This is a genomic window from Phytoactinopolyspora mesophila, from assembly GCF_010122465.1.
In the GTDB taxonomy this organism is placed as follows: domain Bacteria; phylum Actinomycetota; class Actinomycetes; order Jiangellales; family Jiangellaceae; genus Phytoactinopolyspora; species Phytoactinopolyspora mesophila.
In genome coordinates this window covers 478,776-678,360 of record NZ_WLZY01000002.1, presented here as the reverse complement: position 1 = coordinate 678,360, position 199,585 = coordinate 478,776, and the positions used below count along the sequence as shown (strand labels likewise).

163 protein-coding genes and 1 other RNA gene are annotated in these 199,585 nt (G+C 66.5%); 70 read left to right on the top strand and 94 right to left on the bottom strand.

From position 1 onward, the window contains the following. Positions 1 to 136: 136 nt before the first annotated feature. On the bottom strand, positions 137 to 4,606 hold the full coding sequence (locus tag F7O44_RS09190) for a DUF7507 domain-containing protein (RefSeq protein ID WP_162449898.1): 4,470 nt from the start codon (positions 4,604 to 4,606) through the stop codon (positions 137 to 139). A 328-nt stretch (positions 4,607 to 4,934) separates the two neighbouring features. Next, entirely contained in the window at positions 4,935 to 7,685 is a 2,751-nt protein-coding gene (locus tag F7O44_RS31700) for a LuxR C-terminal-related transcriptional regulator (protein WP_162449897.1), read from the bottom strand. A gap of 943 nt (positions 7,686 to 8,628) precedes the next feature. On the opposite strand from F7O44_RS31700, the gene F7O44_RS09180 reads away from it, so the two are divergent. The 3 genes from F7O44_RS09180 (at position 8,629) to F7O44_RS09170 (ending at position 11,208) form a co-directional block, all read left to right on the top strand. Continuing rightward, on the top strand, positions 8,629 to 9,486 hold the full coding sequence (locus tag F7O44_RS09180) for a hypothetical protein (RefSeq protein ID WP_162449896.1): 858 nt from the start codon (positions 8,629 to 8,631) through the stop codon (positions 9,484 to 9,486). Next, positions 9,479 to 10,375 carry a ParB N-terminal domain-containing protein gene (locus F7O44_RS09175; RefSeq protein ID WP_162449895.1) on the top strand — a complete coding sequence of 299 codons (897 nt, stop codon included), beginning with the start codon at positions 9,479 to 9,481 and terminating at the stop codon, positions 10,373 to 10,375. Before F7O44_RS09180 ends, F7O44_RS09175 begins: the two co-directional genes overlap by 8 nt. Before the next feature lie 95 nt (positions 10,376 to 10,470). Further along, positions 10,471 to 11,208 carry a hypothetical protein gene (locus tag F7O44_RS09170; protein ID WP_222851205.1) on the top strand — a complete coding sequence of 246 codons (738 nt, stop codon included), beginning with the start codon at positions 10,471 to 10,473 and terminating at the stop codon, positions 11,206 to 11,208. Between the two features lie 29 nt (positions 11,209 to 11,237). Here the strand turns inward: F7O44_RS09170 and F7O44_RS09165 are convergent, their stop codons facing one another. After that, on the bottom strand, positions 11,238 to 11,393 hold the full coding sequence (locus tag F7O44_RS09165; protein WP_162449396.1) for a hypothetical protein: 156 nt from the start codon (positions 11,391 to 11,393) through the stop codon (positions 11,238 to 11,240). Between the two features lie 323 nt (positions 11,394 to 11,716). Here F7O44_RS09165 and F7O44_RS09160 point away from each other — a divergent pair, with 323 nt between their 5' ends. The 4 genes from F7O44_RS09160 to F7O44_RS09145 are packed head-to-tail and all read left to right on the top strand — an operon-like array spanning position 11,717 to position 15,300. Further along, entirely contained in the window at positions 11,717 to 12,361 is a 645-nt protein-coding gene (locus tag F7O44_RS09160) for an ABC transporter permease (protein ID WP_162449894.1), read from the top strand. Continuing rightward, positions 12,358 to 13,533: a betaine/proline/choline family ABC transporter ATP-binding protein gene (locus tag F7O44_RS09155; protein ID WP_162449893.1), complete on the top strand. Its 1,176-nt coding sequence runs from the start codon at positions 12,358 to 12,360 to the stop codon at positions 13,531 to 13,533. Before F7O44_RS09160 ends, F7O44_RS09155 begins: the two co-directional genes overlap by 4 nt. A gap of 45 nt (positions 13,534 to 13,578) precedes the next feature. Continuing rightward, complete coding sequence (locus F7O44_RS09150; RefSeq protein WP_222851204.1) at positions 13,579 to 14,319, top strand: ABC transporter permease; 741 nt, start codon at positions 13,579 to 13,581, stop codon at positions 14,317 to 14,319. A gap of 21 nt (positions 14,320 to 14,340) precedes the next feature. Further along, positions 14,341 to 15,300, top strand: a complete 960-nt coding sequence (locus tag F7O44_RS09145; RefSeq protein WP_162449892.1) for a glycine betaine ABC transporter substrate-binding protein — start codon at positions 14,341 to 14,343, stop codon at positions 15,298 to 15,300. Between the two features lie 57 nt (positions 15,301 to 15,357). Here F7O44_RS09145 and F7O44_RS09140 read toward each other — a convergent pair whose 3' ends face one another. The 6 genes from F7O44_RS09140 to F7O44_RS09115 form a co-directional block, all read right to left on the bottom strand. Then, on the bottom strand, positions 15,358 to 16,203 hold the full coding sequence (locus F7O44_RS09140; protein ID WP_162449891.1) for a nitrilase-related carbon-nitrogen hydrolase: 846 nt from the start codon (positions 16,201 to 16,203) through the stop codon (positions 15,358 to 15,360). 174 nt (positions 16,204 to 16,377) lie between these two features. Next, positions 16,378 to 16,881 carry a sarcosine oxidase subunit gamma gene (locus F7O44_RS09135; protein WP_246220924.1) on the bottom strand — a complete coding sequence of 168 codons (504 nt, stop codon included), beginning with the start codon at positions 16,879 to 16,881 and terminating at the stop codon, positions 16,378 to 16,380. A 1-nt stretch (position 16,882) separates the two neighbouring features. Next, positions 16,883 to 19,699, bottom strand: coding sequence for a 2Fe-2S iron-sulfur cluster-binding protein (locus tag F7O44_RS09130; RefSeq protein ID WP_162449889.1), 2,817 nt, complete (start codon positions 19,697 to 19,699; stop codon positions 16,883 to 16,885). Then, a complete protein-coding gene (locus F7O44_RS09125; RefSeq protein ID WP_162449888.1) occupies positions 19,699 to 19,965 on the bottom strand; it encodes a sarcosine oxidase subunit delta in 267 nt (88 codons plus the stop codon). The genes F7O44_RS09130 and F7O44_RS09125 overlap by 1 nt, the downstream gene beginning before the upstream one ends. Before the next feature lie 19 nt (positions 19,966 to 19,984). Continuing rightward, the gene (locus F7O44_RS09120; RefSeq protein ID WP_162449887.1) at positions 19,985 to 21,259 is read right to left on the bottom strand and encodes a sarcosine oxidase subunit beta family protein; all 1,275 of its coding nucleotides are present in this window, start codon (positions 21,257 to 21,259) and stop codon (positions 19,985 to 19,987) included. Beyond that, positions 21,256 to 22,005: an IclR family transcriptional regulator domain-containing protein gene (locus F7O44_RS09115; RefSeq protein WP_162449886.1), complete on the bottom strand. Its 750-nt coding sequence runs from the start codon at positions 22,003 to 22,005 to the stop codon at positions 21,256 to 21,258. Before F7O44_RS09115 ends, F7O44_RS09120 begins: the two co-directional genes overlap by 4 nt. A 131-nt stretch (positions 22,006 to 22,136) precedes the next feature. Here F7O44_RS09115 and F7O44_RS09110 point away from each other — a divergent pair, with 131 nt between their 5' ends. Beyond that, positions 22,137 to 23,450, top strand: a complete 1,314-nt coding sequence (locus F7O44_RS09110; protein WP_162449885.1) for an NAD(P)/FAD-dependent oxidoreductase — start codon at positions 22,137 to 22,139, stop codon at positions 23,448 to 23,450. Positions 23,451 to 23,463: 13 nt separating this feature from the next. Beyond that, the gene (locus F7O44_RS09105) at positions 23,464 to 24,651 is read left to right on the top strand and encodes a glycine cleavage T C-terminal barrel domain-containing protein (protein ID WP_162449884.1); all 1,188 of its coding nucleotides are present in this window, start codon (positions 23,464 to 23,466) and stop codon (positions 24,649 to 24,651) included. Positions 24,652 to 24,855: 204 nt separating this feature from the next. On the opposite strand, the gene F7O44_RS29315 is transcribed toward F7O44_RS09105, so the two are convergent. Both F7O44_RS29315 and F7O44_RS09100 read right to left on the bottom strand, forming a co-directional pair. Next, positions 24,856 to 25,011 carry a hypothetical protein gene (locus tag F7O44_RS29315; RefSeq protein WP_174255893.1) on the bottom strand — a complete coding sequence of 52 codons (156 nt, stop codon included), beginning with the start codon at positions 25,009 to 25,011 and terminating at the stop codon, positions 24,856 to 24,858. Between the two features lie 27 nt (positions 25,012 to 25,038). Further along, complete coding sequence (locus F7O44_RS09100) at positions 25,039 to 28,050, bottom strand: bifunctional [glutamine synthetase] adenylyltransferase/[glutamine synthetase]-adenylyl-L-tyrosine phosphorylase (RefSeq protein WP_222851203.1); 3,012 nt, start codon at positions 28,048 to 28,050, stop codon at positions 25,039 to 25,041. Positions 28,051 to 28,489: 439 nt separating this feature from the next. Between F7O44_RS09100 and F7O44_RS09095 the strand changes: the two genes are divergently transcribed. After that, positions 28,490 to 30,007: an aldehyde dehydrogenase (NADP(+)) gene (locus tag F7O44_RS09095; protein ID WP_162449883.1), complete on the top strand. Its 1,518-nt coding sequence runs from the start codon at positions 28,490 to 28,492 to the stop codon at positions 30,005 to 30,007. A 59-nt stretch (positions 30,008 to 30,066) separates the two neighbouring features. Here the strand turns inward: F7O44_RS09095 and crcB (F7O44_RS09090) are convergent, their stop codons facing one another. From crcB (F7O44_RS09090) to F7O44_RS09060, 7 genes are all read right to left on the bottom strand, one after another. Continuing rightward, on the bottom strand, positions 30,067 to 30,429 hold the full coding sequence (gene crcB, locus F7O44_RS09090; protein WP_162449882.1) for a fluoride efflux transporter CrcB: 363 nt from the start codon (positions 30,427 to 30,429) through the stop codon (positions 30,067 to 30,069). Further along, positions 30,426 to 30,863: a DUF190 domain-containing protein gene (locus tag F7O44_RS09085; RefSeq protein WP_162449881.1), complete on the bottom strand. Its 438-nt coding sequence runs from the start codon at positions 30,861 to 30,863 to the stop codon at positions 30,426 to 30,428. The genes crcB (F7O44_RS09090) and F7O44_RS09085 overlap by 4 nt, the downstream gene beginning before the upstream one ends. Before the next feature lie 26 nt (positions 30,864 to 30,889). Next, positions 30,890 to 31,318 (bottom strand): fluoride efflux transporter CrcB, encoded by a 429-nt coding sequence (gene crcB / locus F7O44_RS09080; protein WP_162449880.1) that lies wholly within the window; start codon positions 31,316 to 31,318, stop codon positions 30,890 to 30,892. Positions 31,319 to 31,412: 94 nt separating this feature from the next. Then, positions 31,413 to 32,810, bottom strand: coding sequence for an ABC transporter substrate-binding protein (locus F7O44_RS09075; RefSeq protein ID WP_162449879.1), 1,398 nt, complete (start codon positions 32,808 to 32,810; stop codon positions 31,413 to 31,415). 32 nt (positions 32,811 to 32,842) lie between these two features. Continuing rightward, the gene (locus F7O44_RS09070) at positions 32,843 to 33,697 is read right to left on the bottom strand and encodes a carbohydrate ABC transporter permease (protein WP_343073856.1); all 855 of its coding nucleotides are present in this window, start codon (positions 33,695 to 33,697) and stop codon (positions 32,843 to 32,845) included. A 125-nt stretch (positions 33,698 to 33,822) separates the two neighbouring features. Further along, positions 33,823 to 34,812, bottom strand: coding sequence for a carbohydrate ABC transporter permease (locus tag F7O44_RS09065; protein ID WP_222851201.1), 990 nt, complete (start codon positions 34,810 to 34,812; stop codon positions 33,823 to 33,825). 303 nt (positions 34,813 to 35,115) lie between these two features. Further along, positions 35,116 to 36,444: a glutamine synthetase beta-grasp domain-containing protein gene (locus F7O44_RS09060; RefSeq protein ID WP_162449878.1), complete on the bottom strand. Its 1,329-nt coding sequence runs from the start codon at positions 36,442 to 36,444 to the stop codon at positions 35,116 to 35,118. A 134-nt stretch (positions 36,445 to 36,578) separates the two neighbouring features. Between F7O44_RS09060 and F7O44_RS09055 the strand changes: the two genes are divergently transcribed. Continuing rightward, complete coding sequence (locus F7O44_RS09055; protein WP_162449877.1) at positions 36,579 to 38,411, top strand: NAD+ synthase; 1,833 nt, start codon at positions 36,579 to 36,581, stop codon at positions 38,409 to 38,411. Positions 38,412 to 38,457: 46 nt separating this feature from the next. Here F7O44_RS09055 and F7O44_RS09050 read toward each other — a convergent pair whose 3' ends face one another. Next, positions 38,458 to 39,306 carry an aquaporin gene (locus F7O44_RS09050; RefSeq protein WP_162449876.1) on the bottom strand — a complete coding sequence of 283 codons (849 nt, stop codon included), beginning with the start codon at positions 39,304 to 39,306 and terminating at the stop codon, positions 38,458 to 38,460. A gap of 354 nt (positions 39,307 to 39,660) precedes the next feature. On the opposite strand from F7O44_RS09050, the gene panB reads away from it, so the two are divergent. Beyond that, the gene (gene panB / locus F7O44_RS09045) at positions 39,661 to 40,497 is read left to right on the top strand and encodes a 3-methyl-2-oxobutanoate hydroxymethyltransferase (protein WP_162449875.1); all 837 of its coding nucleotides are present in this window, start codon (positions 39,661 to 39,663) and stop codon (positions 40,495 to 40,497) included. A 146-nt stretch (positions 40,498 to 40,643) separates the two neighbouring features. On the opposite strand, the gene F7O44_RS09040 is transcribed toward panB, so the two are convergent. After that, positions 40,644 to 40,850 (bottom strand): hypothetical protein, encoded by a 207-nt coding sequence (locus tag F7O44_RS09040; RefSeq protein ID WP_162449874.1) that lies wholly within the window; start codon positions 40,848 to 40,850, stop codon positions 40,644 to 40,646. Between the two features lie 85 nt (positions 40,851 to 40,935). Between F7O44_RS09040 and map the strand changes: the two genes are divergently transcribed. Beyond that, entirely contained in the window at positions 40,936 to 41,784 is an 849-nt protein-coding gene (map, locus tag F7O44_RS09035; RefSeq protein ID WP_162449873.1) for a type I methionyl aminopeptidase, read from the top strand. Positions 41,785 to 41,897: 113 nt separating this feature from the next. Here the strand turns inward: map and F7O44_RS09030 are convergent, their stop codons facing one another. After that, positions 41,898 to 42,551 (bottom strand): TetR/AcrR family transcriptional regulator, encoded by a 654-nt coding sequence (locus tag F7O44_RS09030; protein WP_162449872.1) that lies wholly within the window; start codon positions 42,549 to 42,551, stop codon positions 41,898 to 41,900. 130 nt (positions 42,552 to 42,681) lie between these two features. Here F7O44_RS09030 and F7O44_RS09025 point away from each other — a divergent pair, with 130 nt between their 5' ends. Then, positions 42,682 to 44,265, top strand: coding sequence for an MFS transporter (locus F7O44_RS09025; protein ID WP_162449871.1), 1,584 nt, complete (start codon positions 42,682 to 42,684; stop codon positions 44,263 to 44,265). A 39-nt stretch (positions 44,266 to 44,304) separates the two neighbouring features. Here the strand turns inward: F7O44_RS09025 and F7O44_RS09020 are convergent, their stop codons facing one another. Further along, entirely contained in the window at positions 44,305 to 45,252 is a 948-nt protein-coding gene (locus tag F7O44_RS09020; RefSeq protein WP_162449870.1) for a cupin domain-containing protein, read from the bottom strand. A 93-nt stretch (positions 45,253 to 45,345) separates the two neighbouring features. Here F7O44_RS09020 and F7O44_RS09015 point away from each other — a divergent pair, with 93 nt between their 5' ends. From F7O44_RS09015 to rnpB, 3 genes are all read left to right on the top strand, one after another. Beyond that, complete coding sequence (locus F7O44_RS09015; RefSeq protein ID WP_174255892.1) at positions 45,346 to 46,179, top strand: NAD(P)H-binding protein; 834 nt, start codon at positions 45,346 to 45,348, stop codon at positions 46,177 to 46,179. A 24-nt stretch (positions 46,180 to 46,203) separates the two neighbouring features. Then, positions 46,204 to 47,223, top strand: a complete 1,020-nt coding sequence (locus tag F7O44_RS09010; RefSeq protein ID WP_162449869.1) for an NADP-dependent oxidoreductase — start codon at positions 46,204 to 46,206, stop codon at positions 47,221 to 47,223. A 133-nt stretch (positions 47,224 to 47,356) separates the two neighbouring features. After that, an RNA gene (gene rnpB, locus F7O44_RS09005) (RNase P RNA component class A) lies at positions 47,357 to 47,730 on the top strand. Between the two features lie 45 nt (positions 47,731 to 47,775). On the opposite strand, the gene F7O44_RS09000 is transcribed toward rnpB, so the two are convergent. From F7O44_RS09000 to F7O44_RS08975, 6 genes are all read right to left on the bottom strand, one after another. Further along, positions 47,776 to 49,386, bottom strand: a complete 1,611-nt coding sequence (locus tag F7O44_RS09000) for a glycoside hydrolase family 43 protein (RefSeq protein ID WP_162449868.1) — start codon at positions 49,384 to 49,386, stop codon at positions 47,776 to 47,778. Between the two features lie 90 nt (positions 49,387 to 49,476). Continuing rightward, a complete protein-coding gene (locus tag F7O44_RS08995) occupies positions 49,477 to 52,236 on the bottom strand; it encodes an alginate lyase family protein (protein WP_162449867.1) in 2,760 nt (919 codons plus the stop codon). A 148-nt stretch (positions 52,237 to 52,384) separates the two neighbouring features. Beyond that, positions 52,385 to 57,019 carry a Tat pathway signal protein gene (locus F7O44_RS08990; protein WP_162449866.1) on the bottom strand — a complete coding sequence of 1,545 codons (4,635 nt, stop codon included), beginning with the start codon at positions 57,017 to 57,019 and terminating at the stop codon, positions 52,385 to 52,387. Between the two features lie 61 nt (positions 57,020 to 57,080). Further along, positions 57,081 to 58,646 carry an extracellular solute-binding protein gene (locus tag F7O44_RS08985; RefSeq protein ID WP_162449865.1) on the bottom strand — a complete coding sequence of 522 codons (1,566 nt, stop codon included), beginning with the start codon at positions 58,644 to 58,646 and terminating at the stop codon, positions 57,081 to 57,083. 53 nt (positions 58,647 to 58,699) lie between these two features. Continuing rightward, entirely contained in the window at positions 58,700 to 59,653 is a 954-nt protein-coding gene (locus tag F7O44_RS08980; protein WP_162449864.1) for a carbohydrate ABC transporter permease, read from the bottom strand. A gap of 56 nt (positions 59,654 to 59,709) precedes the next feature. Continuing rightward, complete coding sequence (locus F7O44_RS08975; RefSeq protein ID WP_162449863.1) at positions 59,710 to 60,690, bottom strand: ABC transporter permease subunit; 981 nt, start codon at positions 60,688 to 60,690, stop codon at positions 59,710 to 59,712. 399 nt (positions 60,691 to 61,089) lie between these two features. Here F7O44_RS08975 and F7O44_RS08970 point away from each other — a divergent pair, with 399 nt between their 5' ends. Beyond that, complete coding sequence (locus tag F7O44_RS08970; RefSeq protein WP_162449862.1) at positions 61,090 to 62,097, top strand: NAD(P)-dependent oxidoreductase; 1,008 nt, start codon at positions 61,090 to 61,092, stop codon at positions 62,095 to 62,097. Further along, a complete protein-coding gene (locus F7O44_RS08965) occupies positions 62,094 to 63,176 on the top strand; it encodes a LacI family DNA-binding transcriptional regulator (RefSeq protein WP_162449861.1) in 1,083 nt (360 codons plus the stop codon). The genes F7O44_RS08970 and F7O44_RS08965 overlap by 4 nt, the downstream gene beginning before the upstream one ends. Here F7O44_RS08965 and F7O44_RS08960 read toward each other — a convergent pair. Further along, positions 63,173 to 63,343, bottom strand: a complete 171-nt coding sequence (locus F7O44_RS08960; protein ID WP_162449860.1) for a hypothetical protein — start codon at positions 63,341 to 63,343, stop codon at positions 63,173 to 63,175. The genes F7O44_RS08965 and F7O44_RS08960 overlap by 4 nt on opposite strands. 174 nt (positions 63,344 to 63,517) lie before the next feature. Here F7O44_RS08960 and F7O44_RS08955 point away from each other — a divergent pair, with 174 nt between their 5' ends. Next, a complete protein-coding gene (locus F7O44_RS08955; RefSeq protein ID WP_162449859.1) occupies positions 63,518 to 65,173 on the top strand; it encodes an RICIN domain-containing protein in 1,656 nt (551 codons plus the stop codon). 109 nt (positions 65,174 to 65,282) lie between these two features. Here the strand turns inward: F7O44_RS08955 and F7O44_RS08950 are convergent, their stop codons facing one another. The 3 genes from F7O44_RS08950 to F7O44_RS08940 all read right to left on the bottom strand — a co-directional run bounded on the left by F7O44_RS08950 (position 65,283) and on the right by F7O44_RS08940 (position 66,782). Continuing rightward, the gene (locus F7O44_RS08950; protein WP_162449858.1) at positions 65,283 to 65,981 is read right to left on the bottom strand and encodes a DNA alkylation repair protein; all 699 of its coding nucleotides are present in this window, start codon (positions 65,979 to 65,981) and stop codon (positions 65,283 to 65,285) included. 172 nt (positions 65,982 to 66,153) lie between these two features. Then, positions 66,154 to 66,552, bottom strand: a complete 399-nt coding sequence (locus tag F7O44_RS08945; protein ID WP_162449857.1) for a PIN domain-containing protein — start codon at positions 66,550 to 66,552, stop codon at positions 66,154 to 66,156. Next, the gene (locus tag F7O44_RS08940; protein ID WP_162449856.1) at positions 66,549 to 66,782 is read right to left on the bottom strand and encodes a hypothetical protein; all 234 of its coding nucleotides are present in this window, start codon (positions 66,780 to 66,782) and stop codon (positions 66,549 to 66,551) included. Before F7O44_RS08940 ends, F7O44_RS08945 begins: the two co-directional genes overlap by 4 nt. A 207-nt stretch (positions 66,783 to 66,989) precedes the next feature. On the opposite strand from F7O44_RS08940, the gene F7O44_RS08935 reads away from it, so the two are divergent. Together F7O44_RS08935 and F7O44_RS08930 are read left to right on the top strand one after the other, a co-directional pair. Then, entirely contained in the window at positions 66,990 to 67,580 is a 591-nt protein-coding gene (locus F7O44_RS08935) for a dihydrofolate reductase family protein (protein WP_162449855.1), read from the top strand. Between the two features lie 283 nt (positions 67,581 to 67,863). After that, positions 67,864 to 68,190 (top strand): class I SAM-dependent methyltransferase, encoded by a 327-nt coding sequence (locus tag F7O44_RS08930; RefSeq protein WP_222851199.1) that lies wholly within the window; start codon positions 67,864 to 67,866, stop codon positions 68,188 to 68,190. Positions 68,191 to 68,295: 105 nt separating this feature from the next. Here the strand turns inward: F7O44_RS08930 and F7O44_RS08925 are convergent, their stop codons facing one another. Next, positions 68,296 to 68,517 (bottom strand): hypothetical protein, encoded by a 222-nt coding sequence (locus tag F7O44_RS08925; protein WP_162449854.1) that lies wholly within the window; start codon positions 68,515 to 68,517, stop codon positions 68,296 to 68,298. A gap of 292 nt (positions 68,518 to 68,809) precedes the next feature. On the opposite strand from F7O44_RS08925, the gene F7O44_RS08920 reads away from it, so the two are divergent. Then, a complete protein-coding gene (locus F7O44_RS08920) occupies positions 68,810 to 70,930 on the top strand; it encodes an SNF2-related protein (protein ID WP_162449853.1) in 2,121 nt (706 codons plus the stop codon). 174 nt (positions 70,931 to 71,104) lie between these two features. Further along, positions 71,105 to 71,728, top strand: a complete 624-nt coding sequence (locus tag F7O44_RS08915) for a hypothetical protein (protein ID WP_162449852.1) — start codon at positions 71,105 to 71,107, stop codon at positions 71,726 to 71,728. A gap of 271 nt (positions 71,729 to 71,999) precedes the next feature. Here the strand turns inward: F7O44_RS08915 and F7O44_RS29605 are convergent, their stop codons facing one another. Both F7O44_RS29605 and F7O44_RS29600 read right to left on the bottom strand, forming a co-directional pair. Further along, entirely contained in the window at positions 72,000 to 72,677 is a 678-nt protein-coding gene (locus tag F7O44_RS29605) for a PucR family transcriptional regulator (protein ID WP_222851198.1), read from the bottom strand. 50 nt (positions 72,678 to 72,727) lie between these two features. After that, entirely contained in the window at positions 72,728 to 73,573 is an 846-nt protein-coding gene (locus tag F7O44_RS29600; protein WP_222851197.1) for a PucR family transcriptional regulator ligand-binding domain-containing protein, read from the bottom strand. A 91-nt stretch (positions 73,574 to 73,664) separates the two neighbouring features. Here F7O44_RS29600 and F7O44_RS08905 point away from each other — a divergent pair, with 91 nt between their 5' ends. Then, positions 73,665 to 74,930: an NAD(P)/FAD-dependent oxidoreductase gene (locus F7O44_RS08905; protein ID WP_162449851.1), complete on the top strand. Its 1,266-nt coding sequence runs from the start codon at positions 73,665 to 73,667 to the stop codon at positions 74,928 to 74,930. A gap of 84 nt (positions 74,931 to 75,014) precedes the next feature. Here F7O44_RS08905 and F7O44_RS08900 read toward each other — a convergent pair whose 3' ends face one another. Then, positions 75,015 to 75,662, bottom strand: a complete 648-nt coding sequence (locus F7O44_RS08900; protein ID WP_162449850.1) for a maleylpyruvate isomerase family mycothiol-dependent enzyme — start codon at positions 75,660 to 75,662, stop codon at positions 75,015 to 75,017. Then, positions 75,655 to 76,137 (bottom strand): MarR family winged helix-turn-helix transcriptional regulator, encoded by a 483-nt coding sequence (locus tag F7O44_RS08895; RefSeq protein ID WP_162449849.1) that lies wholly within the window; start codon positions 76,135 to 76,137, stop codon positions 75,655 to 75,657. The genes F7O44_RS08900 and F7O44_RS08895 overlap by 8 nt, the downstream gene beginning before the upstream one ends. Before the next feature lie 80 nt (positions 76,138 to 76,217). On the opposite strand from F7O44_RS08895, the gene F7O44_RS08890 reads away from it, so the two are divergent. Beyond that, positions 76,218 to 76,643, top strand: coding sequence for a hypothetical protein (locus F7O44_RS08890; RefSeq protein WP_162449848.1), 426 nt, complete (start codon positions 76,218 to 76,220; stop codon positions 76,641 to 76,643). 54 nt (positions 76,644 to 76,697) lie between these two features. Here the strand turns inward: F7O44_RS08890 and F7O44_RS08885 are convergent, their stop codons facing one another. Continuing rightward, the gene (locus F7O44_RS08885) at positions 76,698 to 77,300 is read right to left on the bottom strand and encodes a dienelactone hydrolase family protein (RefSeq protein ID WP_162449847.1); all 603 of its coding nucleotides are present in this window, start codon (positions 77,298 to 77,300) and stop codon (positions 76,698 to 76,700) included. 95 nt (positions 77,301 to 77,395) lie between these two features. Then, on the bottom strand, positions 77,396 to 78,289 hold the full coding sequence (locus F7O44_RS08880) for an aldo/keto reductase (protein ID WP_162449846.1): 894 nt from the start codon (positions 78,287 to 78,289) through the stop codon (positions 77,396 to 77,398). 276 nt (positions 78,290 to 78,565) lie between these two features. On the opposite strand from F7O44_RS08880, the gene F7O44_RS08875 reads away from it, so the two are divergent. Beyond that, the gene (locus F7O44_RS08875) at positions 78,566 to 79,018 is read left to right on the top strand and encodes a methylglyoxal synthase (protein WP_162449845.1); all 453 of its coding nucleotides are present in this window, start codon (positions 78,566 to 78,568) and stop codon (positions 79,016 to 79,018) included. Between the two features lie 35 nt (positions 79,019 to 79,053). Here F7O44_RS08875 and F7O44_RS08870 read toward each other — a convergent pair whose 3' ends face one another. Beyond that, complete coding sequence (locus tag F7O44_RS08870) at positions 79,054 to 79,251, bottom strand: hypothetical protein (RefSeq protein ID WP_162449844.1); 198 nt, start codon at positions 79,249 to 79,251, stop codon at positions 79,054 to 79,056. Positions 79,252 to 79,268: 17 nt separating this feature from the next. Here F7O44_RS08870 and F7O44_RS08865 point away from each other — a divergent pair, with 17 nt between their 5' ends. The 3 genes from F7O44_RS08865 (at position 79,269) to F7O44_RS08860 (ending at position 80,555) form a co-directional block, all read left to right on the top strand. Continuing rightward, positions 79,269 to 79,823 carry a hypothetical protein gene (locus F7O44_RS08865; RefSeq protein ID WP_162449843.1) on the top strand — a complete coding sequence of 185 codons (555 nt, stop codon included), beginning with the start codon at positions 79,269 to 79,271 and terminating at the stop codon, positions 79,821 to 79,823. Continuing rightward, the gene (locus F7O44_RS31005) at positions 79,816 to 79,950 is read left to right on the top strand and encodes a hypothetical protein (RefSeq protein ID WP_281353467.1); all 135 of its coding nucleotides are present in this window, start codon (positions 79,816 to 79,818) and stop codon (positions 79,948 to 79,950) included. The genes F7O44_RS08865 and F7O44_RS31005 overlap by 8 nt, the downstream gene beginning before the upstream one ends. A gap of 110 nt (positions 79,951 to 80,060) precedes the next feature. Beyond that, positions 80,061 to 80,555 (top strand): GNAT family N-acetyltransferase, encoded by a 495-nt coding sequence (locus tag F7O44_RS08860; protein ID WP_222851196.1) that lies wholly within the window; start codon positions 80,061 to 80,063, stop codon positions 80,553 to 80,555. Positions 80,556 to 80,607: 52 nt separating this feature from the next. On the opposite strand, the gene ykgO is transcribed toward F7O44_RS08860, so the two are convergent. Further along, on the bottom strand, positions 80,608 to 80,730 hold the full coding sequence (gene ykgO / locus F7O44_RS08855; protein WP_162450079.1) for a type B 50S ribosomal protein L36: 123 nt from the start codon (positions 80,728 to 80,730) through the stop codon (positions 80,608 to 80,610). A gap of 159 nt (positions 80,731 to 80,889) precedes the next feature. Between ykgO and F7O44_RS08850 the strand changes: the two genes are divergently transcribed. Next, positions 80,890 to 81,141: a type B 50S ribosomal protein L31 gene (locus tag F7O44_RS08850; protein WP_162449842.1), complete on the top strand. Its 252-nt coding sequence runs from the start codon at positions 80,890 to 80,892 to the stop codon at positions 81,139 to 81,141. A gap of 106 nt (positions 81,142 to 81,247) precedes the next feature. Here the strand turns inward: F7O44_RS08850 and F7O44_RS08845 are convergent, their stop codons facing one another. From F7O44_RS08845 to F7O44_RS08835, 3 genes are read right to left on the bottom strand one after another with little or no spacing between them, the layout of a single operon-like run. Further along, positions 81,248 to 82,231 (bottom strand): LLM class flavin-dependent oxidoreductase, encoded by a 984-nt coding sequence (locus F7O44_RS08845; protein ID WP_162450078.1) that lies wholly within the window; start codon positions 82,229 to 82,231, stop codon positions 81,248 to 81,250. 11 nt (positions 82,232 to 82,242) lie between these two features. Then, a complete protein-coding gene (locus F7O44_RS08840; RefSeq protein WP_162449841.1) occupies positions 82,243 to 83,070 on the bottom strand; it encodes an LLM class F420-dependent oxidoreductase in 828 nt (275 codons plus the stop codon). A 29-nt stretch (positions 83,071 to 83,099) separates the two neighbouring features. Then, positions 83,100 to 83,342 carry a hypothetical protein gene (locus tag F7O44_RS08835; protein WP_162449840.1) on the bottom strand — a complete coding sequence of 81 codons (243 nt, stop codon included), beginning with the start codon at positions 83,340 to 83,342 and terminating at the stop codon, positions 83,100 to 83,102. 69 nt (positions 83,343 to 83,411) lie between these two features. On the opposite strand from F7O44_RS08835, the gene F7O44_RS08830 reads away from it, so the two are divergent. Continuing rightward, entirely contained in the window at positions 83,412 to 84,167 is a 756-nt protein-coding gene (locus F7O44_RS08830) for a 3-hydroxybutyrate dehydrogenase (protein WP_162449839.1), read from the top strand. Positions 84,168 to 84,205: 38 nt separating this feature from the next. Here F7O44_RS08830 and hepT read toward each other — a convergent pair whose 3' ends face one another. Then, positions 84,206 to 84,676, bottom strand: a complete 471-nt coding sequence (gene hepT, locus F7O44_RS08825) for a type VII toxin-antitoxin system HepT family RNase toxin (protein WP_162449838.1) — start codon at positions 84,674 to 84,676, stop codon at positions 84,206 to 84,208. Next, positions 84,676 to 85,098 carry a hypothetical protein gene (locus tag F7O44_RS08820; protein WP_162449837.1) on the bottom strand — a complete coding sequence of 141 codons (423 nt, stop codon included), beginning with the start codon at positions 85,096 to 85,098 and terminating at the stop codon, positions 84,676 to 84,678. Before F7O44_RS08820 ends, hepT begins: the two co-directional genes overlap by 1 nt. A 92-nt stretch (positions 85,099 to 85,190) precedes the next feature. On the opposite strand from F7O44_RS08820, the gene F7O44_RS08815 reads away from it, so the two are divergent. Then, positions 85,191 to 87,152: a helix-turn-helix domain-containing protein gene (locus F7O44_RS08815; protein WP_162449836.1), complete on the top strand. Its 1,962-nt coding sequence runs from the start codon at positions 85,191 to 85,193 to the stop codon at positions 87,150 to 87,152. Here F7O44_RS08815 and F7O44_RS08810 read toward each other — a convergent pair. The 4 genes from F7O44_RS08810 to F7O44_RS08795 all read right to left on the bottom strand — a co-directional run bounded on the left by F7O44_RS08810 (position 87,090) and on the right by F7O44_RS08795 (position 93,696). Further along, entirely contained in the window at positions 87,090 to 87,974 is an 885-nt protein-coding gene (locus tag F7O44_RS08810; RefSeq protein WP_162449835.1) for an alpha/beta fold hydrolase, read from the bottom strand. The two genes, F7O44_RS08815 and F7O44_RS08810, sit on opposite strands and share 63 nt — an antisense overlap. Then, on the bottom strand, positions 87,971 to 89,044 hold the full coding sequence (locus F7O44_RS08805) for an alpha/beta fold hydrolase (protein WP_162449834.1): 1,074 nt from the start codon (positions 89,042 to 89,044) through the stop codon (positions 87,971 to 87,973). Before F7O44_RS08805 ends, F7O44_RS08810 begins: the two co-directional genes overlap by 4 nt. A gap of 16 nt (positions 89,045 to 89,060) precedes the next feature. Then, on the bottom strand, positions 89,061 to 90,392 hold the full coding sequence (locus F7O44_RS08800; RefSeq protein WP_222851194.1) for an esterase/lipase family protein: 1,332 nt from the start codon (positions 90,390 to 90,392) through the stop codon (positions 89,061 to 89,063). 286 nt (positions 90,393 to 90,678) lie between these two features. Next, positions 90,679 to 93,696, bottom strand: a complete 3,018-nt coding sequence (locus F7O44_RS08795; RefSeq protein WP_162449833.1) for a glycoside hydrolase family 3 C-terminal domain-containing protein — start codon at positions 93,694 to 93,696, stop codon at positions 90,679 to 90,681. Positions 93,697 to 94,075: 379 nt separating this feature from the next. Between F7O44_RS08795 and F7O44_RS08790 the strand changes: the two genes are divergently transcribed. Both F7O44_RS08790 and F7O44_RS08785 read left to right on the top strand, forming a co-directional pair. Further along, on the top strand, positions 94,076 to 95,119 hold the full coding sequence (locus tag F7O44_RS08790; protein WP_162449832.1) for a LacI family DNA-binding transcriptional regulator: 1,044 nt from the start codon (positions 94,076 to 94,078) through the stop codon (positions 95,117 to 95,119). Between the two features lie 266 nt (positions 95,120 to 95,385). Then, positions 95,386 to 97,308 carry a PA domain-containing protein gene (locus tag F7O44_RS08785; protein WP_162449831.1) on the top strand — a complete coding sequence of 641 codons (1,923 nt, stop codon included), beginning with the start codon at positions 95,386 to 95,388 and terminating at the stop codon, positions 97,306 to 97,308. A gap of 104 nt (positions 97,309 to 97,412) precedes the next feature. On the opposite strand, the gene F7O44_RS08780 is transcribed toward F7O44_RS08785, so the two are convergent. Together F7O44_RS08780 and F7O44_RS08775 are read right to left on the bottom strand one after the other, a co-directional pair. Beyond that, a complete protein-coding gene (locus F7O44_RS08780; RefSeq protein ID WP_162449830.1) occupies positions 97,413 to 98,945 on the bottom strand; it encodes an LVIVD repeat-containing protein in 1,533 nt (510 codons plus the stop codon). Positions 98,946 to 99,033: 88 nt separating this feature from the next. Beyond that, positions 99,034 to 100,440 carry an LVIVD repeat-containing protein gene (locus F7O44_RS08775; RefSeq protein ID WP_162449829.1) on the bottom strand — a complete coding sequence of 469 codons (1,407 nt, stop codon included), beginning with the start codon at positions 100,438 to 100,440 and terminating at the stop codon, positions 99,034 to 99,036. Between the two features lie 763 nt (positions 100,441 to 101,203). On the opposite strand from F7O44_RS08775, the gene F7O44_RS08770 reads away from it, so the two are divergent. From F7O44_RS08770 to F7O44_RS08735, 8 genes are all read left to right on the top strand, one after another. Beyond that, positions 101,204 to 104,866, top strand: a complete 3,663-nt coding sequence (locus F7O44_RS08770; RefSeq protein WP_222851192.1) for a LamG-like jellyroll fold domain-containing protein — start codon at positions 101,204 to 101,206, stop codon at positions 104,864 to 104,866. A gap of 175 nt (positions 104,867 to 105,041) precedes the next feature. Beyond that, positions 105,042 to 106,067, top strand: coding sequence for a LacI family DNA-binding transcriptional regulator (locus F7O44_RS08765; protein ID WP_162449827.1), 1,026 nt, complete (start codon positions 105,042 to 105,044; stop codon positions 106,065 to 106,067). A 91-nt stretch (positions 106,068 to 106,158) separates the two neighbouring features. Continuing rightward, entirely contained in the window at positions 106,159 to 107,421 is a 1,263-nt protein-coding gene (locus tag F7O44_RS08760) for a sugar ABC transporter substrate-binding protein (RefSeq protein WP_222851191.1), read from the top strand. Positions 107,422 to 107,433: 12 nt separating this feature from the next. Further along, positions 107,434 to 108,420 carry a carbohydrate ABC transporter permease gene (locus F7O44_RS08755; protein WP_162449826.1) on the top strand — a complete coding sequence of 329 codons (987 nt, stop codon included), beginning with the start codon at positions 107,434 to 107,436 and terminating at the stop codon, positions 108,418 to 108,420. Beyond that, positions 108,417 to 109,235 (top strand): carbohydrate ABC transporter permease, encoded by an 819-nt coding sequence (locus tag F7O44_RS08750; RefSeq protein ID WP_162449825.1) that lies wholly within the window; start codon positions 108,417 to 108,419, stop codon positions 109,233 to 109,235. Before F7O44_RS08755 ends, F7O44_RS08750 begins: the two co-directional genes overlap by 4 nt. A gap of 61 nt (positions 109,236 to 109,296) precedes the next feature. After that, positions 109,297 to 111,237, top strand: coding sequence for a beta-L-arabinofuranosidase domain-containing protein (locus F7O44_RS08745; RefSeq protein WP_162449824.1), 1,941 nt, complete (start codon positions 109,297 to 109,299; stop codon positions 111,235 to 111,237). Between the two features lie 128 nt (positions 111,238 to 111,365). After that, positions 111,366 to 111,836 (top strand): DUF3054 domain-containing protein, encoded by a 471-nt coding sequence (locus F7O44_RS08740; RefSeq protein ID WP_222851190.1) that lies wholly within the window; start codon positions 111,366 to 111,368, stop codon positions 111,834 to 111,836. Between the two features lie 209 nt (positions 111,837 to 112,045). Further along, positions 112,046 to 112,531: a hypothetical protein gene (locus tag F7O44_RS08735; protein WP_162449823.1), complete on the top strand. Its 486-nt coding sequence runs from the start codon at positions 112,046 to 112,048 to the stop codon at positions 112,529 to 112,531. A 32-nt stretch (positions 112,532 to 112,563) separates the two neighbouring features. Here the strand turns inward: F7O44_RS08735 and F7O44_RS08730 are convergent, their stop codons facing one another. The 15 genes from F7O44_RS08730 to F7O44_RS08660 form a co-directional block, all read right to left on the bottom strand. Beyond that, positions 112,564 to 112,935 carry a hypothetical protein gene (locus F7O44_RS08730; RefSeq protein ID WP_162449822.1) on the bottom strand — a complete coding sequence of 124 codons (372 nt, stop codon included), beginning with the start codon at positions 112,933 to 112,935 and terminating at the stop codon, positions 112,564 to 112,566. A 117-nt stretch (positions 112,936 to 113,052) separates the two neighbouring features. After that, positions 113,053 to 113,679, bottom strand: coding sequence for a DUF4389 domain-containing protein (locus F7O44_RS08725; protein WP_162449821.1), 627 nt, complete (start codon positions 113,677 to 113,679; stop codon positions 113,053 to 113,055). 92 nt (positions 113,680 to 113,771) lie between these two features. Beyond that, on the bottom strand, positions 113,772 to 115,448 hold the full coding sequence (locus F7O44_RS08720; protein WP_222851189.1) for a hypothetical protein: 1,677 nt from the start codon (positions 115,446 to 115,448) through the stop codon (positions 113,772 to 113,774). A 5-nt stretch (positions 115,449 to 115,453) separates the two neighbouring features. Continuing rightward, complete coding sequence (locus F7O44_RS08715) at positions 115,454 to 118,543, bottom strand: alpha-mannosidase (RefSeq protein ID WP_174255896.1); 3,090 nt, start codon at positions 118,541 to 118,543, stop codon at positions 115,454 to 115,456. 10 nt (positions 118,544 to 118,553) lie between these two features. Next, complete coding sequence (locus tag F7O44_RS08710; protein WP_162449818.1) at positions 118,554 to 119,441, bottom strand: carbohydrate ABC transporter permease; 888 nt, start codon at positions 119,439 to 119,441, stop codon at positions 118,554 to 118,556. Beyond that, on the bottom strand, positions 119,435 to 120,379 hold the full coding sequence (locus F7O44_RS08705) for a carbohydrate ABC transporter permease (RefSeq protein ID WP_162449817.1): 945 nt from the start codon (positions 120,377 to 120,379) through the stop codon (positions 119,435 to 119,437). Before F7O44_RS08705 ends, F7O44_RS08710 begins: the two co-directional genes overlap by 7 nt. A 30-nt stretch (positions 120,380 to 120,409) precedes the next feature. Continuing rightward, positions 120,410 to 121,693: an ABC transporter substrate-binding protein gene (locus F7O44_RS08700; protein WP_222851188.1), complete on the bottom strand. Its 1,284-nt coding sequence runs from the start codon at positions 121,691 to 121,693 to the stop codon at positions 120,410 to 120,412. Positions 121,694 to 121,881: 188 nt separating this feature from the next. Then, positions 121,882 to 123,915, bottom strand: a complete 2,034-nt coding sequence (locus tag F7O44_RS31000; protein ID WP_281353466.1) for a phosphatase PAP2 family protein — start codon at positions 123,913 to 123,915, stop codon at positions 121,882 to 121,884. A 446-nt stretch (positions 123,916 to 124,361) separates the two neighbouring features. Further along, positions 124,362 to 129,827, bottom strand: coding sequence for a ThuA domain-containing protein (locus F7O44_RS30995; RefSeq protein WP_162449814.1), 5,466 nt, complete (start codon positions 129,825 to 129,827; stop codon positions 124,362 to 124,364). Between the two features lie 122 nt (positions 129,828 to 129,949). After that, a complete protein-coding gene (locus tag F7O44_RS08685; RefSeq protein WP_162449813.1) occupies positions 129,950 to 130,804 on the bottom strand; it encodes a TIM barrel protein in 855 nt (284 codons plus the stop codon). 207 nt (positions 130,805 to 131,011) lie between these two features. Further along, entirely contained in the window at positions 131,012 to 132,295 is a 1,284-nt protein-coding gene (locus F7O44_RS08680) for a substrate-binding domain-containing protein (protein ID WP_162449812.1), read from the bottom strand. A 13-nt stretch (positions 132,296 to 132,308) separates the two neighbouring features. Beyond that, a complete protein-coding gene (locus tag F7O44_RS08675; protein ID WP_162449811.1) occupies positions 132,309 to 133,400 on the bottom strand; it encodes an ABC transporter permease in 1,092 nt (363 codons plus the stop codon). Beyond that, the gene (locus F7O44_RS08670) at positions 133,397 to 134,506 is read right to left on the bottom strand and encodes an ABC transporter permease (RefSeq protein ID WP_162449810.1); all 1,110 of its coding nucleotides are present in this window, start codon (positions 134,504 to 134,506) and stop codon (positions 133,397 to 133,399) included. The genes F7O44_RS08675 and F7O44_RS08670 overlap by 4 nt, the downstream gene beginning before the upstream one ends. Then, on the bottom strand, positions 134,503 to 136,044 hold the full coding sequence (locus F7O44_RS08665; RefSeq protein ID WP_162449809.1) for a sugar ABC transporter ATP-binding protein: 1,542 nt from the start codon (positions 136,042 to 136,044) through the stop codon (positions 134,503 to 134,505). Before F7O44_RS08665 ends, F7O44_RS08670 begins: the two co-directional genes overlap by 4 nt. After that, positions 136,041 to 137,177, bottom strand: a complete 1,137-nt coding sequence (locus F7O44_RS08660) for a Gfo/Idh/MocA family oxidoreductase (protein WP_162450074.1) — start codon at positions 137,175 to 137,177, stop codon at positions 136,041 to 136,043. Before F7O44_RS08660 ends, F7O44_RS08665 begins: the two co-directional genes overlap by 4 nt. 114 nt (positions 137,178 to 137,291) lie before the next feature. Here F7O44_RS08660 and F7O44_RS08655 point away from each other — a divergent pair, with 114 nt between their 5' ends. The 3 genes from F7O44_RS08655 to F7O44_RS08645 all read left to right on the top strand — a co-directional run bounded on the left by F7O44_RS08655 (position 137,292) and on the right by F7O44_RS08645 (position 140,440). After that, positions 137,292 to 138,500 (top strand): ROK family protein, encoded by a 1,209-nt coding sequence (locus F7O44_RS08655; protein WP_162449808.1) that lies wholly within the window; start codon positions 137,292 to 137,294, stop codon positions 138,498 to 138,500. A 282-nt stretch (positions 138,501 to 138,782) separates the two neighbouring features. After that, positions 138,783 to 139,280 (top strand): DUF2207 domain-containing protein, encoded by a 498-nt coding sequence (locus F7O44_RS08650; protein WP_162449807.1) that lies wholly within the window; start codon positions 138,783 to 138,785, stop codon positions 139,278 to 139,280. A gap of 398 nt (positions 139,281 to 139,678) precedes the next feature. Then, positions 139,679 to 140,440 carry a SurA N-terminal domain-containing protein gene (locus F7O44_RS08645; RefSeq protein WP_162449806.1) on the top strand — a complete coding sequence of 254 codons (762 nt, stop codon included), beginning with the start codon at positions 139,679 to 139,681 and terminating at the stop codon, positions 140,438 to 140,440. A gap of 252 nt (positions 140,441 to 140,692) precedes the next feature. Here the strand turns inward: F7O44_RS08645 and F7O44_RS08640 are convergent, their stop codons facing one another. Next, entirely contained in the window at positions 140,693 to 141,976 is a 1,284-nt protein-coding gene (locus F7O44_RS08640; protein ID WP_162449805.1) for a hypothetical protein, read from the bottom strand. Between the two features lie 170 nt (positions 141,977 to 142,146). Here F7O44_RS08640 and F7O44_RS08635 point away from each other — a divergent pair, with 170 nt between their 5' ends. Further along, a complete protein-coding gene (locus tag F7O44_RS08635; protein ID WP_162449804.1) occupies positions 142,147 to 142,665 on the top strand; it encodes a nucleoside deaminase in 519 nt (172 codons plus the stop codon). Next, positions 142,662 to 143,567 carry a TIGR03619 family F420-dependent LLM class oxidoreductase gene (locus F7O44_RS08630; RefSeq protein WP_187361170.1) on the top strand — a complete coding sequence of 302 codons (906 nt, stop codon included), beginning with the start codon at positions 142,662 to 142,664 and terminating at the stop codon, positions 143,565 to 143,567. The genes F7O44_RS08635 and F7O44_RS08630 overlap by 4 nt, the downstream gene beginning before the upstream one ends. Positions 143,568 to 143,682: 115 nt before the next feature. On the opposite strand, the gene F7O44_RS31695 is transcribed toward F7O44_RS08630, so the two are convergent. Further along, the gene (locus tag F7O44_RS31695; RefSeq protein ID WP_162449803.1) at positions 143,683 to 144,432 is read right to left on the bottom strand and encodes an IclR family transcriptional regulator domain-containing protein; all 750 of its coding nucleotides are present in this window, start codon (positions 144,430 to 144,432) and stop codon (positions 143,683 to 143,685) included. A gap of 122 nt (positions 144,433 to 144,554) precedes the next feature. Here F7O44_RS31695 and F7O44_RS08620 point away from each other — a divergent pair, with 122 nt between their 5' ends. The 4 genes from F7O44_RS08620 to ptsP are packed head-to-tail and all read left to right on the top strand — an operon-like array spanning position 144,555 to position 149,482. Next, on the top strand, positions 144,555 to 145,325 hold the full coding sequence (locus F7O44_RS08620) for an MIP/aquaporin family protein (protein ID WP_162449802.1): 771 nt from the start codon (positions 144,555 to 144,557) through the stop codon (positions 145,323 to 145,325). Between the two features lie 27 nt (positions 145,326 to 145,352). After that, positions 145,353 to 146,354: a dihydroxyacetone kinase subunit DhaK gene (gene dhaK, locus F7O44_RS08615; RefSeq protein WP_162449801.1), complete on the top strand. Its 1,002-nt coding sequence runs from the start codon at positions 145,353 to 145,355 to the stop codon at positions 146,352 to 146,354. 2 nt (positions 146,355 to 146,356) lie between these two features. Then, positions 146,357 to 146,992: a dihydroxyacetone kinase subunit DhaL gene (gene dhaL / locus F7O44_RS08610; RefSeq protein WP_162449800.1), complete on the top strand. Its 636-nt coding sequence runs from the start codon at positions 146,357 to 146,359 to the stop codon at positions 146,990 to 146,992. Positions 146,993 to 146,995: 3 nt separating this feature from the next. Beyond that, positions 146,996 to 149,482: a phosphoenolpyruvate--protein phosphotransferase gene (gene ptsP, locus F7O44_RS08605; RefSeq protein WP_162449799.1), complete on the top strand. Its 2,487-nt coding sequence runs from the start codon at positions 146,996 to 146,998 to the stop codon at positions 149,480 to 149,482. Between the two features lie 173 nt (positions 149,483 to 149,655). On the opposite strand, the gene F7O44_RS31690 is transcribed toward ptsP, so the two are convergent. The 10 genes from F7O44_RS31690 to F7O44_RS08555 all read right to left on the bottom strand — a co-directional run bounded on the left by F7O44_RS31690 (position 149,656) and on the right by F7O44_RS08555 (position 162,493). Beyond that, the gene (locus tag F7O44_RS31690; protein WP_222851185.1) at positions 149,656 to 151,458 is read right to left on the bottom strand and encodes a S9 family peptidase; all 1,803 of its coding nucleotides are present in this window, start codon (positions 151,456 to 151,458) and stop codon (positions 149,656 to 149,658) included. 161 nt (positions 151,459 to 151,619) lie between these two features. Continuing rightward, positions 151,620 to 152,363 (bottom strand): methyltransferase domain-containing protein, encoded by a 744-nt coding sequence (locus F7O44_RS08595; protein ID WP_162449798.1) that lies wholly within the window; start codon positions 152,361 to 152,363, stop codon positions 151,620 to 151,622. A 20-nt stretch (positions 152,364 to 152,383) separates the two neighbouring features. Continuing rightward, complete coding sequence (locus F7O44_RS08590; RefSeq protein WP_162449797.1) at positions 152,384 to 153,658, bottom strand: FAD-binding protein; 1,275 nt, start codon at positions 153,656 to 153,658, stop codon at positions 152,384 to 152,386. Beyond that, positions 153,655 to 154,545 carry a U32 family peptidase gene (locus F7O44_RS08585; protein ID WP_162449796.1) on the bottom strand — a complete coding sequence of 297 codons (891 nt, stop codon included), beginning with the start codon at positions 154,543 to 154,545 and terminating at the stop codon, positions 153,655 to 153,657. Before F7O44_RS08585 ends, F7O44_RS08590 begins: the two co-directional genes overlap by 4 nt. Beyond that, on the bottom strand, positions 154,545 to 155,327 hold the full coding sequence (locus F7O44_RS08580; RefSeq protein ID WP_162450071.1) for an IclR family transcriptional regulator: 783 nt from the start codon (positions 155,325 to 155,327) through the stop codon (positions 154,545 to 154,547). The genes F7O44_RS08585 and F7O44_RS08580 overlap by 1 nt, the downstream gene beginning before the upstream one ends. A gap of 94 nt (positions 155,328 to 155,421) precedes the next feature. Further along, a complete protein-coding gene (locus F7O44_RS08575; RefSeq protein ID WP_162449795.1) occupies positions 155,422 to 157,425 on the bottom strand; it encodes a family 43 glycosylhydrolase in 2,004 nt (667 codons plus the stop codon). Beyond that, positions 157,422 to 158,945 (bottom strand): arabinosylfuranosidase ArfA, encoded by a 1,524-nt coding sequence (gene arfA, locus F7O44_RS31685; RefSeq protein WP_162449794.1) that lies wholly within the window; start codon positions 158,943 to 158,945, stop codon positions 157,422 to 157,424. The genes F7O44_RS08575 and arfA overlap by 4 nt, the downstream gene beginning before the upstream one ends. A gap of 57 nt (positions 158,946 to 159,002) precedes the next feature. Then, positions 159,003 to 159,956, bottom strand: a complete 954-nt coding sequence (locus tag F7O44_RS31680) for an ABC transporter permease subunit (protein WP_162449793.1) — start codon at positions 159,954 to 159,956, stop codon at positions 159,003 to 159,005. A 6-nt stretch (positions 159,957 to 159,962) separates the two neighbouring features. Beyond that, entirely contained in the window at positions 159,963 to 160,895 is a 933-nt protein-coding gene (locus tag F7O44_RS08560) for a carbohydrate ABC transporter permease (RefSeq protein WP_162449792.1), read from the bottom strand. A gap of 284 nt (positions 160,896 to 161,179) precedes the next feature. After that, positions 161,180 to 162,493: an ABC transporter substrate-binding protein gene (locus tag F7O44_RS08555; RefSeq protein WP_162449791.1), complete on the bottom strand. Its 1,314-nt coding sequence runs from the start codon at positions 162,491 to 162,493 to the stop codon at positions 161,180 to 161,182. A 281-nt stretch (positions 162,494 to 162,774) separates the two neighbouring features. Between F7O44_RS08555 and F7O44_RS08550 the strand changes: the two genes are divergently transcribed. Next, a complete protein-coding gene (locus F7O44_RS08550) occupies positions 162,775 to 163,533 on the top strand; it encodes a FadR/GntR family transcriptional regulator (protein ID WP_162449790.1) in 759 nt (252 codons plus the stop codon). 95 nt (positions 163,534 to 163,628) lie between these two features. After that, positions 163,629 to 165,359, top strand: coding sequence for an IlvD/Edd family dehydratase (locus F7O44_RS08545; RefSeq protein WP_162449789.1), 1,731 nt, complete (start codon positions 163,629 to 163,631; stop codon positions 165,357 to 165,359). A gap of 106 nt (positions 165,360 to 165,465) precedes the next feature. On the opposite strand, the gene F7O44_RS08540 is transcribed toward F7O44_RS08545, so the two are convergent. Both F7O44_RS08540 and F7O44_RS08535 read right to left on the bottom strand, forming a co-directional pair. Next, entirely contained in the window at positions 165,466 to 166,254 is a 789-nt protein-coding gene (locus tag F7O44_RS08540; RefSeq protein WP_162449788.1) for an ABC transporter permease, read from the bottom strand. Further along, a complete protein-coding gene (locus F7O44_RS08535; RefSeq protein WP_162449787.1) occupies positions 166,251 to 167,159 on the bottom strand; it encodes an ABC transporter ATP-binding protein in 909 nt (302 codons plus the stop codon). The genes F7O44_RS08540 and F7O44_RS08535 overlap by 4 nt, the downstream gene beginning before the upstream one ends. A 78-nt stretch (positions 167,160 to 167,237) precedes the next feature. On the opposite strand from F7O44_RS08535, the gene F7O44_RS08530 reads away from it, so the two are divergent. The 5 genes from F7O44_RS08530 (at position 167,238) to F7O44_RS08510 (ending at position 169,768) form a co-directional block, all read left to right on the top strand. Next, positions 167,238 to 167,555: a PadR family transcriptional regulator gene (locus F7O44_RS08530; RefSeq protein ID WP_162449786.1), complete on the top strand. Its 318-nt coding sequence runs from the start codon at positions 167,238 to 167,240 to the stop codon at positions 167,553 to 167,555. A gap of 2 nt (positions 167,556 to 167,557) precedes the next feature. Beyond that, on the top strand, positions 167,558 to 168,205 hold the full coding sequence (locus F7O44_RS08525; RefSeq protein ID WP_162449785.1) for an HAAS signaling domain-containing protein: 648 nt from the start codon (positions 167,558 to 167,560) through the stop codon (positions 168,203 to 168,205). 136 nt (positions 168,206 to 168,341) lie between these two features. Next, positions 168,342 to 168,833 (top strand): aminotransferase class I/II-fold pyridoxal phosphate-dependent enzyme, encoded by a 492-nt coding sequence (locus F7O44_RS08520; protein ID WP_162449784.1) that lies wholly within the window; start codon positions 168,342 to 168,344, stop codon positions 168,831 to 168,833. A 117-nt stretch (positions 168,834 to 168,950) separates the two neighbouring features. Beyond that, entirely contained in the window at positions 168,951 to 169,244 is a 294-nt protein-coding gene (locus tag F7O44_RS08515) for a hypothetical protein (protein ID WP_162449783.1), read from the top strand. 92 nt (positions 169,245 to 169,336) lie between these two features. Beyond that, on the top strand, positions 169,337 to 169,768 hold the full coding sequence (locus F7O44_RS08510; RefSeq protein ID WP_162449782.1) for a VOC family protein: 432 nt from the start codon (positions 169,337 to 169,339) through the stop codon (positions 169,766 to 169,768). Positions 169,769 to 169,891: 123 nt separating this feature from the next. Here F7O44_RS08510 and F7O44_RS08505 read toward each other — a convergent pair whose 3' ends face one another. The 6 genes from F7O44_RS08505 to F7O44_RS08480 form a co-directional block, all read right to left on the bottom strand. After that, entirely contained in the window at positions 169,892 to 170,878 is a 987-nt protein-coding gene (locus F7O44_RS08505) for a chymotrypsin family serine protease (RefSeq protein ID WP_162449781.1), read from the bottom strand. 125 nt (positions 170,879 to 171,003) lie between these two features. After that, the gene (locus F7O44_RS08500) at positions 171,004 to 171,837 is read right to left on the bottom strand and encodes a methyltransferase domain-containing protein (RefSeq protein WP_162449780.1); all 834 of its coding nucleotides are present in this window, start codon (positions 171,835 to 171,837) and stop codon (positions 171,004 to 171,006) included. 5 nt (positions 171,838 to 171,842) lie between these two features. Further along, positions 171,843 to 172,586, bottom strand: coding sequence for a class I SAM-dependent DNA methyltransferase (locus F7O44_RS08495; RefSeq protein WP_162449779.1), 744 nt, complete (start codon positions 172,584 to 172,586; stop codon positions 171,843 to 171,845). A gap of 9 nt (positions 172,587 to 172,595) precedes the next feature. Further along, positions 172,596 to 174,797, bottom strand: a complete 2,202-nt coding sequence (locus F7O44_RS08490) for a YcaO-like family protein (RefSeq protein WP_162449778.1) — start codon at positions 174,795 to 174,797, stop codon at positions 172,596 to 172,598. Between the two features lie 161 nt (positions 174,798 to 174,958). Beyond that, entirely contained in the window at positions 174,959 to 176,764 is a 1,806-nt protein-coding gene (gene cydC, locus F7O44_RS08485; RefSeq protein WP_162449777.1) for a thiol reductant ABC exporter subunit CydC, read from the bottom strand. After that, positions 176,761 to 178,746 (bottom strand): ABC transporter ATP-binding protein/permease, encoded by a 1,986-nt coding sequence (locus tag F7O44_RS08480; RefSeq protein ID WP_162449776.1) that lies wholly within the window; start codon positions 178,744 to 178,746, stop codon positions 176,761 to 176,763. Before F7O44_RS08480 ends, cydC begins: the two co-directional genes overlap by 4 nt. Positions 178,747 to 179,078: 332 nt before the next feature. Between F7O44_RS08480 and F7O44_RS08475 the strand changes: the two genes are divergently transcribed. From F7O44_RS08475 to F7O44_RS08465, 3 genes are read left to right on the top strand one after another with little or no spacing between them, the layout of a single operon-like run. Continuing rightward, on the top strand, positions 179,079 to 180,368 hold the full coding sequence (locus tag F7O44_RS08475) for an ABC transporter substrate-binding protein (protein WP_162449775.1): 1,290 nt from the start codon (positions 179,079 to 179,081) through the stop codon (positions 180,366 to 180,368). Between the two features lie 11 nt (positions 180,369 to 180,379). Next, the gene (locus F7O44_RS08470; RefSeq protein ID WP_222851183.1) at positions 180,380 to 181,528 is read left to right on the top strand and encodes a FecCD family ABC transporter permease; all 1,149 of its coding nucleotides are present in this window, start codon (positions 180,380 to 180,382) and stop codon (positions 181,526 to 181,528) included. Then, positions 181,525 to 182,304: an ABC transporter ATP-binding protein gene (locus tag F7O44_RS08465; protein ID WP_162449774.1), complete on the top strand. Its 780-nt coding sequence runs from the start codon at positions 181,525 to 181,527 to the stop codon at positions 182,302 to 182,304. The genes F7O44_RS08470 and F7O44_RS08465 overlap by 4 nt, the downstream gene beginning before the upstream one ends. 29 nt (positions 182,305 to 182,333) lie before the next feature. Here the strand turns inward: F7O44_RS08465 and F7O44_RS08460 are convergent, their stop codons facing one another. After that, positions 182,334 to 183,395, bottom strand: a complete 1,062-nt coding sequence (locus F7O44_RS08460) for a cation diffusion facilitator family transporter (protein WP_162449773.1) — start codon at positions 183,393 to 183,395, stop codon at positions 182,334 to 182,336. A gap of 64 nt (positions 183,396 to 183,459) precedes the next feature. Here F7O44_RS08460 and F7O44_RS08455 point away from each other — a divergent pair, with 64 nt between their 5' ends. Beyond that, positions 183,460 to 183,825 carry an ArsR/SmtB family transcription factor gene (locus tag F7O44_RS08455; protein WP_162449772.1) on the top strand — a complete coding sequence of 122 codons (366 nt, stop codon included), beginning with the start codon at positions 183,460 to 183,462 and terminating at the stop codon, positions 183,823 to 183,825. Positions 183,826 to 183,889: 64 nt separating this feature from the next. Beyond that, positions 183,890 to 184,591 (top strand): helix-hairpin-helix domain-containing protein, encoded by a 702-nt coding sequence (locus F7O44_RS08450; RefSeq protein WP_162449771.1) that lies wholly within the window; start codon positions 183,890 to 183,892, stop codon positions 184,589 to 184,591. A 26-nt stretch (positions 184,592 to 184,617) separates the two neighbouring features. On the opposite strand, the gene F7O44_RS08445 is transcribed toward F7O44_RS08450, so the two are convergent. Further along, positions 184,618 to 185,655 (bottom strand): LacI family DNA-binding transcriptional regulator, encoded by a 1,038-nt coding sequence (locus tag F7O44_RS08445; RefSeq protein ID WP_162449770.1) that lies wholly within the window; start codon positions 185,653 to 185,655, stop codon positions 184,618 to 184,620. Positions 185,656 to 185,871: 216 nt separating this feature from the next. Here F7O44_RS08445 and F7O44_RS08440 point away from each other — a divergent pair, with 216 nt between their 5' ends. Together F7O44_RS08440 and F7O44_RS08435 are read left to right on the top strand one after the other, a co-directional pair. Continuing rightward, positions 185,872 to 186,657, top strand: a complete 786-nt coding sequence (locus F7O44_RS08440) for a ThuA domain-containing protein (protein WP_162449769.1) — start codon at positions 185,872 to 185,874, stop codon at positions 186,655 to 186,657. An 11-nt stretch (positions 186,658 to 186,668) separates the two neighbouring features. Then, positions 186,669 to 187,817 (top strand): Gfo/Idh/MocA family protein, encoded by a 1,149-nt coding sequence (locus tag F7O44_RS08435; RefSeq protein ID WP_162449768.1) that lies wholly within the window; start codon positions 186,669 to 186,671, stop codon positions 187,815 to 187,817. A 208-nt stretch (positions 187,818 to 188,025) separates the two neighbouring features. On the opposite strand, the gene F7O44_RS08430 is transcribed toward F7O44_RS08435, so the two are convergent. From F7O44_RS08430 to F7O44_RS08420, 3 genes are all read right to left on the bottom strand, one after another. Continuing rightward, positions 188,026 to 191,031 (bottom strand): glycine--tRNA ligase, encoded by a 3,006-nt coding sequence (locus F7O44_RS08430; protein ID WP_162450069.1) that lies wholly within the window; start codon positions 191,029 to 191,031, stop codon positions 188,026 to 188,028. A gap of 194 nt (positions 191,032 to 191,225) precedes the next feature. Further along, entirely contained in the window at positions 191,226 to 193,529 is a 2,304-nt protein-coding gene (locus F7O44_RS08425) for a heavy metal translocating P-type ATPase (protein ID WP_162450068.1), read from the bottom strand. A 33-nt stretch (positions 193,530 to 193,562) separates the two neighbouring features. Beyond that, the gene (locus F7O44_RS08420; protein ID WP_162449767.1) at positions 193,563 to 194,546 is read right to left on the bottom strand and encodes a hypothetical protein; all 984 of its coding nucleotides are present in this window, start codon (positions 194,544 to 194,546) and stop codon (positions 193,563 to 193,565) included. 300 nt (positions 194,547 to 194,846) lie between these two features. Here F7O44_RS08420 and F7O44_RS08415 point away from each other — a divergent pair, with 300 nt between their 5' ends. Continuing rightward, complete coding sequence (locus tag F7O44_RS08415) at positions 194,847 to 195,791, top strand: hypothetical protein (protein WP_162449766.1); 945 nt, start codon at positions 194,847 to 194,849, stop codon at positions 195,789 to 195,791. A gap of 77 nt (positions 195,792 to 195,868) precedes the next feature. Here F7O44_RS08415 and F7O44_RS08410 read toward each other — a convergent pair whose 3' ends face one another. Further along, positions 195,869 to 196,369 (bottom strand): Lrp/AsnC family transcriptional regulator, encoded by a 501-nt coding sequence (locus F7O44_RS08410; RefSeq protein ID WP_162449765.1) that lies wholly within the window; start codon positions 196,367 to 196,369, stop codon positions 195,869 to 195,871. Positions 196,370 to 196,421: 52 nt separating this feature from the next. Between F7O44_RS08410 and F7O44_RS08405 the strand changes: the two genes are divergently transcribed. Genes F7O44_RS08405 through F7O44_RS08395 form a run of 3 tightly spaced genes read left to right on the top strand, consistent with a single transcriptional unit; the run spans position 196,422 to position 198,684 of the window. Continuing rightward, the gene (locus F7O44_RS08405; protein ID WP_162449764.1) at positions 196,422 to 197,417 is read left to right on the top strand and encodes a threonine ammonia-lyase; all 996 of its coding nucleotides are present in this window, start codon (positions 196,422 to 196,424) and stop codon (positions 197,415 to 197,417) included. A 30-nt stretch (positions 197,418 to 197,447) separates the two neighbouring features. Then, on the top strand, positions 197,448 to 198,245 hold the full coding sequence (gene yaaA, locus F7O44_RS08400) for a peroxide stress protein YaaA (protein ID WP_162449763.1): 798 nt from the start codon (positions 197,448 to 197,450) through the stop codon (positions 198,243 to 198,245). A 52-nt stretch (positions 198,246 to 198,297) separates the two neighbouring features. Beyond that, on the top strand, positions 198,298 to 198,684 hold the full coding sequence (locus F7O44_RS08395) for a VOC family protein (protein ID WP_162449762.1): 387 nt from the start codon (positions 198,298 to 198,300) through the stop codon (positions 198,682 to 198,684). A gap of 91 nt (positions 198,685 to 198,775) precedes the next feature. Here F7O44_RS08395 and F7O44_RS08390 read toward each other — a convergent pair whose 3' ends face one another. Beyond that, positions 198,776 to 199,564 carry a 2-phosphosulfolactate phosphatase gene (locus F7O44_RS08390; RefSeq protein WP_162449761.1) on the bottom strand — a complete coding sequence of 263 codons (789 nt, stop codon included), beginning with the start codon at positions 199,562 to 199,564 and terminating at the stop codon, positions 198,776 to 198,778. Positions 199,565 to 199,585: the final 21 nt, after the last annotated feature.

The following is a 199,585-nucleotide window of genomic DNA, read 5'->3' as shown; positions in this document are numbered from 1 at the left end:
CTCCGTGCTCGGCGTGGGCTCGTCCTCTGTGACGGCGGGGGCGGCCGGTGAACCCTTCGAGGGGTTCACCGGCCGCCCCATCCGTACTGGTTGCCTGCCCCATTCCCCGGTGAGGTGGTGAGCCAGGCAATCAGGTCTAAACTTCCTCGGTTCCCTGCGGCTCACGCCGTGTCGACGCAGCCACGCTCAGCCCGACGAAGAGCAGAGCCAGCCCGATCAACAGCAACCATGTCTGCAGACCTGAACCGGTGTCCGGCAGTTCGGGATCCTTCGGCGGATCCGGCTTGTCCGGCGGCTTCGGCGGGTCCGGCGGCTTCGGCGCATCAGGCACCACGGACACATCCTCATCATCGGTACCAGTCACCGATTCCCCGTCGGGATCATTCCCCGACACCACCGCAGTGTTGGTGATCTCGCCAGCATCCGCATCAGCCTCCAGCACCGTATACGTCGCGTAGCACTCCAACGTCTCACCAGGAGCCAACGTGGCCGGCTGTTCCGGATCACACGCCAACTCGGACAGATCACCAGCACCAGAGAACTCGGTGTCCTCAATGACCACATCAGTCAACGTGACATTGCCGGTGTTCTCCGCGATGAACGAGTAGGTGATCACATCGCCCACACCGAGCTCATCCGAGTCAGCCGACTTCACCAACTCCAGACCCGGGTCCTGTTCTCCGGTGACCTGGTGGTTGTCACACGACTCGACATCACCCTCCGCCGTGGCGCAGGCAGCGTTCAGCACGATCCCCGCGTCGAGGTCGAACTGAGTGATGGCGTAGGTCGCCGTGCACTCCAGTGTCTCGCTCGGTGCCAACGACGCCGGCTGCTCCGGATCACAATCCAACTCCGATACTTCGCCAGAACCGGAGAAGTTGTCCTCAGCGATGCCCACACCGTCGAGAGTCACATTGCCAGTGTTCTCCGCCACGAACGTGTAGGTGATCACATCACCAACAGCATCGAACTCCTGCTCCTCGGACGACTTGACCAGGCTCAGGTTCGGATCCTGAACACCGGGAATCTGCTCGTCGTCCTCGTCAGTCACCTGCTCATCCTGTGGCGTGTTACCAACGACGTCAGCCACGTTCGTGATGACACCTTGATCGACATCGGCCTGCTGGACCACATACGACCCCGTCCCCACCAGCTGCTCACCAGGAGCCAGCGTGACCGGCTGATCGATATCCAGCACGATCTCGCCCGCACCGTCGAAGCCCACCTCGGAGATGACGACATCGGTCAACGTGACGTTGCCAGTGTTCGTGGCGATAAAGGTGTACGTGACCGTCTCCCCGACCACCAGCTCATCATCCGGTGAGGACTTAACCAGGTTGATACCGGGATCCAGCTCCGGTCCAGGCACGTCGTGGTCGTCGCACTCACCGATGCCACCATCAGCCGACACGCACGCGGTGTTGGTCAGCGGTTCACCGCTGTCGATGTCAGCCTGAGTGATCGTGTACGTCGCCGAACACTCCAACGTGTCACCCGGCGCCAACGACGCCGGCTGCTCCGGATCACACTCCAACTCGGAGAGATCACCAGCACCCGAGAACTCCGTGTCCTCGATCACCACATCATCAAGAGTCACGTTCCCGGTATTGGTAGCAACAAAGGAGTAGGTGATCACATCACCAACAGCATCAAACTCCTGCTCCTGCGACGACTTCACCAGTTCGAGTGCCGGATCCTGAATACCAGGCACGTCGTGCTCGTCACACTCCTCGAGCTCACCATCACCCACACACGCCGCGTTGGTCAGCCCGCCAGCATCCAGATCAGCCTGCATGATCACGTAGGTCGCGGTGCAGTTCAGCGTGTCACCCGGTGCCAACGTGGCCGGCTGCTCCGGCGTGCAGTCCAGCTCGGAGAGATCACCCGCACCGGAGAACTCGGTGTCTTCGATGACCACATCAGTCAACGTGACGTTGCCGGTGTTCTCCGCGATGAACGAATAGGTGATCGTGTCACCAACCGAATCGAACTCCTGCTCCACAGACGACTTCACCAGACTCAGAGCCGGATCCTGAACAGCCGTCACGACGGCCTCGTCGTCGTCGCTGACCTGGTCACCATCGGGATCGGTACCAACGACCTCGGCCGAGTTGTTGATCTCGCCGGCGTCGATATCCGCCTGAGCGATCGTGTACGACGCCGAACACTCAAGAGTCTCGTCCGGAGCCAACGCCGCCGGTTGCTCCGGATCACACACCAACTCCGAAACCTCACCATCACCGTCGAAAGCAGTCTCGGAAACGACAACATCGGTCAACGTGACGTTGCCGGTGTTGGTAGCGACAAAGGTATAAGTGATGGTCTCCCCGACCTCCGAATACGTTTCCGGCTCAGCAGTCTTCACCAGCACGATGTCCGGATCCGCCGGCTGCGGAATCTCCTCGTCGTCACACTCTTCAACATCACCGTCGGCGGTCACACACGCAGTGTTCGTCACCACACCCGCATCAACATCCGCCTGAGTCAACGTGTACGTCGCCGTGCACTCCAACGTGTCACCAGGAGCCAGCGTCGCCGGCTGCTCCGGATCACACTCCAACTCCGACATCTCACCAGACCCGGAAAACGCCGCTTCCTCAATCTCCACATTGGTCAGCGTCGTGTTACCCGTGTTCTCCGCGATAAAGGTATAGGTGATCACATCACCCAGCCCAAGCTCCAGCGTCGGGTCCGCGAACTTCTCAAACTCCAACGCAGGATCCTGCACAGCCGTCACCACGGCATCGTCCTCGTCCGTGACCTCCACGCCGTCGGGGTCGGCGCCGACGACGTCGGCCGAGTTGTTGATCTCACCGGCGTCGATATCCGCCTGAGTGACGGTGTACGTCGCCGTGCACTCCAGCACTTCTTCCGGCGCCAGCTCCGTCGGCTGCTCCGGAACACACACCAACGCCGACATATCACCATCACCGTCGAAAGCCGTCTCCGAAATCACCACATCATCAACAGTCACATTCCCCGTATTCGTCGCCACGAAGGAATATGTGATGGTCTCACCGACCTCCGAATAGATCTCCGGATCCGCAGTCTTGACCAACGAGATCCCCGGATCCTGAATAGACGGGACCTGCTCGTCGTCCTCATCGTCGACCTCGGTTCCGGTCAGTTCGCTGAACCCGACCACGTCGGCCGAGTTCTCCACCAGGCCGGCGTCAACATCGGCCTGCTGGACCTCATACGTCGCCGTGCACTCCAACGTCTGACCAGGCGCCAACGACGCCGGCTGCTCAGGCGTGCAATCCAGCTCCGACAGATCACCAGCACCCGAGAACTCCGTGTCGGTGATCACCACATCATCGAGGCCAACTTCGCCGGTGTTCGTGGCAACGAACGTGTACGTAATAGTCTCCCCGGCCACAAGTTCGTCTGTGTCGGCAGACTTCACCAGCTCAATCTCCGGCGGAGGATCGACCACGAACATGTAGTCCTCGACCTCTCCGTCCGAAGCGGCACCCGTCGGGCTGAGGACCTCATCAGCGTCGCTGGCAATCCGGAAGCGAGCGAACAACTGATCCCCGGCCTCGAGCCCTTCAGGAATCGTCCACTCCAGCTCCACCGTCTCGCCTGACGCCGCGGTGGCACACACCTGCTCGTCCTCGTCGAATGTGCCGTTCTGGTTCCAGTCGATCCAGCCACACACGGTGCCGGTCTCGCCACTGTCACCAATCTGCACCGGCACCGCATATGTCTCACCAGCCATCAACGGATCCAGCGGCGGGAACTCGTCCACACCGTCATCGAATTCGTCACGATCGGCCTCAGGGTGGAACTCATCACCCATCGGGTCATCCGTGGGCCGGCTCGGCCCCAGGAACGGACCGGACATGCCGGCCACACCGCCCTCGGGATCGTGAATAGCGTGGATCGCCCGCCCGTACGACTCCGGCGCATCACCTAGGTCCTGCTCCCAGAACCACGCCAGGTGCAGCGCATCTCCGCTCCCAGGCTGGCCGACCATGTCCACCTTGAAGGTGACTTCGGTGAACACACCCATCAGCTGGATGCTCCCGCAGGCGGTACCCGTCTCCCCCGGAGCCTCGCCATTGTTGCGGCAGTCACCGCTGAAGTTCTCCACGCCTCCCGTCTCTTGGCCCGGAATCCGCTCGAAATAGTGATCGCCGGCGCCGTCCTGACCCACGACCAGGTGATCCACGCCTGAGAGTTTCACCATCTCTTCCCCGCCCAGCAGTGTCAGCCGCGCCGAGTTCGAGTTGGGATGGACAGCGCCTCCGAGCCGGTCAACTGAGATGATCGGGTTGGCCACTGGGTTTGAGAAGGTAAAGGTCAAGGTTCCGGCATCCTGCACGCCCGGCGCGTTCAGCTGGAGTCCGTTATCCCCCAGCATGCTCTCCGGCGAGTACGGATTCGGCCCGCCCGGAGGCTCGGCAAGTGGGCGGTTCATATTGCCGCCCGGTGGCGGATCCCAAGCTACCGGGCTGTCGATGTCGAACGTCACCTCGGTGGTGCCGCCCTCGGATGTGGTCTGCCCGGAGTTCAGCGGGTCACCAGTCCACTGTTGAGTCTGTGTCGCTGTCGCTGTCGGCGTAGCGACCCAACCGACGCCCACGGTCATACTCGCTGCCATGCCTACCGTCATGGCAATCGCGGTCGCGCTGCGTGATCTCGCGCGCAGAACCCGCCAGCCCCGTAGCGAGAGTTCTCGAACCTTGGAGTGTGGCAATGGGTTGCTCGTTCCCCGCGACGTGCCCATACGGTTGTCCCCTTCGCTCGGCGCACGAATGCTCCCGAGTCCTTCCGGACCCGGCCGCCCCCGAGGAATCCGACCCACACTGGCATGTACCACCCAGCCGATCGGGGCGACGAAAACCCTCGTGAGTATGAGGGCCACGTGGAACTCAACTGCACGCACCAGAATTGTGACCTACATCACACACCTCGGCGCGCCGTCCTCTCTACTCCTCCGATATCGCCACGAGACGAGCCAGCTCAGCTCTCGACCGCACACCAAGCTTGCGGAACACCCGGCCAAGATGTGACTCGACCGTACGAATCGACACGTAGAGCTCGGCCGCGATCTCCCGGTTCCGCCAGCCCGCGGCCACCAGTTGGGCCACCTTCTGCTCCGAACTGGTGAGTGACACCGACCCTCCGTTGTCGCCGCCCGCACCCGGCGACACGCCGCCCCCCAGGCCCTTCTCCGCCTGGTTCACCAGCTGAGCCGCCCCGGCCTCGTTGGCCAGTACTACGGCTCGCTGGAGCCATCCGGCCGCCTCAGTGCGGCGCCCGAGCCGACGAAGAAGCCATCCGTAATGGGTCTGGGTGCGCGCGACCTCAACCGGTGAGATGTCCTCGATGCCCGTCCGCAGCGCCGCGGCGAAGAGCTCATCAGCGTCGTCGCCCAGCACCAGGGCCTGGCAACGCGCAAGGGTGTGCCGTGCCCACGTCGTCGGAACCGCGGCTACCCGCACCTCGTACTCGGCCAGGACCTGCCGCGCGAGTTCCGTCTCGCCCACGGCGACACAGGCCTCGACGAAATCCGGCTCGACGGGCAGGACCGACGGATCGTCGTACTTGAGCGCGTGGTCCCGGGCCCGTTCCAGCGCCGACATCGCCTCGTTCGGCTGACCGTACGCCAGATGCATGGCGCCGACTCCGGCATGGAGTACACCGGTTGTCCACCCGTCGCCGCGTCGCCGGGCAAGCGCCTCCGTCAACGCGCGGCATTCTTCGGCCTTGTCACGTTGGCCCATCAGCGCATAGGCGCGGATCATGTAGGCCGGGACCGGACCCCGGTCGGCACGTCCGGCACCGACGTTGCGCTGCCAGTTCTCGGCCGCACGTTCGGCGGCATTGAGCCGGCCGGCTCGGATCTCGTTCACGACCGCTACCACATAGGCATAACCGACGACGATCGACTCGTCACCGAAACGTCGCTCGTCGGTGATGACACGGAGCATCCGCCGCGCTTCCTCGTAGCGCTCCAACCGGGTCAGAACCATGGCGGTGCGCAAGCAACGATCCGCTTCGGCGAAGACGCTGCACTCTCTGGCAGCTCCCCCGATCAGCTCAGCAGCGAGACTCAGCCGTCCACTCAGCGACGCGACCCACGCTGCCGCGCGGTGATAGCTCGCTCTGGTGCGCTCCGTCACCTTGGACAGATGGGGCTCGGTCCGGTCCAGGTAGCCGGCTGCCTCGACCGGTTCGAGCCGGTCGGCGAACCCGCAAGCGGCCACCAACCAGAACCGCGCCGCCCTATCCGGGTCGGTTTCGCTCATGCGCTCGGCATGGCTGGCTATCAGCTCAGTCGGCACCTCGCCTGTGCTCACCAGTCTGGCCCGCGCCTCGAGCAACGCGAGTTCATCCATCTGTTCTGCTGACAAATCGGAGTGTGACGCCTCGTGCAATAGTTTGAGTGCTTCACCGCAGCGCCCGGCGAATACGGCGAGCCGGCCGGCCAGCAGAACCCGCCGGACCCGCGGACCTGTTTCGACGCTCAGCCGCACCGACTCGCGGGCGAACGCGCCAGCCCGGCCGAGCTCGGCGCGGTCCGCCTGCTCTCGCGCGACACGTTCCAGCTCACCCGCCAGGCCTTCGTCGTGTTCGAGACGGGCCCGCGCCTCGTGCCAGAACGCCTGATCAGGGGCAATCTTTTGGTACTCGCGTGCCAGCAGCGAGTGTGCGTACATCCGCTCGACGATGTCCGCGTCCTGCCAGATGATCGACCCGGCCAACGGCCAACGCAGCTGGAAAAGGCCGTCGTTCACATCCAGATGGTTGCGGCTCAGCCACCGGGCCACATCCTGGTCGGGTCCACCCAGCGCGGCCAAGACCGGCTCGACCATCTGGTCTTCACTGATCACCGCCATCAACAGGGCCTGCCGCTGCGCTTCGGTCATGTCGGTGAGACCCGCCTGCATCCGGGCACGTAACTCAGCAGGCACCGGGAGGTATCGCTCCAGTTGAACCTGGCCGGATCGCTGCTCCGGGGACATCTGTGCGGCCAGGGCAAGCAGCGTCCGCGGATGGCCGCGTACTCGGCTGATCAACTCGGCCGCCACCGGCTCTACCAGGTCGGGATGGTGTGTGACCAGGAGTTCCACGGCGTCACCGTGCTCGAGGTCGAATAGCCGCAACCGAGGCAGGCCATCCAGAACGGGCGGCAACGGCTCGACGTCGCGACTGCTCATCATCAGACCGACCGGGTACGGCCCGACCCGCCTCGCCAGGAATCCGAGCACGTCCTGCGACTGCGAATCCAGCAGGTGTGCGTCATCGATCAGCGCGATAGCGGGAGCGTCCGTCTGGGTCAGTTCTCCTTCGAGCTTCCGGGCGACAATACTGGGCTTCGTATCGGCGTCAAGGCCGTCGATGATCTGCTGGATTCCTCGTTCACGCTGCTCACGGTGCTCTGGAGTCATGGACCCGAGAACGGTGGAGAGCACGAGCTGAACGCCAGAGTACGGCCAGTCGTGTTCAGTCTCGGCAGCAGTGATCTCTACGACCAGCGCTCGATCATGGCCAGCAAGAGCCTCACGTGCGGCTTCGGCCGCGAAAGCCATGAGGGCGGTCTTGCCGATACCTTCCGGCCCCGTGAGCGCTATAGAGGTCCCGTGACCTCCCTCAACGCTCTCGATCTCCCTTCGGATCCGGCCCTTTTCAGCAGCGCGACCAACAAGCTCCGCACGCCCTCCACCATTTCTCACCACGGCGCATCCCCTCGCACAAGAGATCCAGTGCCGGGCGGAAACGACCGCCCACCCCCCAACGACGTGGACGCCTCCACCATATGACGGATCCCGGACGCCGGGCCCGGGAGGTCACGGAGGCATCGTCAAGGCGGGATCGCTGCAAGCGCGCTTTGGTGCCAGCCACGCGCCACATGGCCATGACGAACCTCATGGAACAAGACTCTGTGGCCGGGTTACGAAAACGTGACAATCTTCGGCCATCGCAATCCGCACACTCGCGCACTGATATGCAGCGCATGGCGCGATTCCCGTCCGCCACAATGGACCGGACCACTCACCCACGGATTATGGTCATCCACATAAATAGCGCGTTAGAATTCAGCTAGACGAGCTTAGTATCGCGATGGGTAACGTTTTGTCATGGGTAGGGCAATTCACCACAGCAGCGGCCCGCGTGTTGGCCCAAAGGTCTTGGCCACAACGCGCGAAGCAATGCGGATCGGCACATTGCAGGTACGAGAGAGGCCGCCCCCAGCCCTGCTGAAAGTACGACCCGAACGGCCGGCTAGCCGCTTCATCGCTGACCTCTGACTTACCGTCCACCGGCCGATCGACCAATGCCTGGCCCGCTAAGTGCCCGCGCGCTGGCATGAAAACAACTATCATCCGGTAGCTACATCACGGATTGCAGCGAAACCAAGACCAGACCGTAACGAACGGCAATGTGTATTGTGATTCGAGGCTCACCATCAGAATCGTGGTGAGTTGTCAGCTCAACTGTTCTGACCGAGTCACACTTTTAACCATACATTCCTACGGCTGGCAATTGGAAACGCCGGTTTCATGTTCTTCGGAACTCGCGGCACGCCCGTGGGTGCGAGCTGAGCAACGTCCTGCCCGTGGAAGGCCTTCCGGCATGGACGACCTTCCAGTACGGAAGGGAAAGGACACGAGCACCATGCCAGGCGAGGAATCTCCAGCCCTGAAACGACTCGCCGGGCCGGGATTCGGCAGTCCGGAGGGTCTACGACTGTTGCTCAACCGCCTAGACAAGGCGGGCCCCGGCGCATGGCGAGACGATCCGGAAGCGGCGCGGCTGATGCGCTTCACTGCCACGCGCTATGCCACACTCGCCCGCAGACACCGGATGGAGCCGGACGATGCAGCACGGGCGGCATTCGAGGTCATGCTCAACGAGTCGACCCGGCGCGCGGACGATCCGTGGGCCGTGGTGAGCGTCGGTGTGCGCGCGACACTGAGCGCGGAAGAACGCGCCATCGGGCTGCTGTGCTCACCCGAGAAGGCGAGGCGGACGGCGTACTCGAAACTTCATGACGCCGTGCGATTCGGCGAACGCGACGCGGATCCGGCCGATTACGCGCCCGCCCTGCATATCGGCAACGACTTCGACGCACCTCCATCAGATGAGGCCGCGACCGAACTCGCCGCCGACGCCGCCCAGGCTGTCGAGCACGCCGTGACCTTCCTGCTCCTGCTCGGTTGGCCCGACGACGTCGCGACGGCCGGCACCGAATACGTCTGCGCACGCCTCATCGAGGCCGGCAATCGGCAAGCGGCCTACGACGCCCTACGACGCGACAAGGCCGCACGGGCGCTTCTGGATCTCCCGCACCACGCCTGGATTTCTCTGCTACGTGTCCTCATCGGCTACCCCGGTGCCCCTTCCCCGGTGGGCCGTCTCGGCATCTTGGCCCGACTGCTCATCGGCGACACCGTCGAAAGCTTGCTTGCCGACGAAGACCTCGTCCGGATCACGACCGCAACGACATCCGCCGAAGGTGGTTCTGATGAGTGAGGAATGCGGACGTATCGAACTCGACCGGGCGGTCAACTCCATCCGGGTCGGTCACCGGCATCGCCACGAAATGGGCGACCTCGACGGTCTGGCCGCGTCGATCAGTCAGCGTGGCCTGCTCCAGCCGATCACGATCAGTCCTGACGGGGTCCTTGTTTGCGGAGCACGGCGTCTCGCCGCGGTCAAACAGCTCGGCTGGCGCCGAGTCAACGTATGGGTGCGCTCCGGGATCTCGAGCAAGCTCGAGGAACTGCTTGCGGAGCAGGACGAGAACATGATGCGCAAGCCCCTGACACCCACCGAAGCCGCGACGCTCTATCAAGAACTCAAGGCGATCTTGGCCGACGACGCCGCTCGCCGCCGCCGTGCCACCCAGTTCGGCGCGCGGACGCAAAGGTCCAGCTCATCCGGACCCGCCACCGTGGCGGCACCGTCCGGTGACGCCCGCGTGCTGGCCGCACACACCATCACCGGGCGCAAGTCGTACACCAGCCTGGAGCGAATCTCGGAGATGCAGCGCATCGCCGAGGACACCGCACTACCGCCCTCGGTCCGCGCATACGCCAAAGCGGAGATCAAGGCGCTGGACTCCGACCGCAACGTGGCACGCCATTTCGCGGCGACCAAGGCGGCCGTCGGCACGGCGCGCGCGGTTCAGCTCACGTCTCCGGTCCGGACTCCCCCGGCACCACGGCGGCATCGGCTTCGCGCGTTCCGGCTGCTGCTCAACGACGTGAGCGATTGGACCACCCATTACGACCCTGGCGAGATCGGCCGTGGCCTCACCGACGACGAGTGGGTCAACTTCGAGGCCGTGGTTGCCGCCACCGTCGCCTTCGCCGAACGAGCCAGGAAAGCACGCACGGCAGCCGCCGGGTCTCAGAAATGACATGACCGCCTTCCGGTCACGACGTGCGCACCTAGAAAGTAGCGGCCCGTTGAGCAGACCGCGGGCCGGGCACGCCGGGAAAGGAAGGCACCATCATGTACCACCCCGCCGCAACACTCGTCGACCTGGCCACCATGTTTGACGCGCTGTCCGGGCTGCCGCGCACCGTCGGTCCAGACCACTACGCCGTCGGCAACGGCGCAACGGCGCGCAACGTCCTCGGTGTCGTCATGACGGTAGGGCTGATCCTGTTCGTGGGCGCGTTGACGGTGGGTATGGCTGTGTCCGGATCGGACGGGCACCGGTCTGTCCCATCCTTCGGCATCCGGGGCATATTGAGAATCATCGGTCGCATGTTGAGCGTTGCCGATCGAAGCCGCGATCTCGACGACGGCCCCGATCCCGGCCCTGCACGTCCGATCAACTGGGACCGGTTGTCCGCGTCGGAGGCCGAACGCGAGTGGCTTGTCCTGAACAAATGGGTCGACTGGCTGCGCAGCACCTATAACCTGACCGACTTCGTGGTCCCGCCGTACTGGCATCGGCACCCCGCACTCGTCTGGGAGCTCTCAGCGCTGCACCTGTACTGGCTCGACGCCTACTCCGGATGTGCCCGGGATCCCCTCAATTGGCACCGCGAGTTCGCCGACTCCCGGGCCAGGCTCCGGGAGTGGGTGGCGTCGTCAGGCGAAATGTCCTCCATCACCTGGCCAGGAGAATCCGGCGCCAACACCCGCCACGATGCCGACTTCGTCCTCTTCGTCGCCGATGACGTCAACCGCCGTCGAGCTGCAGAGACGGCACGTCACGACGACGGGAGGAACCCGCGCTGACGGCCTCATCCCAAACGACGAGCTGGTGACTATCCGCCGCTGTTGCGCTTGATCCAGCCCCACACCGAGGTAAGGACGAACAGCACGGCGCCGATGATGAACAGCCAAACGAGCCCCTCGATCACCAGACCGATGATCGAAATCGCAAGCCAGATGGCCAGGAGTAGAAGTACGATGCCCAACATATTCGCAGTATGCCCAAGAAGCGGCCACTCATGCGGGTGGTAGCAGAAGTTTCGCTCGCCGACGCCATAGCGCGGAGCAGGGCACCGACAGGCGCGCCCCAACGAGCAAAACAGCTACTCGCCGAGCGGAAAACCGTTGCCCGAATGGGGATGGTCTCGTATCGATTGAGTCACCGACTGGCAAAACTGGGCACGAAGCTTCAACTCAAGCGCTAGCCTGGCGTGATCTGGCTCACAGTTTGGGTGCGTAGACATGAGCGTGCACAACGTCCTCGGCCTCCGCCGACCTCACCTCACACTGTGTCGCGGGAGGATGTGATCGGATGACCTTTCTCGAGTATCTGTCCCGTCGCTGGGAACACCTCTTCGAGCTGACGGTCGATCATGCCGCGGTGACCCTCCTGTCCGTGGGGATCTCGGCACTGATCGGGGTGACACTCGGGCTCGCGGTCTACCGCACCGACCGGCCCCGCGAGATCGTGATCGCGATCACGGCGATCTTCCTGACGATTCCCTCGCTAGCGCTCTTCGGACTGTTCATGCCGATCTTCGGCCTCGGCTGGACGTCCGTGGTGATAGCGCTCGTCATGTACGGACTGCTCCCGATCGTGCGCAACACCGTCGTCGGACTGCGGGAGGTGGACTCGGCGATCGTGGAATCCGCCCAAGGCATGGGTATGAGCCGAACGAGGCGGCTGTTGCGAATCGAACTGCCCTTGGCCTGGCCGGTCATCATGACGGGCATCCGGGTCTCGACGGTGATCATCGTGGGCATCGCGGCTATCGGCGCTTACATCAACGGTCCCGGACTCGGCAACGACATCTTCCGGGCGCTGGCCAACATCGGCAGTCCGCAGGCCTTGAACATCACGCTCGGCGCGTTCTTCTGCATTATCGTGCTGGCCATCCTGTTCGACCTCTTCTACGTCCTGGTGACCCGACTGACCATGTCCCGGGGGCTCAGATGACCATAAAGATCCAGCTCAACGAGCTCACCAAACGGTTCACCGGCCAAGCCGATCCGGCCGTCGACGCACTGTCGATGGACATCCCCGAAGGGGAGATCGTCATCTTCGTCGGGCCGTCGGGCTGTGGCAAAACCACGACGATGAAGCTGATCAACCGGCTGATCGAACCGTCGTCGGGGCGCATCATCCTCGACGACGAAGACGTCACCAAGGTGAACCCGGACCAGCTCCGCCGGCGGATCGGCTACGTGATCCAGCAAATCGGCCTGTACCCACATATGACGATCGCCGAGAACATCGCCACGGTGCCGAAGATGCTCGGCTGGTCGAAGAAACGCATCGCCGAGCGGGTCGATGAGCTGCTGAGCCTGGTTAGCCTCGAGCCGAGAACGTTCGCGCACCGCTACCCCAAGGAGCTTTCCGGCGGGCAACGCCAGCGGGTCGGTGTGGCCCGGGCCATGGGAGGCGACCCCGACGTCATGCTGATGGACGAACCCTTCGGCGCCATCGACCCGATCAACCGGGACCGGCTGCAGAACGAGTTCCTGCGTATCCAGAGCGAGATCAAGAAGACCATCGTCTTCGTCACCCACGACATCGACGAAGCCATCAAGATGGGCAACCGGATCGCGATCCTGGGTGATCAGTCGCGGATCCAGCAGTACGACACCCCAGAGTCGATCCTGGTCAGCCCGGCCAACGATTTCGTGGCCGACTTCATCGGGCGCGGTGCCGCCTTGAAACGTTGCGACCTCTCCCGCGTCGAGGACATCGAGCTGACCCACTGGCCGACCGTCGACGAATCTGCCAGCCGTGAGGAGGCCCGCAGGCTCATCCAGCAGAGCGACAAGGGGGCCGCCCTTGTCCTGGACACCCAGCAGCGTCCTCGCCGATGGGTTGGCTTGGACCATTTGCTCCGAGGCGGCGACCAACCGTTGTCAGAGATCGGGCTCCCCGCCGACGCCGTCGTCCGGCCCTCGGCCACTCTCGGCGACACGTTGAACGAAATGCTGACCGCCCGGTACGCGTCCGCGATCGTCGTCGACGGCGACGGGGCCTACCTCGGCGTCGTCGACATCGAGTCGATCAACGAAGCCGTACGCGGAATGCGCGCCGCAGAGCGGAAACGCCTGCGTGACCAGCTCGAGCCAGAACAGGCCAGTGGGGGGTGAGTTGTCATCACTATCGTCGCTGATGAGTCCTCCGCACGAGAGGTCGTGAGACCTGGCCGGCGCCGCAGGTCACTGGCTGGCTACCTGACGATGCCCGCGTTTCTCGCAGCCGTCCTGCTGGCTCTGTGGGCGTGGGTCAACGCCCAGACGCTCGACTCGATCGAGCGACGCAGGGCAAACATGGACTTCATCATCACCGCCACCCGTGAACACATCGCGCTGACATTCACCTCCACGCTGATCGTGCTGATGATTTCGATCCCCGTCGGGATCATGCTGACCCGGCCGTGGGCACGCGGCATCACACCGCCGGCCGTCGCGGTATTCAACATCGGGGTCGCGATCCCCTCCATCGGCCTGGTGACGATCTTCGCGTTGGTGTGGGATCTCGGCTTCTGGCCGATGGTGGCGGCACTGGTGGCCTACGCGGCCCTACCGGTGCTGCGCAACACGATGGTCGGGCTTCAACAGGTGGACGCCGCGGTGATCGAATCCGCTCGCGGCATGGGAATGACGAAACGTGCCGTGTTGACCAAGATCGAGATGCCGCTTGCAGTGCCGGTCATGCTGGCGGGTATCCGCACCGCTCTGGTGATCAACGTCGGCACTGCGGCCTTGGCCACGTTCATCGCCGGAGGCGGGCTCGGCGGGATCCTGGTGGTCGGTATCTCGCAGGGTCGCCAGCTCCTGGTGATCGTCGGCGCCGTACTCATCGCAGTGCTGGCGCTACTCATCGATTACCTCGCCGGTCTGGCCGAAGATGTGCTCCGCCCACGTGGCCTGTGAAAACTTTTGGAGGGGTTTCCTATGTATTACTGGAAGAGAATCGCAGCATCCGCCGCGGTCGTGGCGCTTGCGCTGGCCGCCTGCAATGGCGACGACGCGGACGTCGCCGTCGGAGACGACATAGAGGAAGAACTCGGAGACTTGACCATCACGGTGGGGTCCAAGGAGTTCACCGAGCAGCGCATCCTGGGCCAGATCGCCATCGTCGCGCTGGAAGCAGCCGGCGCCGACGTCCGTGACGAGACCGGGATCGAGGGTACCCCGGCCGTGCGCTCCGCCCTCGAAACCGGCGAGATCGATCTGTACTGGGAGTACACCGGCACCGGATGGAGTGCCATCCTGGGCCACGAAATCGCCGAGGCTCCCACCGACACGCAGGAGCTCTACGAGGCCGTCCGGGAGGAGGACGCCGAAAACGGCATCATCTGGTTCGACCCCGCTCCGGTCAACAACACATACGCCATCGCCAGTGCGCCGGGGGTGGCGTCCGGGCTCGGCGTCAGCACCCTCAGCGACTACGCCGACCTGGTCCGGGACAACCCCGAAGAGGCTAGCTTGTGCGCTGCCGCGGAGTTCCTCGTCCGCGATGACGGCCTTCCCGGCATGGAGGAGACGTACGACTTCGAGATGCCGAGTGGTCAGGTCGAGGAGATGGAGCTGGGCATCATCCACACCCGGCTGCCGCAGAGCGATCCGTGCAACTTCGGCGAAGTCTTCGCCACCGACGGACAGATCATCACGAACGAACTAGAGGTCCTGGAAGACGACCAGGGCGCGTTCCCTCCATACAACCTCGCGGTGACCGTCCGGGAAGACGTCTACGACGAGGCGGGCGAGGCACTCGAAGAGCTGTTCAACCCGATCACGGCCGCGCTCACCGACGAGCTACTCAGGGAGATGAACGCACGGTCGGCCGATGATCCAGGCTTCGAGGACGAAATCGCCGAGGAATTCCTCCGTGATCACGGCTTCATCGACTGACGTCGGTGATCACCCGCACGCCGTCCTGCGCCGGGGCACACACCCGATACCGCCTACTCACAGATCTCCGCCCTCGTCGAGGAGGCGACGGACCTCCCGCTGTAGGAGACCCAACCGAGCCTCTTTGACGAGGGGGATGTCGCGGCGCCGGCGGCGTACGTCGGTGAGGTCAATATCAACCGTCAGTGTGTGTTCCTGGCTCTCAGGTACTTCCTCGACGACGTTTCCCCACGGGTCGACGACGTGCGAGCCGCCCCAGAACCGCATGGTGCCCTCCGCGCCGACCCGGTTGACGAACACGACGAACAGCTGGCACATCCGGCCGTAGAAGCGGGTGATGCCGCGCCAGTATCCCTGAGAGTCGTAGCGCTCGGGGAAGGCGCTCTGTGCGCTGGTGACCGGCATCAAGAGCACTTGGGCGCCGTCTTGGGTGGCCAAGAACGCCAGCTGTGGCTGCCATGCGTCGTTGCAGACCATCATCGCCAACCGGGCGGCGCCGGCGTCGAAGGCTCGCATGGACTGCCCGGGGGTGAAGTGCTTGCGCTCCTCGAAGCCCAGGTAGTTCGGCAGGTAGAGCTTGCGGTGGACGTGCACGAGCTGCCCAGCCTGGTAGTAGGCCGAGCTGTTGTATGTGTGCATCCCGCCCGGCCCCGCCTCTGGGAACGCCAGCACCACTCCGCCGGATCCGGCCAGCTTTGCCAGCCGTTCGAGCCGCTCGTCTGTTGGTTTGAGTGCGAGATCGGATTCGATCTCGCCGACGGAATAGCCGGACAGATGCAACTCTGGGAAGACGACCAGGTCGCTGCCCTCACGGCTGGCTTTGGAGATGATCCCGGCTGCGTGCTCGATGTTCGCGTCAATATCGCCGAGCACGGAGTCGACCTGAGCGAGGGTGACACGCATGTGACACCTCCTGACCACCAGCGTGAACGGGCCCACCGCCAGTATGACCCCGGTGATCAGCGCCGTCCACGCTCGGCGATAAGTAGGACTTCAATACCGCCAGGTGGGCTTATCGGCGTTGCCTGGCCTTATGCGCCGCCTGGCGGTATTGAAGTCGGTCCAAGGCCGCTGGCCTCAATGGCGGGTGACGGCGGCTCCGGCGGCGGCATCGGTCAGGACGTCCATCATGTACCGGCCGTAGGAGCGGTCACACTGCACCAGGTACGACGCCGCGGCGTTCTCGTCGTCGCGGATGACGGTGGCGACGACCCCGGCGACCAGCGTGCGAAAGGCCGTGCCGTCGGGCATCGCCCGGTGGGTGAGGTTCATCGAGCACACACGAGCCAGTACCGATGCCGCGCCGGTTCCGGTGAGCCGCGCCAGCGTGTAGCCATGGCTGACGTCGACGACGCTCGCGAACGTCCCATCAGCGAGTGTCTGCATTCGCCGCTGCACCAGCCCCAGCGAATCGGGCGACGTCAGCAACATCCAGGCATCCGGGACCGTCCGCACGGCCAGCACACCGTCCTGAACACGGACCGCACGCCCGAGCGGTACTCCCAACGCGACGTCGTGTGCCCCGCCCGGCTCGGCCCGGATGAGGAGCTTCGCCAGGCTGGTGCAGTCGGTCATCATCATTTCAGACACGCAAGCGCTCCCCCTCCGGATCGACATGTGCCAGCTGCGGCATCACCCGGGCGGAGACCCGGCGCCCGGTGGGCAGGAGCACAGTCACCAAGGTGCCCGGTTCGGCCCGGTCCGGCGCCACGAATCCCAGGCAGATCGACCGATCCAAGGTCGGCGAGTACCGGCTGGAGGTGACCCGGCCCACGATGCGGCCCCGCCCAGCCGCGGCACGTCCACGCGGGCCCGCAGCGCCGCCCTCGACGATCTGGCTCGACTCCGGTGGCACGATGCTGGGATCCACTGGCTGCAGGCCGACCAGCATGAGGTGACCGTCTCGGACTCGTTGCCAGGCCAGCTCCGGTTTACCGACGAAGTCGTCCTTGTCCATCTTGATCGCCCACCCGAGCCCGGCGCTGTATGCCTGGGTCAACCCGTCGGTGTCTTGCCCGACGATCAGATGCCCCTTTTCCAGCCGGAGAATCCGCTGCGCTTCGATGCCGAACGGGCGCACCCCGAGGTTGTCGCCTGCCGCGAGCAGCGCTTCCCAGACCCGAAGGCCGTGCCCAGCAGGCACATGCAGCTCATAGCTGAGCTCGCCGGTGAACCCAATCCGCCACACGACACACCCGGCCACCCCGGCCACCTCCCCCAGCCGGACTCGCATGTACGGGAAAGCCTCCGGGGCCAGGTCGACGCCCGTAGTCAACCGCCCAAGCAGCTCTCGCGACCGTGGACCGGCGACGTTGATACTGGCGTACGCGTCGGTCATCGCTATCGCGTGGACCTTCCAGTCCGGCCGCTCGGTCTGCAGCCAGCGCTCGATCCACTCGCCCACGGCAGTGGCGCCGGACGACGTCGCGGTCAGCAGGTAGCGATCATCGCCCAGGCGCGCAGTGACGCCGTCGTCGAAGACCACGCCGTCGTCGGTGCACATGACGCCGTACCGGACGCGCCCGACGGCCAGCGCCTGCCACCGGTTGACGTACAGCAACTCCAGGAGTTTGGGGACATCTGGCCCGCGCAACTCGAACTTGCCCAGCGGCGTGACGTCGACGATGCCGACGCCGCGACGAACCGCCCGTACCTCGCCGGCCGGATCGCCGTAATGCTCGGGCCGGATCCACTCACCGGCCACGAGCGGCGTCGCGCCGTGCGCGACATGCCAGTTGTGCATCGGCGACCGGCGCACCGGCTGGTAGTGACGGCCCGCCAGGACTCCAATGCTGACCGGTGTGATGGGTGGCCGGGCAGTGGTAGTGCCGACCTCGTCGATGCGGCAACCGGAGACGGCCGCGACGATCGCCGCCGCGTTGACACCTTCGAGCTTGCCCTGGGTGGGCCCCATGGTGACCGTCGTATAACGCTTGACCAGCTCCATCGAGTCGTAGCCTTCTTCCACCGCAGCACGCAGATCCTTCGCGGACACGTCCTCGGCGAAATCGACGATCCCATCCGTTCGCCCGGAGTACAGCGCCGGATGCGGCGCCGGTTCAAGAGCCGGAACAGCGACGGACTGGGCCGCCCCCAACGCCCGCCGAGCAGCCTCCTGACCAACAGCTTCCCCGTGTGCGATGAGGTCATCCAGACATCCATCGCCGACCACACCGCCCGTGGCCAGCACACCGTCCGGCTCGGCCGCTGGCACGTACCGGGCGGCGCTGGGGTGATACGAGGCTCGTCCCCCGGCCATGGCGATCAGCCCGACGGGCGCCGTCCATCCGGTGGCCATGACCACCAGGTCGCAGTTGGCCACCTGACCGTCGCCACACTCGGCGGCACGGACGCGGTTGCGGCCACGGACCCGGACGACATCGCCGCCTTCACGTGCGTCGACGACCCTCCGGACGTCGACGCCGACCCGTTCCAGGTCGGTTGCCGCGGCGATGCCGTCGTCATTCGCGGTGAAGACGACGGCGCGCTTCCCCGGCTTGACCGCGTACAAGTTGATCAGCCGGCGCACCGCCGTGGACAGCACAACGCCGGGCAGGTCGTTACCCCGGATGACGTATGGGCGCTCGATCAGCCCAGGAGCGACGATGAGCTGGGCCGGGCGCGCCTTGATCAGCCGTTCGGTGCCCTCGGGTGAATCGCGCTGCACAACGGCGACCAGGCCGTCCTCGTACCGCCCGGTGACCACCGAGTCGGTCAGTACCTCGACACCCTCGGCAGCCTGTACGTCGGACCGTAACTGCTGCAGCGCCGCGAGCTCAGCGGACGCACCCCACCGGAGGTGACCACCGAGCTGAGGCTGGTCGTCGACGAGCAGCACCCGGGCACCGGCAGATACCGCACCGAGCGCTGCCGCCATGCCGGCGGGGCCGCCTCCGGCCACCACGATGTCCGGGTGAACGTGCAGGTGCTCGTATCTGCCGGCAGGCGGCACCGGCGGCACCCGGCCGCCCGGGGAGAACCTGCGGAGCACCCGCTCGTACAGCGGCCAGAGCCGGCGCGGCCGCATGAACGTCTTGTAGTAGAAACCTGCCGACAGAGCTGGTCCGACGAGCCGGTTCACCGCCTTCACGTCGAAGCGCAGCGATGGCCAGACGCCCTGCGCGGTGACCGCCGCGCCAGGCGTGATGCGTCGCTGGCCGCCCGGGACGTTGGGCTCGCCGTCAACGGTGACGATGCAGCCAGGATCGTGCGCGTCCGCCGTCATCAAGCCCCGCGGCCGATGGTATTTGAGACTGCGGGAGAACACCCGAACGCCGGACGCAGCCAACGCCGAGGCGATCGTGTCGCCCTCGAAGGCGGAGTGCTCCCGCCCGTTCCAAGTGAAGGTCAGCGGCCGGTCCCGGTCGATCACTTCTCCTGGCTGCGGCCCGAGGCGCATCAGGGCTCACCCCCAGCGCCCACGTCGCGTACCTCGTCGACCGCGCCTGTCGTCCGATGCCGGCGCACCGCTAGATACCGCCCGCAGCCCGCCCGGTGCAACCACAGCTCGTCCGCCCACCCGGCCGGGTTACTCCGCAGGTAGAGGTAGCCGCGCCATTCCTGCGGCGTGGTGTCGTTCGGGTCCGGCCGGGCCGTCCGCTCGCCGATGTAAGCGAACTCAGTGGCATCCCTTGGACCACAGTGCGGACAAACAAGTGTGATCATGACTGAACCACAAGCCCTCCTAATGCCCGACAGCAGCCGCGCCGCGTTCGCCGACGAGCCGGCCGTCGGTGAACCGCGCCAGGTCGAACGGTTCGATGAGCTCGGGGGTCTTGCCGGTGGCGACTAGAGCGGCCATGGCCTCACCAGCCACTGGACCGGCCTTGAATCCGTAGGTACCCCAGCCGACGTCGACGTAGAAGCCTTCGACAGGTGTGGGGCCGATGATCGGGGAGAAATCGGGCGTCATGTCGCACAGACCGGCCCACTGCCGCAGAATCCGCACCTGCGCGAGCGCCGGCATGAGCTCGAGCACGTGTGCCGCGACGTTTTCGGTGAACTCGAGCGATCCTCGCGTCGAGTAGGAGGGGACAGGGTCAACCGCGGCGCCGAAGACGAGTTCGCCGCGGTCACTCTGGCTCACGTACACGTGCAGCGTGCCGGACACGACAACGGTGTCGAGGAACGGCCGGACGGGCTCGGTGACGGCGGCTTGTAGTGGGAACGTGGTGATCGGCAGCTCGATACCGGCCAGGTCACAGACTGTAGACGCCCAGCCGGCCGTACAGGTCACGACGGCTGGCGCGGCGATCTGGCCGCGGTTCGTCCGCACCCCGCGGACGCGGCCCCCGGACACGTCGATGCCCACGACCTCAGTGTCTTGGTGCAGGTGGACGCCGAGGGCGTCGGCGGCTCGGGCATAGCCCCAGACCACCGCGTCGTGGCGGATGATGCCGCCGGGCGGGTGCCATAGGCCGCCCAGTATGGGAAACCTGGGGTGGTCGGTGACGTCGAGGGACGGCACCAGCGAGGCGATCTCCGCGCGTCCGATCACCGACGAGTCGACACCCTGCAGCCTGTTCACCTCGGCCCGCCAGCGCATGATCCGCAGCGCGGAATCGGAGTGTGCCAGGGTCAGGTGGCCCCGCTGCGAGAACATCGCGTTGAAGTTCAGCTCTGCGGCGAGCGACTCGTACAGCCGCACCGATCGGTCGTAGAAGCGGACTCCTTCGGGGGTGAGGTAGTTGGAGCGGATGATGGCGGTGTTACGCCCCGAAGCGCCGCCGCCGAGATAGCCGCGCTCGAGCACGGCCACATTGGTGAGGCCGTGCTGGGCTGCGAGGTAGTAGGCGGTGGCTAGTCCGTGTACGCCGCCACCGATGACGACGACGTCGTATCGCCTGCGGGGCTCGTACCGGCGCCAGGCCGGTGGCCAGGATGTTCCGGTGAGGCCGCGCCGGATCAGGCCGAACCCGGAATACCGGGGCGGGCTCGAACGCGACCTGCGTGATCTCACCGGCCCGGCCCTCTCCACAGGGCTGATGCGTGCTCGAGCAGGTGCGGCACCGCGGCCTGCATCGCCTGGGCGTCGAACCGCCAGGACGGCCCTTGGAGCCCGAGAATGGCCACCAGGCTGGCGCTTGCGTCCAGCACGGGCGCGGCGACGGCGTGCAACCCGAGTTCTCGTTCTTCGTGCGCTTCTGCCCAGCCGCGTTCCCTGACCTCGTCCAGCGTTTTCTGGAGGACCTCCGGGTCGGTGATCGTCCGGTGCGTGCAGGCAACCAGCTCGGTGTCTGGAAACGTGCCGCGGTAGCTCAGATAGATCTTCCCGATGGCGGTTGCGTGCGGGACGCTGGGGCGGCCGATCTCGGCGACACTGCGGACGGTGGACGGACTCTGGACGAAGTCGAGTGTCATTGCGGTGGTTTCGCCCGGAACGGAGAGCGTGGAGGTCTCGCCGGTGGCTTGCATGAGTGCCGTCAGGTGGGGGCGCGCGACGTCGCGGAGGTCAATCCGGGCCAGCGCCGAGTTGCCGAGTTCGACGAGCCGGAGGCCAAGGGCGTAGCGGCCGCTGTCCGGTGTCCGCCGCACCAATTCGGCCCTGGCCAGAGTCGCCAGCAACCGCGAGGCCGAGCTGGGATTGACGCCGGCCCGCCGGGCGATCTCGTTGGTTCCGAGGTCGGTTGCGGCGTCGGCCAGCACGTTCAGGATCTCCAGCGCGCGCTCGAGCACGACGACCGGCCGAACTGTTGTCTCGGTCACATCGCCATGCTAGCCTCCGGATCAGGAAAGTGAAACAGTATTGCCCAAATGGCAACGCCAAGATGGCGACCCACATGGCAACCCCACATGGCAACCCACATGGCAACACTGTCTGGAGGTGGCCTTTCGCCATGACTCCACGTGCGGCCAGGTACGTGATCGTCGGCGCCGGTGTGCACGGCCTGTCCACGGCGTGGCACCTGGCGCACGAGCTGAATGCGCGCGGTGAGGTGCCGGACGTCGTGGTTCTGGACAAGTCCGGTATCGGTGCGGGGGCCTCGGGAATCGCCTGTGGAGTGGTCCGGAACAACTACTTCCAGCCGGCCATGCGCCGGCTGATGGCACATTCGGTCTCGGTCTGGGAGTCGGACCCCACAGCCTTCGCCTACCATCCTGTCGGCTACGTGCAGCTCGGCCCCGCAGGCATGGTGGCCGACGTCCGGCGGATCTTCCACGAGCAGCGAGCGATCGGCTACCCCTCCACCTTCGTCGAAGGCGAGCGCGAGGCCCGTACCTATATGCGGGCGATGTTCCCCGACTGGCAGGCCGAGGGCGTGAGCTGTGTACTACACGAACACCGTGGAGGTTTCGCCAACAACTACGCGTCGCTGCGCGGGCTGGCCGCCAAGGCCGAGGCGTCGGGCGCGAGGATCCTGCCGGGTGTCGAGGTTGTCGGCATCGATCCGGACACCCGCACGGTCGGCACCGACCATGGGCCCATCCACTGTGATCAGGTGGTCATCGCCGCGGGGCCGTGGGTCCGCGATCTGTGGGCGCAACTCGGCTTGCCGAGCACCATCACCGTCCGGACGCCGGACGGCAGCGCAAACCAGGTGCCGATGTGGACGTACTGGCTCGTCCAGGAGGGCACACTCAAGGTCGATCCGGATTCGTTCACCGACACACACGGGCATCCACCACCGGTCATCCACCTCGACACCGACGCGCCGTTGCGTGATCAAGACGGTGCGCTCGTCACCGATCAGCCATGGGGGATCTATTACAAGCCCGACCAGAACTTCGGCGGCATCCAGGGCGGCAGCATGCCTCGCCGCCTCGACGAGCCCGCCGAAGAGGTCGCAGTCGACCCCTACGGTCCGGATCAAGCCGCCTACGTGGCCGGGGCCGGCTTCGCTCGCCTCTGGACCGCCGGGCTCGCCCACTGCCACAGCCGCTTCGAAGGGAAGCGGCACCTGTACTCGGACGAACCCTCTGGCGGCATCGGGTGTTTCACACCCGACAGTTTTCCGGTGTTCGACCGGCGCGGCGACTTCGCCTATGTGATCGCCGATTCCAACCACGGCTACAAGATGATCGGCGTCGGAGCGCTGGTGGCGGCCGAACTGCTCGGCGCACCACAGGAGCTTCTGGAGCCGTTCCGGTTCGCCCGCTACGAGCGCGGCGCACAGCACCCGGTCAGCAACTCACCGTTTCCCTGGAGCTGAGTGGAGCCTCACCATGCACATCCCGTACGACGTTCCGAAGATCCACATGTACACCCGCATTCGCAAGTCGCCGTACTTCTATGCCTCGCGGCGGCACGGCGTGCAGTCGTACAGCGTCTGCAACCGGATGTATCACCCGCGCCATTACGACGACCCGATCGCCGAATACTGGCGACTGATCAACGACGTCACACTCTGGGACGTCGGAGTTGAGCGGCAGGTGGAGATCACCGGTCCGGACGCGTTCGAATTCACCAATCTACTGACGCCTCGCGACCTCACCACGTGCGCCGTCGGGCAGTGCAAGTTCGTGCTCAACACCGACACCGACGGCGGCATCATCAACAATCCGGTGCTGCTCCGCCTCGCCGAGAACCAGTTCTGGCTGTCGGTCGCGGACGGCGACGTGCTCCTGTGGGCCAAGGGCATCGCAGCCGCATCCGGCATGGACGTGCGGATCAGCGAGCCCGACGTGGCGCCGGTCCAGATCCAGGGCCCCAACTCCAAGGCGCTGCTGACCGACCTCATCGGCGAGGACATCCTCGACCTGCGCTACTACTGGATGCGCGAGTATCAGATCGACGGCATGGACGTGGTGATCTCCCGCACCGGCTACAGTGGCGAGGTCGGTTACGAGATCTACCTCCGCTCGGCAAGCCGGGACGGTACACGCCTCTGGGACACGATCCTGCAGGCCGGCGAGCCGCACCGGGTCGCGGTGATCGGCCCGTGCCAGATCCGCCGGGTCGAGGCGGGCATCCTCAGTTACGGCTCGGACATCGCGCTCGACAACAACGGCTACTCGGATTACGAGTTCCTGAACCCGTACGAGGCCGGCCTGGAGTGGACCGTCGACCTCGACCAGGACGCGGACTTCATCGGCAAGGACGCCTTGCGGCGGATCGCGGACCGGGGTGTCGGGCGCAAGGTCGTGGGAATCGAGCTCACGGGCGATCCGGTCATCGGCTACATCGAGGACTACCTGCTCGTGGTGGACGGGGACGCCGGCGACCAGATCGGGCAGGTGTCGTCGGTGTTCTGGTCACCACGGCTGGAGAAGAACATCGGGTACGCCCTTGTGCCGGTGTCACACGCCGACGTCGGGACCAAGCTGACAGTCCGTTCGGCGAAGGGCGAGACGAGCGCGTTCGTCGTCCCGAAGCCCTTCATCGACCCCGGCAAAGAAACCCCGAAGGGATAGGCCACATGACACGGCTGAAGGAGCGGCTGGCCCTTCGACGCGCAAGCGGGCTGGGCCGCCGATGCGGGCGCGGACTTCGTCATCGCTGAGACATTGCGCTACCTGGGCGAGTCGCAGCTCGCGCTCGATGTCATCCGGAGTGCGGGCCTGCCAGCCGTCGTCGGCCTCAACTGCTCCTGGGGTCATGCTCCGGCGATCAGATGCTTATCCGCCGCTGTTGCGCTTGATCCAGCCCCATACCGATGTCAGAACGAAGAGCACGGCGCCGATGATGAACAACCAGACCAGCCCTTCGATCACCAGACCGATGATCGAGATCGCCAGCCAGATCGCCAGTAGCAGAAGTACGAGTCCCAACATGTTCGCAGTATGCACCCGTTACCGCCGCTACCGCGGATCTTCGTAGAAGATTCGTTCCACGACGGCCCGCGCGTGCCGGGACGAGCGGCGGTACTCGTCGAGAAACACCGCGCTCTCCCCCGGCCCGTGGCCCGTCACCTGAGAGATCGCGGCCAGCGTCTGCGGATCCATCGGGATGGCGTCCGATGCCCGCCCGGTCACCAGCACCGTGGCGTTGCGGATCGCTGACGCCCGGCTCCATGCGTCGTGCAACACGCGACGATCAGCGTCGCGCATCAGACCCTCCTGGGCAGCGACGTCGAAGACGTCCAGGGTGGCGGTGGTACGCAGCGCTTCGACCTGGCCCGCATAGCGCAATTGCAGGAGCTGAGCGCACCATTCCACATCGGCCAGCCCGCCCGGGCCGAGCTTGAGGTGGGTGGATCGATCGGCGCCACGAGGCAGGCGTTCCGCCTCGACCCGCGCCTTGATGCGGCGTACCTCCCGCACTTGTGCATCGGTCAGACCGGCCGTCGGCCAACGCAGCGGATCGATCAGCGCCACGAACCGGCGCATCAGCTCCGGATCTCCGCAACAGCCGCTGGCGCGCAGGAGCGCTTGCCGCTCCCACACCTCGCCCCAGCGTTCGTAGTACGCGGCATACGACGCCAGTGTGCGCACCAGCGGCCCCTGCCGGCCCTCCGGCCGCAGATCGGCGTCAACGGTGAACGCCGGCTCCGGCGACGGGATCGCCAGCAGCCGCCGCATCTCGTTGGCCACGGCCAGCGCGGCTGCGGCCGCCTCTTCGTCGTCGGCCCCTGAATGCGGGGAATGCACGAACAACACGTCGGCGTCGGACGCATACCCCATTTCCCGGCCGCCCAGGCGGCCCATGGCGATGACGGCGAGACGGGTCGGCAACGGCGAGCGCCGTTCCGCCTCGACCGCCTTCACGGCGGCAGACAGCGCCCCCGCAAGAGTCGCCTCGGCTATCGCGGTCAGCGACTCGCCGACCTGCCGGATCGGCATCAACCCGACCAGGTCGGCGACAGCGGTGCGGAATAGCTCCCGCCGCCGCATGGCACGTACCACACCGATCGCTTCGACCGGATCGTCGTGGCGCTCGACACCCGTGCGCACCTCCGATTCGAGCTGCGCCCGCTCCCGTGGCTCGAGCTCGGCGTCGCCGCTGAGCATGGTCACCGCCTCCGGCGCCCGCATCAGCATCTCGGTCGCGTACCGCCCAGAAGCCAGCACCTTGGCCATCCGCTCAGCGGCGGCGTTGTCGTCCCGCAGCAGCCTCAGATACCAGGGTGTGGTGCCAAGGGCGTCACTGACCCTGCGAAATCCCGCGAGGCCGGTGTCCGGCATCGGCGCGTCGGCGAACCACGCGAGCAAGACCGGCAGCAGGGTGCGCTGGATCGCCGCACGCCGGGACACGCCCTTGGTCAGTGCTTCGATATGGCGCATAGCACCAGCCGGATCGGTGTAGCCCAGCGCCTCGAGACGGTCGAGCGCGGCCTCGGTGCTCAGCCGTACCCCTTCGGCCGGGAGATCGGCCACCGCCGACAGCAGCGGACGGTAGAACAGCTTCTCGTGCAGGCGGCGGACCTCACGTGTCTCACGCTGCCACCTGACCGTGAGCTCGTCGGCGCTGCGAATCCGCAAGGATCTGGCCAGGATGCGCAGATCTTCGGCGGCCTGCGGCACCACGTGGGTGCGCCGCAGCCCTCGCAATTGGATGCGATGCTCCAGAGTGCGTAGGAAGACGTACGCCTGCTCCAGCAGCGCGCCGTCGTCGCGGCCGACATAACCGCCGCCGGTCAAAGCGGCCAGGGCTTCCAGCGTCGAAGCCAAGCGCACCGTCTCGTCGGCGCGGCCGTGCACCAACTGCAGTAGCTGCACCGCGAACTCGATGTCCCGCAACCCGCCCGGCCCGAGCTTGAGTTCCCGCTCCGCGTCGGCCGGCCGGATGTGGCTCTCCACCCGGCGGCGCATCCCCTGGACGTCGCTGACGAATCCGTCCCGGCACGAGGCCTGCCACACCATCGGGCCGATGGCCGCCATGAAGTCCTCACCCAGCCGCCGGTCGCCGGCTACCGGCCGCGCCTTGAGCAGGGCCTGAAATTCCCAGGTTTTCGCCCATTCGTCGTAATACCTGGTGTAACTGGCCATCGTGCGAACCAGCGGCCCGGACTGTCCCTCCGGGCGTAGTCCGGCGTCAACCGGCCAAACGGTGCCCTCGACCGTACGGTCCGAGCACGCCCGCATGACGGCCGTGGCCAGGAGAGTCGCACTACGGATGGCGGCGGCGCCGTCCGAGGCGTCGTCGAGCGGTTCGGCGATGAACAGCACGTCGACGTCGGACACATAGTTCAGCTCGCGCGCACCACACTTGCCCATGCCGATGATGGCCAGCCGGCACGGAGCGGCGTCGGCCGGAAGCTGGGCTCGAGCGACCGCCAGCGCGGCTTCGAGCGTGGCGGCGGCCAGGTCGGCCAGCTCTGCCCCGATCACCGGCATGTCGGTGCCTTCGGCAAGGTCGACGGCGGCCAGCCACAGCAGCTCACGCCGGTACCCGATGCGCAGCGCGGTGAGAAACTGTCCCGGGTCCCCAGTGGCAACCGGCTCCGCCGCAGCCGGGTCGGCGCCCACGGCCGCCAGCATGCGCGCCCGGATCGCATCCGAGTCCGGGCGGTGCTGCGGGACGTCGGCGGCGAGATCCGCCAGATGTTCTGGGTGGCGAACGAGATGGTCCGCTAGAGAAGCGCTGAAACCCAGCACCGAGAGCACGCGCACCGCCTGGGCGTCGTGGCTGCTCAGTGCCGTGAGTAGCTGCCGGCGGCCATCGTCGCCTACTGCTTCGAGCAGCCTTCCGAGGCCTCGCAGGGCCAGGTCAGGATCAGCGACCTGAGCCAGCATGGCGACAAGCTCCGGATCCGCGCCGACCGCGTCGAGCGGAGGTCTGCTGAACTCACGCATCGCCGCTTCCGTGTCAGTGAAGCCGGCCCGGGCCAACTCAGCACCTCGGCTCGGGGAACGTGGAGAACGTGCGTTCACGCCAATGAACTTACCGCGCGCCAGGACCCTTCCGGGCTTCACCTGGTTCTCCAGCAGCCGTTCATCGCAGGAAACGGGCTTCGGAAATGATGTGGGTCAGCACTCAGCCGAACGCACCATGGCCCACCATGCAAAAGACCTACTAAGATCAAAACTCACATGCTTACCAAGATGTATCAATAAGATCAAAAGTGCCTGCTCATATACTATCGCCGGGTCCGGGTACGGATCGTTTGCTCCCGACTGGCAACGCGGAGGAGGAGTTCGGTGTCTGGACATCGAGCCACGCCCGAAGCGAAACCGGTTTTCAGGTGGAGACGACGCCGGCGCCCTGTCCTGGGCAGACACAGACCGATATTGGCGGAGCAGTCCGGGAAACTTGTCGCCTGGCGCTGTTCGCCGTCGCACAAGAACCCGCGGACTGGTACGGGGAGAATAAATGACTCTGGTTGAGAGTATGAACCCGCGCACGGGCGAACCAGCCGGTGCGGGCGTGTCCGAAACACCACCGGCAGAGTTGAACTCGACGCTGTCGCTGGCCAAGTCCGCGGCCAAGCGATTCGCCACGGAGTCACTCAGCGGCCGGATCGCACTCTTGCGCGCCATCGCCAAGAAGCTCGACGATCGCGCCGACGAGCTCATCCCGCTGGCCGATTCCGAGACCGGATTGGGCAAGGCCCGGCTGACCTCGGAGATCGCCCGAACCACCGGCCAGTTACGGCACTTCGCCGAGGTGATCGAGGAAGGCTCGTTCCTCGAAGCCACCATCGATACGCCGGCTCCGAACGGCAAGCCGGTGCCGCGTCCCGATCTCCGCCGTCAGCTCGAGCCGCTTGGCCCCGTGCTGGTCTACGCCGCGAGCAATTTCCCCTTCGCATTCAGCATCGCCGGTGGAGACACCGCGTCGGCACTGGCCGCGGGGTGTCCCGTCGTCGTCAAGGCGCACGAGGGCCACCCGGAGCTCTCCCGCCGGACGGGCGAGATCATCAGTTCGGTGGTGGCCGACCAGAATCTGCCCGCAGGTGTGTTCACCGTCATCTTCGGCCAGAGCGCGGGCCGCGACGCCGTCGTCGACCAACGCATCCGAGCTGCCGGCTTCACCGGATCCACCACCGGCGGGCGGGCGTTGTTCGACCTCGCCACCGGGCGCGTCGATCCGATCCCGTTCTACGGCGAGCTCGGTAGCATCAACCCCACCGTCGTGACCCGGGCCGCCACCCGAGCCCGCGGCAGTGACATCGCCACCGAGTTCGTCAACTCGTTCACGATGGGCACCGGGCAGTTCTGCACCAAACCCGGTCTGCTGTTCTTGCCGGTTGGTCACAATCTCGAATCCGCGCTCGCCGAGGCCGTCAGCGCCGTTCCGGCCGCGCCCATGTTGAACAACCGCATCGCGGAGTCGTACGCCCAGATCAGCGCGGAGATCTCCGCACATCCTTCGGTCCGGAGCCTGATCAGTCCTCGGTTGCATACCGAACCCGGCGCATGGGGGGTGCCATCTCTTTTCGTCACCTCCGCCGAGAACTTCACCGAAGCCGCCGACCGCCTGGCCGAAGAGTGCTTCGGGCCCAGCTCGCTCATCGTCGAGTACGCCAGCACCCACGAACTCATCAACGCGCTGCAGTCGATCGAAGGCAGCCTGACCGCCACCATTCACGGTGAGCAGAGCGATGTCCAGGCGATGGCTCCGGTACTGGATGTGCTGCGCCCACGCGCCGGCCGGCTCATCTGGAACGGCTGGCCCACCGGCGTCGCCGTCTCGTGGGCGATGCAGCACGGCGGACCATGGCCGTCGTCCACCAATCCGTTGCACACTTCAGTGGGCGCGACCGCGGTGCGGCGCTGGATGCGACCGGTCACCTATCAGGCGTTCCCGCACGACCTCCTGCCGGAAGCCCTGCAAGACGGCAATCCGCTGGGCATTCCGCGCCGGGTGGACGGAGCGATGCGCCGCTAAACCCCCTTCCCCATGATCATGAACACTTCGTGACGAATATGGTCAACTAGTGTTCATGATCATGAGGCGATGGCCCAGCCGAGGGCGGCGGCGGCGACACCAGCCACCACGCTGATCACGACGTTGGCCAGCGCGTACCACCGGGCGCCGCCCTCGAACAGGCGCAACGTCTCATAGCTGAACGTGCTGTAGGTGGTCAGCGCCCCGCAAAAACCTACGCCCACCAGCGCCACGGCGTCGTCGTCCAGGCGGCCGTCGGTCCACAACGCGATCACCACGCCGACGATGAACGAGCCCACGACGTTGACGGCCAGCGTCCCCCACGGGAAGACCGGGCTGAAGCGCGCCTGGATGAACCGGTCCGTGGCATAACGTAGCGGGGCGCCCACCGCAGCCCCGAGCGCCACCAGCATGGCCGTCACCGGGGCTCCCCCGCGCCGTCCGAGCCGGGCCGGGGTCCGCCACCGGCGTCACGATCACCGCCCACGTCCGGCCCCTGATCGGCCTCGCTGCCTGCCGCATCCGAACGCCCCGCATAGCGCACGACCTCAACATCAGTGAGCGTGATCAGACCGCCGACCACGATCGGTTCGATCTCGTCGATGAATGCCTCGATCTTCGCGGCATTGTCGACGATCACCACCTGGACCGGCAGATCCTCGGACAAGCTGAAGATCCGCGTGGTGTGGATGTGATTGGACGCGCCGTAGCCCTCGATACCACGGAACACGCTGGCACCAGCCAGACCACGGGCATGCGCACGGCGCACGATCTCGCTGTACAGCGGCTTGCCATGCCAGGTGTCTGTCTCACCCATCACGATCGACAACCGCCTGGCCGGTCCTGTGAGATCCATCTGCCCGAGTCCCTCCGTATCCGACACTAGCTCGTGTCCGTTCCTCGTTGCCGGAGCATGCGCAGCAACGCCGGTGTGCCGCGCGTCGCGAGCAGCACCGCACCCAAAGCGCCTATTGGCGTGACGACGAGGTAGACAAGCGCGGCCAGGGCGCGATCGTCGAGCAGGAGCACACGCACCTCGACCGCGTAAGCCGAGAACGTCGTGTACCCGCCCAGAACCCCGATACCGAGGAAGGGTCGCAGGAGCGGATGCGGGGCGGTGAGTTGCGTCAGCACGGCCATGAGCACACCGATCAGGAAGCAACCGGTGATGTTCTCGACGAGCGTCACCCAGGGAAACGCGGGCGGATCAGCGTTCAGCAACGTCAGTGCATACCGCGCTTCGGCGCCGACCACTCCCCCGGCGGCGATGGCCGCGAGGACCGGCGTATGCCGTTTCCACGATCTCCGCACCCGAGTACGCTACGCCCAGCCCCATGATCATTGGCACTTCACCCCCGAATCCGGTGGTCAAAGGCCAATGATCATGGGACCTAGGGCGGGCGGATCAGCCGATGACGGGCTCCACGTTCTCCTCGTAGGACGTGGTCAGCTCGTTCGCGACGACCTCGAAGGCTTGGTCGGCCGGCTCGTTCTGCAGCATGATCCGCTCCAGGCCGCGGCCCAGGATCTGATCACCGTCCGGGATATAGACCCGGGCCGCGTCCTGCGGCGAGGTGTGCTCCAGCTGTTCCAGCGCGACCCGGCGTTGCGGCTCCCGTTCGAAGGCCTCCTCCATCATGCCCACCGCGGACTTACGCACCGGCATGTAGCCGACGCTCTCGGAGTAGTACGCCGTTTGCTCCGGCTCGGTGACGAACTTGATGAATCGCATGGCGGCCAGCTGCCGCTCCGGCTCGAGACCCGACGGAATCGACAGTCCCGCACCCCCGGTTGGGCAGCCGAACTGCTCCTTCTCCGGCAGAAACGCAGCCCCCACCTCGAACGACGACCCTTCGAGCAGCCCGGACAAGCTGCCGGTAGACCCGATAGTGGACGAGATTCCACCGGATGAGAGGTCGATGATGTTGTCGTCCGGCGTGACGCCGGCATAGCCGAGCTCGTTGACCTGGCTACGCACGTACTCGCCAGCGGCGATGGCTTCGTCACTGTCGAGGGTGATGGTGAAGTCGTCGTCGCTGTAGCGCCCGCCGAACGCCCAGATGATCGACTGGAAGATCCACGCGACGTACGACGCACCCTTGACGTGGTGGAACACCTTCTGCTGGCCGCTGAGATTGGCCTCCAGCGCCTCCGCCCATTCGTCCATCTCGTCCCACGTCTCCGGGCCGCGGTCCGGCAGGCCGGCGTCGGCCCAGTGCTCCTTGTTGTAGTAGAACAGCGGCGTCGACCGCGCGTAGGGCATGCCCCATTGCCGGCCGTCGTACTGGTAGTCGCCGATGAGCGTGTCGTGGAAGTCGTCGAGCTCCACCTCCTCAGCCTCCAGCAACGCGTCGAGCGGCGTGATGGTGCCGTTGAGGAAGTACTTGAACCACCAGACATCCGAGAGCATGATCACGTCCGGGCGGTCGTCACCCTGTAGCGCGGTCTGGAAACGCTGCGCCACCTCCTCGTAGTCCGCGCCCGCCGTCACGAGCGTGACGGAGATGTCCGGGTTGGCCTCCTCGAAGCGCCGGATCAGCTCCTCGTCCGCCTCGCGGGAGTTGCCCGGGTGCACGCTCCAGAAAGTGATCTCACTGGCGGGTGTCACACGACTGAAGTCGTCGGCCGTGGCATCGTCGGCGGCATCGGCATCGTCGCTGCTGGTCGACGGTCCTCCGCAGGCGGCAAGGGTCAGGGCGGCGGCTCCCGCCGCGCCGAGCCCGAGAAAACTCCGGCGGTCGAGGGGACGAGAGGGGACGACGAGGCGCCGCTCGGGTGGGAGATGCAGGTGGCGGTGGGACATCGTGGATCCTTCCGGGAGGTGCTCGGTGGGTGTCAGCCGGTCGTGGCCCCTTGGGTGAGGCCGGCGACGATGTGGCGTTGCAGCAGGGTGAAGACGATCAGCACGGGCAGCACCACCATGGCGGTGCCGGCCATCAGGACGCCCCAGTTGTTGGTGCCGTCGGCGTTCTGCATGAGCGTGAGCGCCACGGGGAGCGTCATCATCTCGGGCCGGTCGACGATGATCAGCGGCCACAGGTACTCGTTCCATTCGGAGACGATCGTGACGAGCGCGACCGTGGCGATCGTGGGTGCGGAGATAGGCGCGACGACGCGCCATAGTTTGCGCCAGTGCCCAGCCCCGTCGAGCGTCGCCGCGTCGACGATCGCACTCGGCAGGGTCAGGAACTGCTGACGCAACAAGAACGTGCCGAAGGCGGTGCCAAGGCCCGGCACGATAATCCCGAGGTACGTGTTCTGCCAGCCCAGATCCGCGATAAGCGTGTAGTTCGGCACGATCACCACCTGCGGCGGCACCATCAGCGCCACGATGATCAGAATGAAGACCAGCTTCTTGGCCGGAAACCGGATGAACACCAGCGCATAGGCGGTGAACATGGCCAGCAGCACCTTGACGCCCGCGCCGACGACCGTCACGATGACGCTGTTGAGGAAGAAGCGCCCGAACGGGTAACGCTCCACCACCTCGGCGTAGTTGCCCGTGTACGGCTGTTCTGGCAGCCACTGGAGCGGCACGGTGAAGATCTCCGGACGCGTCTTGATCGACGAGATGAGCATCCAGATCAGCGGCGCCATCATCACCACGACGGCGAGCAGCAGGGGCAGGTAGCCGCTCAGGAGCCGCCGGACTTGTTCTGGCGGCGGCCCACTCTTGCCATCCCGCGGCACCGGTCCACCCCTACCGCGTTGATCATGGGCGGATGCCGCTTCTCGGCCCGTTTTGGGCGTGATCTGCCCATGATCAACAGGGGTGGGCGACGGCTCGACGCTGGAACCTGGCTCCCGAGGCAGGCTCACGAGTAATGCACCTTCCTCTCCAGGAACCGCATCTGCAGGAGCGTCACGCCCAGCAAGATGAAGAACAGGATCGTGGCCACGGTCGCTGAGTAGCCGGCCCGGCCCGTGACGAAGCCCTCGCGGTAGATCTGATACATCAGCGTTGTGGTTCCATCCACCGGGCCACCCCTGGTCATCGAGTGGATCAGCTCGAAGGACTGCATGGACATCGAACTCAGCGTGACGGTGACCAAGAGGAAGAACGTCATCGGCGACAGCAGCGGCAACGTGATGGACCGGAACGTGCGCCACTTGCTCGCGCCGTCGATCGCAGCTGCTTCGAGCAGGTCGCGCGGGATGATCTGCAGTCCGGCGAGGTAGACGACGGCCGCGTAGCCGAGGTGTTTCCAGATGTAGACGATGATCACCATCACCAGTGCCCATCCGGGACTGTTGTACCAGTTGGGCGGCGAGGCGCCGACGGCCCGGATCAGCGGTGCGATCACGCCGAACTGCGGATCGAACATGAACATCCACACCAGCCCGACGGCGACGCCGGACAGCACGTAGGGCGCGAACACCACTGCGCGGGCGAACCCACGCCCGTGCAGCTTCTGGTTCAGCACCGTCGCGACAAGCAGGCCGATGGCGATCGTGCCGCCCACCGTCGCCACGGTGAAGATCACGGTGATCCGCAGGTAGTTCCAGCTGTGCGGATCGCTGAACCAGTTGACGTAATTGTCCAGCCCGACAAAGCGCGCGGTGGGCGAGCCCATGTTCCACTGCAGCAGCGAGTAGTAGACGTTGCTGAACAGCGGCCGATAGGTGAACAGCCCGATCAGCGCCAGGTTGGGAATGGTGAAGGCAAGGAAGATCAGTGCCTCGCGGCGACGGGATCGGCGCCGGCCGCGGCGCATCTCCTCGCGGCGTTCTTCCTCTGTTGCGGATCCGGGCCGAGCGGGCCCGGCGGGTGGTGGCGCCTCGCGCTGGTTGTCACGCAACGCCATGGCCTCGTCTACCGCGCTTCACGTCGCTCCATGTCGTGTGGATGGATCTCCGCCGACCCGTGTGCCGCGGCCGGGAGCCGACCGTGGAACACAGGTGCTGCGGCCACACGTTAGATCGCCGCTACACCCGCTTCATAGAGCCTGACCGATTACTTTTCCGACACGTCATCCGTTCTTTACTTCCTGTCGCCCAGAAGTCATTCGCAGTTGACGAATCGTCCACACTCAGGTTGTCGATGAGCAGACGTGGCTTGCCTCCCGGCCACCACAGGGCGAAAAGCCTGTCTCAAACTGGCTACGGTTTCAGAGCACGGGCAGCATGATGTCCCGCTCGTACTGCGTGACCTGACGGCGGTAGATATCCCATTCCTGACGCTTATTCCGCAGGAAGAACTCGAAGACATGTTCGCCGAGTGTCTCGGCCACGAGTTCGGAGTTCTCCATGGCCCGGATGGCTTCGTCGAGCGACGTCGGCAGCGGGTCGATGCCGAGTGCCCGGCGTTCGCGATCGGTGAGCGCCCATACGTCATCCTCGGCTTCCGGAGGCAGCTCGTAGCCTTCCTCGATCCCCTTCAACCCGGCGGCGAGCAGCACGGCGTAGGCGAGGTAGGGGTTGCAGGCCGAGTCGAGCGAGCGGAACTCCACCCGAACCGATTGCCCCTTGCCCGGCTTGTACATGGGCACCCGCACCAGCGCGGAGCGGTTGTTGTGGCCCCAGCACACGTACGCGGGCGCCTCTCCCCCGCCCTGCAGCCGCTTGTACGAATTGACCCATTGGTTCGTCATCGCAGTGATCTCAGGCGCATGGCGCAGCAGGCCGGCGATGAACGAGCGCCCAGACTTCGACAGCTGATACTGAGCGCCGGCCTCGAAGAAGACGTTGCGGTCACCCTCGAACAACGACACGTGGGTATGCATGCCAGAACCCGGGTAGTCGGTGAACGGCTTCGGCATGAACGACGCGTACAGCCCCTGCGACAGCGCCACCTCCTTGACCACCGCACGGAAGGTCATCAGGTTGTCCGAGGTGGCGAGCGCGTCGGCGTAGCGCAGGTCGATCTCTTGCTGGCCCGGAGCGACCTCATGGTGGCTGAACTCCACCGAGATGCTCATCTCTTCGAGCATGGTGATGGCATCGCGCCGGAAATCCTGGGCGACACCGTGCGCGGTGTGGTCGAAGAAGCCGCTGGCGTCGACCGGCTCGGGCACTTGGCCCCGCTTGGGCGCCTCGTTGAAGACGAAGAACTCGACCTCGGGGTGGGTGTAGAAGGTGAGCCCGCTGTCGGCCGCCCGGCCCAGCGCTCGTTTCAGGACGTGGCGCGGATCGGCGTACGACGGCGAGCCGTCGGGCATGAGGATGTCGCAGAACATTCTCGCCGTTCCGCCACGCCAAGGCAGCACCTGGAAGGTGGCTGGGTCGGGCTTGGCCAGCATGTCTGCCTCGTACACCCGAGCGAAACCCTCGATAGCCGAGCCGTCGAACCCGATGCCTTCGTTGAAGGCGTTCTCGAGCTCGGCCGGGGCCACCGCCACCGACTTCAGGTAGCCGAGCACGTCGGTGAACCACAGCCGGACAAACCGGATGTCGCGTTCTTCAAGCGTCCTGAGCACGAATTCCTGCTGCTTCTCCACGGCCACAGTGTGCCTTACGCCGGTGTCGGCGACGTAACGTGACCCGCCCAAACCAGGCGACTACGAGTACAACGCGGCCATACACCCCGGCCATGTGCGCGGGATCGTGGGACGTTGTCGATACGCTCGACGGTGTGCCGCAGATCAGACTCGCCCTCGCCCAGGTAAACCCGACGGTCGGAGCTCTCGACGCCAATGCCGAGCTCGTCGTCCGGATGACCGCGCACGCCGCTTCGCAGCACGCCCATCTGGTGGCGTTCCCGGAGATGGTGCTGACCGGCTATCCGATCGAAGACCTCGCCTTGCGCCCGTCGTTCGTCGACGCGTCCCGTGCTGCGCTGGAACGTCTGGCTACCCGGCTCAACGACGAGGGCCTTGGCAATGTGGGGGTGGTCGTGGGCTATCTGGGTCGCGACGACGCCACAGCGGGCATCTCGCGGGTGGGCCGCCCCAAGGGGTCCCCGCAGAACTCGGTCGCCGTCCTGTACGGCGGACGCGTACTGGCCCGCCAGGCGAAGCATCACCTGCCCAACTACGGCGTGTTCGACGAGTTCCGCTACTTCGTCCCAGGTGATCACCTCGGCGTGATTCGCCTGCATGGCGTTGACATTGCCCTGGCCATCTGCGAAGACCTCTGGCAGGACGGCGGCCCGGTGGCCGTGGCACGCGAAGCCGACGCCGGCCTGCTCCTCGTCCTCAACGGCTCTCCCTACGAGCGGAACAAGGACGACAACCGGCTCGCCCTCGTCCGGCGCCGCGCGCTCGACGCGAAGGCCGCCCTGGCCTACGTGAACCTCGTCGGAGGTCAGGACGAACTCGTCTTCGACGGCGACTCCCTCGTCGTCGACGCCAAGGGCGAACTTCTGGCCCGCGCGCCTCAATTCGAGGAAGGGTGCCTCGTCGTCGACCTCGACCTACCCGCGCCGACGGCGCCCGCGCCAGAGCCGTGGGCGAACGCCGAGGAGCAGGCGGCCGGTTTCCGGGTCCGCCGCACCACACTGACCAGCGAACCGCTGCCCGCGTACACCCCGGAGCCCGGCGTCGTGGCGCCCGCGCTGTCCGACCTCGCCGAGGTCTATGCCGCGCTGGTCACCGGCCTGCGGGACTATGTCCGCAAGAATGGTTTCAACTCCGTGGTGATCGCATTGTCCGGCGGAATCGACTCCGCCGTCACCGCGGCCGTCGCGGTCGACGCCCTCGGCGCGGAGCACGTCCATGGCGTATCGATGCCGAGCGTGTACTCGTCAGAGCATTCCAAAAGCGACGCCCAGGAGCTCGCCGAGCGCACCGGGATGTCGTTTCAGACCGTGCCCATCGCGCCCATGGTGCAGGCATACTTGGACAACCTGAAGCTCACCGGACTGGCCGAAGAGAACCTGCAGGCCCGAGTGCGCGGAGTGGCGCTCATGGGCATGTCCAACCAGCATGGTCACCTGGTTCTCGCCACCGGGAACAAGAGCGAGCTCGCGGTGGGCTACTCCACGATCTACGGCGACGCCGTGGGTGGCTTCGCGCCACTCAAGGATGTGCCCAAGACGCTCGTGTGGGAGCTTGCCCGCTGGCGCAACTCGGTGGCCACCGAGCGCGGCGAGAAGCCGCCCATTCCGGAGAACTCGATCGACAAGCCACCCAGCGCGGAACTGCGTCCGGGGCAGCTCGACTCCGACTCGCTACCGGACTACTCGCTGCTCGACGATCTACTCGACCACTACATCGAGCAGGACCGGGGCAGCGATGAGTTGATCGAGGCGGGCTTCGCACCTGAACTGGTGCAGCGGGTGCTGCAGATGGTCGATGCCGCCGAGTACAAGCGGCGGCAGTACCCACCAGGGCCGAAGGTGACCGAGCGCAACTTCGGACGCGACCGCCGGGTGCCGATCACCACGGCCTGGCGTGAGCACCCGACCCGCATGGCTAAGGACGCGGCGCGGGCGGAACAGACACCGCCTCCTCCCCCGCCGAGCTGAAGAACCCGCGCGTTCAAGGGCGCGGGTTCTTCACGAGCTCCGGAGGCTATTGGTCGAGCAGACCCTTGTGCGACGCCGGCAGATCCTTGCTGGCCGGCGGCGGAGGCGGTGGCTGTTGCGGGCCACGCGGCTTCTCCTGCGGTTTCTCCTCACCCTCAGCGGCGGGTTCACCAGGGATGCGCCCGTCGTCGGCGATTCGCGCCGGCTGGGGTTCGGCCTCTTCGAGCATGTCTTCCTCATCCACGGGGCGGGCGATGACGAACTCGAAGAGCAGCCACGCCAGCACAGCTCCCGCGAGCGGCCCGATGAGCCAGGAGGCGATGCCTTCCCATTCCCCGCCGACCACGGCCGGGCCGAACGCCCGCGCCGGGTTCAAAGCACCCCCCGTGAAACCACCAATCGCGAAGATCCCTGCCGCGTAGGCCAGGCCGATGGCGAATGGATACACCGACAGCGGAGCCCGCTGATCGACGATGGTTCCGAGCACCACGAGAACCACTACGAAGACCGCGACCGCCTCGATCACGATTGCGCCGAAGATGTTCAGATCTCCCTCGGTGCCAGGCACTGGCACCCCGGCGGCGACGGTGTCGCGGCTGAGTGTGAGCAACACCGTCAGCGCAGCCAGGATTCCACCGATCAGCTGCGCGGCGCAGTAGATGGACGCACCGACCACATCGATCCGCTTGCCCAGCAGGAACGCGAGTGTCACGGCCGGGTTGAAATGGCCACCCGACACGTGTCCGAGAGCCGCTACCAGGGCGAGGATCGTCAAACCCTGAGCTACCGCATACGGGGTGATGTCACCAGTGGTGACGGTCATGAGGGCGACGAAGGTCAGCACGAAGGCACCGATCCCTTCGGCCACCGCGTTGCGGACCCACATCTGGGGCATTGAAGACCACTCCTGCTCGGAATCTCGAGAACTACGGCATCCGGCCGGATCGGCACACCAACCCGGCTCCAGACGATCGGCGCGCCCGCCGACGTGGCCAGCCTTACCACATACACGAGTCCGGCTGTCACGAACGACGGCCACTTTCAGCAAGGTTAATGCGAACCGAGGGCCAGTCTCGACAACTGACAGGCCTCAAGTCCGGCGTGTCGAGTTGACGTTGCCGTCGCCATGCGCCGCCAACTGAGCCACATGAAGTTGTTCGGTGGGCGCTGACACCCTCGGCAATGGGAGAATTCGAGTGTCAGGGGGACCCGATCCGCGGGCCTCGAGACAATCGAAGGAGCACTTGTCATGGCCGAAACCACCGCGGGGCTCTACGGTGGCGAGTACAAGCGCCGCATCACCATCCGAGATCTGCGTACCGCCAAAGAGCAGGGCGAACGCTGGCCCATGCTGACCTCGTACGAGATGTTCACCGGCAAGATCTTCGACGATGCCGGCGTCCCGGTGCTGCTCGTCGGAGACTCCGCGGGCAACAACATCTACGCTCATCCCGATACCGTCCCGGTCACGCTCGAAGAGATGATCCCGCTCGCTCGCGCCGTTGTCCGATCCACTCGCCGCGCGCTCGTCGTGTGCGACCTACCGTTCGGTTCTTACCAGGTCAGTACTGAGCAGGCGTTGAGAACTGCCATCACAGTCATGAAAGAGTCCGGCGTCCAGGCGGTGAAGCTCGAGGGTGGGCTGCCCGCGGTCGAGTCGGTACGCCGTATCGTCGACGCCGGCATTCCGGTCATGGCGCATGTCGGCTTCACCCCGCAAAGCGTCAACGCGATCGGCGGGTACCGGGTGCAGGGACGCGGCGCTCAGGGTGACGAGCTGGTCGCCGCCGCTCACGCCCTCGAAGAAGCCGGTGCGTTTGCCATCGTCCTGGAGATGGTCACCGCCGAGGTCACCGCCGAGATCACCAAACGGCTTTCCATACCGGTGATCGGCATCGGATCCGGGCCGCACTGCGATGCTCAGGTACTCGTGTGGCAGGACATGGCCGGCATGGGGGCCCAGGCGACGCCCAGGTTCGTCAAGGCATTCGGGGATCTCCGGGGTAATCTGACCGCCGCTACCCAGGCATTCGCCGACGAGGTTGTGTCCGGACAGTTCCCCGCCGAAGAGCACACCTACCACTAGGGCGCCGGAGCGGAGCACTACGGCCCCTGGACTCGGCAGAGCGGGCGCACCCATCGCTTCGTACTGGGTGACGTAGACGCCAACTGTTGGCGTCTACGTCACCCAGTTCAGAACGACACATGCTACCCGCAGGCCGAGGCGCCCGCTTACCGTTCGTCATCCCCCCAGCCTTTGCCCCATTCGCGCTCTCGCCGATCGGCCTCCTCCATCGCCTCGGTGCGCTCACGGGTGCGCGCGATGGCGTTGGCGGCTTCGTCTTGGGTCTCATAGGGACCAAGGCGTCGGTCGTTGGGACAACCTGCCTCCGGTTCGACCTCCGCATGATCCAGACACCAGAACCACGGACCACTCATGCCCGTCTCCTTCCCACCTGTTGATTCAGGCTAACGGCGATGCCTGATTCGGCGAAGGTGGACGTCATACCTAGACTGGGTCGTTGTGAGTCCTGTTGTGCCCGGCACCCTGTCGCCCCAGCGCCCTGTTCCCGCGTCCATCGAGCGCCCCGAGTATGTGGGACGCAAAGCCCCGGCGCGGTTCACCGGTTCCGAGATCAAGGACGCCGAGACCATCCGGCGGATCCGGGCGGCCGCGCAGCTAGCGGCACAGGCCCTCGCCGAGGTCGGCAAACACGTTGAGCCGGGCACTACGACCGACGAACTCGACCGCATCGGCCACGAGTTCCTGTGCGATCACGGTGCCTACCCGTCCACGCTCGGTTATCGCGGCTTCCCCAAGTCGCTGTGCACCAGCGTCAACGAGGTCGTGTGCCACGGCATCCCCGATTCCACGGTGATCGCCGACGGCGACATCGTGAACATCGACATCACCGCCTACATCGGCGGCGTCCATGGCGACAACAACGCCACATTCTTCGCCGGCGACGTCGACGAAGAGACACGGCTGCTGGTCGAGCGGACGCAGGAAGCGCTCATGCGGGGGATCAAGGCCGTCCGGCCCGGACGCGCGATCAACGTGATCGGCCGTGTCATCGAGTCCTACGCGAAACGGTTCGGGTACGGCGTGGTCCGCGAGTTCACCGGCCACGGCGTCGGCGAGGCGTTCCACTCGGGCCTGGTGATCCCTCACTACGACGACCCCGGCTCCACCACCATCATGGAGACCGGCATGGTCTTCACCATCGAACCGATGCTCAATCTCGGCACCCATGAGTGGACGATGTGGAATGACGGCTGGACCGTCGTCACGAAGGATCTACGCCGTTCGGCCCAGTTCGAGCACACCATTCTCGTCACCGACACCGGCGCGGAGATCCTCACCCTCCCCTGACCACCGCTTTCCCGGGCTCACTCGTTGAACTCAGGGCGCAACTCAGAACCCGCGCGAATAGGGAGTCGCCGGGGCTGGCGTGTCCTATTCGCGCGATTCTCAGGTGGATGCCGTCACTCTGGGTGCCGGTGCTGCTCGCCTTGATTGATCTCGCTCAGCTCGATCAGGGTGGTGAAGCTGACCGCGATGCCGCGCAACACCAGGTCGACGGCCTCCACGACGCGTTGCGCGTCGAATCGGGAGTCGGCGAACAGGCCGCCTTGGAACACCATCGACGCAAACAGATCCACGACGAGTTCCGGATTCGTGTCGGACCGCAGATGCCCACGATCGATCGCCCGTTTCACGGTCAGGGCAAGTGCTTCTCTCGTCGGCAACACCAGCGCGTCAGTCAGGTATTGATGAAGCTCGCGGTCAGGCGCGCAGTCGGCGATGAGCGGAGCCAGCACAGCCGGCGGCATTCTGCGCAACACGGCGTCGGCCAGCAGTTCGATGCCATCGATCAGATCGCATCGGGTACAGCCGGTGTCCGGCACTGGCGGCCGGACCAGCACCGTTGCCAGCGCCGCGATAATCAGCTCCTGCCGGCGGCGCCACCGCCTGGCGATCGTCGGCTTCGTCGTACCGGCACGGGTGGCGACCGCCTCCAGGCTGAATCCCGCGTACCCGTGTTCGTGGAGCACATTGAGTGTTGCCTCGAGGATCGCCTGGTCGATAGCCGGATCACGGGGGCGGCCGGCGTGCCGGGAGCCGTCTGGGCTTGCCATGACGTCAGATTACGTGCTCGGTAGGTGTGTCGCGGGTCACGCCTGAGAGTGTTGCGCCCGGTGGAATTAAATTACGCACCGGAACGTAATTAATAGGCAGGAAATGCTCTCCTACCAGGCAAGGACAGACATGAATCACGCCATCGCCCCACGAGCGGGACGCCGCGAATGGCTCGGTCTTGGGCTACTCGCGCTGCCCACCATGGTCATCGGGCTGGACCTCACGGTGCTCCACCTCGCCGTCCCCAGCCTCAGCGCCGACCTGCGGCCCGGCAGTTCACAACTGCTCTGGATCACCGACATCTACGGCTTCATGATCGCCGGACTACTGATCACCATGGGCACCCTGGGGGACCGCATAGGGCGGCGCCGGCTGCTGATCATCGGCGCCGCCGCCTTCGGTCTGGCGTCGATTCTGGCCGCCTACTCCACCAGCGCCGAGATGCTCATCGCCACCCGGGCGCTGCTGGGATTGACCGGCGCGACGCTTATGCCGTCGACGTTGTCGCTGATCAGCAACATGTTCAAGGACCCCAAGCAACGCGCGTTCGCCATCGCGGCTTGGATGATCAATTTCATGCTCGGCGGCGCGATCGGACCGCTGGCCGGCGGCTTCCTGCTCGAACACTTCTGGTGGGGCTCGGTCTTCCTCATCGGAGTGCCGGTCATGGCGGTCGTCGTCGTCCTCGCCCGCGTCCTACTCCCCGAGTACCGCAACCCCGACGCCGGACGCATGGACCTACCCAGCGTCGGCCTTTCACTGGTCGCCATCATCGGCCTGATCTACGGCATCAAAGAGCTGGCCAAGGGCGGGCGCGTTGACGTCGCGCTGGCAACCATCGTCGTCGGACTCGTCATCGGCACGGTCTTCGTGCGGCGCCAGCGCACACTCGCCGATCCGATCATGGACATCAGCCTGCTGACCCGGCGGACATTCAGCACGGCCCTCGGCGCACAGCTCGCCGGGCTACTTGTCATTGCCGGAACCCAGTTCCTGCTGCTCCAGTACATGCAACTCGTTCTGGGCATCTCGGCGCTGCGAGCCGGGGCGCTCGTCGTCCCCGCGATGCTGGCCTCCGTTGTCAGCTCGCTGCTCGCACCAAGAATCGCCCGCCGGTTCGGGCACGCGCCGGTGATCAGTGCGGCGATGCTCCTCGGAGCGGCCGGGCTGATCATGATCACCCAAGTCACACCCGATTCGGGTCTCCTCACCGGAGTGCTCGGATTCAGTCTGGTCAACGTGGCCGTCAATCCGGCTGTCGCGCTGACGTACGACCTGATCATCGGCAGCGCGCCGCCTGAACGTGCCGGGTCCGCGTCCGGCATGGCCGAGACCGCGTCCGAACTCGGTCTCGCCCTGGGGGTGGCGATCGGCGGCAGCGTTGCCACTGCCGTCTATCGGAGCAGAGTGACCCTGGACACCTTGCCGGACGGGTTGCCGGCCGGGGCCGGCGAGGCGGCGCGTGACACCCTCGGCAGCGCCGTCAACGAGGCCGGTCAACTGCCCCCCGACGTCGCGTCCGGGGTGCTCGACACAACCCGCGACGCGTTCACCCAGGGGCTGACCACGGCGAGCATGGTCAACGCGGGGATTATGGTCGTCGCATCCGTGCTGGTCGCTGCGATTCTGCGGCGGCGCAACACACCATCCGAGGCGCTACCCCACGAGCCGTCGGTCCCCGACGCCGATGACGAACTCGCGCCGCAGCGGTGACGCGGCCGTGCCGGCCACGCGCATGCGGAGCCCGTTGCCTCACGCCGCCGTGACCAAGGCCCGGTGGACTGTGGGGCGGGTGCCGAAATTGCGCTTGAACGCCGCGCTCAAGGCGTAGGCATTGGAGTAGCCGACCTGCCGCGCGATCGACTCGAGAGTCGCGTCGGTCCGTTGCAGCAGGTCGGCTGCCAGGCTGAGCCGCCAGTTGGTCACGTAAGCCATCGGCGGCTCATCGAGCATCTCGGTGAAACGCCGGGCGAACGTCGCCCGTGAGGTCCCCGCCTCAACGGCGAGTGAGGCTACCGTCCACGGCTGCGCCGGACTGTCATGGATCGCCCGGAGCGCCGGGCCGACGACGGGATCGCCCCATGCCCGGTACCAGCGCGGCGGGGTGGCTTCCGGCAGGGCGAACCACTCGCGCAGCGTCCCCAGCAACAAGAGATCGAGCAGCCGGTCCAGAATCGCCTGCTGCCCCGGATCATCGCGCTCGATCTCGGCGGTGGTGACGTCCAGGATGGGACACGGCTCGTTGTCACACGGCACCGCCACCACCGTCGGCAGGCCGTTCAGCAACCTCTCCGAGATGCTGCCCTTGACCTGGTAAGTGGCAGTGAGTAACACGTTGGGGCTGTCGCGATTCTCACCACAGGTGCGGGTCCCAAGCATCACCTCCGAACCGACCACCTGGCCACCCGGAGTGGTGCAGTGGTCCGGCCCGTTCACGATGTAGTAGGGCGGCGTCTCCAAGGTTGGATCATCGGTCACCGAGAAATGTGTGCCGCCGACGACGAGCGCGATGTCGCGCGCCGCCAGCCGTACCGGGGCGCCGTCGTCGGGAACGAGCCAGCCATTGCCTCGAAGCATAGCGACGAGAGTGAGAGGTGCGCCGTCGGCGAATCTCACGGACCACGGTGGCTCCATCAGGGTGCGGCCGAAGAGGGACCCGCTGGAGCGGACATCATTCATGAGATTGGCGAGAACGTCCACGGCGACCATCTTAACCGAGACCTGAGACGCACTAATATCCATGTGAGCTTCAGAAGTATTCCGCCGTCTATTCGATCACGCTTCACTTGAAGCATGACGAACACACATACTCTGGTTCTCGGTGGCACCGGCAAGGTTGGGCGGCGCGTCGTCGCCCAACTCGAAGAACTCGGGCACGACGCCCGGGCCGCCTCCCGGCGAAGCAACACACGATTCGACTGGAACGAGCAGAGCACCTGGGCCGACGCGCTCGCCGGAGCCGGCGCAGTGTTCATCATGCCCAACGACGCCGACGACGGCGCCCAGCTAGAGGCGTTCACGGGGCTGGCCCGGAAGATGGGTGTGCGGCGGCTGGTCCTGCTGTCGGCGCGCGAATACGTCGATATGGGACTCACCGTCGGGATCACCCGCGAGGAGATCGTGCAGCGGTCCGGTATCGACTGGACCATCCTGCGCCCGGTCTGGTTCGCGCAGAACTTCAGCGAGGAGCCGTTCCTCAGTGCCGGCGTCGACGACGGCGAGGTGCTCATCTCGACTGGAGCCGGCCGGCATCCGTTCATCGACGCCGAGGACATCGCCGCAGTGGCAGTCGCCGCGCTCACCGAGGAGGGCCATGCGGGGCGGACCTACGAGCTGACCGGGCCGCGGGCCATCACCGTGGCCGAAGCGGTCGAGGCGATCTCCACCACCATCGGCCGCACGATCCGGTTCGTGCCGTCGTCACCGGATGACTATGTCGACTACCTGGTCAGCCGCGGCCTCTACGACAAGGAGACCGCTCTGCTCGTAGCAGGTCTGACCGAGTACATCCGCGATGGTCACGACGCACACCTCTCCGACGGCGTCCAGCAAGCCCTGGGACGTGAACCACGAGACTTCACCAGCTACGTCGCCACCACGGCCGCCAGCGGCCGGTGGACCGCCTGAACTCACACCTCTGAAAGGAACCACATGTCCAACACCGCCACCAGCAGCACCGCACAGGAGATCCAGCTCGCCTCCCGGCCCACCGGCGAACCCGAGCTGAGCAACTTCGCCCTCGTCGAGACCGAGATCCCTGAGTTGGCCGATGCGCAGATACTGGTGCGCAACACCTGGATGTCCGTAGATCCGTATATGCGTGGCCGCATGAACGAGGGCGAGTCCTACATTCCACCGTTCCAGCTCGGCGCGGCGCTGGAGGGCAGCGCGATCGGCGAGGTGGTGGCTTCCAGATCTGCCGACGTGCCGGTGGGCGCCTCCGTCTCGCACTTCGCCGGCTGGCGCAGTCATGCCGTGGTTGACGCGGCGTCCGCCGTCGTCATCGACACCACCATCGCCCGCCCCCAGGACTATCTCGGTGCGCTCGGCACTACGGGGCTGACCGCTTACGCCACACTCACCGACGTCACGCCGGTCCGCCCGGGCGACGTTGTGTTCATCTCCGCCGCGGCGGGCGCCGTGGGCAGCGTCACCGGTCAGCTCGCTCGCAAGTTCGGAGCGGCGAAGGTGATCGGCTCAGCCGGCGGACCGGAAAAGGCCAAGCGGGTGGTGGAGGACTTCGGCTTCGACGCGGCGATCGACTACCGTGCCGGGTCCGTCGCCGACCAGCTCGCCGAGGCCGCTCCAGACGGCATCGACCTGTATGTCGACAATGTCGGCGGCGATCACCTGGAGGCGGCTATCGGGACGCTGCGGCAGAATGGCCGGATCGCTGGCGTCGGCATGATCAGCAGTTACAACGCGACCGGCCCCGTACCGGGGCCACGCGACTTCTTCCGCGTCTACGGCAAGCGGCTGACCATCCGGGGCATGCTGGTCAGCGACTATTTCCACCTCTTCCCCGAATACATCGCCAAGGCGGTCGGCTGGCTCGCCGACGGCACGCTGCGCACCCAGGAGACAGTCGTCGAAGGGCTCCCCAAGGCACCCGAGGCGTTCCTGGGGGTACTCCTCGGTGCGAACACCGGAAAGATGCTCGTCAAGCTCTGAGCGTCGATGGCGTTGACGGCGTCGCTGGGTCGTCGTTGCGGGATTGCTGTCGCTATAGCTACACCGATTCCGCAACGACGCCGCGTTGTCGGCAACGACGGCCGCCCGATGCCGGTATCCTCTTAGCAGAGGACGAGCTGGCCGGGCGGCCGCGTCGGCACCCCCGGGTGCCGCCGAGGAAAGTCCGGACTCCACAGGGCAGGGTGGTGGGTAACACCCACCCGGGGTGACCCGCGGGACAGTGCCACAGAAAGCAGACCGCCTGCGCGCTCCGGCGCGCTGGTAAGGGTGAAACGGTGGTGTAAGAGACCACCAGCGCCCTGGGCGACCAGGGCGGCTAGGTAAACCCCACCCGGAGCAAGGTCAGACAGGGAACGTTCGAGGGCTGCCCGCCCGAGTTCCCGGGTAGACCGCACGAGACCGCCGGCAACGGCGGTCCTAGATGGATGGTCGCCGCTCCCGGTCCGCCGGGAGGCACAGGATCCGGCTTATAGGCCAGCTCGTCCTCATTACCAGCGCGGCCCCTCGGAACATGCCGCCTGACGATGACACTCAATCCCACCGCGCGCTGTCTTCCAGGCGGGTGGTGAAATGGGCGAAGTCTGCATAGATGCTGGAACCACTGAGGTCCTGGGCGCATATCCCGGCGAAGGCGCCGGTGAACCTAAGCCGCCCGCCGTAGTCGTCGGACAAGGTACCGGCGTCGAAGACGGGGCCAATGGGTGTCCACTGGGCGCCGTCGTGCGAGTAGCTGAAACGCAGTCGAGCATCGCCGAGGTCGGCGCGCAGATGCACCACCGGGCACCTGCCTTCGTCGAGCGGGATGTTGGCGTGCTCGCTGGTGTCCTCCGCCTCGTTCGCGACGATTCCGAGCACCCGTCCGAGGTGGTCGTCATGGCTGAGCCGGAGGTAGTAGTAGCCGCGGGTGTCGTAGTAGAGGACGAGCCCAGCCATATGGGTGATGTCCCGGGGGCAGAACTCGACAGCGGTGGTGATGGTGCAGCGAGTGGTGACGAGACGCCGGGCGACGAGCGACTGCGCGAACTGCGACTGCAGGCTGTGGCCACCACGCAGCCGAGCCCATCCGGGCCGGGTGGTGAGATCCAGCCAGTCGGCACCGGTCGGACGACGCAGACTGGCCCATCCCTCGCTGAGACCCCCGGGGTCGAACCCAGACTCCTCGGCACAGGCCAACCCCATCGGCTCGGGGACGACGGCGGCGCCGGCTGCGCGGTCAGGCACGGCCACGGTCAGGGCCGGATGATGACCGCCATGAGCAAGCCGGAGCCAGCCGTCGTCGGCCCAGACCACCTTCTGCAGACACGTCTCGCGGCCGAGAATGCTGCGTGGGCCCTCGGGCGTGCGCAGCGGGCGGGAGGCGAGATGCGCAAGGTACCACTCGCCTCCCGGCGTCTCGACCAACGAACCATGTCCGGCATTCTGCAGCGGGTACGCCGGCACGTCCCTGGTGGTCAGCAGGGCAACGTCATCCGGCTGGTACGGCCCGTCAACCGACGGAGCCCGAGCCATCCGGATACCGTGGTTCGCTCCAGTGCCACCTTCGGCGAGCATGAGGAAGTATTCGCTGCCCCGCTTGTACAAGTCCGGGCCCTCGATCAGCTCCTCGCTGGCCATGATCACCTGCGGCCGCCCGATCAGACGCCCAGCAGCGGCGTCGAACTCCTGGAGCAGAATGCCACCAAAACGGCGCTGCCCCTCCCGGTGATCCCAACGCACGTTCAGCAGGTAGTGGCGGCCGTCGTCGTCGTGGAACAGGGACGGATCGAACCCACTGGAGTTCAAGTACACCGGGTCCGACCATGGCCCCTCCGGCGCCGGGGCGGTCACGAGGAAGTTGTCCAGGTCCTTGTACGGCTTGCCCAATGTGCGCAACACCGAATAGACGAGCCAGTACCGGCCGCCGGCATAACTGAGCGACGGTGCCCACACGCCACCGGAGTCGGGAATGCCGGCCAGGTCGAGCTGGTCAACGCTGGTGAGCACATGCCCCGCGGGCTTCCAGGTGACCAGGTCGGCCGAACGGTGCAAACGTACTCCTGGGAACCACTCGAACGTGCTCGTGGCGACGATGTACCCGTCGCCGGCCCGGACGATCGAAGGGTCCGGATGAAATCCGGGAAGTACAGGGTTGATGATCTGCAAGGAAACAACTCCTACGTCGGGCTGCCGAGGGGTGACCCCACCTCGAGCACCGCTGCATCGCGATCATGAACACCGTCGCGGCGCCAGCGGTCAATCAAGGCCGGCCTCGATGCGTTCGCCGTGGATGCGGATGTCGGCCATGGAGAAGATCCCCGGACCCTTTGGCTCGTCGACCTGGAGCTTGAGGTAGCGGAACCGGCTGTCGCGCACGTCCTCGCGGACGGCAATCGTTTCGATCGCCACGTCGTCGCCCTCGGTGGGGTGCTCGGTGAGTAGCGTCCAGGTAGTTCCGTCATTGGAGCCATAGGCGTTTGCGCCGTGGGAGCGGTCCGGGAACGTGTCGCGGGCGAGCCAGCCGAATGCGTCGGCGCGGAAGCCGTATCCGGCACCGAAGTCCAGCAGGACGCTCGGGCGGCGGATGTCGCCCCAGAATGTCTGGTTGTCGCCGTCGACCAGGATCGCAAGCATCGCCGGCGACAGGTCCGGAGACGTCACCAGCCCGGAAAAGTCGAGCGTTCCGTCCGGCAATCGGGGGTTGAGCAGCTCCAGGCTGTCGATCCGGACACTCAGGTCTTCGAGTAAACCCGCGAACTCCGCCGGCCCGGCATTCTCGGCGGCCGCCGAGGCCGCATCGCGTGCTTCGGCCACCGGTTGCCAGGTCGACGTGGTGTACGCCGAAGGCGCGTCGAGACCAGCAACAAGGGTCTTGATCGCCGCCGGGCGGTCCGGTGCGACCGTGATCGTCACGGCCAGCGCCGTGTCCGTCAGCTCGTCAGAGGCGACAACGACCAGGTCGTGCGCTCCGCGGTCTTTCTTCTTGCCGCCGGGAAGCCATGTCAGCGTGCCGTTATCGGACAGCTCGGCGCCCTTCGGAGCGTCCTGAAGCTCCAGCACGACGTCGTTGCCGGCCGAGCCCGTCACGCCGAAGGTCCGGGTGTACGGCTCCCCCGCCACTGCGACGCGGTCGAGCGAGGCACCGTCGTCGAAAACCGGCGGGGTGAGTGTACTGTTCGCGTCCGCAAGCACGGCCTCGACATCCACGTGGGCCTGGCCGCCCGTTGCGCGGAAGAACACGATGTTGTCACCCACCGTCGGCACCTTCGAGGAGTCGACGTCGAACCACACGTAACGCCACCGCCCATGGGTGTCGGGAAGTTGCACAGTGGTGAACGGCTCGGCCTTCGAGTTCCGTGCCGCCTCCAGGAGCGCGGTACCGTTCGTTCGTACCCGCACGCCGACCAGCGCGGTGCTGGTGCGGTCAGCCCAGACGACACGCCGGACGGCCACTTGGGCGTCGTCCTTCTTGGCGTCCAAGCGCACGAAGGCCTCCCCGGCGTTGTCAACCATGTGTTTGGCGCCCATGCCGAGGGTGTGGCCGAACTTCTCCAGGGGGAGCTCGGGCCCGTCGCCGGCCGCCGGGACCGTGATGTCCTGCTCGGCGAGTTCTGGCGGGAAGGCCACCCAGTACTCGGCCCCGGTGAAGTCCGAGCCGCGCTCGTTCCAGAAGTTCAACACGTTCGAGCCGTAGTAGAACAGCGGCCCGTCCCGGTGCTCGTACACCTCGGCGACGTGCGGCGCCTCCTTCTCGACGTCCACGTCCGCGACATACTTGTACTGGTAGTAGAGCTCGGTGAGCGGCTCACGCAGGCGTCCGCGGTAGGCCTCGGCGAGCTTGCCCGATCCCCCGGAGGTGTCGACCCAGGGCAGCTCCTCGCCCATCATGAACGCGGCGAAGACATCGCCGCCGGCAAGGATCCGGTTGTCCAGGAACTCGTACGGGGACACGGCATCCGGGTCGGTCGACACCGTCCCCTCAACGGGGTCGACCCGCGTGCCCTGATTGTCGACGATCCGGGCCAGAGCCGTCAGCAGGCCGATGTCGCCCTCGGCGTGCGCCTGGTCCCGGCCCATCTCCATGACTTGAAGGAAGTCCTCGCCGTAGGTGTTCAACGGGTCGTCGGCGTCGATGATCCGGATGATCGCGGCCAGGGAGCCGTTCACGTCACCGCCGTTGATGGTGTGTTCGCTCTCATACGTCGAGTTGACGGTGAACCACTCGACGCGCTCGGCGTAGAGCTCCGGGTCGTCCAGGAATATGGCGGCGCCGACCATGCCGATCACGCCGTACAGGTGCTGGTTCCACAACCGGTTCTGCGAGTACAGGAATGTGTCGAGGACGGGCCTGATGAGGTTGTCCTCGATCCTCTGCTGGTCGCGCGCGGTCCAACGCAGGTCGTACCCGTCCAGCTCATCGTTCACAGGCTCGGTGGAGCGGATGATCTCGGCCGCGACCAGCGTCTGGTAAAGCGGGACGCCGGTATGGATGTGCGCGTCGGGGAAGTACCGGTACTGGGTCGGGTCCAGGCTGCTCCAGGACCGGATGATGCGCAGCGCGTTCGCGCGATAGAGTTCGTCACCGGTGACCAGGTACATCAGGGTTTGAGTCATCGCGCCGATGCTGTCCGCGTGCTGCCGGCTCCGCATGCCCGCGTTGTCGTAAGCGGTACTGGTCGGCTGCTCATCCGTCGGGCCCTGGATCGACGCCGTGAAGTCCGCGGCTGCGTACCGGGTCTGCGTCATGGCGTCGTAGTAGCTCGCCCACGGCTCGACACCGGCGTGTACCTGGGTCCGCATGTTCTCGAGGTGGTCCGCCGTCAGGCCGACACCGGGGTGGATGAATCCGGCTTCGCTCGTCGTCTCGCGAATCTCGACGAGGTCGGCCGGTACCGAGTACGCGCCGGTCACCGGAGTTGCCGCGGTAGTAGACGACGGCGCGGCCGCCAATCCGGTCAGGCCCAGCCCTACTGTGGCTAGCGCAGCGCAGAACCGCGATCTCGTGGCTTTCTTCATTGCGAAGTCCTCTCTCGGCTGTCGGTGCTGGCACGACCGTGGGAGTCGTCGATGACGCGTGTGCACGTGCCATCGACGCACCTCCCATCGCCAGTCAGGCGTCTCGAAGCCGTCTCGGTGCTCCTCGATCGGCTCCGGTAACGCCCGTCTACTCCTCGACCGGCTCCACCCGCAGGTCGTCCACCCGGAACTCACCGGATGAACCGCGGAACCCGAAGTCGATCACCACGTTGTCCACGCTGCCGCCCTCAGTGGTGTACTCCCGCTCGAAGTACCTCCACTCCCCCGGCGCCGTGTCCTCGGCGCGGATCCAGTTGCGCTGATCGGTCCCGACGCCGCTCCCGCCGCTGTACGAGCGGATGAAGTAATAGGCGCCGACACCCGAGCCGTGCTCGTAGTCGCTGAGCTGGTACCAGAAGGACACCTTGTACGTGGTGCCGGGCGTCGCCGTGATCGGCGACCCGCCCTTGTTACTGCGGAACCACAAGTTATGTGAAGCGTCATAGGTGGTGTCGGTGCTGGTGAAGTGCAGCGACCGCTGGCCCGTCCGCCCGTAGGAGTCGTCGATGGTCCGGGTGTAGGTGGACGGCGCCGAGCCGCTGGGCGCCCACACATCCGGGTCGGACTCCTCGAAGCTGTCGCGGTACACCGCCACCAGCAGGTCGTAAGCATCGTAGACGCGCTTGATCAGCGCTCCCTCGTCCGCTCCAGGATCATCCATGACCTCTTCCACCGCCGTGATCTCGGCGTCGAACGCCGCCCAGCTGACCGCCGTGAAATCCTCGGGGTCAAGCGACCGGGCTTCCCGCACCACGGATTCCAGGGAATCTCCCGCGATGCGCGCCGGCTCCGGCGACACCGTGGTGCGACCGTCGACGTACCTGGCCACGACCTTGTAGTACATCTCGCCGCCGTAGACAACGTCTTCGTGCGACCACGAGCGCACGCCGCCGGCCACGAGCTCCCATGCGTCGTCGTCGCGCGGATCGGTCCGCGCGAGCTCAGGATCGCGGGTGCGGTACAGGTCGAACGCATACGCGTGGGTCGGCTTGGTCCACCGGATGGTGCCAGATTGCTCGTTGAACCATCCAGTGACCAGCGGCAACTCGTCGTCGACGGGTTCGACCGCGACGTCGTCGAAGCTGGCCTCGTCCGTGGCCACCACGCCGGCGTTGATCACGTCGACCATCGGCACCTTCTGGGTGCCCAGCTGCTGCCAGTGCTGCCCGTCGGCGGAGGCCTGAGCGAGCACCGTGTGACTGTCGGCCAGCCGCACGAGCCGCACGTACGGGTACTCCTCGGCCGCGTACTCGCCGTCGAGCGGCACGGTGTAGGGGCTACGTGGTGTCAGGTCACGGGGATCGATCTTGAGGTGGGTCTCACTGATGTCCGCCTGCGTGAGCCGGTTGCGGGTGCCGAACGTCAGGTTGCCGTCCGCACCAACCCCCAGGTAGACGTACCGTGCGACGTCGGCGAGCTCGTCGCGCAGCATGACGCCACGCGCCGCGTCCTGGCCAGCGGTCAACTGCGCCGACACCGAGACGCTGCCCTGGGCCAGCGTGCTCACCAGCACCATCGAGTCGGGACGACCACGCTCGTCGAGCACGCTGTCGTCGCCGCCGCCGAAGCCGGATCCGCTGCCGCCCGAGATGGTGATCGTGTCGCCGTCAACCGTGGTCTTGCCGGCATCGACGGTACCGAGCAGATCGTCGCGCCAGTCAGTGCTGAGCAGCGAGGGCGTGTGCGGAACGGTCAGCTGCGCTGCTACCGGGCTGGACGGGCGGCCGTCGCCGACGGCGTTGACGGGCGTGACCTTGTAGTAGTGGGTGACGTTGACCGCGCGGCTCCGGGTGTCGTCGATGTGGGAGGTTCCGGTGACACCCTCGGCGATGGTCCTGTAACGGCCGCCCTCCCTGGTGGCCCGGCTGATGGTGTAGGACTCGGCACCTGCAGCCGCGCGCCAGGTGAGACCCACGCCACCCGCGCCGGGAGTGGCGACGACCACGTCCACGGCGTCCGGAGCTTCGGGGGCGACGTCGGTGGTCGCGAGATCGAGGATCACGGCGGTGAACGCTTCGATGGAGATCGTGCCGTCGTCGACGGTCAGCTCTGCACCACTCACGAGATCGTCGACTGTGTCGCCGGTGAAGCCGGCCGGAAGCTCGACGGTGTGGGTCTTCGTGTTGCCGTAGACCTCGCGGGTGGTGTTGACGGCAATGAAGTAATCGCCGTACCGGGTGCTGATCAGGTCGGGGTATCCGGAGTAGGGCGTGTCCTCGTTCCAGTTGTCCCGAACGGTGGTCCCCACCCCCGGCTGGTAGGCGATCGGTGACAGCTCGCCCGCCAGCGCCAGCGAGGCGTCGTAGCCGGTGCTGCGGTCGTAGAACATCGCTTGCTCAACCGCCGGCGAGCGCAGCGTGTAGTCCTCATACTGCAGGACCCCCTCCGTTGCCACCTGCACGATGTGGTCGTGTGTGGGTTCCATGACGTGCAGCCGGCCGTTGCGGGCAAAGCCGCGGTTGCGCATGTGCAGGTTGCCGAAGATGCGGGTGTCGCCATCACGGACCGACACGAACAAGTTGTCGATGTCCACCCAGGCGTAACTGTCCTCGTGGTCCTCGCGCGAGACGCCCAGCTCACTCAGTTCCTCGTCGGTGTAGCGGTCCAGATCCGTCTGCGGGAGCACCGCCCGGGCCGCGACGGAGTCGAACCGGTCGTAGTCGTCGCGGGTCTCGGTCAGGTAGGCGTAGGTCTGATCGAGGCGAAGGTCGTACTTGTGGTTCGACCGGACGTGACCGAAATGGTTGAAGTACTGGTTGTCCATCAGCTGCTGCTGCGCCCAGCCGGACGCCTCGCGTGCGTACTCCCAATACTCGTCCCACTCCGCGCCGGCGTACCGCTCCTCGTACTCGGCCATGTACTGCTCCAGCGACGCATACAACAGGCCCCTGCCGGTGTCCACGCCCGTGCCGTAGGCGATCTTCCCCGGATAGGCAGTGTTGCGATCGTCGACCACCTGCTGCATGTACATCACCCGCTCGCCATTGCCGTTCACCCCCGGGTAGCGGGTCTGCCCGCGCGCATGGTTATTGCGCAGCGCCAGCTTGAGGATCTCGTCGTTGATCGCCTCGTCGCCCTCGTGGCCGAGGGTGCGGAAGAACCACGACGGCAGGTAGTTGGTGGACTCGCCGTAATTGCCGACGTAGCCGTTCTCCCGGGTCAGGCCGTGGTGGGTGATGCCGGTGTAGTGCTCGCCGTACGGTCGCCGGCGCACGACCTCGCCGTTGTCGTCCAGCTTGCTCCGGGCGTGTCCCTTCATGATCACCTGCAGGTAGTCGTCGGTGTAGACGACGTTCTGATCGTGCTGGAACAGCGAGTGGTAGACGTCGAGATCCTCGCCCTCCGGGCCCACCAGTACCTCTTCGCCGAGGAACGGCTCCCAGCCCAGCGACTCGCCGACGATCCGGTGGCTGCGCTCCTTTCCCTCGTAGAAGTCCGAGCCGATCACCCGCAGGCCCTCATGCGCTTTCCAGGCACCCTCGTAGGTGTACATCATCTGGTTGTAGATGTAGGAGAGCCGCGAACGGGCGAAGTCGAAGTTCGCCTTCAGCACCCGTTCCCAAGCCTCGCCCCGGCTCAGCTCACCGCCCTCCCAATCGACACCCGCGATGCTGTTCGGCCCGTCCTCGGTCTCTGTCTCGAACGGCTCGTCCAGGAACGCCTCGAACTCGGCGGTGCCATAGATCTCGTCGTCGGCGATGAGGTTCTCGACGATGTACAGCGCCTCGCCCAGCGCGGCGTAATAACCTCCCCAGTCCGACTGGTGCCCGCCGCTGCCGAGGCTCTTCACGTCGCCGTAGTACCTCCTGGTGTACACGTCGATGGACTGGAAAATCCGCTCCAGGCCGGCCCGCTTCTCCTCCGCCGTGCGCGCCGGGGACCAGTCCATGAGCAGGGCCTCCGAGTAGAAACGCAGCTCATCTTGGTAACGCGAGATCGGCATGGCGAAGTTCGCGTCGTTGTCCGAGCGAGTCGACAGCGAGTCGAACAGGTCGATCTGCAGCGTCCGGACGCCGTCGACGAGCTCTTGCTCCTCTTCCTTGCTCATGCCAGGCGCCACCGCCGGCTCCGGTTCGTACCCGGTGAGGTCGCCTTCAGCGGGCTCGACCCACGGCTGGGTGTGGGTGTAGATCTCGTAATACGGCCGCGAGCTGTCGACGGAGGACGTGAGCGTGCGAATCGTGATCTGGACCGTGCTCCGGCCCTGTGTCGAGGAGAGCGGCAGCATCGAGGTGGCGTAGAAGAACCGGCCCTCGACCGCGCCGTCCCCGGTTCCGGTGCGAATCGGCTCGTAGTCGGCGGTGCTTTGATAGTTGGCTTGTTCACCGTCCACCAGGATGATCGTCGTAGCCGACGTGGTGTCGCCGCCCCAGAGTTTCAGCGTGACGTAGTTCTGCCGGGCCGGGTCGACGCGCATGGTCATGTGCAGGTCTTGGAGGTACGACGTCGAACCGTCAGTGCGGTGCGCGACGCGCGCCGCCTGACCGTTCGCGCCGTCGGCGACGCTCGACTCGTCCGCCTCGAAGTCGTGCTCCGCTTCCGACTCCGTATCGCCGAGGTCGACGACATCGAGGAACCGGTCCGGCGCACCCGAGGACGCGGACTCGGGGCTGGGCGACGCGGGCACAGCCTGCCCGAGGCCGGTCACGACGGCCAGTACCGTGCAGACGACGAGCGAGTAGAACAATGGGCCAACACCGTTCGACAGCCGAAAGTTGATCATGATGCCTCCAGCTCGGAACACGAATCGGTAGCGAGGTCAGCAGAAGCCCGAACCGGAGCGGCTAGGCGTTCTTGGAGAGGTGCTCGTCCGCCTGCTTCTCCATTTCGGCTTGGAGCTTGTTGAGGCCGGCGTTCTCGGCGGCCCTCTTGAGCTTGTCGAGTTGGTCGTCAACGTCGACGACGCCGTAGTACAGCGGGTTGGCGAACTCGGAGATCACCGATTCCATCGCGGAGATCTCCCGGCCCACGGGCTCGGTCTGGGGGATGAACGAGGCGAACGGGTCGACGGTGAAATTGTCGAAGTCCTGGGCCCAGCTGAACACTCGTTCTTCCGACTCGGTCATGTACGACGACTTTCGCTGCAGGCTTGCCCGCCAGCACAGGGCGTACCCCGGGAACTCGTAGTCGCTGAGCGACTCGAACTTGTCCTCGCCGACCGGTTGCCAGTCGGTTCCTTCGATGCCGTACTCGATGAGGTCGTGGTTCTCTTGGATGGAGACCCAGTCCTGAAGGGTCAGGGCGTTCTCGACGTTGCCGCCGTTGGCGTTGACGACGACGAGGTTGTCGGCTTGGAAGGTCTGGTTGGGCAAGGCTCCGAGCCCGCCCGTGTACGGGATGACGTTGGCCAGCATCGCCCCTGGTACAGACCTGGTGAGGGCCGGCATGTCGTTGCTCGTCAGGCCATCGGTCATCGCCCAGGTCGCCGCGTACTTGCCGGCGGTCCACTGGCTCTTGATGGTGTCCGAGTCGGAGTTGATGGCGTCCTTGTTGATGAGGCCGTCCTCGTAATACTGGCGGATCCGGTACAGCGCATCGAGTGCCCCCTCGTCCTCCCAGAACGGAACGGGGCGGCTCGATCCGGTCTCGGCAGCGTCCCGGGCGAAGACGAAGTACATCCCCCGGCCGGTGAACGCCCTGGCGATGGTGTGCGGGTCCTCCCAGGAGGCGGCGTTGAGCATCCCTGCGGGCACAGGCATCACGTTGAGATACCCGCTGCCGGAGCCGGCGCCGAACGGGATGGTGCCGTCGTCTTTCTCCTTGACCGCGTAGAAGAATCGCTCCAGGGTCTCGTAGTCGGTGATCTCAGAGAAGCCCAGCTCGTCGGCGAGGTCCTGGCGCACAGCGAAGTGCTGGCACCGGCCCGCGCTGTTGGCCTGCGGGATGCCCCATAGCTGGCCGTCCCACGAGTTGGATTCGATCAGCCGGCTATCAAGGGTCGCGCTCAAGTTCTCGTAGTTGTCCAATTGATCGGTGAGGTCGGCGAGCGCGCCGTCTTGCTGCAACTGGGCCATGTTGAGCCACAGCGCCTGAAGGGCGTTGTCAAAGCTCTCTCCGGCGGTGAACTTCAGCAGCGTCTGTTCCTGGTAGCTCGACCAGTTGATGAACTCGGCCCGAAGCGTCAGCCCGGTGTCGGCCTCCAGCTTCTCGTTGACCCGTTCCAGGACGGCGTTCCAGCCGGTGGGCGTCGTGCTGGGCAGGATCGCCGTCACCGTGCCGCCGCCTCCGCCGCCCGAGGAACCGGACCCGGAGTTGTTACCGCAGCTCGACAGCCCGAACGCGGCGGCGATACCGAGGCTGCCTGACATTCCCAGGAAACCTCGACGAGAGAGTGTATTGGGGCGAGACATGAGCGGCTCCTTCGAGCTCGATACGGATGATGGTCAGCGTTGGCGAAAGGCGTTCAGCCCTTGGTGGCGCCAAGGGTCAGGCCCTTCACGAAGAACCTCTGGGCGAAGGGGTAGGCGAGGATGACCGGTCCGATGGTGACCACGGTCAATGCCAGCCGTAGCTGATAGACCGGGATCGTCGGGGTGTTGCCGCCTGGCAACATCGTGGCGTTCGTGACGTTCGCGATCATGTTCTGCAGCAATTGCTGCAGTGGGTACTTGTCGGGGTCGGAGAGGAACAGCACCGCCCAGAACCACTCGTTCCAGTACGAAACGGCATAAAACAGGGCGATCACGGCTATCACCGCCTTGGACAGCGGAAGCACGATCCGGAAGAAGATCCGCAGTTCGCTGGCGCCGTCGACGCGCGCGGAGTCCAGGATCTCCTGGGGGATCTGGCGAAAGAACGCCACCGTGATGAACACCAGGAACGGCATCAGCATGTGCGGCAGAATCACCGCGAACCAGCTGTTGCGTAGCTGTAGCACCTGGGTGATCAGCAGATACATCGGGACCAGCCCCACGTTGAACAGCAGGGGCAGGTACGCGAAGATCGTCAGCGGCCGGCTGACAATGCGCATCCGGCGGGCGATCACCCACGCGAGCCCCGCCGTACAGGAGACCGAAAGCGCCGTCCCGACGACGGTGATGAACAACGTCGCCTGGTATGCCCTCCCGATCGCCTGGCCGGAAAACAGCTGTTTGTACGCATCCAGCGACAACGGGTCGGGAAACAGGCTGTAGCCCTTGAGGGAGAGAACGGTCTCGTCGGTGAACGAGCCCGCCACGATCATCCACAGCGGGATCAGGCAGAACAGCGCGAACAGGGTGACCACCACGTAACTGACCACCGTGAACGGTTCGGCGGCCCGCACGCCTCGAGGTCCGCGCCTGCGCCGGGGCGCCCGCAGTCGGCTCGGGACGGTCGCGGGCGCCGACTCGTGCCCGGACACGCGAGTGGATGCCATACCGGTCTCCTGTTCCACGTTGCCGGCACCGGCCCTTCGGTGATTGGTCGCGGCGCTCATAGGAGGCTGCTCTCTCGGGCGTAACGGCGCTGAAGGATGACCGCGACGGATACGAAGATGAAACCGAGGACGGCTTGGAACAAGCCGACGGCCGCGGTGGTGCCGAAGTTGCCGAGACTGCGCAGCGCACGAAAGACATACGTGTCGATCACGTCGGTCGTGGAGAACAGCACACCGTTGTCCCCGATGATCGCGTAGATCATCGCGAAGTCCCCGTAGAAGATCCGCCCGATCCCGAGCACTACGAGGATCGCCGCGGTGGGCCGTAGCAGGGGCACGGTGATCGAGAGGGCCATCCGCGCCCGGCTGGCTCCGTCGATCACACCCGCCTCGTACACGTCCGGCGAGATGGCCGTGATGGCGGCCAGGAAGATGACCGACATGTATCCCCCCAGCTGCCAGACCTTGACGATCGTCAGGATCCATGGCCAGGGACCGGGCTCGGTGTACCAGGTCACATCGGGCAGATTGAAGACGCCGAGCATGTCGTTGACCGCGCCGCCTTCGCCGCCGACGCCGGCCAGCAGGACCTGCAGCATCACGCTGATGACGATCGGCGAGACGAAGTACGGGAAGAACACCACCGACTGGGTGACCCGCTTGTACAGATGCAGCCGGATCTCATTCAGCATGATCGCCAGCAGCAGGCCCCATGCCAGCGTCGCGCTGAGAAACAGGGCGTTCAGGAACACCGTGTTGAAGATGATGCGCGGCGCCGCGCCGGTAGAGACGAAGTACTCGAAGTTGTCCAGCCCATTCCAGGGGCTACCGAAGATGCCGTCGGAGACGTTGAAGTCCTTGAAGGCGACGATCAGCCCGACCATCGGCAGGTACGCGAAGACCAAGAAGTAGACCACGCCAGGAATCGCCAGCAGGGCGAGCGACCAGGAGACACGCTCCGTAGGCGAGGAGCGCTTCCTGCGGCCCGGACGTCCGGATCGCCGGGTGTCACCACTCGTCCGGATCGACTCAGCCATCGCGGCTCAGTGCCTGCCGGGCAGCATCGCGGTCGACTCGTCTGCACATGACTCGTCCTTCCAGCCGTAGCTACCTGTATTGCCCAGCGGCACCGTTGCTCGGCGAGTCACAAGCCGTCGCGGACCGTCGGGCACCCAGGCACTCTGGGCATTAGACACGTCGATAGAAAACGTTGTCGCGACCATACGGGTGGAGCTGCAAACCGAACAAGGTCACGTTACATAAACGTTATATAACGCGTCACATTTCCCCTCGCCTCACCGACGTGTCGCATCGAATCCGCAGGTCAACGAGTTTTCCCTTTGATTCGGGCAAGCGCTGCGTCGGATCATTGACGTTCCAGACGTCGGTGACTATCGTAGAAAACGTTTGCTACTGATGACGACAGGAGCAGGTTTGTGAGCCATCGCCCAAAGGGACTGTTCGCGATGCGCGCCATCCATCGCCCGCGCCTCTTCCCGCCTCCGTTGATGGAACGTCTCGCCGAGCTCTGCGACATCGACCAGATGGTGACCGTTGACGACTTCACCACGGATCGAGCGCTCCGACTGCTCACAGAGACCGAAATCCTGATCACGGGGTGGGGTTGTCCGCCGCTCGACGCCGACACGCTCGACCAGGCTCCGCGGCTGCGCGCGATTCTGCACGCCGCCGGGTCGGTCAAAGCACACGTCACACCCCACTGCTGGGAACGGGCCATCGTCGTATCGTCCGCGGCGGCGGCGAATGCGATTCCCACCGCGGAGTACACACTCGCGACCGTGCTGATGTCGGGCAAGCACGCGTTCCTCCACCGCGAGCGATATCGGCGGGACCGCACCTTCGTCCTCGACCAGGCGATCTCTGGGATCGGCAACTTCGGCGTGCGCGTCGGGGTCGTCGGCGCATCGCGAGTGGGCCGCCGCCTGATCGATTTGATGCGTCCGTTCGACATCGACGTGTCGCTGACCGACCCCTATGTCGAGGCAGCTGACGCCGCCGAACTCGGCGTCCGATTGACCAGCCTCGAGCAGATGCTGTCAACTTGCGATGTGATCAGCTTGCATGCGCCCGAGACGGCGGAGACCTACCACATGATTGATCGCGACCGGCTTGCGATGATGCGCGACGGCGCGACGTTGGTCAATACGGCACGTGGCGGGCTGGTCGACACCATGGCCTTGACCGCCGAGCTGGTATCGGGACGCCTGTCCGCTGTGCTCGACGTCACCGATCCTGAGCCGCTGCCGCCCGAGTCCGTGCTCTTCGAGCTGCCCAACGTATTCGTCACCCCGCACCTCGCGGGTTCTCAGGGCAATGAGGTGAAACGGTTGGGCCGCAGCGTGGTGAATGAGCTGGAACGACTCGTCAATGGTCGCCGGCTGGCCCACCAAGTGACGGCCGCGGATATCGACAGGGTGGCATGACGATGCGCAGCGATGGTGACCGGCGCTACACGGTCAAGGATGTGGCGGCCAGAGCGGGGGTCTCCCCCGCCACGGTCTCACGTGTCCTGGGAGGCACCTACCCTGTGGCCGCGTCGACGCGCACACGAGTGATGCGCGCCGTGCGCGAGCTCGACTATGTCGCCAACGCACAGGCCCGCGCTCTCAAAGGAGCGACGTCCAAGACGATCGCGTTCGTGGTCAACGACGTCACCGGGCCGTTCTTCGCTCACGTTGCGCAGGGCGTGGAGAAGCAGGCAACCGAGGAAGGGCGGCTGTGCCTGGTCTGCACCACCCATGACGACACCGCGCGCGAGCTGGCCGTGATCGATCTCATGCGTGAACAGTCCGCTGACGCCGTCATACTCGTCGGCGGCGGTATCGAGACCGATGAATACCGCGATCGCATGGTGCACCTGGCGCACAGCCTCGACAAGGCCGGCTCGCGCCTTGTCCTGTGCGGCCGTCCATCGCTCGGCGACGACGTGCCTGCCACCGTTGTCGAATACGACAATGAGGGTGGCGCATATTCGATGACCAGCCACCTCTTGTCGCAGGGTCATCGGAAGATCGCATATCTCGGTGCTCATACGAGCCTGACGACCACGACCGCTCGGATCAATGGGTTCACCCGCGCCCACACCGACATGGGTCTCGAGGTCGACTCGGAGCTCATCATCGAGGGCCGGTTTCTGCATTCGTTCGGCCTCACCGCCACGCGGCGGCTGCTCGCCGAACGGCCCGACGTGACGGCCATCTTCGCTGCCACCGACATGGTGGCCGCCGGTGTCCTGCAAGCCCTGCGGCAAAGCGATGTGCGCTGCCCGGAGGACATCTCTGTGGTGGGCTACGACGACGTACCCTTCGCCTCCGATCTCTACCCGGCGCTCACCACCGTTCACATCCCCACCGACGAGCTCGGCCGCACGGCCGTCCGCCTGGCCATCCACCGCGACGAATACGCCCACAACCAGCACGTCGTACTCGGAACCCACATCGTCGTTCGCGACTCCGTAGCCCCACCTACCATCCGCCGGGTCAGAACCCCGGACGGCACCTAGAGGTCGGGCACCGCCTGATCTATGTCGCCGGCGACACCGGCGACCGGCAACTGGTCGAGATCGTGGTCGCCGGGCCCATCGCGGTCGCCGGGGGCGCCGACAGCGGCCTGACCAGCGGCACGACCATCAACGATCTCATTCTCGAAGAGGAGGACTGGCCCGACCACGTGCGTTCGTCAGCCACGTCAGCCAGGTCACCAGTGAGCTCAGAACGACGGCGTGCTCATCGACGCGAACGCGGCCAGATCGTGAACCCGCCGCACGCCGCGACATCGGCGCCTGAAGTCCGCTGCGCTGACCTCGTCGATGGCTGACCATCGATCAGGAAAGGAGCCTCGACGATGACGGCTCAGCACGGCAAAGCAGGGCGGAAGAGGACGATCGGGCGGCGGCCATTGCTCCAGGCGGTCGCCGGATTAGGACTGGTCGGAACGGCAAGTGTCGTCTCGGCCCAACAGGCACAGGCGGCAGTACCCGACGGGACGTACTGCCTGATCAACGAGTTCAGTGGCAAGGCGCTGGACAACCTGCGTTCGACGACCGACGCGACAAACGTCGGCCAGTGGGCCCACTGGGGTGGCCTGCCCCAGCGGTGGCTGGTGTCGCACGAAGGCGACGGGCTATATCAGCTGATCGCCCTGTACAGCGGCACGTGGCGAGCACTCGACAACGGCAGCTCGAACGAAGACGGTGCCTCTGTGATCCAGTGGCGCGGTAACGGCGAGTCGCAGCAGCGGTGGCAGATCGTCGACGTGGGCGGCGGCTACCAGAAGCTGATCTGCGCGTACAGCGGCAAGGCGCTCGACAACGGCAGTTCGACCGCAGACGGCGCGCGCACGATGCAGTGGACCGACCACGGCGGGCCCCAGCAGCGCTGGCGGTTCGTCCCCATCGCAGGCGGCTCACGCACATTCACGCATCCGGGTCTGCTGCACACCCAGGCGGACTTCGACCGGATGGTGGCCAAAGTGCAGGCGGGTGAGCAGCCGTGGCTGGGCAGCTGGGAAAAGCTGACCGCGAGCCCGGAAGCCCAGTTGAGCTGGTCGCCGCGGCCGCAGCCGGAAGTGCGCCGGGGAGCCGGCACCAACGAGAATTTCATGCTGCTGGCGCGGGACGTGCATGCGGCGTACCAGACCGCGCTGCGCTGGAAGATCAGTGGTGACGACCGGTACGCCGACAAATCCGTCGAGATCATGAACGCGTGGTCGAGCACGCTGGAGAACCTTGGCGGCGACCAGCACGTGGCCTTGCTGGCGGGAATCAACGGCTACCAGTTCGCCAACGCCGCGGAGATGATGCGCGGCTATCCCGGGTTCGACCTGGCCGGGTTCCAGGCCATGATGCTCGACAAGTTCTACCCGCGTAGCAACTGGTTCATGCTCAACCACAGCGACACCTGCGTCACCCACTACTGGGCGAACTGGGAGCTCGGCAATATGGCGACAATGGTCGCGATCGGCGCGCTCTGCGACGACTGGCCGATCTACGAGCAGGGCCTGGAGTATTTCCGCCACGGTGCGGGCAACGGCTCGATCGGCCGCGCGGTGTGGCACCTGCACTCGTCGTCGCTGGGACAGTGGCAGGAGTCCGGACGCGACCAGGCACACACCATCATGGGCGTGGGGTTGATGGCCGCGCTCTGCGAGATGGCCTGGAACCAGGGAGACGACATGTACGGCTGGGACGGCAACCGATTCCTGGCCGGTGCGGAGTACGTCGCCCGGTACAACAACGGCCACAGCGTTCCATACGAGACCTACCGCTGGGAGAACGGACACAACTGCGACCCGCAACAGCAGACCGTCATCTCCACCAACCAGCGTGGCCAGTTGCGTCCGGTCTGGGAGATGATCCTGGGCCACTATGCGGGCCGCCGCGGGCTCTCCACGCCGAATGTCGCCGAAATGGTCGCCCGTCTCCGCCCCGAGAGCGGCGCCGGCGGCCATGCCAGCACGTACGATCAGCTGGGCCTCGGAAGCCTCACATTTGCCCGATAGTGAATACGCCCATCCCCACAGTGATCAACGGCGTTGGCTCATGGAGTTTCCTCAGCCGACGCCGTTGATCCCGGCGAGGAACCGGCGTCTCACCTGCTAGTAACTGCCCTCACCGCGGGCCGAGGAGTTGTTTTCGCACGTCCGCCGGTAGCCGCTCGGTCGCGTAGCGAAGGGTCACTCGCGGCGTCTTGGCGGCATGCGTACGAAGGAATTCGACCAAACGGTCCGGATCGACCTTGCCAATTTCTCGCAGCCCGGTGCCGACCGACTTGTTGATCAGTTCCTCGTCGTCGTCGATCAGCATTTCGGCGATCTTCAGCGCGTCGTCGATGTCCCTCTGACGGATGAACCAGAACGTCGCGGTGATCGCCGTCCGGCGCTCCCAGATGTTCGCCGAACCCGCGAGCTTGTAGAGCGGGTCTCGAGGTTTGTCGAACAGATACCAACCGATCACCCGAGGCGCGGCCCGGTCGACGAGATCCCAATTGTCGATGCGGTCGTGGCGGCGGAGATAGAGGTTGTAGAGCTCTGCGCGCTCGGCATCGGTGATGCCTTTGCGGCGGGCTTTGAAGTCGAGAATGCTGACCGCGCCGATTCGCGCCTCGTAGTACGGAGATTCCAGCAGCGCTTCGACTTCCGCCAGCGGGACGTCGCGATATTTGGCGGCGGTGTCGAAAGTAGTCTTCATCCGGACGCCAATGATCTGCGTATCCGCGCTGCCGCGGAAGTATCGGCTGATCTTCGCGCGCTCGCTCTCCGATTCGTGTTCGCGAAGTGTCGCGATGAACGTCTGTGCCGAAAGTGTCATGGCTCGCAACCTCCGTGGCCGGCGAGCGAAAAACGCTACCCCATCGCGGCACCGTCGCCCAGGATTTTGTGAGGCGTCGTCAGCTTCCGCGGTTCTCTCCGACCTCGCCGGCGCTGGGAGGCCGGGACATCCTTCTCACGCTCGGCCAGGTCCGATGACCCCAGTAAGGAAGTTACGAGCTGGGGTGGAGTTCGACGTTGGCGCGGTGCGCTCCGATGAGCTTTTGATCGCCGGTCAGCAGCGGGCAGTCGAGTACCTCTGCCAGCGCGATGTAGGCGGCGTCGTAGGCGGTGAAGTTGTCGCGCAGTTCCCACGCACGTTCAGCAGTGACCGCCCCCGGGTAACGCTGGATCCGCAGGTCGGCGAAATCGAGTCTGGCATCGTCCGCGTGCTCTGGTGCCAGTTTCCCTGCCTGGACCAAGCCACGTAGCGCGTTAGCAAACTCATAGTCGACGAGATGGGGCGCGCTCAGCACACGCGGCGCGGAGAGCCTCTGGCGTAGCACGTCGTTGGTTTGCGCTTGGGTGAGAACGTAAACAAGAACCGAGTTGTCAACGACGAGTGCACTCACTCGCCCCTCCCGGCACGTGTCGCCGCCACAATGTCTGCCATGGTCAGCCCAGCCGGAGGCCGCTGAGCTGCGCGAGCCAAGACCTCGGCCACCGTGGGCTGGGCCGCCGCCTCGATCACCATTCGCCGGAGATAGGCAGTGAGACTCATCCCCTCAGCCGCCGCACGAATGCGCATAACGTCGAGTGCGTCGGCAGGCACGTCGCGTATCTGAATCGGCTTGGTCTCCATGCATGCAATGGTAGCACTTTGCACACATTGCACGCACGATTACGCCACCTTCTCCGGGATCCCGCGACGCCCGGTTGCGTCCTGCACAGTGAGCGCCATAGCCCACCATCTGCAGGACGCTACGAAGCCAGCGCGGCGGTGAGTTTCGCCGCTCGCCCGGGTCGGTAGCAATGGAGAGCACTACCGACCTCAACCCGGGAGGAACAGATGAGCAAAATCGTGGCCCAGATGACGGTATCCCTCGATGGCTACTTCACCGGCCCGAACGACGGTCCTGGACGCGGGCTCGGCGACGGTGGCGAGCAGCTCCACTACTGGGTGTTCGGAGGTGCGTGGTCCTACGACCAAGGACCGAAAGGCGAAGCGACAGGTGTGGACAAACAAGTCCTAGATGACTCCATTCAGCGGATCGGCGCCGTCGTCGGAGGACGCTGGACGTACGAGTCAGCGGGCGCATGGGGCGGCACAAACCCCTGGCCCGTCCCCTTCTTCATCCTCACGCACCGACCAGAGGACGAACCCAGCGGCGCAGGGTTCCAGTTCGTGAACGGCCTCGACTCCGCACTTGCCCAGGCGAAGGAAGCAGCAGGCCAGAAGGACGTCGGGATCATGGGTGGAGACGTGATCCGCCAGGTCCTCGCCTCCGGCCGGCTGGACGAACTCGCCGTGTCGGTCGCCCCGGTCCTTCTCGGCGCGGGCAAGCGGCTCTTCGACGGGGTCAGCCCCGACGTCAGGCTCGAACAGCTCGATGCCGTGAAATCCCCGTGGGTGACCCACCTGCGCTACCGCGTACTGTGACGCGGGGGGAAGACTTAGGAACCCGCGCGAATAGGGGCGCCGGATAGGGAGCGAGGTCGGGCGCCTGGGTAGCAAGGCCGAGGCAGGAGTCGCACTGGGTTTGTGCGTCGACTGACGACAACGCAGCTAGCCCGGATGCCCGGGCCCGTGAGCCCGGCGAATCCCTATTCGCGCGGATTCTTAGTCCGATTGGCACCGCAGGTCGACACATTGGTACGCCGCACGGATTCGCGCGCCATGACAGCATGAGATCCGTGCCGGGACGCCGATGGAGGTGCCAGTCATGTCCGATCTCGATACTCAAACCACCTACTGGGATGCTGCCGCGGCGACCAAGACATTCACACATCCGCTGTACATGCCCTGGCTGAACGGCGTCGCCAGGGATGCCACGATCCTCGACTACGGCTGCGGCTATGGACGCACCATGCACGCTCTAGGACGTGAGGGCTTCAACAACCTGACAGGCGTCGACACCTCACCAGAAATGATCGCCCGGGCCCGTACCCTGAATCCTGCTCTGCACTTCTCCGGGCTAGATGCAGGCAGTCTGCCGACACCACTCCCCCGAGAGGCTCGCCGCGCTGCTCACCGACTTCAGCATCTCTGAGACACGCCGATTCACAGTCGCCACCATGAACGGACACGAGTCAGCCGGGATCCAGATCCGCGCCTACAAACCGGCTACGCCGCGCTGATTTCCAAGCGGGGCTGCCTACAATCTCGCCATCTTGTGGAAGGGGCTGGCGATGCGGACCGTTTGGGAACCGAAGTCGACGGTCACCGCCCCGGTCTCTTCAGCCGTGACCCGGCCAACGCCGTATCGGTCATGTGAAACCCGGTCCCCGAGGGCGAACTCCTCGATGACCGGCTCGGACTGAGGTAGGAAAGGGCTACTCGCAAGATGTCGCCGCTTGGCCGGGATTCGTTTCGTCATTGGTTCCAGTATGCGCTCTTGAGGCGGCTCCGTGCGCCTCCAGGTACCATGGACACAACACCGGCTCGTCGGGCGTCCCTTTCGAGGGACTTCTTTCCAGCAGCGTCCCCTTCTTGAGAGATCGCTGTTCGACGTCGGTGCGTCGGCGCTGAGACGCGCGTGACGGTCCCGTCTGGGGCAGGCACTCGTCAAGGAGTGCTTGCCGTGCCAGTTCGACGGCTGGACGGACCGTCGCACGGGCACAGCAGCTGGGGCTCGATCCATGTCCAGGTAGTACCCAGCAGGAGGCTTGGTGGCACAACGTGTACGTCGTTCCGGGGGGACCGGGACAGCCCAGCGCGGCAAGCGTCGCGCGCGTGACAACGACGGGATCCTGCCCGTCCTTGCCAAAGCGGTCCGAGAACTCGAGAACCGCGCCCAGCGGGGCCAGGTAGACGCGGCGAAGTTCCAGGCCGTCGCGTTGCAGGTGCGTGACGAACGCGCGCGTATTAAAGCCGACACTTCCGTGTCCGACGCTCAGCGAGACACGGAACTGAGACGGCTGGACGGAATCGCGACCATCCTTGCGCAGACCGCGGCCCGTCAGCCGTCGCTGTACCTGCTCCTCGCCGAGGACGCCGAGGCCAGCGACTCAGCATTGCGGCTGAAGCGTGAGATGCAGGTTGCCGGTGGCCTGGCGCCAGATCCGGAGCTCGAGAAGCCACGGACGCCCCAGACCGTCGCACCCAGTGAGCGACAGGTGGTGCCGCGCTCCGTCGCCGCCGCGCAGCTGGCCAACCCGTTCCTCGCACCCGATTTCGGCGACGCCGAACAGCAGCGCCCGACGCAGCGGCGCCTCGCCGGCTGGGAGCTGATCACGCCACTGCTGAACTCGTTCGAGAACGCTTCGCCCGGAGCAGGGTCGTGCATGCAACTGCCCGAACCGGCGCCGTCGCAGCTGCCTTCCAAACTCGAACTTATGCCGCACCAGGCCCGCGTGATCACTGCCGCGGCCCAGGGGCACCGCACGTTCCTGCTGGCTGATGAGCCGGGACTGGGCAAGACCGCGCAGGCGCTGCTCGCTGCACAGGCCGCGAACGCCTACCCGCTGCTGTGTGTGGTGCCGAGCGTGGTCAAGACGAACTGGGCCCGTGAGGTCGCTCTCTGGACGCCTTCACGGAGCGTGACGGTGATTCACGGCAGTGGGGAGACTATCGATGGGTTCGCTGACATCGTCGTCGTGAACTACGAGGTGCTGGACCGCCACGTCGGCTGGATCGCCACCCACGGCTTCCGCGGCATGGTCGTCGATGAGGCGCACTTCATCAAGAACAAGAAGTCTCAGCGATCCCAGCATGTGCTCGAGATCGCCGATCGGATCCGGCAGCGCCTCCCGCGGCCGCTGATGATGGCGCTCACGGGCACGCCACTGATCAATGACATCGACGACTTCCGCGCAATCTGGCAGTTCCTCGGCTGGATCGAGGACAACAAACCCGGCCCGCAGCTCATGACGGCGCTGGAGAAAACCGGCCAGACCCCTGCCGATCGGGGCTTCCAGCCCGCGGCACGCCAAGCCGTGATCGATCTCGGCATCGTCCGGCGGCGCAAGGTGGACGTCGCCAGCGACATCCCCGCCCGGCGGATCGCTGACCTGCCCGTTGAGCTCGACGTCGCCACCACGCGTTCGATCCGCAACGCCGAACGTGAGCTCGCGCTGCGCCTGGTCCAGCGGTACGACGCGGCCGTCGCCGCGCGTGCGGAACGCTCGGACAAGGTCGTCGAGGGCATCGATCACGAGCTTGTCCGGCGAGTCGTGCGCTCGGAACTCAAGGACGCGGACCGGTCGTCGGGCGAGAACGTGTTCGCCGTAGTGCGCCGGATCGGCCGTTCCAAGGCCACCCTGGCGGCCGACTACGCCGCACAGCTGGCCCGCAACGCGGGCAAGGTCGTGTTCTTCGCCAAGCACATCGACGTGATGGACGCTGCCTCGGAGCTCCTGGAATCGCGGGGAATCGGCTACGCCTCAGTCCGCGGCGATCAGTCCCCCAGAGAACGCCAGCGCAACATCGACGCGTTCATCAACGACCCGGACGTAGCCATCGCGGTCTGCTCTCTCACCGCCGCCGGCGTCGGCCTCAACCTGCAGGTCGCCAGCAACGTCGTCCTCGCCGAGCTCTCGTGGACCAACGCCGAGCAGACCCAGGCGATCGACCGGGTCCACCGGATCGGGCAGACCGAACCCGTCACGGCCTGGCGGATCATCGCCGCCCAGACGATCGACGCCAAGATCGCCGAACTCATCGACGCCAAGGCGAGCCTTGCCGCGCGCGCACTCGACGGCTCCGGTGAAGAGATCGCTTCCTCGGCCGACGTCCAGCTCGAGGCATTGGTGGGACTACTGACCGAGGCGCTAGCCGACCGTCGGGCCTGATCGCGCTGGGTGCTGCGGCTCGGGACTCCCCGCGCTTCACCTCGCTCAGCTGAGCTTCGTGGCCTCACGTAACGTTTCGCGGCCCGAGAACCGGTCTAAACGTTACGTGAGGCCACGAAGCTAGGCAGGCGGGCGTTCCGGCGGCATTCAACGCCGCGGCCGGGTGTCGGTAGGGTGATCAACGCGGCCGGAGGGAGAACAATGTCGGACCGGATGGGCCGTGTCCTCTGGCTCGAGCAGTGTCGGGCATGGCGACGCGACGCGGATTCCGTGCGGCCGGATGAGCCCTCCGACGGCGGCGATGCGGTCTGGGAGGTGCGCGGGACCGACGCCAGTGTCGAGGTGGCGGAGCACGTTGACATCGACGTTCTCGCCATTCTCGAACGCCTCATGCCGGTGGATGCAACGGGCGACAACGAAACAGGCGACACGCACGGGTCCCGGTCCTTCATCCTGTGGGCTGATACCCGCCGGCATGAGGTGTTCGCCCGCGTGGTGACCGAGTCCATCTATTCACGCCGGATGGCGCGATATACGGTGAACGGGTCGCAGGGAGAATCATTGGCGTCGATCACCTGCAGGCGGGCCGCGTGGTTATCTCCTCGGCGCACGCGCTGGATCGTTGAGCAAGCCGGCCAGCCGGCCGCCGTCGGTTACCAGGGTCGCGCCCTGTCGCGGCCGGCCCGATGCGTGACCGCCCCCCCTGCTGGGCGTCTTCTTTATCCTCTCCCTCCTCACGCTGGATCCCGCCGACCCGACACGTCGTCCGCCAGGAATCAGCTGGCGCGTGAACGGTGAGGTTGTCCTGGAGTATCGGGTGGGTTCACCTGACTCGCCCAATCGCGCGGGACAACTGCACATCCGTAGTGCTGAGTGGGATCCGCGGGTTACCGCTGGTCTGCTGGCGCTCCTCTAGTGAGCCGGCACGACGCGGCTCTTCGAGGATGTGGGCACGCTCATCGCGGCGGAGGCCTACCGCCGACGGCGTGCCGTTCGGGCTGTCCCTATCCGGGGCGCCGGCAACCGGACCAGCGCGTGTCGTGGACGTCGGTTGCTGCCGGGCCGACCCTCAGGTCGCCCGCTCCGTCGTTTTTCGCGCGGCCTCGATCTGAAGGTAAAGGGCGAGACGCTGACGCGGGTCGTGCACGTTGATGTCGACGACGTCGCGGAGCCGACGCATGCGATAACGCAGCGTATTGGGGTGGATCAGGAGCGCCTTGGCGGCCCGTAACGGCTCGCCATAGTGCTCCAGCCACGCTCCGAGTGTCGGCACGTAGGCCGTGCCGTGTTCGGCGTCGTGGTCAAGCAACGCTCGCAGCGGGCTTCCAGGAACGGCGAGGTCGACGGCACCAAGCACACGGTGCAGCACAACGGCGTCCCACGCGCCCTCGACCGACATCGCCGGATCGGTGCCTTGTCCCGAGCGCACAATACTCAACAGCTCGGCCGCCTCCACCCGCGAGCGGGGCAACTCCGCGGTTATCGCCGCCGTTCCGGCCGCGGCCACCCAACCCCGGCCGTCGTCGTCCATTTCGTGAACCACGGCCCGAAGCCACGCCCACGTGCCGGGACCGTCACCATCCTCGGCGTCGACCACCGCGAAGACGTCGCCGGCCAGATCGGCCAGCACCGCACGTCGCCAGCCGTGGCGGCGCAGCACCGTCTCCCACACCTGCAGGTGCTCGTCGGATTCGTGGCTCTCCGGCGCGCTGAGTGCGACGACGCGCCACGGACCCGTACCCGGCAACGCCTGATCGATACCCCGCTCCGGCGAGTACTGCCAGAGCGCCGAGCGGATCAGCTCCGTAGCGCTGCGCCGGACGATGTCGGTCTGCGCCCGTAACCGCAGCAGGTGCAGCGCGAGGACGGATGCCGCCCGGCGCAGCTCAGCCGTTGTCGCGTCGTCGACGGGTCCATCGACGACCGCCCAGATGGAGCCCAGCCACTCCCACCTGCCCGGACCGGCACCACCAGCCGCGGCAGCATTCCGTCCGGGCCGGCTGGTACGAGAAACGGCTCGTCGGAGCGGACCAGGCGACGGAACACCCCGCGGGCTCGGTAGTGTGCGGCGACCTCCTCGGGGACCCGGCGTCCGACGATCGTCGCCACGCGGGCGGTGTCCGTCTGCCCCTGCCCGGACGAATAGGCCAGGACGCGTGATCCGCTGTCCTCGAACGTCACCGGCGCCCCGACGATCGCCGCGACGGTGTCCGCGAGTGCGAAGAGGTCGTCATACGTGCCCGGCGAGGTGTCTGCGGCTGACGACGCGCCCGGCGGCGGCATCGACCTATCGATCACCCCCCGCAACAGCCACACCAGGTGTGCCCACGGCACCCCGTCTCCGGCGGCGACGAGGGTGATGGAAGATTCCTGCGCTGCCTCGGCCACCGGAACAGGTGTGGCGACGGCCGTCCGCATGATCACCGCGGCTGCGCCCGACGCGGCACACCGCCGCACTAGCTGGACCGCTTCTTCCGGACCAGGCACGCCGATGCCGAGGACCAGATCGCCGGGCTCGCCGGGGACGGCGTCGTGCGGCTCGGCGAGGAACACGTCACGGACGTCGCCGCGATCAGCACCGGCGACGACCACGTGCAGCAACGGCGCACCCAGGGCAGCCACGATGTCGATGGGCGAGCTCACATCGGCATTGTGCTCTCAGAACAACGATCCGCGCAAACGTTGCGCGCCGAAGACCAAGACGGATCGCCTTTCGACGGGCAGCATCGAAGACATGACCTCTCAGACTCCGGCAACCGGCACCCCAGGTGACGTCGCCATCGTGGGAGCCGGCATGGTAGGCCTGGCCACCGCCTGGTTCCTGCAAGAACGTGGCGTCTCTGTCACCGTCATCGACCGCGAGGGAGTCGCCTCCGGCGCGTCGTGGGGCAACGCCGGCTGGCTCACCCCGGGACTGGCCACGCCCCTGCCGGAGCCGGCCGTGCTCCGTTATGGCGTGCGGGCGGTGCTGAGTCCGTCGTCGCCGGTGTACGTGCCTCTACGACCCGACCCGAAGCTGCTCGGCTTCCTCACCCGATTCACCCGCAACAGCACCGCCACCCGCTGGCGCCGGGCCATGGACGCACTCGTGCCGATCAACCAGCGTGCGCTGCCCGCCTTCGACCGGCTCACCGACGGCGGAGTGCACACGCCGACGCAGGAGGCGGCCCCATTCCTCGCCGCCTACCGCACCGAAGCCGAGCGCACCACCCTGCTGGAGGAGCTGGAACACATCCGCGCCGCCGGGCTGGGGATCGAGTTCGACACCCTCAGCGGTGAGCAGGCTCGTGAACTCGAACCTCTCCTCGGCCCCGCCGTGGGCGCGGCCATCCGGCTGCACGGCCAGCGGTTCATCGACCCGGGGACGTTCGTCTCCGAACTGGCCGAGGCGGTGCGGGTCCGGGGCGCCCGGTTCCGCATCGGCACCGCCGTCACCGCCGTGCACAACAAACCCGGCCAGGCCGTGGTCGAGACCACCGACGGCATACAGCAGTCGTTCGACGCAGTGGTGCTGGCCAACGGTTCGTGGCTGAGCCGCCTCGCGAAGCCCCACGGTGTGCGCACCCATGTCCAGGCCGGACGCGGCTACAGCTTCAGTGTCAAGACGCCACGGGTGCCCGCCGGCCCGTTGTACTTCCCGGCGCAGCGGGTAGCCTGCACGCCGCTCGGAGATCGGCTCCGGGTAGCCGGCATGATGGAATTCCGCTCCCCCGACGCCAAACTCGACCCGCGTCGTATCGCCGCCATCACCGAAGCGGTGCGCCCGCTCCTGGACGGCGCCGAGCTGGACAACCGGGCTGACGAGTGGGTTGGTGCACGCCCGTGCACTCCCGACGGCCTTCCCCTGATCGGGCGGACCACCTCGTCGCGGGTCTTCACCGCCGGCGGCCACGGCATGTGGGGGGTCACGCTCGGCCCCGCTACCGGAGAACTTCTGGCGGAACTGATGACCACCGGCCGGGCGCCGGCCGAGCTCGCGCCGTTCGACCCCACCCGCTGACGCACCGGGACCTGCGCCGTGTGCGTCCTGCGGAGCGAGTGCCATCGCGCACACTCCGCAGGACGCTGCGGAGGGAGCGCGGATTCACTCGGTCGCCGCAAGCCTGCGGCGCAGCATTGTCACACCATTCCCGGTGAGGTCGTCGAGAGCGACGACGCGCCCGGCCGCGCCCATGGCAAGCGCCTCGGCCGGTCCTCGCAATTCCTCCCCCACCCCGGACTGCCAATCGCCGTCGGCGGCCAACAGGGCCAGCCCATCCAGCCGCCCGGCCGGTACGAGTGCTGGGGCAACGGAGGAGGATGTGAGGTAGTCGAGCAGGATCAGCCAGTGCTCATCCGGGACGTCGGCATCCAGACCTAACGGACGCGCGATGTCCCGCAGGTGGATGCACGTCTCGGCGAACGGCCCCATCGGGCCGACCCGAGTAGGACTCACGCGGTCCCCGGCGTGTTTGTCCAGCAGTGCGATCAGGTCGGCGCGAGACTTTCGAGCAAGCCGCTCCGTCACGTGCGCCACGGTCTTGTCTGTGTCGCCACGATGGCGGAACGCCGCACGAAGAAACTGGCCGAAGCCGACGACCATCGGCTGCAGAAAATGAGCGGCCATGTGGTGCACCGTCCAGCCAGGGCAGAGAGTCAGTGCCGCCCACTGGTCATCGTCGAACCCGTCGAGCAACGCCGCGATCTTCCTCCGGTTGGTGGTGGTGAGTGCGTAGATCTCGTCGTCAGTCATTGTCCCGCTTCTTTCTCGTGTACGTCAGTCGGGCCGCCTGATCACGCACATCACGGTTGAGCGCCGCGAGTACCTGTACCGCGACGTCGATGTCCGTCGGGCTGCACTCTCCCGCGAGGGAATCCAACCGCCGCAGTTCGTCGGCCCGGATGCGCGCGTAGACCTCCGCACCACGTGGAGTGTGGGCGATCAAGTTCGAGCGACGGTGCGCCGGGTTCGGCTGCGCTTCGACGTGGCCAAGCTCCAAGAGGTCGTTGATATGTCGCTGAACCCCCTGCCGGGGCAGGTCCAGCCTCGACGCGATAGCGGGAGCAGGTGTGGGGCCGATCTCGTCGATCACTTCCATAACCGCACGCATCCCAACCGTCCAGCCGGCATCGTGCACTAACGCCTCAACCACCCGCGCGGAGTTCAGCACAAGCGGTCGGACATGTCGCAGCAACGCGTAGAGTGCGGCTCCTCGCTCGTCAATCATGACAACAATGTTGTCATATTGACGTTGGTCCGCGCCACAGGAGATCCGTACGACAGGCCTTCATGTGCGAGCCTGCTCCCATGAAGGTCACCGTGCCCGCATGGATCCATGGTCACTACGTGGGACTTCGCCAGGTACTCGACTTCGTCGGGAGCAACACCTGGGCCTGGCGACTCGAGGACTTCCACGGCATGTCCCGGCCAGGAAGTGGCCTGAACGTTCTCGACCTCGAAGAACGCTTGGCCCGTGGCGCGAGTGTCGACTACAACTGGCAACAACTGCTGCGTTTCGCCGATGGCGTACATCAGATGATCGACGGCCGGCTCGTCGCCCGGACATCGCATGGCAACGCCGAGGACATCCTGGTGATCGAGGCCCTCGACAGTTCGTTGTGGACGGTCGAGGCCCGCAAGGACCTCGAGCCGGCGGTCGCGGCAGTCGAGCGGATCGCTGGGCTTTCGGTTAGGACAGCTCCTCAATCGGAGCGACGGTCACCAGGTCCTTGACGGCACCTGCGAGTTGCTCATCAAGGGTCACGAATGCGTCGGCTTGTAGCTGCGTCAAAGCGATGTACTCGGCAATCCGTCGAGGAAGTCCAACGAACGCCGCACGACCAAGGCCGTCGCCTCCGCGTCGTATGACGGAAGCGAACTGTCGGTGAACAAGTGCTGATCGCCCGGGTAGACGAACAGGCTCGCCAGCTCCGGCCCAACCGTCTCGACCAGCTCACGCGCGGCCTCGAGGTCGCCCTCCAACGCGAAGAACGGGTCTGCCTCCATTCCGTGGATCTGCACCGGGACCCCCTCTGGCCACGGCCCGACGGCCCACTCACCCGTGATCGAGATACAGGACTCATACAGCAGCGCGCCACGCGCCCCGGCACGGGTCTGCGCACGCCGCTGCGCCATACCGGCACCGAACGAGAACCCGGCATACACCAGAGCGTCCGGCAACTCGTCCAACACCCCGTCGGCACGCTCGCGCAGCAGCTGGCGCCCGATGCTCTCGACCAGAGCGACGCCGTCGTCGATGGTCGCCGGCCGCTCGCCGTCGAACAGGTCAGGCGCGTGCACAACATGCCCACCGGCGCGTAACTGGTCGGCGAAGGCGCGCACCCCGTCGGTGAGTCCCTGCACGTGGTGGAACAACACGATCTCGGCCACTTCTGCGCTCCTGTCATCGAACAACGGCATTGAGTCCCACATGCGCCGTGCAGCGTCCACGGCATGGACCGACGGTAAACCACAAACCGGACGGTTCACGTCCGGCTCTGAAGGTACGCGAGATCGTCGCCGGAAAGCCGGATCGCGCCCGCGGCGACGTTCTCGGTGAGGTGATCCGGATCCCCGGTTCCAGGAATCGCCAAGACATGTTCCCCTTGGTGCAAAGTCCACGCCAATCGGATCTGCGCGGGCGACGCTCCATGTTTGCGGGCGACGGTCAGCACGGCCGCTTCGTCGACGGCGCGCGCACCGGCTTCGCGCCCGTCACCGGCGATCGCGAAGAATGGCACATACGCGATGCCGAGCTCGCCACATAGCCGGAGTAAGTGGTGTTCGTCGCTCGAGGCGTCGATGCTGAAGGCATTCTGCACACAGACCACGGGCGCGATGGCGCGAGCTTCGGCCAGTTGCTCGGAGGTGACGTTGGAGATGCCGAGGTGCCGGATGAGGCCCGCAGTGCGCAGTTCGGCCAAGGCGGAGAAGTGCTCGGCGATCGAGCCAGACCTGCCACTCGGCGGTACCCGCAGGTTCACCACGTCCAGGTGTTCGCGGCCGAGCTGCCGCAGGTTCTCCTCCACCTGGCCGCGTAGCTGTTCGGGGGTCGCCCACCACCATGCCCCCGAGGTGTCCCGGCCCGGCCCGACCTTGGTGGCGATGACCAGGTCCTCGGGATACGGCGCCAAAGCCCGGCTGATCAGCTGGTTGGCCGAACGCGTTGACGAGAAATAGAAAGCTGCTGTGTCGATATGATTCACACCGAGTTCGACGGCGCGCCGAAGCACCCGAATGAGCTGCGATCGGTCGCGCGCGGCATCGACGGCGAAGGGTGGGCCGCCTACCAAGCGCATCGCACCGAACCCGAGCCGATTGACGGTCCGGTCACCGAGCTTCCAGGAGCCGGCGGAGGTTGCGGACCGGTGATCATTCATGGGATCTCCTTACGGGCACGAGGGATAACGGCGGTGCGGCTGCGTGACGCTGCCCAAGCCCGGCGGACTTTGAGGATGCTCCGGGATACCGAGAGCCGCGCCGGCACAAAAAAGAGCCTTCAGCTGCACTAGTGGCAGCAGAAGGCTCTGGTTACATCCGCTATTTTACCCCGGATCACCGAGAGGCCGGTCCGTCGCGGTTCGAATACCGGCACTCTTCCCGTGCTCGTAGCCTGCCGTAACGATCCCGACACCGAAACCACTCACACTGGCCGCATGAGCCCAGCCCCGCGCCACATCGCGCTCGTCGCACACGACAACAAGAAGGAGTCGCTGCTGGAATGGGCCGCGTTCAACCGTGGAACACTGGCGCGGCACCACCTCTACGCGACCGGGACGACCGGAACCATGCTCCAGCACGAACTCGGGCTCCCCGTGCACCGGTTCCTCTCCGGCCCCGTCGGCGGAGATCAACAGATCGGCGCGAAGATAGCCGAAGGCGTCATCGACGTGCTGATCTTCTTCTGGGACCCGCTCGAGCCGCAACCACACGATCCCGACGTCAAGGCCTTGCTGCGCATCGCCGCCGTATGGAACATCGGCGTCGCCTCGAACATCACGAGCGCGGACATGATCATCTCATCCCCGCTACTGTCGGGGTTCTACCAACCAGTACGGCCGGACTTCGGCGATGCCACCCCGGAACTGCCCGCGGCACGCGCCAGCTGAGCGTGGCCGTAGGCCAGCGTGCCGAAGCCGATGATTCAGGAGAGCTTGCCGAGGCGGCCCACCACGGTGGCCGAGCCGCTGCCCAAGGTCCCAACCCGTTGCGGCACTTCGGCCCTGTTCGGGAAGGAGCAGGCCGGCCCAGAGTTGAGATAGACCGTCTCGTCACCGGAGGTGCCCATGAAGCGGACCCACCAGCCTCCGACCCGTCGGCGCCTGCGGGCCCACTCGATCACGCCAGGACCGATCAGTCATGCATGAGATCACCGACGATCTTCTGCTGGCAACAGCACAAATCGCGGCCACTCTGATCGGTCTGCTGCTACTGGGTGCGTTCTTCTACGTCGAGACCGGCCTGCGACGCGCAGCGGCTGTGGCGCCGCAAGGCGCGCCGTTCCTGCGCGCTACCACCAAACTGACCTTGCTGCTGTACACACTGGTACTCGGCATCTCACTTGGCGTGGTGATGCTCCGACCAGCCTGGTTCGCCGTCGTGTTCATCGTGTTGAGCGTCGCGGCTATCCGGGTACTACTCGAATGGACGCGTCGCTATCACGACCTGCGCGCCGTAATGCCCATCCCCCGAGAATCGCCGTGGCTGGTATGGCCCATCGTCCTGCTCACCGTGGCACTGCCGTGGGTGCTCGATGGCTGGGCTCCCGGCCGGCAGGCGTTGTCCTGGTCCCTGTTGTTCGCCGGTGTGCTGGCGCTGGCGATGACCGTCGGGCTGGTGCTCACCAGCTTCGACCTCGCCGCCTGGGAGAAGCTCACCGGCAGCAGCACCGAGCCCGGGTCCACCGATGCCTAGTCAGCGCAGCGACACGCCGGGCTGGCCGGTCCGGCTGCGTATCGAACCGATGGCGGCGATGCTCAACTTCGAGATCAGCGGCCACCCGGCCCGCTACGGGTCCGGACCGTACAACAGCAAGGAGTAAGCAGCGGACGTCTACGCGGTAACGCCTACAAAAGTCTTTGCATTGGGCACAGCCGAACCCTATGGCGCTACCGGGTGGCTTTCTCTGCGGGCTGTGGCAGATTGGGACCCGTGGTTGAACTGCGGGACCTGGGTGTGGAGCACGTCGAAGATCTGTCGCACGCGTTCGCGGACTGGCCGAAGTCGCGCGCTCAATTTCTCGAGTACGCCGACATGGTGAGGTCCGCCAAGCGTGATGTGATCGTGGCATGGTCCAATTCGGACCCGATCGGCTACCTGACCATCGCGTGGGATTCGCCTTATCCACCGTTCGCGGCGGCGAGCATCCCGGAAATCGTCGACTTCAATGTGCTCGCGCGGCATCGCCGACGCGGCGCCGGATCAACGCTAATGGACGAGGCGGAGGACCGGATCGCGCGCCGATCTGATCATGCCGGGATCGGCGTGGGGCTCTACTCCGACTACGGCAGCGCACAACGCATGTACGTCAAGCGCGGCTACATCCCCGACGGCGCGGGCGTCGTCCTTGGATGTCGTCCAGTGGCGCCCGGCACCACCATCGTGATCGACGACGGACCGTCGCTCATGTTCACCAAACGGCTGTGACAGCCGCCGACATCGAGCATACAAATGGGGTGCCGGGCCTTGCGACGTGAGACTAACCTTGACGCGCCTTGAATCGTGGGTTCTGCTTGTTGATCACGAACGTCCGGCCGCGGCGCCGAACCACCTGGGCACCCGGCTTCTTCTTCATCGAACGTAGCGAGTTGCGCACCTTCACGAGCTTCTCCTCTGCCGATGTCCAGGTGTGCCTGGGAGGCTCCGTCGCCACCCCTCACACCACTTCCCCGCCATGAACGACGGCCGAACCTGAGCCACTTTAGCAAATGATTATCATCTCTATGTATAGTGGCGCAGCACCCGTCGAACGGAGAGTCTGATGAAGAAGGGGATCCACCCCGAGTACCACCCGGTGGTCTTCCGCGACAGCAGCGCCGGCCTGTCCTTTCTCACCCGATCCACGGCCACGTCGGAGAAGACGATCGAGTGGGAGGACGGGCAGACGTATCCGGTCGTGGACGTCGAGATCTCGTCCGGCAGCCACCCCTTCTACACCGGCAAGGCCAAGATCCTCGACACGGCCGGCCAGGTGGAGAAGTTCCGTCGCCGCTTCGAGAAGCCCGGCAAATAGCCGACCCCCGCGGATCCACTTCAATACCGTCAGGTGGCGATAACCCTCCTCCGAGGTCCGTAACGCCGCCTGACGGTATTGAAGTCCACGCCGAACGCGGGTCGGGTCAGCCGGTGATACCCGTTGCGCGGGCCAGGATCTGGTAGGAGCGGATCCTCGCCTCGACGTCAGGCGTGTTGGTCACCACCATGATCTCGTCGGCTTTCGTGTGCTCGGCGAAGGTCCGCACCCCCTCGCCGACTTCGTCGGACGTCCCGAAGGCGGTGTGCTGCAGCATGGACCGGACCTGCTGCCCTACCGGCGAGGCGAGCAGCGTCTCGTCGCTCACCTCTGGCACCGGCGAACCACTCCGGCTCACCAGGCCGCGGGCCATCCGGACCAGGTTGCCGGTCAGCAGCGCCTCGGCGGCCTCACGCGTCTGGGCGGCATAGACGTTCATCGCCACGATCACGTACGGCCGGCTGAGCTGCTCAGACGGCTCGAAGTTCTGCCGGTAGGCGGCCAGCGCGTCGTCGAGCGCGGCGGGCGCGAAGTGCGAGGCGAAGGCGTAGGGCAGACCCAGCGACGCCGCGAGCTTCGCACCGAACAGGGACGAGCCGAGGATGTAGATAGGGACGTTGGTTCCAGTCCCCGGAATGGCCCGCACCCGTTGGCCAGGCTGCGCGGGGCCGAGCAGATCGCGCAGTTCGGCGACGTCCTGCGGGAAGTACTCGGCCGCGGCCGGATCGCGGCGCAGCGCCAGGAACGTCTCGCGGTCGCCTCCTGGTGCGCGGCCCACACCGAGGTCGATCCGGCCCGGGTGCAGGGTTTCCAGCGTGCCGAACTGCTCGGCGATCACCAGTGGTGAGTGGTTGGGCAGCATGATGCCGCCCGAGCCGATCCGGATACTGGAGGTGTGCGCCGCGACGTGTCCGATGAGCACGCTGGTGGCCGACGACAAGATCGAAGGCATGTTGTGGTGCTCGGCGAACCAGTACCGTGCGTAGCCGAGTTCCTCAGCCGCCCGGGCGGTGTCCACACTTGCCTGGAAGACCTCCCGCGGCTCCTGCTCTTCGATGACGGTGGCCAGGTCGAGCACCGAGAGCCGCATCGCAGCCGCGGTCACAGGAGCACCTCCGCCAGCTGGCGGTACCCGGGCATGCGGTCATCACCCAGCACCTGGACACACACGTGGTCGGCCCCGGCCTGCAGATGGGCCGTGACACTTCCGGCGACGCTGGCAGCGGTCCCCTGCGGCGCGAGGTCGTCGATCAGGCGGTCGCTGCCGTCACCACCTGCGAGGTCGTCGTCGGTGTAGCCGAGCCGCCGCAGGTTGGCGACGTAGTTGGCGAGCTTCAGGTAGGGGTTGCTGACGGCTTGCCGGGCCAGCTCACGTGCACGCCGGGTATCGGTGTCGACCACGACCTTCTGCTCGGGAGCCAGCAACGGACCGTCGCCCATGATCTCCCGTGCGAGCCGCGTGTGCTCGGGCGTCGTCAGATACGGGTGCGTGCCGGCGCTGCGCTCGGCCGCCAGCCGGAGCATGTTGGGCCCCAGAGCGGCCAGCGCCCGGTCAGCTGCCGGAACGCCGTCCTGGTCGAGCTGGTCCAGATAGGCCACGACGGTGTCGAAGGGACGCTGATAGCTGCTCGTCGCCTCGGGATGGCCGATGCCCACGCCGAGCAGGAACCGCCCCGGGTGCCGCGCGGCGATGCGGTGGTAGGACTCCGCGACCGTACGGGCGTCGACCGCCCAGACGTTCACGATGCCGGTCGCCACCGCGACGCTGCTGGTGGCGTCGAGAAGTTCTTCGGCCAGACGTAGGTCGCCCGGTGGCGAGCCGCCGATCCAGATGGTGCCGTATCCGAGCGCTTCGATCTCGGCGGCAAAACCGCCGTTCAGAGCTCCGGCTCGCTGCCAGATTCCCAAGGTTCCAAGGTCAACCGCCATGCTGCCCACAACCCCTGCAGCGAGCGCATTCATTCCCAAGATCGGTGGTCCCGCACGTACTTGAGCCCCCGCCCGCCCCGTTGATCATGGGCGTCTGCCGCCTTTTGGGCCTCCAATAGGTGCCATCTGCCCATGATCAACGCGGGTTCGGGGCGGGGTTCGGGTTCGGGGCGGGGTTCGGGGTTGGGTTCGGGGTGGTGGCGTGGGTCGGGGTCGCGGTCGGGGCGGGCGCGGAGGATGTAGAGGCTCAGCGCAGCATGGGGTGTTCTCACATGTCGCTCCGCCCCACGATGTGCCCAGACGCCATGTGCCGGCTACCACGCCACGCCTAGGGTGTGTGCATGAGCTCCGCATCTGACCTGTCCGGCAAGGTGGCGCTGGTCACCGGCGCGGGCGGCGGTATCGGCCGGGCCTGTGCGCTGCGGCTGGCTGCCGAGGGCGCCTACGTGCTCGTCGTCGACATCGACGAAGCCGCCGCGAAAGCGGTGGCGGCAGAGGCGGGCGGCGAAGCTCAGGTGGCTGACCTCACCGACCTCGACCTAGCCTCCTCGCTGGCCGTGGGCACCGACATCATCGTCAACAATGCCGGCGTGCAGACCGTCAGCCCTCTCGAAGAGTTTCCACCAGAGCGCTTCTCGATGATGCTGCGGCTGATGGTCGAGGCACCGTTCCGGCTTGTCCGCGCCGCGTTGCCGCACATGTACGCGCAAGGCTGGGGCCGGGTGGTCAACATCTCCTCGGTACACGGGCTGCGCGCGTCGGCGTTCAAGTCGGCTTACGTCACGGCGAAACACGGACTCGAAGGCCTCTCCAAGGTGGCCGCCCTCGAGGGCGGCCCGAAGGGCGTCACGTCCAACTGCATCAGCCCCGGCTACGTGCGCACACCCCTCGTGGAGAACCAGATCGCCGCGCAGGCCGAGACCCACGGAATCTCCGCAGACCAGGTCGTCGAAGACGTCCTGCTGGCACGCAGTCCGATCAAGCGGCTCGTCGAGCCGGAAGAAGTGGCCGCCGCAGTGGCTTACGTGTGCGGGCCGGAGGCGTCATTCGTCAACGGCACCTCAATCACCGTCGACGGCGGCTGGACTGCGGGCTGATTGATGTCAGCGGCCAGATCTCTTGTCGAATGCTGACACTACGGTGCCGCACCGTCTGGCGAGCTAGCATCCTCGATGTGCGCCAGAGTGAAGGCGGCCACCTGGCGGCGGTAGTCGGTGTAGACCTCGATAGCCAAGGGGACAGCGGTGGCAACGATGGAGTAGTCGACCTTCACGTACTCGTGAACAATCGCGTTGCGCATACCTACCGATGGTTTGATCTTCTTCAACAGTTCGCTGTCCAAGGCACCGGCGCGGTGTGCAAAGTCAAAGCTCTCCCGGTAGTCACCAGGTGAGCGCGCAAGGACGGAGGCGCTGATATGAGTGTTCGTCTCAACGGCAAGGTCTACCACCCGGCAGATCAACCGCTCGACAGCTGCGGCGATGATCGGATCATGGTCAAGGCGCTCGGTATCGATGTTGCCTATACTCACCAAAGTCTGCAGCGAGCGCTCGATAGCGTCGAGCTTGTTCCGGATGATGTCAGCGTCGAGCGACCTTCTACTCATCAGGCGGCCATGAGTTTCAGGTCCAGCCGGCGCAGTGGACGTGTCTCCATCTCCTCGGTGATCGCCCGGATCTGCTCCTGCGCAAAGAGGCCGGACTGCTCTTCATGAAGAACAATGGCGTCCGGAGCAAGCGCACGCGACCTCGCCACCGGCCCTGCCTGATCGAGATCCATAAGATCGATCCGGCCGTAACGACCCGCATCGATCAGCTCATTAGTCAATCCGACCACGTCGGCCCTCGCTCCGATCCGACCAAGAAACGCCAGGTCAAGATCACGGGGTTCGGTGTCTAGGTGGTTCCGGACGACGCTGCCATGGACGACCAGGAGCGCGACGTCGTTGCGGTCACACAAGGCAGCAAGATCCCCCGCCACTGCCAGCTGCCGCAGCAACTGAAACCCGTCCCGTGCCGTGCGCCCCATATTCGAACAGACTACCGTGCCATTCGAGAGAATACGGTCAGCGCGACCATCGACATCCGTCGGCGGGCTGACCGACAACCTGACAGGTGCCAATGACGAACGAGCGCAACGACGGTAGTCACGATCGTGAGGACGCGTCACGGCGATCGCCCGACGGCGTGGACGCGACCATCGCCGCATACTTCGAGATGCTCTTGAACGATGCACCCGCGGTCGAGTACGAGCGCCCCGTCATCGAAACACGTTCCGCGGGCGCAACGGACGCCGAACTCGCCGCCGTCGACGATGCGAAGGTCGCCGCGCTCAAGGTCCGTGCCCTGCTGCATGACTACCGGCGACGCGAGTCCGAGCTGGCTGCCCTGTACGAAACCGCCAACGACCTCGCCGGGATGCGCAATCTGGACCAGGTACTGCGGGCCATCGTGGACCGCGCCCGTGCCCTGCTCGGCACCGACATCGCCTACCTCACGCTGCGCGAGGCACACTCCGAGGACACCACCATGCGAGTCACCTCCGGGTCGGTGTCCGCACAGTTCCAGCAGGTGCGGCTCGGCCCTGGTGAGGGACTCGGCGGGCTCGTCGCCGCCACCGCGCGCCCGTACGTGACCGCGAACTATTTCACCGACGACCGGTTCGCCCACACCGAGCTGATCGACTCCGCGGTACGCGAGGAAGGTCTGGTGGCCATCCTCGGCGTGCCGCTCGAACTCAACGGGCAGGTGATCGGCGTCTTGTTCGCCGCCAACCGGCGCGAACGCCCGTTCGCCCAGGCCGAGATCGCGTTGCTGCGCTCCCTCGCCACCCACGCGGCGATCGCCATCGACTCCGCCAACCTGATCGACCGCACCCGCACCGCGCTCGACGAGCTGAACGCCGTGAACGCCCAGCTTCGGGCCCGCACCGACGAGGTCGAACGCGCCGCCGACGCTCACGACAAGCTCACCGATCTACTCCTGCGGGGCGCGGATACCGAGGACATCACCGCGGCTGTCGCGGCACTGCTCGGGGGCACGGTGAAACTCGTCGATCCGGCCGACGGCACGAGGAACGACGACGACACGCTGGCGCAGGCCATCACTGAATCACTGGCCAAGGCACGGGTGGTTCGGTCAGGCACCAGCCACGACACGTGGGTGGCCGCCGCAGCAGCGGGCAGCGAACCGCTCGTCGCCCTGATCCTGCATCGCCCGAGTGAGCTTGGTGCCGCCGAGCAACGCATCCTGGAACGCGCGGCCGTCGTCGCCGCATTGCTGCTGCTCCGGCGCCGGTCGGTCAGCGACGCCGAACATCGTGTCCGCGGTGAACTGCTCGACGAGGTGCTCGATACACCCCGCGGCGACCCCGAGTCGTTGCGCCAACGAGCCCGCCGGGTCGCCACCGATCCGGAACAGCCCTACGTCATCGTCGTAGCCGATGCTGCGGACGCTGACCCGGAGCGGCTGGATGCCGCCGCGCGGCATATCGCCGAGGTCCGCCGCGGGCTGGCCGGCAGGCGCGACGGGCGTACCGTGCTGGCGCTGCCCGCGGAGAGTCCGAAAGAGTGGGTCGCCACGGTGGCGGCGGATTTGCGTACCGCCATCGGAACCCAGCTCACCGCGGCCGCGTCGGGTCCCACCAACGGCCTGGCTTCGTTTCCCCGGGTGCACCGCGAGGCCGTGCGGTGCCTGAAAGCGCTGCACGCTCTTGGCCGTTCCGGCACGGCCGCGGTGCCGGCCGATCTCGGCTTCCTGGGGGTGCTGCTCGGCGACAACCACGACGCGGGGTCCTTCGTCGCCGGTACCCTCGGCCCACTGGTCGACTACGACGCCGAACGCGGAACCGCACTCGTGGAGACACTCGCGGCGTACTTCGCCAGCGGCGGCAGCCTGATCCGGGCGAAAGATGCGCTGCACGTCCACGTCAACACCGTGTCGCAGCGGCTCGACCGGATCTCTCAGCTCATCGGCGCCGACTGGAACGAGCCGGAACGCGCGCTGGAACTCCAGCTGGCGCTACGCGTGAACGGACTGCTCCGCCACGGCGTCGATCTCGGCGACGATCTCCCGGACGGCTGAGGAGAACAGCACCGAGTAGTGGTTCTCATCGGCCAGTTCACGTGCGGGCAGGGGCACGTTCAGCTCGGCCAGCCGCTCCGGCGTGTACAGGCCCGGAGATTCGTCCATCAGCCCGCGCGAGGCCCAGAGCAGCCGCGCCGGACGGGGCATCCGGTGAACGGCACCGAGAGTGTCCGGATCGCCCAACACGTCGGCGCCGTCGGCCCGGATCGCGGTCTCGTTGCAAGCCGAGCGGAGCGCGGGCGGCTGTCCGGTGAGGTCGCGCCGGATGTAGGCCTCCGAGTACTCGTTCCACCGGTCTTCGAACGCCGGATGCGCCTGCCAGAACGCGCGGTAGGTGTCCAGGTCAGCGAAAGTCATGCCGAGGCGTGCCATGGCGGGGCCGAGCATAGCGTCGATGTCGGTATCCGCTGGCATAGGCAGGGCCAGACCGCCGTCGACGAGCACCACTCCCCCAACTCGCTCCGGATGCCGGGCGGCCGTCAGGCACCCGACAAACGCTCCCATCGAGTGGCCGACCAGGATCGCCCGGTCGATATCGAGGTGGTCCAGCACCGCGATCAGGTCACCGACGTGCCGGGCCAGCCCGAACGGCCCCGGCAGGCCGGCGCTGCCAGCACGGCCACGCAGGTCGGGAGCGATCAGCAGACGCCGGCCGCCGAGCTCGGCGGCGAGGCGCCCGAATGCAGCCGCGTTCGCGGTGATGCCGTGTACACCCAGCACCGGCAGCGCGTCGCGGGCGGCGTGCGTCGCCTCTCCGGATGCCTCCCAGACCAGGGCCGCGAGTTCACCGCCGCCGACCGGAACGGCCGCGGCTTTCATTCGACGCGGCTCCCGGCGTCGAGACCGGCGACCAGCGCGGCCATGAACTCTTTCGGCCGTTCGATGTGCGGGCTGTGCCCGGCCTGCTCGATCACCGTCTCCGTGTATGCCCCTCCGGCGGCCGAATACCGCTCCAGCACATGTCTGGTCTGGGCGATCATCGGCTGCGGCGGCGCGACGCGGTCCCCGGGCCAGCCCTCCACGGCGCCGATGGAGCCCAAATAGGCGAGGTCGAACAGCGACGTGTCGGAGACGATCACGTCGCCCTCGCCCCGGATCCACGTCACGGGCGGCTTGGGCTCGATCGTGTGCAGGTCGTCGATGCGGAAGTGGACCGGCGACATCGCGTTGAGCACGCCATGCTCACCGGGAGCTACGCCGGGCCATACTTCGGTGGACTGTAGATCACCTGGGTAGTGGCCGTCACCGATCCGGGTGGTCAGCATCGAGTCCAGGTAGGTCTCCACCTCAGCATCGTCGCCCGGTTGGTAGCCGGGGTGGACGTAGGCGCCTTGGAACACCGAGCGCGGCGCGGTCGGAGCGTCGGCCGAGCGGTCTCCCGCGCCGAGGCGAGCGACGAAGTCCGGGTTGGCGCACCCGCCTCCGGATCCCGCTCCGGACGGGTCATTGAGCACGCCATCAGGGCCGTGCGTGCCGCCAAAGCCATACGGCGATACCGGATTGACCAGGGTCAGCGACCGCACCCGCGCGGGGTCGTCGCGGAGTAGTTGCATGGCCACGCCGCCGCCCATACTCCAGCCCACCAGATGGACGGCCGCCAGCCCGAGACCGTCCAGGACCGCACGGACGTCGTCGGCATAATCGCGCAGGCCGCGGGTGGCGTCGACCTCTTTGGCCTCGGTGTCGCCGAAGCCGCGCAGGTCGACGGCGATGGGGCGGTACCGCTCCGGCAGGTCCAGCATGCTCTGCTGCCAGAACAACGCGGACGAGACGTTGCCGTGAATGAACACCACGGGCTCGCCGGTCCGGTCGCAATGGAGCGTATGAACAGCGAGCCGGGCCGTGGGCACCTGGGCCGACACAACGCCGGGCCGGAGTCGAGTTGTCATAGGTCGACGGTTCCTTTCACTGGAGCCAGGAGATGATCTGGTCCCGGGCCGTTGGATGCCAGCCGAGTTCCAGGTGGTTGACCGCACCAGCCAGGCGAGTTCCGCCGACGTCGCCGATACCGGTGGTGTCCAGCGCGCTCGAGACGAACACGACGCCGTCGCTCGGACCCCGGGTCTCGTTCCAGATGCCGGTGATGGTCGGTGCGCCGCCGGCCAGCAAGTACACGCTGACGTCGCCGGGGGTGCCAGCCGCGCGGATCTGCGAGATCAGTGAGCCCGCGTCGATCGCCGCCTGGATCCCCGGACCACGGGTGTAGAAGCCCTGCCCGCCGTGATACGTCGTGTACCAGTCTTGAGCGGCGGTGTTGATCCCGTAGACGTGGTCCCACCGGGCGAGCATCTGCCGTTGTCCTGGATAGACGTCCCATCCGGAATCCGACACGAAAGAGAACTCCGGGTGGTGTGTGTAGGCCCCGTAGCAGGTCATGCGGGTGTGTGGGGACGGAGCGTTGACGGTGCCGCCGCATTCGGGCCAGATGGTGAAGTTGTGCGCCCAGCCGTGGGCGAACGGATAGTCGTAACCGCCATTCGGTCCGCCGATGAGGATCAACCGGCCGACGTCGCCCGCATAGCCGGAACCCCAGGCCGGGGCCACCGACGAGACGTACATCCGGGCGGACATCATGCCTTTGCTCCACCCGACGACGTCGACCTTGTCCGCGCCGGTCTTGTCGCGGATGAGCGCGACCGCGTTGCCCACGTGCTGGGCCTGCAACAGGTTGTCACCCTGTTTGTGCGCGAACCCGACGGCGAAGACCGGGATCCCTTCAGCCACGAGGTCCTGCATCAGCCCGGTGGACGGGCAGGTCGAGCGCCCACATCCGTAGTCGCCGGACTCCCCCGGGTTGGCCCATGCCCTGTCGGGCGTGTCGTTCGCGCCATGGACGAGCAGGACGGGCCGACGTTCGGTGGCGGCGTCCCAGCCGGGAGCGTGGTAGAGCAGGAATTCCGCCGAATGAGGCTGGGCGTCGCCGCCGAAGAAGGTCACCCGTTGGCCGTCCTGATCGCCGCGCCCGTCCGGCGGGAACTGCTCCTGGGCGAATCCGGACCGGGTGTCGCGGTAATGCTCCACCCGGTCCCAGCCGTTGCCGACGTTCGTGTGGTCGCCCAGCTTGTCCAGGTGGGCCGGAGCAGAGGAGGCCGCGGCCGGTGGTGCCAGGGTGGCCGCGGTCCCATCCGCAGCGGCCGCCACACCCATCGACGTCAGGAACAGCGCGACCATTCCCACGGCCGTCATCGCCCGCCGGAGGCTCGCCCATCCTGCATACGCGATCGACACCGGTCCCATCACACCAACCTCATCGTAGGAATGCTGTGCCGACGATTCTGCACCGGCACAGCACCTCGGGACATGTGGCCGCGACACATGAGCTCTGCCGCGTCGATGTGGGAGACACCTCGTGATCACCGCGCACAATGTCGCGGCATCATCTAACGTCCTTCAAGGCGAGCGCCCTGACCCTCCGGTTGCAGGACGCTGGCGATGAGTCGGCGCTGGCACGGCGGTCAGTTCAGCCGTGCCAGCGCCAGTCACCACCGGCTGGCCGGGCGAGCCGGTCAGCCGTAGCTTGAGGTCATTCGATCGAGAAGGTGGCTAGGCGCACCTCGCCGTCGAAAACCAGATACACATCGCGCGTGCCATCGATATCCGACAACGACGCGCTGGCGGTCACATACTCGTAGACGTCGCCAGTGCTCTCGACCTCCACCGTTCCCGCCAACGGACCGGTGGGCGAGTCGAGCCGGATCTCGATCGAACCGGTGCCCGAGCTGGCCTTCGCCACCTCGGCGGTGAACGTCGCGGATCCGCCCGGGAGCGCGGCGTCGGCGAACTTCGCCCAGTTGCCGTCGTCGCCCTCGATCGACGTACCACGCTCCTTGCTCTCGTCGACCAGCTCGATGCCGGAGTAGTCGTCGAAGTTGACCGCTCTGGTGGTCACCGACAGGTCCCGCGACGGAATCGTCTCGCCGTTCACCCGCAGCGTCGCCTGCTGCCGGATGTCATCGGACGAAGCGCCGACCATGAAGTCGTAGCTCGCTCGCTCCACCACCCACGTCTCGCGGGTGACGTCCCAGCGGGCCAGGTCCCCGGCTCGCATCTCGAACTGGACCGTGGTCGTCTCGCCGGGCTCGAGCGAGATCCGCTCGAAATCGCGGAGCTGTCTGTCGGCCACGACGTCACGCGAGGTCTGCTGCGAGGTGTACAGCTGAACTACCTCGTCGCCTGGTAGATCCCCGGTGTTCGTCACGTCCACGCTGACCTTGATCTTGCCGTTGCCGCCGACGGCCTTGCCGTTGGTTTTCAGGTTCGAGTACTCGAACGTGGTGTAAGACAACCCATGACCGAACGGGTAGAGCGGCGTCCCGTCGTAGTACATGTAAGTCATCCCGGAGCTGATGATGTCGTAGTCGAGGATGCTCGGCAGGTCGTCCGTGCCGTCGTACCACGTCTGCGTCAGCCGACCCGCGGGGTTCGTGTCACCGAAGACGGCCCCGGCGACGGCGTTGCCCGTTTCCGAGCCCGCGTGGGTGGTCCACAGCAGCGTCTCCGGCTCGACGTCCATCGTTGTCGGATAGCTGGTCTCCAGCACCACCACGGTGTTCGGGTTGGCCGCGGTGACCGCCTCGACGAGCTCTTGCTGACTGGTGCCCAGCGCCAGCGTCTCGCGGTCATGGATCTCCCGGCCGTAGACGAACGGCTGGCTCCCGACGACGACGATCGCGGCGTCGGCCTCGGACGACGCTGCGACGGCGGCGTCGATGCCACTGTCCACGACCTCACGGTCGAAGCGGGCCGCGTCGGCCTTCGCACCGGTGCCGACCGAGCCATCGGCGGCGACGGTGATGTAGTGCTCCGGAATCCACCACCAGTCCTCGTTGGTCTCATAACCGACGTACTGGATCAGGTAGGTACCGTCGTCCTGGGCCTCCACCCGGAACTGCTGCTGGACGTACCAGCCGCCGGGCTCGTCGGACGAGGTGTTGTAGGCACCGCCGTCGCCGGTTAGGTACTTGCCGTTGTCGGCGTTGCGCAGCGTGGCGTAGTCCGCCATCCATTCGTTGAAGTCCCACTCCGAGGCCGCCGTGGGCTCGTCGGCGGCGATCACCGCGTCGCTGGCCCCAGTCCCGGTGGCGGTGAGGTATGCGCCCGTCTCGACGTCTTTGAACCGGACCCGGTCCAGCCCTTCGACCCCATCGACCGCGGCGTCGTCCCCGAGCAGTTCGGTGATGCCCTCCAGCGGCGTGACCTCATACGGCATGGTCCCGCCGTACCAGTCGCTGAACAGGGTGTCATGCAGCGGGCCGATGACGGCCACCTCGTCGGTCGCCGCCGCGTCGAGCGGCAGCGTGCCGGCCGAGTTGTTCAGGAGCACGAGCGCTTCCTCGGCGGTCTGCCGGTTCAGTTCCTGGTGAGCCGGCTGGCCCAACACTTCTTCGCCGATGTCCGCGTACGGCCCGCCGTCGGGATCGAAATGCCCGAGGCGGAAACGGACGGACAGCACGTTACGTACGGAGTAATCCACGTCCTCGACGGTCAGGTAGCCCTTGTCGAGCGCGGACTCCAGGAACTCGATGGTGGGGCCGGTGTCGCTGCCGTCGACGGTGAACCCGTCGAGCCCGGCTTTGAGCATCGCGGCGTAGGCCTCGTCGTGCTCGTCGAAGTAGCCCTGCAGCTCGACTAGTGCCCGCGGGCCCCACGCGTCACTCACGTTGTACAGGTCGCGGTCGGTCCAGGATCGCACCACCTCGTCGATGTCGACGTCGACGTGTGTCGGGCGACCGTTGACCAGGTTGTACGACGCCATCACGCCCGTCACGGCGTCGGCCGAGATGGCCGGCTTGAATGCGGCCTGAGCGTACTCGCGCTTGACCCGCGGCGGCAGGTTCGACGAGGTCAAGCTGCGGTTAGCCTCGTTGTTGTAGCCGTAGTAGTGCTTCAGCACCGGCGCGACCTTCAGGTACTCCGGATCGTCGCCGGACAGTCCCGAGCCGTACGCGGTAGCCATGGCGCCGGTGAGCAGGGGGTCCTCGGAATAGCCTTCTTCGTTGCGGCCCCAGCGCGGGTCCCGCAGCAGATCGACGACGGGTGCCCACACCTGAAGGCCCCAGAGCACCGGATCGATGGAGTTGTAGGCGCGAAGTTCGTCACCCACGACGGAGCCGACATTCTCGATCAGGTCGGTGTTCCATGTGCTCGCCAGCCCTACGGCCTGCGGAAACACGGTGGCGTCAGTGGCCAGCACCTGATCCCAGCCGTCGTATAGATCGTTGGACCAGGCCACGCCGTGCAACGCTTCGGTGCCGGCCTTGAAGTACGGGATATCCAGGCGCTCGATCGGCTCCTGGGACTGATGCAGCAGGGAGAGCTTCTCGTCCAGCGTGAGCCGGTCGATCAGGTCATCGATCCGTTCGTCGAGCGGCAGGTCAGGGTCTCGGAAGGGGTAATCTCCGTCGGCTGCGGCGCTGGGTGCCTGAAGGAAGCCGACCGCCAGCAGCGGAACGGCGAGCAATCCGGCGACCGTGGAGAAGCGGCGTCCGCGACCGCCCGGCGGTCCTGAACGGCGTGTCCTTTGAGGTGAATTGAGATTCATCGGCTCCGTGATCCTCTCGGTCGTGGCCGCACCGACCCGACGTCGGCGACGACCGGTGAGCAGGGTGCTGGAGGGGCCGGGCAGCAAGGGGTTTTCCCCGTTGCCCGTCTCTGAACCAGCGGGGTCGAAGCGCTTCGAATCTGGCACAGGTTGTCGGTCTGGTCAAGAGCATGTTTCCGGCAGGTAGCCCGCCGAGCGCTCGCCAAAGCCAGCGGCGGACTCTGTCGCACCTGGTCAGGCAGTTCAATGAGCGGCACAGCTCGGGCGCTTGCCGCCGTGCGGCGGCGGGTAACATGTACTCTGATCATTGACGTTCGCAAATATTCAGTTTCCCGGATTGTCGAAGCCCTTCGACAATCTGCCTTGACAACATTCGGGGATGGTCGCCGTGCCGCCGAGAATGATCGACGTCGCCAAGCGGGCCGACGTCGCACTGAGCACGGTCTCGTATGCGCTCAACGGAACGCGGCCGGTCTCGGCCAGCACCCGGCGGCGCATCCTTCGCGCCATGGAAGAGCTCGGGTACCGGCCCAACGCTCTCGCCCAAGGCCTGGCCGGCAAACGCACCCACATCATCGCGCTGCTCTTTCCCACACCCGAGCGCGGCCTGGGCGTCACCGAAATGGAGTTCGCCACCGGCGCGGCCGACGCCGCGCGTGAGCACGGCTACCATCTGATCCTCTCCCCCAGCGAGCTTCGCAGTGTTCACGAGCTCGAGCAGCTGACGGGTCAGGGGTTGATCGACGGCGCGCTCGTCATGGAGGTCCACATCGACGACGAGCGCGTCAACCTGCTGCGGCAAGCCGGCATCCCGTTCAGCATGATCGGGCGCACCAGCGACCCCGGAGCGATCAGCTACGCCGACATCGACTTCGAACAAACCACACGAGACGCGATCGAACATCTGGTTGGCCTGGGCCACCGCAGCGTCGGGTTCCTCAACCACTCACCTTCGGCCTACTCCGTCGGCTACGGGCCGACGGTTCGCGCCGCGGAAGGATTCCGGCGCGCGGCCTCGGCTGCCGGCCTGGCGCATCTCGAACGCCTATGCGGTGACAGCGTGGCCGCAGGTGAGGCCGCGTTCCACGAGCTGCGTGCCACCAGCCCAGACATGACCGCGTTGGTCGTGATGAACGATCGGGCCGTTGTGGGGGTCATGGACGCCCTCGACGAGATCGGCTGGCGGGTCCCCGATCACTTCTCCATTGTCTCGATCGCATCGTCCACCCAGGTCACCGAGATGATGCGGCCCAAGCTCACCACCCTCGAGCCGCCCAGCACCGAACTCGGTCGCCTCGGCGTGCGGATGCTGCTCGACCAACTCGACACCAAGGACGGCGAACCGCTTTCGCCAACACAGGTTCTGCTGCCGTGCCGCCTCGTTGTCGGGGGCAGCTCCGGCCCCGCCCCCGCTTCCCGGTGATCGTTGGCCCGTTCGTGCTGCCATGAGGTAATCGTCGGCGGTTCCAGGCATTAGAGGATGAAACGGCCCTGACCTCGAACATGACTATCGGCAGGGGCTTCCCTCACACCGGTAATGACACTAGATTCACGCAATCACACTTGTGGCCAGCAGATCAGCATTTCTCTGACTCTGCAGGTCATCCCCCGTGTGATGCCCGGCCCTCCATCCGAGGGCCGGGCAGGTTCGCGATCCGATCGGATCGCTGTACTCGGGAGGACAGCCACATGAAGCATCGGCGAACGGCGATATCAGTCGTCACGGTGGTAGCGCTGGCAGGGAGTGGCGTCGCCATGGCACATCCAGGCCATGGCGACGGTTTTTCGGATCAGGAGTTGTTCCCGGGCGAAGGCGTGCTGGGCGACAAGCAGCACGGCCTCGCGTCCGGGCATCTCCCACCCAAACAGGAGAACGTCGCCGTCATCGGCAAAGCCGGGCTGGACGCGCCCGCGGGAACCGACGGCGACATGACCGGCAGAGTCGCGGATGTCGCCGCCTTCGGTGACTACGCCTATCTGACATCCTTCCGGGCGGCGGACTGTCTCGGTGGCGGGGCCTGGATCGTTGACATCTCCGATCCGACCGCGCCGGTAGAAGCCGGATTCATGCCTACCACCGACGGCAACTACGCCGGTGAGGGTGCACAGGTCATCGACGTCGAGTTCGGCCCGTTCGCCGGCCGGCAGTTGTTCCTGCACCAGAACGAGACATGCGACCCCTTCCTCGCTGAAGACACAGGCAAGGACCGGTTCCTCGGCGGCATCAACATCTGGGACGTGACCGACCCGCTCAACCCGGAGCTGCTGGTGGAGCATGCCGGCGACGACGACGACGTCCGGCAGAATCCCAACACGGTCCACTCGATGTTCGCATGGAACTCGCACGTCGATGAGAAGGTCTACGCCGTGCTGGTCGACAACGAAGAGTTCACCGATGTCGACATCATGGACATCACCGATCCGGCGAACCCGGTGATGATCAACGACACTCTGGACCTCGTCGATCAGTTCGGGGTCGGTCAGGACGAGCCCGACAACCTCACCTCGATCTTCAACCACGACATGATGGTCTACCGCAAAGGCGCCCGGTACGTCATGAACGTGAACTACTGGGACGGCGGCTACGTGCTGCTCGACGTCACCGACCCGACGCCGGGCAACGTCACGCTCATCGCCGAATCCGATTACGCGCTGCTCGACGAGGAACGCCTCAAGCGGGGTCACGAGATCGCCCCTGAGGGCAACGCGCATCAGTCGGAGTTCTCCCCCGACTTCCGGTTCCTCATCGGCACGGACGAAGACTTCAGCCCGTACCGGATCACCCACGCGGAGATCACATCGGGTCCGTTCGCCGGCGCTCAGTTCAATGCCGCGATGGCCGGTGATGCCCGACCGGTCACCGAGGAGGAGCCGCTCGACGGCACTCCAACGTTCGTCGGCCTCGCCTGCGATCCGAGTGACGTGCCAGCCGGTAGCGGCATCGCCCTCATCGAGCGCGGCGTCTGTGCCTTCCAGGACAAGCTGGACAACGTGCAAGCCGCCGGCTACACGTCGGGAATCGTGTTCAACAGCCCGGTCCCGGGCTGCAACTCGCTGCTCAACATGCTGGCGGTCGGCGACATCCCGTTCCTTTTCGTCGCTCGGGAGACAGGCCTGATGTTGCTCGGTGTGGACGCTGCCGGAGATGCCGCATGTGAATCCGCCACGCCAGACGTCGGGACGCCGAGCGCGGAGGTCTTGATCGAGGCGGAATTCGCCGGCTGGGGCTACGTGCGACTGTTCCGCACCAAGGTGCCCGGAGCTCCGGGGCAGCCGGGCTCGATCACCCAGACCGACACGTACGCCATTCCGGAAGCGCAGGATCCCGAGTTCGCCATCGGTTACGGCGATCTCTCGGTTCACGAAGTAGCTGTCGATCCACGGAAGGGCAGCGGCCTCGCGTACTTCTCGTACTACGCCGGAGGCTTCCGGGTCGCCGAGTACGGCAATCGGGGGATCCAGGAAGTGGGCGCCTTCATCGATGAGGGAGGCAACAACTTCTGGGGCGTCGAAGTGCACAAGCACAACGACGGCCAGTACTACGTGCTCGCCAGCGACCGCGACTTCGGGCTGTACATCTTCCAGTACACGGGCAAGATCCGCGGACGGTGATCAACGGTGGCTGACGGCGTCGGCCACACACAGCGATGGGCCCGCCGGTGCGTCCGGCGGGCCCATCTGTGGTGCGCGGGAACCGTCAACCGCACATCTTCTCGTTATCTGAGGGTGAACTCCTGGGTCTGCGGGTTGAGGTGTGGCAGCCTGATGGCGCCGGCCAGCGCGCGATCACTGACCTTGTAGATGTTCAACCCACGAGTGATGTCGCTCTCGTAGAAGGTGCCGTTGTACCAGTACGACGACCACGATCCGCCGAGGCGGCACCCATCCGTGGGGGTGTCCTCACCGTCCCACGTCGTGGTGCAGAACGGGCCGGGACCGAGCGACGGCGGGTCGGCCCAGGCAACCGACTCGGGCTCGACACCCTCCTGGATCCCAGTGAAGTCGACTATCCAGCTTCCGGCCTGGTAGTGACCGCTGGCCAGGACATAGTCGCCACTGCGCAGCGGCACGACGTTGTAGTTGTGGATGGTGCAGTTCTCGTCGTGTCCCTGCGGGTTCTCCAGCACCCACTGGCCCAGCTTCGAGCCGTCCTCGGCACTGTAGAAGAACAGGCTCTTGTTGATGTCCGGGTCGTCCGCCGTGCAGCGGGCCTGACCGCCGCCGCCTGGCTCCCAACCGAGAATGATCACTTCGCCGTCGAAGGTGAACGCGGCGGAGTGCCACCGCCCGACGCCGGGAGTGCCGACCTTCACGCCGGATTCCGGGTCTTCTTCTTCGATGTTGAACAGCCAGAGCGGCTCTTCCAGCGTGCCGCCGCCTGGCTCGCCGATGCTGAACACGTTCGCCGCATGGCCGCTGGCGCAGGTGAGCATATTGACGTCACCGAGGATCACGCCAGCGTCGTGGCAGCCGTTGTTTGTGCCCAGCGTGCCGTCCATCAGCGGGACATAGCCGATATGACTGGCCGCTGCGGGGTCGTCGATCGGCACCTCGATGATGTCCATCGCATCACACACCGGCCGGTTGTCACCGCTGGAGTTGTTGCTGTAGACGATGAGCCGGTTGTTGTCGAGGTCCGGAACCAGTGTCGATGTGTGCGATCCGCACCCGTCGGCTGTACCCCGTTCTTCGGCGCCGACCGCGCTGAACTCTACAGCGGTGAGCAGCTCCGGGTTCGCCGGGTCGCTGATGTCGAAGACGTGCACACCCTCGAAACCAACCGGCACCTCTTCGCCCATACACAGGCGACCTTCCGGCGCGGGCGAGTTCCAGGACCGGACGACGATGTTCTCCCATACGACGACGTCGCCTTGGTCACCATTGCACCGGGGGTGCGATATCAGTTTGGGCTTAGCTGGTGACGAGATGTCGATGACCCGGAACCCGTCGTAATTGCCCTGGATCGCCAGCTTGCCCCAGAACGCGAGGTCGGAGCTGATCTCCCGCTCCGCGATCGGTACCTCGAACGCCGCCGGATGGGGGCTCTGCCCCAGGGCGTGCATGTTCCGCATGCTGGGGAAGTCCCGGTGATCCGCCTGCCCAGGCGGAACGCCGAGCTCCGCCGGCGCCGGCCGGCTCTTGACGTCGAGTTCGTGGTCGGGGTCATGATCGGCGATCGCTGGCACCGCGGCGCTGACCAGCAGTACGACAGCTGCCGCGGCGATTGATGCGTGAACGTGTTTCCGCATGCTTCGCTCCTTGCAGTCTTGTGAGCTCGGACGCCGCGTGGCCTCCGTGTTTTCCGTGGCGGCCACGCGGCCCTTCACGACAGATGACTCAGCGGATAAGGGACTCTTGCGTTTGCGGGTTGTTCAACCCGAACTTGACCGCTCCTGCACGGGATTTGTCGCTGAGCAGCATGATGTCGACACCGCGGACGATGTCGTTGGTGATGATGAAGCCGTTGTGCCAGTACGACGACCACGTGTCCGCGCCGGACGGCACGTAGAATCCGATCTCGGCATCGGCCTCGGTCGCGCCGGCGATGAGCGCGTCGACGTCGACGACGGTGGTTCCACCCTGATAAGCGGCGGACACGAGGACCTTCGCACCGCTCTTGAGCGGGATGAAGTTGAAGTTGTGCATAGTGCAGACGCCCTCGATCGAGCGCGGCGGCTTGAAGCTCGCCAGCTCCTCACCGGTCTCGACGTCGAGGAACCACACCCGGCCCTGGTCATCCGTCGGGTCGACACATCGTGGGAACGCCCCGCCGCCGGACTCGTCGCCGAACGCGACCACCTCGCCGTCCCAGCTGAACGCCGCGGAATGGAACAGGTCGAGCTTGCCGGGATCGATCGCGTCGTTCAGGTAGCGCCATAGGAACTGCGGATTGAGCGGATCGGAGATGTCCCACATCTGCGCTTCCTCGAAGCAAGCCGCCGCCGCCATGTTCAGCTCAAGGAAGACACTGATGTCGTGGCAGCCGCTGAACGTCGAGGTGCCGAGGGTGCCTGGAGGCGTGCCGAAGATGGCGTCGAGATCGTAGGTGGACACCGTCGTCGCTGGGTCCAGGTCGTACGTCGTCACCGTCGCCCCGTCGACGGGGTCGTCGAGCGGAACCGTGATGATGGAGATGTAGCCATGGGGTTGCTGGCATTCGGGCCCCTGGGAGGCCAGCGTCAAGGGGTACGACGACACGTAGATGTGCACCCGGTTCTGGTCCGGCTCCGGGACCAGGGTGTGCGTGTGGGAGCCGCAGTCGGTCTGGATCGAGCCGAGGTGCTCGGGTGCGGTCGAGTCACTCACGTCGAACACCTGGATGCCTTCGAACATCCCGGGGGTGCTCGCCGTGACGTTCTCGCTGTCGCAGTCCTCACTCGACTGCGGAGTGTCCACCGATCGGAACAGCAACCCGCCGTAGACCGACACGTCGCCTTGTGCGCCGTTGCAGAAGAAGTCGGCCAGGACCTTGGGATTCGCTGGCGCCGCGGTGTTCAGAATCCGGAACCCCGCGTAGTTCCCGGCGTAGGTCAGCTTGCCGTCGAAGGCAAGGTCGGAGTTGACCGCGTCGGGGTTCGGGCTATTCCCAAGCAGCTTCATGTTCTTTGAATGCTGATCGGGTCCGTTGGTTCCGGAGCCAGGATGATCAATCCGGTGGTCCGGATCAGCTGTGGCCGGTATGCTGACGGCCAGCAGTGCCACGACGGCCACGCCCAGTATGGCGATTCGGGTCCGTCTTTTCATGGCTGCGCCCCTCTCGTGAAGTCTGGACACGAGCACGCCGTCGGCGAAGCCAACGCAGTGCCTCGTGTCACTCGGTAGGCAACCGAGTGCACGTGAACGACGCGCTAGGCCGGCTCGTCCGGATGGTGGCGCGACTTCTCAATTTCGCACGTGTGTCGCAGGACGGTTCGTCAGAACTGCGAAGAGGACGCGGAAGGTGATCAGGTCAACGTGACGTCCCGAGAACATAGCTCCTGGGACATTCGTGCCACGGCTCGAACAACCGTTGGCGAACTACCTGTTGGCCCCCGAACATCGGCGAGTTCAAGCCGCACATGCCCCCCTTTCGTGCCGGGACGCGTGCCCTGAGCGCACCCGGATCTCCGGAAGCTACGACCGACACGCGCTGCTGTCAACCGTTAGCGGCTGAGCAGTTTTTTTTGTGCAGGTTGTCGAAGCGGTTCGATCGAACGGACGGCCGTCAGGGAAACAGGGCCACCGCAGGCAGGCCAACGCCTATCTCGCGCCGGGCAGAAGCCTTGCGACGTGAGGTCGCAACAAAGTTGCCTCTTGACTGGAGTTTTGTGAGCGTTCACAATGGTTCGCCATACCCTGCACGTAACCAGCCGGACACAATCCCACAAGGAATCCGGACGCGAAAATCGGCGCATTGTCGAACCGGTTCGACACAGGTCGACGAGAGGGAGGCCCACCGCCCACCCTGCCCCGGAGTAGACGCGACAACACACCCGCGACAACGTCAGGAGCAGCAAGGATGTTGCCATTGAGACCGACACGAGCACGCGCCGGCGTGCTGTCAGCACTGCTCGCGAGCACGCTTATCGCTGGCACAGTGTCCGCCGGAGCGGCCGCACCGGCAGACACCGGCGAACCGCCCGAACCAGCAGTCCACTACGACTTCGAATCCGCCGACCTGTCCGCCGGAACCATCGAGGACACATCCGGGCATGGACGGAACGCCGCGCTGGTCAACGGCGAGACCGCGGCGCTGGTCGACGGCGCCGATGAGGGCACGGCACTACAGCTGCCCGGTGGCTCTCCCAACTCGGACGGCGCCTACGTCGAGATGCCCATCGGCGTCCTGCAGGATGCGACCGATCTGACCGTCTCGACGCGGGTGAAATGGGACGGCGGCAACACGGCGTGGCAGTGGATCTATGCCCTCGGCACCAACTCCACGCGGTATCTCTTCAGCACGCCGTACAACAGCGACGGCCTGATCCGGACCGCCATCACCCAGAACGGCGGGGGCAGCAACGAAGACCAGAACACCGGCTCGGCGGCGTTGCCCGCGCAGGAGTGGAAGACCCTCACGGTCACCCTCGACACCGGCGCTGGCCAGATCACCACGTACCTCGACGGTGCGGCCATCGACTCCACACCGACGTCGCTCACCGCAGGCGACCTCCTCACCGGATCGCCGAGCATCGCCGGCTTCATCGGCAAGTCTTTCTACCCTGACCCGCTGTTCGCCGGCGCGATCGACGACTTCCGCGTCTACCATGAGGCGCTGTCCGCCGACCAGGTCGCCGACGTCGTCGGAGGCGAGATGCCCACACCCACCGGCCTCACCGAAGATACGTTCGACGTGACCACCGCCATCGGTGCCGCACCGGAGCTGCCGGACACCGCGCCGGCCACGTTCTCCGACGGCTACGACCGCCCGCTCGGCATCGAGTGGGACGAGATCGACGAAGACGAGTACGCCGATCTCGGCACCTTCTCCGTTTCCGGCACGGCCGGAAACTGGGAGGTCACCGCGAACGTCACTGTGATCAGGGAGGGTCAGCTCACCGTCGACCTGAGCACGAACACCGGTGACTTCCACGGGGGCGCCTCCGGCTCGCTCTACGGCCTCTACGGCCCGGGCCTGCCCTCCAACAACCTCATCGAAGGCATGAACCTGCGCACCGTGGCCACGAAGGGCCAAGACGGCGCCCAGCACCCGGGGTCCGATGCCCTCGAGGTGGTCGGGCCGATGGCCGATTCGTCCGGCGGGGACATCTACGTCCGCCTGACGGACTATTACCGTGGCTTCCCCTATCAATGGCCCGGTGACACGCCCGACGAGAAGCTTTCCGGCTTCATGGAGGTCATCGAGACGCAGCTGGATCAGATCCTGGAACTCGACCCCAGGTACCGCGATCACCTCGTCATCGAGCCGTTCAACGAGCCTGAAGGCAACATGTTCGGCACCGGTCAGTGGAGCTACAACGGAGTCAGCTGGCTCAACGATCCAACGGACTACTTCCAGGCCTGGGACGACGTGTACGCGCTGATCAGGGAGAAGCTCGGTGACATCCGGATCTCTGGACCGAACACGAGCATCCTGTACAACCAGGTCCGCGGGTTCATGGAGCACACCGTCGAGGCAGGAACAGTTCCAGACATCATCTCGTGGCACGAGTTGAGCCACCCCGCTCAGATCCGCACCTCGGTGGACCGGTTCCGGCAATGGGAACGCGAAGTCTTCGCCGGCACCGAGCACGAGGGCACCGAGCTGCCGATCAACGTCAACGAGTACGCCCACAACTACCACACGTCCGTACCGGGTCAGATGATCCAGTGGGTCTCGGCGATCGAGGACTCGAAGGTCGACGCGATGATCGCGTTCTGGAACGTCAACGGCAATCTCACCGACTCCGCGGTGGAGGCCAACCGGGCTAACGGCCAGTGGTGGCTGTTGCACACGTACAGCCGGATGACCGGGCACACTGTCGAGGTCACGCCGCCGTCGCCGGGCGTCAACTACACCCTCCAGGGCATCGGCACATTGGACGAGGAGAAGTCCAGGGCCAAGGCGCTCTTCGGCGGCACCACCGGGCCGGCCTGGGTCGAGTTCGAGAACGTTCCGGACGAGATCTTCGGCAGCCGGGTGCACGCCTGGGTGCGCGAGATCCCGTGGACCGGGCAGATCGGCGACTCCGGCCCGCCTGAACTGATCACCGAGGAGGTCTTCGACGTCACGGACGGCCGGGTCACCTTCGACTTCGGTGGTTCCCTGCCCGAGCTCGAGGAGTCGTCCGCTTACGAGATCGTCCTCACCCCGGCCGGTGACGGTTCGCCGACCGGCGTGGCGCCGAAGCTGTGGGAAGGTTCGTTCGAGGCCGAGGACGCCACCTACACCGGAAGCGGCTACAGCCTCAACGGTCCAGAAGGATCGCCGTCGAATCTCTGGGGGTACTACACCTCCGGTGGCTACAACGTCGGTGGGTTGCGCACCGGCTCGGACGGGGTGCTCGACTTCACCGTCGACGTCCCCGAGGACGGCACCTATGACCTGCGCGTCTTCGCCAACTCCAACTACACGTTCGACCTCGTTCAGGACCAGGGCCCGACCAACGTGTTCCTCCGGGTCAACGGCGAGGCCGAGCAGGAGGTCTTCCTGCCACTCGGGTACAAGTGGGTGGTCTGGGATCACACGGAGACAACCGTCGATCTGAAGGCCGGCGAGAACGTCATCAGCCTGGCGGCGCAGAGCCTCGACGGCTCCGGCGCCACCCAGGGCGACGCGCTCATCGACCGCATCACCCTGGCTCTGCCCAACCCCGAGGCCGCCACGGCCACCTACGAGGCCGAGCTCGCGGAGCTGGACGGCGCCACCCCGGTCTACGCCCACGCGCAGCTCCAGCGGCGCAGCTCTTCCGGTGCAGGCGCGGTGGAAGTCGGCGAGGGCGACTCGGTCACCTTCTGGGTGTATTCCGCCGACGACGCGGAGTCCACCATTGATGTCCACACACTCGGCACGGGCCAGGCCCAGCTCGCCGTGAACGGCCATGACGTCATGCGGGTAGGCCCCACGTCGTCGTCGGTAGCGGTCTCTCTGTCCGGCGGCATCAACAAGGTGACCATCACCGGGACGTCGCGCACGACGCTGATCGACCGCATCGGTGTCACGCCGGCCACGGACCAGCTGGCGTCGACGGTCTACCAGGCCGAGGACGCGCAGCTCGACGGAGATGCCGCCGTCGCGGAACTCTCCCTGGCCAGCACCGGGGCCGCGGTCACGGGTATCGGTGGCGATCCGGGCAATTCGAACACGCTCACCTTCGAGGTAGACGTGAAGAAGGCCGGCACCTATGCGATGCGCATCCGGTACTCCAACCCGGAGACCTCGCCGCCCACGCACTACAACCCGAACCCGGTGGCGCGGCACGCCGACATCTCGGTCAACGGTGCCGACCCGGAGATGGTCCTCTTCCCGCCGTCGTTCCACGAGAACAACTTCTGGGAGATGACCGTGCCGGTGGAGCTGGAGCGGGGAGCGAACACCATCACGTTCTCCGCCGAAGAGCAGCCCAACTTCGACGGTGAGACCTACGCGTCGGACACGTGGCCAGGCATTCTGCTGCGCTCCCCGTACGGTCCGGTGATCGACAACATCACCATCGCGGAGTTCAACAGCAAACGCCTCGGACGGCCCTGATGTCGCCCGGATAGACAACGCCGGGGACCGGGGTTCTCGCGGACCCATGATCATTGGCACTTAACCACCGCATCCGGGGGTTAATCGTCAATGATCATCAGATGAGTCCGCGAGGACCCCAGCCCGGCCAGGTACCGTCAGGCTTTCGAACCGGTTCGCTTTCACGGAGGACAGATTGGTCACCATCGGCGATGTCGCCCAGGCGGCGGGGGTCTCGCGGAGCACCGCGTCGTATGCCCTGTCGGGTAAGCGGACCATCTCCGCGGAGGTGCGCCAGCGGGTCAACGACGCCGTGCGCCGGCTCGGATACACCCCCAACGCCGGCGCCCGGGCGCTGGCGACGTCGCAGACCATGGTCATCGGTTTGCTCGCGCAGTTCCTGGAAGACGAGTTCGCGCCCGCCATGCTGCAGTACATGCTGGGTGTCTCCGACACCGCCCGCGAACTCGACTACGACATCCTCCTGGTGACCGAGGCCGACGGCGCGCGAGCGCTCAGCCGGATCACCGACTCCCGCATGGTGGACGGGATCGTGCTGCTCAACGTCGCCCAGGACGACCTCCGGCTGCCGATCCTGCGAGCCGCCCCGCAACCCGGTGCGCTGATCGGACTGCCCGGCGACTGCACCGGCCTGGACGTCTTCGACCTGGACTTCGAGGAAGCCGGCCGGATGATGATCGAGCACATGTATGCGCTGGGACACCGGGAGCTGATCCTGGTGTCCCAGCCCGAACATGTCGTGGAACGGGGTGGCGCCTACGTCTGGCGGTTGCAGGACGCCGCGTTGCAGCAGGCAGAAAGGCGTGAGATCCGGCTTCATGCCGTGTTCGGCGAATCCCGACAGCCGGCCATCGGCCAGACCCTGCACGCCCTGCTGGACGCACATCCCGCGGCCACCGGGCTGCTGCTGAACAACGAAGCCGCCGCCGCGGCTTTGCCGTCCGTCCTGCATACCCGCGGGCTCGCCGTACCCCACGATCTCTCGGTGATCGGCCGGTATTCCGACGAGTTCGCCCGCACGTTCTCCCTGCCGTACTCCTCCATCGAGAGCGCCCCGGACCGGCTGGGCCGGATGGCGGTGCGCCAGCTTGTGCGGCGGATCGAGTCGACCGAGCAGGGCGAGGAACCGTACGTCGTGCGATTCATCTCCCCGGAGCTCATCGACCGGGGCAGCACAGGGGCTCCGGGCCCAGCCAGCTGAGGGACCACGACCAACATTTCACCGCTCGTCAACGACATATCCACCCACGGCCAGTGGGTGCCATGAATTGCCAGATTCAAGGAGGAAAGCCATGACACGTCCGAACAGACTCATGCGAGTCTTCGGTGTGGTCGGAATCGCCGCTTGTGTGGCCGCCACGGCGGCGTGTTCGTCGTCCGACGACGGCGACGGGAACGGCACGACCGCATCAGGCGGCACCTACACCTGGTGGGATCCGTACCCGCAGCACGAAGACTCGTCCGACTGGGCCCAGCGGGTCGACGCGTGCGGCGACGAGGCCGGTGTGACGATCGAGCGCACCGCCTACGACACGACGGCACTGACCAACCAGGCACTGCTTGCCGCTCAAGAGGGCTCGGCACCGGACATCATTCTGCTGGACAACCCCGCCGTCTCCACCCTCGCCGACACCGGGATGCTGACCACGATGGACGAGTTCGGCTTCGACACCTCGGAGATCGACGAGAACCTCCTCGCCGCGGGCGTCGTCGACGGCGAACCGTACGGAATCCCCATCGGCGCCAACACGCTGGCCCTCTACTACAACGAAGACATCCTCGACGAGGCCGGCGTCGCCCCGGACGCCATCTCCGACTGGAGCTCGCTCACCGAGGCGCTGGAACAGATCGACGCCGCCGGCTCGCAAGGCATCACCTTCGCCGGAATCGGGACCGAAGAGGGATCGTTCCAGTTCCTGCCCTGGTACTGGGGCGCCGGCGCGGACCTTCGCGCGCTGGACTCCCCCGAGGCCGTCGAGGCGCTCGAGTTGTGGACCAGCTGGGTAGACGCCGGTTACGCACCCAACTCAGTGATCACGAACTCCCAGAACACCGTGTGGGAAGAGTTCCTCACCGGGCGGTTCGCCTTCGCCCTCAACGGCACCTGGCAGGTGAACAGTGCCGCCGAAGCTGACTTCCCGACGGGCGTCATCGCGCTGCCCGGCCGGGACGGCGGTGTCGCCCCGACACCTACCGGCGGCGAGTTCATCACCGCGCCCGTGCAAAGCGACGAGGCCCGCTACGACGTCACCACGCAGATCGTCGAGTGTATGACGACACCGGAAGGGCTGGTGGAGACAGCGACCACGTTCGCCTACTACATCCCGCCCACACACGCCGGGCAGGAAGCGTTGCTCGAGTCCAGCCCGGAACTCGAGCCGTGGGTCGACGCCGTCCGCAACGCCAAGGGGCGCACCAGCGACGACCTCGGCACCGACTATCCGCTGATCTCCGAAGCACTCTGGACGGCTGTCCAGAACGCCCTGAGCGGCGCCATGTCGCCCGCCGACGCGCTGGACCAAGCCCAAGCAGACGCCGAAGCGGCACTCAACTGATCTAGGACACCCATGAGACCGACGCTTCACACCGTCGAGTCACCGGCCCGCACGAACGCGACGGCCAGGACCGGTTCTCCCCGCAGCGGGCGGGGAGAACCGGGCACCCGGAGGCGTTCTTCCGCCCAGCGCTGGGCCGCACTCGCCTTCATCGCACCGCTGATCATCTACCTGGTGGTCTTCTACGCGTTCCCGCTGTACCGGAACGTCGAACTCAGCCTGCACGACTACACGCCACGCGCGTTTGTGCAGGGCAACGCCGACTACGTGGGCTTCAGCAATTTCACCGACGTGATCACATCCAACGCGTTCGGTGTCGCGGTACGCAACACCATCCTGTTCACCCTCGTCTCCATCGGTGCGCAGTTCACGATCGGGCTGGCGCTGGCGGTGTTTTTCCGCAACAACTTCCGGCTCTCGGGAACCTTGCGGGCTTTGTTCCTGGTGCCGTGGCTGCTGCCGCTGATCGTGTCGGCGTCGACCTGGTCGTGGATGCTGAACAGCGAGAACGGCATCATCAACTCGTTCCTGGGTGCGTTCGGGATCGGCCAGATCAACTGGCTGACCTCCCCGCAGTGGGCACTGGTCTCCGTGATCATCGCCAACATCTGGCTCGGCATACCGTTCAACCTCGTCATCCTGTACTCCGGGCTACAGAACATTCCCGGTGACGTCTACGAGGCGGCCTCACTCGACGGAGCGAACGCCTGGAAGCAGTTCTGGCACATCACCCTGCCGCTGCTGCGGCCCGTCTCGGCGATCACCCTCCTACTCGGGCTGATCTACACGCTCAAGGTGGTCGACGTCATCTGGATCATGACGACGGGTGGTCCAGGCAACGCCTCGACGACGCTGGCGATCTGGTCCTATCGGCGCGCCTTCGGCACCGGACAGCCGGACTTCTCGCAGGCAGCCGCGGTGGGCAACCTGCTGATCGTGTTCGCGCTCGTGGCCGGCTTCGTCTATCTCTACCTCCAGCGACGGGAGGAGCGGTCATGACGCCACAACGCACCCGTTGGAAGACCGCGCTGGGCATCTTCTTCACCGCGGTGATGCTCTTCCCCGTCTACTGGATGGTCAACGTCTCCCTCACCAAGACCAGCGACATGCGGGCCGATCCCCCGCACTGGTTCCCGTGGAATCCGACGTTCGAGGGGTACGTCGACGTCTTCAACCAGCAGCTACCCAACCTGATGACCAGCCTGATCATCGGCCTGGGCTGCGTGCTGCTGACGCTGGTGATCTCCGCGCCCGCCGGGTATGCGCTGGCGAAGCTACGGCTTCCAGGCAAAGGCTCGATGAGCTTTTTGCTGCTGATCGCCCAGATGATCCCCAGTGTGGTGATGGCGATGGGCTTCTACGCCATCTACATCCGGCTCGGGTGGCTCAACACCGTGGGCGGGCTGATCGTCGCCAACTCGACCATCGCCGTACCGTTCGGGGTGCTGCTGTTCACCACCTTTATGTCCGGCATCCCGCAGGAGTTCATTCAAGCCGCCAAGGTGGACGGCGCCAATACCTGGCGGACATTCCGGTCGGTGGTGCTGCCGGTCAGCCGCAACGCGATCCTGACCGTGTCGTTGTTCGCGTTCCTGTGGGCGTGGTCGGACTTCATCTTCGCCTCCACGCTCAACCGCAACGGCGACATGATCCCGATCACCCTGGGCATCTACGCCTACATCGGCAACAACACCACCCAGTGGAACTCCATCATGGCCACCGCCGTGGTCGCGTCCATTCCGGCGGCCGTCCTGCTGATCGTGGCCCAGCGCTACGTCGCCAGCGGCGTGACCGCGGGAGCCGTCAAGGACTGACCAGCGAGAACGACGCCCGTCCCCGGCCAGCCGGCCGCGCAAGATCCTGAGGAGCACAAGCGTGACCCTGAACAAAACCGTCACCGCAACCGACCCGACAGGCGGGCGCCCGGTGGTTCCCTCGCGCGGCGAACGCCGTCCGCTGGGGCTCGGCGAAATCGCCCTCGGCCCCGGCTTCTGGTCGACATTGCAGGCGACAAACGCGGCCGCGACTCTGGAGCACTGCGAGAGCTGGATGGAACGGCTGGGGTGGCTGGCCAACTTCGACCGCGTCGCCGAGGGCCGCACCGAGGCCGAGCGCCCAGGGTGGTCTTTCTCCGACTCCGAGGTCTACAAGCTGATCGAGGCGATGTCGTGGGAGTTCGCCCGTTCTGGCGATCCCGGCATGGACGACGGCATCCGACGGCTGACCGCCCGCATCGGCCGCGCCCAGGACGCCGACGGTTATCTCAACACCTACTACGGTCATCCCAACCGGCCCGCGCGCTACACCGACCTCGAAATGGGCCATGAGCTGTATTGCGTCGGGCATCTGCTGCAGGCCGCCGTCGCCCGGCTGCGCACCAGCGGACCGGACGAGTTGGTGGAGATCGCCCGCCGCGCGGCCGATCACGTCTGTGCAGAGTTCGGGCCCGGTGGACGGGAAGGCATCTGCGGGCACCCGGAGATCGAGCTGGGCCTGGTCGAACTGGGCCGGGCGCTCGGCGAAGACCGATACGTCGACCAGGCCCGGCTGTTCTTGGACCGGCGCGGGCACGGCCTCCTCCGGGACATTCCGCTAGGCCGGGCCTATTTCCAGGACGACGTGCCGATCCGGGACGCGCATGCGTGGCGCGGGCACGCCGTTCGCGCGCTCTATCTGTCCGCCGCGGCGGCGGACGTCGCGGCGGAAGGTGACGACGACGAACTGCTCGCCGCCATCGAAGGGCAGTGGGACTGGTCGGTGGCGCGTCGTACCTACATCACCGGCGGAATGGGGTCCCGGCACCAGGACGAGGGCTTCGGTGAGGATTGGGAACTGCCCGCCGACCGGGCCTACTGCGAGACCTGCGCCGGTATCGCCTCGATCATGGTGTCCTGGCGGCTGTATCTCGCGACCGGCGACATGAAGTACGCCGACCTGATCGAGCGGACGTCGTTCAACGTGCTGGCGACCTCACCGCGCTCCGACGGCAAGGCGTTCTTCTACGCCAATCCGCTTCACCAGCGGGTAGCCGGCGACGTGGCCAGCGACGATCAGGTGTCCATGCGAGCGGAGAGCAGTGCGCGGGCCGCCTGGTTCGACGTCTCGTGCTGCCCGACGAACGTCGCCCGCACGCTCGCGTCGTGGCACACCTACGCCGCCGACGTCGGCGAACGCGACGTGACACTGCTCCAGTACGCGAGTGCCCGGGTGCGGGCCGAGTTGGGCGACGGACGGGTGGCCGGCCTCGAAGTGGAGACCGCGTATCCGGACGACGGTCTGGTGACCGTCCGCGTGACCGAGCCGCCGGAGGGCTCGATGGCGCTGCGGCTGCGCGTCCCGGCCTGGGCCGACGGCGCGGTGCTCGAGGAAGGCGGGCGGCAACGCGACGTCGCGCCGGGAGTGGCCGTTGTCGATCGGGAGTTCGTGGCCGGCGAGGAGGTCCGGCTGCGACTACCGGTGACGCCCCGTTTCACCTGGCCGGACCACCGCATCGACGCGATCCGCGGATGTGTGGCCGTCGAGCGTGGGCCACTCGTGTACTGCGCGGAGGCTATCGACCTGCCGGACGGGGTGGGGCTGGACCACGTCGTTGTCGATACCAGTGTCCGCCCGGCCGATCGCCACGGGCAGGTGGTGGTGCAGGGGTTCGTCGTCTCCGGTGCCGACGGATCAGCGCGCTGGCCCTACCTGAGCGATGCCGACGTCAACCGGCCGCCTACCGGCGCGCCCATTGAGGTCCGGCTCGGCCCCTGCCATCAATGGGCGGAGCGCAAACCCACCGCCATGCGGATCTGGCTCCCCACGCTCTGCCCATGATCATTGACACTTATACCGGTGATAGCCAGGGCAAGTGTCAATGATCATCGGGGTCGCGCCGCTCGCCACCAACCCCCACCCATCCCGGGATGGGTGGGGCGACCGGCCGTCGGAGGGTATCTAGACTCGTGACAACTCACGATGACAACCGAAGGCCCACCATGAACCCGTCCCGCACCGCCACCGATGGCATGCGTGCGGCCAAGACCTGGCCGGCTAGCGGCCGCTCGATATGGACCGCGGCGCTGGTGGACCTCGTCATCGCCCTTGGCTTTGTGCTCGCCGGACGCGGCACCCACGACGGCCCGGCGCTGGTCGGTGACCCGCAGGGGTTCGCGGAGTCGGCATGGCCATTCGTGGTCGCAGCGGCCGTCGGCTGGCTGGTTACCCGGGCCTGGCGGTGGCCGTTGTCGCCGGTCCGCGCCGGTGTGGGCATCTGGGCTGCGACCGTCGTCGTCGGCATGTCGCTGCGTGCGGTCTCCGGGCAGGGGACGGCGCTGCCCTTCGTGATCGTGGCGCCCCTGACGCTCGCTGCGCTCCTGATCGGCTGGCGCGTCGTCGCACGCAGATTCCTCGCCGCCAGGCCACCCGACCCATGATCATTGGCATTTTCCCACCGATACGAGGGGTTTAGTGCCAATGATCATGGGGGGCTCGCGGGCGAGCGGGTAACCTTGACAGGAGCGTCCGAGTCCGACGACACCCACTCTCATCACAACGAGAGCGTGAGCCCGGCCGAGAGCGAAGACCAGACCCCGGTCTTCCCGCGGAAGGGCCGCCGTGGATCGGCGAGAAGAGAGTCATAGCCATGAGCCTCCACCTGTCCGGCCGTGGTGCCACGCCCCGGCGAATCGTGCTCAGCTGCGATGTCGCCGGATGCCCAGTTCAAGTTGAGCCTCCGGCGGCGGAACGCTGGCGTAGTGACGCCGATGCCTCGGCCTGGGCCCGCAAGAACGCGGTGGGATGGACGTCCGACCTGAGTCGGGGCACCGACTACTGCGCGGAGCATGCCGAGTTCAGCACTCCCCCGGCCGCCGGCGTCATCCCGCCACGCCCGACCGCCGCCGAGCGGGACCGGGCCGGGAACCCGGTGAACCGGGACGAGTACGCGGCCCGGCTCCGGGCTCAACTCGAAAATGACGCCCCGGCCACCGGCCTGCCCGCCATGCTGACGCCCGCTCAGGTCGACGTCCTGACCCGCCTACTCGACGAACTCGCCGGCGTGTACCAGGGTGAGGATCTCGGCGCGCTGGCCAGTGAGCTGTCGAAGACGATCGACAGCGAGGCCGGGTAGGCGGCAACCCAGCCCCAGGCGGATGCCGGCCGCTACGGGTTGACGCGCTGGCGCCTGGCGCTGATGAAGGAGCGTACGCCGAGCACCAAGTAGGCCACCAGGATCACGAACATGATGATGCTGACGACGATCGCGGCGGGCCGCTCAGCCGTCCCGTCGATCAGATCCCCGATCTGCACCACGTTCATCAATGAGCCGAGCGCTCCCAACAGAGCGATCACCATGGCCGCGTGAATAGCGTGCTTGTGGATCGATGCCTTGCGCGCGAGCAGTCCGCAGACAAGGAGCAGCACACCGACCACACTGGGAATCAGCGCCGTGGCGCTCGCCGCGTCGGAGACGGCGTAGGCGATGATCCCGGCCAACGTCAACAAACCACCGACAACGAGCGTTACTGCCGTCATGAGTCCGCGTCCTCTCTGTTCCGTACTGTCGGGAGGGCAAGGCGCCCCATACTACGGGACGTCGTAGACCAACCTCAATCAGGGTGGCGCTGGTGTTTTCCACCACTCCTGGTCAATTCACGGGCCGAACCGGAACGGCGGGTACCGGTCGGTGACCAACACCACCGAGTAGGCCAATACCCGGTTGTGCCACCTGATGACGCCCTCGACGAAGGTGAAAAGGTCGCGCGGGTATCTGCCGGTGATCAGGATGGCGAACCACGCGATGATCACCATCACGATCGCGGCGATGTCGAGAAAGAACAGCACGATGTAATGCGGGATCGCGAGAAGCCACTTCACCAGGGGCAGCCAGCGGTTCAGCTCGTTGGGCACGTCCGGATGCTGGTAGTAGAGGTGGACGGCCTGGTAATCGTCCGTCGACGGATAACGGTCGTCCATCAGCGCCAGGTAGGCCACCACCCGATTGCCGAATCGGTGCAACTCCCGGTTCCACTCGAACCACCACAGCGGATACTTCCGCCGGAAGAGGATCATCAGCAGCGGCGGGAGGAACAAGAACCCGCCGGCACCCGCGGCGACCAGCGTGCCGGTCTCATGTGTCCACTGCCAGGTGCCGCTGGACACCATGCCGAGGATGATCAGTATCGGAATCGCCGCGAAGAGCCTGAAGAAGGTACTGGCGCGATTGAGGGGCCGATCCGGATACTCCACGGCGTACTGAACCGGGTATGCGTCGTCCATAGACACCACACCTACCCTGCTAACCCATGATCATGAACACTTTCCGGTGCTTACGACACGGGAACTTGCCGAAGCCGAAGAAGCGGCAGGGGTCAAATGGCGCGAATGTGGACACGCGCGACACCCGGAGCGCTGCCGACGATGTACGCCCGGCGCCCTCCCGCCGCATCGGTTGCCCCGAGGTAGGAGTAGTCCTCCCCGGGCTGATACCGGGCGGGCCCCGCCTCCCCCGTGCCGGGACCGAACTCGACGGTGCTGCCGCCCGAGCGGTAACACGCGGTGCCCGAATCCAGCCGTACCGAGCCGTCCGGCCCCTCCGATCCGCCGCTGAACTCGCCGCCATCACGGAAGGCGAACTCAAGCGCCCACGGCAGGGCCGGTCCGTCGGTGACGATCTCGAGTTCGACACCGTTGCCGGTCGGCCGCGCGACAAGCCGGGTGCGCAGTACGACGGTGTCGGACCGGCGGTCGCCGAAAGACATCGCCGCGGCGAACCGCCCCTCGTCCACCAGGTCATAGGCGCCGTCGGCGCGCCGATCACCGCCGGTGAGCGGGTGATAGTAGCGCCCCTCGAGCCGCTCGTTGAGGACGAACGCATCACCGTCGTGCTCGATGCCGGCGGCGCGGAACGGACCGAGGCCGAAGAAATCGCGAGACAGCCGCACTGATTCGAGAACCACCTCGCCGGCGAACATCCGCAGAAAGGTGGGGTTGTTCGCCAGCCCCGAACGGATACGCCGCTGTCGGGGATAGTCCGAGCCGCCGTAGAGCACCAGCGTGCGCGCCGGGTTCGCATCGACGACGAGTCCCGAGGCGCCCCACGCTTCGCGGCGGGTCGGGGCAGGCGGTTCTGCGCCGGGCAGTAGTTCCGCCAGCCGCGGGTCGAGCAGCATCTCAGTCAGCACGGTGTGTGGCTCGGCCACGCCTTGCGCCGCGGCGCGTCCGGCCGCCCACGCGAAGTCACCGCGGCCCCGCTCGATCGCGAAGCGCCGGTAGGCCACCAGATACGGCGCCAGCGGGAACGGCTCGCCGCGCTGGTCCTGGCGCCGCGAGTGCACGGTCTCGACCGAGCCGTCCGGCAGGATCAGCCCGAGGGTGGCTTCCAGGTTGCGCACCACGACGTCGTGCAGATCCGGGCGGTCGAACACGTCCCCGATGACGGCGAGCGACGGGTTCGACACGTGTGCCGCGTAGTTGGCACTGCGCTCGGAGTACATCCCGTCGCTTTGCTGGTCGATGCCCTCGGCGAGCCACTGCTCGGCCCGCACGCGCACGGCGGGGTCAGGCCGGAGCCGGTACAACCTCGCAAGTGCCGCCGTGAGCTCCCACCGGTGGTTGGGTGTGTGTACGCCACCCGCGAGCATGGGGGGTGTCGCCGCGTCGGCGATCGCGCCGAGCATCTGTTCGAGCGGCACCAGCGACGACGCAGCGGCACGCCGGAGGAGCTCGAGCGCGTCGCACACGTCGTTGATCGCAAACGCGGAGTCAGGCGGCGACTCGATGTTGTCGCCGCCGAGGAACAGCCCGGAGGCTGTCTGCATGCTCCGAAGTGCCTCCGCGTGTGCGACGGCATGCGAGATGAGCGCTGCGTCCCCGGTATGCCGACCGCCATCGACGAGGTACGCGCCGACCAGCAGCTTGATACGGCGCATCGACGCGCGGTAGGGCCCGAGCGGGGCCGTACCGAGGTCGGCCGGCGACATGGCGAGTACACCGTCCACTGCCCCGTCCGCGGCGGCGATCACCGCGCGGCGAAACGACTCGTCCACGCCCCTCACGTGTGATCCCGCCCTGGTGCCCCGTGATGCCGGTTCACTAGCCGCAGCGTCAGCACCTCGAACGGGTGCAGGACGATGCCGATGCCGCCGCTTGCGTCGGGTACGACGGCTCCCGTCTCGTCGGTGAGCGGCGTCTCGACGAGGTCGCATTCACGCACGTCGGTGACGGCGAAATCGGCGTGCAGCCTCGCCCGAGTGCGAGCTCCGCGGCTCTCGTACACGCGCACGATCACGTCGCCGGAACGGTCGTCGGCCAGCTTGACCGCCGAGACCACCGCCGACGCCGGCACGCCCGCGGCGCCGGACACGGAGACGAGCGGCGCCGGAACGTCGGCCCCCGTAATGTGGCGCAGCGGTGCGGCGAGCTTCGCCCCCGCTCGCAGCGCATCCTCCGTGGTCACAGCCGGTACGAGCACGGTGGTGAAGGTATGCCGCCCTTGGTCCGCTCCCGGATCGGGGAACGTGGGCGCCCGCAGCAGCGATTGCCGCACAGTGGTGACGACCCGGCCGTCGACGCTGTCGCGGGTGAGATCGTGCCCGTATACGCCGTCGTTCACCACGGCGGCACCGAAACCCGGCTCCCCCACGTGTACCCACCGGTGGGCGCACACCTCGTAGCGGGCGGCATCCCACGATGTATTGGCATGCAGCGGGCGTCGCACGTACCCGAACTGGGTCTCGTAGGCCGCGTCGTGTGCGTGGATGTCGAGGGGGAACGCGAGCTTGAGCATACGACGGCGCTCATGCCAGTCGATCTCGGTGTGGATACAAACGGCGTCGTCGACCACCGTGATGATCTGAGTGAGGCGGCTGTGGCCGAACACCCGCTCGATGCGCACACTGCCGTCCTCGCGCAGCGTCGCCGTGCCGTCCACGAGATCTACGGCATTCGCGCGGTACGAGCGGTCGAGATCCCACGCGTCCCACTTCGCCGGTGCGTCCACGTGCAGCTGCGGCAGGTTCGCTGCCTGGCCGGGCGGAACGAGATCACGTCCCGACGCGAGGTCGATCACATGGGTGAGCAGACCGGTCGCGGAGACCTCGACGCGCAGTGCGGAGGAGGTCAGCTCGATACCGCCGCCCGCCAGCTCCCGCGGGTCGGCAGCCGCCCGGTCCGGGACGTCCGCGGTTCCACCGAAAGCGGGAGCGCCCGACACGGGGAACGGCGCCGGGTTGACCGCGACGCGGCGGGTTCCCTCACCCGCGAGCGCTTGCAGCGCGTCGGCGATCAGAGCTTCCAGCCGCCCGGTGATGCGCTTGTGAGAAGCCTCGGCCTCGCGGTGCACCCACGCGATCGCGGTGCCGGGCAGGATGTCGTGAAACTGCAGCAGAAGAACTTCCTGCCACAGCTCGTCGAGCTCGTCATACGGATACTGCATACCCACACGCACCGCCGCGCTCGTCAACCAGAGTTCGGCCTCGAAGAGCAGCTGCTCGTTGCGTCGGTTACCCCGCTTCGTGCGCGCCTGTGAGGTGTAGATGCCGCGGTGGAACTCGAGGTACATCTCGCCGGACCACACCGGCGGGTTCACGTACTCACGCTCGACCGTGCCGAAGAAGTCGCGGGCCGTGCCGAACCGCACCCGCGGCGACCCTTCGAGATCGGCCTGCAGGCGCGCGTCGCACATCATCTCGCGGGTCGGGCCCCCGCCGCCGTCGCCGTATCCGAACGGCATGAGTGACAGCGAGGCACCAGCGTGGTCTTTGAAGTTGCGCACGCTGCGGGCGAACTCGGTGGGCCGCATGTCGCCGCTGTAGGTGTTGTTCGGCGGAAAATGCGTGAGGATACGGGTGCCGTCGATGCCCTCCCAAAGGAATGTGTGGTGTGGCATCGCGTTGGCATCGTTCCAGCACATCTTCTGCGTGAAGAACCAGCGCAGCCCGGCCTTGCGCAGCAGTTGAGGCAGCGCGCCAGGGTATCCGAAGGAGTCCGGCAACCATCCGATGTCGCTGCGTGCTCCGAACTCGCGCTCGAAGAAACGCGTTCCCTGCGACAGCTGGCGGGCCAGCGACTCCCCCGACGGCATGTTCACGTCGGACTCGACCCACATGTTGCCGACCGGGACGATGCGCCGCTCGGCGACGCGCCGCCTCACCCGCGCGTACAGCTCCGGGTCCTGGCGTTTGAGCCAGGCGAAATGCTGCGCCGACGAGCTGGTGAACACCGCATCGGGATCCCGGTCCATGAGATCGACGACGTTCGCGAAGGTACGGGTCACTTTGCGCACGGTTTCCCGGGCAGGCCACAGCCACGCCGAGTCGATGTGCGCGTGGCCGGTCGCGACGATGCGATGCGCCGACGCGGCCGCTGGGGAAGCAAGCAGGGGCGCGAGCACCGCGCGTGCGGCGGGCGCCGACGCCGCGGGATCGCCGGGGTCGAGCTCATCGAGCGCACCGTCGAGGCCGGCCAGAAGCGCCGCCCGGCGCGGCTCGTTCTCCCCGAGTTCGAGCGCGAGCCCGTGCAACACGGTCATCTCGCGGAGCAGACGCTCCACGACGGAATCGATCAGCCGGATCTCGAAGCGTCCCAGCCGGTACAACGGCGTGTCAGGTGCGCTCTTCGGATCGCCGAGTGAGGTCGGCGCATAGGCGTGTGCCCCTTTGAAGTCGTTGCCGCCCGACAGGTCGGGATTGGAAGCGCCCTCGACAAGGAACGTGAACGCGTCGCCGGGCGCGGCCTCGATCGGCACATGATGGTTGCGGGGCTCGAGGCCTTTCACCGCCTGCCCTGACGGGGTACGCACCAGCCCTTCGCACTGGAAGCCTGGCTTGGCGCTGTTGAATCCGAGGTCGAGCGACAACTCCACGCGATGCCGATCGTCAGCGGCCCAGCCCGCCGGTACCTGGCCGTTCACATGGAACCAGGTGGTGCCCCAGGCACGGCCCCACTCCGACCCGGGATCCACTGGCATGAACGCCGTGGGGTCAGGCACATCGCCGAACGGGATCGGTTCACCCGCAGCACCGACCACGCCCGGTACAGTCCACGCCGCAACAACGAGCGGCGCGGTCTCGACGACGACCGCGTCGGTCAGATACTCCCCGAGCCAGCGATCGACCCTGGCCAGGACCGACGACACCTGCATATACACGGCTCTAGTCCTTGAGCCCCGCGTTGATGTTCGACGAGGTGACGTATCTCTGGAACACGAGATAGAGCGCGACCAGCGGGATCATCGACAGCACGGACGCCGACAGCAGCACACTCCAGTTGATGTTCTCGGCGCCGACGAGCGACCGCAAGGCGATCTGCAGGGTGAACTTGTCAGGGTCACCCAGGATGATCAGCGGGAGGATGTAGTCGTTCCAGCGCCATTGGAACGAGACGATGGCAAGTGTGAGCATGATGGGTCGTGCGAGCGGCACCATGATGCGCAGGAAGATGCCGTACTCGCTGGCACCGTCGATCCGCGCGGCATCGATGAGCTCGTCGGGAACCGTCAGGTAGAACTGCCGGAACATGAACACACCCGTCGGGGTGAGGATCGACGGCATGATGACGCCCAGTAGTGAGTTGTACATGCCGAGGTCGCGGACCACCATGAACATCGGGTTCAGGATGACCTCGCCCGGCAGCATCGTCATCGACAGGACACACAGACCGAGCACACTGAGCCACGGGTTCTTGTACTTCGCCAGCGCATACCCTGTCGACGCACACAGGACCACGGTGATGATCGTCGACACCGACGCGACGATGAACGTGTTGCCGAGGTAACGCATGAAGTCGACGCGTTCGAACGCGGCCTCGTAGCCGCCGAGTGTCCACTCGCGAGGGATGAACGACAACGGGTAGCTGAACAGCTCGCCGCCCGGCTTGAACGACGACAACAGGAACCACAGCAGCGGGAACGCCATGAGCACGGCGATGACCCACAGCATGGTGGTCGGGACGATACTGCGGCGGATTTCACCGCGCCGGCGTCGCAGGTCCCGCATCGGGCGTTTCTTCCGGGGCGCCGTGGGCGCGTGCGTGGTCACCATGCGTTCTTCCTCTTGCTGATACGGAGCTGGATGATCGCGATGATCATGAGGATCACCAGCAGGATCATCGATGCCGCACTCGCATATCCGATGAGCGAGCGCTCGAACCCGGTCTCGTAGATGTACTGCACGATCAGCCGGTTCTGGGTGCCAGGACCACCACCGTTGAGCGCCTGGATCATCGCGAACTCTTTCATGGCGGTCAGCGATGAGAGCAGGATGACAAGAACGGAGGTCGGGGCGATGCCTGGCAAGGTGATGTACCAGAAGCGCTGCCAGCCGTTCGCTCCGTCGAGCTCCGCGGCCTCGTAGTACGATTTCGGCACGTTGCTGATGGCCGCGATGAACAGCAACATGTTGAAGGCCGCGCCGCCCCACGCGGATGCGAGAACGGCGACGAACAACGACAGGTCGGCGTTGGTCGCCCACGGCACCGCGTCGCCGCCCAGCAGGCGAATGATGTAGTTGACGAACCCGAAGCTCTCGCCGAACATCCAGCGCCAGATGACACCGGCGACGATGGGCGAAACGAGCCACGGCACGAAGAAGATGATGCGCGCCGCCGTCTTTCCCCGCGCGCGCTGCGCGGTGAGGGCCACCGCCATCGCGAGCGCCAGACAGTAGCCAACAGGCACCGCGAACAGGGCATACAGCAGCGTGCGCCCCAGCGACTGGTAGAACTCGGAGTCCCCGAACAGGTCGCCGTAGTTGGACAACCCGACGAACTCGGAGTCTCCCCAGCCACGGAAGTCCGTGAGCGAGTAAGACAGGCCGAGGACACCGGGCCACAGGAAGAACAAGCCGAACAACACCGCGGTGGCGACCGTGAAGATGAACGGCGCCAGGCGGTAGCGGCTACGTCGGCCGCGCCGAACACGGCGCCCGGCCCCCTTCACCCGCTGGGCGGAGGAGGCCGGACTCGAGGTGCGGAGAGTCATAGAACCACGAGCTTCCTTCGTGCGCCGCGCTCAGTCGGCCAATTGATCGGTGGTGATCCTGCCGATGTTCTCCACCGTGTCCTCAAGCGACTGCTCGTTGTTGAGGAACTTGACGGTCTCGTCCTGGAGCGGCTCGGAGTCTACGGACTTGCCCTGATAGCCGTGCAACACGCCGTCCGTGGTCTGCACCGCGGAGATCGGCGGAGACTCGAGGATCTCGGCGTTGTACAGCTGGAAGGCGTACTCGTCCTCCTCGTAGCTGACCTCGAGACCGTCGAGTACAGGCAGGCACCCGGAGATCTCGCAGTATTCGCGGTAGTTCTCTTCCGAGTACAGCCACCGGATGAAGTCGAGAGTCTCCTCCTCGACACCGGTGCCGTCGAAGGCGACGATCCACGATGCGGCACCGTAGTTGGTCGCGCGCACCGGCTGCTGCGGCAACGGCACGGAGACCCACTCGAAGTCGGTGATGGTCTCCTGGAAGTCGGCGATCTGCCACACGCCCGACATGTAGCCGGCGACGCGTCCGGACTTGAACGTCGCACTCGGGTCGTCCGCCGCACCCCACACGGACTGGGGCATGACACCGTCCTGGTGCAGTTGCTTGAAGTATTCCAGCGCCTCGGCACCGGCCTCGTCGAGCGCCCAGCTGCCATCGGGTTGCTCGGTGACGCCCTCGCTGCCGAACTCGTAAAGGAAGGCGCGCAGGCGGTGTGCCGAGCCGTCCATCACAGCGCCGTACTCAGCGTCGGTGGCCTCGACGACCTCATCGGACAACTCGACGTATTCGTCCCAGGTCCACGCCTCGTCGAGCGTCGTGGGATAGTCCACACCGGCTTCGTCCCACAGCGACTTGTTGAGGAACATGCCCACGGCCGTGAGCGTGGTCGGCAGCGCCTTGACCAAGCCGTCGGCGGGGTCGGCCACCGAAAGGGTGTCGATGATGCCGACCTCGTTGAAAATGTCGGTCAGGTCGAGCAGACGGTCGGTCCACGCTGGGTCGGTCGACGGCGACGCCGCCAGCGAGGGCGGATCATTCGCCTGCGACGCCGTGCGCAGACGTGTGCGCAGATCGTCGTTGGGCACCTCGATGACGTCGACACGCACGCCCGTCTCTTCGAAGTATCTCTCTGTGAGGGTGGCGTAGCCGCCACCCTGGTTCACATCGCCCGACTGCACGAGTTCGAGCACGACGTCGCCGCCGTCCGAACCCCCGCCGCCGTCCGAGCCTCCGCCGTCGCCGGAACATGACGCGAGCACGAGCGCGCCGACCGCCGCCGTCGCAAGCGAGCGGATCAGGTGATGACGCTTCACTGGGTCTCCTCGCCGACGCTCAGTCATGAGCGTCTTGCAGTGTAGAATAGATCGGACCTTTAAAGGAATTTGATCTTATGTCTTGACATATTTTTGTGCGCTCAGGTTAGCCCGCATCCGCAAGTCGGGCAAGCGCTTACCTGATCCCGTCGCGATGCCTCGCGATCACGCTGGACCGCTGCACCGGGTCAGGCATCCGAGTCCGGCTCGAGACGCACGGACATGCCACCCGCCGAGTATTCCGGCACAGCCCGGTAGCCGTCCACGTCCACCTTGATGGTGCCGAATTCGCCCTGCAGCCTGCGGCCACGGATCACCGGGAGGGTATCGCCCGCGGCGGGGGCACGCTCGACGTGGAGCTGTATCTCGAGGGTACTGGCCTCGTCGATAGTGACTGTCCGCAACACGTCCAGCACCGGCGCCCCGTCGTCGCTCAGCGTCACCTCCAGCGCACTGCCCGGCGACTGCGTGTAAGCGCCGCGCACCGCCACCTGGCCCGCGTCCGCGTCCAGGCGCAAGGTACCGCCGGCCACGTGCACGTCACCCTTGCCGAGGGCGGTTGGCGAGGCCGCAACCAGCGTTCCGTCGTCGATCCGGGTGCCGCCCGTGTAGCTGTTGGCGCCGGTCAAGGCCAAGGTCCCCGTCCCCTGCTTGGTGAGTTTGCCGGCGCCGCCGATGTCATTGCGCCAGGCATCGGAGGTATTGAAGCCGCCGTCGGCGGAATTCATGACGACTGTGACGTCGCCTCGGAACGCGCCGTAGCCGTCCGCGGCGGCGAAGAGGTTCAGCCGGCCCCACTCCTCCGGGCCATCAAGGAGGGCGTAACCCGCCGGCAGCGCCGTCGTCTGCAATACGGCGCGGCGCTGGTCAGCGTCCAGGTAAGGCAGACGGGTCTCCAGCAGCGTTTCCGCACCCTTGGGAACCGTCAGCTCCGCGTCGCCACCACGCCGGGGCATGGTGTACGTCAGCCGGGGCGTGAACAACTCCCGATTGGACTCGTGGTCGGCATACCGGTCGGTGTTCGGGCCGGCGGAGTGTGCGTACGCGTACAGCGTGTCGGGTGTGGCATCCGTCTTGGCCTCGAAGTACTCGAGAGCTTGCTGGCGGGCCGCGGCCTTGAGCTCGGCGTACTCGGGATCGTGCAGAACGGCGGCGGCCAGCGCGGTGGCCAGGATGCGCCCGCCGACGACGTCCACCGGCGAGTGCATACCTGACTCGATCCGGCTGTGGCTGGTGTCGCAGGCGCGCGCCAGCAACTCCTGGAAACGCTCGGGGATGGCATATCCCAAGGCCAGCGCGGCCAGGTACGCGGCATTGGTGTGCCCGCTGGGGTAACCACCGTCTTCGTCCGGATTGTCGCTGCGCTGGCGCAGAAGCTGCGGCGCGACGACAGCGTCGGAGGCGTAGATCGGGACGCCGAAGACGGGAATGCCGCCGGTCTCCACCACCTCGCTGTCCTCGGTCAGCCGCCACGGTCGCGGATACTGGAACGTGAACTTGCTCGGATTGCTCGACGCGTGCGGCCCACGGATGGTGTTGACGAGTTCGACCACCTTGCCCAGCTCCGAGTTGACCGAGCCCGCGCCAAGGTCCGAGCCGTCAGGCGCGTCGTCGGGGATCGAGTCACTGATCCGGCCCGGCGGGATGCCGTCCGGCGCCCCAGTGATACTGGTGACCGCCTTGGCACCGGCTCGGTACAGCTCGGTCAACGGCCCCAGCCCCCCGGTGGCGCTGTAGCTCTGGTGCTGGCGGTCATCGACGAAGGACTGCTTGGCTTCGGCCTCCGTGCGCTCAGTGGTGATCTCCGCGACGTAGCGCATGTTGTCGCGGAGAAGAGCCCGGTTCAGCACGACGCCGTCGTCCCAGGAGGCGCCGGTCTTCCAGTGCTCGTCCATCCCCGAGAGGATGCGCACGGCCGCGTTCGTCTCCTTGCTGAGGTTGTCCGCGGCGTTGGTCAGGTAGTCGTCGACGAATGCCTGCACGGCGGCGCTGCGCCCTGCTGCCACTGGGCCTCGCTGTGCAGCCTGTGCGGTCAGCGGCACGTCGCCGGTGGACACCGGCTGGCCGAACGCCCCTTTGGCCGTCCGCGCCGATGCAGCGGCGGCGGCCTGCGAGCCGGCGACCAGCGTGCCGGCCGACGATCCCACGACCAGCGCTGCCGAGACACCTGCGGAACGCCGGAGGAAACTACGCCTGTCAATGCTCTTCTGCTCGTCCGTCATGTTCTTCCTCTCAGGCCGCACGACCGGGCTACCCATGGCCATTGACGACCGCGCATGCCGCGGTGGGACCAAATTCGGTGATCACTGGACTGTTGGTAAGCGCTTTCTCGATAGAGATGCTGCCACGGTGGGCGAATGTCTGTAAAGGGTTTGTCCTGACATTCTCACGTCTTCACTTAATCAAGCCCGCCCTTATCGGTGATCGTGAGCGGATTTCAGCTGTTCCCAGCAGCACAAAAGGGCGCAAACCGGGCAAGGTAACAGCTGAAATCCGCTCACGATCACCGATAAGGGCGGGTGCGGACACGACAACAGCGGGCTGGCACCGCACAGATGGCGGCACCAACCCGCTGTCGCGTCGCTCGTCGGGTGTCAGATCAGCTGTCGGGTGTCACATCAACCCTCGAACCTAGATCACCCTGTGGTGTCAGATCAGCTGTCGGGCGTCAGAGCTGCGATCGCAGCGCTTCAGCCAGGTCGACCAGCTGTGCCGTCACCTCCTCGTCGTCGACGTCTTCGGCGAAGGAGATGAACCGGTCGAGGGCCTGTTCGGCCTGGCCGGTCTGGCCCCGGTTGGCCGCGCGCTCGGCGATGGACAGCTGCGTGCGCAACTGGTTGTAGTCGCGCCGCTGGATCCGACCGTCTTGATGCAGCTCATCGAGCAACGCCTGCGCTCCCGCATAGGTCACCTCGACCTCGAAGGACACCGTCGCCTCAGCGGTGTTGCCCGCTTCGTCGACGGCCACGGCGGTGAGCGTGTGCTGCCCCGCCTCAGGGATGAACGTCGACGGGTTGTCGACGGCCACACCGTTGAGTTCGAACTCCAACGAGGCCACGCCGGACACCGTGTCCTCGGCTTCGGCACTCACCGTGAGCTCGGTGCCGAGGTCGTAGACCGCGCCGTCGTCAACGCCGTCCACACTCAGCTCCGGCGCGGTCGCGTCCAGTCGGATCGTGACTTCCTCCGGATCGGAGACGTTGCCGGCCTCGTCGGTTCCCCGGAACTCGAGGTCGTGTACGCCGTCCGCGCTGATCTCCAGCGCCTCGGTGTACTCCGCCCAGTCGCCGCCATCGGTGCGCACCTCGATGTGCACGTCACCGCCGGTGTCGTCGGTGGCCGTGGCGGTGACCGTCACCGTGTTCACGTACCAGCCGTTGTCGCCGTCCGGATCGGCCGGATCCACGACGACGTCCACCACCGGTGGTGTCGTGTCGTCGTCCGCACCGATGACGCGGAAGTAGTCGACGTACGCGTCGACCTCGATCGCGCCGGTGTCACCGGCCGCAACCGGGCCTACGGTGGCGTCCTGCTTCAGCTCAGCCGAGCCGTCCAGGGCGGTCCATTGCTCACCATCGACCGAGTAGGCCGCTGTGAGTTCCGATCCGTCGCTGGCCAGGCGCAGGTGCACCGTGTCGGGGTCACCGGGGACCGCGACGTTGTTGGCGTGCCACGTCCGCGAACCATTGGTCTCGGACTGGAACTCGAGGAACCGGTTGGTCGCCGAACTGGCGGTGTAGCTCACCCGGACGTAGTTGTCGTCGTCCGCGTGCAGCATCAAGCCGCCATATTGCCATTCCCGAGTGTGCTCGAGCGTGAGCCGGGTCTCGATCTCCCACTCGCCCTCGAGAGCCGGCTGGCCGAGGTAGCTGATCGGGCCAGGCTCGCTCTCGTTGATGTCGCCGTTGGTGACCGGCAGCACGAGCTGACCGTCCACCTGGGTGACCTCCGCGCCCGGGGCGGTACGCAAGACGCTCCAGCGGCAGCCGTCCAGCGCGTCACCGTCGAACTCGTCCGACGGTTCCCGGACGCCACCATCAGGATCATCGTCCGGGCACTCCAGCTCCGGATCATCCGGATCATCCGGGTCCTGCGGGTCGAGGTCGAGCTCGAAGTCCGAGAAGACCGCCCGGCTGGTCTGGTTGGCGTTGTGCGCCGTGACGACCATGCCGATGTCCTGGATGTCGGCGGCACCTGGGAGCACCTCGGACGGTCCGACCTGGATGAAGTTCTCTCCGTCGGAACTCCGGTATGCGGTGTAGGTGTCTCCGTCGCGGACAATGCGCACCCACGCCGGATACTCGTGCTGCCCACCGCCGTCACTGGCATTGAGCTGGCCGTTGCCGGTCGTATCCCGCAGCCACTCGTAGGCGTTTCCGGCCCGCATCGTCATCGCCGCGTATCCCGGAGACGTGCCGGGCGAGGTGACGTCGTTGCGGACGATGAGACCGGCTTTCGCCGAGTTGTTGGTGTTCTGCTGGCTTTCGATCTTGACCGTCGCGGCCCAGCGATCGCCGGCAGCCGACGGCAGGTACAGGGAACCGTATTCGTCGGTTGCCTGCCACATGTTCCCGCCGTTCGCGGTGATGGCCCACTCGTTGCCGCCCAGGCGCTCGAACTCCGCCGTTGTATTGGCGAAGGTCTCGAAGTCGCCGAACAGTTCACCGACCTGAACACGCACGATCCTCGACGTCGTGGTCAGACCCAGGTCGTTTGTGGCCACCGCCGTCAGCTGGTACACCTTCTCCTCGTCGACGTCCCACGTCACGGTGTACGGCGCGGAATCGTCGACGCCGATGGAGTCGCCGTCCACGAAGAACTCGACCTGGGTGATCTCGTTCTCCGCATCCGCGGCTTCGGCGGTGATCTCGATCTCACCGGTCTCGAGTTGTTCGCTCCCGTCCGGCGACGTGATGCGCACGTCCGGCCGGGTCTCCGGCGAGATGCCCTTGCCCTCGGCCTCGAAGAAGTTCACCCGCACGTCCGACGTGTCCGGGAAGACGAGGTACAGCGCAAAGGTCTCCCCCGGATCATCGGGTTCGACGGTGACGTCGACAAACCGGGACAGCCCGCCGGTTGCGGGAACGTCGGCCGTACCAAGTAGGTCGCCGTCCGGCGCGTCCCGGCGCAACTCGATAGTGCCGCCCGCGGCAGAGGCCACCCGCAACGCGATCGAGTCGATGTTGGTGAGGTTCACCGGATCGTACGCCGCCCAGGCGCCGCCACTCCCGGAGATGACCTCGTTACCTGCCTCGACGTCGTTGTTGCTCGCCGTGGTGATGCCGTCGGATGACGTGTAGTGCTCAGCCTGCTTGAACTTCGGCTGCAGCACCACCGTCTGCGACCCCACGAGTGGCGGCGCGGTGTCAGTACCCTCGTCGGTGTAGCGGCCATCGAGGACATAGAACGCGTTGTCCGTCCTCGAGTGCCCACTCAGGCCGGCCGTGATCGAACCGGTCAACCCTTGGATCGGATCGAACGAGTGAGCGTGGTCGTCATGGCCGATAGCCGGCTGGACAACCGCGTTCTCTTCGACGATCTCCTCGTCCTCCGGGTCACTGATGTTGAGATCCCAGCTGATCTCGTCGCCCCACTCGAAGAACCCGCCGTCCGGCGGCCAGTTGAACTCGACATCCGGCCGCGTATTGCCGACGGTGATGGTGGCCACCGCGACACCGGTCATGCCGTTCTCGTTGGTCACCGTCAGCCTGGCGCTGTACACGCCGTCGTCGGTATAGGTGTGCGTGGGGTTCGCCTCGGTGGTATCGGTCTCACCGTCGTTCTCGAAGTCCCACTCGTAGGTCAGCGAACCGCCCTCGGGGTCGTGGCTCTTCTCGCTGGAGAACTCCACTTCCAGCGGGCTGTGTCCGGAGTCCGGTGTCGCCTCGGCGACCGCGATCGGCGACCTGCCGTCCGGCACGTAGTCGATCCGGTACAGACCCGAGTCCGGGTTGTGCCGGCCGAAACCACCGCCCCACTCGAGGACGTACAGCGAGCCATCGGCACCGAACTTCATCTCGATCGGCGCCAACCACTGCTGTTCCGGCGGCGGCAGGAAGTGGTTGATCTTCTGCAGCCGGTCGCCCTCCGGGGCGTCGTGGTCGACGATCATCGAGTACAGGCGGTTCTTCGACCATTCATAGAAGAACGGCTTGCCGCTGTAGTACTCGGGGAACTTGGTCTCCGACTGGTTGTCCGGGTCGAACTGGTAGAACGGTCCGCCCATAGGAGCCAGCCCGCCGCCTTGCGGGATGATCTCCGGCACGGTGGACATCTGGTAGCCGTAGACCATGTCGTTCATCACTACCGGCGGAAGCTCCTGCAGACCCGTGTTCCGCGGTGAGTCATTGATCGGGTTGTCGCAGTCGAACAAGTCACCGAAGGTCCGCGGCGTGGTGGTGTAGTCCACGTCGCGGTACGGCCGCTTGTCGCCGTGGCACATCGGCCAGCCGTAGTTACCCGGCTCGGTGATCAGGGTCCACGAGACCATACCGGTCGGGCCATAATTGCCACAGTTGTTCGGATTGTTGCAGTCCGGGCCGTAGTCAGCCATTCCGATATGTCCGGTCACCGGATCCACCGCGAACCTGAACGGGTTGCGGAAACCCATGGCGTAGATCTCGGGCAGCGCCAGCTCAGGGTCATACGTGCCGTCCGGGAACAGGTGGTCGAACCGGCCGCTGTTGAACATGTTGCCGTCGGGCACGGTGTACCCGCCGTCCGCTTGAGGTGTGATCCGCAGCAGCTTTCCGCGCAGGTCAGCGGTGTTCGCCGAGGTTTCGCGCGCGTCGTGGAAGGTGCCCTCGATCGTCGAGAGCGGCGCCGACGACGGCGACGGCTCGGAATGCGGGTTGATGTCGTCACCAATCGACAACAAGAGGTTGCCGTCAGGGTCGAAACCCAGCCCACCGCCGGTGTGACCCGGCTGGTCGAACCGTTGTTTCGGGATCTCGATGACCACCGATTCGGAGTCGGGGTCGATGACGTTACCTTCCCCGACCGTGAACCGGGAGAGCCGGTTGACGTAGACCGGCTCGTTGCTCACCGGTGCGTAGTAGACGTACAGCCAGCCGTTCTCCTCGAAGTCCGGATCGAGCACGATCGACTTCATCCCGTCCTCACCGCCGGAGTAGACCGGAATGGTGAGCGCGGTGGTGGTTGTGTGCGTCTCCGGGTTGAACACCCGGATCTGGCCACGGACCAGCTCGGTGAAGAACACCCGCCCGTCCGGCGCGATGTCCATGCCGAACGGCGCGCTGGTGTCGGTGTCGAGCGACACCTTGTCGAACGAGTCCCACACGGTCCCGCCGCAGTCACCCTCGGCCGCACCGGCGATCCACTGGATGCCGCCGACCATGTGCTGGATCACTTCCGGCTCGTCGTAGTGCGCCGGGAAGTGGCCGAGCGCCGTGGCCCAGGCCCGGCCGCCGTCGTACATCTTGCACCACGCGAGCGGGTGGTCGTAGCCCATGGCGTGCTGCCCGGGGTTGTACGTGGTCTCGTCGATGGACAGCAGCACGTGGGCGTCGCCGCGGACGTTGGTGGAGAAGTTGTACCACTCGTCATTGCGGACCCACTCGAAACCCTCGAGGTGCGCCGTCGACGGGTGGGTGCTGTCCTCCACCTGCACGGTTGCTTGGAGACCGTTTTCCGCCGGGTTGTTGTCGGCATGCCCGGGCATCAGCGTGCCGACGAGATCGTCCCACCACTGGTAGTTGCCGCGCATGTCAGTGGCGTTGTGGATCGCGGCGATGCCGTTGCCGGCCTGCTGGTACCGCTCCATGGCGGCCTTCTGCTCGGCGTTCCAGGGATCGCCGTTGGTGTGGAACATCACCAGGCCGTCGAACTGAGCCAGGTCCTCATCGGTGAAAATAGCGGGGTCGTCGGTCGCCACCGAGGTGATGCCCACGTCCTCCAGCGCGTCCTGCAGAACCGGGGTGCCGTACTCGATCGCCGCGTCGTGCCAGGGGCCGGCTGCCGTCGCCGTGAAGATCAGCACATGCGCGTCGCCATGCTCGTCGTCCGGGTGTTCGTGCGCCACCGAAGGAACGGTAGCAAGCAACGAGATCCCCATTGCTGCGGTGATGGTTCCGGCCAGCGGCCGCTTCCACCATCGTCGTCGGGCCACGTTCATTCAAGTCCCTCCAAGATGAGGCCCGCAAAACCGGCGTCGCCGGAAGTCGGGTCCTCCAAGAGCTTCTGATGTATTCGAAGCCCGCACGGCGTGCCGGCGCCGGCGGTCCGGTCCGATCGTGGCTAGCGCACCACTCCCTTCAGAAAAGCCACGCCTTCGGTAGCGATCGCATCCTGGCTCGAGGCCAGGGGCCGCCAGATCGACGCCGCGGTCGCGATGGTCTCGTTCTCCGCGGTGAACGACTCGATGACCAACGGCCCCTTGTACTCCGCGGCGTCGATCGCGGCCACGATGCCCGGCCAGTCCAGATGATCCGCCCCAGGCGCTCCCCGGTCGTTGGCGCACACCTGTACGTGGGCGATTCGACCGGACGCGCGCCGGATCGCGGCCGGAACATCACGTTCTTCGATGTTCATGTGGTAAACGTCGAGCGCCAGTCCACATCCGGCTGGCGGTAGGCCCTCGATCGCTTCGAGTGCCTGCTCCACCGTGTTGATCAGACTGGTCTCATACCGGTTGAGGGGTTCGATGGCAACGCTCACATCCGCCGCCATGGCATGCTCGACCACCGGCGCCAGGCCGTCACGGAGCTCCGCGTAACGGTCGCGGCGCTCGGCAGCGTCCATTCGCCAGGTCCGGCCCACCGAGGCATACGCCGGGCCGGCGATCACCGGTGATCCGACCACGGCAGCGACGTCAACGACGTGTCGAAGGTAGTCGCGAGTGGCGGCGACCGTTCCCCGGTCGGTCGCCACCAGCTCGCGGCCCTCTCCCATCACCAGGACGACGCTGGCGGACAAGCCCAGCGCGTCCAGGAGCTTGGTGGCGCGCTGCGGGTCCCAGTCGCCGGGGTTCTCCACCGGCAACTCGATGACGTCGAACCCCCACCCGGCGATCCGGGGGGCCAGCTCGGCCAGCCCCTGATCGGTGAGCGGCGATGTCCACACCCATGTATTGACACCAAGCTTCCTGGTCACTTCGGTCCTTTCCGGGCTGAGAGGTCACGCGATTTCTTGGTCTTGGAGGCCCCGGCAAACGGAGTCTCTCCATGGTGTGGCGGGCATCAGCGAGGAAGGTCGATGGCGAAGCCTCTCTCCGACCGAGTCTGCTGGGCGGGGAGAGACCCCGCTTGCCGGGGCCACTCACACGGCGCGCGACCTCTCGTGCCGCACTCGTTGGTCGGACTAGCGGTCCTGCCACACGTCCGGGAAGCCAGGCAGGTCCTCGCCACCGAACTTGGCGTAGTGCAGGCTCGGCATCTCGGCGTTGCGGTCGAGGAACTCGTCGCGGTCGGCCTCGGTGATCGGCTCCTGCGGAAGCACCCACTCGCTGGGCACCTCCTCGCCGTTCCAGATCATGACGGCCGCCTCGATCGGCGTACGCCACTGGAAGTTCGAGTACACCGGCGCGATCCCGGTCAGCCCGGTCTCCTGCCACTTACGCATGAAGCTCAGTTCGTCCTCGCCCGCGATCACCGGGTAGTCGTTCCCGGTGTCCTCGAACGCCTCGATGGCGGCCACCGCGCCGTCACCGGCGTCCATCCAGATGCCGTCCACGTCGCCCCGCTGCAGGTACTGCGTCACAGTGTCCTTGATCTGCGCGCCGTCACCACCGGTGAACTCGTATCCCAGCACGTCCAGTTCACTGGCGCCGAAGATCTCCTGAGCGGCCGCCCAGCGGTGCTCCAGCACGTCCACGCCAGCGAGGATGCGCAGCGCCAGCACCGTCGAGCCCGGCTCCAGGCTGTCGACCAGGAACTCCGCGGCGTCGGCACCGTAGGCGTAGCCGCCGATCGGGTGGATGAAGGTCACCATGCAGTCGGTGTTGACACCACGGTCGAAGACGATCACCGGGACGTCGCTGTCGCAGGCCGCCTGAACCGCCGGCGTCAGGGTGGCCGTGGTCGACGGCGAGACGATCAGCGCATCGCAGTCACCAGCGTCGATGAACGTCTGGATGTCCGAGATCTGCTGGTTGTCATCGTCCGCAGCGTCGGAGACGCGGAACTCGCCGATGTCGCCGCTGTCCTGGTAGACCTCGACCTGCTGCTGCATCGTGATCCAGCCCGTCACCCGCCACGGGTTGCTCACCGAGGCATTGGAGAAGCACAGCGTGTTATCGCCGCCGTTCGCATACTCCGACGTGTCGGTCCAATCCGGGTCGATCGCCTGCAGCCACGGCTGATCTGCCGGACCTTCCGGCTCGATGTCACGCTGAGCGAGCTGCCGCTCGTAATCGGCCCGAACGAACCAGTCGTCGTCCGCACGCTCATCGTCGTCGCTGGCGTCATCGTCACTGGCGTCGTCATCGTCACCGTCGTCGGGCTCATCGTCGTCGGCATCGGCGTCGGCTTCAACAGCGACGTCGTCGATCGGATCGGCCGCGTCGTCCGGATCATCCGTGGTACAGGCTGACAATGCCAGGGCTACCGCGGCAGCGCTGGCTAGGAAAATGCGGGACTTGCGCATTTGGTGCCTCCCTCTAGGTTGTGGAACGACTCTCGCCATCTCGGGAATGGGCTGGTTCAGGGAAATCCGGCTCGGGGGGATCCGGTTCGGGAGAATGGAGTGGTTCGGAAGGCGCGACGGGGCGAGACCGCTCCCGTGCGGCGTAGGCGACCGCGGCGATGATGATCACGCCTTGAGCGGCCGGTCGGATGGTGGACGGCAGGGCCAGCTGGTTGAACAGGGTGAACAACGCCTGCAGCGTCAGTGCCCCGCCCATCGCGCCGATGACGGTGCCGCGGCCGCCGCCGAGCACCACCCCGCCCAGGACCACCGCGGTGATCGCCGAGAACTCGAGCCCCTGGCCGACCTGTGCAGTCACACCGGCGAAGCCGCCGATGAGGACCGCCGCGAAGGTCGCCATGACGCTGGACAGCACGAAGGCAGCGGTACGGACCTTCCATACCCGGGCACCGGAGAAGGCTGCCGAGCGCTCGTTGTCCCCGGTGGCGACCAGCACCTTGCCGTAGGAGCTGCGCATCAGCACGATCGCGGCGACGACGAACACGACGAGGATGACCAGCGCCCACGGCAGCTGGCGCACCACCGGCATGTCGAGTCCGCCCCTGCCCGGCTGCCGGAACGCCTCGGACAACGCACCGGTCGGTGCGCCGCCGGTCCAGAGCCGGACCGCCCCGAACAGCACCAGCATCATCCCGAGCGTCGTGATCAGCGACTGCACCTTCAGCACGGTGGTGATCAGGCCATTAACCAGACCCACGAGCACGCCGAAGGCCAGCATCAGGAGCAGGACCGGGATGGTCCGGCCTTCCTCCCCGTCGATGAGCCGCGCCGCGATGACCACCTGGGCGCCCACCAGCGAACCAACCGAAAGGTCGAGCTCACCGGAGACGATGACGAAATACTGGCCGATCGCCAGCAACACGAGGGGCGCGGCAGTCTTGATGAACGCCATCAGCGACGGCGGCTCGAAGAAGCTCACATTGACGAAGGCGATGACCACGCAGATCACCAGGAGCAGCGCGAACACCGTCCCGCTGCCACCGCCGAACAGCCGGCCGGTCGCCGCCGTGACCTGGTTGCCACGCTGGGTCAGGCTCGGGTTCATCGTGTGTCACCCCCTTGCGCGGTTTCCGTCGCGCCTGATCCCGCAGGGACTGGAGTGGGCGGCTCCGGTGGATCGGCTCCGCCGCCGTCGTCGCCGCCGTTGAACCGGTCTCGTCTGGCTTGGCGGTCGAGCTGGCGGCGGGCGTAGATGGCGACCGCGGCGATGATGATCACGCCACGAAGGACGTCCTTGAAGAAGGGATCCACCTGCAAGATGTTGAAGACGGTGTCGAGGACCGCCAGGATCAGCACCCCGCCGATGGTGCCCGCGATACCGCCCCGCCCGCCGAGCAGGAGCGTCCCGCCGAGCACCACGGCCGCGATGGAGTCGAGTTCGTAGAGGTTGTTGTAGACCAGCGAGCTTCCGGTTCCGAATCGAGCGGCGATGAGCAAGCCGGCCAGCCCCGCGCACAGCGAACACAACACGTGAGCGGTGATCATCACCCGTCCGGTCCGGATGCCCGACATCCGGGCGACCTCGGCGTTCCCGCCCACGGCGAACATGTGGTAGCCGGTGCGACTCTTGCGCAGGAACATGATCCCCGCCACGGCGATCACGAGCATCACCGCCGTCGACAGCGGCAGAAAGCCCAGGCGGGTGTAGCCGAACTGCTGGAACTCGCTGGGCACGTCGCCGGACGGGCCTTGGTACTGAGTGTCGAGATAACCCTTGATGATCAGCCCCATGCCCAGGGTGGTGATGAACGGGTTCACCTTGAGTACGGTGATGATCAGGCCGTTCGCCAGCCCGATCAATCCGGAAACCACCAGAACAGCAGCCACGCCGAACAGGATGCGGTCGGCCTGCCCGGCCATCGTCGTCGCCGCGATCAGGCTGGTCAGGGCGACCACGTAGCCGACCGAAAGGTCGAGCGAGCGGCACAGAATGGCGAAGGTCTGGCCGATCGCGATGAACCCCAAGAGGCTGGACCGGGTGAACATGTCGATGAGGTTGCCGGTGCTGAACAGGTTCGCGCCTCGCATACCGACCAGCACCGCGCTGACGGCCACGATGGCGAACAGCGCCACGAACACCAGCTCGGTCGGCCCCAGGTTCCACTTCTTGGGGGTGGACCGACGTTGCGACACGTCGACGCTCTGGGTCATCGCTCCCCTGCCTTCTTGGTGTGACCAGTAGCCAGCCCCATCACGGTCTCCTCATCGGAGCCCGCGGGGACCTCGCCTACGATCCGGCCGTCCTTGAGAACCACGATCCGGTCGGCCATACCAATCACTTCGGGCAATTCGGATGAGATCATCAGGATCGCCACGCCGTTGGCCGCAAGCTCGCGCATGAGCGTGTACACGCGTTGTTTGGCTCCGACGTCGATTCCTCGGGTCGGCTCGTCGAGGAGGATCACTGACGGCTCGGTGGCCAGCCATTTCGCCAGCACCACCTTCTGCTGGTTTCCGCCGGAGAGGAACCGGACCTCCTGGTCGTTGCCGCGGGCGACGAGTTCGAGCGACGACAAGATGCCAGGTATGCGCCGGGCACGTCGCGCGGCTTGCCGGGGTGTCACGGCGTCCAGCACCAGGCGGGCGTTGGCTAGCACCGACTGATTCAGCACGAGCCCTTCGGCCTTGCGGTCCTCCGTCACCAGTGCCAGCCCGGCGCGAACCGCTTGGCGTGGCGAGCGGATCTGTATCCGGCGCCCGTCCAGCCACACCTGCCCGCGGGTGAAGCGGTCGATGCCGAACAGCGCCTGCGCGATCTCAGTCCGCCCGCTGCCCTGTAGACCGGCCAGCGCGGTGATCTCGCCGGCCCGAAGCTCGAGGTCGATGCCGTCCAGCTGGGTGTTACCGCCACCAGTGACCTGCAGGCGTACGTCACCCGGGGCCGTGCCTTCGATCTTGTCCGGGAAGAAACTGGAGATCGGCCGTCCCACCATCAGCCTCACCAGCTCGTCGGAGCTGATCCGCGTGGTGTCGACAGTGTCGACCAGGACGCCGTCCTTCAGGATGGTCACCCGGTCGGACAGGTCGAAGATCTCCTTGAGCCGGTGCGACACATAGAGCACAGCCACGCCACGTTTGCGCATCGTACCGATCAGCCGGTACAGCACCTCGACCTCTTCGTCGGCGAGCGCCGCGGTCGGCTCGTCCATGGAGATGATGCGGGCGTCGTAGGAGAGCGCTTTGACGATCTCCACGATCTGCTGCCCGGCTACCGACAGCGAGCGCACCCGGGTCTGCGGGGTGAGCCAGTTGAGTCCGAGATCAGCGAGCAGGGCGGCGGTGTCGGCGTTCATCTGGGCGGCGTCGACCAGCCCGCGATTCCGGGGCTCACGACCGAGGAAGACGTTCTCCGCCACGGTGCGCTCGGGCAGCAGATTGAACTCCTGGAACACCGTCGAGACACCGGCATGCTGAGCTTGCAGCGGATGCTCGAATGTCACGACATCGCCGTCCAGCTCGATGCTGCCGGCGTCGGGCTGATACACCCCGGCGAGGATCTTCATCAGCGTCGACTTTCCAGCGCCGTTCTCGCCGACCAGCGCATGAACCTCACCGGCACGCACGTCGAGATCGATCCCGAAGAGCACCTGAACGCCCAGGAACGACTTGTCGAGGCCTCGCACACGAACCAGTGGCGCATCTGTCGCGGTGCCGCCACCTCGGGTTTCGTCAACCGGGATCGCGGTCATCCGCCCACCTCCACCCATGTGTGCTGACGCGCCGAAGCGACCACGGCCTCGGCAACGCGCGCGGCCCGCAGCCCGTCGTCGAAGGTCGGCAGCCCGTCGGGCCAGCCCCCGCCCACGGCGGAACGCGTGTCGGCGACAAAAGAGTCGAAGCAGTCCTGGTAGCCCTGCGGATGACCGGACGGAACCCGGGCGTAGCACGCCGCGGGCGGGCTCAACGTCTCCGGATCGCGGACCAGGATGCTGCTGCGGTCTCGTCCGCCCCACCACAGGAACTCGGAATTCTCCTGGTCGAAGGCGAGCGACGACTTCGATCCGGAGATCTCGAGCAGGAGGCGGTTCTTCCGGCCCGCCGAGACCTGGCTGATCACGAACGAGCCGATGACGCCGGCGACGGTGGCGAACTGGACGACGACGATGTCCTCGGTGGCCACCTGGCGCGGATCGCCGTCGCCGCGGTGCTCGTTGACGGTCGAAGCCTGGGCCGAGACCCGGGCTATCCGATCTCCGGTGACGAACTCGAGAAGGTCGCACCAGTGGGAGCCGATGTCACCGAAGGCGCGAGTGGGACCGCCCACGTGCGGGTCCACCCGCCAGTTGTCGTCGGTGGGCCGCAGCAGCCAGTCCTGCAGGTATCCGCCGTGCGCCAGGAACACGGTGCCGACCTCGCCCCGGCGCACCTTCTCCCGCGCCTCACGCACCATCGGATGAAAGCGGTAGACGAACGGGACGGTGGCCACCCGCTCCGCCCTGCGGGCCGCGGCGGTCATGACGGCCGCCGACTCCGCCGACACGGACAGCGGCTTCTCGCAGACCACGTGCTTGCCTGCCTCGATGGCCGCGAGCACCGCCGATTCGTGCAGGTTGTTGGGCGTACACACGTGGACCACGTCGACGTCGGGCGACTCCAGCGCCTCGTCGAGAGAGCGGAACACCTGTTCCGAGTACATCTCCGGCAAGGCCGTCGTAGCTCGTTCGACGCTCGATCCCACGATCCCGACCACCCGGCCACCCGCGACGTGAACGGCTCGGGAGTGCACCCGGCCCATGAAGCCGGTGCCGACGATTGCGGCTCGGTAGGCGGTGCTCCGGTTCGGGTTCAGACGGTCAACGTCTTGATGTGTGATCGGCGCCATACTCATGAGAGGACGGTAGAGCGACTTTTGTTCATCCGTCAAGCAAAAGTTGCCTACTTGTTACTGATTCATGAACAGATCACGCGTCAAGGAACCGTGTGTTTCACTAGTCCCATGCTCGAAAGCGCCGACGAAACAGCATCACGGTCGCTGGCGACAGTCCTGGAGAACGGCACCACCCCAGGCGCCGGCGTCCTGTTCCAACTGCTCCGCGACGGTCTACCCCGCACGCGCGCCCAGCTGGCGACCGAGACCGGCCTCGCCCGCTCCACGATCACCCAGCGGGTGGACGCCCTGTTGGGCAGCAACCTCATCGGCCCAGCCGATAAGGCAGCGTCTACCGGGGGAAGGCCGCCCGCCCGGTTCGCTTTCAACCCGGGAGCCAGGGTCGTTCTCGCGGCCGACATCGGCGCGACACATGCCAGGCTCGCCGTCACCGACCTCGCCGGGGCCATGCTGGCCGAAGCTCGCGGAGCGTTGGAGGTGGCCAGCGGCCCGGAGAAGGTGCTCGACTGGGTCGCCACCACCGGGCAGCAACTGCTGGAGGAATCCGGCCACCTTCCCCAGCTGCTCGGCGTAGGCATCGGCCTGCCCGGCCCGGTTGAGCACTCCACCGGGCGTCCGGTCAACCCGCCGATCATGCCCGGATGGGACGGCTACGACGTCCAAGGGCACCTGCGCGACCGGTTCGGCGTCGTCGCGCTGGTGGACAACGACGTGAACATCATGGCGCTGGGAGAACACTTCACGCAGTGGAGCAGCGCGCCGCACATGATGTTCGTCAAGGTCGCCACAGGCATCGGCAGCGGCCTGATCAGCGACGGCCGGCTGCACCGCGGCGCACAGGGCGCCGCCGGCGACATGGGCCACGTCCAGGTACCCCGCGGCGCCAAAGTGCCCTGCCGGTGCGGCAACGAAGGCTGCCTCGAGGCCGTGGCCAGCGGCGCTGCCATCGCGGCGCAACTCTCCGCGCGCGGCATCGACGCCACCTCGAGCCGCGACGTCGTCACCCACGCCCGGGCCGGATCCGTCGACGCTCTCCAGCTTCTGCGTCAGGCCGGCCGCGACATCGGGGATGTACTCGCCGCCGCCGTCAGCCTGTTCAACCCGTCGGTGATCGTCGTCGGCGGCTCCCTTTCGCGAGCCGGCGAGCATCTCATCGCCGGGGTCCGCGAGGTCGTCTACCTGCGCTCACTCCCGCTGGCCACGCAGCACCTGCGGATCGTCCAATCGCACACCGGCGACCGGGCCGGCATCATCGGCGCGGCGGTCATGGTGATCGACCACGCGCTCTCACCTGCCCAGGTGGACTCCCTGATCTGAGTTCCTGCGGCTATGAACTGGAATATTCCGCATTCCTGCGCGCCGGCGCGGAGAACCTCATCGACGAACAACGAGCGCACCTCGCCCGCGGCTACCGCAACCGCAGTAACTACCGCCTACGCCTGCCCCTCGTCACCGGAGGTCTCGACATCACACCCCTACCGGATGTCCCATGAGCCGCATTTTCCGGACGGAGCATTCCGCGCTGAGGTACCTGTATCTTGTCACCAGATCACTCGCCCCGGCGAGGAAACGATCCGTTCGATAGCGGGGAGCACAGAAGTGAAGCAGCCTTGGCAGGTTCAATGGCACATCGGTGCGGATGGGACCGTCATCAAGCAGCGGTCGAAGGGCGAAGAGGCGCACGAGCAACTGTATGGGCGCTATGACGTGAACCGGCGGTTGGAGCTCTCGGATCTGTACGCGTTGGACGAGCGTCTTCGCCGCCACGATGTGTCCTTCCTTTGGCTTTCCAGAGCAATGCTTCTCGTGAGCGGTCTCGTTGCAGTTGCGTTGGTGGCAGGGCTCATCTTGGCGTTCTGGCCGATCGCCGCCCCGGGAGTGTCAGCGACACTCCTGATCGTCTCGGTGCCGATGATCGTTATCCTCGTAGTCAGCACGGGGCTCATCTCCTCCACGATGGTTCGTCGCCGCAAGCGCATCGGGCGCGACGCGGGCTTCGAGTCCGACTACAGCACCATCGCAGCCAGTGAAGCCCGCGCGATTATCGACGCTCCCGGAACAGTCTCCGGACGCAAGGTCAGCGTCGAGAAGGTCTGACGTCGCCGGGAGAAATTGTTCGCTGCCGAGGAGCACGTCGAGGTCGAGGCGACCTAGGGCATCTACCAGCGCATGATCACCGCCTACCGGCACGCCAACCGGGACGAGGGGGCCGAACTCATGGCCGCGGTCATCGGCTCGAGCACCTACGCTGCTCGGCCCTCGGCTTTCCGAAACCTGACGCACTACATCGCCAGATCCCCCTTGGAGACCGCCGGGTTCAGACCCCGATCACACCCTGGATTCGGATGAGCCGCATTAAACCGGATCGCCTCCGAATGGCGGCGAAGCGCACTGGCAATCATTAAGAATTGCTTATTCCAGAATAAGAAAACAATAAGAAATTTGATTCAAGTCTGTGTGGTACGGTGGGCGGCTGCAGGATACTGGAAGGAGAAATGGTGAACAGGAAAGTATTACTTGGAATTGGCCTAGCTGTCGCCCTGTTCGGCGCCGCTGCCTGCGGAGACTCCGACGACGCTGGCAATGGCGAGACGGGCGAAGCTGTCGCTGACGAAGAAGTTCCCGGGCAAGAAGATATACCACAACCAGACATCGAAGGTATTCCGGACATAGTCGCCACCGTCAACGGCCAAGACATTCTCAAAGAAGAATTCGTGACCACTTACGAGGCGCAGTTCGAGCAAATGGCCATGCAGTCCCAGATGTCCGGTGAACCGGTCGACGAAGAGCAACTGAAAGAGCAGACAGCGGAGAACATGATCAACTCTGAGCTGCTCAATCAGGAGGCGGAGAACCGGGGGGTCGAGGTCTCCGAGTCTGATCTCGACGAAACTCTGGAGGAGCTTGCCACCGAGAACGGGCTCGGCTCCGCCGACGAGTTCATGGCTGCGCTGAATGAGCAGGGCATGGAAGAGGAAGAGATCATGTCCCAGCTCGAGACGCAGGTGAGACTCGACAGTCTGATCACCGAAGAGGCCGGCGACATCGAGCCCACCGAAGAAGAACTTCAGGAGTTGTACGACCAAGCCGAGGCTCAGCAGGAAGAGCTTGGCGAAGAAGGTTCCGAGCTGCCGCCGTTCGACGAGGTGAAGCCACAGCTCGAAGAGCAGGCCAAGGCGGACAAGGAGTCCGAGGTGGTTCAGGCGCTCATCGGTGATCTGCGCGAGAACGCCGACGTCACCGTGAACCTGTCATAGACCGGTGATCATCGGCACCGTCTGGTCGGTCCCGGGTGATCGTCAGGGGATACATACCCCGCTTCGTGGCCTCTTGTAACGCTTGGCCCCGTTTCCGGGCCGCGAAACGTTACCTGAGGCCACGAAGCTCGCCAGCGCTTCCTCCGGCGCGCATCGTGGTCACCCCCCGGTGATCGTCAGCGGGTTCTGGTTGCGAATGACCAAAGCACGATGCGCTGTCGATCACCCGGAACGGGGACGGCACGAAAGTGGTCACGGGCCACCGCCACCCCCACCCCCGCCACCAGCACCGCCTCCGCCGTCCGCACCTCCGTCGCCTCCACCAGCGCCGACACCGGCACCACCGCCGCCAATGGCGTCGCCGAAGCCGCCGAACCCCGCGCCCCCGCCATCCGAGCCGAACGCCCCGCCTACGCCGCCGTCTCCGAGCTCGCCACCGAGCAGCGAGTCAGCGACAATCCCACAGGCGGCAGCCAACGCGCCCAGCTCGGGCAGACCCGGGGAGTCGCCATAACCGGGCCTGCCCTCTGTTAGCCCGTCGACACTGTTCTCCTCGTCGCCGGACGTCTCGCGGTGACCCCGCACAGCCCGGAGATTTCCCAGTCCGACCAGCGCGACAGTGAGCAGCACGTGGTCCTGCGTGGGCGTCGTCGGATTACTGAGGTGTGCGCGCACAGCGGCCAGCAGCGAATCACCGGCCGTGCTCCGGGCTCCCATCGAGCCGCGAGTCGCGAGGTGGACGCCATATGTGGCCAGCCAGGCCAGGCAGAATGCCAGCACGGCGACACTCACCCATGCCGGCAGGCCGGGCACGGCCAGGAAACCTGCGCCGACGCCGGCCGCCATGACCACCAGCGCCGGAGCACCGAACCAGCGCAGCACCAGGACGATGATCACCGGCGTGGCGAGAAAAGGTGGCACGGCAAGGGCCGGTGGAAACCCGGCGTCAACCGCCAGGGCAGAAGCGAACATGGCAGCCACGAGCAGCACAAACATCAACGGGACGACCATGAGCGTCTGGACACCGGCGGCGAAGGATCGCCAGCGCTCGAGCCGGCGCAGCCGCTCGGCCGGAAGCAGGAGCCCGGCCGAGCGCAACCGGGCCAATGCAGCCGACGTCCAGGCGCTCTCCCGGGATACCGCAGACATCACCTGAGCCGGACGTCGAAGCGTGCCGGAGCTGACGATCCTCGCGGCCGCGGCCAGGGCGCCGTTCCCAGCATCGACGGGGGCGCGCAGCTGAGCGTCCGCGTCGGCCTGGAGGCGGGCTTGCCGCACGAAGCGGCGGCCGCGGCGACGCACCCGGAACAGGCGGTCACAATAGAGTTTGGCCAGAACCAGCTGGCCGAGTCGAGGCCGGCCACCGGCGAGCAGGGCCAGTTCGTAAGGATCCAGCTGCTCGGCGCCCACGTCGCCCGGTTCGCTCGCGGCGGCGGAACGCAGTTGGCGGGCCTGGCGGGCGGTCACGAGGTAGATGAACGAGAGCAGAGCGAACACCACGCCAAGAACCAGGGCAAACAGCACTACCACGGTCACTCACAGAGATCTCGAAGATCAACGACGTTCACACACTATGAGGTCGCGCAGAATGGGAGTCGCCCGGCTCGCGTGCCCAGGCCCCGCTCACTGTCAGGCGCCCGATTCTGCGCGGCCTCTCATGCCCAACCCTTGAATCTCACATTGATGTCAGGATTTACCGTTCTCTTATGAATCATGCCGCCCATCACCCGGTACCGCCCGCGGACAAGGACGTCGTCGATCCCGAGTTGCTAGCTCGAGCCGTGCAGCTGGCCAACGACAACGCCGACGCCGGACAGCTGCCGTTCGGCGCGCTCGTCGTACGCGGCGGCAAGGTCATCGGCACCGGAGTCAACACCGCTGCTCAGGACCTGGATCCGACGGCACACGCCGAGGTCGCCGCGGTCCGTTACGCGTGCTCCAACCTCGCCGTGCTGGACCTGGCCGGCGCCGTCATCGTGTCCAGTTGCGAGCCCTGCGCCATCTGCCACGCGGTGGCCGCCGCCGTCGGCGTCACCCGCCTCGTCTATGCGGCGCCCAAGGAGTACGTCCGGGTTCTCGGCGGGCCGGATCCAGCCGGCGACGATCTCATGCCCCGCATGCAGGCGGCGCTACGAGCCACCGCCCCGGGACAGCTCACCTACGTTCCCACCGACGGCGCAGACGAACCGTTCGCCCGCTACCTCGCCAGCCAGGAGAAACAATGATCAAGTTAGGTCTCAACATCCGGAACTACGGGCCGACGGCGACGCCCCAGGCGTTTCGCGACTGGGTGAGCTTCGCCGAAGACACCGGCTTCGCCCTGGCGGTCATGTCCGACCATGTGGCGCTCACGCCCGAGGTCAGCGAGCTCTACCCGGCGCCGTTCTACGACCCTTTCACCACCTTGCCCTGGCTGGCTGCACTCACCGACCGGCTCGAACTCGGCACGTCGGTGGCGATCGCCCCCTATCGGCACCCACTGCACACCGCCAGGCTGGCGGCCAACATCGATCAGGTCAGTGGCGGACGATTCATCTTCGGTGTTGGAGTCGGCTGGTCGGAGTCGGAATTCGACGTCGCCGGCACACCCTTCGCACAACGAGGCCGGGTGAGCGACGAATACCTCGAAGCCATCAAGGCAGCCTGGACGAACGACACCGTGTCGACGGACGGGGAGTTCGTCAGGTACAACGACGTCGGCACCGGTCCCAGGCCGGCGCGGACCCCCCATCCGCCGATCTGGGTCGGCGGCACGAGCCCTGGTGCCATTCGCCGGACCGCCCGCTTCGGCGATGCGTGGCACCCGAACAACGCCGAGATCAGCTGGCTCCGTAGCACCGGCCTACCTGCGCTGCGGGCAGCCGCGGAGGCGACTGGCCGTCCCACCCCGACGCTGAACCCACGCATGCGGGTCCGGCTGCGAGACCACGACCTGCCGGAGACGGATCGGCCGCTCGGAACCGGCAGCCTGGCGCAGATCAGCTCCGACATCGAGGCCTTCGCGGAAATGGGCGCCGAGTACGTCGTCCTCGACACCAATCCAGACCATCCGCGCGACGAACGGCCGCTGGCCGACGACTGGCACGACCTCAGCGTCGTCGCCGCCCACGTCGCCAAGACCTTCTAACCGCCGAGAACCGGCACTTCAATACCGCCAGGTCGCTTAACCGGCCGTTGTCAGGCCCAAACGCCACCTGGCGGTATTGAAGTCGGAGCCAACGGCTACCGACAAAAGGGGGTAGTCAGGTGGCGGGCCAGCGAGCAGCGCCGAGCTCCCGGGAGATTGTCCGCGCCGTTGTGCGCACCGCCTCGACGGCGGAGTCGCCCACCGGCCACTCACTGGTAGAGGCGACGACACCAACCGCCCCGACCACCAGCCCCGTCGCGTCGAACACCGCCCCGGCGACGCACGATTCGCCGAGCACGGCCTCGTCGCACTCGAAGGCCAGGCCGGTGCCGCGTACGTCGTCGAGCTGTTTGCGGAACTCAGCCGCGTCGGTCACGGTCTCCCCGGTCATGCTCCGCAACGGCCCGGCCAGCAGGTCGTCGGCCTCATCGGGGAGAAACGCCAGCATCGCCTTGCCCAGCGCACTGGCGTTGGCCGGGATGACGATACCCACCTCCGGCATTTGCCGGCTGCCGTCGGGGCGCGGCTCGTGGTGGATGATGACGACGTCCTCGGCAAGCAGGACCCCCACCCGTACGGCGAAGCCGGTCCGCCGGCTCAGCTCTTCAGCCCAGGTCACCGCACGCGAGCGCAGCTCCAGCGTGTCGAGGTAGACATTGCCGAGCCGCAGCACCGCCGGGCCCAGCTGGTAGCGCCCTGAGCTGCGATCCTGCACCACCATGCCGTGCGCCACCAGGGTGCGCACGATGCCGTGCACCGTTGGCGGCGGCAGCTCCAGCCGCTCGGCAAGCTCGGACAGGCTCATCCGCCGGGCACCTTGAAGTGCGGTCAGGATACGGATGGCGCGGTCGACCGATTGGATCACCTGGGTCCTCGCAGATTCGTCATCGTCTACCTCTTGTCACCAGTGAAACATAGCCGTAATGTTCGAGCATCATTCGACATTGCCGAATTGTATTCGGCAACTATGGCGCACTGGAGGTCCGGATGGAAGGACTACGGACGCCGCAGAAACTGGCGGCTGAAGTACTCGGCACCGCGTTCCTCGTATTCATCGGGGTGGGTGCGGTACCGGCAACGCTGATCGTCAACGGGGACAGCCCGTTCACCATGGCCGACCTCGGCATCATCTCGTTCGCCTTCGGCACCATCGTCGTGGCGACCGTGTACGCGTTCGGACATGTCTCCGGCAACCACATCAACCCCGCCGTCACCATCGGCCTTGCCGTCACCGGTCAGTTTCCGTGGCGCAAGGTCCCCGAGTACATCGCCGCCCAGCTGGTCGGCGCCACCATCGGCGCGCTTGCCATCATCGGCGTGCTGGGCAGCCAAGCCAGCGACGTCGGCTTGGGCGTGGCCGCCTACGGCGACGGCGTCGGCACCGGTCAGGCGTTCACCGCCGAGTTCGTCGGCACTTTCATCCTGGTGCTCACCGTCTTGATGGTGATCCATCGCAACGCCGCCCCCGGTTTCGCCGGCATCGCGATCGGCCTCGTCGTGTTCGCCGCGATCATCCCGGTCGCGCCCGCCACCGGCGCGTCGATCAACCCGGCCCGCACCCTCGGCCCGATGTTCATCCAGCAGATCTGGGGTGGCGAGGTCGACTGGGGGCAGGCACCGGTCTATCTGGCCGCCGAGATCTCCGCTGGCATCGCCGCAGCCGCCGTCTACCTGGCACTGACCCGCGTCCGCGACATCCCCGAACGCATCCCCGCCGTACCGTCCAGCCAGGCCGAATCCGAGACCGCTTCGGCCTGATCAGCCACGCCACCCGTGGGAGAGCACATGAAGAAACTCATCAACCAGCCCGCCGACGTCGTCAGCGAGGCATTACTCGGCATCGAAGCCGCTCACCCGGAGCTGCGGGTCGACCACCCGAACAAGGTCATCTACCGGGCCGACGCTCCCGTCTCCGGCAAGGTCGCCCTGATCTCCGGCGGCGGATCCGGCCACGAGCCACTACACGGCGGCTTCGTCGGGCCAGGCATGCTCGACGCCGCCTGCGCTGGTGAGATGTTCACCTCGCCGGTTCCCGAGCAGATGCTGACGGCCACCAAGGCCGTCGACGGCGGCGCCGGCGTGCTGCACATCGTGAAGAACTACACCGGCGACGTCATGAACTTCGAGATGGCCGCCGAACTCGCCGCCGCCGAGACCGGCGTGCAGGTCACCTCGGTCGTCGTCGACGACGACGTCGCGGTCCAGGACAGCCTGTATACCGCCGGACGACGCGGCGTCGGCGGCACCGTGCTGCTGGAGAAGATCGCCGGCGCGGCGGCGGACCAAGGCCGCTCGCTGACCGAGGTCGCCGACGTCGCCAAGACCGTCAACGCCCAGAGCCGCAGCATGGGTATGGCGCTGACGTCGTGCACCGTGCCAGCCGCCGGACAGCCCACCTTCGAGATCGGCGACGGTGAGATGGAGATCGGCGTCGGCATCCACGGCGAACCCGGACGCAAACGGGTACCGCTCGCCCCGGCCAAAGAAGTCGCCGAGATGCTGGTCGAGCCGATCCTGACCGATCTGCCGTTCAGCTCCGGCGACGGTGTCATCGCCTTCGTCAACGGCATGGGCGGCACCCCACTGATCGAGCTCTACCTGATGTACAACGAGGTCGCCCGCATCCTGGACCGGCATGGAGTGCGGATCGCGCGCTCGCTGGTCGGGCCGTACATCACCTCGCTGGAGATGGCCGGCTGCTCGGTCACCCTCATGAAAGTCACCGACGACCTGCTGGAGCTGTGGGATGCTCCGGTGAACACACCAGCTTTGCGATGGGGAGTCTGACCATGTCCGATGCCGTCACTCTGTCCGGCCTCACGGCCTGGATCCGTGGGTTCGCCGCCCTGATCGATGCGCACAAGGAGGAACTGACCCAGCTCGATTCCGCGATCGGCGACGCCGACCACGGCACCAACATGGACCGCGGGATGACGGCCGTGCTCGCGGCGTTGGACGGTGACGAATACCCGTCCAGCGCCGCGCTGTTCAAGAAGATCGGTATGACGCTCGTGAGCTCGATCGGCGGCGCCAGCGGCCCGCTGTACGGCACGTTCTTCCTGCGCTTCGGCTCGGCGGCCGGCGACAACGATGCGATCGACGCGGAGGCGCTCGCCGCCGCGTTGCGCGCCGGGCTCGACGGCGTCGTCGCCCGTGGGAAGGCCGAGGCCGGCGACAAGACCATGTACGACGCCCTCGCCCCTGCGGCAGACGCTCTCGACAAGGAGCTCGCCGCGGGCGCCGGGCTCGGCCACGCCCTGCAAGCCGCCGCCGACGCAGCCGAGAAGGGGCGCGACGCCACCACACCGATGCTCGCCCGCAAGGGACGCGCGTCGTACCTCGGCGAACGAAGTGTCGGACACCAGGATCCCGGCGCCACGAGCGCCGCGTTGATGATGCGGGCCGCGGCGTCCGCGTTGGGGTGAGCAATGGTCGGAATCGTCGTCGTCTCTCATAGTCATTCGCTCGCCCGCGCGGCCACCGAGATCGCCGAGGAGATGTTGCACGGGCGCAGCGTGCGCATCGCCATCGCGGCCGGGTTGGACGAGACCACGTTCGGCACGGACGCTGTCCAAGTCCAGGAGGCGATCGAACAGGTCGACACCCCCGACGGCGTGCTCGTCCTGATGGACCTGGGCAGCGCGGTGCTCTCCGCCGAGCTGGCTCTGGACCTGCTCGAATCCGACGTCTCGGCGCGGGTGCGGTTGTGTGCCGCGCCGCTGGTCGAAGGGCTGGTGGCGGCAACGGTAGCGGCTGCGGGCGGGGCGTCGCTGGCCGACGTCGAATCCGAAGCCGTGGCGGCGCTGGCCGGCAAGCAGGCGCATCTTCAGCAGGCGCCGGATTCCGGCGCCGAGCCGGCCGGCGCGGAGGACACCGAGGAGCCGGACGCGCGGGCGACGTTCATCGTGACGAACGCGCACGGTCTGCACGCGCGGCCCGCGGCCCGGCTGGCCGCCGAGGTTCGCACCCTCGACGCTCGTGTGTTGTTGCGCAACATCACCACGGCGTCGTCGGCGGTGCCCGGGGCGAGCCTGAGCCGGGTGGCCACGCTCGGCGCGCTCGCCGGGCACGAGATCGAGGTGTCCGCCATCGGCAGCCAGGCCAAGGAGGCGGTCGAGCACGTTCTCGCCCTGGCCGCGCGCCAATTCGACGAAGTCGATGAGACCCTCACCATGCCACCTGCCCCGGCCGGGCGCGGGCCGAGCGCCACGGCACCGCCCGCACCCCCGGCCGGTGACGGGCCGTTCCCCGCCTCGCCCGGCATCGGCATCGGCCCCGCGTGGTCCCCCGGCACGTCCAGCCCGGAGCTCACCGCCGAGGACCGACAGCCCGCTGCGGACGCCACAGCCGAGTGGCGGCGGGTGCGCAGTGCCGTCGCCGCCGTGCGCCGCGAGATCGTCCAGACCCGCGCCCGCACCGCGCGTGAGCTGGGTGAGTCCGAGGCCGGTGTTTTCGATGCACATCTGATGCTGCTCGACGACGCGGAACTGCTGGACGACGTCCGTCGGCGGGTCAACGACGGGCAATCCGCCCCGGCGGCGTGGTCGACAACGGTCCAGGCGATCGCGGCCGACCTGGATGCCCTCGCCGACGAGTACCTGCGGGCCCGCGCCGCCGACGTGCGTGCCGTGCACGACCAGGTGCTACTGGTGCTGCTCGGCCGATCGTCAGCTTTCGACGCCAAGCCAGGAGTACTGGTCGCGGGTGACTTGACTCCGGCCCAGGCGGCCGCGCTCGACCGGGACACCGTCAGCGGGATCGTGCTCGCCTACGGCAGCCCGTCGTCGCACAGTGCGATCCTGGCTCGGTCTCGTGGCATCCCGGCCGTCGTCGGAGCCGGTCAGAGCGTACTGGCCACCCCGGACGGCACCATGATCGCCTTCGACGGTGCTACCGGCGAACTGGTTGTCGACCCCGGGCCCGAGAAACTGGTCGAGTTCAAGACCCAGGCGGCCGAGCGCGAGCGCCTGCTCGACGACGCGATGGCCGCTGCGAGCCAGCCGGCGTTCACTCGCGACGGGAGTGAGGTGCACGTCGCCGGGAACGTGGGCAGTGAGGCCGACGCCGCGGCCGCCGCCGCACACGGTGCCGACCTGGCCGGGCTGATCCGCACCGAGTTCCTGTTCCTGGGACGTGACTCGGCGCCATCGGTCGATGAGCAGGAGGCGACTTACCGCCGCGTCGTCGAAGCGCTCAGTGGGCGCCGCGCCGTTATCCGCACGCTGGACGTCGGTGGCGACAAACCCCTGCCTTACGTCCACCAGCCTACGGAGGCCAACCCGTTCCTGGGCGTGCGTGGCCTGCGGCTCGCGCTTGCCCAATCCGAACTGCTGCGCGATCAGCTGCGCGCCATCTGCCGGGTGGCCGCCGATCACCCAGTCAGCGTGATGTTTCCGATGGTCAGCCAGGTGGACGAGCTACTCGCGGCGCGGCGGATCCTCGACGAGGTGTGTCGCGAGGACGAGCGGGCGGACCTCGCCGGGCTCGAGGTCGGCATCATGATCGAGGTGCCGTCGGCGGCGCTGAAGGCGGCGGCGTTCGTGCCACATGTGGACTTCTTCAGCATCGGGACCAACGATCTCACCCAGTACACCCTGGCGGCCGAGCGCGGCAACGACGCCGTGGCAACGCTCGGCGATGCACTCGACCCCGGCGTATTACGGCTGGTGGACGAGGTATGCCGAGCTGCCTCGGGCACCGGGGTCCGGGTGGCGGTGTGCGGCGAGATCGCATCGGACCCCGTAGCTGCACCGTTGCTGCTCGGTCTCGGGGTCGACGAGCTCAGTGTGGGCCCGTACGCGGTGCCGATCGTCAAACACGCCGTCCGTGATCTCGACCTGGCGCAGTGTCGGGAGCTGGCGAAACGCGCGCTGGCGCTTCCGTCCGCCGCCGACGTCCGCGCCCTCACCGCGTAACCCCACCAACACCACCCTTGTCGCTCTCCACCTCCCGGTGATCGACAGTGCGGTGTGGTTGTTACGCCACAACCACACCGCACTGTCGATCACCTCAGAGCAACCGCAACGTCCTGTCGATCACCGGAAGGGGTGGTTCAGCAAGGGGTGGTTCAGCCGGAATGGGGTGGTGGTCAGCGGGCGAGGTGTTTGGCGAGGAAGGCCAGGGCAGCGGGGTACGCGTCGAGCCGGTTGGCTCGCTTCGCCAGCCCGTGCCCCTCGTCGTCGTACACCCGCAGCTCACACGGCACACCTTTGGCGTCCAGCGCCGCCTTGATCTGCTCGGACTCCGACAGCGGCACCCGGGGGTCGTTCGCGCCGTGGATGACAAACAACGGAGTATCGATGGCGGCCAGGTAGGTGAGCGGCGACGCCTTGACCAGGAAGTCGTGGTCGTGCTCCAGGCTGCCGTACTCCCGCTCCCGCACGGCGCGACGATAGGCGGAGGTGTTCTCCAAGAACGTCACCAACGACGACATCCCGACCAGCTCGGCGCCCGCTGCCCAGAGCCCTGGGTGCATCGACAGCCCGGCCAGCACCATGTATCCGCCGTAGCTGCCGCCGTATAGCGCCACCCGCTCGGGGTCGCCGCCGGCCTCGGGCACCCAGGCCCGGATGTCCACCAGATCGAGCACCGATTCCAGCCGCAGGTACACGTCGTCCAGCGAGTACCACCGCTTGCCGTAGCCGGTGGAGCCACGCACGTTGGGCACCAGCACGATATGCCCGGCCGCGACCATGGCCTGGCTCACCGCCGTGAAGGTGCGCTGCGCATGCGCTTCAGGACCACCATGGATGTTGACCACCACCGAGCCGGCGAGCTCGGCCGCCGGATCGCTCGGCCGGTAAACGAAACACGGGATCAACTCGCCGTCGCGGGTGGGGATCCGCACGCTGTCCGGTTCCACCAGCGCCACGCGCATCTGCGGGGTCATCTGCTCGGTGCCGTCGACGAGCATGCGAATCTCGCCGTTGGAGGCGTCCACCAACAAGACGTCGCCGGGACTCGTCGGTGTGTTCAGTCCGACCGCGAGCAGGGCCGAGTCCGGTGACCACATCGCGGCCGCCACCCCGAACCTGGGCAGCGCGATCTCGGTCTCCAACTCGCCGTCCGCGCGATGGATCGCCAGCTCCGTTCCGCCGTCGATGTGCCGGAACATCAGCAACCGAGACCCATCCGGCGACGGAAGCACACTGATGTCGTGCTCATCCGACTCGAGCAGCGTGGTCCATGTGCCCGAGGAGTCGACCCGCACCACAGAACGGAAGTCCCTGCCGTGGTTCGACGACATGACCAGAGAACCCGTGCCGGGGAGAAACCGCACCGAGGTGTGCATCGAGTGGTCGTCGGCCGCGGTGACGTCAGTGAACGTCCCATCCCGCACCAGCCGCACCTGAGTCGAGGCCGGCTGCAGCGACAGCAGCGTCACGGCTACCGCGTCGCCGTCGACGTCGACCGCCGCGACGTACCCGCCGTCGTCGAAAACCACCTGTTCGGACCCATTGGACAGGTCTCGTACGACGACGTCGAAGTCGACGCCGTTGCGACGGTTGGTGCTGTAGACCACTCGCCCTGGACGGACGTCGACCAGCGAGTGGATGTACGCGAGATCCCGTACCAAGGGCTCGAGGTCGTCCAGCCCGGCGGGCGCGGGCCGGTCTGGTTCCAGGTTGAGCAGCGACAACTGGGCGCGCTCGTCGCCGTCGGTGTCGTGCTGCACGACGACGGTCCGCCGGCCGGGCAAATACCGGCCGGAGCAGGCGCTGGGCAGAGCCGTCAGCTGGGTGCGCACTCCGTCGGGAGCGATCTCCACCAGCTGGGTGGAACCGCTCGCATCCGATCCGGCCAGCACATGGCCGTGTTCGTCGACATCGAAGACGGTCCAGCTGTGCAGTTCGAGAAGGTCGATGATCGTCGGCTTCGCAGAAAGAGTCACGTTCGCACCTTAACCACGCCAGCCGTCGCTCGCATGGCAGGTCTCGCACCAAAGACTGGCACCCACCGGTGTGGCCACGTCGTCACATAGGGACGTCCTCAGGCAGCAATGAGGAAGCTTGTGGTTGCCAGAGCAGCAATGAGCTTCCTCATTGCGCCAAGTCAGCCGGGGCGGTGAGCGAGGAACACGTCCCGCGGCATCCGATCGTCGGTGGTGACCTCGGCGATCGCCTCAGCCTCGAAACCGGCGCCGGTCAGGATGCCCAGCCACCGATCACGGCTGAACAGGCAGGTCCGGTGCGTCTCGTGTACGACGCGGACCGTCGCGTCGGCCTCGCGGAGCAGGAACGCGTACTCGGTGCACACCCAGGAGTCGTCCGGGTCCGGGTCCCAGGTCCAGGCCAGATAGCGCGCGCCGCGCCCGGATGCGTCGTCGTCGCTTCCACCGTGTTCACTCGCCGGCGCGAACGTCTCCACGGTGAAGTCCGGCACGAACACCGCCACCCCGCCTGGGCGGCAATGGACGAAGGCCGTCTCGACGGCTTTGCGCAGGTCGGCCTCATCGACCATGTAATCCACCGCGTCGTGGACGAAGACCGCGTCGAAACTGCGGCCGAGCCGGAGATCGCGCATATCGCCCACATGGTGTTCGCAGCCGGGGTTGAGCCGCCGGGACACGGCCAGCATCTCCGGCGACAGGTCGACGAGTGTCAACGCGAACCGCGAGCTGAGATGCACCGCGTTGTGGCCGCCCCCGCTGCCCAGCTCCAGAACCTCGTGGACCGGGATCGACGCCGACCCGAGCAGGGTCGCGGCGAAGGCAGCTTCCTCGGCGTACTCGTCCGGCGGCGAGATCAGCGGCCACCACCGCGCGAGATCGCCGTAGAGGCTGTATTCCGTGGTCACATGCGCCTTCCCGATGGACGTCAGCCGGCTCCGCCAGGGGTGAGGTACTGGTCGACGAACTGGTTGCGGAACTTTCCTTCCGGATCGTACTCGTGCGCCAGGTCCGCGAAGTCCGGCAGCCGCGGATACATCGCCCGCACCGCCTCGGCCGGGATGCCGAAGATCTTGCCCCAGTGCGGCCGCGCGGCAAAAGGCTCCAGGGCCTTCTCAACGGCCTCCATCACACCGCGAACCGGCGTTAGATCGCTGATCCAGGTGAAGTGCAGGCCCAGCACGTCCTGCCGATAACTCGGGCTCAGCCACAGCTCGTCGGCCTGAACGGTACGCAGCTCGCAGACCTGCAAGACCGGCGCGATGCGGTCGCGGATGGCTTCGAGCGCGGCCACTGCCTGCGCGGCATGCTCGCGCGGCACCAGGTACTCCGATTGCAGTTCGTCGCCAGTGCTCGGCGTGTCTTCCGCGCGGAAATGCGGAAGCCTGGCATGCCAGGGCCCCGGCACGCCGAGCTGCTCGGTGCAGAACGATGCCGGCATACCGGCGATGGGGTGCATGGCGACGTCCGCGGCAGCAGCGCCGAACAGCGATGTTGTGTCTTCACGGGTGTCGTCGGCATGGCGTTTGACCCAGATCTGGGTGTGCTCGGCGTCGGCCCAATCGGTGAAGACGCTGACGCTGTAGCCGCTGGCGAAGACGTCGTCCAACCGCTGCGCCAGGGCGGTCCAGGACAGTCCGGTGTAGACCCGCTGGCGCATGGCATACGTGGGCACCACGTCGAGGGTCAGTTTCACCATCACACCAAGGGCTCCCAGCGACACCACCGCCCCATTGAATCGATCGCCATCGGTGTCGCGGCTCAGCCGCACCAGCTCACCGTCGGCGGTGATCATCTCCAGTGCCGAGACCGCGGTGGCGAGATTGCCGTTGCGGTCCCCCGAGCCGTGTGTCCCCGTTGCCACCGCCCCGGCCACCGAGATGTGTGGCAGCGAGCCGAGGTTGTGCACCGCCCAGCCACGCCGGTGCAGCCATTGGCACAGCTCGGTGTAGCGGACACCGCCGCCGACGGTAACCGTCGCTGCGGCCGGATCGAGTGTCGTTGGCATGTCCAACGCATCGACCGACACCAGCACGCCGTCGGTGTCCGCGATCGTGTTGAAAGAATGCCGGGTGCCCAGGACCCGCACCCTTGGGCTGTCGGTCACCAGCGCCTGGAGCTCGGACAGCGACGACGGTCGCTGCACCTGGGTGGCGGTGTACTGGATGTTCCGGGCCCAGTTCGTGAGTCGAGTGGCGGTCAACGGGTCTCTGCCTCCGGGTAATAGCGCTTCAGCATGCTCAGACCGATCGCGGCCCGGCGTACGCGCTCGCGTGCGGTGTCGATCGCCAGCTGCCGCAGATGTCCGCCGGACGGATAGAGGTTCGGCGAGTTCCGCACGGCGAACTTCACGTACACCGGAGCGGCGATCCGGATGATCTCCGGGAGTTCATAATGCCGGACCGGTGCGCCGAAATCGTCGGCGCCCTCGATGTAGACGTCGAGCGGCAACGCCACCGCCTCCCGGATGGCCGCGATGTCCCGCAGCGCCAGGTCCACCGGGAGGTTGAGCGTGGACGCGCCCAGGTCTTGAAACACCCGGGCAGTGGCCGGGTTGGCCACGGGCAATGACACCGAGACCTTGAGCACCAGGTCTGGCGGCAGCTCTCCGGCTTGCTTCATCTGAGCCAGGACCCACAGCTGGCCGAGGTCGGCCACCAGGACACTGCGCACGCCGAGCTCACAGCCGCGTCGCACGTCTTCGATGCCATAAACGAGCTGATCGGTTCCGCGCAAGCTGGCGCCGAGAACACGTCCCGACGACGACGTCACCTGGGCGCCCACGTCCCAGGCCGCCCGCGGGCCGGTGAACAGGGACACTTCTACGTCATGGTCACGGCCCAGCCGCACCATACGTTCGATCTCGGCGTCGGTCAGCAACATGATGCCGCTGCCCTGGCTGACCCGGTGCACCCGGACGCCGTGCTCGGTTGCCGCTTCGAGCACTGCTTCGAAGGCCTCCGGCCCCTCCACCGACGGGATCTCCACCCGGTAGGCGGCGCCGTCGCTGAACCGCCGGTCGGAGGTCCCGAGATCAGAGCTGCCGCGTGGCAGGTCGAGTGTGGCCAGGAACGATCTAGTGGCGTCCATCATCGAGTGCTCCTTCGGTATCCCAGCCGGGTCGACAACTCCAAGGCTCCTTCGGACACGTAGCCGGCCAGTTCGTCGGCTCGTTCGTCGGCCCGATGAGCCGGAGCGGAGATACTCATCCCCGCCACCACCTCACCACTCGCGTCGCGGACCGCCGCCGCGACGCAGCGGACATCGACATTGGATTCGCAATCGTCGACGGCCAGGCCGCGCTGCCGGGTTCTGTCCAGCTCGGCCAGCAGGTCCGGTAACGACGCGACGCTGTTGGGCGTCATCCGGATCCACTCCTGCACGTCGTCGTAGCGCGCCACCACGTCTTCGTCGTCGAGCCCGGCCAGCATGGCCTTGCCAACAGCCGTGCAATGTGCCGGCAGTCGGCGGCCCACCGCGGAGACCATCCGGACCGTCTTCGGACTCTCGGCTTTGACCAGATAGACGACCTCGGCGCCGTCGAGGGTGGCGACGTGCACGGTCTCGTTCGAACGGGCGACAATCTCCTGGGCAACCTGCTGGCCTTGCTCGGTCAGTTCGATGCTGTCGCCGTAGGCGCTGCCGAGTTCGAACAGGTGCAGCCCGAGATCGTACTGGTGGGCGTGCCCGTCGACCACTCGCAGGCAACGGCGTGCGACCAACGTCTGCACCAGCTCATACGTGGTGCTCCGGGGCAGCCCGAGCGCCGCCGTGATCTCGGCCACCGATCTCGGGCCCTTGCCGTCCAAGAACAAGTCGAGGACATCGATCGCCCGGCCGACGGCCGGCACCTCCCGGATGAGCCCTGCCATGGTTGCACTCACTGCCTTTCATCGGTCCTTCGTGCCAGTCTCCTCCGCGAGGCGCCGCGACACGTCGGCGCCTCGCGGAGGCCTAACGAACCACTCAGTTCCTGTTCAACCCATCCTTCAGCTGCTCGATCAGCCCGTGCAGCCGGGCCGCGTCCGCACCGCTGACCAGGTGCGACGGGTGGACTGATCCGGAGACGTGAATGCGCCGCTGAGCATCCGAGAGCTGGGCGAGCGCCGCGTCGTCATCGCCCGCCTCGATCTGCGCCGCCGCTTCGGCCAGCATGTGCCGCAGTACCGCCACCCGCCGTTCCGGACTGCCGCCCGGGCCCGAGCCGACCACGCCGCCGTCGGCGACGAAGCCGTCGAAGGCGGCCAGCAGCAGATCCGCGGTCATCTCGACCCGCGACAGCTGCCACTGCTGCGGCGGCCACTTCGCGGCCTGGGTGAGGTTGCCGGCCGTGTGATCACCGTCGCGGCGGACGCCGCCCACGACGTTGGTGCCGACCACGCCGTCGCAGTTGTACGACGCGGCCGGTTCGCAGGTGTTCTCTACCTCGAGTGCCAGGTTGGCATCCTTGACGACCGGCCGGTGGAAGCCGTGTCCGGCATCGTCCAGGTACCAGTGCTGAAGATCGGCGGACGCGTCGCAACCGGTCACCACCACGTCGGTGCCGATCGCGCCGGAGTCGTCAGCCATGGTCAGGCAGATCGCCTCCCCGTCCGGCCCGCCCATATTGCGGAACCGCCAGAAGCCGTCGTCGCCCATCAGCATCTCCCACACCTGCCCGAGGGATGTGTCGCATGTCGTCTGGATCACCGACGTCTCACTCCCCTCGGCCGTCGCCGTCAGGCAGCGATCGCTCGCGACCGGATTCTGCAGGCTGTCCGGATCGGTGATGATGCCGTCCTGGTTGACCAGCCGGACGTACTCACGGTCGGCCAGATCGTAGGCGCCGCCGTCGGGCTGATTCAGGTACGGCCAACCGTCGTGCCAGCTCATCGGCCAGATCCCCAGCGTGTTCTGGGGCCGGTAGGCGTGGTAGATGAGGTGATATACGTCGTCCTCGACGAAGATGTCCGGGCCGCCCGGAGCCCGGTAGAGCCCGCTCGGTGTGACGTCCGATGCGGCCGCCCGGCTGTTCAGGATGATGCTGCCACCGCCCTCGGCGAGGTCCACACCGTTCTTGTCGACATACGGGCCGAAGATGTTCTCCGACCGGCCGATGATGATCTTGTAGGTGTTGTCGTTGCCGTTCGGGCGGCAACACCAGTCCCAGGCGGCCATCAGGTAGAAGTAGCCGTCGCGCTCGAAGATCGACGGCCCTTCGATCCGGTTGAAGTTCGCACACGCGGGCTCCGGGAACGGACACCCCGGGTCCAGGATCGGGAACGTCTCGCTGCTGCGATGCGCCACCATGTAACGCTCACCCACGAGCGAGGCCATGTCCTCACCCAGCTGCTGGATCATGATGCCGTCGAAGTGAGATCCCCAGACCAGCCACCAGTCGCCGTTCTCGTCCGGCCAGATGGCCGGGTCGATGGCGTTGTGCGTCGCGTGGTCCGGGTCGGGTTCCCCCGAGGTGACGATCGGTGCGCCGTGGTCGACGTAGCTCGACGGGTCGCCCGGGGTCCGCGTCGTCTTCAGCCCAATAGCCGAGCTGTTCGTCCCGAAGTCCGAGGTCGAATAGTAGAAGTAGAAGGTGTCGTCGATGCGCTGCACGTGCGGCGCCCACAATCCCCCGGACAGTCCTGGCAACGACGACGTCCAGTCCGCGCGGGGGACGCTGCCCAGATTCGTCCACGGGCCTTCGAGGCTGGGCGCGCTACGGATCGGGCCGTTGGTAGCCGACACGTAGTAGGTGTCGTCGTCGGCGAAGAGGGTGGGGTCGTGCAGCGAGACGGACCCGGTGAGCGGGATCTGCCCCGCTGGTGCGGCGTCCTGGTCGGTCGAGGCCTGCGCGATCGCCCGGCTGTCCGGCTCGTCGGCGACGGCCACCGGCATCAGCACGGCCAGCGGCATGACCGCTGCCAGTCCGATGCCGGCTGCTCTGATGGTCAAGGATCTTCGGGCCGTGGTGGTGTTCGCAAACGCCTTCATCGGCTTCCTTCCGCTCGGCGCAGTCTGATGACGTTCCAGCTCACCGGTGGCAACCGGACGTCGGTCCGGTCGTTCCCGGCAGGTGCGGTTCCAGCTGCCGTCCACGGCGTCACCCGGTCCGGCTGTTCGAGGGAATTCGTCGCATCGACATCGGAGTCGGCGAGAACGATGTGTTCGAGCAGGTGATAGCCGGCAAAGGCGCGGTGCCCGATCGACAGGTCGAGCGGTTCGTCGACGCGCCGGTTCACAGCGAAGACGGTGACGTCGCCGGTTTCCTCGTCGTGTGTGGCCACCGCGTGCACCGCCGGCACGTCGTCGTACACCGACGTATTCACCGTCGGCGACGCCACATCGACCCGGAGCACTCGGCCCCGCGCCAGGCTGGCCACGTGCGCGAACGGATAGAAACTCGGCTGCCGCCAGGCGGCCCCTCCCGGCTCGGTGCGGATGGGCGCGATCGCGTTCACCAGCTGGGCGAGACAGGCGATGGTCACCCGGTCGGCGTGCCGCAAGAGCGTGACCAGCAGACTGCCGACGACGACAGCGTCTGCGACGTTGTACGTGTCCTCGATCAGCCGCGGCGCCACCGGCCAGTCGTCCGGCGGTCCCTGCTCACGCCACTCGGTCTGGTCCCAGACATTCCACTCGTCGAACGAGAGGTTGATCCGCTTGCTGCTGCGGGTCTTCGCCCGTACGTGGTCGGCAGTGGCCACCACGCTGTCGATGAAGCCCTCCATGTCCACGGCGGAGGCCAGGAAGCTGGCCAGATCGCCGTCCTGCGCGTGGTAATAGGCGTGCAGCGAGATGTAGTCGACGTGGTCGTAGCACTCCTCGAGGACGGTGGCCTCCCACGCGCCGAACGTCGGCATTCCCGAGTGGGAGCTGCCGCACGCCACGAGTTCCAGATCACGGTTGATCATCCGCATCGCCCGGGCGGTCTCAGCGGCCAGCCGTCCGTACTCCGCGGCCGTCTTGTGCCCGATCTGCCACGGTCCGTCGAGCTCGTTGCCCAGGCACCACAGCCGCACATCGAATGGCTTCTCGTATCCGTGGGCCACCCGGAGATCAGACCAGTACGTCCCACCTGGGTGATTGCAGTACTCCAGCAGGTCGCAGGCTTCCTGCACACCACGGGTGCCGAGATTGAGCGCCATCATGGGCTCGACGCCGGCCTTGTGCGCCCAGTCGGCGAACTCACCCAGGCCGAACGCGTTGGTCTCCCGCGAACGCCAGGCCAGGTCGAGCCGCTCCGGACGCTCGTCACGCGGGCCGACGCCGTCCTCCCACCGATACCCGGAGACGAAGTTGCCGCCGGGATACCGGACGACGGACACCCCCAGCTCACGGGTCAGCTCGAGCACGTCGGTGCGGAAGCCGTCCGCGTCGGCGTGCTCATGGCCGGGCTCGTAGATGCCGGTGTACACGCACCGGCCGAGGTGCTCGACGAACGAGCCGAACAACCGGCGTGGAACGTCGGCCACCCGGAAATCAGGATCGAGAGTCAGCGAAGCGTCAGGCACAAGCGGGTCCTCCTGTCGGATGTGACGGTTTCTGGCCAGCTGGTTTCGTGCGCCCGGCTACTTACTCCCGGTGCCCATCTGACCCAGGCCGTTGATGAACTGTTTGCGCATCAGGAAGAAGAGGATCATGATCGGGATGACGGCGAGGACCGCCGCGGTCATGACGAGATCCCACCGCGGCCGGTGCAACCCGATCAGGGTGGTGATCCCGACAGCCAGCGGGTAGTTCTCCGACGAGCGCATCACGATCAGCGGCCACAGCAGGTCGTTCCACTGTTCCAGCGAGAAGATGATCGCCAGCGTCGCCATCGCCGGCTTCACCATCGGCACCACGATGCCAAAGAAGATCCGGTACTCCGACGCGCCGTCGACCCGGGCAGCGTCGAACACATCCTGCGGCAGCCCCAGCATGTACTGGCGCATGTAGAACAGCCCGAAGGGATGCGCCAGCATCGGCACGATGACACCCAGATGGGTATCGATCAGCCCCAGGTTGATCGTCAGCATGAACAGCGGAATCAACAGCAAGTGGAACGGCAGCATCTGCGAGGCCAGAATGCCGACAAAGATCGTGTTGCGGAACGGGAACTCGATCTTCGCCAGCGCGTATGCCGCCATCGTCACCACGACCAGCGAGCCGATCGTCGAACCCGCCGCCAGGATCACCGAGTTCATGAACCAGGTGACGACCGACGTCTCCCGGAACAGCGCGTCGAAGTTGTCCAGGGTGACCGATGCCGGGAAGAAGTTCCCCGCGTCGGCAAACACCCGGTTGGCCGGACGAAAGGCGCTGACCAGCAGCCAGTAGAACGGGATGAGGAAGGCCACGGCGATGACGCTGACCAGCGCGGTAACGATGATCTTCCGATGCCGGCCGGTGAGCCGCCGCTGTCCACCTGTGTCCGGCCGCCCGAGCCGCGGTGGCACGTCCGCCGGTCCCCGATCCATCACGGCGGTCCGTTCCTGTTGGCTCGCCGTCGTCCGCAGCTGAGACTTCTTCTCGCGGTTCACAATCGATCAGTCCTTCTTGAAGAAGCCGAAGAGCTTCAGTACGACGAGGGACAGGACAATGATCATCAACGCCAGGACGACACCAATGGCTGAGGCGTAGCCGAGCTGGAACGACGTGAACGCGGTCCGGTAGAGATGCATGACCACACTCAGCCCGCCCTGCCCGGGACCGCCGCCGGTGCCCCAGAGGATCAACGGCTCGACGAAGAGCTGGAAACCACCGAAGATCGTCAAGATGGTGACAAACAGGATGATCGGCTTCGACAACGGCACCGACAGATACCAGAATTTGCGCAACGCGCCGGCGCCGTCGACCGAGGCGGACTCGTAGAGCTCGTTCGGGATGTTCGACAACCCGGTGGTGAAGTAGATGATGTTGATGCCGGTCCATCGCCAGGTGGCCATGATGATCATCGCCGGGATCGCCAGATGCCGGGTCTCCAGCCAGCCCTGCTGCGGAAGCCCGAACAGGCCGAGGAAACTGTTCAGCAGCCCGTGCGTGGTCAGCAGGAGCGAGAAGATGACGCCGACAACCACCAGCGACGTCAGCACCGGCAGGAAGAACACCGACCGGAACATGACCGGCCGGGCCACGAGTTTCGAGCGCAGCACCGCGGCCAGCACGAACGGCAGCGGGATGAGAATCAGCAGCGTCCCCAGCGTGTACAGCGCGGTATTGCGCAACGCGAGGAAGAACGTGCTGTCGGATAGCAGGCGGCGATAGTTGTCGAAGCCGGTCCAATCACTGACCCCCACCCCCTCGATGTCCTGAAAACTCAGCACGACGGCGTAACCGACGGCCCAGACCCGGAAGATCCCGAAGAGCACCAGGAACGGCAGTAAGAAGATCGCGGCCACCACTGGTGGACGATGAAGGAACGGCCGTTTCGGGCGGCTGCGGCTGCGCCGCTCTTCCCGGCTCAGCGTGCTGGTTTCCATAGCTGCACCTCAGCAATGGTCGGTAGGCGTAGGGTCTGGCCCGCTTCGGAAAAGCGCCGATCCGGGCAACTTCGAGAGCCGGCAAGTGGAACCTCTCCATGACGTGGATGGAAATGACGAGCGGCGACCCGGCGGACCAGGGAGCCGGCAAGCGTGACCATCAGCTGGCGAGAGATGGACGATGGCGAACACCTTCCGACCGAGTCCGCGGGCCGGGAGAGATCCACTTGCAGGCTCCCCATTGAGCCTGTTCCTGAACAGGCTCTTAGAGGTCGCGCGACCTCTTAGTCGTCGATCGAGCGGACTTCCTCTGCCGCCTTCCGGAGCGCTTCGCCCGGATCCGCACCCTGTTCGATGACGTCGTAGGCGACCACGTCGCGCAGTTGCAGGATCGCCTCCGGATACCTCGGTCCCGTGTATTCGGGAGCCAGCCGGTCGAACATGCCCTCCAGGTTCGTCATTACTTGCTCGCCGCCGAACCACGGATCAGCCTCGAGCAGCGCCTCGTCCTCGTAGACGTCGTTGCGGAACGGGTCGAAGCCGAGCTCCGTCCATAGCGCTACTTGCGCGTCGTAGCTGAGCTTGGCGAACTCGAGGAACTGCTTGGCCGCGTCAAGCTTGTCGTCGTCGATCTGCTTGGTGATCGCCGTACCGGTGCCGCCACCCATGGTGCTGATGAATCCGCCGGGCTCGAACTCGGGAAGCGGGCGGATGAGGATGTGCCCCTCGGTTTCGGGCATGAAGTCCCAGAAGCGGGTGACGAACCATTGTGGCATCCACACCGAGGCATACTCACCGGCGTTCATCGCCTGGTAGAAGGCCTCGTCATGAACCTGACCGCCGGCCGACACCGTGGCGATCTCGTGCTCATGGACCATGTCGGCGATCAGCTGCAACGCGTCGATGTTCTCCTGGCTGTCGAGAATCAGCTCGTTGTTCTCGTCGTAGGTGCCGCCGCCGTTCTGCAGCATCAGCCCGATCACCGAGAACCGGTCCGTCGTCTCCACCGGCGCCATCCACGCGTCGGTGTTCGCCACCACCTGTTTACCGGCCTCGATGTAGTCGTCCCAGCTCACGATGTCGTCGACATCGACGCCGGCTTCCTCGAGGATCTCGTTGTTGTAGTACATCACCCAGGTGCCGAGGTGATAGTCGATGCCGTACTCGACGCCGTCGGCCCGGTACGGCGCGGTGCGCTCCTCCACCAGCTGGTCCCGGTGGTTGTCGACGATGTCGGTGAGCGGGTGTAGTGGCACCTCGCCGCGCAGGAACGTCGCGAAGCGCTGGATTTCGATGTCGACGATATCCGGCGCGCCGGCGCCGGTCTGCATCGCGACGAGGAGCCGGTCGTGCATCTCCTCGAAGTCGGCTACGGATGCGTCCAGGACGATGTTGTACTCGTCGTTCTGCGCGTTGAACTCGTCCGCGCGGGCCTGCATGAAGTCGGTGTGCGCGTCGACGAACGTCCAGAACTCGAGCTCGATGTCCTGGCCCTCACCGCCGCCTTGGCCGGAATCGCCGCTGGGGTTGCCGCCGTCGTCGCCACCACACGCGGTGGCGAACGCCAGACCGAGGATCAGGACCGAACTGAGCCCCAATCTCCGACCAGCTCTTGTTAACGTTAACATCCTCGACCTGCCCTCTCGCCTTCGAGATCTCCCGTGAACGTGTGGACGAAGTATGGCGTCCGAAATATCAGACGCTGTTCGTCATATCAGACAGCTGCAACGTAGCTCCGAGCGGCGGCAGCGGTCAAGGTGTCAGATGAGTTTAGTTATGAGTTGGTAATCTGGCCGCCACCTGATTCAGCGACTCTGCGGAGTATTAGGCGAAACGCCAACTTTGACTTACGCTCCTTACCACCTACTCATCTGATGAGTTGGATCAGAACGACGAAGCTGGCGGTCACACTGTCGAGACGGAGGCAGAACTGAACACGCATGAGCGAGTCGTCAGCCGGCTCGAAGAGCTGGTTTTCCGCGAACTCGAGCCCGGCTCGGAGCTGCCGTCCGAGTCCGAACTCTCCGCTGACCTGAGCGTCAGCCGGCTCACCGTCCGCGAGGCGGTGCGCTCCCTGCAAGCCCGCGGCCTGATCGAAGTGCGGCATGGAAAGCGCCCGATTGTCGCCCGGTTGTCGTCGGCGGCTGTTCAGGATTTCTTCGCCGCCAGCCTCCGGCAGGGTCCCCGCACCATGCTCGAGCTGCTCGAAGTCCGCCGCGCGCTCGAAGTTCAGATCACCGCGCTCGCCGCCGGCCGGGTCAACCGCACCGCCGCGTCCGCCATGAGCCAGGCGCTCGATGACATGCGCGCCAACACCGGCGATCCAGACGCGTTCGACCTCGCCGACGTCCGCTTCCACGAGGCCCTGGCTGCCGCCAGCGGGAACCAGATCATGACGTTCCTGATCGAGGCGATGGCCCATCCCATGCGAGCCAGCAGGATGCAGAGCCGCCGCGGGCACGTCGCCCGCAACCGGCCGCTCGTGCAGGTCATCGATGAGCACACGCGGATCTACGACCTCGTCATCAGCGGCGACGCCACGGGCGCCGCCGCGGCGATGCGCGACCACCTGGACCAGACCGAACACTCGCTGTGGACGGCGATCGACCTGCCGCCCGACGACGACGCCACCCCCTGACTTGCGTCCTGCAGACCGTGGCCTGGGACGCACGCCTTGCAGGACGCAAGACGTCACCCGCCGCCGCGATCCGAACCGACCCACAAGGAGGCCCCATGGGAACCACGAAGAACACCGAGTTGCGCAGCACGGGCTGGTTCGGCCAAGAGGGAAAGCTCGGGTTCATCCACCGGTCCTGGCTGAAGAACCAGGGCACCCCGCATGAGATGTTCGACGGCCGGCCGGTGATCGGCATCGCCAACTCCTGGTCGGACCTCACACCGTGCAACGCACACCTGCGCCGTGTCGCCGAACACGTCAAACGGGGCGTCTACCGGGCCGGCGGCTATCCGCTGGAGTTCCCCACCATGTCGCTCGGCGAGACCATCATGCGCCCGTCGACCATGCTGTTCCGCAACCTCATGAGCATGGACGTCGAAGAGACCCTGCGGGCTAATCCGATCGACGGTGTGGTCCTGCTGGCGGGCTGCGACAAGACCACTCCGGCGCAGCTCATGGGTGCCGCGAGTGTCGACCTCCCCACGATCATGGTCACTGGCGGGCCGATGCTGTCCGGGCGCTGGCAGGGCAAGGCCATCGGCTCGGGCACCGACGTGTGGCGGTTCAGCGAAGAGGTCCGCGCCGGCAAGATGAGCGGCACCGACTTCACCGCCGCCGAAGCGTGTATGTCCCGCAGCCAGGGCCACTGCATGACCATGGGCACCGCCTCCACCATGGCCTGCATCACCGAGGCGCTCGGGCTGGCCCCCAGTGGCAGCGCCGCGATCCCCGCTACCGACGCGCGTCGTTTCACCGTCGCCGAGCACGCGGGCCAGCAGATCGTCGACCTCGTCCGGGACGATCTCCGCTTCTCGCAGATCGCCACTCGTGCGGCGTTCGAGAACGCGATCCGCGCCAACGCAGCCATCGGCGGATCGACCAACGCGGTGCTTCATCTGCTGGCCCTGGCCGGACGGCTGGAGGTGCCGCTCGAACTCGAGGACTTCGACCGTCTCGCGCGCGACGTGCCGACGCTGGTCAACCTGATGCCCAGCGGCCAGTACCTGATGGAGGACTTCTACTACGCCGGCGGCCTGCCCGCCGTCATGCGCCAGATCGATCATCTTCTCAATCAGGACGTCATCACCGTCGACCAGCACAGTCTGGCCGAGAACCTCGCTCGCGCCGAGCACTGGAACGCCGACGTCATCCGGCCGGCCACCGACCCTCTCCTCCCCGCCGGTACCGGCACCGCGGTACTGCGCGGCAACCTCTGCCCGAGTGGTGCCGTGGTCAAACAGTCCGCCGCGTCCCCCGACCTGATGCGGCATCGCGGACGCGCACTCGTCTTCGACTCCATCGAGGAGTACGACGAGGCGGTGGACGATCCATCGCTGGAGGTCGACGCGTCGACGGTGCTCGTCGTCCGCTACGCCGGTCCGAGCGGATATCCGGGCATGCCCGAGATCGGGAACCTGGCGCTGCCGCGCAAGCTGCTCGAGCAGGGCGTCACCGACATGGTGCGGATCTCCGACGCCCGCATGAGCGGCACGTCATACGGCACCGTCATTCTGCATGCGGCGCCCGAGGCAGCCGTCGGTGGCCCGATCTCGCTGGTGCGCACCGGGGATTGGATCGAACTCGACGTCCCAGCCCGCACCCTCACCCTCGACGTCGACGAGGCTGAGCTAGACCGGCGCCGGGCCGCCTGGTCGCCACCACGGCCCGCCGCTGAGCGCGGTTACGTCCGGATGTACATCGACCACGTCCAGCAGGCCGACCGCGGCTGCGACCTCGACTTCCTGCTCGGCGGCAGCGGCGCCCCCGTGCCCCGCCGCCCCTTCTGACACGCCCACCCGAATGATCATGTTTGGTGGGTTTCCTCGTGCGTCACCATGCCTACCGGCCTGTCGACGCACGAGGAAACCCACCAAACATGATCATCTAGGCGGCTCAGTCCGGGACGTCGCGGCGCTGGAAGATGATCAGAGCGACGACGACAGTGGCCGCCACCCACCCGACGGCGCCGAGCAGCGCGGCCGCCCGGCTCACCGCCTCCGTGCCGCCCTGCGCCAGCGCCTGGAACAGCTGACCCGGCAGCCAGCGGGTGACGTCCTCGGCGGCGACCGTCAGCAGGATCTCGAACGGCAGCGCGTACGCGACGCCCACTCCGATCGTCGCCGGAGCCGAACGCAACACCACCGCGAGCAGGACGCCGAGGCACGCCCATCCCCAGGTCGCCACGATGATGTTGCCGACTCCACCCGCCGTGGCCAGCAGGCCGCTGGCAGACCACCAGTCGACGGCGCCGACATCATCGGGGACCAGCACGGGCGCGACTGCGATACCCACAGCCGACGCTGCGACCACGGCCGCAGCCAGGAAACCCAGGATCGCGGCCAGCTTGCCGAGAAAGAGCCGGGCCCGATGTGGTTGGCGCACCAGCATGTTCCGGATGGTGCCTTGGCCGTACTCGGTACCGATGTTGACCGCGACGAGCGTCAGGGCCACCACCCCGATGAACGTGATCGAGTTGCCGAGACTGCGGGCCAGCCCGTCGGCTTCGGCCAGTTGGTCAGCTGACAGCACCACGCCCGCCGGGCCACGGTCACTCGCCTCGTCGCCCGCGCCGCTGACGGAGATCACCATGGCGATGACCATGAAGGCGGCCATTCCGGCCAGGCCGATCCAGTAGGCCGGCTGCCGGAGCTTGACCAGCTCGCTGCGCAACGACGCGATCATGCTCCTCCCTCCCCTTCGGTCAGATCGAAGAAAATCTCTTCCAGGGTCGGCGGCCGGGTATGTAGCTCGGCCAACGTGATCCCGTGCTGGTGTGCGAGGCGATTGAGCGTGCCCGCCGCGTCGGCCGGCGCGCTGATGATCACCTGGTTGTCCTCGGCCCGGACCGTCCAGCCATGCCGCTCGATGATGCCGGCGAGGGCCCCGACGTCGCCTGCTTCCTCCGGACGCGCCGTGGTCTGGGCGGATTGACCGGCCAGTAGGTCGGTGAGCGCACCCTGGTATACGAGCTCCCCGGTGCGCAGCAGCACAACCCGGTCGCTGACTTGTTCAAGCTCGGACAGCTGATGGCTGGAGACGAACACGGTGATGTCCTGGTCGGCGAGGGCCCGCAGCAGTTTCCGGATCTCCCGGATACCGGCGGGGTCCAGACCGTTCGCGGGCTCGTCGAGAATCAGCAGCTCAGGGTTGGGCAACATGGCCGCGGCGATCGCCAGCCGTTGGCGCATTCCCATCGAGTAGGTGGCCACGGGGTCGTCGGCGCGCCCACGTAGCCCAGTGGCGTCCAGCACGTATTCGATCCGGTCCACCGTCTCCGCGAGCCGGGCCAGCACCAGCAAGTTTTTCCGCGCACTCAAAGCCGGGTAGAACGCCGGGCCGTCCACCAGCGAGCCGACGCGCTGCAGGTACGCCGCAGCTGAGGTCAACGGCTCGCCCAGCACCCAGGCCGCGCCCGATGTGGGCCGGATCAGGCCTAACAGCATACGGATCGTGGTGGTCTTCCCGGCGCCGTTGGGTCCGACGAAGCCGGTGACCTGCCCGGTGGGGACGGCCATGTCCAAGTGGTTCACCGCCACCAGGGCACCATGGCGCTTGGTCAGCCGTTCGGTGACGATCGCCTCCGGCATTCAGCGCTCCTTCCTATAAGTAGCATTCCTATATATAGCTTCGCTACCTTAGCGGTTCGGACTGTAGGATTGCTACCTATGAAGTCCGCGCTGCTGAAGGGTCATCTCGACGCCATGCTGCTGGCCACGCTCGAGCCGGGACCGCTGCACGGTTACGGAGTGGTCGAGGAGCTTCGAGCCCGCAGCGAAGGCACACTCGACCTGCCGTCGGGCACCATCTACCCCGCCCTGCACCGGCTGGAGCGCTCCGGGCTCATCCACGGCGACTGGTCGGTGCACAACGGCCGCCGGCGCCGCACTTACACGATCACCACAGCCGGACGCGCCGCGTTGGCTGCCCAGCGAACGGAGTGGCGCGGTTTCGCGAATGTCGTCGAGCGAGTCATCGGGGCCTAGCGATGAGCCATAGCGACGCCGTCGAGACCTACGTCGCCCAGGTCGAGGCCCGGCTGCCGGACGCACCTGGCGCCCGTGCGGACATCATCGACGAACTCCGCGACGGGCTGCTCGAGATGCTCGAACACCACGAGGCTTCCACCCGCGACGAGACCATGTGCGCAATCGTCCAAGAATTCGGCGATCCTCGCGAATTCGGAACGGCGCTCGCCAAGGAGCTGCGCCCACGATTGGCCCGCCGCAAGGCGTTTCTGGTGTTTCTGCTACTGGGCGCTGGTGGACTCTGCTGGCAGCTCTACGATGTCCTGTTCGGAGTGCCCGATACGATCATCGCCGACGGCCGGATGGGAACCGCCTTCTCTGCCAGCATCGATCTGCTGCAGGTCTCGGCAACCATCGCTCAGGTGACTGCACTGCTCCTGATGATCGCTAGCTCATTTCCCGCTGGCCGGGGGTGCACGGCAGCCGCGCGGCGCTGGCTGGCAAGGCTGATGCTGGCCGCGCTGGTCACCTTCGCCGCCGCGGCCCTGTTATCCGTGGTGACTGCCGCGCCGGGGCATTGGGCGCATCTCGGGCTGGGCGGAGCCGCCGCGATCATCGTGGTGCTCGCCACCAGGTTTGCCCGTCAGTCCGTACGGTTCAGCACCTAATCCCTATGATCATGAACACTTCGTGACCATATCGGTCAACTAATGTTCATGATCATAGGAAAGGGGCTCGCGAGCATGTATGTACCTCGCCGGTTGAGTAGCCCTGCCGGTCCGGCATCCGGCCGCGCTGCCCGGCATGGCCGAGCGCACCGTCACCCTTGGCTCGGTCTCGAAAGAGTTCCGCATGATCGGCTGGCGGATCGGGTGGGCCGTGGGGCCGACGGATATCAGCGCTCGCATCGTCTGGACGCATACGTACAACGTCGTCACGCCACCCGGGCTGACACAGTCCGGTGCCGAAGCAGCGCTTCGTGCCGGGGACGGCGCAGGCGTGGCCGAGACCACGGCCGAGTTGCAGCGGCGCCGCGACGAAGTGGTGCATCAGCTCAGTCACCTCCCTCTCGTCATCCCTGAAGGCGGGTGGTCGCTCCTGGTCGACGCCGACGCCATGGGCACGACGGCCGGTGCGCTATCGGAGGCTCTGCTCACACACGGCAAGGTGGCGGCCACGGCCATGCAGGGCTGGGGCGACGTCGTCGCACCCAGGTACGTGCGGCTGGTATTCGCCCGCGAGCCGGTCGCGCGCCTCGCCGAGCTACGGCACCGGTTCGGCGCCGCGGGCTTCTGATCGGGTGCTCCCGGGCGGCCTGGGCCCTTGGACCCTACCGGCTCGCCGCTGCCGAGATTCACTATGGAACCCATGCCAGCACCAGCGTGTGCTCGGCCTCGAGCCTCAGGGGGAGCCATGTGGACCGCCGTAATCGGGCAGCGATTCCGCGTGTGTGTGCCGCTGGCCGACGACGGGTTTCCGGCCGACGCAGAAATCAACCGTGCGTTGGGGCGTCCAGAATGCGCTCTGGTGAACGACATATGGGTACTCCACCAAAGAAGCGCCGTTGTGTACCAGACCGGCCTGCTGACCTCGGGAGGCGAGCCAGCCGCTCTAGTCGGACTCCGTTTGCCCACTGACAACGGTTCTCTTCACATCCAGCTCCTGCCCACGAGCTGGCTCAAGGCTGACCCCGGCCAGGGCCGGTGATCGAATCAGGAACCACCGCCACCGCTGGTAGGAAAGACCGTGCCGGAAAAACCAGTTCCGGCGCAAGACCACATCCATCAAACTGTGATGTCATGACTCTCCATATCCAGTGTCTGTGCATCGACTCCCACGACCCTGACCGCGCGGCCCGCTTCTGGGAAGAAGCGCTCGGCTGGCGCCGAACCTACAACTCCGACGACGAGGTCGCACTCGAACCACCCGCCGGAAGCCGCGAAGACTCCGTCGTGCCCGACCTGCTATTTCTCCGCGTGCCGGAATCGAAGAGCGTCAAGAACCGCCTGCATCTCGATCTGCGTCCGGAGGACCAGAACGCCGAGGTCGAGCGGCTCATCGGGCTCGGAGCCTCCCGCGTCGACGTCGGCCAGACATCGAAGGACTCGTGGGTGGTACTCGCCGATCCCGAAGGCAACGAGTTCTGCGTCCTGGCGCCGCTCTCCCCCGAGAATCGCGCGGAATGGCTTGCCGCCTACGAGGCATACCAGCCGGCCGGCGAGCGGCACTGAGCACCGCCACCCACCGAAGGCCGGCACACTCGCTGGTGAGGTCGGTGCCGTAGATGCCAACAGTTGGCGTTTCCGTCACCCACTTCATGAACGTGCAAGACCTTGTTCCTCAGCGCTGGATAACTACAGGGGCCGGCGGTCGCGGGAGTCATCCACCGATCCGGCGAGGCGGACGCCGAGTGCATCCAGAACGGCACCGATGGGATTGCAATACGTCAGCCCAAAACCGCCCGGGCCGCCCTGCTCGCTGCCCGCGAAAAGCAAACCGAGCGCGTCGAGCTGTGCGGGCTGATAGACAAGCGAGCCGCTGTCGCCGCCGGCCGAGAACGGCCCGGAGGCGTCACCGGCCACCTCGATCTGGCCGTGGAATTCGAGCGGCCCGTCGGGGAATTGGATCACCAGTCCGTCCACCTCGAACGCGCTCACCCGTCCTGCGGTCCGGCCAGTGGTGCGGCCCACCTTCTCGACCTCACTGCTCGCGACGATGTCGCTCCAGGTGATGATCGCTCCGGACGGATACACGTCGTCGATCTCGACGCCGTCGTCCAGCCGGGCGGTGGCCGCATCGACGACGTTGCTCGCGTCCCGTTGCAAGGGCGCGATTCGGTCCAGCACACCCACGCGGTCGGCGGGGTCGGTGCCGTCGTCGGCCGGACCCGGTTGGAGGACGACGTCGCCGGCCAGGCCGTGATCGGAGTTCGCCAGCACGTGATTGTTGGAGAGCACCTGGATCCGGTCGTCGTCGGGATCGTCACGGGGGACGACGAACGCACCCAGCGTTCCGGCCGTGACGTCGTGGTGAGCGATCGATACACCGGGACGTAGCGGACGAGCCCGCTTCTGCAGGTCGTCCGCATTCCACGACAAGGAGTAGATCCCACCTACGTAGCGCACATCGCATGCGCCACCAGCCAACTCACGAGCCCGGTCGAGGAAAGGCCGGACCGCGGCGGACTCCGCCGAGTGTCGCACCGCGAGGCCATACTCGTCGCCGCCGAGCGGGCAGATCCCGACCGCGACAGCCACCGGGCGGACGTCAGCCGGCACGAGCTCCGTGCGGGCCTCGACGAGCAACTGATCCTTGAGCACACGGGCGTCGTCGATTCGCATGTGCGACAGCGTACGCGGGGCGACGAACGACCGGCGCCGGAGTGATCATTGTCCCGTTTCAAGTGTTGTCACGCCGAAAAATTGACAATGCCTGCGTCGACAATGACCGCGGCCCACTCGGCGACTCACTTCACGGCGACGAACCCTTCGAAGCACAGGTGCTTCAGGACGCTGGCGACGCTCGGGAAGCCGGCCGCGCGCAGCATGGCCAGATTGTCCTCGACGGTGATCGGTTGGAGCACGCCGAGCAAGCTCTCCTTCTTGTTGAGGATCTCTTCGGGGCTGAGTCCCGCCCGCCGCTTCCAGCGATAGTGCAATGTCGTCACTACGTCTTCCAGCCGGGCGTCGGCGGCCAGCACCTTGTCGAACACGAAGAGCGCGCCGCCGGGCCGTAGTGCCTCGTATACCCGCCGCACCACGTCACGGCGGCGGTCCAGCGGCACGAAGTGCAGGGTCAGGTACGCCACCACGAAGTCGCAGCGCTCGAACGACATAGTCGTGACGTCGCCCTGGAACACATCGACATTGCTGAGCCCCGCACAGTGCTCGCGGGCGGCGATCGTCATACCGGCCTCGAGATCAAGTCCGATCCACCGGGTGGCGGCGTTGGAAGGGCCGTGGGTGGCCAGCCGGCGGAGGAGCTCACCGGTAGACGACCCGAGTTCATAGGCGAGGCCCCGCCCGTTCCGGCCCACGAAACACGTCGACAGGTCACACACGAGATCATGGCCGACGTCGTATAGCGGCACCGAACGACGTGCGTGGTCGACGAACACCCGCGGCACGTCGCCGGAGAAGTCCCACGATCCGGTGTCAGCACGTAGCCCGTCACCGACTCCGGCCGCACCGGCACCATTGGCGGCAGCAACATCGGTGGCGGCACCAATGGAGACCGGCACAGCACCGGCCTTTGCCACTTCGGTGGCGGGCAAGTCGGTGGCGGGCAAGCTGGTGGTCATGGGCCTCACGTCCGTTCGTAGACAGAGACGTGCAAGGTGGACTGCGCGGTGAACGGACGCTGATCCCAGCCGCCCCAGCGGTCTCGCAGCCGCATGCCCGCTATCCGTGCCATGAGATCGAGCTCCGCCGGCCAGGCATATCGGGAGGCCGCCGGGCGCAACCGGGCCGTCCCATCACCGTTGATGGTGAAGTGACACATACGCATCTGCTGGCTGACGTGGTCCGCGGTCGAGACGAACATGGTCAGTGAGTCGGCGCCGACACTCGTCGTCCAGCACCGCCCGTTCTCCAGCGCACCGCTCTGGGGAGACATCACCTCGATCGCGAAAACCCCTCCGGGCACCAGGTGCGCGGCTGCGTTCTCGAAACACCGCACCTGCTCCTCCTGGGAGGTGAGAGCGAACAATGCGTGGCTTGAGATGAACGCCAGCCCGTATTCGCCCGGCACCGTGACAGTGGCGAAGTCGCCTTCGACGACATCGATCTCCTGGCCGAGTGGCTTGGCTTTCAGCTGCTCGATCATCCACGGTGAGTTATCCACGCCGCTGACCGTCAGCCCTTTCTCGACCAGCGGTAGTGCAAGCCGGCCGGTACCGATGCCGAGTTCGAGCACAGGGCGTCCGTCAGCGAGATCAGCCAGGGTCCGCACAGCGTCGTGGGTATCGGGCCGGGTACCGAATTCCTGGTCCCAGATCGCGGCCCATTCCGGGCCATAGCTGGCGGCGTTCAGCGTATTCGCGTCGGTCATTGTCTCCTCCTAGGCGTGTGGCAGTGGGAACTGGTTGAGTTCGTGCTCCGGCATCGGCTCGTCTCGCCACCCGAGATCCACCGGGGCGTCCTGCAAGCGGCGGTGGCCGGTGAACGGGAAGGCCGCGGGGAAGTTGGACACCAGCCCGGGAACGACGACACGCACCACCCGTAGCCCGCTGGCTGCGACGTCGGGGGTGGTGAGGTCGACGACGAGAATCTCGTAGCCGGCCCGTTCCACCAGGTGCTGATAGGTGCCGAGACTACGATCGGGCAGGGAGTGCACCGCGTCCAACGGCCGCCGGGGCCCAGCCAGCGTCCATGGCCGGACCGTCTCCCGGGCGCGAGGATCGAGATGCAACTGCATCTGACATTCGAGATCGCCGACGTCGCGGAAGTCCGGCCGGAAATCATCGAGGTAGGCGCGGTCGGCCCGCCAGGGCTTCATGAAGCCCTGGCGTTTCATCCCGCCTCGGACCGCCTTCCAGAAGCGTCCGTCGGGCTCTTGCAGATCGCGGGCGATCTCCTGCAAGGTCAACGCCTCGGCCCAGGCTTTGAGAGCGGCCTGTTCGGGATTGTCGCGCGCACCGAAGCCGATGGCGAGGATCTCGTCCTGTTCGTTGTCGACGACGCCCGCGATCACCGGGACACCGAACTCGTTGTCCAGCGACACCAGCCACGCCCGCTGCCCGTGCGCCGCCGGCGCTCCGTCGAAGAGAGCGGCGAGCCTGCGTGGCGGTTCCAGGACGGGCAGCGGCTCCCGGTTCGCCCACCAGATCATCGTGATGTCGCGTTCGATGATCTCTTCGAGGCCGGAGCGGACCGCGTCGTCGTAACTCGCGCCGCCGGCCAGCCCGGCATACATCGGGTAGTTCGTCTTCGGTGCGTCAGCGTACGGTCCGACGTACCAGTTGACATAGACCAGGCTGGCCGGCACCCACGTCGCCCGTCCAGTGGTGAGCGACGATCCTCGCACCCAGTGAACCCGCAAGTCCGGGCCGAACGGCACGAACGGAAACCCTGGCGCGTTGTACAGGTCGGCCGAATACAGCACCAGCTTCGCGGGGTCCAGGGCGTGCTCGCCGGAGCTGGTCAGTTCGTCGTACGACGCCAGTCGCAGCCGGTCCGGCCGGACCCAGTTTCCGCAGTACCGCTCCACGCTCTCCCCGATGGCCGCCGCCTCGGCCGCCGCCGCGTCACCGAAGAGGCTGCCGCCGCAGACGACGTTCGGCGCCCACGGATACACGCGGCCCATGTCGGCGACGTCCGCCTGCACCGTCGCCAGTTCCTTCGGGATCGACGGGTGGTGGGTGATCCGCCGCACGGATGTCACGATGCCCAGGCGGTCGTCGCGCAGCAGATCCACGCCGCTCACGAGGTGGTTCACCGACACGTCGGCAGGATCGAACTCGGCGTCGGGCGGTGGAAGCACCGGGTGCGGCCGGATGATCGGCCCGGCGGGATCGGCCTCGATCTCGTTGCCCACCAGCGACGACGCTCCACCGGTCAGCCAGCGCCGGACTTCGGCCAGGAACAGTGCGACCAGCCACGACAGGCTCGCCTCGTCCGGCGGGCGCAAAGCCCCGTTCAACGGCGGCTGCAGCAGGGCCGCGGCGAGGTCGGCCCGCTGGGCCGCGCACCGGCGGCGCATCAGCAGGTCACGGTAGGTGGCGCCGTGCCCCGGTTGAATGGCCGGGCCCAGCCACGCCCTGCCCCTGTCCAGGTGGAAGGGCGCCCAGCGCGCGCCGGAAGCCGCGCACAACTCGTCGACCGCGACCAACAGTTCCGGATCGAAACGATCGCGCATCAGCAGTAGCTCGCCGTCGCCGGCGGCGTCGATCACGGCGTTCAGCTCGGCGCCGGCGGCGGGCAACGGCTGAACCGTGGCGTTCGGTGCGAGCCGCTCGACGACGGCGAAGAGCGTCGAGTCGGCCAGCACCACTGGCTCGGTTCGCCTCGAGTCTTCCAGCGCCGGACGTTCCAGCGCTCCGGCTTCACGCAGCACGGCCGCGAGCTCCGGCCAGGGCGGTTGGTCGAGGTTCGCGGCCAGCGCATCCAGATCCGCAAGCAGTTGATCCGGCTGCCGGTCCAGCTCGAACAGCCGGCCGGACGAGGTCACCAGCAGCGACCGGGCCTCGCCCAGCGGACGGACGTCGACGTCCATGGCTGTCCGGACGCCGTCCTTCGCGGTGTTCTCGGCGTACAGTGTCATGACCCGGTCCCTTCACATGATTCAGTGGTAGGTGGTGGGGCCCGTGAGGCCGGGTTCGGGCCGGCCTCACGGGTGTGCACCAGAATCAGCTCCAGTGGAAGCTGGCCGCGGTCACGGCGTGGTTGTGCGGCGCGATGGTTTCTTCCCGCGCTTCGTTGACCTCACGAATCATGGCTCATCACCTCCTTGTCCTGATCTGGTACGTGAGACACACGGGTGTGTGCCCCGGCTTGGTGGGCGACGAGCCGGCTGTAGGCACCACCGGCGGCGAGCAACTGGGTGTGGGTGCCCGATTCGGCGACCCTGCCTCGCTCCAGCACGACGAGCCGATCGGCGCTGCGGATCGTCGACATCCGGTGCGCGACGAGCACCGTCGTACGCCCAGCGCGGACGCGCGACATCGCGAGCCGCAGTGCGCGCTCGCTCTCTCCGTCGAGATTGGATACCGGCTCGTCCATGACGAGGATCGGGGCGTCACGCAGGAGGGCGCGAGCGATCGCGATACGTTGCCGCTGCCCTCCGGAAAGCCGGCCGCCCCACTCCCCCACCATCGTGTCGTAGCCTTCCGGCAGTTCGTCGACGATGAACTCGTGCGCGTGCGCGGCGCGGGCCGCGTTCTCGATCTCGGCACGGCTGGCACCAGGCCGGGCAAGCGCGATGTTGTCCGCGACGCTGCAGGTCAGCAGGTGAACATCCTGAGGCACGAAGGAGACTAGGCGACGGAGCGTGTGCTGCGGCAGCTCGCGCACGTCGATGCCGGCGATGCACACCGAACCGTTCGTCACGTCCCAGAACCGCACTAGTAGGTGCGCCAGCGTGGACTTTCCAGCCCCGGAGTGGCCGACAAGCGCGACTGTCTCACCTGGCGCGACGTCGAACGTGACGTCGTTGACCGCGAGCGGCAGGTCGGGAGCGTAACGGAAGGAAACCTGCCGGAAAGCTAGCCCCGTCGCGGTGCCGTCCAGCGCGGGCGCGGGCAGCTCTCGCGTGCCTTCGTCCGGTACCGTCGCGGGCGCGTCGATGACCGAGAAGACGCGCGCGCTAGCCGCTGTGACGATCCCGAGCTCGCGGCCGGCATCGCCCAGCTTGCCAACCGGAGCCAGCGCCGCACCAGCCAGCACAACAGCGGTCGGGTACAGCGCGGCTGCCATCGAGCCGGCTGTGACCAGGGCTGCCGCCGTGCCCAGAGTGATGATCACGCCAAGCGCGATCAGTCCGTCAGCTGCCGCCCGTTCGGCACCGGTGCGGCTCCCGTGAGCGAGCTGGGCCTTGTGCAGATCGCGGGTTCGTTCGTCGAGCTGGTCGAGGAAGTCCTGCTGGGCGTTGAACGCGACGATCTCGCGCAGCCCTTGGACGCCGTCCACAGCCTCGGCATTGACCACGCCGAGTGTGGTGCGCAGCGCCCGGCCCTGTCGCTCGGCCCGCCGGCGCAGCCAGGCCGGTACCGACGCCACGAGCACCGCGATCGGCAACAGCGCCAGCGCCAGGCCCGGATGAATGAACCACAGCGCCGCCAGCGAGCCCGTGGGGACAACCACCGCCACCACCAGCGGGCTCAGCGTGTGCGCGAAGAACACCTCAAGGCGTTCGACGTCGTCCATCGCCGTCGAGACGAGATCACCGGAGCGCTGCCCCCGCTGGGCCGACGGCGCCTGTCGCTCGAAGCCGAGATACAGCTCTTCGCGGATATCCACCAGTACCCGGAACGCCATGTCGTGCGCGAGGTACGATTCGAGCCAGCCCATGGCGGCCCTCGGCAGCACCAGCATCGCCAGCGCGATCAGTCCAGGGCGCAGCTCCGAAACCGGCGTCCCGGTGATGGCCGCGCCTACCAGCCACGCCCCGACGGCCGCGCTGGCGACGGCCAGTGCTTGGTCGACGACGCCGCTGCCGACGGCGCCGAGCAGATGCCGGCGATAGCCCCGCACGATCCGGAACAACGGACGCAGCGATACGGCGAGGCTCATCGCGCGATCCCCTCGCTCTCGTCGTTGCGTCGAGACGGAGCGTCGTCACCAAAGTGAGCGTCGTCGTCGGATGGATCGTCGGTTCCTTGGGCCGCGACCAGCCGGGCGTAGGCCGCGGAACTCTCGAGCAGTTCCTGGTGCGTGCCGGTGGCCGCGAGGCGACCGCGCTCCAGCAACACGATCCGGTCCGCGGCCCGCACGGAGGACAGCCGGTGCGCGATCACCAGAGTGGTGCGCCCGGCGCTCAGCCGGTCAAGCGCTTGCTGTATCTCGGCCTCATTGGCAGCGTCGATGCTGGAAGTGGCCTCGTCGAGCACCAGGATCGGCGCATCCTTCAGCAGCGCCCGGGCGATGGCGATACGTTGTCGCTCGCCACCCGAGAGCGTCAGCCCGCGTTCCCCCACGAGGGTTTCGTATCCGTGCGGCAGCCGGCTGATGAACTCGTACGCGCCGGCGGACCGGGCCGCGTCGTCGATCTGCTCATCGCTGACGTGCGGGGCGCCGAGCGCCAGGTTGGCCCGGACAGTGCCGTGGAAGAGGTACGTGCTCTGGGATACAAGCGCGATGCGTTGTCGTAGGTCTGCCAACGGCAGTGTGCTGAGGTCGGCGTCGCCGAGGCAGATCCGCCCTGTTTGGGGGTCGAAGAACCGAAGCAGCAGCGCGACCACGGTGCTCTTGCCCGCGCCGGATCGGCCGACGAGGGCGACGGTCTCGCCCGCGTCGATCCGCAGTGAGACGTTGGTCAGGACCGCGGGCTTCGATGGCCGGTAGGCGAACGTGACGTCGTCGAACGTGATCGCGCCGCTGCCGGCAGACACGCCATTCTCGGCCGGATCGGTGACCACCGGCTCGGACTCCAGGAGCCGGAACACCCCCCGGGCGGCGGATATCGCCGGATAGGCGGAGTGATATGCCTTCTGCAGATCTTCCAGCGGCCGGAATGCTTCACGAGCCAGTAGCAGGACCAGCAGCAGCTGAAAGGCGGTCAAGGCGCCGGTGGACAGGCGGACTGCCCCCAACCCGACGGCCAGCGCCACACCACCCGCGGACAGCAGGCCCATAGCACCGGTTCGCAGGTTGGCGACGCTGACGAACCGGATCGACGCGCGGTAGAAGTCCCAGGACCGCTCGGACAACTGCCGGCCGCGCCGCCCACTGGCGTCGAAGACTTTCAGCGTCGTCATTCCCTGCAGCGCGTCCAGATACTCTCCGCCGAGCTGCCGCCAGGAGTCCCAGAACCAAGCTGAGCGCTCGGCCTGCAATCGGCGCGCGATCAGCGGCGTCGCGGAGATGGCGACCGCCGCGCCGGCGAGAACCGCCCCGATCATCGGGTCGACGACGGCCATGCCGGCCAGGATCGCCGCCGAACCCACCACGGCGGCGATCAGCTGGACGAGGAACTTGCTGAAGTACGTTTCCAGCTTTTCAACGCCGTCCACCACTGTCGCCTGCACTGTCCCGGTGCGCACGCCCGTGGTGTAGCCGGGCCCAAGGACGAACAGTTGCTCATAGAGCCGCCGCCGGAGGCGCGCCTTGATGGCGACACCGGTGGAGACGGCGACGAGCTCACCGGCCCACAACAGCACTGTCCGGACCGCGAGCAGGAGGAGAGTTCCGAGCAGCAGTGGGACGATCTCCTGCCACTCGGCGCCGTCGAAGATCCGCACCAGGGCCGAAGCGATCAGCACCCCCTGAGCGACATACGTGGCCGTGATGGTCAGCGACACCAGCACACCCAGAGCCATCCAGCGGCGCGCTCCGGCCGACAGGCGCAGGAGCCGGGCACCGACCGGCATCACGCCGGGCCGCTTCGTCCGTTCATCCTCGGATGATGCGGCTCCAGAGGTCCCGAGCGAGCCAGATTTCTTGCTTCGCTGCTGGTCAGCGACTTCCTGCTCGGCCGCGCCGTGGTAGCTGCCAGCCGCCGCGGCGGCCTCCGCTGAAGCACCGCCGGTACGCCGCTTATTGATAATCGCTCTCATTAGTTACCAAGTAGAGCCCACCTGCCGCGAATGCGCAACCCCCATTCGCCTTCCCCCATCTCGGTGATCGACAGTGCGCCGTGGTCGTTACGAGGTGATCGAGAGTGGGCCGTGGTCGCGGCCTCACAACCACAACCCACTGACGATCACCGGATAGGGGGCGGAGCGCCAGGGCCCATAGATCCGGCGGGGTCCACGGATCCGCCCGGGCCCACGGATCCGCCAGATGAGGCGTCGTTGCCAAGACCGCCGGTTCCGGCTAACCTCCACACAAATGAAAATGGGACTAATTCTCATATAACCTGCACTAGAAGGACGATCGAGGGGCACTTGTGCGAAACCTGCAGCGAAACGCCTGTGCAAGCGCGGCGGCGCTCTGCGTACTGATCGTGACCGCATGCGGCGGCGACGACACCGCGGAGGACTCTGCCGCAGATCCCACGACCCACCCGGACGGTGATGTCGCGGCCGTCGGCCTCGGCAGCGACGGCTGCGTCGAAGAGTTCCAGGAAGGAGTCGACTACTTCCCCGACAAGGTCGAGGCGGTCTACGCCCAGGGGTGGAATGTCCGGTACGAAGACTCCTACAAGGTACTCAGCACCCGGGTGGACGCGGCCGGAGGGCACGCCGCGGCCGGCAGCCGGGAGGTCGAGAACACCTATGTGCTGGTTCCGTGCGGCGTGCCAGAGCCTGAGCTCGAGGGCGACCTCGCCGACGCAACCGTCCTGGAGATCCCCACCGCCACCTTCGTGGACGGCGGCAGCGTCCTGTACGCGGCCGTCGAACGGCTGGGCGTCGCTGACGCGCTGGTCGGCCAGGCGGAAGTGTTCTTCGGCGAGGTAGAGGCCCCGTACCTGCCCGACATCGCCGCTCGCGTCGACAGCGGCGCCGTCGCCGAGATCGGCTACGAGGTGAACTACGAGGCTCTCGCCGAATCCGACCCGGATTTCTACACGAACTACGCCGGCGACGACGCCATGTTCGGCCAGATCGCCGAGCTCGGCATCCCCGTCGTCTTCTACTTCCCCTACACGGAGTCGCCGCTGGGTGCAGCTGAACAAATCAAGTTCCTGTCGCTGTTCTTCAACCTCGAAGCCGAGGCAAATGCCGAGTTCGAGGCCATCGAGCAGCGCTACCTAGAGCTGCGAGAGCTCGTGGACAACCATGTCGCCACGATCGACGATCCGCCGACCATGCTGCTCGGTGTCACCGGCGACGGCAGCGACGTGACCACGCGCGAAAACCAGCGGTTCGAACCGCAGCTGGTCCGCGAAGCAGGCGGCGTGCCGATCCCAGACATCGACGGCGGCGGGATCGCGACCATCTCGCTCGAGCGATTCATCGACGAGGGCGCCTCCGCCGACGCCTGGCTCGACCTCACCTTCTTCCCGTCGCACGAAACGCAGCAGGACTACCGCGACGCTGAACCACAGCTGGCCGGCCTGCGTCCGCTCAACGAGGGCAGCACCTACCACCGCATGGGCAAGCGGGGCGTCGACTACTTCCTCAACGGCTCGCTGGACGTTGACCTCATGCTCGCCGACGCCGTCAGCATCCTGCATCCCGACCTGCTCCCCGAGCATGAGCTCGAGTTCATCGGCCCCGTGGCCAGCAGCGACTGATTGCTCGCTCAGTGACAGAAACGGTAGCGCGACGCAGGCCGGCCGGCACGGGCAAGCTGCCCGGAGCCGGCCGGCCGGCGGCCGGGACCACTGACGGGCAGCGGCTTGTCGGCCCCCGGCAGGTCGTCGTCTTCGGGTGCCTCGCCGCCGGATGCGTCGGCGCCTTTCTCGCGACGCTGGCGTGGGGCTCGGTTTCCATTCCGCTCGGTGAAGTAGTCGGGATCTTGTCCGGGCAGGACGCCGGCCGGGACACCTGGACCTCGATCGTCATGGACCTCAGGCTGCCCCGGGCCATCACCGCGGTGCTGGCCGGAGCTGCGATGGCGCTGGCCGGGCTGGCCATGCAGACCCTGTTCCGCAACGCCCTCGCCGAACCCTATGTCCTTGGGGTCACCGCCGGCGCCAGTGTCGGCGTCGGCCTGGTGCTTCTGCCCCAGGGAGCTACCGCCGGGCTCAGCGCCACGCTCCTCGCCGCCGTCGCCCCGCTCCAAGGCCTCGGCGTGGTCGGCGCCGCGGCCGCCGGAGCGTTCAGTGTGCTTCTCGTGATGTCGGCAATCGCCGCGCGGGTGCAGAACACCGTCATCGTGCTCGTCGCCGGGATGATGTTCGGTGCGTTCCTCACCGCCATCACCAACGTGCTTGTCTACTTCGCCCGCCCCGAAGCGGTGGTCGCGTTCACCGCCTGGCAGTTCGGAAGTTTCCAGGGCGTGCGGACCGCGCAGCTGCCGATCCTCGGCGGGCTGGTGGTGCTCGGCGTGCTGATCCTGGTGGTCAGCACCAAACAGCTGAACGCGTCACTGCTCGGTGAGCGGTATGCCCAGAGCATGGGTATGTCGGTGCGCCGGTTCCGGCTGACAGCCATGGCAAGCACCGCACTGCTCGCTGGCGCGGTGACCGCATACGCCGGGCCGATCGCGTTTCTCGGGATCGCCGCTCCGCATCTGGCCAGGGGGTTGTTCGGCACCACGGACCACCGGCTACTCATCCCGGGATCTGCCCTGGTCGGTGCCGTCATCGCCTTGATAGCCGGGATCTTCGCGCAGCTTCCCGGCACCGACACCGTCCTGCCGCTCAATGCCGCGTTGGCGCTGATCGGGGCGCCTGTGGTGCTGCGCGTTCTGCTGCGCATCAACCGCAACGGAGGCGGGTTCTCGGTATGACGACGGCACCCTCCGATCCCGTGCTGCATGCCCGCGGCGTGAGCGTCGGGTACGGCCGCCCGCCCAGGCGAGGCCGCGTCGTTCTCTCCGGCGTCGATGCGGGCCTGTCAGCCGGTGAGCTCACCTGCCTGGTCGGACCGAACGGGTCCGGCAAGTCGACACTCCTGCGCAGCCTGGTGCGCTCGCAGCCGTTGATGAGCGGCGAGGTGCTGGTGGGCGGGCGTTCAATCCATCAGATGTCCGCGGCGGAACTCGCCCGCCAAGTCGCCGTCGTCCTGACCGACCGGGTAGCGGTGGGTGCCCTCCTGGCCTGGCACGTTGTCGCCCTGGGCCGGTATCCCCATACCGGGTGGTCCGGTCACCTGGACGACCACGACCGCGCGGTCGTGGACGAGGCGCTTGCCGCGGCCGGCGCGACATCGCTCGCGGGCCGTTCGGTGTCAGAGATGAGCGACGGCGAACGCCAGCGCATCATGATCGCTCGTGCGCTGGCCCAGGAGCCACGCGTGCTGCTGCTCGACGAGCCGAGCGCGTTTCTCGACGTCCGCGCCCGCCTGGAGCTCACCAATCTGCTGCGCTCGTTGACTCAAGAGCACGGGCTCGCGGTGCTCATGTCGACGCACGACGTCGAGCACATGCTGCGCCACGCGGACAACGTCTGGCTGGTCACCGAGGACGGCCGGCTGGAAATCGGCACCCCGGCCGAGCTGGGCATAGACGTGGGAACGGCCGACGACGATCCGCTGCGCGCACTGGTGGACCGCCTTGCCCGATGATCATGAACACTTAGTGACCGTATTGGTCGTTAAGTGTTCATGATCACGGGAACGGACGCCGGGTGGACGTGGATCACCACGTGTTCAAGATGGCCGACGCCGCTGGTCAAAGCGTTGTGCACGGCACGAGCGACGGCGTGGCCCGCCTCAACACTCAACTGCCGGTCCACTGCGACGATGATGTCCGCTTCGAGCCGATGCCCCGTCCAGCGCGCCCGGACCCGCTCGACGTCCAGCACACCCGGAACATCCGCCGCGACGGCCTCGATCTCGTCCACGGTGCCGTCGTCGACACCATCCATCAGGCGACGGAAGATCGTCTTGCACGAACTGATCAAAATCCACAGGATCGCCACCGCCACCAGGAAACCGGCCGCCGCATCCGCCTGCGGGAAGCCCGCCCACACACCGATGACGCCGACGACCACCACCATCGAGGTCAATCCGTCGGAACGGGCGTGATACCCCTCGGCGACCAGAGCGGCCGAGCCGATCCGGCGCCCGATCCGGATCCGGTAGACCGCGACGATCTCGTTGCCGATCACGCCGACGGTTGCTGCCGCGAACACCCAGCCGAGATTGGTCAGCTCGCGCGGGTCGAGCAGGGCGTCCACCGATTCGACAATGATCAAGACCGCCGAAAGCGCGATGACCAACGCGATCAGCACTCCCGCAAGGTCTTCGGCACGCCGGTATCCGTACGGGTAACGCTTGGTCGGGCGGCGGCGCCCGATGCGGAACGCGATCAGTAGTGGAATGGTCGTGACCGCGTGTCCCAGGCTGTGCACGGCGTCGGCAAGCAGCCCGATGGAACCGCTGATCGCCACGATTCCCAGTTGCAGCGCCGCGGTCGCCATCATGCCCGCCAGGCCGATCCACGCAGCGCGGATACCGGCGCCGCTGGCGTCTTCCGCTGTGCTGATCGCGTCGGTCATGTCGTGCGAGTGCGGTTTGATCGCGTGCACCAGACGGCGGCCCCACGATTGGCCCCCTCCGCCGTGCTCGTGGCCATGCCCATGCCCGTGGCCGTGGCCGTGGCCGTGCTCATTGGCGTCCTCGCGACCAAGGCCGCCTCGTCGATCGTTGCTCATAATATGCAAGCATAAATATATGCATGACTACTTAAATACTTATCTCGCAATGTAAGATTGCCCCATGCATGAGAGCGTCGCGGCCTTCAACATGCCCACTACCGACCAGGTCGACGGTGCGGCGCGTGCATTGCGAATGCTCGCCGACCCCACCCGCATCAAGCTCATGTGGGCGCTGCTGCAGGGTGAATCGTCAGTCAACTGCCTGGCAGAGTTGGTCGACGCCACCCCAAGCGCGGTCAGTCAGCATCTGGCCAAGCTCAGGCTGTCCGGCTTGGTGGAAAGCCGCCGGGAAGGCACCTTCATCTACTACCACGCGGCCGACACCCACGTCCGCCAGCTTCTCCAGCAGGCACTGTTCCACGCCGACCACGCCAAAGGCGCACACCCGGATGAGCACAACCCCCACCACGTACACGAGATCGGCTGACGCACCACATCGGTGACCTCGCCGGAGCCAAACCCGGCGCGCTCATTCAGCTACCCTCGACCCCATGTCTGGATCCTTCTCCGCCAGCTCGCCCGGCGGGCAGCGCCAGCCCACTGATCGCACGAACAACGGCAATCGCTTCGTTCGAGCAATCGGCCAGGTCGTGTGGATCGCGCTACCTGTATTCAGTCTCGGGCTGCTGGCCTGGGTTCCGGCAGGTCAGGTCTGGTACCGCGCACGCACCGTCGCTTGGTTCCTGACCGCGGCGGTGCTGCTGCTCGCCTCCGCGGGCATCCTCGTCGCCATGGCAGCCAGCGCCGCCGGCGCGGGTTACGGCATGCTGCTGATTGCCACCATGGCCGGCGGAGCCGTCGCGGCCGCCACCGGCCGCAACGTCGTCTTCGGCCGCCGCGGACCGGACGTCGACCCCGCCCTGCAGAAGGCGCTCGACAACCGGGCCCGCCGCAGCGAAGCCCGCGCCCTCAGCGAGCGCGACCCTCAACTTGCCCTTGACCTGCACATTGGCCGCCCGGACCGCCCTCGCGACTACGACGACGGCGGACTCGTCGATCTCAACAACGCCTCGGCCGACAGCATTGTCTACGTGCTCGGATGGGACGCCACGGTTGCCCGCGCGTTCGTCGAGGAGCGTGACGCTCGCCTCGGATACCGGTCACTCGCCGAGATCGGCGCGCTCTCGTCAGTCGATCCACAGCTCCTGGAAGCCAGCACCGAACGCATCGTCGTCCTCCCCTACCGCCCATGATCATGAACACTTCGTGACCATATTGGTCAAGAAGTGTTCATGATCATGGGCGACGGGGGTGAGGGCGGGGCGGGCGCCGTCGACTCTCCTGGTTCCAGCTCGCACGGCAGCAGCCGCGACCCTGGCGGTTCGTTTCCTTCCAACTGCGCGATCACCAACTCGACGCCCAGGCGCCCCAGCTCCTTGCCCGGCGAGCGCATGATCGACAACACCGGGTCGGAAGTCGCGCCCATGTCCGACGAGGTGCTGATCGACAACAGCGAGAGGTCAGTGGGCACCCGGACACCGCGCCGCGCCAGCCCGGACACGACACCGAAGGCGGCGTGCTCGTTCATGATCATGATCGCCGTGGTTCGCGGCCGCGCCTCGATCAGTTCGTGTGCCAGCTCGCGGCCACCGGCGGCATTCTGCGCACACTCCACGATCACCGGCTCCAGGCCGCGCTCAGCACAGCTGCGCCGGAATGCCGCCTCGGCACGCACCTTGGCGCCATAGGCGCGAAATGCCTCCGACGGCGGACGCTCCGACACGAAGACAATCTCACGATGCCCGAGCCCTTGCAGGTGATCCAGCCCCTTCTCGACTGTCACCTCGAAGTCGATGTCCACGAAAGCAAGCCCGGTGGGATCGGCGGTGCGGCCGATCATCGCGAACGGCATGCGAGCCGAGAGCAGTGTGTCCACCCGCGGGTCGTGGAGTAGCACCTCCATCAGCACGATGCCGTCGACGAGCCCTTCGCGCATCAGCTCGGACAGCTCCCCGCCGTCGTTGTCCACCGGCCAGAGCACCAGGTGGTAATCGTGCTCGCTGGCCGCGCTCGCGGCACTGGTGATGAAACCCATCGCCGTACTGCCGAGCCGGTGCTGCAACGCCGGATAGGCCACGGCGAGGATATGCGTCCGCCTACTGGCCAGCGCTCGGGCGACGACGTTACGCCGGAAACCCAGCTCGGCCATGGCAGCTTCGATGCGCTCCCGCGTGGCCGGAGCGACCCGCTTGGTGTTGTTCACGACGAAAGACACCGTGGCGATGGACACACCGGCGCGTTCGGCGACGTCGCGCATGGTTGCCAAGGTACGTCCCGGTCGTCAGGTCGGCCGCGAAAGCGGAGTCCATGGCGTGCGGCCTCGCGGCCGAGCCTTTTCACCAGCAGTCTAATCCCGGTTAAGCGTTTTGACGATGAGTCTTGACACGCCCACGTAAAGATGCGAACAATCAAAAGCCAGCGGCGGTTAACCGCTTAGCTGCCTGATCCAGACGCCGCACAGAAACGGACTCTGATGACCATCACACCCACCACTGGCGCGACCCGCGTCGTCGTCTGGGGCGAGAACCGCCACGAGCAGCTCGAGCCGGAGGTAGCCAAGATCTACCCGCGCGGCATGCACACCACCATCAGAGAAGGCATCGAGGAGAACCTCGCCGATCAGGCCGTTGTCCGCACCGCCACCCTCGACGACCCCGAGCACGGCCTCACCGAAGACGTGCTGGCCGCTACCGACGTCCTGGTCTGGTGGGGCCATGCCGCACACGACGAGGTCAGCGACGTCGTCGTCGACCGCGTTCACCAGCATGTGCTGGCCGGGATGGGACTCGTCGTTCTCCACTCCGGCCACTGGTCGAAGATATTCCGCAAGCTCATGGGCACCAGCTGCACGCTGCGCTGGCGCAGCGAAAACGACCGCGAGCTGATCTGGACGGTAGATCCGACCCATCCGATCGCCCAGGGCGTGCCCCACCCGATCATCGTCGATGCACAGGAAATGTATGGCGAACAGTTCGACATCCCCGCACCGGACGAACTGATCTTCATCAGCTCGTTCAGCGGTGGCGAAGTGTTCCGCAGCGGCTGCACGTTCCGCCGCGGCCACGGCCGGATCTTCTACTTCTCCCCCGGCGACCAGGACTACCCCGTCTATCACCACAAAGACATCCGGAAGGTCATCGCCAACGGGGTGGCATGGGCCCGCTCGGACCGCCCCGAACGCTCCGACCCGACGCTGCTGCGCTACGAAACCGGGGACTTCTTCAACGGTCACGGTTACGAAGGCGCACTCGAGCGCTGACGCCGACGACGATGACCCCACCTGACCCAGCACACGTCCCTTCGACCAGCCCTCTGCGCATCATCCAGGTCGGCGCCGGGGCCATGGGGCTCGGCTGGCTGCGCACCATCAACGAGTCCATCGACACTGAGCTCGCCGGCATCGTCGACATCGATCTCGACGCGGCGCGGCGTGCGGCCGCGTCGATCGGACATCCCAGGTTACCGCTGGGAACCTCGCTGTCCGAGCTGGCCGAGGAGGTCGGCGCTGACGCCGTGGTCGACGTGACGATCCCGGAGGCGCACTATGCGGTCAACCTCGAAGCGCTGCGCCGCGGGCTGCCGGTGCTGTGTGAGAAGCCGATCGCGCCGAGCGTGGATCAGGCGCTCTCGATGGTTGCCGCGGCCGCCGCGGCCGGACAGCTACTGATGATCAGTCAGTCCCGGCGCTACTTCAAAACCTTCGCCGAGTTCTGCCGGCTGACCGGCGGACTTGGTGCCGTGGGCACGGTGAGCTGCGAGTTCTTCAAGGCGCCACGATTCGGCGGGTTCCGCGAACGGATGCCGCATCCCCTCCTGGTGGACATGGCGATTCACCACTTCGACGCGGCCAGGTATCTGGTCGGACAGGATCCGGTAGCGGTGTACTGCCACGCGTACAACCCACCGTGGAGCTGGTACGACGGAGACGCCGCCGCCACGGCGGTGTTCGAGTTCAGCGGCGGCGCACGCTTCGTCTACAACGGCAGCTGGTGCAGCCCAGGGCGCGAGACGTCGTGGAACGGCAACTGGCGCGTCAGCGGCGAGAAAGGTACCGCTGCGTGGGACGGCGACTCTCCGCCGACCGTCGACACTCCCAACCACGCGCCTGAGGTCCGGGAGGAACTCCCTCCGGCGGCCGCGGCGGCAGGCTCGGCGGAGGAGATCGCCGGTGCGCTCGCGGAGTTCGTCCATGCCCTGCGCACCGGCAGCACCCCGTCCGGCGCCGCGCACCGCAATGTCCTGAGCCTGGTGATGGTCGAGGCCGCCGTGCAGTCGGCCGCGTCGGGGCGGCGGGTCGTCGTCGACGACGTCCTCAACGCCGCCCACCGCGCGGCCATCGAGTCCGAGCGGCATGACGACGTCCGAGCCGTCCTGCGGAGCTGGGCGTCAGTCCGAGACGTGGTCGGCACCCCCACCTGACCCACCCGAGCTCACCCCGCCCCAGCCTCACCCACCCCACCCGCCTCACCCCGCCCCGGCCTCACCCGCCTCACCCCGCCCCGGCCTCACCCACCCCACCCGGTGATCGTCAGTGGGTTGTGGTCGCTAAGAGGTGATCGTCAGGGCGCTGTGGTCATGTTGTAGCGACCACAACCCACTGACGATCACCGGGGGGCGAAGCCCTCTATTACTGGCCGAGGGCGGTGTCCAGCGCGGACCAATTGATGGTCCGCGGGCTGTGCTCCAGAATGGTCGCCAGCAGACCGAGGCGGGCAGCTCGCACATCCGGATCCTCGGCCATCACCAGGATGTCGTCGAAGAACGTGTTCACCGGCTCGACGATTGCCGCCGCCGTGTCGGAGAACGCGCCGGCAGAGCCCTGAGACCAATCCCCCAAGCCTTGAACTGCTTCGGCCAGGCGGGCCTCGGCCGGCTCCCGAAGCCGCGCCGCGTCGAACTCGGCCGCCGTGCCCTCCGGCACGATCCTGGCAATGCGCTGCAAAGCTGTGACCAGCTCACGGAACTTGGCGTCGTCGGCGCGCCCACGCAACACGGCGAGCTCGTCGGCAGCCTTGCCGGGAGCGTTTGCCCCGGGCAGCACAGCTTCGACGAAGTCAGCAGGCACGGACTCGTCACGCAACTGCTGAGCGAACCGGCCGACAACGAACTCGTGCGCGGCACGCGCGGCATCGTCGGACACCGGCACCCCGTGAGCGCGCAGGCGCTCAGCCGCGGCGGCGAGGCCACGGTCGACGGTCACTTCGGTCAGCTCCGGTCGCTCTCGCAGAATGCGAATGACGCCGAGAGCGGCGCGGCGCAGACCGAACGGGTCGGAGCTGCCGGTCGGCTTCGCGCCGAGGGCGAACATCGCCATCAGCAGATCGAAGCGGTCGCCGAGTGCCAGCAGGGCGCCGGGCAACGTGGCCGGAAGCGCGTCGCTGGTGTGCCGTGGCAGTTCCATGTCGTATAACGCCTGGGCGACGGCTTGTGTCTCCCCTGCCCGGATGGCGTACTCACGGGCCATCACACCAGCCAGGCTCGAGAGTTCGACCACCATCTGCGACGCGAGGTCGAATTTCGCCAAGGTCGCGGCCCGGCTCAAGGTGGCGTCGTCGTCGGAGGGCAGGGAGACGAACCCACCCAGGTCGGTGGCGACGGCGGCGATCCGGTCGGCGCGCTCGGCCATGGATCCGATGCGTTCTTCGAACGTCAGCTGCGTGAGCCGGGCCCGGAAGTCGGCCGGAGCGACGTCGAGGTCCGCGCGCCAGAAGAATGCGGCGTCCTCGTAGCGGGCCCGTAGCACCGCCTCGTTCCCGGCCCGGACCACAGCGCCGTCGCACTCGCCATTGGCCACCGCGACGAAGTTCGGCAGCAACGAGCCGCCGGCGCTTCGGACCGGCAGGTAACGCTGATGCTTGCGCATCACTGTGGTCAGGATCTGTTCCGGCAGCTCGAGATACTTCGGATCGAAGTTGCCGAGGAGCGCGTTGGGCTGCTCCACCAGGTTGGTGATCTCGTCGATGAGGGACGACTCGGCCTCGACGTCCACCTGGCCGCCCACCTTCTCCGCCAGGCTCTGGGCGGTCTCCACGATCTCGGCCCGACGCCGCGCGGCGTCGGCCACCACACCGTGCCCGGCGAGGAACTCCAGGTAGCCTGCGGCCGACGGCACCTGAACAACGGGTTCGGCGGCTGTCCGGTGCACGCGGGTGGTGCGCCCGCTGTTCAACGCCGAGACCCGCACGGGCACGATCGCCTCGCCGAGCAGCGCGGTCAGCCAGCGAATTGGCCGGGTGAACGAGAGCGTCGGGTCGCTCCAGCGCATGTTCTTGTCGGAGCGCAGGCCGGAAACCACCTCACCCAGCAGCGCGGACAGCACATCCGGAGCGGGTCGGCCGACGTCGGTGACCGAGACCGCCACATGCTCGTGGCCACCGAACTCGGCTGTGGTCAGGTCTTCGACGTCGACACCCTGCCCGCGGGCGAAACCGAGCAGCGCCTTGGTGGGCTGACCTGATTCGTCGTATGCGGCGCTGACCTTCGGCCCCTTGACGGTGCGCTGGGCATCCGGCTCCCGCGGTTCGACGTCGGCGATGGTGACCACGATGCGGCGCGGGGTGCCGTACACCTCGATGGACCCGTGTCCCAAGCGGGTGGCGGCAAGCTTGTCCGCGACGGCAGCGCGCACGGCGTCGACCGTCTTGGGCACCTCGCCTGGGGGCATCTCCTCGGTACCGATCTCGAAGAGGAACGCCGCGGGCGCGCTCGGCACGGCGGGCGCTGCGCCGGTCATGTCGGGCAGCAGCAAAGGCTCCGCGGGTGCACTGGCGGCACCGGTGCCCAGCGGGTGGCCCAGCTCTTCCCGGCGCGCGGTCCACAGCGCGGCGACCTCGCGGGCCAGACCTCGCATGCGCGCGAATGCCTGCGCCCGTTCCGTGGTGCTGATGGCGCCACGCGAGTCGAGCACGTTGAACGTGTGCGAGCACTTCAGCACGTACGTGTGCGCCGGAACTGGCAGCCGGTCCGCGATGAGCCGCTCGGCCTCGGCGGCGTAGGTCTCGAACAGCGCCCGGTTGGCCTCGACGTCGGCGGTGTCGAGGTAGTAGCGCGACATCTCGTACTCGGACTGACCGAACACTTCGCCATAGGAGATGCCCGGTGCGTAAGCGATGTCCTTGAAGTGGGTGACGCCTTGCAGCGCCATCAGGATGCGCTCGATGCCGTAGGTGATCTCCACCGACACCGGATCGAGGCTCATCCCGCCGGCCTGCTGGAAGTAGGTGAACTGGGTGATTTCCAGACCATCCAGCCAGACTTCCCAGCCCAGCCCCCAGGCGCCGAGCGCCGGAGAGGCCCAGTTGTCCTCGACGAACCGGATGTCGTGCGCGCGCACATCGATACCCAGCGCCTCGAGGCTGGCCAGGTAGATCTCCTGCGGGTTGCCGGGATCCGGCTTGAGGATCACCTGGAACTGGGTGTGTGTCTGCAGCCGGTTGGGGTTCTCGCCATACCGGGCATCGTCCGGGCGGACGCTCGGCTCGACGTACGCGACCCGCCACGGCTCGGGGCCGAGGACCCTGAGGATGGTCGCCGGGTTCATCGTCCCAGCACCAACCTCGGTGTTGAATGGCTGCGCGATCATACAGCCGCGGTCGGTCCAGTACTTGGTCAGCGCTATGAGTGCATCCTGCATCGTCACCACAGCGGATTAGCCTATTGCCGGTGAGGCCCTGAGCACGAATCGGACTCCTTCGTGTCGCCCCCGAATACCTCCCAGCGCCCCGCCGCCCCGTTGATCATGGGCACGTGGCGCCTTTTCGGCGCCGAATAGGCGTCATCTGCCCATGATCAACACGGTCGCGGGCGGGGTGCGTGGGGTGGGGGTGGTCAGGTTTGGTTGGATGAGGTGAACCGCTGCAGGCGTAGGCTGTTGGCGACGACGCTGACGCTCGAAAACGCCATGGCCGCACCGGCCAGCATCGGGTTGAGCAGCCCCGCGGCGGCGATCGGAATCGCTGAGGTGTTGTAGGCGAACGCCCAGACCAGGTTGGTTTTGATGGTGCTCAGCGTCCTGCGTGAGAGCCGGATGGCGTCGACCGCTGCCCGCAGATCGCCACGCACCAGCGTCAGGTCGCTGGCCTCGATCGCGACGTCGGTCCCGGTGCCCATGGCCAGCCCGAGGTCGGCCTGGGCCAGCGCGGCAGCGTCGTTGATGCCGTCGCCGACCATCGCCACCACCTTGCCGTCGGCCTGCAACCGTTTGACCACATCGACCTTGTCCTTCGGCAGCACCTCGGCGATCACCTGATCGATGCCGACCTCGGCCGCCACGGTCCGCGCGACGGTCTCGTTGTCACCGGTCAGCAGGATGGGCGTCAAACCCAGCTCGCGCAGCTGAGCGATCGCCTCCGCACTGGTCGGTTTGACGGCATCAGCGACGACGAGCACAGCTCGGGCCGCTCCGTCCCAGCCGACGGCCACCACGGTTTTACCCTCCAGCTCGGCGACCGTCTTGGCTTCGGCCAGCTCCGCACTGAGCGGCTGCGACCAATCAGCGAGCAAGCTCTCGCGCCCGGCGACAACGGCGTGCCCGGCGACGACGCCCTGCACCCCCAGGCCTTCGATGTTCTCGAACGACTCCACGGCCGGCAGCTCACCCACCTTCTGGTTGGCGCCCTTGGCGATGGCCTGGGCAATCGGATGCTCGGAAGCATCTTCCAGCGCTCCGGCCAGCCGAAGCACCTCGTCCTCGCTGACACCATCCGCCGTGACGACATCCACCAGCGTCATCTGCCCCGTGGTGACCGTGCCCGTCTTGTCCAACACGATGGTGTCGACCTTGCGGGTGGACTCCAGCACCTCCGGGCCTTTGATCAGCACACCCATCTGCGCGCCGCGGCCGGTCCCGACCAGAAGCGCCAGCGGCGTGGCCAACCCCAACGCGCACGGGCACGCGATAATCAGCACCGCCACCGCCGCGGTGAACGCCGCAGCCGGCGGGTCACCAGTGCCCAACCAGAACCCCAGCGCGGCGAAAGCGACCGCGATCGCGACCGGCACGAACACCCCGGAGACCCGGTCCGCCAGCCGCTGCACCGCCGCCTTCCCCGTCTGGGCCTCTTCGACCAGCTTGGCCATCTGCGCCAACTGGGTGTCACCACCGACTCGCGTCGCGCGGACGACGAGCCGGCCGCCCGCGTTGACGGTGGCACCCACGACCCGGTCCCCGGGACCGACCTCGACCGGCACGGACTCGCCGGTGAGCATGCTCTCATCAACAGCCGACGAGCCTTCCACGACGACGCCGTCCGTGGCGACCTTCTCCCCGGGCCGCACCACGAACACATCGCCCACGCCCAACTCACCGGCAGGCACCCGCACCTCACGCCCGTCGCGCAGGATGGATACCTCCTTCGCACCCAGCTCCAGCAGCGCCCGCAACGCCGCACCGGCTCGCCGCTTCGAACGCACCTCGAAGTAGCGGCCCAACAGGATGAACGTGATCACCCCGGCGCCGACCTCGAGATAAATATTCGACGAACCATCCACCCGCGCGATCGTCAACTCGAACGGGTGTGTCATCCCCGGCTCGCCCGCCGTACCCAGAAACAGCGCGTACACCGACCACAACAACGCAGCACTGGTACCCATCGAAATCAACGTGTCCATCGTCGCCGTCGCGTGCTTCAGATTCGCCCACGCCGCACGGTGAAACGGCAAACCACCCCACACCACCACCGGGGCAGCCAGGGTCAGGCTCAACCACTGCCAGTAATCGACCTGCAACACCGGTGCCATCGCCATCGCGATCACCGGCACCGACAACACCACACTCACGATCAACCGGGTCCGCAGCGAGTTCAGCTCACGATCGGGCTCCTCCTCACCACCGGCGCCAGCACCAGTGTCATCGCCGGCCCGGCCCGCCGCGTCCGGCTCCGGCGGCAAACTCGCCTGATAACCGGCCTTCTCCACCACGGCGACGAGGTCCTCCGCCGACACGGTGCCCGCATACTCGACTTTCGCCTTCTCCGTAGCGAAGTTCACCGACGCAGTCACACCCTCGAGCTTGTTCAGGTGCCGTTCGATCCGGTTCGCACACGACGCGCACGTCATACCACCGATCGAGATCTCCACCTGCCCCAGCCCGGCCGGGACGGCCCCGGTAGCCGCGGTCGAGTCCTTGGCCATCTCTGCAGTCACGAAGGTGCTCCTTCTCATCTATCAGTGATCGGCGTGGCCGTCGTCGGCGTCGGTATCCGAACCGTTGTCGGCATCCGCGGGCACTGGCGCAGCGGCGGTGAGAGTGAAATCGGCGGTACGGACTTCTCCGTCCACCTGGAAGTCCAAGAACAGCCGGTACGTGCCGCTGCTCGGCGCCTCAACATGGAACGCGACGTCAGGCCCTGGCCCGGTGACACCGTCACCAGGCTCACCGTCCGGATGAACGTGGATATAGGCCAGGTCACCATCGCGCAATGCGACCAGGTGCCCGTACGCGCCGAGATACGGCTCAAGGTCGGTCACGAGCACCCCGTCGCGCTCGAACGTCGCCGTCACCCGCGAGCCCTGGCCGGCGACGAGGTCACCAGTCAGTGTGACGGTGTAGCCATCCACGTCGGCCACCACCGCATCCACCGTGGCGGGCGCCGGCTCGTGCGTTCCTGCCACCTCCACCGTGCGAGCCAATGTCATTTCTTCACCGAGCTCCGACGGCAAGAAATCGGCGAACACCTTGTACGTCCCGCCGGAGGTCCATTCCCAGTCGATCGACCAGGTGCCCTCAGCATCAATCACCGGGTGCACATGCCGGAAGTCCGCGGTATCGGCCCGCACAACAATCAGATGCAAATCCTTCTCGTGCGACTCCTCAAACTCCGTCACCGGCTCACCGTCAGGCCCGAGGATCTCGAAGCTGAGCACACCTGTTTCACCGGCCACTTCCGGGCCGCGAATCGGACCCAGCATGTAACCAGCCTCAGAAACCTGAAGGCCCGCCGGGACAGACGCCTCACCCGCCGACGCCTGGCCGCCCGAGCTGTGATCGCCATGACCGTCCGCGCCGTGGGCGTGGCCGTCTGACTGGTGCTCACCGTGCCCCTCCGCCCGGTCGATAGGGCTTCCGGTCAGGCTGCCCACACCGAACGCCCCGGCAACCGCCACCGCAAGACTGCCAGCATAGATAGCGAGTTTTGCCGGAGTCCTCATCACGTGCCTCTTCCGGTACTGACGCTGTCCGTGCGCTTCATGGACACCTCCAAATATGGTGAACGTGTCCGACTATAACAGGTACGGGGTAGGGGTATATTCCGTGGACCTACCGACATTGTGGTGGCGATCGCCACCGAAGTGTCGGTACTTCTGGCTGCCTGCGCACGTTGTCACCCAGCCAGGGGCCCGCCTGCAACCGCGCGTCGTCCACAGGACAACTACCGCTGCCGGACATAGTTATCCACAATCCCTTTTTGGCGCCCCCGTCGTGGCAGCGCGCCCGGCCAAGCTGGCTCCATGGCCCTCGCCGCTCCGATTCACATCTACCCCCCGTGCGTCGATCGTCGTGGATTCGACGCCGTCATCCAGGCCCAGGCCGGCGTGTTCCGCCTCGACCACGTGGCGCCGTTCGTCAGCCGGGAACAGGCCCGCCACGCCGTCCGGACCGGAAAGTGGCAACGGCCATACAGAGGAGTGTTCGTCGCACACAATGGCGAACTGACGCGTGAACAAGAGCTATGGGTGTGCGCCTTGGCCGCGCCCGCGGGATCAGCGCTGGGCGGGCTCACCGCCGCCGAACTGGGCGGCTTTCAGCAGTTCGCCGACCAAGACACGTACATCATCATTCCGCTCAAGTCGCGGCCCCCGAAGCGGCCCGGTCTCATCGTGAAAAGATCCAGCGAACTGACCAGTGCCGACGTGCATCCGTCCCGTTGGCCGCCCCGTACCCGAATGCCGCGAAGCCTGGTGGACGGCGCGTCGTGGCAGCGCCTCAAGGAACGTGCCCGCGGCATCATCCTCGCCGGCGTACAGCAGCGAGTCGTCCGCCCGGCCCACCTGCGGGACGCGCTCAGCCGGAGAGGACCGTGCCGGCACCGGACGTTGATCCGGCAATCGATCGATGATGCTGAAGGCGGCATCGCTTCGATCCCCGAACACGACTTCGAAAGGATCCGGCGGATGTTCGGTCTTCCGGAACCGCAACGGCAGGCGATTGTCATGCGATCGGATGGCAGGTACTACCTCGACGCTGACTGGCACCCGTTTGGGGTGAGCGCCGAGGTCCACGGCTCCCAGCACATGGAGATCCGCACGTGGGACAGCGACCTGGATCGGCAGGCGATGCTGGCCGCCCAGGGCCGGCGTGTGCTCCAGTTCAGCTCGTATGCGGTTCGGCACCGCAAGCAGCAGGTCGGCACACTGCTGGTGGCTGCGCTGCGCAACGCCGGGTGGCCGGGCTGACGGCCACAACATCTACCGACATTGTGGTGGCGATAGCCACCGAAGGGTCGGTAGATCCGGCGCCAAGCCGGACGGCTCTACCGGGATCTCGCCAGCGGGAGTGCGAGCCCGGCCTTCACCACCTCGAAGGCCGGCAACGTGTCGTATCGCCGCACCGTGCCACGATCCACGAACAGCCGGGCCGACACCTCGCGGTTCTCGGCGATGTCGCCTGTCACCAGCACAACGACGTAGTCCCACTGCCCGACAATGGTGTAGCACTGCTGAACAGCCGGTTCGGCCCGCATCAGCTCCCGGAATGCGGCGTGTTTCTCCGGATCGTCGTCGAACAACGCCACGAGAACCACCGCCAGTAGGCCGGCACCCACGGCTTGCGGATCCAGCACAGCCACCTCGGACCGGATCACGCCCTCGCTACGCAACCGGTTCAACCGCCGTTGCACAGCACTCGGCGAGAGGCCGACCTCGTCACCGAGTTCGTGTAATGGCCGCCGCGCGTCGGCCTGGACCAGGTCAAGCAGGTGATAGTCGAGCTCGTCGAGTGCACGGGATGCCTTCACGCAAAAATATTGCGTCATCCAGGGAAAACTTTCAATCGGGGCCCGCCCGCCTTCCCCTACCGTCGAGGCCATGACCAACCCGACCCCTCAGCCCATCAGCGCGCTCGCTACTTTCACGGGCGCTGACACCGATACCGACACCGGCCTCAGCCTCGAGCGCATCGCGGAAGCGACGGACGCCATCGACCCGGTCTTCCTCAACAGCCCGCAATACGTCGACGAGCACCTTTCGGCGATCCTGGGCCGCGACGTGCTGGTCAAGGTCGAGACACTGAACCCGCTGCGCAGTTTCAAGGGCCGCGGCGCCGATACCCTCATGCACACCATGCCGCCCGGCGCAGTGGTTGTCTGCGCGTCCGGCGGTGGCAACTTCGGCCAGGCGATCGGCTACGCGGCGCGCCGGCGTGGCTTGCAGGCGCACGTGTTCGTTCCGCCCAGCATGTCCGCGATCAAGCTGAACCGGATGGAGGGTTTCGGCGCCCGTCTGCACGTCGTCGACGACGACCTCCACGCCGCGTCCGCGACCTTCGCCGCCGAGGGCGATAGCCGGATCCTCATCACCGACGGCAACCAGCCGGCCATCGCCGAAGGAGCTGGGACCATCGGCGTCGAACTGCTCCAGGCCGCGACTCGTTTCGACACCGTCGCGCTCCCCGTGGGTGATGGCGCCCTGATCACCGGCGTCGCCCGCTGGCTGAAAGCACACGCCCCGCAGATCCGCGTCATCGGTGTCGGAGCAGCTGACGCGCCCGCCATGATGCGCAGCTGGCGCACCGGCGACGTCGTCACCACCGCACCACGCTCCACCTTCGCCGCCGGTATCTCCATCACCCGTCCGCACCCGGAAGCCGTGCGGCGGTGCCGGGCATTGGTCGACGACATGCTTCTCGTCGACCGAGACGACCTGGTCCACGCCATGCACATCGTCCGGGAGACGCTCGGAGTGCTGGCCGAACCGGCCGGCGTAGCGGGCATCGCCGCACTCGCTCGCCACGACGTTCCGGGAGGCACTGCCGCGACCGTCATCACCGGGGCCAACGCCGACCCGGACCACCTGGCCGCCTGAATGCCCTCATTGGCCATAGGGTGGTGTCTCGTGCTGATCCTGTTGCCACCGTCGGAGGGTAAGTCCACGCCCAAAACCGGCAAATCCCTCAACCTCGACGCGCTCTCGTTCCCCGAGCTGACCGCCGCTCGCGCCGAGATCATGGACACCTTGATGCGATTGTGCGCGGATCAGCCCGACGTCGCGGCCAAGACTCTCGGGCTCGGGCCCACCCAGGCCGACGAGGTGAAACGCAACGCCACCCTCACCGACGTTCCCGCCGCACCGGCCCGGAAGGTGTACGCGGGCGTGTTGTACGACGCGCTGGGCTTGGACTCGCTGTCGTCCGCGGCCGCGGCTCGGGCCCGGCGGCAGTTGCTCGTCATCAGCGGACTCTGGGGCGCGCTCCGCCCGTCGGATCGCATCCCCGCGTACCGGCTCGGCGGCGCGGTGACGCTGCCCGGCATCGGCTCACTCGCCTCGCGCTGGAAGGCGCTGCTCGCCACGACCGTTCCCGAGGCCGCCGGCCGGGGACTCGTCGTCGACCTACGATCCGGGACCTACGACGCGTTCTGGCGCCCCGCCGCGGACGTCGCCACGCGCACGGTCAAGGTCCGGGTACTGCACGAGCACAACGGCAAACGCACCGTGGTCAGCCATCACAACAAAGCCACCAAGGGACACCTCGTGCGGACGCTTCTCGAGAGCGGGGAGGCGCCACGAACCCCGGCCGCTTTCGCTGCCGCGCTCAACAACCTCGGCTGGCGGACCGAGCTGGCTGAGTCCGACCGGGGTGGGCGCCCGTGGACGCTGGACGTCATCGTTGCCGAGGTGGCCACCCGCGCCTAGCGTGGTGAGGAGCCCCATGACAGCGGAATGTCGACCACCAGGAGAACAACCGATGGCTGTCGAACTCAACCACACCATCGTCGCGTCGCGAGACAAACGAGCCGCCGCAGAGTTCGTTGCCGAGATTCTGGGGCTGGAGGTCGGCCCTCAGTTCGGGCCGTTTCTACCAGTCGAGACCAGCAACGGCGTAACGCTGGACTTCATGGACACCGATGCCGCCGAGATCACACCCCAGCACTACGCCTTCCTGGTCTCCGAATCGGAGTTCGATGAGATCTTCGGCCGCATCCAACAGGCCGGCATCACGTACTACGCCGATCCTGGCCACAGCCAGCCTGGCCAGATCAACCGGAACGACGGCGGCCGCGGCGCGTACTTCGACGACCCGAACGGGCACAACCTGGAGATCATCACCCGCCCCTACGGCAGCGGCGGTTAGCCCGTCTGCGCCGTGAGCTTCGTGGCCTGCCGTAACGTTGACAACGGCGCACGCCCGCCTAGGCGTTACGTAAGGCCACGAAGCTGTGTCCTTACGGTTTCGTCGCATCGATGAACCGCCCGTCGACCAGCATCGGGACGCAATCGCTCTGGTCGAGTTCGGCCGCCACGGCTATCTCGGCGCCGAAGGTCGCCTCGTCCAGCTCCCGGCCGCTGCTGCACCGCATGAGCTTCTCAGCCAGCACGGATTGCACGCTACGGAAGCTTGCCGCCGCGGTTTGTGCTTCAGGGCTGAGATCGTCGAGCCCACGGCCATGCAGAGCGTCGATGACTGCCCCGGCTCCCCACAGATCCTCGACGGCGGGCCGCAGTGAACCGTCCGGCCACCGCTCCCCTGCGGCAATGACCGTCACGGCGGCATCGTGGCGGGTGCCCAACTGCGCTGCGAGCCATTCCGCCACCGCCGTGCGATTACGCAGGGACGCACCCAGCACCCGGACGCCGGCATCGGCCAGACCAAAACTGATGGTGGAGCCGTTCGGCGACGGCAGCACCAGCCGCGTCAGCTCCCCGGCCTGACGAATCGAGTCCGGGGACAGGCTGACACTCCGCCTCCCGTGCTGGTGGTCCGAGCGACGTGCTTCAAGCCGACCCACAGCCAAGGTCGCATCTTGAGACGCGGCGTACACCGCGGCCGACTCGTCTCGCCACCGGTATGGAAAGACCTCAACCCGGCGGTCCAGGGCCACGCTCAGAGTGGTCGTGAAACTCAACACGTCGACGACGACGGCGAACTCCGCGCTGGGCGCGGTGTGCGCGGCTCCGACCGGTCCCCACTCCATCCGGATCCGCGCCCTGTCCTGGCTGTACGGGCTCCCCATCGGTGAACTCTCTCACAGCGC

Excerpts from the sequence above, each read along its gene's own strand:
- F7O44_RS08390 (WP_162449761.1), bottom strand. The coding sequence starts at position 199,564 with ATGGGGAGCCCGTACAGCCAGGACAGGGCGCGGATCCGGATGGAGTGG.
- F7O44_RS08760 (WP_222851191.1), top strand. The coding sequence starts at position 106,159 with ATGACACGTCCGAACAGACTCATGCGAGTCTTCGGTGTGGTCGGAATC.
- F7O44_RS09145 (WP_162449892.1), top strand. The coding sequence starts at position 14,341 with ATGTATTACTGGAAGAGAATCGCAGCATCCGCCGCGGTCGTGGCGCTT.
- F7O44_RS08805 (WP_162449834.1), bottom strand. The coding sequence starts at position 89,044 with ATGACAACTCGACTCCGGCCCGGCGTTGTGTCGGCCCAGGTGCCCACG.
- F7O44_RS08800 (WP_222851194.1), bottom strand. The coding sequence starts at position 90,392 with ATGGGACCGGTGTCGATCGCGTATGCAGGATGGGCGAGCCTCCGGCGG.
- F7O44_RS08655 (WP_162449808.1), top strand. The coding sequence starts at position 137,292 with ATGCTCGAAAGCGCCGACGAAACAGCATCACGGTCGCTGGCGACAGTC.
- F7O44_RS08495 (WP_162449779.1), bottom strand. The coding sequence starts at position 172,586 with ATGACCGACGCGAATACGCTGAACGCCGCCAGCTATGGCCCGGAATGG.
- F7O44_RS08635 (WP_162449804.1), top strand. The coding sequence starts at position 142,147 with ATGAATCATGCCGCCCATCACCCGGTACCGCCCGCGGACAAGGACGTC.
- F7O44_RS08705 (WP_162449817.1), bottom strand. The coding sequence starts at position 120,379 with ATGACTCTCCGCACCTCGAGTCCGGCCTCCTCCGCCCAGCGGGTGAAG.
- F7O44_RS08780 (WP_162449830.1), bottom strand. The coding sequence starts at position 98,945 with ATGCGGAAACACGTTCACGCATCAATCGCCGCGGCAGCTGTCGTACTG.
- F7O44_RS08515 (WP_162449783.1), top strand. The coding sequence starts at position 168,951 with ATGTGGACCGCCGTAATCGGGCAGCGATTCCGCGTGTGTGTGCCGCTG.
- F7O44_RS08530 (WP_162449786.1), top strand. The coding sequence starts at position 167,238 with ATGAAGTCCGCGCTGCTGAAGGGTCATCTCGACGCCATGCTGCTGGCC.
- F7O44_RS08560 (WP_162449792.1), bottom strand. The coding sequence starts at position 160,895 with ATGGAAACCAGCACGCTGAGCCGGGAAGAGCGGCGCAGCCGCAGCCGC.
- F7O44_RS29315 (WP_174255893.1), bottom strand. The coding sequence starts at position 25,011 with ATGTTGGGACTCGTACTTCTGCTACTGGCGATCTGGCTGGCGATCTCG.
- F7O44_RS08995 (WP_162449867.1), bottom strand. The coding sequence starts at position 52,236 with ATGAAGAAAGCCACGAGATCGCGGTTCTGCGCTGCGCTAGCCACAGTA.
- F7O44_RS08410 (WP_162449765.1), bottom strand. The coding sequence starts at position 196,369 with ATGACGCAATATTTTTGCGTGAAGGCATCCCGTGCACTCGACGAGCTC.
- F7O44_RS08785 (WP_162449831.1), top strand. The coding sequence starts at position 95,386 with ATGAAGCATCGGCGAACGGCGATATCAGTCGTCACGGTGGTAGCGCTG.
- F7O44_RS08865 (WP_162449843.1), top strand. The coding sequence starts at position 79,269 with ATGCATGAGATCACCGACGATCTTCTGCTGGCAACAGCACAAATCGCG.
- F7O44_RS09140 (WP_162449891.1), bottom strand. The coding sequence starts at position 16,203 with ATGCGTGTCACCCTCGCTCAGGTCGACTCCGTGCTCGGCGATATTGAC.
- F7O44_RS08395 (WP_162449762.1), top strand. The coding sequence starts at position 198,298 with ATGGCTGTCGAACTCAACCACACCATCGTCGCGTCGCGAGACAAACGA.
- F7O44_RS08710 (WP_162449818.1), bottom strand. The coding sequence starts at position 119,441 with ATGGTGACCACGCACGCGCCCACGGCGCCCCGGAAGAAACGCCCGATG.
- F7O44_RS08465 (WP_162449774.1), top strand. The coding sequence starts at position 181,525 with ATGACGACGGCACCCTCCGATCCCGTGCTGCATGCCCGCGGCGTGAGC.
- F7O44_RS08660 (WP_162450074.1), bottom strand. The coding sequence starts at position 137,177 with ATGGCGCCGATCACACATCAAGACGTTGACCGTCTGAACCCGAACCGG.
- F7O44_RS08415 (WP_162449766.1), top strand. The coding sequence starts at position 194,847 with ATGGCCCTCGCCGCTCCGATTCACATCTACCCCCCGTGCGTCGATCGT.
- F7O44_RS08725 (WP_162449821.1), bottom strand. The coding sequence starts at position 113,679 with ATGGACGACGCATACCCGGTTCAGTACGCCGTGGAGTATCCGGATCGG.
- F7O44_RS08430 (WP_162450069.1), bottom strand. The coding sequence starts at position 191,031 with ATGCAGGATGCACTCATAGCGCTGACCAAGTACTGGACCGACCGCGGC.
- F7O44_RS08435 (WP_162449768.1), top strand. The coding sequence starts at position 186,669 with ATGACCCCACCTGACCCAGCACACGTCCCTTCGACCAGCCCTCTGCGC.
- F7O44_RS08425 (WP_162450068.1), bottom strand. The coding sequence starts at position 193,529 with ATGGCCAAGGACTCGACCGCGGCTACCGGGGCCGTCCCGGCCGGGCTG.
- F7O44_RS08680 (WP_162449812.1), bottom strand. The coding sequence starts at position 132,295 with ATGCGCAAGTCCCGCATTTTCCTAGCCAGCGCTGCCGCGGTAGCCCTG.
- F7O44_RS09085 (WP_162449881.1), bottom strand. The coding sequence starts at position 30,863 with ATGGATCTCACAGGACCGGCCAGGCGGTTGTCGATCGTGATGGGTGAG.
- F7O44_RS09165 (WP_162449396.1), bottom strand. The coding sequence starts at position 11,393 with ATGTTGGGCATCGTACTTCTACTCCTGGCCATCTGGCTTGCGATTTCG.
- F7O44_RS08810 (WP_162449835.1), bottom strand. The coding sequence starts at position 87,974 with ATGAAAGCCGCGGCCGTTCCGGTCGGCGGCGGTGAACTCGCGGCCCTG.
- F7O44_RS09180 (WP_162449896.1), top strand. The coding sequence starts at position 8,629 with ATGCCAGGCGAGGAATCTCCAGCCCTGAAACGACTCGCCGGGCCGGGA.
- F7O44_RS08545 (WP_162449789.1), top strand. The coding sequence starts at position 163,629 with ATGGGAACCACGAAGAACACCGAGTTGCGCAGCACGGGCTGGTTCGGC.
- ptsP (WP_162449799.1), top strand. The coding sequence starts at position 146,996 with ATGGTCGGAATCGTCGTCGTCTCTCATAGTCATTCGCTCGCCCGCGCG.
- F7O44_RS30995 (WP_162449814.1), bottom strand. The coding sequence starts at position 129,827 with ATGAACGTGGCCCGACGACGATGGTGGAAGCGGCCGCTGGCCGGAACC.
- cydC (WP_162449777.1), bottom strand. The coding sequence starts at position 176,764 with ATGAGCCTCGCCGTATCGCTGCGTCCGTTGTTCCGGATCGTGCGGGGC.
- F7O44_RS08580 (WP_162450071.1), bottom strand. The coding sequence starts at position 155,327 with ATGGCAGGGCTCATCCGGGAGGTGCCGGCCGTCGGCCGGGCGATCGAT.
- F7O44_RS08820 (WP_162449837.1), bottom strand. The coding sequence starts at position 85,098 with ATGGGGCGCACGGCACGGGACGGGTTTCAGTTGCTGCGGCAGCTGGCA.
- F7O44_RS08535 (WP_162449787.1), bottom strand. The coding sequence starts at position 167,159 with ATGCCGGAGGCGATCGTCACCGAACGGCTGACCAAGCGCCATGGTGCC.
- F7O44_RS09160 (WP_162449894.1), top strand. The coding sequence starts at position 11,717 with ATGACCTTTCTCGAGTATCTGTCCCGTCGCTGGGAACACCTCTTCGAG.
- F7O44_RS31000 (WP_281353466.1), bottom strand. The coding sequence starts at position 123,915 with ATGACGGACGAGCAGAAGAGCATTGACAGGCGTAGTTTCCTCCGGCGT.
- hepT (WP_162449838.1), bottom strand. The coding sequence starts at position 84,676 with ATGAGTAGAAGGTCGCTCGACGCTGACATCATCCGGAACAAGCTCGAC.
- F7O44_RS08965 (WP_162449861.1), top strand. The coding sequence starts at position 62,094 with ATGACGATGCGCAGCGATGGTGACCGGCGCTACACGGTCAAGGATGTG.
- F7O44_RS09095 (WP_162449883.1), top strand. The coding sequence starts at position 28,490 with ATGACTCTGGTTGAGAGTATGAACCCGCGCACGGGCGAACCAGCCGGT.
- F7O44_RS08940 (WP_162449856.1), bottom strand. The coding sequence starts at position 66,782 with ATGGAGACCAAGCCGATTCAGATACGCGACGTGCCTGCCGACGCACTC.
- F7O44_RS08735 (WP_162449823.1), top strand. The coding sequence starts at position 112,046 with ATGAGCCTCCACCTGTCCGGCCGTGGTGCCACGCCCCGGCGAATCGTG.
- F7O44_RS08850 (WP_162449842.1), top strand. The coding sequence starts at position 80,890 with ATGAAGAAGGGGATCCACCCCGAGTACCACCCGGTGGTCTTCCGCGAC.
- F7O44_RS08950 (WP_162449858.1), bottom strand. The coding sequence starts at position 65,981 with ATGACACTTTCGGCACAGACGTTCATCGCGACACTTCGCGAACACGAA.
- dhaL (WP_162449800.1), top strand. The coding sequence starts at position 146,357 with ATGTCCGATGCCGTCACTCTGTCCGGCCTCACGGCCTGGATCCGTGGG.
- F7O44_RS09075 (WP_162449879.1), bottom strand. The coding sequence starts at position 32,810 with ATGTCCCACCGCCACCTGCATCTCCCACCCGAGCGGCGCCTCGTCGTC.
- F7O44_RS09105 (WP_162449884.1), top strand. The coding sequence starts at position 23,464 with ATGCACATCCCGTACGACGTTCCGAAGATCCACATGTACACCCGCATT.
- F7O44_RS08755 (WP_162449826.1), top strand. The coding sequence starts at position 107,434 with ATGAGACCGACGCTTCACACCGTCGAGTCACCGGCCCGCACGAACGCG.
- F7O44_RS08840 (WP_162449841.1), bottom strand. The coding sequence starts at position 83,070 with ATGGCGGTTGACCTTGGAACCTTGGGAATCTGGCAGCGAGCCGGAGCT.
- F7O44_RS09125 (WP_162449888.1), bottom strand. The coding sequence starts at position 19,965 with ATGATCACACTTGTTTGTCCGCACTGTGGTCCAAGGGATGCCACTGAG.
- F7O44_RS08925 (WP_162449854.1), bottom strand. The coding sequence starts at position 68,517 with ATGACGAAACGAATCCCGGCCAAGCGGCGACATCTTGCGAGTAGCCCT.
- F7O44_RS08980 (WP_162449864.1), bottom strand. The coding sequence starts at position 59,653 with ATGGCATCCACTCGCGTGTCCGGGCACGAGTCGGCGCCCGCGACCGTC.
- F7O44_RS08790 (WP_162449832.1), top strand. The coding sequence starts at position 94,076 with ATGGTCGCCGTGCCGCCGAGAATGATCGACGTCGCCAAGCGGGCCGAC.
- F7O44_RS08955 (WP_162449859.1), top strand. The coding sequence starts at position 63,518 with ATGACGGCTCAGCACGGCAAAGCAGGGCGGAAGAGGACGATCGGGCGG.
- dhaK (WP_162449801.1), top strand. The coding sequence starts at position 145,353 with ATGAAGAAACTCATCAACCAGCCCGCCGACGTCGTCAGCGAGGCATTA.
- F7O44_RS08895 (WP_162449849.1), bottom strand. The coding sequence starts at position 76,137 with ATGATTGACGAGCGAGGAGCCGCACTCTACGCGTTGCTGCGACATGTC.
- F7O44_RS08460 (WP_162449773.1), bottom strand. The coding sequence starts at position 183,395 with ATGAGCAACGATCGACGAGGCGGCCTTGGTCGCGAGGACGCCAATGAG.
- F7O44_RS09175 (WP_162449895.1), top strand. The coding sequence starts at position 9,479 with ATGAGTGAGGAATGCGGACGTATCGAACTCGACCGGGCGGTCAACTCC.
- F7O44_RS09015 (WP_174255892.1), top strand. The coding sequence starts at position 45,346 with ATGACGAACACACATACTCTGGTTCTCGGTGGCACCGGCAAGGTTGGG.
- F7O44_RS09190 (WP_162449898.1), bottom strand. The coding sequence starts at position 4,606 with ATGGCAGCGAGTATGACCGTGGGCGTCGGTTGGGTCGCTACGCCGACA.
- F7O44_RS08750 (WP_162449825.1), top strand. The coding sequence starts at position 108,417 with ATGACGCCACAACGCACCCGTTGGAAGACCGCGCTGGGCATCTTCTTC.
- F7O44_RS08730 (WP_162449822.1), bottom strand. The coding sequence starts at position 112,935 with ATGACGGCAGTAACGCTCGTTGTCGGTGGTTTGTTGACGTTGGCCGGG.
- F7O44_RS08575 (WP_162449795.1), bottom strand. The coding sequence starts at position 157,425 with ATGAAGGCGTTTGCGAACACCACCACGGCCCGAAGATCCTTGACCATC.
- F7O44_RS08420 (WP_162449767.1), bottom strand. The coding sequence starts at position 194,546 with ATGAGGACTCCGGCAAAACTCGCTATCTATGCTGGCAGTCTTGCGGTG.
- F7O44_RS08775 (WP_162449829.1), bottom strand. The coding sequence starts at position 100,440 with ATGAAAAGACGGACCCGAATCGCCATACTGGGCGTGGCCGTCGTGGCA.
- F7O44_RS08440 (WP_162449769.1), top strand. The coding sequence starts at position 185,872 with ATGACCATCACACCCACCACTGGCGCGACCCGCGTCGTCGTCTGGGGC.
- F7O44_RS31005 (WP_281353467.1), top strand. The coding sequence starts at position 79,816 with ATGCCTAGTCAGCGCAGCGACACGCCGGGCTGGCCGGTCCGGCTGCGT.
- F7O44_RS08905 (WP_162449851.1), top strand. The coding sequence starts at position 73,665 with ATGACCTCTCAGACTCCGGCAACCGGCACCCCAGGTGACGTCGCCATC.
- F7O44_RS08490 (WP_162449778.1), bottom strand. The coding sequence starts at position 174,797 with ATGACACTGTACGCCGAGAACACCGCGAAGGACGGCGTCCGGACAGCC.
- F7O44_RS08975 (WP_162449863.1), bottom strand. The coding sequence starts at position 60,690 with ATGGCTGAGTCGATCCGGACGAGTGGTGACACCCGGCGATCCGGACGT.
- F7O44_RS09110 (WP_162449885.1), top strand. The coding sequence starts at position 22,137 with ATGACTCCACGTGCGGCCAGGTACGTGATCGTCGGCGCCGGTGTGCAC.
- F7O44_RS09050 (WP_162449876.1), bottom strand. The coding sequence starts at position 39,306 with ATGCCCCAGATGTGGGTCCGCAACGCGGTGGCCGAAGGGATCGGTGCC.
- F7O44_RS08540 (WP_162449788.1), bottom strand. The coding sequence starts at position 166,254 with ATGATCGCGTCGTTGCGCAGCGAGCTGGTCAAGCTCCGGCAGCCGGCC.
- F7O44_RS08525 (WP_162449785.1), top strand. The coding sequence starts at position 167,558 with ATGAGCCATAGCGACGCCGTCGAGACCTACGTCGCCCAGGTCGAGGCC.
- F7O44_RS08455 (WP_162449772.1), top strand. The coding sequence starts at position 183,460 with ATGCATGAGAGCGTCGCGGCCTTCAACATGCCCACTACCGACCAGGTC.
- F7O44_RS08450 (WP_162449771.1), top strand. The coding sequence starts at position 183,890 with ATGTCTGGATCCTTCTCCGCCAGCTCGCCCGGCGGGCAGCGCCAGCCC.
- F7O44_RS09135 (WP_246220924.1), bottom strand. The coding sequence starts at position 16,881 with ATGATGATGACCGACTGCACCAGCCTGGCGAAGCTCCTCATCCGGGCC.
- F7O44_RS09130 (WP_162449889.1), bottom strand. The coding sequence starts at position 19,699 with ATGCGCCTCGGGCCGCAGCCAGGAGAAGTGATCGACCGGGACCGGCCG.
- F7O44_RS09065 (WP_222851201.1), bottom strand. The coding sequence starts at position 34,812 with ATGGCGTTGCGTGACAACCAGCGCGAGGCGCCACCACCCGCCGGGCCC.
- F7O44_RS08900 (WP_162449850.1), bottom strand. The coding sequence starts at position 75,662 with ATGACTGACGACGAGATCTACGCACTCACCACCACCAACCGGAGGAAG.
- F7O44_RS08880 (WP_162449846.1), bottom strand. The coding sequence starts at position 78,289 with ATGAATGATCACCGGTCCGCAACCTCCGCCGGCTCCTGGAAGCTCGGT.
- F7O44_RS08875 (WP_162449845.1), top strand. The coding sequence starts at position 78,566 with ATGAGCCCAGCCCCGCGCCACATCGCGCTCGTCGCACACGACAACAAG.
- F7O44_RS08645 (WP_162449806.1), top strand. The coding sequence starts at position 139,679 with ATGGTGAACAGGAAAGTATTACTTGGAATTGGCCTAGCTGTCGCCCTG.
- F7O44_RS08670 (WP_162449810.1), bottom strand. The coding sequence starts at position 134,506 with ATGACCCAGAGCGTCGACGTGTCGCAACGTCGGTCCACCCCCAAGAAG.
- F7O44_RS08930 (WP_222851199.1), top strand. The coding sequence starts at position 67,864 with ATGTCCGATCTCGATACTCAAACCACCTACTGGGATGCTGCCGCGGCG.
- F7O44_RS09010 (WP_162449869.1), top strand. The coding sequence starts at position 46,204 with ATGTCCAACACCGCCACCAGCAGCACCGCACAGGAGATCCAGCTCGCC.
- F7O44_RS09040 (WP_162449874.1), bottom strand. The coding sequence starts at position 40,850 with ATGAGTGGTCCGTGGTTCTGGTGTCTGGATCATGCGGAGGTCGAACCG.
- panB (WP_162449875.1), top strand. The coding sequence starts at position 39,661 with ATGGCCGAAACCACCGCGGGGCTCTACGGTGGCGAGTACAAGCGCCGC.
- F7O44_RS08480 (WP_162449776.1), bottom strand. The coding sequence starts at position 178,746 with ATGAGAGCGATTATCAATAAGCGGCGTACCGGCGGTGCTTCAGCGGAG.
- F7O44_RS08505 (WP_162449781.1), bottom strand. The coding sequence starts at position 170,878 with ATGCGAATCGACGACGCCCGTGTGCTCAAGGATCAGTTGCTCGTCGAG.
- F7O44_RS08990 (WP_162449866.1), bottom strand. The coding sequence starts at position 57,019 with ATGATCAACTTTCGGCTGTCGAACGGTGTTGGCCCATTGTTCTACTCG.
- F7O44_RS08815 (WP_162449836.1), top strand. The coding sequence starts at position 85,191 with ATGACGAACGAGCGCAACGACGGTAGTCACGATCGTGAGGACGCGTCA.
- F7O44_RS08665 (WP_162449809.1), bottom strand. The coding sequence starts at position 136,044 with ATGACCGCGATCCCGGTTGACGAAACCCGAGGTGGCGGCACCGCGACA.
- F7O44_RS08630 (WP_187361170.1), top strand. The coding sequence starts at position 142,662 with ATGATCAAGTTAGGTCTCAACATCCGGAACTACGGGCCGACGGCGACG.
- F7O44_RS08830 (WP_162449839.1), top strand. The coding sequence starts at position 83,412 with ATGAGCTCCGCATCTGACCTGTCCGGCAAGGTGGCGCTGGTCACCGGC.
- F7O44_RS08500 (WP_162449780.1), bottom strand. The coding sequence starts at position 171,837 with ATGACCACCAGCTTGCCCGCCACCGACTTGCCCGCCACCGAAGTGGCA.
- F7O44_RS08795 (WP_162449833.1), bottom strand. The coding sequence starts at position 93,696 with ATGAATCTCAATTCACCTCAAAGGACACGCCGTTCAGGACCGCCGGGC.
- F7O44_RS08890 (WP_162449848.1), top strand. The coding sequence starts at position 76,218 with ATGAAGGTCACCGTGCCCGCATGGATCCATGGTCACTACGTGGGACTT.
- F7O44_RS08675 (WP_162449811.1), bottom strand. The coding sequence starts at position 133,400 with ATGAACCCGAGCCTGACCCAGCGTGGCAACCAGGTCACGGCGGCGACC.
- F7O44_RS08845 (WP_162450078.1), bottom strand. The coding sequence starts at position 82,231 with ATGCGGCTCTCGGTGCTCGACCTGGCCACCGTCATCGAAGAGCAGGAG.
- F7O44_RS08620 (WP_162449802.1), top strand. The coding sequence starts at position 144,555 with ATGGAAGGACTACGGACGCCGCAGAAACTGGCGGCTGAAGTACTCGGC.
- F7O44_RS08935 (WP_162449855.1), top strand. The coding sequence starts at position 66,990 with ATGAGCAAAATCGTGGCCCAGATGACGGTATCCCTCGATGGCTACTTC.
- F7O44_RS08405 (WP_162449764.1), top strand. The coding sequence starts at position 196,422 with ATGACCAACCCGACCCCTCAGCCCATCAGCGCGCTCGCTACTTTCACG.
- F7O44_RS08445 (WP_162449770.1), bottom strand. The coding sequence starts at position 185,655 with ATGCGCGACGTCGCCGAACGCGCCGGTGTGTCCATCGCCACGGTGTCT.
- F7O44_RS08585 (WP_162449796.1), bottom strand. The coding sequence starts at position 154,545 with ATGGACGCCACTAGATCGTTCCTGGCCACACTCGACCTGCCACGCGGC.
- F7O44_RS09170 (WP_222851205.1), top strand. The coding sequence starts at position 10,471 with ATGTACCACCCCGCCGCAACACTCGTCGACCTGGCCACCATGTTTGAC.
- F7O44_RS09155 (WP_162449893.1), top strand. The coding sequence starts at position 12,358 with ATGACCATAAAGATCCAGCTCAACGAGCTCACCAAACGGTTCACCGGC.
- F7O44_RS09030 (WP_162449872.1), bottom strand. The coding sequence starts at position 42,551 with ATGGCAAGCCCAGACGGCTCCCGGCACGCCGGCCGCCCCCGTGATCCG.
- F7O44_RS08520 (WP_162449784.1), top strand. The coding sequence starts at position 168,342 with ATGGCCGAGCGCACCGTCACCCTTGGCTCGGTCTCGAAAGAGTTCCGC.
- F7O44_RS08510 (WP_162449782.1), top strand. The coding sequence starts at position 169,337 with ATGACTCTCCATATCCAGTGTCTGTGCATCGACTCCCACGACCCTGAC.
- F7O44_RS09025 (WP_162449871.1), top strand. The coding sequence starts at position 42,682 with ATGAATCACGCCATCGCCCCACGAGCGGGACGCCGCGAATGGCTCGGT.
- F7O44_RS08715 (WP_174255896.1), bottom strand. The coding sequence starts at position 118,543 with ATGCAGGTGTCGTCGGTCCTGGCCAGGGTCGATCGCTGGCTCGGGGAG.
- F7O44_RS08985 (WP_162449865.1), bottom strand. The coding sequence starts at position 58,646 with ATGTCTCGCCCCAATACACTCTCTCGTCGAGGTTTCCTGGGAATGTCA.